Annotated in this window: 183 protein-coding genes, 5 tRNA genes, 2 pseudogenes and 2 CRISPR repeat arrays (1 of these 192 cut by a window edge); of the genes and pseudogenes, 110 read left to right on the top strand and 80 right to left on the bottom strand. The window is 28.4% G+C overall.

The window, feature by feature from the left end:
• Positions 1-369: 369 nt before the first annotated feature.
• Both PWA39_RS03455 and PWA39_RS03450 read right to left on the bottom strand, forming a co-directional pair.
• Entirely contained in the window at positions 370-1,113 is a 744-nt protein-coding gene (locus PWA39_RS03455) for a hypothetical protein (RefSeq protein WP_069099568.1), read from the bottom strand.
• A 1-nt stretch (position 1,114) separates the two neighbouring features.
• On the bottom strand, positions 1,115-1,942 hold the full coding sequence (locus PWA39_RS03450; RefSeq protein ID WP_069099567.1) for a hypothetical protein: 828 nt from the start codon (positions 1,940-1,942) through the stop codon (positions 1,115-1,117).
• A 129-nt stretch (positions 1,943-2,071) separates the two neighbouring features.
• Between PWA39_RS03450 and PWA39_RS03445 the strand changes: the two genes are divergently transcribed.
• Entirely contained in the window at positions 2,072-2,413 is a 342-nt protein-coding gene (locus PWA39_RS03445; RefSeq protein WP_069099566.1) for a hypothetical protein, read from the top strand.
• Between the two features lie 1,149 nt (positions 2,414-3,562).
• Here PWA39_RS03445 and PWA39_RS03440 read toward each other — a convergent pair.
• The 10 genes from PWA39_RS03440 to PWA39_RS03395 all read right to left on the bottom strand — a co-directional run bounded on the left by PWA39_RS03440 (position 3,563) and on the right by PWA39_RS03395 (position 17,464).
• Positions 3,563-4,294, bottom strand: a complete 732-nt coding sequence (locus PWA39_RS03440; protein ID WP_069099565.1) for a hypothetical protein — start codon at positions 4,292-4,294, stop codon at positions 3,563-3,565.
• A gap of 513 nt (positions 4,295-4,807) precedes the next feature.
• On the bottom strand, positions 4,808-5,539 hold the full coding sequence (locus tag PWA39_RS03435) for a UPF0182 family protein (protein WP_069099564.1): 732 nt from the start codon (positions 5,537-5,539) through the stop codon (positions 4,808-4,810).
• A gap of 284 nt (positions 5,540-5,823) precedes the next feature.
• On the bottom strand, positions 5,824-6,561 hold the full coding sequence (locus PWA39_RS03430; RefSeq protein ID WP_069099563.1) for a hypothetical protein: 738 nt from the start codon (positions 6,559-6,561) through the stop codon (positions 5,824-5,826).
• Between the two features lie 79 nt (positions 6,562-6,640).
• Complete coding sequence (locus tag PWA39_RS03425; protein WP_274827438.1) at positions 6,641-9,028, bottom strand: ABC transporter ATP-binding protein/permease; 2,388 nt, start codon at positions 9,026-9,028, stop codon at positions 6,641-6,643.
• Entirely contained in the window at positions 9,015-10,907 is a 1,893-nt protein-coding gene (locus PWA39_RS03420) for a hypothetical protein (protein WP_274827437.1), read from the bottom strand. The genes PWA39_RS03425 and PWA39_RS03420 overlap by 14 nt, the downstream gene beginning before the upstream one ends.
• Complete coding sequence (locus tag PWA39_RS03415) at positions 10,908-11,582, bottom strand: hypothetical protein (RefSeq protein ID WP_069099298.1); 675 nt, start codon at positions 11,580-11,582, stop codon at positions 10,908-10,910.
• Positions 11,583-12,056: 474 nt separating this feature from the next.
• Positions 12,057-14,414 carry an ATP-binding cassette domain-containing protein gene (locus tag PWA39_RS03410; protein ID WP_274827436.1) on the bottom strand — a complete coding sequence of 786 codons (2,358 nt, stop codon included), beginning with the start codon at positions 14,412-14,414 and terminating at the stop codon, positions 12,057-12,059.
• The gene (locus tag PWA39_RS03405; RefSeq protein WP_274827435.1) at positions 14,401-16,317 is read right to left on the bottom strand and encodes a hypothetical protein; all 1,917 of its coding nucleotides are present in this window, start codon (positions 16,315-16,317) and stop codon (positions 14,401-14,403) included. The genes PWA39_RS03410 and PWA39_RS03405 overlap by 14 nt, the downstream gene beginning before the upstream one ends.
• Positions 16,318-16,320: 3 nt before the next feature.
• Positions 16,321-16,992: a hypothetical protein gene (locus tag PWA39_RS03400; RefSeq protein ID WP_069099469.1), complete on the bottom strand. Its 672-nt coding sequence runs from the start codon at positions 16,990-16,992 to the stop codon at positions 16,321-16,323.
• 307 nt (positions 16,993-17,299) lie between these two features.
• Positions 17,300-17,464: a hypothetical protein gene (locus PWA39_RS03395; RefSeq protein WP_158022343.1), complete on the bottom strand. Its 165-nt coding sequence runs from the start codon at positions 17,462-17,464 to the stop codon at positions 17,300-17,302.
• 326 nt (positions 17,465-17,790) lie between these two features.
• On the opposite strand from PWA39_RS03395, the gene PWA39_RS03390 reads away from it, so the two are divergent.
• The 32 genes and pseudogenes from PWA39_RS03390 to PWA39_RS03235 all read left to right on the top strand — a co-directional run bounded on the left by PWA39_RS03390 (position 17,791) and on the right by PWA39_RS03235 (position 37,031).
• Positions 17,791-19,416, top strand: coding sequence for a M28 family peptidase (locus PWA39_RS03390; RefSeq protein WP_069099470.1), 1,626 nt, complete (start codon positions 17,791-17,793; stop codon positions 19,414-19,416).
• Complete coding sequence (locus PWA39_RS03385; protein WP_069099471.1) at positions 19,400-20,683, top strand: MFS transporter; 1,284 nt, start codon at positions 19,400-19,402, stop codon at positions 20,681-20,683. Before PWA39_RS03390 ends, PWA39_RS03385 begins: the two co-directional genes overlap by 17 nt.
• Positions 20,684-20,990: 307 nt before the next feature.
• The gene (gene rpsJ / locus PWA39_RS03380; protein WP_029513109.1) at positions 20,991-21,311 is read left to right on the top strand and encodes a 30S ribosomal protein S10; all 321 of its coding nucleotides are present in this window, start codon (positions 20,991-20,993) and stop codon (positions 21,309-21,311) included.
• A gap of 1 nt (position 21,312) precedes the next feature.
• Entirely contained in the window at positions 21,313-22,008 is a 696-nt protein-coding gene (gene rplC / locus PWA39_RS03375) for a 50S ribosomal protein L3 (RefSeq protein ID WP_069099472.1), read from the top strand.
• Positions 22,001-22,660, top strand: a complete 660-nt coding sequence (gene rplD, locus PWA39_RS03370; protein ID WP_069099473.1) for a 50S ribosomal protein L4 — start codon at positions 22,001-22,003, stop codon at positions 22,658-22,660. Before rplC ends, rplD begins: the two co-directional genes overlap by 8 nt.
• Positions 22,647-23,141, top strand: coding sequence for a 50S ribosomal protein L23 (gene rplW / locus PWA39_RS03365; protein WP_069099474.1), 495 nt, complete (start codon positions 22,647-22,649; stop codon positions 23,139-23,141). Before rplD ends, rplW begins: the two co-directional genes overlap by 14 nt.
• Positions 23,141-23,989, top strand: a complete 849-nt coding sequence (gene rplB, locus PWA39_RS03360; protein WP_069099475.1) for a 50S ribosomal protein L2 — start codon at positions 23,141-23,143, stop codon at positions 23,987-23,989. The genes rplW and rplB overlap by 1 nt, the downstream gene beginning before the upstream one ends.
• Entirely contained in the window at positions 23,989-24,264 is a 276-nt protein-coding gene (gene rpsS, locus PWA39_RS03355) for a 30S ribosomal protein S19 (protein ID WP_010321352.1), read from the top strand. Before rplB ends, rpsS begins: the two co-directional genes overlap by 1 nt.
• 13 nt (positions 24,265-24,277) lie before the next feature.
• A pseudogene (rplV, locus tag PWA39_RS03350) lies at positions 24,278-24,646 on the top strand (50S ribosomal protein L22); the annotation flags it as partial.
• Positions 24,647-24,741: 95 nt separating this feature from the next.
• Complete coding sequence (gene rpsC / locus PWA39_RS03345; RefSeq protein ID WP_044284057.1) at positions 24,742-25,425, top strand: 30S ribosomal protein S3; 684 nt, start codon at positions 24,742-24,744, stop codon at positions 25,423-25,425.
• A 2-nt stretch (positions 25,426-25,427) separates the two neighbouring features.
• Positions 25,428-25,838, top strand: coding sequence for a 50S ribosomal protein L16 (gene rplP, locus PWA39_RS03340; protein ID WP_010321355.1), 411 nt, complete (start codon positions 25,428-25,430; stop codon positions 25,836-25,838).
• Positions 25,839-25,845: 7 nt separating this feature from the next.
• Positions 25,846-26,205: a 50S ribosomal protein L29 gene (gene rpmC, locus PWA39_RS03335; protein ID WP_069099477.1), complete on the top strand. Its 360-nt coding sequence runs from the start codon at positions 25,846-25,848 to the stop codon at positions 26,203-26,205.
• Entirely contained in the window at positions 26,195-26,479 is a 285-nt protein-coding gene (rpsQ, locus tag PWA39_RS03330) for a 30S ribosomal protein S17 (protein ID WP_044285657.1), read from the top strand. Before rpmC ends, rpsQ begins: the two co-directional genes overlap by 11 nt.
• Position 26,480: 1 nt before the next feature.
• The gene (gene rplN, locus PWA39_RS03325; RefSeq protein WP_010321358.1) at positions 26,481-26,849 is read left to right on the top strand and encodes a 50S ribosomal protein L14; all 369 of its coding nucleotides are present in this window, start codon (positions 26,481-26,483) and stop codon (positions 26,847-26,849) included.
• Between the two features lie 3 nt (positions 26,850-26,852).
• The gene (rplX, locus tag PWA39_RS03320; protein ID WP_044284054.1) at positions 26,853-27,176 is read left to right on the top strand and encodes a 50S ribosomal protein L24; all 324 of its coding nucleotides are present in this window, start codon (positions 26,853-26,855) and stop codon (positions 27,174-27,176) included.
• A 1-nt stretch (position 27,177) separates the two neighbouring features.
• On the top strand, positions 27,178-27,723 hold the full coding sequence (rplE, locus tag PWA39_RS03315; RefSeq protein ID WP_010321360.1) for a 50S ribosomal protein L5: 546 nt from the start codon (positions 27,178-27,180) through the stop codon (positions 27,721-27,723).
• Positions 27,724-27,770: 47 nt separating this feature from the next.
• The gene (locus tag PWA39_RS03310; RefSeq protein WP_010321361.1) at positions 27,771-27,956 is read left to right on the top strand and encodes a type Z 30S ribosomal protein S14; all 186 of its coding nucleotides are present in this window, start codon (positions 27,771-27,773) and stop codon (positions 27,954-27,956) included.
• Between the two features lie 4 nt (positions 27,957-27,960).
• The gene (gene rpsH, locus PWA39_RS03305; protein WP_069098717.1) at positions 27,961-28,356 is read left to right on the top strand and encodes a 30S ribosomal protein S8; all 396 of its coding nucleotides are present in this window, start codon (positions 27,961-27,963) and stop codon (positions 28,354-28,356) included.
• 5 nt (positions 28,357-28,361) lie between these two features.
• Positions 28,362-28,901: a 50S ribosomal protein L6 gene (gene rplF, locus PWA39_RS03300; protein WP_069099478.1), complete on the top strand. Its 540-nt coding sequence runs from the start codon at positions 28,362-28,364 to the stop codon at positions 28,899-28,901.
• Between the two features lie 2 nt (positions 28,902-28,903).
• Entirely contained in the window at positions 28,904-29,269 is a 366-nt protein-coding gene (gene rplR, locus PWA39_RS03295) for a 50S ribosomal protein L18 (protein ID WP_069099479.1), read from the top strand.
• 1 nt (position 29,270) lies between these two features.
• Positions 29,271-29,900, top strand: a complete 630-nt coding sequence (gene rpsE / locus PWA39_RS03290; protein WP_069099480.1) for a 30S ribosomal protein S5 — start codon at positions 29,271-29,273, stop codon at positions 29,898-29,900.
• Between the two features lie 182 nt (positions 29,901-30,082).
• Entirely contained in the window at positions 30,083-30,529 is a 447-nt protein-coding gene (gene rplO, locus PWA39_RS03285; RefSeq protein WP_044285653.1) for a 50S ribosomal protein L15, read from the top strand.
• Complete coding sequence (gene secY, locus PWA39_RS03280; RefSeq protein WP_069099481.1) at positions 30,529-31,950, top strand: preprotein translocase subunit SecY; 1,422 nt, start codon at positions 30,529-30,531, stop codon at positions 31,948-31,950. The genes rplO and secY overlap by 1 nt, the downstream gene beginning before the upstream one ends.
• Positions 31,951-31,979: 29 nt before the next feature.
• Positions 31,980-32,621, top strand: a complete 642-nt coding sequence (locus PWA39_RS03275; protein WP_069099482.1) for an adenylate kinase family protein — start codon at positions 31,980-31,982, stop codon at positions 32,619-32,621.
• Positions 32,612-33,364 (top strand): type I methionyl aminopeptidase, encoded by a 753-nt coding sequence (gene map, locus PWA39_RS03270; protein ID WP_069099483.1) that lies wholly within the window; start codon positions 32,612-32,614, stop codon positions 33,362-33,364. The genes PWA39_RS03275 and map overlap by 10 nt, the downstream gene beginning before the upstream one ends.
• Complete coding sequence (gene infA, locus PWA39_RS03265; RefSeq protein WP_044285649.1) at positions 33,365-33,592, top strand: translation initiation factor IF-1; 228 nt, start codon at positions 33,365-33,367, stop codon at positions 33,590-33,592.
• Positions 33,593-33,630: 38 nt separating this feature from the next.
• Entirely contained in the window at positions 33,631-33,744 is a 114-nt protein-coding gene (gene rpmJ / locus PWA39_RS03260) for a 50S ribosomal protein L36 (protein ID WP_010321371.1), read from the top strand.
• Between the two features lie 109 nt (positions 33,745-33,853).
• Positions 33,854-34,270, top strand: a complete 417-nt coding sequence (gene rpsM / locus PWA39_RS03255; protein ID WP_010321372.1) for a 30S ribosomal protein S13 — start codon at positions 33,854-33,856, stop codon at positions 34,268-34,270.
• A 6-nt stretch (positions 34,271-34,276) separates the two neighbouring features.
• Complete coding sequence (gene rpsK, locus PWA39_RS03250) at positions 34,277-34,681, top strand: 30S ribosomal protein S11 (protein WP_010321373.1); 405 nt, start codon at positions 34,277-34,279, stop codon at positions 34,679-34,681.
• Positions 34,682-34,687: 6 nt separating this feature from the next.
• Positions 34,688-35,686, top strand: a complete 999-nt coding sequence (locus tag PWA39_RS03245) for a DNA-directed RNA polymerase subunit alpha (protein WP_069099484.1) — start codon at positions 34,688-34,690, stop codon at positions 35,684-35,686.
• Between the two features lie 2 nt (positions 35,687-35,688).
• Positions 35,689-36,051, top strand: coding sequence for a 50S ribosomal protein L17 (rplQ, locus tag PWA39_RS03240; protein ID WP_010321375.1), 363 nt, complete (start codon positions 35,689-35,691; stop codon positions 36,049-36,051).
• Between the two features lie 317 nt (positions 36,052-36,368).
• On the top strand, positions 36,369-37,031 hold the full coding sequence (locus PWA39_RS03235) for a S1C family serine protease (protein WP_069099485.1): 663 nt from the start codon (positions 36,369-36,371) through the stop codon (positions 37,029-37,031).
• A 140-nt stretch (positions 37,032-37,171) separates the two neighbouring features.
• On the opposite strand, the gene PWA39_RS03230 is transcribed toward PWA39_RS03235, so the two are convergent.
• Complete coding sequence (locus PWA39_RS03230) at positions 37,172-37,849, bottom strand: hypothetical protein (RefSeq protein WP_069099486.1); 678 nt, start codon at positions 37,847-37,849, stop codon at positions 37,172-37,174.
• A gap of 406 nt (positions 37,850-38,255) precedes the next feature.
• Here PWA39_RS03230 and cas9 point away from each other — a divergent pair, with 406 nt between their 5' ends.
• Together cas9 and PWA39_RS03220 are read left to right on the top strand one after the other, a co-directional pair.
• Complete coding sequence (gene cas9, locus PWA39_RS03225) at positions 38,256-41,972, top strand: type II CRISPR RNA-guided endonuclease Cas9 (protein ID WP_069099487.1); 3,717 nt, start codon at positions 38,256-38,258, stop codon at positions 41,970-41,972.
• Positions 41,973-42,058: 86 nt separating this feature from the next.
• Positions 42,059-42,823: a CRISPR direct-repeat array (repeat unit 36 nt; unit sequence GTTTTACTCTAATAAGAAATTGTACAGCACAAAAAC).
• A 157-nt stretch (positions 42,824-42,980) separates the two neighbouring features.
• A complete protein-coding gene (locus tag PWA39_RS03220; RefSeq protein ID WP_274827434.1) occupies positions 42,981-44,159 on the top strand; it encodes an IS3 family transposase in 1,179 nt (392 codons plus the stop codon).
• Positions 44,160-44,198: 39 nt separating this feature from the next.
• Positions 44,199-46,348: a CRISPR direct-repeat array (repeat unit 36 nt; unit sequence GTTTTACTCTAATAAGAAATTGTACAGCACAAAAAC).
• 68 nt (positions 46,349-46,416) lie between these two features.
• On the opposite strand, the gene PWA39_RS03215 is transcribed toward PWA39_RS03220, so the two are convergent.
• Genes PWA39_RS03215 through cas1 form a run of 3 tightly spaced genes read right to left on the bottom strand, consistent with a single transcriptional unit; the run spans position 46,417 to position 48,378 of the window.
• On the bottom strand, positions 46,417-47,190 hold the full coding sequence (locus PWA39_RS03215; protein ID WP_069099339.1) for a hypothetical protein: 774 nt from the start codon (positions 47,188-47,190) through the stop codon (positions 46,417-46,419).
• On the bottom strand, positions 47,190-47,534 hold the full coding sequence (cas2, locus tag PWA39_RS03210; RefSeq protein ID WP_044284037.1) for a CRISPR-associated endonuclease Cas2: 345 nt from the start codon (positions 47,532-47,534) through the stop codon (positions 47,190-47,192). Before cas2 ends, PWA39_RS03215 begins: the two co-directional genes overlap by 1 nt.
• Positions 47,524-48,378 (bottom strand): type II CRISPR-associated endonuclease Cas1, encoded by an 855-nt coding sequence (gene cas1, locus PWA39_RS03205; RefSeq protein ID WP_069099340.1) that lies wholly within the window; start codon positions 48,376-48,378, stop codon positions 47,524-47,526. The genes cas2 and cas1 overlap by 11 nt, the downstream gene beginning before the upstream one ends.
• A gap of 932 nt (positions 48,379-49,310) precedes the next feature.
• On the opposite strand from cas1, the gene leuS reads away from it, so the two are divergent.
• The 12 genes from leuS to nusG are packed head-to-tail and all read left to right on the top strand — an operon-like array spanning position 49,311 to position 60,910.
• Positions 49,311-51,683 carry a leucine--tRNA ligase gene (gene leuS / locus PWA39_RS03200; RefSeq protein ID WP_069099363.1) on the top strand — a complete coding sequence of 791 codons (2,373 nt, stop codon included), beginning with the start codon at positions 49,311-49,313 and terminating at the stop codon, positions 51,681-51,683.
• 6 nt (positions 51,684-51,689) lie between these two features.
• Positions 51,690-53,684: a DHH family phosphoesterase gene (locus PWA39_RS03195; RefSeq protein WP_044285635.1), complete on the top strand. Its 1,995-nt coding sequence runs from the start codon at positions 51,690-51,692 to the stop codon at positions 53,682-53,684.
• On the top strand, positions 53,665-54,102 hold the full coding sequence (rplI, locus tag PWA39_RS03190) for a 50S ribosomal protein L9 (protein WP_069099341.1): 438 nt from the start codon (positions 53,665-53,667) through the stop codon (positions 54,100-54,102). The genes PWA39_RS03195 and rplI overlap by 20 nt, the downstream gene beginning before the upstream one ends.
• Positions 54,095-55,492, top strand: coding sequence for a replicative DNA helicase (gene dnaB, locus PWA39_RS03185; protein ID WP_069099342.1), 1,398 nt, complete (start codon positions 54,095-54,097; stop codon positions 55,490-55,492). Before rplI ends, dnaB begins: the two co-directional genes overlap by 8 nt.
• Positions 55,492-56,730: a CNNM domain-containing protein gene (locus PWA39_RS03180; protein ID WP_069099343.1), complete on the top strand. Its 1,239-nt coding sequence runs from the start codon at positions 55,492-55,494 to the stop codon at positions 56,728-56,730. The genes dnaB and PWA39_RS03180 overlap by 1 nt, the downstream gene beginning before the upstream one ends.
• A complete protein-coding gene (locus PWA39_RS03175) occupies positions 56,708-57,403 on the top strand; it encodes a YgjP-like metallopeptidase domain-containing protein (protein WP_069099344.1) in 696 nt (231 codons plus the stop codon). The genes PWA39_RS03180 and PWA39_RS03175 overlap by 23 nt, the downstream gene beginning before the upstream one ends.
• The gene (gene cysS, locus PWA39_RS03170; protein ID WP_069099345.1) at positions 57,390-58,598 is read left to right on the top strand and encodes a cysteine--tRNA ligase; all 1,209 of its coding nucleotides are present in this window, start codon (positions 57,390-57,392) and stop codon (positions 58,596-58,598) included. The genes PWA39_RS03175 and cysS overlap by 14 nt, the downstream gene beginning before the upstream one ends.
• A gap of 33 nt (positions 58,599-58,631) precedes the next feature.
• A complete protein-coding gene (gene rlmB, locus PWA39_RS03165; protein WP_069099346.1) occupies positions 58,632-59,321 on the top strand; it encodes a 23S rRNA (guanosine(2251)-2'-O)-methyltransferase RlmB in 690 nt (229 codons plus the stop codon).
• Positions 59,322-59,346: 25 nt separating this feature from the next.
• Entirely contained in the window at positions 59,347-59,898 is a 552-nt protein-coding gene (locus PWA39_RS03160) for a sigma-70 RNA polymerase sigma factor region 4 domain-containing protein (protein ID WP_044284027.1), read from the top strand.
• Between the two features lie 41 nt (positions 59,899-59,939).
• Entirely contained in the window at positions 59,940-60,080 is a 141-nt protein-coding gene (gene rpmG / locus PWA39_RS03155) for a 50S ribosomal protein L33 (protein ID WP_010320912.1), read from the top strand.
• A complete protein-coding gene (secE, locus tag PWA39_RS03150; protein WP_240534015.1) occupies positions 60,044-60,316 on the top strand; it encodes a preprotein translocase subunit SecE in 273 nt (90 codons plus the stop codon). The genes rpmG and secE overlap by 37 nt, the downstream gene beginning before the upstream one ends.
• An 18-nt stretch (positions 60,317-60,334) precedes the next feature.
• Positions 60,335-60,910 carry a transcription termination/antitermination protein NusG gene (gene nusG / locus PWA39_RS03145; RefSeq protein ID WP_069099348.1) on the top strand — a complete coding sequence of 192 codons (576 nt, stop codon included), beginning with the start codon at positions 60,335-60,337 and terminating at the stop codon, positions 60,908-60,910.
• Between the two features lie 300 nt (positions 60,911-61,210).
• Here the strand turns inward: nusG and PWA39_RS03140 are convergent, their stop codons facing one another.
• From PWA39_RS03140 to PWA39_RS03100, 9 genes are all read right to left on the bottom strand, one after another.
• Positions 61,211-64,843: an Mbov_0399 family ICE element protein gene (locus PWA39_RS03140; RefSeq protein WP_069099349.1), complete on the bottom strand. Its 3,633-nt coding sequence runs from the start codon at positions 64,841-64,843 to the stop codon at positions 61,211-61,213.
• Positions 64,843-67,485 (bottom strand): Mbov_0397 family ICE element conjugal transfer ATPase, encoded by a 2,643-nt coding sequence (locus tag PWA39_RS03135; protein ID WP_069099350.1) that lies wholly within the window; start codon positions 67,483-67,485, stop codon positions 64,843-64,845. Before PWA39_RS03135 ends, PWA39_RS03140 begins: the two co-directional genes overlap by 1 nt.
• A 41-nt stretch (positions 67,486-67,526) precedes the next feature.
• Positions 67,527-69,842 (bottom strand): Mbov_0396 family ICE element transmembrane protein, encoded by a 2,316-nt coding sequence (locus tag PWA39_RS03130; protein ID WP_069099351.1) that lies wholly within the window; start codon positions 69,840-69,842, stop codon positions 67,527-67,529.
• Positions 69,842-70,153 carry an Mbov_0395 family pilin-like conjugal transfer protein gene (locus PWA39_RS03125; protein ID WP_069099352.1) on the bottom strand — a complete coding sequence of 104 codons (312 nt, stop codon included), beginning with the start codon at positions 70,151-70,153 and terminating at the stop codon, positions 69,842-69,844. The genes PWA39_RS03130 and PWA39_RS03125 overlap by 1 nt, the downstream gene beginning before the upstream one ends.
• Positions 70,153-70,932 (bottom strand): DNA-processing protein DprA, encoded by a 780-nt coding sequence (locus tag PWA39_RS03120; protein ID WP_069099353.1) that lies wholly within the window; start codon positions 70,930-70,932, stop codon positions 70,153-70,155. The genes PWA39_RS03125 and PWA39_RS03120 overlap by 1 nt, the downstream gene beginning before the upstream one ends.
• An 877-nt stretch (positions 70,933-71,809) precedes the next feature.
• A complete protein-coding gene (locus tag PWA39_RS03115; protein WP_069099354.1) occupies positions 71,810-73,174 on the bottom strand; it encodes an APC family permease in 1,365 nt (454 codons plus the stop codon).
• An 81-nt stretch (positions 73,175-73,255) separates the two neighbouring features.
• Complete coding sequence (locus PWA39_RS03110; protein WP_075949666.1) at positions 73,256-74,878, bottom strand: LppA-related lipoprotein; 1,623 nt, start codon at positions 74,876-74,878, stop codon at positions 73,256-73,258.
• A 67-nt stretch (positions 74,879-74,945) separates the two neighbouring features.
• Positions 74,946-75,377 (bottom strand): peptide-methionine (R)-S-oxide reductase MsrB, encoded by a 432-nt coding sequence (gene msrB, locus PWA39_RS03105; RefSeq protein ID WP_044284017.1) that lies wholly within the window; start codon positions 75,375-75,377, stop codon positions 74,946-74,948.
• A gap of 972 nt (positions 75,378-76,349) precedes the next feature.
• Positions 76,350-78,947, bottom strand: a complete 2,598-nt coding sequence (locus PWA39_RS03100; protein ID WP_081311140.1) for an MAG2960 family serine endopeptidase lipoprotein — start codon at positions 78,945-78,947, stop codon at positions 76,350-76,352.
• A 321-nt stretch (positions 78,948-79,268) separates the two neighbouring features.
• Here PWA39_RS03100 and recO point away from each other — a divergent pair, with 321 nt between their 5' ends.
• The 8 genes from recO to PWA39_RS03060 all read left to right on the top strand — a co-directional run bounded on the left by recO (position 79,269) and on the right by PWA39_RS03060 (position 85,990).
• Positions 79,269-79,949 carry a DNA repair protein RecO gene (gene recO / locus PWA39_RS03095; protein WP_069099355.1) on the top strand — a complete coding sequence of 227 codons (681 nt, stop codon included), beginning with the start codon at positions 79,269-79,271 and terminating at the stop codon, positions 79,947-79,949.
• 27 nt (positions 79,950-79,976) lie between these two features.
• Positions 79,977-80,537, top strand: coding sequence for a 16S rRNA (guanine(966)-N(2))-methyltransferase RsmD (gene rsmD, locus PWA39_RS03090; RefSeq protein WP_069099356.1), 561 nt, complete (start codon positions 79,977-79,979; stop codon positions 80,535-80,537).
• Positions 80,518-81,111, top strand: a complete 594-nt coding sequence (gene gmk, locus PWA39_RS03085) for a guanylate kinase (protein WP_069099357.1) — start codon at positions 80,518-80,520, stop codon at positions 81,109-81,111. Before rsmD ends, gmk begins: the two co-directional genes overlap by 20 nt.
• The gene (gene rsgA, locus PWA39_RS03080) at positions 81,112-81,969 is read left to right on the top strand and encodes a ribosome small subunit-dependent GTPase A (protein ID WP_069099358.1); all 858 of its coding nucleotides are present in this window, start codon (positions 81,112-81,114) and stop codon (positions 81,967-81,969) included.
• Positions 81,950-82,600: a ribulose-phosphate 3-epimerase gene (locus PWA39_RS03075; RefSeq protein ID WP_069099359.1), complete on the top strand. Its 651-nt coding sequence runs from the start codon at positions 81,950-81,952 to the stop codon at positions 82,598-82,600. Before rsgA ends, PWA39_RS03075 begins: the two co-directional genes overlap by 20 nt.
• A gap of 149 nt (positions 82,601-82,749) precedes the next feature.
• A complete protein-coding gene (gene eno, locus PWA39_RS03070; protein ID WP_069099360.1) occupies positions 82,750-84,105 on the top strand; it encodes a phosphopyruvate hydratase in 1,356 nt (451 codons plus the stop codon).
• Positions 84,106-84,122: 17 nt separating this feature from the next.
• Positions 84,123-85,364, top strand: a complete 1,242-nt coding sequence (serS, locus tag PWA39_RS03065; RefSeq protein WP_069099361.1) for a serine--tRNA ligase — start codon at positions 84,123-84,125, stop codon at positions 85,362-85,364.
• An 89-nt stretch (positions 85,365-85,453) separates the two neighbouring features.
• Entirely contained in the window at positions 85,454-85,990 is a 537-nt protein-coding gene (locus PWA39_RS03060) for a DJ-1/PfpI family protein (RefSeq protein WP_069099362.1), read from the top strand.
• A gap of 616 nt (positions 85,991-86,606) precedes the next feature.
• On the opposite strand, the gene PWA39_RS03055 is transcribed toward PWA39_RS03060, so the two are convergent.
• Genes PWA39_RS03055 through PWA39_RS03045 form a run of 3 tightly spaced genes read right to left on the bottom strand, consistent with a single transcriptional unit; the run spans position 86,607 to position 88,768 of the window.
• A complete protein-coding gene (locus tag PWA39_RS03055; protein ID WP_069099240.1) occupies positions 86,607-87,413 on the bottom strand; it encodes an alpha/beta hydrolase in 807 nt (268 codons plus the stop codon).
• Between the two features lie 6 nt (positions 87,414-87,419).
• Positions 87,420-88,418, bottom strand: coding sequence for a lipoate--protein ligase (locus PWA39_RS03050; protein WP_069099239.1), 999 nt, complete (start codon positions 88,416-88,418; stop codon positions 87,420-87,422).
• Positions 88,419-88,432: 14 nt separating this feature from the next.
• Positions 88,433-88,768, bottom strand: coding sequence for a hypothetical protein (locus PWA39_RS03045; RefSeq protein WP_069099238.1), 336 nt, complete (start codon positions 88,766-88,768; stop codon positions 88,433-88,435).
• A 143-nt stretch (positions 88,769-88,911) separates the two neighbouring features.
• On the opposite strand from PWA39_RS03045, the gene dnaX reads away from it, so the two are divergent.
• The 12 genes from dnaX to PWA39_RS02985 all read left to right on the top strand — a co-directional run bounded on the left by dnaX (position 88,912) and on the right by PWA39_RS02985 (position 101,717).
• Positions 88,912-91,152, top strand: a complete 2,241-nt coding sequence (gene dnaX / locus PWA39_RS03040) for a DNA polymerase III subunit gamma/tau (RefSeq protein WP_069099237.1) — start codon at positions 88,912-88,914, stop codon at positions 91,150-91,152.
• A 61-nt stretch (positions 91,153-91,213) separates the two neighbouring features.
• Complete coding sequence (locus tag PWA39_RS03035) at positions 91,214-91,492, top strand: YbaB/EbfC family nucleoid-associated protein (RefSeq protein ID WP_044284004.1); 279 nt, start codon at positions 91,214-91,216, stop codon at positions 91,490-91,492.
• Between the two features lie 9 nt (positions 91,493-91,501).
• On the top strand, positions 91,502-92,086 hold the full coding sequence (locus PWA39_RS03030) for a toprim domain-containing protein (protein ID WP_069099236.1): 585 nt from the start codon (positions 91,502-91,504) through the stop codon (positions 92,084-92,086).
• A gap of 1 nt (position 92,087) precedes the next feature.
• Positions 92,088-92,747 (top strand): dTMP kinase, encoded by a 660-nt coding sequence (tmk, locus tag PWA39_RS03025; RefSeq protein ID WP_069099235.1) that lies wholly within the window; start codon positions 92,088-92,090, stop codon positions 92,745-92,747.
• On the top strand, positions 92,707-93,582 hold the full coding sequence (locus tag PWA39_RS03020; protein WP_069099234.1) for a DNA polymerase III subunit delta': 876 nt from the start codon (positions 92,707-92,709) through the stop codon (positions 93,580-93,582). Before tmk ends, PWA39_RS03020 begins: the two co-directional genes overlap by 41 nt.
• Positions 93,583-93,586: 4 nt before the next feature.
• Entirely contained in the window at positions 93,587-94,318 is a 732-nt protein-coding gene (gene rsmI / locus PWA39_RS03015) for a 16S rRNA (cytidine(1402)-2'-O)-methyltransferase (RefSeq protein WP_069099233.1), read from the top strand.
• A gap of 29 nt (positions 94,319-94,347) precedes the next feature.
• Positions 94,348-94,890 (top strand): hypoxanthine phosphoribosyltransferase, encoded by a 543-nt coding sequence (gene hpt, locus PWA39_RS03010; protein WP_069099232.1) that lies wholly within the window; start codon positions 94,348-94,350, stop codon positions 94,888-94,890.
• A gap of 9 nt (positions 94,891-94,899) precedes the next feature.
• Positions 94,900-95,718, top strand: coding sequence for an energy-coupling factor transporter ATPase (locus PWA39_RS03005; protein WP_044285600.1), 819 nt, complete (start codon positions 94,900-94,902; stop codon positions 95,716-95,718).
• Positions 95,691-96,596: an ATP-binding cassette domain-containing protein gene (locus PWA39_RS03000; RefSeq protein WP_069099231.1), complete on the top strand. Its 906-nt coding sequence runs from the start codon at positions 95,691-95,693 to the stop codon at positions 96,594-96,596. Before PWA39_RS03005 ends, PWA39_RS03000 begins: the two co-directional genes overlap by 28 nt.
• Positions 96,586-97,548 (top strand): energy-coupling factor transporter transmembrane component T family protein, encoded by a 963-nt coding sequence (locus tag PWA39_RS02995; RefSeq protein ID WP_069099230.1) that lies wholly within the window; start codon positions 96,586-96,588, stop codon positions 97,546-97,548. The genes PWA39_RS03000 and PWA39_RS02995 overlap by 11 nt, the downstream gene beginning before the upstream one ends.
• Positions 97,549-97,550: 2 nt before the next feature.
• Positions 97,551-99,596, top strand: a complete 2,046-nt coding sequence (gene ligA, locus PWA39_RS02990) for an NAD-dependent DNA ligase LigA (RefSeq protein WP_069099229.1) — start codon at positions 97,551-97,553, stop codon at positions 99,594-99,596.
• A gap of 864 nt (positions 99,597-100,460) precedes the next feature.
• Positions 100,461-101,717, top strand: coding sequence for an IS256 family transposase (locus tag PWA39_RS02985; protein ID WP_274827433.1), 1,257 nt, complete (start codon positions 100,461-100,463; stop codon positions 101,715-101,717).
• A 311-nt stretch (positions 101,718-102,028) separates the two neighbouring features.
• On the opposite strand, the gene mutM is transcribed toward PWA39_RS02985, so the two are convergent.
• The 4 genes from mutM to PWA39_RS02965 all read right to left on the bottom strand — a co-directional run bounded on the left by mutM (position 102,029) and on the right by PWA39_RS02965 (position 105,470).
• Complete coding sequence (gene mutM, locus PWA39_RS02980; RefSeq protein ID WP_069099306.1) at positions 102,029-102,847, bottom strand: DNA-formamidopyrimidine glycosylase; 819 nt, start codon at positions 102,845-102,847, stop codon at positions 102,029-102,031.
• A gap of 1 nt (position 102,848) precedes the next feature.
• Positions 102,849-103,283: a ribose 5-phosphate isomerase B gene (gene rpiB, locus PWA39_RS02975; RefSeq protein WP_044283990.1), complete on the bottom strand. Its 435-nt coding sequence runs from the start codon at positions 103,281-103,283 to the stop codon at positions 102,849-102,851.
• Positions 103,284-103,378: 95 nt separating this feature from the next.
• Positions 103,379-103,996: a 30S ribosomal protein S4 gene (gene rpsD / locus PWA39_RS02970; protein WP_010320876.1), complete on the bottom strand. Its 618-nt coding sequence runs from the start codon at positions 103,994-103,996 to the stop codon at positions 103,379-103,381.
• A gap of 463 nt (positions 103,997-104,459) precedes the next feature.
• Complete coding sequence (locus tag PWA39_RS02965) at positions 104,460-105,470, bottom strand: IS256 family transposase (protein ID WP_274827432.1); 1,011 nt, start codon at positions 105,468-105,470, stop codon at positions 104,460-104,462.
• A gap of 1,174 nt (positions 105,471-106,644) precedes the next feature.
• On the opposite strand from PWA39_RS02965, the gene rpsP reads away from it, so the two are divergent.
• Genes rpsP through pgsA form a run of 6 tightly spaced genes read left to right on the top strand, consistent with a single transcriptional unit; the run spans position 106,645 to position 111,196 of the window.
• Entirely contained in the window at positions 106,645-106,908 is a 264-nt protein-coding gene (gene rpsP / locus PWA39_RS02960) for a 30S ribosomal protein S16 (protein WP_044283988.1), read from the top strand.
• Between the two features lie 21 nt (positions 106,909-106,929).
• Positions 106,930-107,616: a tRNA (guanosine(37)-N1)-methyltransferase TrmD gene (trmD, locus tag PWA39_RS02955; protein WP_044283987.1), complete on the top strand. Its 687-nt coding sequence runs from the start codon at positions 106,930-106,932 to the stop codon at positions 107,614-107,616.
• 57 nt (positions 107,617-107,673) lie between these two features.
• The gene (rplS, locus tag PWA39_RS02950; RefSeq protein WP_010320873.1) at positions 107,674-108,036 is read left to right on the top strand and encodes a 50S ribosomal protein L19; all 363 of its coding nucleotides are present in this window, start codon (positions 107,674-107,676) and stop codon (positions 108,034-108,036) included.
• A gap of 15 nt (positions 108,037-108,051) precedes the next feature.
• Positions 108,052-109,956, top strand: coding sequence for a type I DNA topoisomerase (gene topA, locus PWA39_RS02945; RefSeq protein ID WP_069099294.1), 1,905 nt, complete (start codon positions 108,052-108,054; stop codon positions 109,954-109,956).
• A 26-nt stretch (positions 109,957-109,982) separates the two neighbouring features.
• Complete coding sequence (locus PWA39_RS02940) at positions 109,983-110,627, top strand: MHJ_0274 family protein (RefSeq protein WP_069099295.1); 645 nt, start codon at positions 109,983-109,985, stop codon at positions 110,625-110,627.
• On the top strand, positions 110,612-111,196 hold the full coding sequence (gene pgsA / locus PWA39_RS02935; protein ID WP_069099296.1) for a CDP-diacylglycerol--glycerol-3-phosphate 3-phosphatidyltransferase: 585 nt from the start codon (positions 110,612-110,614) through the stop codon (positions 111,194-111,196). The genes PWA39_RS02940 and pgsA overlap by 16 nt, the downstream gene beginning before the upstream one ends.
• 114 nt (positions 111,197-111,310) lie before the next feature.
• On the opposite strand, the gene PWA39_RS02930 is transcribed toward pgsA, so the two are convergent.
• Complete coding sequence (locus tag PWA39_RS02930; protein ID WP_274827431.1) at positions 111,311-112,837, bottom strand: IS1634 family transposase; 1,527 nt, start codon at positions 112,835-112,837, stop codon at positions 111,311-111,313.
• A gap of 289 nt (positions 112,838-113,126) precedes the next feature.
• Positions 113,127-114,731 carry a CTP synthase gene (locus PWA39_RS02925; RefSeq protein ID WP_069099387.1) on the bottom strand — a complete coding sequence of 535 codons (1,605 nt, stop codon included), beginning with the start codon at positions 114,729-114,731 and terminating at the stop codon, positions 113,127-113,129.
• A 759-nt stretch (positions 114,732-115,490) separates the two neighbouring features.
• Between PWA39_RS02925 and PWA39_RS02920 the strand changes: the two genes are divergently transcribed.
• The 3 genes and pseudogenes from PWA39_RS02920 to PWA39_RS04070 all read left to right on the top strand — a co-directional run bounded on the left by PWA39_RS02920 (position 115,491) and on the right by PWA39_RS04070 (position 120,042).
• Entirely contained in the window at positions 115,491-117,098 is a 1,608-nt protein-coding gene (locus PWA39_RS02920; protein WP_069099385.1) for an ATP-binding cassette domain-containing protein, read from the top strand.
• Positions 117,082-118,659, top strand: coding sequence for an ATP-binding cassette domain-containing protein (locus PWA39_RS02915; protein WP_211264772.1), 1,578 nt, complete (start codon positions 117,082-117,084; stop codon positions 118,657-118,659). The genes PWA39_RS02920 and PWA39_RS02915 overlap by 17 nt, the downstream gene beginning before the upstream one ends.
• A gap of 207 nt (positions 118,660-118,866) precedes the next feature.
• Positions 118,867-120,042 (top strand): annotated as a pseudogene (locus PWA39_RS04070) (IS256 family transposase).
• Positions 120,043-120,107: 65 nt separating this feature from the next.
• Here the strand turns inward: PWA39_RS04070 and PWA39_RS02905 are convergent.
• Positions 120,108-120,536 (bottom strand): hypothetical protein, encoded by a 429-nt coding sequence (locus tag PWA39_RS02905; RefSeq protein WP_069099383.1) that lies wholly within the window; start codon positions 120,534-120,536, stop codon positions 120,108-120,110.
• 204 nt (positions 120,537-120,740) lie between these two features.
• Between PWA39_RS02905 and PWA39_RS02900 the strand changes: the two genes are divergently transcribed.
• The 3 genes from PWA39_RS02900 (at position 120,741) to PWA39_RS02890 (ending at position 122,560) form a co-directional block, all read left to right on the top strand.
• Positions 120,741-120,923 carry a hypothetical protein gene (locus PWA39_RS02900; protein WP_069099382.1) on the top strand — a complete coding sequence of 61 codons (183 nt, stop codon included), beginning with the start codon at positions 120,741-120,743 and terminating at the stop codon, positions 120,921-120,923.
• Between the two features lie 32 nt (positions 120,924-120,955).
• Entirely contained in the window at positions 120,956-121,456 is a 501-nt protein-coding gene (locus PWA39_RS02895; RefSeq protein ID WP_240534017.1) for a hypothetical protein, read from the top strand.
• A 288-nt stretch (positions 121,457-121,744) separates the two neighbouring features.
• Positions 121,745-122,560 carry a MurR/RpiR family transcriptional regulator gene (locus tag PWA39_RS02890; protein WP_069099381.1) on the top strand — a complete coding sequence of 272 codons (816 nt, stop codon included), beginning with the start codon at positions 121,745-121,747 and terminating at the stop codon, positions 122,558-122,560.
• Here PWA39_RS02890 and PWA39_RS02885 read toward each other — a convergent pair.
• The 11 genes from PWA39_RS02885 to PWA39_RS02835 form a co-directional block, all read right to left on the bottom strand.
• Positions 122,547-123,392 carry an FAD synthase gene (locus PWA39_RS02885; RefSeq protein ID WP_069099391.1) on the bottom strand — a complete coding sequence of 282 codons (846 nt, stop codon included), beginning with the start codon at positions 123,390-123,392 and terminating at the stop codon, positions 122,547-122,549. The genes PWA39_RS02890 and PWA39_RS02885 overlap by 14 nt on opposite strands.
• Before the next feature lies 1 nt (position 123,393).
• The gene (locus PWA39_RS02880; RefSeq protein WP_069099380.1) at positions 123,394-124,206 is read right to left on the bottom strand and encodes a YcsE-related riboflavin metabolism phosphatase; all 813 of its coding nucleotides are present in this window, start codon (positions 124,204-124,206) and stop codon (positions 123,394-123,396) included.
• A 7-nt stretch (positions 124,207-124,213) separates the two neighbouring features.
• The gene (gene truB, locus PWA39_RS02875; protein ID WP_069099379.1) at positions 124,214-125,056 is read right to left on the bottom strand and encodes a tRNA pseudouridine(55) synthase TruB; all 843 of its coding nucleotides are present in this window, start codon (positions 125,054-125,056) and stop codon (positions 124,214-124,216) included.
• Positions 125,057-125,098: 42 nt separating this feature from the next.
• A tRNA-Leu gene (locus tag PWA39_RS02870) sits at positions 125,099-125,182 on the bottom strand.
• A 29-nt stretch (positions 125,183-125,211) separates the two neighbouring features.
• Positions 125,212-125,287 (bottom strand) — tRNA-Thr (locus PWA39_RS02865).
• A gap of 3 nt (positions 125,288-125,290) precedes the next feature.
• Positions 125,291-125,366: transfer RNA gene (locus PWA39_RS02860), tRNA-Val, on the bottom strand.
• A 6-nt stretch (positions 125,367-125,372) separates the two neighbouring features.
• Positions 125,373-125,448, bottom strand: a tRNA-Glu gene (locus PWA39_RS02855).
• A 2-nt stretch (positions 125,449-125,450) separates the two neighbouring features.
• Positions 125,451-125,525, bottom strand: a tRNA-Asn gene (locus PWA39_RS02850).
• Between the two features lie 71 nt (positions 125,526-125,596).
• On the bottom strand, positions 125,597-125,794 hold the full coding sequence (gene rpmF / locus PWA39_RS02845) for a 50S ribosomal protein L32 (RefSeq protein ID WP_010320856.1): 198 nt from the start codon (positions 125,792-125,794) through the stop codon (positions 125,597-125,599).
• 25 nt (positions 125,795-125,819) lie between these two features.
• Positions 125,820-127,976 (bottom strand): phenylalanine--tRNA ligase subunit beta, encoded by a 2,157-nt coding sequence (locus tag PWA39_RS02840; protein WP_069099378.1) that lies wholly within the window; start codon positions 127,974-127,976, stop codon positions 125,820-125,822.
• A 10-nt stretch (positions 127,977-127,986) separates the two neighbouring features.
• Positions 127,987-128,667, bottom strand: a complete 681-nt coding sequence (locus PWA39_RS02835; RefSeq protein WP_069099377.1) for a tRNA ligase subunit PheS family protein — start codon at positions 128,665-128,667, stop codon at positions 127,987-127,989.
• A gap of 269 nt (positions 128,668-128,936) precedes the next feature.
• Between PWA39_RS02835 and PWA39_RS02830 the strand changes: the two genes are divergently transcribed.
• The 3 genes from PWA39_RS02830 (at position 128,937) to PWA39_RS02820 (ending at position 136,893) form a co-directional block, all read left to right on the top strand.
• The gene (locus PWA39_RS02830) at positions 128,937-132,083 is read left to right on the top strand and encodes a P97 family adhesin (protein WP_069099376.1); all 3,147 of its coding nucleotides are present in this window, start codon (positions 128,937-128,939) and stop codon (positions 132,081-132,083) included.
• A 10-nt stretch (positions 132,084-132,093) separates the two neighbouring features.
• Positions 132,094-135,114 (top strand): P110/LppT family adhesin N-terminal domain, encoded by a 3,021-nt coding sequence (locus tag PWA39_RS02825; protein ID WP_069099375.1) that lies wholly within the window; start codon positions 132,094-132,096, stop codon positions 135,112-135,114.
• 129 nt (positions 135,115-135,243) lie between these two features.
• On the top strand, positions 135,244-136,893 hold the full coding sequence (locus PWA39_RS02820) for an MIP family Ig-specific serine endopeptidase (protein ID WP_069099374.1): 1,650 nt from the start codon (positions 135,244-135,246) through the stop codon (positions 136,891-136,893).
• A 736-nt stretch (positions 136,894-137,629) separates the two neighbouring features.
• Here the strand turns inward: PWA39_RS02820 and PWA39_RS02815 are convergent.
• The gene (locus tag PWA39_RS02815; RefSeq protein WP_124983468.1) at positions 137,630-139,411 is read right to left on the bottom strand and encodes a surface lipoprotein; all 1,782 of its coding nucleotides are present in this window, start codon (positions 139,409-139,411) and stop codon (positions 137,630-137,632) included.
• A gap of 231 nt (positions 139,412-139,642) precedes the next feature.
• On the opposite strand from PWA39_RS02815, the gene PWA39_RS02810 reads away from it, so the two are divergent.
• The 5 genes from PWA39_RS02810 (at position 139,643) to PWA39_RS02790 (ending at position 144,573) form a co-directional block, all read left to right on the top strand.
• The gene (locus PWA39_RS02810; protein ID WP_069099373.1) at positions 139,643-140,002 is read left to right on the top strand and encodes a hypothetical protein; all 360 of its coding nucleotides are present in this window, start codon (positions 139,643-139,645) and stop codon (positions 140,000-140,002) included.
• A gap of 382 nt (positions 140,003-140,384) precedes the next feature.
• Positions 140,385-141,641 carry a hypothetical protein gene (locus PWA39_RS02805; RefSeq protein ID WP_124983469.1) on the top strand — a complete coding sequence of 419 codons (1,257 nt, stop codon included), beginning with the start codon at positions 140,385-140,387 and terminating at the stop codon, positions 141,639-141,641.
• Positions 141,642-141,662: 21 nt separating this feature from the next.
• Positions 141,663-142,976 carry a hypothetical protein gene (locus tag PWA39_RS02800; protein WP_069099372.1) on the top strand — a complete coding sequence of 438 codons (1,314 nt, stop codon included), beginning with the start codon at positions 141,663-141,665 and terminating at the stop codon, positions 142,974-142,976.
• Between the two features lie 42 nt (positions 142,977-143,018).
• The gene (gene yihA / locus PWA39_RS02795; RefSeq protein WP_069099371.1) at positions 143,019-143,561 is read left to right on the top strand and encodes a ribosome biogenesis GTP-binding protein YihA/YsxC; all 543 of its coding nucleotides are present in this window, start codon (positions 143,019-143,021) and stop codon (positions 143,559-143,561) included.
• Positions 143,562-143,622: 61 nt separating this feature from the next.
• Positions 143,623-144,573 carry a nucleotidyltransferase gene (locus PWA39_RS02790; RefSeq protein WP_069099370.1) on the top strand — a complete coding sequence of 317 codons (951 nt, stop codon included), beginning with the start codon at positions 143,623-143,625 and terminating at the stop codon, positions 144,571-144,573.
• Here PWA39_RS02790 and PWA39_RS02785 read toward each other — a convergent pair whose 3' ends face one another.
• Positions 144,574-147,189, bottom strand: coding sequence for a cation-translocating P-type ATPase (locus PWA39_RS02785; RefSeq protein WP_069099369.1), 2,616 nt, complete (start codon positions 147,187-147,189; stop codon positions 144,574-144,576).
• A 61-nt stretch (positions 147,190-147,250) separates the two neighbouring features.
• Here PWA39_RS02785 and smpB point away from each other — a divergent pair, with 61 nt between their 5' ends.
• Both smpB and PWA39_RS02775 read left to right on the top strand, forming a co-directional pair.
• Positions 147,251-147,688 carry an SsrA-binding protein SmpB gene (gene smpB / locus PWA39_RS02780; protein WP_069099368.1) on the top strand — a complete coding sequence of 146 codons (438 nt, stop codon included), beginning with the start codon at positions 147,251-147,253 and terminating at the stop codon, positions 147,686-147,688.
• Positions 147,689-147,699: 11 nt separating this feature from the next.
• Positions 147,700-148,314: a thermonuclease family protein gene (locus tag PWA39_RS02775; RefSeq protein WP_081311141.1), complete on the top strand. Its 615-nt coding sequence runs from the start codon at positions 147,700-147,702 to the stop codon at positions 148,312-148,314.
• Positions 148,315-149,032: 718 nt separating this feature from the next.
• Here the strand turns inward: PWA39_RS02775 and PWA39_RS02770 are convergent.
• The gene (locus PWA39_RS02770; protein ID WP_069099367.1) at positions 149,033-151,333 is read right to left on the bottom strand and encodes an ABC transporter ATP-binding protein; all 2,301 of its coding nucleotides are present in this window, start codon (positions 151,331-151,333) and stop codon (positions 149,033-149,035) included.
• Positions 151,334-152,312: 979 nt separating this feature from the next.
• Here PWA39_RS02770 and PWA39_RS02765 point away from each other — a divergent pair.
• Positions 152,313-154,142, top strand: coding sequence for a P68 family surface lipoprotein (locus PWA39_RS02765; protein WP_075949648.1), 1,830 nt, complete (start codon positions 152,313-152,315; stop codon positions 154,140-154,142).
• Between the two features lie 755 nt (positions 154,143-154,897).
• On the opposite strand, the gene PWA39_RS02760 is transcribed toward PWA39_RS02765, so the two are convergent.
• The 6 genes from PWA39_RS02760 to PWA39_RS02735 all read right to left on the bottom strand — a co-directional run bounded on the left by PWA39_RS02760 (position 154,898) and on the right by PWA39_RS02735 (position 159,671).
• The gene (locus PWA39_RS02760; protein WP_274827430.1) at positions 154,898-155,221 is read right to left on the bottom strand and encodes a hypothetical protein; all 324 of its coding nucleotides are present in this window, start codon (positions 155,219-155,221) and stop codon (positions 154,898-154,900) included.
• Between the two features lie 127 nt (positions 155,222-155,348).
• Positions 155,349-155,810 carry a transposase gene (locus PWA39_RS02755; protein ID WP_274827419.1) on the bottom strand — a complete coding sequence of 154 codons (462 nt, stop codon included), beginning with the start codon at positions 155,808-155,810 and terminating at the stop codon, positions 155,349-155,351.
• Positions 155,811-156,195: 385 nt separating this feature from the next.
• Entirely contained in the window at positions 156,196-156,762 is a 567-nt protein-coding gene (locus PWA39_RS02750; RefSeq protein WP_075949630.1) for a YigZ family protein, read from the bottom strand.
• Positions 156,763-156,771: 9 nt separating this feature from the next.
• Positions 156,772-157,611, bottom strand: a complete 840-nt coding sequence (locus tag PWA39_RS02745) for an ABC transporter permease family protein (RefSeq protein WP_069099489.1) — start codon at positions 157,609-157,611, stop codon at positions 156,772-156,774.
• The gene (locus PWA39_RS02740) at positions 157,595-158,524 is read right to left on the bottom strand and encodes a carbohydrate ABC transporter permease (RefSeq protein ID WP_240534032.1); all 930 of its coding nucleotides are present in this window, start codon (positions 158,522-158,524) and stop codon (positions 157,595-157,597) included. The genes PWA39_RS02745 and PWA39_RS02740 overlap by 17 nt, the downstream gene beginning before the upstream one ends.
• Positions 158,511-159,671, bottom strand: a complete 1,161-nt coding sequence (locus tag PWA39_RS02735) for an ATP-binding cassette domain-containing protein (RefSeq protein WP_069099491.1) — start codon at positions 159,669-159,671, stop codon at positions 158,511-158,513. Before PWA39_RS02735 ends, PWA39_RS02740 begins: the two co-directional genes overlap by 14 nt.
• Before the next feature lie 138 nt (positions 159,672-159,809).
• Here PWA39_RS02735 and PWA39_RS02730 point away from each other — a divergent pair, with 138 nt between their 5' ends.
• The 5 genes from PWA39_RS02730 (at position 159,810) to PWA39_RS02710 (ending at position 166,422) form a co-directional block, all read left to right on the top strand.
• A complete protein-coding gene (locus PWA39_RS02730; protein WP_075949631.1) occupies positions 159,810-161,642 on the top strand; it encodes a P68 family surface lipoprotein in 1,833 nt (610 codons plus the stop codon).
• Between the two features lie 909 nt (positions 161,643-162,551).
• Complete coding sequence (locus PWA39_RS02725; protein ID WP_069099493.1) at positions 162,552-163,613, top strand: phospho-furanose lactonase; 1,062 nt, start codon at positions 162,552-162,554, stop codon at positions 163,611-163,613.
• Positions 163,614-163,685: 72 nt separating this feature from the next.
• Entirely contained in the window at positions 163,686-165,458 is a 1,773-nt protein-coding gene (locus tag PWA39_RS02720; RefSeq protein ID WP_069099494.1) for a PTS ascorbate transporter subunit IIC, read from the top strand.
• Positions 165,459-165,619: 161 nt separating this feature from the next.
• Positions 165,620-165,910 (top strand): PTS sugar transporter subunit IIB, encoded by a 291-nt coding sequence (locus tag PWA39_RS02715; protein WP_069099495.1) that lies wholly within the window; start codon positions 165,620-165,622, stop codon positions 165,908-165,910.
• 32 nt (positions 165,911-165,942) lie between these two features.
• Positions 165,943-166,422 carry a PTS sugar transporter subunit IIA gene (locus PWA39_RS02710; protein WP_069099496.1) on the top strand — a complete coding sequence of 160 codons (480 nt, stop codon included), beginning with the start codon at positions 165,943-165,945 and terminating at the stop codon, positions 166,420-166,422.
• A 695-nt stretch (positions 166,423-167,117) separates the two neighbouring features.
• Here the strand turns inward: PWA39_RS02710 and PWA39_RS02705 are convergent.
• From PWA39_RS02705 to PWA39_RS02680, 6 genes are all read right to left on the bottom strand, one after another.
• Positions 167,118-169,463: an MSC_0775 family lipoprotein gene (locus tag PWA39_RS02705; protein ID WP_069099498.1), complete on the bottom strand. Its 2,346-nt coding sequence runs from the start codon at positions 169,461-169,463 to the stop codon at positions 167,118-167,120.
• A gap of 20 nt (positions 169,464-169,483) precedes the next feature.
• On the bottom strand, positions 169,484-170,296 hold the full coding sequence (locus tag PWA39_RS02700) for an MAG4940 family membrane protein (protein WP_069099499.1): 813 nt from the start codon (positions 170,294-170,296) through the stop codon (positions 169,484-169,486).
• 76 nt (positions 170,297-170,372) lie between these two features.
• Positions 170,373-170,948, bottom strand: a complete 576-nt coding sequence (locus PWA39_RS02695) for a hypothetical protein (protein ID WP_124983455.1) — start codon at positions 170,946-170,948, stop codon at positions 170,373-170,375.
• Between the two features lie 445 nt (positions 170,949-171,393).
• The gene (gene uvrA / locus PWA39_RS02690; RefSeq protein WP_069099501.1) at positions 171,394-174,237 is read right to left on the bottom strand and encodes an excinuclease ABC subunit UvrA; all 2,844 of its coding nucleotides are present in this window, start codon (positions 174,235-174,237) and stop codon (positions 171,394-171,396) included.
• A gap of 3 nt (positions 174,238-174,240) precedes the next feature.
• Positions 174,241-176,757: an RNase J family beta-CASP ribonuclease gene (locus PWA39_RS02685; RefSeq protein WP_069099502.1), complete on the bottom strand. Its 2,517-nt coding sequence runs from the start codon at positions 176,755-176,757 to the stop codon at positions 174,241-174,243.
• A gap of 201 nt (positions 176,758-176,958) precedes the next feature.
• A complete protein-coding gene (locus PWA39_RS02680) occupies positions 176,959-177,294 on the bottom strand; it encodes a hypothetical protein (RefSeq protein WP_044283941.1) in 336 nt (111 codons plus the stop codon).
• Positions 177,295-177,431: 137 nt separating this feature from the next.
• Between PWA39_RS02680 and PWA39_RS02675 the strand changes: the two genes are divergently transcribed.
• From PWA39_RS02675 to PWA39_RS02655, 5 genes are all read left to right on the top strand, one after another.
• Positions 177,432-178,814, top strand: a complete 1,383-nt coding sequence (locus tag PWA39_RS02675) for a DUF2130 domain-containing protein (RefSeq protein ID WP_069099503.1) — start codon at positions 177,432-177,434, stop codon at positions 178,812-178,814.
• 1,221 nt (positions 178,815-180,035) lie between these two features.
• The gene (locus tag PWA39_RS02670; RefSeq protein WP_274827429.1) at positions 180,036-182,285 is read left to right on the top strand and encodes an SGNH/GDSL hydrolase family protein; all 2,250 of its coding nucleotides are present in this window, start codon (positions 180,036-180,038) and stop codon (positions 182,283-182,285) included.
• Between the two features lie 8 nt (positions 182,286-182,293).
• The gene (locus tag PWA39_RS02665) at positions 182,294-186,049 is read left to right on the top strand and encodes a hypothetical protein (protein ID WP_274827428.1); all 3,756 of its coding nucleotides are present in this window, start codon (positions 182,294-182,296) and stop codon (positions 186,047-186,049) included.
• Between the two features lie 275 nt (positions 186,050-186,324).
• Complete coding sequence (locus PWA39_RS02660) at positions 186,325-189,222, top strand: P97 family adhesin (protein WP_274827427.1); 2,898 nt, start codon at positions 186,325-186,327, stop codon at positions 189,220-189,222.
• Positions 189,223-189,244: 22 nt separating this feature from the next.
• Positions 189,245-192,229 carry a P110/LppT family adhesin N-terminal domain gene (locus PWA39_RS02655; RefSeq protein WP_274827426.1) on the top strand — a complete coding sequence of 995 codons (2,985 nt, stop codon included), beginning with the start codon at positions 189,245-189,247 and terminating at the stop codon, positions 192,227-192,229.
• Between the two features lie 485 nt (positions 192,230-192,714).
• On the opposite strand, the gene PWA39_RS02650 is transcribed toward PWA39_RS02655, so the two are convergent.
• The 13 genes from PWA39_RS02650 to PWA39_RS02590 form a co-directional block, all read right to left on the bottom strand.
• Complete coding sequence (locus PWA39_RS02650; RefSeq protein WP_274827425.1) at positions 192,715-193,470, bottom strand: DDE-type integrase/transposase/recombinase; 756 nt, start codon at positions 193,468-193,470, stop codon at positions 192,715-192,717.
• 8 nt (positions 193,471-193,478) lie between these two features.
• On the bottom strand, positions 193,479-194,111 hold the full coding sequence (locus PWA39_RS02645) for a hypothetical protein (protein ID WP_274827424.1): 633 nt from the start codon (positions 194,109-194,111) through the stop codon (positions 193,479-193,481).
• Between the two features lie 221 nt (positions 194,112-194,332).
• Positions 194,333-196,465, bottom strand: a complete 2,133-nt coding sequence (locus PWA39_RS02640) for a hypothetical protein (protein WP_274827423.1) — start codon at positions 196,463-196,465, stop codon at positions 194,333-194,335.
• Between the two features lie 397 nt (positions 196,466-196,862).
• Positions 196,863-197,981, bottom strand: coding sequence for an IS256 family transposase (locus PWA39_RS02635; protein WP_069099517.1), 1,119 nt, complete (start codon positions 197,979-197,981; stop codon positions 196,863-196,865).
• Between the two features lie 284 nt (positions 197,982-198,265).
• Positions 198,266-199,180 (bottom strand): hypothetical protein, encoded by a 915-nt coding sequence (locus PWA39_RS02630; protein ID WP_069099518.1) that lies wholly within the window; start codon positions 199,178-199,180, stop codon positions 198,266-198,268.
• Between the two features lie 113 nt (positions 199,181-199,293).
• Positions 199,294-199,833, bottom strand: coding sequence for a hypothetical protein (locus PWA39_RS02625; RefSeq protein ID WP_274827422.1), 540 nt, complete (start codon positions 199,831-199,833; stop codon positions 199,294-199,296).
• Between the two features lie 495 nt (positions 199,834-200,328).
• Positions 200,329-200,967, bottom strand: a complete 639-nt coding sequence (locus PWA39_RS02620) for a hypothetical protein (protein WP_274827421.1) — start codon at positions 200,965-200,967, stop codon at positions 200,329-200,331.
• Between the two features lie 283 nt (positions 200,968-201,250).
• Positions 201,251-202,153 carry a hypothetical protein gene (locus PWA39_RS02615; RefSeq protein ID WP_075949683.1) on the bottom strand — a complete coding sequence of 301 codons (903 nt, stop codon included), beginning with the start codon at positions 202,151-202,153 and terminating at the stop codon, positions 201,251-201,253.
• A gap of 299 nt (positions 202,154-202,452) precedes the next feature.
• Complete coding sequence (locus tag PWA39_RS02610) at positions 202,453-204,372, bottom strand: transketolase (protein WP_240534040.1); 1,920 nt, start codon at positions 204,370-204,372, stop codon at positions 202,453-202,455.
• A gap of 1 nt (position 204,373) precedes the next feature.
• The gene (gene efp / locus PWA39_RS02605) at positions 204,374-204,937 is read right to left on the bottom strand and encodes an elongation factor P (protein WP_044283931.1); all 564 of its coding nucleotides are present in this window, start codon (positions 204,935-204,937) and stop codon (positions 204,374-204,376) included.
• Between the two features lie 790 nt (positions 204,938-205,727).
• Positions 205,728-206,792 (bottom strand): DUF3137 domain-containing protein, encoded by a 1,065-nt coding sequence (locus PWA39_RS02600; protein ID WP_069099521.1) that lies wholly within the window; start codon positions 206,790-206,792, stop codon positions 205,728-205,730.
• A gap of 411 nt (positions 206,793-207,203) precedes the next feature.
• The gene (locus PWA39_RS02595) at positions 207,204-207,851 is read right to left on the bottom strand and encodes a LemA family protein (protein ID WP_069099522.1); all 648 of its coding nucleotides are present in this window, start codon (positions 207,849-207,851) and stop codon (positions 207,204-207,206) included.
• 69 nt (positions 207,852-207,920) lie between these two features.
• Positions 207,921-208,985: a DUF3137 domain-containing protein gene (locus tag PWA39_RS02590; protein ID WP_069099523.1), complete on the bottom strand. Its 1,065-nt coding sequence runs from the start codon at positions 208,983-208,985 to the stop codon at positions 207,921-207,923.
• Positions 208,986-209,397: 412 nt separating this feature from the next.
• Here PWA39_RS02590 and PWA39_RS02585 point away from each other — a divergent pair, with 412 nt between their 5' ends.
• Entirely contained in the window at positions 209,398-210,030 is a 633-nt protein-coding gene (locus tag PWA39_RS02585; protein WP_069099524.1) for a hypothetical protein, read from the top strand.
• A 668-nt stretch (positions 210,031-210,698) separates the two neighbouring features.
• On the opposite strand, the gene PWA39_RS02580 is transcribed toward PWA39_RS02585, so the two are convergent.
• From PWA39_RS02580 to PWA39_RS02560, 5 genes are all read right to left on the bottom strand, one after another.
• Positions 210,699-211,604 carry a type I phosphomannose isomerase catalytic subunit gene (locus PWA39_RS02580; RefSeq protein WP_069099525.1) on the bottom strand — a complete coding sequence of 302 codons (906 nt, stop codon included), beginning with the start codon at positions 211,602-211,604 and terminating at the stop codon, positions 210,699-210,701.
• On the bottom strand, positions 211,605-211,874 hold the full coding sequence (locus PWA39_RS02575) for a hypothetical protein (RefSeq protein WP_069099526.1): 270 nt from the start codon (positions 211,872-211,874) through the stop codon (positions 211,605-211,607).
• Positions 211,874-213,862 (bottom strand): fructose-specific PTS transporter subunit EIIC, encoded by a 1,989-nt coding sequence (locus tag PWA39_RS02570; RefSeq protein WP_069099527.1) that lies wholly within the window; start codon positions 213,860-213,862, stop codon positions 211,874-211,876. The genes PWA39_RS02575 and PWA39_RS02570 overlap by 1 nt, the downstream gene beginning before the upstream one ends.
• Before the next feature lie 114 nt (positions 213,863-213,976).
• The gene (locus PWA39_RS02565) at positions 213,977-214,810 is read right to left on the bottom strand and encodes a MurR/RpiR family transcriptional regulator (RefSeq protein ID WP_069099528.1); all 834 of its coding nucleotides are present in this window, start codon (positions 214,808-214,810) and stop codon (positions 213,977-213,979) included.
• Positions 214,811-214,917: 107 nt separating this feature from the next.
• Positions 214,918-216,132, bottom strand: a complete 1,215-nt coding sequence (locus PWA39_RS02560) for a phosphoglycerate kinase (protein ID WP_069099529.1) — start codon at positions 216,130-216,132, stop codon at positions 214,918-214,920.
• Between the two features lie 1,230 nt (positions 216,133-217,362).
• Between PWA39_RS02560 and PWA39_RS02555 the strand changes: the two genes are divergently transcribed.
• The 4 genes from PWA39_RS02555 (at position 217,363) to PWA39_RS02540 (ending at position 224,001) form a co-directional block, all read left to right on the top strand.
• Positions 217,363-220,377 carry an IMCp domain-containing protein gene (locus tag PWA39_RS02555; protein ID WP_069099589.1) on the top strand — a complete coding sequence of 1,005 codons (3,015 nt, stop codon included), beginning with the start codon at positions 217,363-217,365 and terminating at the stop codon, positions 220,375-220,377.
• Positions 220,378-221,207: 830 nt separating this feature from the next.
• Positions 221,208-221,819 carry a diadenylate cyclase gene (locus PWA39_RS02550; protein ID WP_044283912.1) on the top strand — a complete coding sequence of 204 codons (612 nt, stop codon included), beginning with the start codon at positions 221,208-221,210 and terminating at the stop codon, positions 221,817-221,819.
• A gap of 6 nt (positions 221,820-221,825) precedes the next feature.
• Positions 221,826-223,289, top strand: coding sequence for a magnesium transporter (mgtE, locus tag PWA39_RS02545; protein ID WP_274827420.1), 1,464 nt, complete (start codon positions 221,826-221,828; stop codon positions 223,287-223,289).
• Between the two features lie 28 nt (positions 223,290-223,317).
• A complete protein-coding gene (locus PWA39_RS02540; RefSeq protein ID WP_075949653.1) occupies positions 223,318-224,001 on the top strand; it encodes a PQ-loop domain-containing transporter in 684 nt (227 codons plus the stop codon).
• Between the two features lie 70 nt (positions 224,002-224,071).
• Here the strand turns inward: PWA39_RS02540 and PWA39_RS02535 are convergent, their stop codons facing one another.
• A complete protein-coding gene (locus tag PWA39_RS02535; protein WP_069099592.1) occupies positions 224,072-224,875 on the bottom strand; it encodes a Cof-type HAD-IIB family hydrolase in 804 nt (267 codons plus the stop codon).
• A gap of 144 nt (positions 224,876-225,019) precedes the next feature.
• On the opposite strand from PWA39_RS02535, the gene PWA39_RS02530 reads away from it, so the two are divergent.
• The 5 genes in view from PWA39_RS02530 to PWA39_RS02510 are tightly spaced (at most 46 nt apart) and all read left to right on the top strand, a layout consistent with a single transcriptional unit that may run on beyond the window.
• Positions 225,020-226,561, top strand: a complete 1,542-nt coding sequence (locus tag PWA39_RS02530; RefSeq protein WP_069099593.1) for an MSC_0624 family F1-like ATPase-associated membrane protein — start codon at positions 225,020-225,022, stop codon at positions 226,559-226,561.
• A 46-nt stretch (positions 226,562-226,607) separates the two neighbouring features.
• A complete protein-coding gene (locus PWA39_RS02525) occupies positions 226,608-227,153 on the top strand; it encodes a DUF2714 domain-containing protein (RefSeq protein WP_069099594.1) in 546 nt (181 codons plus the stop codon).
• A 26-nt stretch (positions 227,154-227,179) separates the two neighbouring features.
• On the top strand, positions 227,180-228,046 hold the full coding sequence (locus PWA39_RS02520) for an MSC_0622 family F1-like ATPase gamma subunit (protein ID WP_196242493.1): 867 nt from the start codon (positions 227,180-227,182) through the stop codon (positions 228,044-228,046).
• The gene (locus PWA39_RS02515) at positions 228,047-228,517 is read left to right on the top strand and encodes an MSC_0621 family F1-like ATPase epsilon subunit (RefSeq protein WP_044283906.1); all 471 of its coding nucleotides are present in this window, start codon (positions 228,047-228,049) and stop codon (positions 228,515-228,517) included. It begins immediately after the preceding gene.
• Positions 228,510-230,686: the 5' portion of an MSC_0620 family F1-like ATPase-associated subunit gene (locus PWA39_RS02510; protein ID WP_069099595.1), read on the top strand. Its footprint extends 73 nt past the window's final position; 2,177 of the gene's 2,250 nt are visible here — the first part of the coding sequence; its start codon is at positions 228,510-228,512; its stop codon lies beyond the right edge, outside the window. Before PWA39_RS02515 ends, PWA39_RS02510 begins: the two co-directional genes overlap by 8 nt.

The raw sequence follows: 230,686 nt of genomic DNA, 5'->3' as shown, positions 1-230,686 counted from the left end.
TTATTTATGTAATTTAATATTTTTTTTCATAAGGTAATAAAATTCTAAATTTTTAGTGTAAATTATTTATACATAATTAACTTGTGCTTTTATTCTAATAAGAAATTCACACACAAAAATAAGAGTTGTTTTAATAGAATAACAAAAATCCCGCCATTTTGACGGGATTTTCTTTCAAGTTTTTTAAATGTTATACTAGTCAATAAATCAACTTATTTTTTGATAAACAATGGTCACATTCTTGAAATTTTGAAATTCAAAATTAATTGTCGTTACAAAACAGAAAAAAATTATTGGTTAGTTTGTGGTGGTTATTTTTGAAAGTATTAATTTATTTGTGCTTTGATTTCCTAAAAAATTTATCCAATCTTAAATTTCTTTAGGAATATATAATTTGAAAAAAGTACTTTTATAGGTTTTTTTAGATTCTTCAACAGAAACAGTCAAAAGATTATTAGAAATTTGCAATAATTGGAATTGCGATTGATTTATTCATGCTGCGGCAGTAAGAGCAATAACAAAAAATATAAAACCAGTTATCACTGAATATGCAATATCAGGAATAACAGATAAATTATTATCTCTTGTTGCAGCAACTGAATATATCGTTGTAAACATAAAATAGTAAAATAAAGTAAGGGATGCAATTAAAATAGCGACTAAAAATGATTCAACAATATAATATCTTAAATAAATCTTGTATAAAAATTTTTGTTTTTCTTCATAGTCGAGATCTTGTTCATTAAATTTTGAAGCAGTTAAAGGCATTTGACTTCTTAACCAAATACCATAAGTGAAAATACTTCTTCTTTTAACTTGAGGTACATTTTTTTCAATTCTTAAAAGTTGAGGATACTTTTCTTTAAGTTTTTCATTTGATAAATTCAAAGCCTCTTTTTTGTATTTGGAAATAAATCAAATGTATCTTGAAAAGTTAAAAAAAACAAGTAAAAAAATCGAACCAAAAATAAATATTCTTAAAATAACTATATGTTCGGGAAAAAATAATTGAAAAAGTGTGCTTGATACAAAAATAAGGAATAAAAAAGCGTTTGAAACAACATAAAGGGGTTTAAAAAATAATAGTTTATAAAATACTAAAATTGATTTCATTTTAATAACCACTTGCGATGATTTTTTCTAAATCAAATCTATTAAAGTCAATTATGTTACCTGATAATTGATTAATATCGCTAATGACACTTTTAATTCTATTGAGTAAACTCTCTTCTAAACCTTTGTCATTTGATGTTGATGCAATGCTAAAAAGATCTTTTAAATGATCTAGTTTGCGATTAATTTCATTAGAATTTGCTCAATAATTCGATGAATTTTTGAGTAGCATGCCAGTGCCAGTCGCGCCAGCACCCAAAACTAATCCAGCACCAGCAAGTAAAGCGAGCATCCACCCAACTACAGGCACTGCAGATGCGCCGACTATAAATGCGACTCCTGCTCCAACTGTTGTCCCGCCAACTGCGGTGGCAAGTGTAACATTTTCGCCTGCTTTAAGTTTATTATCTGCTATAAATTCTTGAATTCGATCAATCCAGTTTTTTATAGTTAATCGCTGATAATCAGAAAATAAACTTCTTTTTCCTCTTCTACGAGGGTTTTTACTTTTTAATTCTTGAAATTTTTTATAAATTTCACTATTTCTTCGAAGTTCTTGAAAAGTATGATTTTTTTGATCCTGGTTATCAAAAATTCTAGCTCTAAAAATATAATTAAATTTTTTAAAACTAAAGGAATCTAAATAATCTAGTGAGCTACCAAACTCTTTTATTAGCGAGTTTTTTGCCTCTTCGTCTTGGGTCGTAGTTAAAATATTAGATTCAACTTTAGAAATAAATTTTTTAAGTTGAATGTCATCGTTTTGGTAGGGTTGCGCAACAACAACATTTCCTAAACTTAAAAGATTGATTAGTTCTAAATTTTTCATTTTTATTGCCTCCGTAGTTATAATTATGTTAGAAATTATACAATAATAATTTTAATTTTTTTAATTTTATATTTTTTAAGGCAGATTCAAATAAACAACTGAATATTTACTTGATTTTTGGAGGCCAAAATGATAATTAATTTAGATAATGTTGATATAGTACAAAATAAAGACGATAATTTAATAAAGGTTGTGCAAGGCAGTTTTGTCCTTAATTATTATGGAATATTGCAAAGGAAACCTAACGATTTAGATTTAATAATTTTTTCTAAAAAGACTAAAAGTTTAAGATTTTTAAACCAAATACTAAAGATTGAACTCAATAAAAACAAAAATTTAGATGTAAAATTAAGCACGCCTTTCTTTCAAAAGCTTGAATTTAAGAATTTAGATTTAAATGTTGAAATAATTTTGTCAAAATTTTTAAAACCTAATATTTACAAAAAAATTAAAAAAATCTTTATTTTGTAAAACCAGAATATGCTATTTTGGTTAAAATATTTCAGATTTCAGAGGTTCTATCCAATAATTTTTTAGGGTCAGACAATCTAAATTTCCAAAAAATCCTTGTAACTTTAGAAGATCTCAAAATTATTTTGAAAAATAAGCTGCTATTTCATAAAACTAGATTATTTATTAAAAAAAATTTGCTAAATATTATTGTTAATAGATTTATTTTTGATTTTTTTCTAAAAAATAATACTGAATTGATATGATTCTCTAAAAATGAATATAAATTTGAACTAATAAATTCTCTCCAAAGAAATAAACTTTTGTCAAAAAAAATTCAATCACTTTTCTGTTTGAATAAATATTCTAGGAATTTATTTAGTAATTTAATGGTTATTAATGATTATATCTTGAAAAATAAGTATAATATTATTACCAAAATTAACACACTAAATGAGTCCGAACGCACGCTATTTTCAAATGAAATCTACTTGAAAAATGTAAACTTCTTCTTTAATAATTTTAAAATGATAAACACAAAAAATATAGTTTTTAGTTCAAAAATTTCACCAAACTGAGACAATGAAATCATAGAGATTAATAAGTTATTCCCCTTTATAAAGATTTTAAAAATTCTATCATTAAAGTACAAAATTAATGAAAATTTAAATAAAAATGAAATTTTAATTTATTCTAGCAATGATCGAGAGTTTTTACTTAACACATTATATAAAATAGTTGTTTTGTTAGCATTTATCTAATTAAAGGGTTGCCAAACCAAGGAGAATTTCAATTATTTTAATTTTCGACAAAACATGATTTTATTAATAAAATCATTTTTATTATTTGTTATTCCTTAATTAAATTTCAGTTTCTATTGACATAGATATATTTAAAAAACCCAAATTAAAAATATAAATGCAACACACAAATATTTTTAATTCGGGATCCAGCCAAAGTGGCGGGAGTCTTCTTCAAGTTTTGAATTGTTATACTAGTTAATAAATCAACTTATTTTTTGATTTGCAACGGTCACATTTTCAAAATTTTGACCTTCGATATTAATCGTGGCTACAAAAAAGTATAAAAAATCATTGGTTAGTTTGTGGGGTTGTTTTTTGAAAGTATTAATTTATTTGTGATTTGATTTTCTAAAAAATTTATGCAATCTTAATTTTCTTTAGGAAGATAAAATCTGATAAAAATACTTTTAAAACTTTTTTTAGATTCTTCAACAGAAACAGTCGAAAGATTTCTAATAACTTGTATTAATTTGATTGTTGATTGATTCAATCACGCTGAGGCAGGACTAGCAATAACAACAAATATCAAACTACTTACCACCGAATATGTAAAATTAGGAATAACAGATAAATTATTATCTTTTGTTGAAAGCAATGTTGTAAACATAAAATAGTAAAATAAAGTAAAGCATGCAATTAAAAAAGGGACTAAAAATGATTCAACAATGTGAAATTTTAAAATAATCTTGTATACAAATTTTTGTTTTACTTCATAGTTGGGATCTTGTTCATTAAATTTAGAAGCAATTAAAGGTAATTGAAATTTTAACCAAGTATTATAATCTGAAACTCTTTTTGCAAATCGAGCTGCATTTTTTTCAATTTTTAAAAGTTTAGGAAACTTTTTTTCAAGTTCTTCATTTGATAAATTCAAAGCCTCTTTTTTATATTTGGAAATAAATCAAATGTATCTTGAAAAGGTAAGAAAAGCAAGCAAAAAAATCGAACTAAAAATAAATATTCTTAAAATAAGCAAATGTTCGGGAAATAAGTATTGAAAAGGTGTACCTAATAGAATAATAATTAATAAAAAAACGCTTGAAACAATATAAAGGGGTTTAAAAAATAATAGTCTATGAAGTAGTAAAATTGATTTCATTTTAATAACCACCTGTGTTGATTTCTCTAAATCAAATCTAAATTATATACTAATTTAGGCATCATATAACCTAAAAAAATTAGAAATTATTTTGCCTAATTGGCTAAATAATGTGAAATTAAATTAGATTTCTATCTGAAAAAATCCATAAAAATTTAAAACAGAAAATTATGAACACTCTCTAAAACTCTAAATTTTAGTGTAAATTATTTACGCCCAATTAACTGTACTTTTAGTTAATAAGAAATTCTCACACAAAAACAAGTCTTGTTTTAACAAAATAGTAAAACTCCTGCCAAATTGGCGGGAGTTTCTTTCAAGTTTTCAATCGTTATACCAATCAATAAATCAACTTATTTTTTGGTAAGCCACAGACACATTTTCAAAATTTACAAATTCAATATTAATCGTGACTACAAAATAGTGTAAAAAATTATTGGTGAGTTTGTGGTGGTTGTTTTTTGAAGGTATTAATTTATTTGTGCTTTGGTTTTCTAAAAAATTTATGCAATCTTAATTTTCTTTAGGAAGATAAAATCTGATAAAAATACTTTTAAAGCTTTTTTTAGATTCTTCAACAGAAACAGTCAAAAGATTTCTAAAAACTTGTATTAATTTGATTAGTGATTGATTCAATCACGTTGAGGCAACACTAGTAATAACAAAAAGTATAATACCAGTTATCAGCGAATATGTAAAGTTAGGAATAACAGATAAATTATTATCTTTTGTTGAAATAAGTGCTGTCATCATAAAATAGTAAGATAAAGCAAGGCATGCCATTAAAATAGGAGCAAAAAATAATTCAACAATCTGCAATTTTAAAGTAATCTTGTATATAAATTTTCGTTTTTCTTCATAGTCAGGATCTTGTTCATTAAATTTAGAAGCAATTACAGGTAATTGAAATTTTAACCAAGTATTATAATTTGAAACTTTTTTTGCAAATCAAGCTGCATTTTTTTCAATTTTTAAAAGTTTGGGAAACTTTTTTTCAAGTTCTTCATTTGACAAATTCAAAGCCTCTTTTTTGTATTTGCGAATAAATCAAATGTATCTTGAAATGGTAAGAAAAGCAAACAAAAAAATCGAACCAAAAATAAGTATTCTTAAAATAAGTATATGTTCAAGAAATACGGGTTGAAAATGTGTGCTTATTATAAAAATCAACGATAAAAAAAAGCTTGAAACAATATAAATGGGTTTAAGAAATACTAGTCTATTAAGTAGTAAAATTGATTTCATTTTAATAACAACCTGCGATAATTTTTTCTAAATCAAGTCTAAATTAGTATACTAATTTGGGTATAATAGAGCCTAAAAAAATTATAAACTATTTTTAAGAAGTTACTAACATCTTTTTTGGAATATTTTAATGATATAAAAAATAGATAAGAAAAATAAGTAAGTAGCTGAGAGTCAAATTGAAATGAAATTGATAAAAATTTGTGTATAAGTTGGAGTTATACAATCAGGGAGTGTTCATAATTTTGTGTTTTAACTTTGATTTTCTAAAAATTTAGACAATCTTAATTTTTTTTAGGAAGATAAAATCTAAAAAAAGTACTTTTATAGGCTTTTTTACATTCCTCAACAGAAATAGTCAAAAGATTTTTAGAAATTTGTATTATTTTGGTTTTTGATTGAATTATTCACAGTGTGGTAAAAAGACCAAGACTATAAAGTATAATACTAGTTACTATCGAAAATACAAGATTATAATTATAAGAAAGATTATTAGTTATTGGATCAACTGAAAATGTTCTTGGTAATATAAAATAGAAAGATAAGGTAAGGCATGCAATTACAAAAACAACTAAAAATGATTCAACAATATATAATCTTAAATGCATCTTGTATAGAAATTTTTGTTTTTCTTCATAGTCAGGATCTTCTTCATTAAATTCAGAAGCAATAAAAGGTAATCTAGTTCTTAGTCAAAATTCATAATTTAAAACGGGCGTTGCATATAGAGGTAAATTTTTTTCAATTCTCAAAAGTTGAGGATACTTTTCTTTAAGTTTGTCATTTGATAAATTCAAAGCCTCTTTTTTATATTTGGAAATAAATCAAATGTATCTTGAAAGGTTAATAAAAATAAGCAAAAAAATCGAACCAAAAATAAGTATTCTTAAAATAAGTATATGTTCAGGAAATGCTAATTGAAGAGGTGTGCTTATTAGAAAAATCAATGTTAAAAAAACGTTTGAAACAATATAAAGGGGCTTAAAAAATAATAGCTTATAAAATAGTAAAATTGATTTCATTTTAATAACCACCTGCGTTGATTTTTATAAATTATATCTAAATTAGCATACTAATTTAGATATAAAATGACCTAAAAAATTATAAACTATTTTTAAGAAGTTCGGTAACAGGTTTTTTGTAATAACTTAATGATATGAAGAAGTAGATAAGAAAAATAAGTAAGCTAATTGAGAATCAAATTGCAATGAAATTGATAAAAATTTGTGCATAAGTTGGACTGATAAAATCAGCGGTTGTTATCAAATTATAAAAATATGGCATGCTAGGCAAACTTATTATTAGCCCTGATATTAAAATTAAGAAAGAAATTGCAAAAATATTTAATATGTGTAGGAAAAAGATTTTTCTAGTTTTTTCGCCTAGTGATTTAAGAATTCCAATTGATTTTAATTTTGATTGTGTTAGATTTTTTGCATAAAGAACTGAAAAAACTACCAATAAAACTATAAGAATTATTTGAATAGCAAGTAGTGCTGCTTTTACTAAAAAAGTGGAGTTTGAAATAAAATTTTTTATTGATTCAAGATCATTTAAATATACAAAATTTGAAAAATCTTTCTTAAATGAGTCTAAATTTTCATTGATATTGTCAGATTTCAAGAATATTTTTGCAGCTCGTGGTCTTATTTCGTTTCTATATTCATCACCATCATTGTGCATTATGATTTGGTACTTAAATTCACGCCTTTGTTCTTCGGGTGTACCAACTTCGGATTTTTGTTCTTGCAAATGATGGTTTTCCTTTAGATCAAAAGTTCCGACTATTTTAAAAGGAATATCTTGCGCAGTTTTTGCTGATAATTCAACTTTAGACCCTATTTTTAGCTTCTCGAATTTGTCGATTTTAGAACCATTGTTTTTGTTTAATTCAGTAATTCTATTGTTTACAATATCTATAATATTGTTTATTTTATCAATAGTGTTAACTGAAACAAGAATTTCATCTTTATTTTTAGGGAGTTCGCCATCGCTAATTTTTAAATTTTCTACCTTTAAATCTTTTAAAAAGTGTTTTTTTTCAACGTCCAATCATCTTTCAAACCCTTTTGCTTTCAAAGGAGAGATTGTTATGTTACTGAAAAGCGAATCACCGCCTGTGTTTTTTAAAAAAGCTTCATTAATTTTTTTTGCTAAATTATAATGTAAAAAAGAGGGTATTTTGTTGAAGACGTCAATTGAATAGTTTACTCCGACAATAGTAACCTCAGAAATTTTTGGAATTTCATCAACATTCGAATGAAGTATAGATTTAATTTGAATTTTTTTGCCAATAGGATCAGTAATTTTTAATTTTGTGACAACTGAATTTGAAATAATTATCTCATTTTCATTTTGTATAAAATTACCTTGAATGTTTTTGTCGTCAAATTTAAACCTATTTTTAAAAAAATCAGATTGGTCGATTAATTCAATAGAATTTTTCTCAGAAACTAATTCTTTGCCGTTATTATTATAAGAAAAAACAAAGTTTTCAGTTCAATAAACAGGAATAATTTTATTAATAATGTCTTTTTTAGTATTGAATTTCTCGATTTCTTCGTCAAAAAATGGTGATATTCCCTCTTTTTTAACCTCAAAAGAATCCAAATTGTATTGATGAATTCGTTGCGTGTCAATACCCTTTGCATGCGTATTAAGTGTAGCAAATAAATTTAGACTTAAAATGCTAATTAGAAATGTGATAATTAGTAATACTGTAATAATTATTTTATTTTTAAAATCTAGCTTCAAAAATAAAATAATTGATTTTAATTTGTCACTTATTTTTAAAGATTTTTTTTCAAATTTAAAATTATAATCAGTTTTATTTAAAGATTCGGTCTTATTTATTTCTTCGATTTTATCAATTTCTAATACAGATTCATTTTTTAGGTAAATTATTCTATCGCCGTATTTTTTAGCAAGATCTAAATTGTGGCTAACTATCAAAATAGTTTTATTTTTCTTCAATATTTGTATTTTTTCAAAAAGAATTTCAGCATTTTCAACATCAAGATTTCCAGTGGGTTCATCTAACAAAATAAAGTCAGATTCACGTGCTAATGATCGCAAAATTGCGATTCGTTGTTTTTGACCGCCTGATAAATCACTCACTTTATTTGCTAAATTTTCTTTTGAAATATTAACAAAACTTGCATTTTCTTCAATATTCTTTTCATCAATATTAAAATTTATTGCATTTGCGCCAATTTTAATATTTTCCATACCAGTAGCAGATTCAATTAGGTTAAAATCTTGAAAAACAACGTCAATTAAAGGGTTTTTAACAATTTTGTTATCTCTATAAAAAAGAATTTCACCTTTATCTTTTTGACTAAAATTAGCAATTAGATTAATAAGAGTAGTTTTCCCAATCCCAGAAGGACCAACAACAAATACCAACTCATTAGACGGGATGTCTAGGCTAAAATTTTTGAAAATAGCTCTTCGGTTAAAATTTTTAGTTAGATTTTTAATTTTTATCATTTTTAATTAGTCAATCTATTTGATAAGTCATATAAATAGTTTTAATATTCAAAAAGTGTGTTTTACCTACTTTTCTATCAATTTTACCTAAAATATCTTTTTTTAATAATGAAATAAATTTTTCTAATTTAGTAGAGTCAATTTGATGTTCTAATTTTGATTTAATTGAGCTTTGAAATTCAATATACCAAAAAAGATGTTCTAAAAATTCAGCGTTATTTATATTTTTTTCATCAAGATTTTGGTTTATAAATTCGACAATTTCCTTGTTGTCATCTAATTCATTTTTAAAAATAAACTTAATAAATAAGTTAATAAATTTTAAAAAAAATGGAGCATTTTTTTCTAGTTTCACATTTATAATATTGTCAAAAATGTCCTTGGAAACATGAATTTTTGCCGGCTTGTCTGTATTATAAAAACTATTCAATAGGGCAATTGTTTTAAACAAATAAAAAAAATCAATTGGTTTTTTTACAAATTTACTATAATCAATTATTGTATTTAAAAAATCTTTTTGACTCTTAAAAAAATCGGGATGAGTCTTAATTGAAAAAAATACATAATTATATAAGTCCTCAAAAAAATCAGGATTATCTTCCGGTTTTTTCGTTGTTTGTTTAAATAAGGTTTCTATTGTTTGATTTATTTTTTGTACTTGATTGTTTTCTTTCTCACTTAATTCTAAAATCTGTTTTACAAAAATAGTATTTGTGATGTCAGCCTCTTTAGCAAACAAACCATTTTCAATAACATAATCTACAATTTCTTCACTTTTTTTAAGTAATTCGGGTTCCAATTCTTTGTTATTTGCAAAATAATAGTAAAGAAGTATACCACCATAAAACCCAGGATCACGGTTTATTTTAAAATTTATCAATCAGTTTTTAGTGTATTCATTTATTTTTGAGAAATACTCTGGAGAATATTCATAAAAATTCTTGCTAAGGTGGTAAAAACTAAACATTGATAAAGCTAAATCATTAAAATTTCTTATATTTTCTTCTGCATTCTGATTTTCAATAATTTGTCTAAAATATTTATCCCATTTTTGAATTAAAATATTTATTGATTTTTGTTTTTCTTTTATAATATCAGAGAAATGATTGTTACCTAAAGTATTCATTATTGATAAAATTGAGATATATTTTTTAATGAGTAGTGAAAGTTTATCGTCTAATGATTTAGGATTTTCACTCCCGTTTATTAATACTTCTTCGCTTTCAAAATTCATTTTCTTGAATTCATCGCTAATTCAGTCTTTAATATCGAAATATTTTTGAAAATCATACCCATTTAATTTAAAATAGAAAATATTTCAAGCTAAAGTTTGAAAGTCATCTTTGATATCAATAAATTGTTTTTTATTTATATCATAATATTTCGAAATAAAATCAATAATTTTAGAAAAATTGTTAGACGGATCAATAGCGAAATAAATGTTAATTAATTGATAAATATCAATTAAATCAAAACGTATCATTCCTATCAAGTTAGGTATGACTTTTAAGGTTGATTTTGCTTTATCGGTCTGATTAATGTTATTCGTGATTTTTAAAATTGCTAAAATTTCGTTTGCATATACGTAATTATAGTCACCCTGAAAATTATTTTTTAGAGCATAACTATTTTCTTCCGCATCTTTTTTTAATTCATTTTCTAAAATAAAGCTATTTATTTTTTCTAGATCAGAATTAGAAAAAACAGATGCGGATTTTGAATTACTAGTTAATGTTTTAGGCTCAAATCTATTTATTTCAACTTCAATAGACTTATTAAAAACATAATAAATTAATGGAACACTTATAGCAATTGATCCTAAACTTGCGCCAATAATTGAGAAAATAACTCATTTTTTCCCAAAAATTTTAGAAATCATTTACTTTTCTTCCAAACTTTCAGATAATTTAGAAACCTTATAAAAAGAAGAATTAGATAATATATTCGCAGCTTTTCATCTACCGTATTCAGCTCTTGCTGACGCTCAACTACCGAATTTTGTTACTTTGTATTTTCAACCGTTAAACTCGTAATCAATTCCCGCATATTTATGATTATAACTAGTGATTGAGTCAACAAGATATCCATTTGAGTCAATCGAAACACCTGCATTTGCACCTGCTTTAGCTGAAAATTTACCATCATATTTTATCTCGCCACCAACTTGAAAAGAAGGGCTTCCAATCCCTGAAATTCAGGATGTTACATCTAATTTTAAATTTTTTGGACTATCATAATATGTATTTTTTAATCTAAACTTTGTTCTTGCTATTCCAGTTCATGAAATTTTATCTTGGTAAAATCAACCACCATAATATGATAAATACTGGTGACCTGCCAATCCTATTCCGAAATAATAGTCATCATTATTTCTTTCAGCAAGTTGCACTACACTATTTTCATTTGCTAAAAGCGCAATTCCTGGAAACAATAAAAAAGCCTTCGCATTTATTTTTTGACTAGCAACAATTGCTGGCGTTGCGACTGCAAGCGTTAAACTTGTTAATGCTGTTAAGTTTAGTAAAATTTTTTTTATTTTTTTTGTAAAAGACATAAAATCTCCTTAATAATTTTTTTCTACAAACACTTTATATGTGCTTTAGTGATAATTATATCATGTTAAATTAAATAACAAAGAACAAAAACAAAAAAAAATATAATTTTTGTTAAAAAATGCTAAAAATATATTTTTATTCATAGCTATTTTTGCAAAATAAAACAAAATTTAAATAACAAAAAGTAAGTTATTAGAATTTCCAGATGTTTCCTCATAAATTAGTAGAAAAAATTAACAAAAGTGGCACAATCAAAATCATAGATAAAAAACTAATTGTTTAAATTTTTCTACTAATTTACCCCGACACTGAATCTAGAAGATTTAGTAGGAATTTTTGCCATTAAGAGCTTAGTATGTATTCTTTGTATACTTGAACACTTTCAGCTATTCGCATCACAAAAGTTAATTTCTTCATTTTTTTATAAATTAGGTAAATTAGCAACTAATTTAGACATAATATGACCTAAAAAATTATAAACTATTTTTAAGAAGTTCAGTAACAGGTTTTTTGTAATAGCTTAATGATATGAAGAAATAGATAAGAAAAATAAGTAAACTAATTGAGAATCAAATTGTAATGAAATTGATAAAAATTTGTGCATAAGTTGGACTGATGAAATCAGCGGTTGTTATCAAATTATAGAAATATGGCATGCTAGTCAAACTTATTATTAGTCCTGATATTAAAATTAAGAAAGAAATTGCAAAAATATTTAATATGTGTAGGAAAAAGATTTTTTTAGTTTTTTCGCCTAGTGATTTAAGAATTCCAATTGATTTTAATTTTGATTGTGTTAGATTTTTTGCATAAAGAACTGAAAAAACTACCAATAAAACTATAAGAATTACTTGGATAACAAGCAAAACTGCTTTCACAAAAAAAGTTGACCTTAAAAGAAAAATTTTTATTGATTCAAGATCGTTTGAATATCAATAATTTGGAAAATCCTTTTTAAAAGAGGCTAAATTTTCACTGATATTGTCAGATTTTAAGAATATTTTTGCTGCTTCTGGCCTTATTTCGTTTCTGTATTCATCACCATCATTGTGCATTATGATTTGGTACTTAACTTCACGCCTTTGTTCTTTGGGTGCGTCAACTTCAGGTTTTCGTTCCTGCAAATGGTGGTTTTCCTTTAGATCAAAAGTTCCGACTATTTTAAAAGGAATATTTTTTCCATTTTTGTTTGATAGTTCAACTTTAGACCCTATTTTTACCTTCTCGTATTTGTCAGCACTCCCATTGTTTAAATCATCTATAGTATTATTTATTTCATCAATAGTGTTAACTGAAACAACAATTTCATCTTTATTTTTAGGAAGCTCACCATCACTAATTTTTAAATTTTCTACCTTTAAATCTTTTAAAAAATGATTTTTTTCAACTACCAATCCTTCAAATCTGTTTGAATTCAAAGGATTGATCATTATGTCACTGAAAAGTGACTCGCCGACTGTGTTTTTAACATAAAAAGCTTCATTAATTTTTTTTGTTAAATTATAATGCAAAAAAGAGGGTATTGTGTTGTATACATCAGTTGAATAGTTTACTCCGACAATAGTAACTTCAAAAATTGTTGGAATTTCATCAACATTCGAATGACGTATAGCTTTAATTTTAATTTTTTTGCTAATAGGATCAGTAATTTTTAATTTTTCGACAACTGAATTTGAAATAATTATCTCATCATCATTTTGTATAAAATTACCTTGAAGGTTTTTGTCATCAAATTTAAACCTATTTTTAAAAAAATCAGATTGGTCGATTAATTCAATAGAATTTTTCTCAGAAATTAGTTCTTTGCCGTTATTATTGTAAGTAAAAGCAAAGTTTTCAGTTGAATAAACGGGAATAATTTTATTAACAATATTTTTTTCATTATTGAATTCCTCGATTTCTCCGTCAAGAAATGGCGATATTCCCTTTTTTTGAACCTCAAAAGAATCTAAATTGTAATGATGAATTCGCTGCGAGTCAACAGCATTTGCTTGTGTATCAAGTGTAGCAAATAAATTTAGACTTAAAATGCTAATTAGAAATGTGATAACTAGCAAAGTTGTAATAATTATTTTATTTTTAAAATCTAGCTTCAAAAATAAAATAATTGATTTTAATTTGTCACTTATTTTTAAAGGTTTTTTTTCAAATTTAAAATCATAATCAGTTTTATTTAAGGCTTTGGCTTTATTTATTTCTTCGATTTTATCAATTTCTAATACAGATTCATTTTTTAGATAAATTATTCTATCGCCGTATTTTTTAGCAAGATCTAAATTGTGACTAACTATCAAAATAGTTTTATTTTTCTTCAATATTTGTATTTTTTCAAAAAGAATTTCAGCATTTTCAACATCAAGATTTCCAGTAGGTTCATCTAACAAAACAAAATCAGATTCACGCGCTAATGATCGCAAAATTGCAATTCGTTGTTTTTGACCGCCTGATAAATCACTCACTTTATTTGCTAAATTTTCTTTTGAAATATTAACAAAACTTGCATTTTCTTCAATATTATTTTCATCAATATTAAAATTTATTGCATTTGCGCCAATTTTAATATTTTCCATACCAGTAGCAGATTCAATTAGGTTAAAAACTTGAAAAACAACGTCGATTAAAGGGTTTTTAACAATTTTGTTATCTTTATAAAAAAGAATTTCACCTTTATCTTTTTGACTAAAATTAGCAATTAGATTAATAAGAGTAGTTTTCCCAATCCCAGAAGGGCCAACGACAAATACCAACTCATTAGACGGGATGTCTAGGCTAAAATTTTTGAAAATAGCTCTTCGATTAAAATTTTTAGTCAAATTTTTAATTTTTATCATTTTTAAGTAGCCAATCTATTTGATAAGTCATATAAATAGTTTTAATATTCAAAAAGTGTGTTTTACCTATTTTTTTATCAATTTTATCTAAAATATCTTTTTTTACCAATGAAATAAATTTTTCTAATTTAGTAGAGTCAATTTGATGTTCTAATTTTGATTTAATTGAGCTTTGAAATTCGATATACCAAAAAAGATGTTCTAAAAATTCAGTGTTATTTATATTTTTTTCATCAAGATTTTGGTTTATAAATTCGACAATTTCCTTGTTGTCATCTAATTCATTTTTAAAAATAAACTTAATAAATAAGTTAATAAATTTTAAAAAAAATGGACTATTTTTTTCTAGTTTTGCATTCATAATATTGTTAAAAATTTGCTTGGAAACATGAATTTTTGCCGGCTTGTCTGTATTATAAAAACTATTTAATAGGGCAATTGTTTTAAACAAATAAAAAAAATCAATTGGTTTTTTTACAAATTTACTATAATCAATTATTGTATTTAAAAAATCTTTTTGACTCTTAAAAAAATCGGGATGACTCTTAATTGAAAAAAATACATAATTATATAAGTCTGCAAAAAAATCAGGATTATTTTCCGGTTTTTCCGTTGTTTGATTAAATAAGGTTTCTATTGTTTGATTAAATAAGGTTTCTATTGTTTGATTTATTTTTTGTACTTGATTATCTTTTTTCTCGCTTAATTCTAAAATCTGCTTTACAAAAATAGTTTTTGTGATATCAGGTTCTTGACGAAACAAACCATTTTCAATAACATAATCTACAATTTCTTCACTTTTTTTAAGTAATTCGGCTTCTAATTTTCTATTATTTCCAAAATAATAGAAAAGAAGTACGCCGGTATATTCCATAGGATAAATTTCTGCTTCAAAATTTACCAATCAATTTTTAGTGTATTCATTTATTTTTGACAAATACTCTGCCGAATACTCATAAAAATTCCTGCTAAAGTGGTAAAAACCAAATATTGAATAAATTCAAGCGTCCAACTTTTCTATATTTTCTTCTGTTTTCTGATTTTCAATGATTTGTCTAAAATATTTATCCCATTTTTCAATTAAAATATTTATTGATTTTTGTTTTTCTTTTATAATATCAGAAAAATGATTTTTGTCTAAAGTATTTATTATTGATAAAATCGAGATATATTTTCTCACGAGTAGCGAGAATTTATTGCGTAATGATTCGTGATTTTCACTCCCGTTTATTAATACTTCTTCGCTTTCAAAATTCATTTTCTTGAATTCATCCCTAATTCAATCTTTAATATCGAAATATTTTAGAAAATCATGACCATTTAATTTAAAATAGTAAATATTTCATGCTAAATCTTGAAAGTCATCTTTGATATCAATAAACTGTTTTTTATTTTTATCGTAATATATTGAAATAAAATTAATAATTTTAGAAAAATTGTTAGATGGATTAATAGCAAAATAAATGTTAATTAATTCACGAATATTAGATAAATTGAAACGTATTCTTTTTGTCAAGTCAGGTATGACTTTTAAGGTTGATTTTACTTTATCGCTTTGATTAATGTTATTCGACATTTTTAAAATTGCTAAAATTTGGTTTGCAGAATCATGATTATACTCTCCCCGAAAATCATTTTTCAGAGCAAAGTCACTTTTTTGTATACCTTTTTTTAATTCGCCTTCTAAAATAAAACTATTTATTTTTTCTAGATCAGAATTAGAAAAAATAGATGCCGATTTTGAATTACTAGTTAATGTTTTAGGTTCAAATTTATTTATTTCAACTTCAATGGGCCTAGTAACAGCATAATAAATTAAAGGGGCACTTATAGCAATTGATCCCAAACTAGCACCAATAATTGAAAAAATAACTCATTTTTTTCTAAAAATTTTAGAAATCATTTACTATTCTTCCGAACCTTCAGATAATTTAGAAACCTTATAATAAGGAGCATTAGACAATATATTCACAGCTTTTCATCCATCGTATTCAGCTCTTGCTGACGCTCAGCTGCCGAATCCTGTTGCTTTGTATTTTCAACCATCAAACTCATAATCAATTCTCGCATATTTACGATTATGACTAGTGATTGACTGAACAAGATAACCATTTGAATCAATTAAAACATCTGTACCCATACTTGCCCAAGGTGAAAATTTACCATCATATTTTATCTCACCACCAACCTTGAAAGAAGGGCTTCCAATCCCCGAAATTCAGGATGACACTTCTAATTTTAAATTTTTTGGCTTATCATAATATCTATTTTTTAATTTAAATTTTGTTCTTGCTATTCCAGCTCATGAAATTTTGTCTTGATAAAATCAACCGCCATAATATGATAAATGCTGGTAACCCATCAATGATATTCCGAAATAATAGTCATCTGTATGTCTTTCGGCAAGTTGTTGTACATTATTTTCGCTTGCTAAAAGCGAAATTCCAGAAAAAGCTAAGGAAGCTTTTGCATTTATTTTTTGACTAGCAACAATTGCTGGTGTTGCGACTGCAAGCGTTAAACTTGTTAATGCTGTTAAGTTTAGTAAAATTTTTTTTATTTTTTTTGCTAATAACATAAAATCTCCTTAGTAAATTTTTAGTCATAATTATATCATGCTAAATTAAATAACAAAGAACAAAATAAGAAAAATACAAAAATATAATTTTTGTTAAAAAAAGATAAAAAATATATTTTTATTCATAGTAATTTTGCAAACAATAAACCTTATAAATATAAAACAAAATTTAAATAACAAAAAGTAAGTCATTAAAATTTGCAGTGTTTCTTCATTTTCTTTTTTATATACACCATTCAAAAGGGAAAAATTTTTTTTGCTCTTTTTTCATATTTTGTCCTTTATGATAAATTTTACCAAAACAGATTTACCTTAAAAACACAAAATACTTAATATTTCCAATATTTTTAAGCGCTTGCGAAATTTCGTTGTGAAAATCTTCTCTTTTTACTTTTTTATAATCTACGTATTTGTTAGCAATTTTTCTAGCTTCTAACTGCAATGGGGATAATTGTTTTTGCTTTTTTTTCATATTTTGGTCCTTTATGATAAATTTTATCAAAGCATATTTGCTTTAGTACACAAAATACTTAATATTCCCTAATTTCCCCTCAATAATAGTGCCATTTTACCAAAAAAGTATAAATAAAATCGCAATGAAACGTTAAATTCATTATAATATATAAAAAGGATCCTAAAAAATACGAGCGATATTCGAAATTATAAAAAATATGCTTTAAAAACTTCCGGTTTTAGTATTGACCTTGAAAAATTGCTATTATTTATAATAAAGGAATCTGATATCCTCGAAGTTGAGTCAATCCCTAGAGAAGTAAATTTGGAAATTTTACCATAAAAATGCAAGAAATTATTAGCCAAATAGCATCCTTAATTTGTAAATTTAATAAAGAAAATAATTTGAATTTGGAAATTTTTCTAAAAGGAAGCTATCTATTTTGAAAGGAAAATTTTATAAATCGAAAGCCTAACGATTTGGATTTGGGCTTTGTAAATTGTTCCTTTAGACAACGTCAAGAATTTATTAATTTTATTTTGCAAGAAAAAAACGCTGAATTGATAAAAAAGGACGACAATTTGCAAATACTTAGAATTAACGGTTTTATTATTGAATTTATAGTTTTAGAAACAATAAACAAACAATTTTTAAAAGAATCCCAATACAAAAATCTTTATGAATTAAAGATCAAGTATGCTTTTTTCCAGAAAATTACGATGATGGGTTATGTTCTAAGTCCAGTTTTTCCACATGATTCAAATAAAAAAATGCTAAGTATAATTGATGATTTAAACATTTCTTGAAATATACTAAGCAAAAACCCAAACAATATTAATTATCAAAGCGAAAAAAATTTCTTTCAAAATAGTCTATGAAACAGTTTCTTTATTTATTGGTTTTATAATTATGACAAAATGCTTGATAAATATTTTGATTTTTCAAAATTAAAAAGCTATGATAATTATTTTAATCAATCGTTAAAAAATTATATCTATAATTTTTTAACTTTTATCAAGGAACATTTTAAAGACAATTTGGATTTTTTTGACAAAATACTAAAAAACAAGTTAATTTATACAAATATGATGACAAACTTTTTGAATTTCCCTTCAATTCCAGGTTTTGAAAAAAAGTATATTGAAAAACTGTTTGGCGATAAAATTCATAAAGTAACAAGCGGTGGTTATTTATCAAAAAATAATAAAAATAACAATGTTTTATTCATAAATCACAGCGATGAAGTAGGTGGGATTGCAATAGCTGGCGAGGTTTTTAATCAAGGAACAACTTATTTTGACTCAGGTGTTTTTGAAATATTTGACCAGAATTCAGGAAAAATTAATGAAATTTCTTGTGTCAAAGTTGACAATTTAGTTTTTTCTGAAGAAAAAAGTGCAAAAATAAATCGACCTAATTTAAAGTGCCTTGGAATCCCTGAAAATGGAATTTACCAAGTTTTACCTAAAAGTGAGGTAAAAATTTCCGGGTTTAGTATCTTTTGCCGAAATCAAGATAATAAAATTTCTAACATATTGACTAGAATTCTTTTGGATATTGACAAAAATTTTGATATTCTTCTAACAACAAAAGAAGAAATCCAATTACAAGGAACAAAAGATTTTTTTGTTACTAATCAAATTAAAAAATACAAATTTTTGGTCAATATTGATGTCTGCGAGGACCAAAATTGAGATAATGAAGGTATAAAAATAAGAGTAGCTGATACTTTTACGGCACATAATATTGTTTTTTATAACAAAATTGTCGAAATTTTTCAAAAAAATGGTATTCCATTTAAGTCTTATTTTGGTTCAGGTTCGACTGATATTACTAATTTTCAAAATCAAAATGCCATAACTTTATCAATTCCCGCGTCAAAAATACATTCTACTTCCTCAATGTCACTAATAAAAAATTTTTTCTTTTTGCTTTGAATTTGCAAGGAAATAAATGACAATATTTTTTAAAAATTCAATCAAATTTACTAGTTCACTTAGCACTTCGCTTATAGGTTCAGAAGCTTTTAAGTTCAGTTCGTCTTTATACATATTTAAAATTACAGGCGATTTTTGGCTTGTTACAATTTTATATTTGTTAATTCAAATACCCAATTTGATAGTTTATTTATTTAGTAGTAAGATTGTCCAAAAATGGAAAAATGATAAAATTATTCTATTAATTTCGGATATTTTGAGTGTTTTTTGTTTAGCTTTCTTGTTGATTATTTTTTTTAGTCTAGCTAATAGTCAACTTTTTACTTTTTCAATAATATTAATTTTAGTCAATACATTGCTTGGTTTTATCCATGCTTTTCGATTTATTTATTTGAAAAATATTGTTTATTATTTAGCAAATAATGAAAAACAGATGCAAAATATTAATGTTTTTTCCTCTTTTGCAACAGCAATGGGGTTTTTAATTTCGGCAGTATTTGCCTTAGTTATTTACTCAAGACTTGATTTTTACTGAATGGTTTTGTTTAATATGGCTACCTATTCAATCTCAGGTCTGCTTTATTTTTTGCTGAAATTAAATGCAAAAAAATTTGATTTTGCCCTTAGTCAGCAAAAAAATTTCAAAGAAAATGACAAAAAAATTTCGACTTATAAATGAGTTTTTGTCTTAGCGGGTCATTTTATTGTTGCAATTTTCTTTTTACCAAGAACAACTTTATTTCCACCGGTTTTTGAATATATTAACTCTCAAAGTCAAGTTGAACTTTTTAATTACCAACAATTAGCAACGTGATTCAATATTGGCTTTTCGTTTGCTTCAGTTTTAGGAACAATCGTTAGTTTTTTAATATTAAATAAAACAAGAAAAAAAATTAGCATTATTTGACTTTTGGTTGGCCTTTTAATATTAGGTTGAATTTGACCTTTTGTTGCTTTTATCAAAAATTTAAATGTTCAATTTTATTCATATATGATAATTACTAGTTTTAATCAGTTTATATTTTCGTTGTTTTTCCCAACTTTTTCCAGTTTGTCATATTTATTTTTTAGCAAAGAAAAATTCCATGTCCAAAACGGAATTTCACTAGTAACTAGAGCGATTTTTTACACTTTAGTCACAATTGCTACAACCGCAACTTTTATTTATCTTTCATTTTACTTGTCATTTTTAATATTTATGGTTCTGATTTCAGTTTTAGGCTTGATAGTCATTTTTAGCTATTGAAAAATTAAAAAATTAACTGTTAAAAAAGTTAAAATCAAAACTACAAAAAGTTAGCTAACCTATAAATTATTATATAATTTAGAAAAAATCATTTTTTGTCTTTTGTTTTAGCGGATTTGCATGTATAATAAATAAGCATTTATTCGAAGAAAAGTTTTCTTATTTTTTGCTTTGGTAAAATTTCTCTAAAAAATATTTACAAAGATAAGAAAATTTTTCCTTTTTTTTGTTATAATTAATCTTTACATTGTAAGGACTATGAAACATAAGGTTGCAATACACGAGAAGGAGTTGTTTTTGTGTATTGGTTTTTATGTAGAGTCCGTTCAAAAATATGAACAGGAGCAACTCACTTATTTTTATGAGCACAACATCAATAAAAATTAAGTTCAAATCGTTTGACCACCGTCAAATTGATGCTGCTGCTAAAAAGGTTATTCTTTTAGCGCGTGAACTTAATGTCGAGACATGTGGCCCGGTACCGCTGCCAACTTCAAGAGCGATTTATACAATTTTGAGATCTGTCCACGTTAATAAAAAATCTCGTGAACAATTTGAAAGTCGCACTCACAAACGGCTAGTAATTTTAAAAGTTTCACCAAACAATCAAAAAGCAGTTACAGAAAAAATTTCACGAACACAATTGCCAGCTGGCGTTTGATTAGAAATCGAGGTAAATTAAAATGAAAGGAATTTTAGGTAGAAAAATTGGAATGACTCAACTTTTTACAGTTGATGGTGTTTCAATTCCTGTTAGCGTCATTGAAGTTCCTGAAAACATAGTTACAAAAATTCTTACTAAAGAAAAAGATAACTATGAAGCAATTCAGCTCGGTGTTTTTGACAAAAAACAATCAGCTCACAAAAAACCTGAACTAGGTCATTTTGCTAAAGCTGATACTAAACCGAAAAAATTTGTTCGTGAATTTCGTGATTTTCCAGGTTTAAAATTAGGTCAAACTATCAATGTTTCAATTTTTAGCGCAGGTGAATTTGTTGATGTAATTGGAACTTCCAAAGGAAAAGGTTTTGCTGGTCCAATTAAACGTCACAATCAAGCAATCGGACCTAGATCTCACGGTGGTGGGGGTGGTTCAAAACCAATTCGTCAAACTGGTTCACTTGGAGATATTTCCGGAAACAAAGTTGTTAAAGGGATGACAATGCCAGGACGTCTTGGACATTCTCGGGTAACTAAACAGTCACTTGAAATTGTCAAAGTTGATCAGGAAAATAATTTATTAATAGTAAAAGGTTCAATTCCTGGTCCAAAAAAATCATTTGTTATGATAAGAACCGCAATTAAAAAATCAACTTCTAAAACTCCCATTAATCTTTTTGAAGTTAGTCCCAAAGATCAGGAGTTAAAACATGAATAAAAACACACCAATTTCAATTCAGAGTGCAAAATACGAAAATATTGTTAAATTTAACCCTGATAAAGCTCTTCCAGAAGTTTTATTTGAACAAAGAGAACTAAAAACTCAAGCTATTTTTGACTCAATTTTGGCCGAAAGAGCCTCACGTCGTTTTTCAACTCACAAAGTTAAAAACCGTGGTGAAGTTTCAGGGACAGGTAAAAAACCTTGAAAACAAAAATCAACCGGGAAAGCCCGTGCTGGATCAAGAAGATCACCAATTTTTGTTGGCGGGGGTCGCGCTTTTGGACCGACAACTTTAAGAAATTACACTCTAAAAGTAAACAAAAAAGTAAAAAAACTAGCTTTTTTTGGTGCCCTATCCCAACTAGCACAAAATCACCAAGTTTTAGTAAATGATTTTTCAATGGACAAAATTTCAACTAAACTTCTGGTAGAACAGTTAAAAACCTTTAAAATTGATAAACTTCGTCACATTTTAATCGCCTCAACTGATACAAATTTATTTTTATCAGCAAGAAATTTACCAAATGTCGAGTTAGTAAAACCTAATTCAATAACAGTTGAATCACTAGTAAAAACTGATTTGTTAATCATTTCCGAAAATGATATTGCAAGTCTTAAAAAAAGGATTGAAGATGAACGTAAATAATATTATTAAAGGTCCAATTTTAACTGAAAAATCCTACCAGTTAATGTCTCAAGGAGTTTATTCTTTTAAAGTAAGTCCGACAACAAATCGTTCTGAGACAAAAAAAGCTGTTGAATACATTTTTAATGTCAAAGTTGAAAAAGTTAATATTTTCACTGTTCCAAAAAAAGAAAAAAAACTAGGAAAATCACGTGGTTTTAGTACTAAATACAAAAAAGCATTTGTAAAATTAAAACCAGGATACACAATTAATCTTTTTGAGGACGAGACTCCAGCTGCAGCAAGCATTGACCAAACCAACAAAGACCAACAAGAATTTAGTCAACAAATTGAAGAAAAAAGAGCTGAGCTAGAGCAAAAAAATCAAGAAATAGCCCAAAAACTTGCAAAAAAACAGGCAGCAGAAAGTCAAAAAACTGAGGAAAATCAGTCTGAAAGTCAGCCTGAAAGCCAAACTAACGAACAAGGAGAGACAAACTAATGGCGCTTAAATATTATAAACCAACAACAAACGGCCGTCGTCATATGTCTTCACTTGATTTTGGCGCAAATTTAACAACAAATAAACCCGAAAAGTCTTTGCTTGTAACTTTAAAAAAACACTCAGGCCGTAATGCTCAAGGTAAAATTACCGTTAGACATCAAGGTGGACGGCACAAAAGAAAATACCGTCTAATTGATTTTAAAAGAAACAAAGACAATATTCCCGCAATTGTAAAAACAATTGAATATGACCCAAATCGTTCAGCAAATATCGCCCTTGTTTCTTATATTGACGGTGAAAAACGTTACATTTTAGCACCTAAAAATCTAAAAGTAGGACAAAAAATTTCCTCCGGTCCTGAGGCTGATATTCTTGTTGGAAATTGCCTTCCGCTTAAAAATATTCCTGAAGGTACTTTTGTTCACAATCTCGAACTCCATCCAGGAGCAGGGGGTCAACTAATTCGTTCAGCCGGAACTTGAGCCCAAATTCAAGGCCGTGATGAAAGCGGAAAATATGTTATTCTTAAATTAAAATCAGGAGAATACCGCCGAATTTTATCTACTTGCCGGGCAACTGTTGGTGTAGTTGGAAATGAAGAAAATTCACTTGTAAACATCGGAAAAGCAGGTCGAAATCGTCACAAAGGAATTAGACCAACCGTTCGGGGATCAGTAATGAATCCAAATGATCACCCACATGGAGGTGGAGAAGGTAAACAACCAATTGGACGTAAAACTCCACTTACTCCTTGAGGTAAAAAAGCACTTGGAGTTAAGACAAGAAATCCGAAAAAAGCTTCAACTAAATTGATAATCCGTTCAAGAAAGGAATCTAAAAAATAATGGCTCGTTCACTTAAAAAAGGTCCATTTGCTGATGAGCATCTTCTTAAAAAAGTTGATGATGCAATTATGAAAAATTCACGCAAACCAATTAAGACTTGATCACGCCGGTCAACTATTTTTCCCCAGTTTGTTGGTCTAACTTTTTTGGTCCACAATGGCAAAATTTTTAACGAAGTTTATGTTACTGATGATATGGTAGGCCACAAATTAGGTGAGTTTTCACCAACAAGAACTTATTATGGGCACGGAAAAGACAAGGCTAAAAAGAAATAAAAGGATAATATAAATGAATTTAGATAACAATAATTATGCAGTTGCTTCTTTAAAAACCCAAAGAATTTCTGCCTCAAAAGCACGCCTTGTTGCTAATTTAGTTAAAAATAAACCTGTCTTTGAAGCCCTTTCAATTTTGGCCCATACTAATAAAAAAGCATCACCAATTTTTCGAAAACTAATCAATTCTGCCATTGCCAATGCAATTAATAATCATGGTCTTGAACAAGCAAATTTAGTTGTAAAATCAGCGATTGTTAATGAAGGTCCAACGCTAAAACGTTTTCGTCCACGGGCAAAAGGATCAGCAAGTCAAATTCTTAAAAGAACTTCTCATTTCAAAGTTGTTCTTGCAGCCCTAGACAACAGTCAAGATTCAAATACTTTTGAGACTTTTGACTCTGAAAGTACAACTTCTGCTGAAGTTTTACCAGAAACTAACAATCAAGACTTAAATCCAAAACAAGGAGAAAAATAATGGGACAAAAGGTAAATCCAAATGGTTTCCGTTTTGGAATAACAAGAGCTCATAATGCAATTTGGTATGCAGACAAAAATAAATTTGCCACTAATTTGTTAGAAGATGTTAAAATTCACCGTTTTTTTGAAAAATTAACCCGTGAATACCAAATTGGAAATACAATAATTCGTCGTGATCGCAATAATGCAATTACTGTTTTAGTCTATACAGCAAGACTTGGTTCATTTCTTGGATCTTCAGGCGAAAATTTGAAAAAAATTGTTGAACAACTGAAAAAAACTCTTAAAAACCGTAAAATTGTTTTACACATTGATGCAATTGAAATCACAAATCCTGAATTAAATGCAAAATTAATGGCTGAAACAATCGCCCAAAAACTCGAACAACGTGGATCCTACCGAATTGCGCAAAAATTTGCAATTCGAACCGCACTAAAAGCGGGGGCAAAAGGGGTAAAAACACTTGTCTCTGGTCGTCTTAATGGTGTTGAAATGGCTCGTTCTGAAGGTTATGCCGAAGGTGAAATGAAACTGCACACTTTACGTCAAAATGTTGAATATGCAACCGCAATTGCAAAAACAACTTACGGAATTTTGGGCGTTAAAGTTTGAGTCTCACTTGGTGAGTCAAGACAAAAAATTGATATTGAATCTGTAATAAGAAGTGATAAAAGGAGATAAAAATGTTGCAACCAAAAAAAACTAAGCACCGTAAAACTTTCCGTCTTTATCACGATAAACGGGAAGCACACTCAGGAAATTTTCTAGCTTTTGGTGACTATGGACTTCAAGCCGTTGGCTCAGCTTGAATTTCTGCAGCCCAAATTGAAGCTGCCCGTATTGCAATTACAAGAAGAATGGGGCGTGAAGGTCAAGTTATTATTCGAATTTTTCCACATTTGTCTTTAACCTCAAAGCCAATTGGAGTTCGAATGGGATCTGGAAAAGGTTCAGTTGATCGTTGAGTCGCTGTTGTTAAGAAAAATACAATGATGTTTGAAATTAAAGGTGTAAAAGACGATGTTGCTCGTGATGCACTTCGACTTGGTGGGCATAAATTACCACTAAAATGAAAAATAGTAACTATATCTTAGGAAAACAATGGAATATAAAGAACTTTTAAAAAAAACACCAAGTGAACTTAACTCTCTTCTTCTTGAATACCGTTCTGAATTATTTACTTTAAGATTTAAAAATCAAAGTTCAAATTTAGATCAAACTCATAAAATCAGCCAGATTCGTAAAATAATTGCCCGAATTTTAACAATTCTATCCCAGCAAAAACTAGCCCAAAGTCCAAAGCCAAAAAAACTCACCAAAAAGCAAAAAAAAGCACAAAAAGTCGTATTTGCAAAATCGCCAAAATCAATCAAAGCCCATTTTAACGCACATATCAAGCCGCTTTTAGCCCCAAAAATTCAAACAAAACCAGCAGAAATGAGTAGCCAAAATGAACAATAATTTAGAAAAAATGCCCCAAAAGCGTAATCTTCGTAAAACACTGCAAGGAAAAGTGATTCGCACTTCTGAAAAAACAATAATGGTTTCTGTTGAGACAGCTTATAAACATAAACTTTATGGAAAACGGTTCAAAAAAACTAAAAAATTTGCAACTCATGACCAAGCAGGAACAGCAAATGTTGGTGATTTTGTTAAAATAGCAGAATGCCGTCCAATTTCAAAAACAAAACATTTCCGTCTAGTTGAAGTTTTACAAAAAAAAGGAGAAGTCTAAAATGGTTCAAGAACAATCTCGTTTAAATGTTGCTGACAATTCGGGCGCAAAAATTGTTGGTGTAATCAGAAATTTAGGTGGATCTGTTAAAAAAACTTCAAATATTGGCGACATTGTTGTAGTTTCTGTTAAAAAAGCAATTCCTAACGGAATGCTCAAAGAAGGACAAGTAGTAAAAGCACTAATTGTCCGTTCAACATACGGTCTTCGTCGTCCAAATGGTTCACATATAAAATTTGATGACAATGCAGTTGTGATTATCAAAGAGGATGGCACCCCAAGAGGAACACGTGTTTTTGGACCAATTGCCAGAGAAATCCGTGAAAAAGGTTACCTAAAAATCGCTTCACTGGCGCAGGAGGTTCTCTAAAAAATGCAAAAAATTCGTAAAAATGATTCAGTTGTAGTTTTATCTGGCGATGACAAAGGTAAAGTTTCATCTGTCCTTGAAATAATTCCTGCCAAAAATGCGGCAATTGTTAAAGATGTCAACATTAAAACAAAACACCGTAAACCTTCAAATCAAAATACAAAAGGTGAAATTGTCACTTATGAGGCGCCAATTTTGCTGTCAAAACTAGCACTTGTTGCCAAAAAAGCTGGAAAAGATAAGCCAGCTGTTCCAACTCGTGTTGGTTTTAAAGTCGAAAATGGTAAAAAAACCCGAATTGCAAAAAAAACAGGAAAGGCTATTTAGTATGACAAAGCTTCAAGAGCACTATCGTGATAATGTTTTTGGCCAACTAAAAGACCATTTTAATTTCAAATCCCCTTCTGAAGTTCCCAAAATTGTAAAAGTTGTCGTTAATATGACTGCCGGAAATCAAGTAACAAATGCAAAAGCAATTGAAGCTGTTCTTGATGATCTTGCAAACATTACCGGTCAAAAACCGTATAAAACAGTGGCAAAAAAATCACTTGCAACTTGAAAACTTCGTCAAGGAATGCCAGTTGGTGGAAAAGTTACTCTTCGTCGTGAACAAATGTGGAATTTTCTTTCAAAAGTTCTCAATATTGCAATTCCTCGTATTCGTGATTTTCGTGGTCTTTCACCTAAGTCTTTTGATGGTAAAGGAAATTTTGCCCTTGGTTTTAAAGAATCAATCGTTTTTCCTGAGATAACTTTTGATAAAATCACAAAAATTCGCGGACTTGATGTAATAATAGTAACAAGTGCAAAAAATAATGAGCAAGCCTTAAAACTTCTTGAATTATTAGGCTTTCCTTTTGCGAAAAAAAGTTAATTTTTTCGCAAAAAAATTAAAAATTTTTTAGGTTAAAGGATAAATCTATGGCAAAAATGTCGTGAAAAGTCAAAGCAAATCGGGCTCCTAAATTCAAAGTTCGCGCCTATACTCGTTGTCAGTTGTGTGGCCGTTCTCATTCAGTTTTAAGAAAATTCCGTATTTGCCGTATTTGTTTTCGTACTTTGGCTCACCAAGGACGAATTCCTGGAATTAAGAAAGCGAGTTGGTAAAATTATGGCTTTTATAACAGATCCAATTGCTGATATGCTAACCCGAATTCGGAATGCAACAATCAGAAAACACAAACAAGTATCATTTCAGCATTCAAAAATTAAAGCAAAAATGTTAGAAATTATTAAAGAAGCTGGATATATCAAAGATTTCCAAATTGAAGGCGAGCTTAAAAAAACAATAACTGTTGAGCTTAAATACAAAGGAACTACTTCATCAATTTCTGGACTCAAACGAATTTCTAAACCTTCGCTTCGCGTTTATGCTCCTGCCCAAAAAATTCCTTTTGTCCAATCTGGCTACGGAATTGCAATTTTATCAACTTCAAAAGGGCTCTTAACTGATTCACAAGCAAGAAAGGAAAATGTCGGCGGTGAAATTATCGCCTACATTTGGTAAAAAATATGTCACGTGTCGGTAATCGAGTTTTAATTATTCCTGAAAAAGTTAGCGTTGAAATTAATGGCTCAAATGTTAAAATTCAAGGTCCGCTTGGTATTTTAGAGCGCCAATTTTCTGATTTAATTACAATAATTCAAGAAAATAATACACTAAAGACAATCAGAAAATCTGAAGAAAAACAAGTAAAACAACTTCATGGAACCACAAATTCTCACCTTAGTGGAATGCTAATTGGTGTCTCAAAAGGTTTTCAAAAAGAACTTAAAATTAAAGGGGTTGGGTACAAGGCAACCTTAAAAGAAAAAGTTATTGAACTTTTAGTTGGTTATTCTCATCCAGTTGAACTCAAAGTGCCAGGCGAACTTGATGTTTTAGTACCAAATGCAACAACTATTGTAATTAAAGGGATTGACAAACAAAAAGTTGGCCAATTTAGCGCCCAAATTCGTCAAGTTCGCAGGCCAAATCCTTATTCAGGCAAAGGAATTTCCTATAGTAACGAAATTCTTAAACTCAAAGAAGGGAAAAAAGCTTCTAAATAATTATGCAAAAATCACGTAATTTTCACCGAAAAGCAAAACATGTCCGTATTTTGAAAAAACTTAGTCCTTCGCACCAAGAGCAAAAAAAATACCGGATTGGCGTATATAAATCTTTACGTCATTTTTATGCTTATATTTTTGATCCTTGGAAAAATCAAGTTATCCTTTCGGTTTCAACACTTGATAAAACTGATAAATACAGTGGAAATATCCAAGCTGCAAGTAATTTAGCCCCTGAATTATACGCTAAATTAAAAGAGCTTAAATTGGAAGAGAATCCTTTTGTTTTTGACCGAAGCGGTTATTTATATCATGGTCGCATTAAAGCTTTTGCCGAATCATTAAGAGCCCAAGGAGTAAAATTCTAAAATGGATACAAATCTTCAAAATAAACCTGTACAGCAAAAAACAAATCAAAACAGTCAAAATCAAAAACAACTGACTCCAAAAGAAGCCAACCGTCAACGCCCACGTGCTCAGCGTCAAAAACCAAAAGAAAAAAATTTTCGCCCTGAGTTTGAAGAAAGAATAATTTCAGTTGCCAGGGTAACTAAAGTTGTAAAAGGTGGTCGCCGTTTTTCTTTTAGTGCCTTTGCCGTTGTTGGTAACAAAAAAGGAAAAGTTGGACTAGGACACGGAAAAGCTAACGAAGTGCAGGACTCAATTCGTAAAGCCGTTAAAGACGCACAAAACCGGCTTGTGTCTGTGCCAATTTATCGAAGATCAACTGTTCCACACGAGATAAATGCTAAATATTCAGCCTCAAAAATTCTCATCAAACCAGCCCCAAGAGGTAAAGGAATTGTTGCTTCAAACACCGTGCGTGCTGTTGTTGAACTTGCTGGATATACCGATATTTATACAAAAACTTACGGATCAAGAACAAAAATTAACGTTGTGCGTGCAACTCTCAAAGCGCTTTTAGGACTTAAAACTATTAATCAAATAGCTGAACTTCGTGATCTTAATCCTTCACAAGTTTTAGCCCAAAAAAAATAACTTTTGCTTTACAAATTCATAAATTTTTCCCTTTATTAAAAAAATAGCAAAAAATCTTGTAATTTTTAGTGCCTCAGTGTAAAATTTGGGCACTAAAAATTGCTTAAAACTTTTTTATGTTTTTTTGAAAAAAAGTTTTAAAATAAAGTATAATAATATAACTTAAAAAAATAGGAACAAACATGGCAATAAGACTTGAAAATTTAACTTATACCCCTGGTGCAAGAACAAAAAAACACCGTAAAGGGCGTGGGCATGCTGCTGGAAAAGGTAAACAAGCCGGTAGAGGTCAATCTGGACAAAAAAAACGTTCAACTGTTCGTCTTGGCTTTGAAGGTGGTCAAAACCCTTGATTTCGTCGTGTGCCAAAAATTGGTTTCCGCAATTTTAACTCAAAAAAATATGAAATCTTTAATCTAGCCGATCTTGAAAGCCGTTATCAAGATGGGGATAAAGTTAGTCTTGAGTCACTTTATCTTAAAGGTGTGCTTAAAAAACGTAATTTGCCAGCCAAATTACTTGCAAAAGGTGAGTTAACAAAAAAACTTTTTGTAACAACAAATGCTTATTCTGAAGCGGCATTAGTTAAAATTGAAGAGCTCGGCGGTTCAATAACTGAGGTAAACTAGTGAGCAAACTTTTTGCTAAACTTTGAGAAAAAACAAATTCTGGATATATAAGTCTGAAAAATTATATCCAACTTGTTTATAAAGAAAAAGTTCTTGCCCGCAAAATAATTTTTACATTTTTTTTATTGGTAATTTTTATTGTTTGTGGTACAATTACTATTCCTGGGCTCAGGTTGTTGCAATTTCAAATTGATACCAACTCATTTTTAGGTATCATTAATACCGTCGGTGGTGGCGGGTTACTTAATTTTTCAGTTGTTGCCTTAGGCATCAGCCCTTTTATTACGTCGTCTTTGTTTATGCTTATTGCTCAAACAAAGATTTTCCCTCCAATTCATCGACTTTCCCAGTCTGGTCCTGCCGGAAGAAGAAAAATCAATATAATTACAAGATTTTTGACTCTTCTTGTTGCGCTTATTCAGGCGATTGTTTTAATTCGAACCGTTATTCTTAATGAAAGTTTTGGCTTTGTTCGTTTAGAGATTACTAGCGCTGGATATGTTTGATTTGTTTTACCCTTAATTTTAGTCGCTGGTTCTTTGTTTTCCTTGTTTTTAGCCGAACAGATAACTGATAAAGGTGTAGGAAACGGTACTTCGTTATTAATTTTTTCGGGAATAATTGTTGGTCTTCCACAACGTTTTCGTCATGCTTTTGAGTATTTAGTTGATCTTTCTTCCCCTTCTTCCTTAATAACGCAAGTTCTTAGTTTTATCCTTTATATTGTTGCATTTTTGGCTATTTTATTTATATCAGTTTATGTTTATTTGGCCGAGAGAAAAATTCCAATTCAACAAACTGGTTCAGGGATGTCCAAAAACATTAAAGAAATATCGGTTTTACCTTTAAAACTAAATCCAGCCGGAATTATGCCAGTAATTTTTGCGTTAATTGTTGTTTCAATCCCTTCACTTTTGACCGGATTTTTTGACCGAAACACTTCAGCTGCCCGTAATTGAATCGATAATAATTTGCAAATTCATCATCCAATTGGTCTTAGTATATTTATTGTATGTAATATTATTTTTAGCATTATTATGTCGCTTCAGCAATCACGGATTGATAAAATTTCCCAGGATTTTGCAAAAAATTCAACTTTTATCCCCGGTATTCGTCCTGGCGAGCAAACTGAAGATTATTTAATTGGTGTTATTCTTAGAATTTCAGTATTTAGTGCTATTTATTTAACTTTTCTTGGAATTTTTCAGCCAATTGCGATAATGTTAGGTCTACCTTCGGCAATAACTTTTTCAGGAACTTCGATAATAATTTTAGGAACAACTGCTCTTGAGACTATATCGCAAATTAAAGCACGTTATGGAGCGCAAAAAGTACTAAAACAAACAAAAAAAATCCGCAAAAATCTTTCATACAAACAAGATTCTTCTTCGGCAAAGTCAAGTCGCGATTTATTATGGTAAAAAATTAAAAAAGGTCTGGAAATTTAACAATGTCATTATCTAATTCAAAAATTCTTTTAATTGGCGCCCCTGGTTCAGGAAAAGGTAGTATTTCAAAAATTCTAGTTGACAAGTTTAAATTAGTTCATATTTCTACTGGTAATCTTTTCCGTGAAAAAATTGAAAAAGATCGTGATTTTGCCGAGAAAATTCAAAACTATGTTAAAAATGGCCTATATGTTCCTGATGAAATTACAAATGATTTATTGTCAAATTTTATCAGTCAACTCTCGCCTCAGACAGGTTATATTCTTGATGGCTACCCGCGAACATTAAATCAACTCAATTTTATGAACGAAAATAAAATTGATGTTGACAAAGTTTTTTACCTCCAAATTGAGCCAGAGACAATAGTTAGCCGCCTTTCTCAACGTTTATTTTGCAGTAAATGTCAAAAATCATATAATTTATTACTGGCAAAACCAAAAGTAGAAAATACATGTGACATTGATGGTGAGCCTTTATTTACCCGTCCAGATGATCGTCCTGAAATTGTTAAGCTTCGAATTGAAAAATTTAATGAATCAGTAAGCCCAATTGTCGATTTTTATACAAAACATGGTAAAATTTATTACTTAAATGTCGAGAGAAGCCTGGATGAAATTGTTAGTGAAATTGAAAAATGTCTCTAATTAAAACAGAATTTGAAATTGAGCAACTAAAAATAGCCGCTAAACTCCTGGCAGAAGTCAAGAAAAAAATTTATGACTTTGTAAGACCAGGAATCTCTTTAAAAGAAATTGATGCCATCGCTTTTGATGAGATTATTGCTAGAGGCGCCAAACCAGCATTTCTAAATTATCACGGTTTTCCGGCAACTATTTGTATAAGTGTTAATGAAATCCTTATTCATGGTATTCCAAATGACTACATTCTTCAAGAAGGTGATTTGGTCTCTGTTGATTTAGGACTATCTTATAATGGTTTTTTTGCCGACAGTGCTTTTAGTAAATCACTTGGCCCAAATGCCGAAAATGAAAAACTAATAAAATGCGCCGAGGAAGCTTTTTTTGCCGGCTTTAAGGCAATCAAACCTGGTGCAACAACAGGCGACATTGGTTTTGCTATCAGTCAAGTAATAAGATCTTATGGATTTTTTACCCCTGTTGAATTTTGTGGCCATGGTATTGGTAAAAAACTGCACGAAAATCCTAATATTTTCAATTTTGGCGTTCCGGGCAGAGGAAAAAAATTACAAAATAATATGGTAATTTGTATTGAGCCAATGATCGTCCAGAGTTCTCCGCGAATAAAAATTTTAAAAGACGGATGATCGGTACAATCAAATGATGGTAAAAAAACTTCCCATTATGAACAGACAATTTTAATTCAAGACGGGAAGGGAATAATACTAACAGAAATGGATCAAAAATAGATGCAAAATTCTTCAAAAGAACAAAAATTATTATTTCAAGGTAAAATATCACACGTTTTTAACTCCCAAGAATATGAAGTAACTCTTGAAAACGGGGTAAAATTAAATTGTCATATTGCTGGGAAAATGAAACTTCACCACATTAAAATTATTTTAGGCGACAGCGTTAAGGTTGAAATGTCACCTTATGATCTTTCAAAAGGAAGAATTGTTTACCGCTTTAAATAATTTTTTTTGAAATTATTACCTAAATTTAAAGGAAAAAAATGAAAGTTCGAGCAAGTATTAAAAAAATTTGCAAAGATTGCAAAATAATTAAGCGTCGTTCGGTAAACCGTGTAATTTGTGTTTTAAAAAAACACAAACAAAGACAAGGATAGTTTTTGATTTTTGTTCTATTTTGTTAGTATTTTTCACCTTTGAATTTTTAGAGGTGAAAAATAAAATTTTATAAAAAGGAAAATATATTTATTTAAATAAGTTTAAAATATGGCACGTATTCTTAATGTTGAAATCCCCAATCATAAAAGAATTGTAATTGCTCTTACAAGTATTTATGGAATTGGAAAATCGCTTGCTGCAGAAATAATTGACAAAACTGCTGCAATTCAGCAAGAAAAATTTGGGAAAAAATATCCTGTTTTAACCCAAGATACAAAAGTTAAAGAAATTCAGGAAGATGTTTTGCAAATCATTCGTGATATTGCAAAAACTTATAAAACCGAAGGTGACCTGCACCGTGAAGTTCAGTCAAATATTAAAAGACTAATTGAAATTAAATGTTATCGTGGAATCCGTCATCGTAAAGGTCTTCCAGTTCGTGGTCAAGTAACTCAGAAAAACGCCCGTACTCGAAAAGGCCCAAGAAAAGCAATTATGGCAAAAAAAGACAAAGGTAAAAAATAGTTAATCATGGCAACTAATACACGTAAAGTTAAAAAAATCCGTCCAAAAAATGTAACAGCCGGAATTGCCCACATTCACTCTTCACACCAAAACACGATAATTTCTTTCACTGACAAACAAGGAAATGTAATTTCTTGAGCTAGTTCAGGATCAATTGGCTTTAAAGGAACAAAGAAAAAAACCGCATATGCTGCTACCTTAGCAACAGCTGCTGCTGCCCAAAAAGCCCGTGAACACGGAATGCGCGAAGTTGTTGTTCACCTTAAAGGAACTGGGCAAGGGAAAGAAGCAGCCCGTAAGCAAATTATCACTTCAGGAATTAATATTTTACTTACCCAAGATGTTACACCAATTCCGCACAATGGAACTCGGCCACCGCGTAAATGATTTAAACGTCAGGAAAAAAGGTAGGATTTTATGAAAAAACATGCAAATGTTTATTATTCTGAAAACTTAACTGACCAAATTAGTGAATTTGAAACAAGTTTTGAACTAAAACCGCTCGAGCGCGGACTTGGAAATACAATTGGAAATGCCCTTCGTCGTGTAGTTCTCTCTTCAATTACTTCTTGTGCAGTTTTTGGGGTAAAAATTGCCGGCGTAACTCATGAATTTAGTATTCTTGATGATGTAATCGAAGATGTTGTAACCATCTTAAATAACCTAAAAAGAGTCCGTTTTTTCTATGATCCTGCTCTTTTTGATCAAAATCAAATTCACCGGGCAAGTTTTAACGGCCAAAAAGCTGGACAAATTTATGCTCGGGACATTGTTTCTGATAGCGGACTAAAAATTGTCAATCCTGATTTATATATTGCCGATGTCTCAAGGGTTAATTCACTTAAATTTGAACTTTTTATAACTTCAGGTAAAGGTTTTAGTGATTTTGAAACTAACAAAAAATTCGTAAACGAAGTTTTACTAAGTCTTGAATCCAACCTTGATGGTACAGTTTTGGCTGTTGATAGTGATTTTTCACCGGTCTTAAGTGCTAATTATCAATCTGTTGAAATTAACTCAGCCAGCCCGATTGTTGAAGAAAAACTAAGTTTTTCAATTAAAACTGACGGTTCCATTAAAGCAAAAGATGCTGTCTCTGAGGGTTCAAAAATCTTGCTTGCCCACCTTAATATTTTGGCAAATGTCGAAAACATTAACAAATTCTCCGAAGAATTTTTTGAACCTTTGGTTGTCAAAGAAGAACCATCCCGCCGCTTTTCAGATGCAATTGAGTCCTTAGACCTTTCCGTACGCTCAATAAATGCACTCAGACGCGCTCATTATTATAAAATTTCTGACATTGAAAACCTAACACAAGATGACTTTGAAAATATTAAAAATCTTGGCCGTAAATCAGTTCAGGAAATAATTGAAAAACTTGAAATATATAAAAACGAACAAAAAGGAGAAAACTAATTATGGCTAATCCGCACCAAATTTATTCCCGTGATGCTGCCTGAGATCGCCAAGTTTTCCGCTCACTTGCAACTTCTTTAATTTTACATGGTCATCTAAAAACCACGCTTGCGCGGGCAAAACGTCTTCGTTCTGTTGTTGAAAAACTAATAACTAAAGCTAAAAAAAACGATCTAGCAGCACGCCGTCAAGTTCTAAGTTATTTATATAACCAAAAAACCAAAGACGGAATGAAAGTTATGCCTTATTTGTTTACAAAAATAGCACCTCGTTACCAAGAAAGACAAGGCGGCTATACTCGCATAGTGAAAATTCCTAGCCGAAACGGTGATAATTCCAAAATGGCAATTATCGAACTAGTTTAGTTAGTAAATTAAAGACCAAAATCTAAAAAAGCCTATGAATTCATAGGTTTTTTTGTGCTTTTAGGTTAAAAATTGTTATTAATTCTTTGAAACCAAATATAAAAAATCCTGAGTTTGGCAGTTTGATGGCAAAAATTCACTTTTTAGTGAATACAAATATGCAAAAATACCCGTAAAATCCGTGATTTTTTGCGGCAAAGTCTTAATTCTTATAATTCTAAAATTAACCTTTTGCAAAAAAAAAAAAAAAATGCTTGGTCTAAGAAAAATTTAGGTTATAATTAGAATCACTTAAGAATAAGAGACTTTTAGATAAAATGAAAAAATTCACTAAAAAATACGGGTTTATTGGTTTATTTTTGGCTTTAAATCTTGGAATTTTGTTAGCAAACGTTGCTTTGGTAACAAATAATTGAATAAAACTGAATCCAAAAATTAACCATGAAAGTCTTTTAAAGTCAATTGTCGAAATTAAGCTTCAAAAAAACGACGAAGTTTCTTTTGCGACCGGTTTTGTTATAGATAATAAAATTATCACTAATAAACACATTCTTGAAAATAGCGATGAAATCGATATTTTTTATCGTTTTGCAAACGAAAAAGACTACAAAAAAACTAAAATTATAAAAATCTCACCAAACTATGACATATTAAGTTTGGAACTAAACACACAAGTTAAAAATCTTGAAATAGAAGAAGATTTTAACTATGGAGATGAAATTTTTACAATTGGAAATCCACATAATCTTGGCTTGACAATCAGCAAAGGAATTATTTCAGGAACTAATAAAGTAGCTAATCAAAATTTTGTTCGAACTAGTATCACAATTGAACCAGGAAATAGTGGCGGCCCCGTTTTAAACACTAAAAACAAAGTAATTGGTATCATGACTTTTCGGCTTATAAACGAAAAACCGGTTCAAGGTATTTCTTTTTTTGTACCCTCAAACCAGATAAAAGAGTTTTTAAATTCAAATTAAATTTTTAATTTTTTAAATCATCTACTATTAAATCCATTAAATAAATATAGTCAAAGTTATTAAAATTTGTGATTAGGCTTTACTCTATTAAGAAATTGTATAGCACAAAAACTTATCTATTCCTAGTTTATTGGCTTTAATTACATTTTCTTCTTTGGTGCTTTGAATTTTTTGGTTTGCTTTGAATTGTCTTTTTGCACTAATTTAAGCTCATATTTTTGTTCAATTCATCTATTGACTTTGTAATGAGGGTCAAGAGCTATTCGATGTCGCTTAAGAAGTCTAGTCGCAAGCTCTGGCTCATTTAAAGCAAAAAAAATAAGTTGGTCATCATTTGTAAAAAATGCGACACCACCTTGACCTTTACCCTTAGGCATAACTAAAATATATTTATTATTTTTATATTGTTCTCAAAGCTTTTTATCAAATTTTTTGAGATCTTCTCAATCTTCGTCAGTGAGTTCTCAAATATAAGGCTCATCAGCATAATCATTATCATTTTCATCTTTAAAATATTTTGCCATTGAACAAATATCTAGTATTATTTTATCTTTTTGATCTTGTGTTAAACTCTCTATAACATCTTCATAGTCCAAATCTTTAAAATCATTTTCTTGGATAGTTTGCTTGTAAAGGGAATATTTAAAACCTTTTTGAAAAGCAATAAACTCGTCAGGAAAATCTCAAAAATAAGACTCTAACCATTTATCTAAATTATTTGGATCAATTTTTTCAGGTCGAAATGCATTTATATCTTCAATTAATTCATTTTTATCTTTTTTTGATAAATTTTGGATTTCAAGTTGAACTATATCCATTTTTTTACTCCTATTTCATTAATTCATCTAATTAGTATTTTCATTTTTTAAATACTCAAATAATTTTTGGATCAAATTTGTATTCAATTTTTCGGTGCGGACGCCTTGGTTGTCTTTTGATTTTTTGTTTCGAGTCAAGTCCATAAAGAAGGCCGATAAAACTTGTGAACAAGCATTATACTAATATTTTATTGCAAAAAAAACTAAAACTACAAAAAATTTTTCTACTTATTTAGCATTTTTTTACGTTATTTTAATAACGTATTGCGAAGACTAATATGGATTTTTACTTAATATGGTATAATTTATTTAATATTTATTTTTATTATTGGTAACATTTGTATAAATATTGCAATTAATTAGCAATAATACAAACGTAAAAAATCATTGTTTTAAAGGATAATTTATGAACCAAAAGAAAAGTATTGCTATCGGCTTTGATCTAGGAATAGCATCAGTTGGTTGAGCAATCATCAATTCTGAAACAAATGAAATTTTGAATTGAGGTTCTCGGATTTTCAAGGCAAGAGAAGAAGGCGCGGCAGACCGAAGATCATTTAGAACAGCCAGAAGAACCATCCGCCGTAGACAATATAAAAGTGAAAAATTATTAAAACTAATTTTAAGATCAAAAAATATATTTGATTTTAAAAATATTGACGAAATTAAAAACTCTTTTTTAAAAAGTTCTAGTCAAAATAGCAATATTTTAGATCTAAAAATCAAAGCGCTTAATGAAAAAATAAATCCAAAAGACCTTGCATGAATTTTGCATGACTATCTTGAAAATAGAGGTTATTTTTATGAACTTGATGATAACCGTGAAAAACTTAAATATTATAACGGTGATAAATTCCCTACCGAGGTGTTAAGTGAGTTTTTCAAAAAAAACAATTTTTTTAAATCAAGTAAGTATAACTTCTCAAATCAGCAATGAACGGCTGAAATCAAAAAAGTTTTTGAAGTGCAAAATATTGATGAAGAGTTTCAAAAAAGTTTTTTAAGACTTTTTAATTATATACGAGATTTTGCAAAAGGCCCTGGATCTTTACACAGTGCAAGTGAATACGGAGTTTGAAAATTTGATAAAGAAAAAGGGGAAATTGAGCAAAAATATGATAATATTTGGGATAAAACAATCGGAAAATGTAGCATTTACCCAAAAGAATTAAGAGCCTCGCTTAATTCTTCTTCTTATGAATTTTTCAACCTTTTGAATGAATTAAGTAATTTAAGATCAGAATTTAATGCTGAATGAAGACTTAAAAAAGAAGATAGAGATAAGTTACTCAATGGATTGCTTTCTGGCGAATACAAAAATATTACTGTCAATAAAATTGAAAAAATCATAGAAAAAGATCTTGAAATAGGTGAACATGATTTCAAAGGAAGACAAACTCTTAAAGAAAAAGAATATGTGAACTTAGAAGGTAAAACAAAAAATACAAATATTTTAATAAAGGAAATCACTAAACATTCAGAAAAATATAAGAATTTTAAAGTTGACGAAAATTTTGTAAATCACCTTAAGGCACTTGATTCAATTTGTTCTATTTTACAAAAATACAAGGAAAAAAAAGACAGATTTATCGAGCAACTTGATAATATAGATCTTTCAGATAAAATTGATCTTTCAGATAAAACAGATGTTTCAGATAAAATATATGTTTTAGATTACTTTGGAATTATTAATAAAAAAGACGAATTTATTAATAATTTGTTAAATAATAAAGAACTAACATTCAAAAAAACAGGAAGTTATTCAGCAGAAGCAACAAGCTTATTTGTTAAAAAAATGCTAGAAACACAAGAGAATTCCGAATATTTAAAATATAATGATAAAGAGATTAATGATATTATTAAACAAAACACAAAGGCAAAACCGTTAACAAAATACTTAAATCCTTTTATTTTTAAAGACGAAATTTTACCTCCTTCTGTTAAACAAACTTTCGAACAAGCAATAGCAGTTCTAAATAAAATCATTAAGAAATATTCTAAAGATTACGAAATTTCAGGAATTTTTATTGAAATTCCTCGAGAAAAAAACGATGAAAAAGCAAAAAAGAAACAAGCAAATAAGACAGTAAAGAGCGGCCTTGATGAAATTTATGAAGTCATGAACAAAAAATACGGTCTTAAATCATTAAATATTTCAAGAGAAGATTTAGACGATAAGCCTGATCGATTATTAAAAAAATTAAAACTTTATTGCCAACAAGATGGGGTTGATTTATATTCACTCAAAAAAATTGATATTGTTGATTTAATAAATAATAGTTCCGAATATCATTTTGAACATATTATTCCTAAAGCTTATTTGCCTGATAATTCTTTATCAAATCTTATTTTAACAAAACGAGACCAGAATTTAAAAAAATCAAATCTTTGCGCAGCAGCTTATATGAAATCAAAAGGCATTAATGTTTATAAAGCCTATATTGAACAAATAGAAAAATTATTTAATCCTAAACTTGCAGCAAAAGATGATTCAAGTAAAATTTTTGGTTTAGATACAAAAGCAATGCATAAAAAATTAAAACTTCTTTATCAAGAAGAAATTGATCCTCATCAAAAAGAAGAATTTTTATCAAGACAATTGAATGACACAAGATATTCAACAAAATTATTTCTTGAAGTCGTAAAAGAACATTTCAGAGATAATCCGAATTTTTCTTATGAACAGCCAACAAAAATATTTACATTAAACGGGCATCATACAGCTTTTATTCGCGAAAAAATTCTCCCAAACAATAAGGATCGTACAGATAATAGACATCATGCAATTGATGCTGCAATTATCGGAATAATGGGAAATAAAAATCGACACGCTTTATCCTCATTGACAATCCAAGAAGGGTTGCGTCAATCAAAATATGAGCAAATTGAAGACGGGACTATAATTAATAAAGAAACAGGTGAAATTTTAAAGAATTCAGATTATGAAAGCAAAAAGTTTGAATTAGTTGAAACTATCTCTGGTTTGGTGAAAGAAAAATACGAAAACGCTAAAGATAAAGTTGAAATCAAATTTTCAAGAAAAATGACAAATTATACAAACTTACCTTTGTTTGACGACACTTTATATGGTCTTAGACGGAATGATGATGGCACCTACGACAAAGTTGTAAAAATCAACTTAGTTAAACCAAAAAGTCTAGATAATTTGAAAGACTATTTTGCCGATCCTAATCCTAATAGCGGCAAATATCTTGTGTTGATGTATCAAAGTCATAAATCTGAATTTGAAAAATTAAGAACAATTTTTAACAGACCCGAATTTAACGAAAAAGAAAATAAAAATAAAGATGAAAATGAAAATAAAAATAAAAAAACAAATAAAAATCCTTTTCAAGCATATATGGAGTGATTAGTTAGCGAAAAATATATTGATGAAGAAGAAAAGGAGAATGCAATAGGAGCGAATAAATTAATTTATTTTGATCCTGTTACTAATAAAAAAACACTTTTTAAAGATTTAAGAGTTGTAACAGAAAAAAATGTTAATAAAGATTTTGTCTTTGTTAACAAAAAACAAGGTGAAAAATCATTTCGAACCGGTAAGGAACAAATTTTTGCACTTGTTTATGAAAATAAAAAAGGCAAGCTTAATTCTATACCTGTAAATTTTTTGCTTAAACAGTATGGCACCAAACTTGATCGCGAGTTTTATTCATTAGATGAGGCGAACTACAATCAAGAAAATCTAAAAAAATACAAAGACAATGTGGGTATTGATCATCAATCAAAACCAATATTTATAATCAAGAAATCTGCAATTCTAAAATTAAAAGTTGATAAAGAATTTAAATTTAAATCTGAAAATAACAAAGCAAAAACCCTTGAAGAAAAAGCAACAGACTCTAAAAAATCAATTCTTATAAGACCGGATGATAATCATTATTTTTATATTTCTGGTATAACTAAAGGAAAAAAAGGTGATACTAGATTCACAATAGAATCGATTGTAACGAAGTTAGAATCGTTCAAACCTGCAACAAGTGGTCTTCTTAATGAATTTCAATTTGTTAGCCTTGACGAACTAGGGAATGAATATGAATCTAATGAGCAAAGAAAATTGGAAGAATACCTTATTAACAAAAACAAAAAAGTTAGAAAATAATTAGTACTTTAGACCCTAAAATTTAAAATTAATTAATAAGTGAAAAAACACTCATGAATGTAGTATAACTACAGGTTTTGAGTGTTTTTTTACTCTAATAAGAAATTGTACAGCACAAAAACCCGGGAATCAAGGTGATCGTGGAGAAAAAGGGTTTTACCCTAATAAGAAATTGTACAGCACAAAAACGGTGCTATGCTATTACATTTAGAACCTCAAGTTTTACCCTAATAAGAAATTGTACAGCACAAAAACAACCCTTTTCTATTTTATTTTAGACAAAAAGTTTTACTCTAATAAGAAATTGTACAGCACAAAAACTATTAACATTTATATTATTTTTCAAAATATGTTTTACTCTAATAAGAAATTGTACAGCACAAAAACATAAACCGCTGTTTTTCATGCCTTAAAAAAGTTTTACTCTAATAAGAAATTGTACAGCACAAAAACAATGGTGACGATATGCTTTTTCAAGTTCTCGTTTTACTCTAATAAGAAATTGTACAGCACAAAAACATAAACCTTAGAAAGAAACAAAAGGAAAAAGTTTTACTCTAATAAGAAATTGTACAGCACAAAAACAAAAAAAAGATATAATGTATATGATAAATCGTTTTACTCTAATAAGAAATTGTACAGCACAAAAACTTTTCCACAGTGTTCTTTAAAACAGTTAGGTTTTACTCTAATAAGAAATTGTACAGCACAAAAACTCAAATTGATTGCAGAAAACGATTGAATCAATGTTTTACTCTAATAAGAAATTGTACAGCACAAAAACAAAAATGTAAGCTGTTAAAATTTGTGATCAGGTTTTACTCTAATAAGAAATTGTACAGCACAAAAACGGAAAAATTATTTTTAAAAGTGCGGGATTTTTTAAACTAGGACAAAAAAAATTAACACTAAAGGTGTTGGCTTTTTTTGTCTGAGTTTAAGGAGAAAGCTAACACCCAAAGTGTTAGTTTTTTTAAATTTTCAAATGCAACAAAAAGGGAAATACTAATGTCAAGACACTTTAAAAAAGACGAGTTTGATATGATTTATAAAATTTACAATGAATTTGGATTAAAACAAACAATAAATTATATAAATGATATTTCGCCAGATACAAATTTTACAACCAGAAGTCAACTAGTTCGAAGAATCAAAAAAATTATTCGGTATTATAATAATGGTATGCAAGATCAATTATTAGATAAAAAGGGTGCGAGGAGAAAGCCAGGGAGTGGCAAACCTAAAAAACCAATTGAACCCGATTGAAACGAATTTACAAAAGAAGAATTAATAGAAATAGCTAAGAGATATTACGAAACCAACAAAGATAAATCAAAATCAGGAAAACTTAGTGAAGCCAAAACACTAAATATTCCCTACACCAAATCTGCAAAAATTTTTAATGTATGCAGACAATCAGTGGCAAAATCTAAAACTAGAGTTATAAAAGTAAAGGAACACAAAAATGACGCAATAATTAAAAAATCCTTTCTTGATAACAAAGGTAGGTATGGTCGCCTAAGGTTGAGTGCTTATATTTATATGAAATATAATATTTACATTAACCCTCGAAGTCTTGGAAGACATTTAAAAAGATTGAATTTAGTATGCAAAATTAGAAAAAAAAGAAGAAAGAGCGAAATTAAGAACACCAAATTCGCACTGCCGGATATTGTTAAACGCGACTACAATGATAAATTAAATAGAAATATTTTTGCTACTGATGTTACATATATAAAAGCTCCCAGAGATGTTAAGGAAAACCATGTATTTTTGTCTGTAATAATTGAGCATAAAACTAAAAAAATCAGAGATTTTAAACTATCTGTAAGCAATGATCTTGATTTAGTTATGGATAATATAAAAACATTTAGGTCTATTGATAAAGATTTTGTTATTCATTCAGACCATGGATTTCAATACACTTCAAAAGTCTATATTGACAAAATAAATAAAATGGGAGGAACTGTTTCGTTGTCTCGCATAGGAAATTCTTTGGATAATAGGGAGGTTGAATATTGATTTTCAATTATAAAAAGTGAATGCTTAAACGAGTTAAACTACAGTAAAATAACTTTTGAAGATCTGAAAAAAATAATTGCAGATTATATATTTTGATACAACAACTATAGAATTCAATCAATTTTAAATTGAAAAACACCACAGCAATATGCTATGATGTTATAATAATATTAAACTGTTAATTTTTTTTGTCCTAGTTTATTTCGTTTTACTCTAATAAGAAATTGTACAGCACAAAAACATTAGTTAAGGCAATAATTGGTATGTTTAAGTTTTACTCTAATAAGAAATTGTACAGCACAAAAACTTAAAATTGAAGAAAAAGAAGTCTACTCAGGTTTTACTCTAATAAGAAATTGTACAGCACAAAAACGAGCAGGTGGCGTTCTTTTGGAAACCTTTGGTTTTACTCTAATAAGAAATTGTACAGCACAAAAACCATACTATTTATTTCTTGCTCGCTTATACGGTTTTACTCTAATAAGAAATTGTACAGCACAAAAACCAGCCATCAAATTATCTAACGGATGGAAATGTTTTACTCTAATAAGAAATTGTACAGCACAAAAACAAACAAATAAGAGAACTTGAAAAAGCATATGTTTTACTCTAATAAGAAATTGTACAGCACAAAAACTCTTTGCCCTAAAAAAAAAAAAAAAAATATTGTTTTACTCTAATAAGAAATTGTACAGCACAAAAACAAATTGGGTTATCTGCTAATTTACTACTAAGTTTTACTCTAATAAGAAATTGTACAGCACAAAAACGGTGTGCCTGGTATTCCCGGGGTTCAAGGTGTTTTACTCTAATAAGAAATTGTACAGCACAAAAACCAGTATTTTTAGCCACAAATAAAGAAGCTAGTTTTACTCTAATAAGAAATTGTACAGCACAAAAACGTAAATTTTTAAAAAATGTTGAAATACTAAGTTTTACTCTAATAAGAAATTGTACAGCACAAAAACTCAATTTAAGTTATAAAAATTAGAGTCATAGTTTTACTCTAATAAGAAATTGTACAGCACAAAAACAATGTTTCAGTCAAAAATCTGCTTTATGACGTTTTACTCTAATAAGAAATTGTACAGCACAAAAACTTGCAATAAAAACAATTTCACAAGAATTTGGTTTTACTCTAATAAGAAATTGTACAGCACAAAAACGAGTGTTACACCAAGTTTTAAGTTGTTCTAGTTTTACTCTAATAAGAAATTGTACAGCACAAAAACATGAACTGGATGGAAAAGATAAAATTACTCGTTTTACTCTAATAAGAAATTGTACAGCACAAAAACTATTTGGGGAGATAATAAGGTAGTTAGTGTGTTTTACTCTAATAAGAAATTGTACAGCACAAAAACAGAGAATTTTGACGAAATTAGAACGGATTTGTTTTACTCTAATAAGAAATTGTACAGCACAAAAACCATTTCCCAAGCTGAATTTTTAAAAACAAGGTTTTACTCTAATAAGAAATTGTACAGCACAAAAACTCACTCTTTTGATACAGTTTTGGCTTCACCGTTTTACTCTAATAAGAAATTGTACAGCACAAAAACATTTCAATTTGTTAAAAGTAAATTTAAAATGTTTTACTCTAATAAGAAATTGTACAGCACAAAAACTTGAAGAGCAATTTTTAGAATTAGAAAATCGTTTTACTCTAATAAGAAATTGTACAGCACAAAAACTACATATATGTTTTCTTCATTTGTTAAATAGTTTTACTCTAATAAGAAATTGTACAGCACAAAAACTTTTCCGAGTGTAAATAATTTTTTTAAAAAGTTTTACTCTAATAAGAAATTGTACAGCACAAAAACTTATTATTCAAAAAGTGAAATTGACACTTTGTTTTACTCTAATAAGAAATTGTACAGCACAAAAACGGAGAACTAGGGGTCTTTTTTTCAAAAATTGTTTTACTCTAATAAGAAATTGTACAGCACAAAAACTTAATTGTTTATTTTCTTCTTCTAAACTAAGTTTTACTCTAATAAGAAATTGTACAGCACAAAAACATATTTTCAGCTTCAGAAATTATGATCTTAGTTTTACTCTAATAAGAAATTGTACAGCACAAAAACAAATAGGGTTATCTGCTAATTTGCTACTAAGTTTTACTCTAATAAGAAATTGTACAGCACAAAAACAATTAGCTGTTTTTGACGAAGACTTAGAAGGTTTTACTCTAATAAGAAATTGTACAGCACAAAAACGTTCATTTGATTTTTCCTTTTGTTTTTTCTGTTTTACTCTAATAAGAAATTGTACAGCACAAAAACATATGCTAGTTATACCTTGTTTTGAAATTCGTTTTACTCTAATAAGAAATTGTACAGCACAAAAACCTCATTTCAAAGAAAAAAACTGATTTTTTTTGTTTTTTTGTCAAAAAACCAGTTGTTTTTGAGGTTTTTTATTCAAAAAATGTTCTTTTGATGATGTTAATGTGAAAACGAAACTCGTTTTTTTCATTTAAATCTGAAAATAGAGGTTCACTTTCCAGAATTTCCCTATTTTTATGATTTTCAAAATAACTAATAATTGGTAATGGTGTTTTGATATCAATAATCGTTTTATCTTTATAAAAGCCAACAAGCTCGAGTTGGTCATATTTATTTATATATTTAGTAAAATCAGTAGTTAAAATTATAAATTTTGTGTTTGTAAATTGTAATAGGTCAATTAAATTAATAAACTCTAAATCTTTGAATATAACCAAGGGTTCAGGTTTGTTTGCAAAAAGAATTTCCATTATTTTTGCAAAATTATTTTTTGAAAGTAGAATATTTGGATTAATTTCAAATAGAGCCTTCAATAATTTAGTATTATCAACTTGATATTCAAGTAGTTCAAAACCTAATAAAGTATTGATTTTATCAATTATGGACAGAATTTCTTGATTATTAAAAAAATTGCTATTTTGTCACATTTCATCTTGAATAATTTGGTTACCTAATCAATTTTTTGGACTTAGACTAAGAAAATCAGTGATTTTGTTCAAATAAGTAAAAACGCTAATATCTTTAATTGAATATAGTTTTCCATCAAAATCAATCGATTGAACACCTTTTGATTGCTCATATTCAAAAAGGTCGTGTAAAAAAAGGTCAATATTTTCGCATTCAATAATTTTAATATTTTCCTTAAATTCAATTAAATTTGCTTTATTATTAAAAAAATTTAACATTATAATTTTATATACTCCTGCTCAAAATTGATAATTTCGTTTTTAGATTTTGAACCACTTAAAATTTCCATATTTTGATATTGCTGTTCGGTTAAAAGTAAAATACGAACATTTGAATTTTTGGGAATAATATTAATAATTTTTTTGCGTTCTGATTGATAAATTGTGTGCACAGGAATTATTTTGGCATAAATTGAATATTGAATCCGAATGTAGCCTAGTTTTAAAAGATTTTTAACAAACTTATTGTATTCAGGGTTTTGTTGCTCATTTTCTGAATAGATATCATACATTAATAAAATCCGCATTTCTCTTGTATTTACCTCAATTATATTAGCTTGCATTTTTGTTTAACTCTAAAATTTCACTGATTTCAGCATCGATAAATTTTTTAAAACGAATTTTCTTATTTTTATAAGTAATATATTTATTAAAAGATGTGAATAAATCCTCTTTGAATTCTTGGAATAAAAAAAATTTTTTGTTAATATGGTCAAAAACGATTTGGTCAATTCAAAAACGATAAGGTTCCATCAAATCACAAGCCAAAGGAAAATTATTATTAAAACTTTTATGATACACACCAAGCCGATTATCCATTCCTTTGGCACAAATAGCTCTGGCAACATAACTAAGTAAAACAGTGTAGCCATAATTTAAAAGGCTATTAATACGATCATCGCCTTTTTGGTCACGAGTAAAATTTTCACCAAAAAGATGCTTGAAATATAATTTAGCCACGTGGCCTTCACGATTTGTGACATCATGGTCTTCAACTTGGTCAATGTAGGAGGTCATTTTCTCTTCAATTTCAGCGTTAATGAGTTTTTTCTCGACCAAAGTTTCGAGAGATCTTTGAATTTTTAGGCGAATAATTTTTTTCCAAGTTTTACCTTTGTATTCTACCGACCATTTAATTTGTTCCTGAAAAACCTTATTATTATAGTAGCCGCTGTAGGGAATTATTAGTGAATTTGGTAAATGATTTTTGCAAATAATTATATTAACTTTCTTTTCAACAAGTTCGTTGATTAGCGGGATTGTAATAGTTGCTCGGTCATTTTCAAAAATAATAACTTCTACTGTGTCAATTGGGATTACAAATTTTTCAATATCACGTTTAATAACAATATTGTCAAGGAAAAGCTTAATGTAATCCGATTCGTTAATTTCAATAATTTTTTTCATTTTGTAAAATAATTTTAATTTTAAAATAATAATTATACAATAAAATTTCTTAATATGGTCATTAAAACTAATTTTTGCCCAAAAGACAAAATATTTAATATCCCCATTTTTCTACTAATTTATACAGTATTGCTGTCTTATATTTTTTTAAAATTTTAGTTTTTTGCATAAAAACAAAAAAACCGCCTTGCGGCGGCAGTTGCGGCACTATATAAAATAGGCCTTATTTTTGTGCGACAATTTCTTATTAGAGTAAAACATAATTTATTGTGCATAGTTAATTATACAACAAATTTAAATTTTTTATCAAAAAAAAGAAAAAAATTAATTGCACTTAAATTAATACGGAATTTAGGTGGTTTTTAGTTATTTTTGTTTTTGTCTACAATTTTAAAGCTTAGAAAATTTAGCGCTGAATTGTTGACTTGGCCAATGAATGTTTTGAAACTACCTGTTTTTCGCAGTTAAAAATTAATTGTTTTAATATAGTTAATTATTGTCTAAAACAACAAAAAAATTCAAACGATTATTTGCGAATATATTAAGTTATAGTTATAAAATCGCTCTATTTATATAAAAAACAAAAAAACCGCCTTGCGGCGGCAGGTGCGGCACTATATAAAATAGGCCTTATTTTTGTGCGACAATTTCTTATTAGAGTAAGCATAAGTTATTATGCATTTTTAATTATACAACAAATTTAAATTTTTTCATTAAAAAAAAAAAAAATAATTAAGTTTAAATAATACGGAATTTAGGTGGTTTTTAGTTATTTTTGTTTTTTCATTCAAGTTTAAATCTTATAAAATTTAGGCCTAATCGTTGACTTGGTTAATAAAAGACTTAAAACAACTTCTGCCCAACCAATATTTTATCTAACTTTATTTTACTTAAATTTAGCCTTTTTATATTATAATTTAATATTTAGTATCATGTATGACCATAAATTAATAGAAAAAAAATGACAAAACTATTGGCAAAAAAATAACGTTTTTCAAACGAGTGAATCTTTAGACAAAAAAATCTATATTTTAGATATGTTTCCTTATCCTTCGGCAGCCGGATTGCATCTAGGGCATCCAATTGGATATACAGCATCAGATATAATTGCAAGATTTAAACGGCTTAATGGTTTTGATGTTCTTCACCCGATGGGTTGAGATGCTTTTGGTCTTCCGGCTGAACAATATGCAATTCAAACAGGCAACCACCCTGCAGATTTTACTAAAAAAAATATTGAAAATTTTAAAGAGCAAATAAATTCTTTTGGTTTTTCATATGATTGAAGTAAAGAAATTAACACAAGTGATCCAAAATTTTATGAACAAACCCAGTGAATTTTTAAACTTTTATATAAGGTTGGCCTAGCCGAAATTCGTCAGACACAAGTAAATTGATGCCCAAAATTAGGGACAGTTTTAGCAAATGAAGAAATAAGTCGTGACAAAGAGGGAAATTTAGTCAGTGAACGAGGTAGTTTTCCTGTTGAAATTAAAAAAATGGATCAATGGGTGTTAAAAATCACTGAATATGCCCAAAAATTGCTTGATGGACTTGAGAGTATAAATTTTCCTGACTCATTAAAGTTGCTCCAACAAAAATGAATTGGCAAGTCCCAAGGCGTTATTCTTAAGTTTTACTTTGAAAATAGCAAAGATTTTATTGAAATATTTACAACAAAAATTGAGACTATTTATGGTGTTAGTTTTTTAGCTATTTCACCTTTGCATGATTTTGCAACAAATCTTGCAAAAAAAGATGCAAGAATTAGTGACTACATTGAAAAAAACAGTTTTTCTAGCCCCAAACTTCAGAGTCAAATTTCTGGTATATTTACTAATTTATACATGATTCACCCCTTAACTTCTCAAAAAATTCCGCTTTATATTGCAAATTATGTGCTAAATGACTACGGAACTTCGGCAATTATGGGAGTTCCAGCTCACAATTTAAATGACTTAGAATTTGCTAAAATTTTTGCAATTGACTATTTAGAAGTGATAAATGACCAAAATCTGCTTATAAATTCAGCAGAATTTAACAATTTTGAAGTTGAAAAAGCTTCAAAATTAATTTTTGAAAAATTAGAAAAATTCCGCTTAGCAAAAAAAAGTATTTCTTATAAAATTAAGGACTGAGTTTTTTCAAGACAAAGATATTGAGGCGAGCCTTTTCCTGTTTATTTTGACCAAGATGGCAAAATCTATCTTGAAGAAAAAATTGTCGAACTGCCACATTTAGAAAAAATTGTTCCCTCAGGCGATGGTCAGTCCCCACTTGCTTTACAAAAAGATTGAGTTTTTTTTGAAAAAAACGGTAAAATCTACCGCCGCGAAACTAACACAATGCCTCAATGAGCCGGAAGTTCATGGTATTATCTTGCTTATATTTTAAAACAAAATGACGGCACTTATTTAAAATTAGACTCAAAAGAAGCTTATAAAAAACTGCAAAAATGACTTCCCGTTGACATTTATATCGGCGGACAAGAACATGCTGTTGGCCATTTGCTTTATTCACGTTTTTGACATAAAGTTTTATTTGAAGCTGGAATTGTTCCAAATTTTGAGCCTTTTGACAGAGTTATTCACCAAGGAATGCTACTAGGGCCTGACGGTCAAAAAATGTCTAAATCCAAAGGAAATATTATTAATCCTTATACAGTTTTAGACAAATATGGCGCTGATAGTGTTCGAATTTTTCTAATGTTTATGGGGCCAATTAATGAAAATCGCGCCTGGGATGAAAAAGGTGCAAATTCAATTTATGCCTGAATTCAAAGGGTTATTAGAATTATTTTAAAAGATTACAAAATTGATCCTGAAGTCGAACAGGACTCTGAATTTAGCTACCTTTATAATAATTTTGTCTTTGAAATTACTAATTTAGTCCAGGATTTTAAGTTTAACGTGGCTATTTCTAAATTAATGGTGTATATTAATTTTTTAAGTAAACTTGATTCAATACCGTCAAAAAAATATCTTGTTGATTTTTTAGTAGTTTTATCGATTTTTGCCCCTCATATTTCAGAGGAATTACTTGAAAAATTAGAGCAAAAACCGCTTCATTTTCACAGCTGGCCTCAATTTGACAAGGCTAAAATTGTAAAAAATACTTATAATTTACCTGTTTCAATTAACGGTAAAACTAGAGCAATTCTCGAATTAAATGACGACCAAAGTCAAGATCAAATTATCGAAACTGCCAAAAAACACTATAAAATACAGCATTTTTTAGAAAATCACTCAATAATTAAGACAATTTTTGTACCTAAAAAAATCCTAAATTTCATTGTAAAAAAATAAGCACTCATGAAAAAATTTCTTTTCCCGTTTTCAATTTCATTTATAAGCTTTTTACTTGAAATTACGACTTTATTATTAAAAGTTATTTTTAATGACGCTTTTGATTTTTACCTTTTTTTCACATTAGCTGTCGGAATTTTCATAATTTTCATAATCTCGCTAACAGTTGGAATTGTTGTTTTTTACCAATTTATAATTAAGCAAAATCACTTTTATTACCAAAAATTCGACCTTATTAACGAGGAAAATAATATTGGAATTATCAATTTATCATCAACATATAAAATTACAAAAGTTTCAAAATATGTTAAAGATTTATACCCAGAAAGACTTGTAAATCGTGATATTTTTTATCTTTTTCCCCAATATAAAAAAGTCGAAGATATTCCACCAAAATTTGAGATAAAAAGGGGAAATAACTGATTTGAAATTAATTATAATAAATTTGCATATTGAATTTCTTATCGTGATATCACACTTTTTAAGTCAATTTCGCAAGGTTATGAAAATAATTCGCTTGTTTTTGCCGAGGTTGAGGTTGATAATTTTGTCTCAACTAATTTTCGCAGTAGCGATCAAGACTACCCTAAAATCAAAATTTTTATTAATGATTTTTTTGAAAAACTGTCACAAAAATATAAATTTTTGTACAAAGAATATGCAGATGGCCGTATTATGTTAGTTTTACATTATGAAACTTTTGTGCTTTGACAAAAAAATCATTTTTACATTTTTCGCGATGAGAGCACTAAAATTGACGATACAACCGAAGTCTGATTTTCAGTTGGCTTTGGATTTGGCACAACAAATTTAGTCGAAGTAAAAAGGCTAGCAAATGAGGCCTTAATTTTTTCAAAAACTCGTGGTGGAAATCAAGTTTCAATTTATCCTTATGGAAAAAGGCCTTTTTCTTATGGTTCTTATAGTGAATCTCTCAGCCTCCATTCGCTTGTTAGACTTAGAAGAATTGCGCGTCTTTTAGTTGAAAAATTGGAAAAAATTGATAATATAATAATTTATGGGCACATTAATTCTGACTTAGATTCATTTGGTTCTGGTTATGTTTTGGGTAATTTTTTAAAAAGATATGCTGAAGTTATTTATAAAAGAAAAATTAATTTTTATATTCAAAACCAGACTTTTGACACTACCACAACAAGATTTTTATCGCAAGCTGATTTTATCAAGAAAAATATTTTTATATCCCGTTCAGTTGCTTCCAAAATTACAATGGCCTCAAAAAATAATGACACTTGCCTTGCCATTTTAGTTGATGTTTCTGACGTTGAGCGAATTGAAAACAAAAAAGCTCTTGATCAAATCAATTTGGAAAATGTTTTTGTCTTTGACCATCACGGAATTAATTCCAAAATGCAAGGGATTTTGGAATTAATTCATGACTATATTGATGTCTCATCTTCATCAACATGTGAAATTATTACCCATTTAATTTTACTAACAATTCATTCAGATATAAGCATTGATCAAGAATGAGCCCAAATTTTGCTTAACGGTTTATATGTTGACTCGGCCCAGTTTAAAAAAACCGCTAGTGCTTCAACTTTTGCGGCCGTTTCTGCCCTTGTTCGTTGAGGAGCAAAAACTGCAAAAACTGGTGAATTTCTCAAACTTAATGAAAATGAGTCAAAAATTATTAAAGAAATTCTTGAAAATGTCACCGAAGTTAAGCCAGGCTTTTTTCTTGCAAGTCTTGACCGGGAAATTGAAACTGACTTAGTCTCGATTGCTTGCGAGCAAATTTTATTAGTTAAAAATCGTCAAGCTGCCTTTGTTGTGGCAAAATTACCGCAACAAAAAAATTATAAAATGTCAGCTCGAGGTGTTGAAAATGTTAATGTTCAATATATAGCAGAGCAAGTTGGTGGAGGCGGAAATGTAACTTCAGCAGCTGCTTATTCAACAGTTGAGACTTTTTCTGAATTTGTTGAAAATATTAAACTTGCAATTCAAAGGAGAGAATATGAAAGTAATTCTACTTAAAGACACAAAAGATGGTCGTGCAAACAGTGTTGTTGAGGTTTCAGCTGGTTATGCTAGCAATTATTTGTTTAAAAATAATTTGGCAGAACCTTTTAATCCAAGAACTGAAAAACTTTTGAATGAAAGGCTAAAAAAAATTGAAGCTGAAAAGGAAAATAAAAAAAATCAGGCAGTCCAACTTAAGTCTCAAATTGAAAATACTGTTTTGTGATTTAAATTAAAAGGGACACTTGATTCAGTCCACGGGGCAATTTCGGCTAAAAAAATAAAAAAAGAACTTGAGACCAAAGATATTTTTATTGACAAGCACTTAATTCAAACTCCAGGAATTTCCAATTTTGGAACAAGTTATGTTACTGTTAAATTAAGTCCGGAAATTAGTGCTACTTTAAAAATAAACGTTGTAAAAGATGAATAATTCGCGATATACTTCCCCTGATATTGAGTCCTTTATAATTTCTTTTTTGCTTTCAAATCCCAGAAAAATTATCAATTATATTGACGCAATTGACCCAAATGATTTTAGCGATCTAAGACTAGTTGAGATTGCAAAAGCAATTAAAACTGTGGTTGCTAGCGTTCCTGATCCTGAAGTTAATTTAATAATTGAAGAACTGCAAAAAAATCAAAAGCTGGAAAAAATAGGCGGAAAATCTTTCATAATTTGACTTTATAATAATAATTTTTCTCTGCCTTCAGAAATTACATCGCATCTTAGGATTGTCAGCGAGAAAAAAACTCTGCGCCAGCTCAAAAAAATTATTGAAGAATCAAGTCACGAACTAGACTTTGGTAAAAAAACTTCCATAGAAATTACAAGTCAAATTGTTGACAAAATTAATCTTTTGACTTTAGATAGCACAAAACAGTCTTTTTATTCAATTTATGAAATTGCCCAGGAAATTTTTCAATTTATTACTGAACTTCGCACAAGTCAAAATGTTATTAAAGGAATTTCGACTGGTTATGATAATTTGGACGTTGTAACTTCTGGTTTTCAAAGGGGTGAACTTGTAATTTTAGCAGCTCGTCCTTCGGTCGGAAAAACAGCTTTTGCCCTTAATTTAGCCTGAAATGTTTGCAAAAGTGGAAAATCTGTGCTATTTTTTGCCCTTGAAATGTCAAACACAGATTTAGGAACTCGGCTTTTATCACTTGTTTCAGGAATTGAGGCCAATAAATTCAAAACACCGAAAAATTTACGCCCTGAAGATTTAATAAAAATTGAAAAAGCAATCTCAAAACGACTAAAAGAGGCAAAATTGACTATAAATGACTCAGGTTCGATCAATATTGACGACATTTTTTGAGAAGTTCAAAAACGCTATCGCAACAATATTAAATATGATCTTATTATTTTTGACTATTTACAACTTATAAATTCAAGTGCAAATAATCAAAATTACAACCGTCAAGTCGAGGTTTCAATTATTTCTCGAAAATTAAAACAACTAGCTCGGGCAGTTAATACGCCAATTATTGCTCTGTCGCAACTTTCAAGAAATGTTGAGCGAAGAGAAGATAAAACTCCTTTACTTTCAGATTTGCGTGAATCTGGAGCTATCGAGCAAGATGCTGACCTTGTTGCTTTTTTACATCGGGACAACTATTATAATAAAAGAGAAGATGATCAACCTAATTTTGACAGCGGACCAAATACAAAATTAATTATCGCAAAACACAGAAATGGCCCAACTGGAACGCTATTTTTTAATTTTTTGCCTGAAATTGGCCAGTTTATTGCTGCCCTTGATTTTAATGTTGCAAACAAAAATAAAAATGATATAAATTTAGGATTAGAGGACTAATGCCGGGTTATTTTATTGCTTTAGGAATTGTTTTATTATTTTTATTTTTAATTTCGGCCATTTTTTCAGCAAGCGAAACTGTTTTTACTGCCACAAGTCGGGCAAAAGTTGATGAAAATATTTCTGATTCTTTTTGAGGGAAAAAGCAAATTCTTAAATATTATGATAATTATGAAAAAACTTTGACAATTATACTAATTTGAAACAACATTGTCAACATCGGAATTTCTATTATAATTTCGGCACTTTTTTCAAATTTAGCAATTAATGAATCTTTGCAAATTTTAATTTCAATAGCGGCAACAACTCCGCCGTTAATAATTTTTGGTGAAATTTACCCTAAAATTTTTGGTCGAAAAAAACCGATTTTATTTTTAAAAGCTTTTTGATTTTTTATTACTTTTTTTTACTACTTTTTATTTCCACTAGCGGCTTTAATGACTAAATTTGTCAAAAAAATCAATGTAACAAACACTGAAAACGAGCTAAAAAAAATAATTTTACAAACTCACCAAGAAGATGTTCTTGAAAAAGATGAATCTGACTTGGCAATTCGAGCGCTTGAATTTGACTCTTTTACAACCGCCAAACATTTTACAAAACTTGAGGATGTTGTCTTTGTAAAATATGAAGATAGTCTTGAATCGATTAAAGAAGTAATAATTGACTCAAATTTTTCGAGAATTCCTGTTTGAAAAGACGACAATTTTGTTGGAATTTTACTTTCAAAAGACATTTTACACCTTGATAAATTTGACATTAACGATCATATAATAAAAACTCCTCTTCTTCTTTCGACATCTTTGATTAAAACAAATTATGAGATTTTGAAAAAATCAAAATCTCATTTAGGATTTGTAGTTGAGTCCAATAAATCGCAAAAAATTGTTGGAATTCTTACATTTGAAGATATACTCGAGTGTCTTTTGGGTCCAATTTATGATGAGTATGACTATCGTGATGACCTTGATTTTTATCAAATTAGTCCAAATCAGATTACAACAAAAGCCGAAACTTCTATTTTGACAATTAACAAAATTTTAGCAGTCAATCTTCCTGTTAGTTTTAAAAATTTAAATCAGTGACTTTTATCCCAAAGTTCGAAAAAAAAGCTTGTTTTAGGGGCAAAATTCTATTTTGACTGGCCAACATACAAACTTGAATTTGAAATTATTGACAAAAGTGCAAATACAATCGAGCTAAAAATAACCAAAAATGAATTCCAACAAAAAAGCTAAGTTTCGCGAACTAAAAATAGACCTAAATGGTCAAAAATATCCTATTTTTGTTGAATTCAGGCCTAAAAGTTCGCGCCTGATAGTTAAATTAGTTGATAACTATATTTTGGTTCAGACCGGACTTGTCTTAACTGACGAAGTTTTAATCAGGAGTGTCAGAAATTCAAAATATTTTAATAAAATTATCAATATTTTGCCATTAAGGCAAGTGCTGCACTTTTCTGAATCTTTTTTTTACCTTTTTGGTAAAAAAAACTATTTTAGCTTAATAAAAACAAAAAATAAACTCTATTTGCAAAGTCAGTTTGCTATTTTTTCCTTAGGTCGGCCAAAAAATATTGAGGCTAAAATTGAAAAACTGTTAATGAAACATTTTGAAGACTATTTGATTCAGCGAACAAATTTTTGAACTAAAACCTTAGAAGTTCCTGATTACATAGTCAAGCTATCACGAAAAAATACATCCTGAGGCACCAATTATTATCGTCAAAAAATTCATTATAGCAAATATTTATTTGCATTTTCCAAGGAAATTATTGATTACGTGATTGTTCATGAGGTAGTTCACCATTTTTTTCGCAACCACGGCAAGCTTTTTTGGGAAAAAATTGGTAAAATTATACCTAATTACACTGATTTAGTTAAAAAATTAACGAATTATGAGCTCAACTAAAAGTAATTTGAATGTTTATCTTTGCGGTCCTACGGTTTATAATCACGTTCATATCGGCAATTTAAGGTCGGTAATTGTGTTTGATTTTCTAGTTTCTGTATGAAAATATTTTGGCAAAAAAGTTAATTTTGTCCAAAATATCACTGATATTGACGACAAAATTATCGAAAAAGCAATGGAATTAGGGCTAACTGAAGCTGAATTGAGTCAAAAATACATTTTTGAATATTTTAGTGTTCTTGAAACATTTAATATTAAAAAACCTGACAAAATAATAAAAGTAACGCAAATTCTTGACAAAATTATCGACTATATTGTCGAGTTAAAAGATAAAAATTTTACTTATTTTAATCAAAACGGGGACCTTGTTTTTGAGGCAAGTAAAATTGCAAATTACGGTGTAATTTCTCAACAAAAAGTCCACAATTTGTACCAAAAAGATCGTCAAACTAAGTCTGTAAACGATTTTGTTTTGTGAAAAAAAACAAAAAAAGGCGTACTTTTTGACTCGCCTTTTGGCCTAGGCAGACCCGGGTGACACACTGAGTGCTCGGCAATTATTTATAATCATTTTGACAAAAATTCAGTGGATATTCACGGAGGTGGTGTTGATTTGATTTTTCCGCATCATGAAAATGAAAATGCCCAACATTTTGCTTTAACAAACGAGCTAATTTCAAAAAAATGAATTCGTGTTGGCTTTGTAAATTTTAACGGTAAAAAAATGTCTAAATCAATAGGAAATATAATTTTTGCAAAAGAATTTGCAAAAAAATACGATCCAGATGTTCTTCGCAGCATTTTTTTGTCAATAAATCCTAGTGTCCCGATTAATTTAACAGATGAATTAATCCAAAATCACCAAAAATTAATAACAAAATACAAAAAAATTTATTTTGACTGAATTCTGAATCCTAAAGAAATTGAAAAAAGCGCTGTTGATCAAATTTTATTACTCATTGAAGAACAAAAATTTTCTAATGCTATTTTTTTAATCTCTAACTTAGCAAAACAAAAAAAGAATTCAGAAATTGTCTTTATATTCAAATTACTAAGATTTAGCTTTGCAAGAAAAGAAATTAATTCTGAAGATCAAGAAAATATTCAAATTTGAAAAAAACTTCTTGAACAAAAAAAATATGAAGAAGCTGATAAATATCGCGAAAAATTATGAAAAAGGTTCATTTTTTCATAATTTTTTCCGCGTTTCATACGAAAGTGAAAAAATATGCTTAAATATATCTGTGGCAAGAATTCGGTGATAGAAGCAATTAAAAATGGGTTTGTTTTTAAACAAATTTACTGTTTAAAACAGCCTGATAGTCCAATTTTTTCGAACCAAAAAGTACAAATAGTTACTAAAGATTTTTTAGATAAATTAGTTTCTGCAAACCACCAAGGTTTTGTTGGTGTTGTTGAAAACTTTAAATTTTTTGAAATTGATGTTTTAAGCAAGGATAGACCCGAAATTATTTTAATTCTTGATCATATTCATGATCAAAATAATCTCGGTAACATTATTAGAACAGCAAATTGTTTTGGAATTAAGCATATAATTTTGCCCAAAAAGCGAGCAGCTAAACTAAATGAAACCACATTCAAAGTTGCATCAGGTGGCTTTATCGGTATCAAATTTATTCTTGTAAATTCAATTGTAGCCGCAATTAATAAACTAAAAAAAATAGGTTTTTGAATTTATGCCACTGATTTAAGCGAAAAAAGTAAAAAAATTAATGAAATTCAGTTTAATTTTCCCTGCGCACTTATAGTTGGCAATGAGGCTACCGGAATTAAAAAAAGTAGTTTGTATGCTAGTGATGAGTCATTTTTTATTCCGATGGAAGGTAAAATTGATTCACTAAACGTTACAGTTGCGACGGGAATTATACTTTTTTATCTAAAAAACAAACAAAAATAAACAACTATGAGGTTTTATTTACAAAATGTGATTAGATCGTAAGAAAAAAATAGCTAAAAATAAGAGATATTTTACCGTTTTAAACAAATATTCGCATATTTTATTAGCTTGTTCAAAGCAAGTAATAAAAACTTTTGCCTTAACACCGATAACTTATCAAGACCTATTTAATGCTTCAATTGACAAATTTGTGCAGTTATATGAAGAATTTGACCCTAGTTTAGGTATCCCGCTTGAAAATTATTTGGTTCACAAAATTAAACTGTTTATGTTAGGGTATGCAACTTCTTTTACTACAAAAAACTATCAAATAGCAAATTTTTCAGTTTCACTTGATGAATTACCTGAAAATATCGAGTTTGCTGTCGAAAGTGAGCTTCACAAACTAGAAATTCAGGATATTTACAACCGAATTACCGAGTCTTTTGATGAACTTGAGATGGAAATGTTTGAAATGTTTTTTATTCAAGACATTCCAACTAATGTTATTGCTAAAAAAATTGGCATCACCACACAAAAGGTTAATGATTTTATTCGAGCTACAAGTAATAAATTAAGAAGTTTTTTCCTAAATTAATATATAATTATAGACTGTAATGTTAAATTTTTAGGATTAATATGAAGAAAAAAATTAGTCTAAGCTGCTTTGTTTGTAAAAATCGGAACTATAAAACAAATAAATCGCTTCAAACTCGCCTTCAGATTAATAAATTTTGCAAAATATGTCGCAAATCTACTTTACACCAAGAGGAAAAATAATGTGAAAAAAACCAGCAAAAAATGTTAAAATCCCTGACGAGACAAAAAAAGGCAAAAAAAAATTTTTCTTTCGCCTTTTTATTAAAGAAATGAAAAGGGTAAAATGACCAACAAGTCGAGTCGCTTTTCAAAGTTTTGGGCAAACAATAATTTTTTCACTTATTTTTATGGCTGTTTTTTTCGCAATTACAATTATTGCTGCCTATATTTGAAATCAAGCCGGAGTAGGAATTTAGAAAGGAGCAAAAAATACTATGAAAATATATAAGTGATACATGATTTCAACTATTTCATCAAAAGAAGATGTTGCAATTACTTTACTTAAAAACCGAATAAAATACGAAAATTTAGAAGAGCACTTTCAGGAAATAATCAAATTTGACGTCCCTTATTATGAGGAAAGCACAAACGGGAAAGCTGAAAAAAAACTCAAATACCGTAATTTATATAAAGGCTACTTTTTTATCAAGATGAATATGGTTGATAAAGCCTGATTTGTCGTTAGAAATACTCAATATGTAACAGGACTTGTCGGTTCTCACGGTCGAGGAACTAAACCAACGCCAATTTCAATACGACAATTTGAGCGAATGAAAGAAAATTGAAATCAAAAAATTCTTAGTTTTCAAGAAACTAATGATACTACTGCAATAACTTGACAAATTGGTGACTGGGCAAAAGTGACTCAAGGACCTTTTACCGGCGATATTGGTAAAATTATCGAGATGAACGAGACTAAAACTTTAATAACAGTAGAACTTGAAAATGTTTTTGGGCGCAAAGCTCCTGCGACCTTTGAATATAAAAATTTAAAAAAGGTCAATAACTAAAACTTAAATTTTAGTTATTGAATTTTAAATATTTTTTAAATTTGACCTTATCTATCAAGGCTAAAATTTTTCTTCTTAGTTGAAAAAACCTATCTAAAACAACTATTATTTTGTTTTTTGAAAAAATTTTTAAAAATTTGAAAAACTCCTTTCTTAAACGAAGTCTAACAAAAAATAGTTATAATTATTTTTAGTCAACAAATTAATTAAAATTTATTAATAAAAAAAGTCTTTTATTCAAGTAAAAGACTTTTTTTATTAACTATTTGTGATTTTAATTTATTTATTTTTCTGAGAATTCTAATTTTTAAATTTTGCGATAAATTTGTTATAAATCCAAAAACCAAAAAACAGTAATCCTATTATTGAAAAAATAATTAACGGAATTAGTCAATAAGCTGTGGATTTTGAAATATTTGACTCGGTAGTGTCAGAATTTTTTTCTAAACCACCCAAAGTTAGATCGCCTAAAGTTTTAAAATCTGAATTAAAAATAGTCAGTTCCTTTTTTCCATTTAGCTGAGGTGTTCCAGGTTTTAAAACGAGTGTTGCTTTTTCCAATTTTGGATTAGTCCGAAAATTATTCACAATTTGTGAAATATTCTGTAAATACAAATATTTTTTTGAATCAATTTCCTCGGGTAAAAGAAGATTATAGACATGATCTTTAATGGCATTTTCCAAATTATCACTGTTTTTTGAGATAGAAAGACTAAATTCTTTGGCTTTAATTTGACTTAAATTGTTAATTTTAGGGTTATTTAGACTTCCTATGATATTAACGAGTTTAATAGTTTTTGATCCATAAAATTTATTAATTTGATTTTCCTTGACTTTTAGAGTCAAATTTCAAATTTTGTGAGGTATTTGCTCACTTTCTTCGACATTTTTCATCGCATTTTCGACGACATTATCAAAATTTTCAATTACAAAATCGACATTATAGTTGTATTTAACATCTTTTCAACTCGCCTGGATTTGCTGTAATATAAAATTTTTGGCATTCTGTAAATTTTCAATGCCAGTAAGATTAATTCGCTCTAACAAAAGTTCATCAAAAATATTTCTTGAATCTTGAAAAATTTCACTATTTTTTGTGCTTTTTTTCACAACAATAAAGGGAGTTTGTAAATGAAAAAGCTCCTTAAACTCGGGTTTTAGATCAAAATTGGCAATTATATTTTCGTCATTTTCCTCTAAAAACAGATTTACTTTGTCAAAATTTTCTTGATTTGAAAAGTAATCAATTATTTGGCTTGAATTTTGCAAATTTTGATTTACTGTGAGCTTGTCATTTTTCCAATTAAATTTAATTTTGGTTTTATTTTTATTTTGCTCAGAATCTTTAATTTCAATATCAGAAAAACTTAAGATACCTAAAACTTCTTTAAAATTTTCTGTTCTTTTATCATCTTTTTTAAGTATCTTAATGTCAAAATCAAATTTATTATCTTGACTCTGAACAATATTTTCAATTTTTATATCAATATTACTAGAATTTTCATTGTCATCTACAAAAAATTTAGATACTTCAGAAATCATTTCTGGGTTAATTTCGAGAACTTTGTTGCCTGTTGAGCTCTCAAAATCGTAATTTGAACCTGTATTTTCGTTATTTGTCTGTTCTAAATTTTCAAAATTTAAATTTTTTTGAACTAATAAGACAATTTTGTTTTTAATTTCAATATTTTCGTCTAATTTTTGATTAATTTTGTTAATTTGCTGTTTTTTTGCAACATTATCAATAAAATTTCTTCAATATAACAGAATTTGTTCATAGGTTAATTTTTTGATATTTTCATTTGTTATTTTTTCTAGAAGCAAGTATTGTTCTAAAATTTGACCTGCTTTTGATTCCCAAAAAGGGATAATTGATTTATTTGGGAAAACATCATTAAAAAGTTGTGAACTTGAATTTTCACCAATAGAAACAATTTTATATGATGAAAGTCCTTTGTCAAATTTAGAAGAAAAAAGTCAAACTCCCCCAATCGAAAAATATTTATTTGCACTATTTGTAATGTCAAATTTTTCTGATTTTTGGCCATTTTTGCTTAAAATTTCAAAATTTTCACTATTATCTGAGTCAACTAAATATCTAAAAGATGAAACTTTATCATTCTCAGGGTTTGAATTTAACACTATATTTGCGCCTTTTCCACTAACACTTGCTTCTGCAATGAATCCAAATTCTGATTCAAGACCTAAATTAAAACGCGAAATTTCGCTTGGAAGTTGAGCAAAATTGCTGTTTTCTGGTATAGAATTAGGATTTTTACCGGTTGATACTCAGACAATTTGTTTTTTTGTGCCAGTTTTTACATCAATTAACGGATCATATTCAGGATTTTTAACCTTAACTCCAAATTGATCATAAATTATTTGATTATTTTTGTCTTTTAAGTAAGGTTCGATTAATTTTTGTTGATCTTTATTATTTTTTGGATCTCAGGCAAATCACTTTATATCCATAACTGAATTTGCAGCTTTAATTACAAATTCAATTTCATAAATGGCTACTAATTCTGAATTATCCTGTATTTTATTGTCTTTTTTAAATTTCTTAATTTCAATTTTATAACTATTTGTTGAATTTTGCGGGTTTTTTTGCTCAAGTCTTAGATCCTCAAGATCATAATCAAAATTAAGATCCAAGACATCAACAGGATTTCCGTTGACATATAAAATTTCATTTTCTTCTGGATTTGTAATGAAATTTAGCTTTATTTTATTATGATATTCCCATTTTCCGCCGTAAATTCTCCGAACTCCGCCTTCGTTTGTTGCGGTTTTTGGTTCAGAAATTTTCACTGGTTCGTCAATTTTTGACTGATAAGTTTTAGGATCATAAATATTACCTGGAATAATTGTCAGTCTTTTTCAAAATTTGTCTTTATCTTCAAAAAATAAATTTACATTCACTTTGTTATTTAACTGAAAATTGTAAAAATTTTTGTCCTGAGGGTGTTTAAATCTTATAAAAAATTCAATTTGCGTGTCGCCAATAACGTTAAAATGTAGATCTTCGTTGTATTTTTTTCCTTCTTTAAAAAGTTCGCTTGAAAATTCAGTAACTTTTTTTTCAATTTCTTTTAGACCTTTTTGAGATGAAGTTAGTGAAAAACTTTGAATTTCATCATTTTTTTGATGGTTTGTTTCAATACTTATCGAAATTTGGTTATTTTTGATAATTGAGTTATTAAAATTTTGCTTTAAATCAGACAAATATTTTTCAAGCTCTAGATCCTTATTTAGAACTCTTTTTTGATATGAATATCGATATTGTAAATTTACAGTAAATTTTTTAATTTTATCTCTTTGTAATTCAAATCCCACGCTGTAAATTAAATGACTTATTTTTATATTTTTAAGATTAAAATTCTTTTCAAGTTCGTCAATTTTATTTTTTGCATATTCATTTAAAATGTTTGAAATGTTGACTTTATTATGTTTTTTTGATGAAATTGATAATGAATTTCGATCAAAAATTGACTTATCATATTCGCCATAAATGTTAAAAACTGTTTCTTGTTTTCAATCTCTGAATTTGGATTCGCTTAAATAAAATTGTCAATTACGACAACTTTCAAGTTGACTGCAATATTCAGGTGCTAAATTTTCATCTCTTATTTCAGGTTTTGAACCTGGTTTGTAAAATTTTTCTTTGATTGTTCGATCAAATCAATATGAATTTAGTTTTCTTATTTCACTTTTTGAGTCAATTGTTTTATCTTTTATTCACTCAAAACTAAATGAATCAGGTTGTCTTTCAATTTCTAAGTCAAATTGAGCACTAAAATTTGCAAATTCAGACTTTATTTCATAATTATCATAATTATTTAACTTAAAATAAGCTGTGTTTTGGTAACCTGCTGACAAAAAAAGCACAGGAATAAGGCCAGAAATTAAAAAAAATGGTAATTTTTTGCTCATTAATCTCCTTTGTTAATTAGTTTATCTCCTTTATCAAAAAATAATTTTTTCTCTGCATTATTAAAATAACCTGAACAAATATATCGATCATTTAAATTCGCAGAAAAAATGAACTCACCTATTTGGGCCAGTGCAATAAATTTTTTCTCTTCATCAGTAAGTCCGCCTGAAGATGAAAAAAGTTTGTCTACCTTATTTATATCGTTACTTTTTAAATTAAAAAAGAAAGCATACTGGCAGTTTTCAATAATTGCTTCACTTTTTCGGGCAGCTTCTCCGCTAATTGCAAAATCACCCGGATTTTGTGTTGTTATTATCAAGCCGCCGTTGTATTTACGGATAGTTTTAGCAATTTTAAACAAAAAATCTAGCGCGATTGTGTTTGATTCATCAATAAATCGGTGCGCCTCGTCGACAATTAAGGTAATTTTTTTATTTTTGTAAAAATTTGTAGCGATTTTTCCTTCTATAAATGACAGAATTAAAAAAAATGCTGCCTGGTAAATACGTTTTTCAAGATGCATCAATGTTGAAACATTAAAAATTACAAGACCATTTTGAATATCAAAGTTGGAATTTTGCCCATTAAAAAGTCTATTAAGTTTCCCGTATTTACTAAATTCGTATTCCAAAGTTGATGAGACAATCATTTTTTCATGCTGACTAATGTAGGAAAAATCCATTAATTTGTAATTAGCAATTAAGTCATCAATAGTTGGAAATTCTCGTGGTTCTAGAAGACTAATATCATTAAAAAGTGTGTAAAAGTTCTTATTTTTATAAATTTCATTAACACATTCAATGATTGACATTAACATTTTGTGATCTAAATTTGGAAGTAAAATGCCAAAAAACCGCTCTAAATTTTGAAGGTGAAGTGAAATAGTTTCGGCGTTGTTATAAATACTTTCATCAATAATTTTTGACTGTGGATTAAAAACTTTTTGAATTTGTAAAGGGTTAAAAATTGTTGATGATCCACTTGCAAAATTAATTGTATTTGCTTTTAATTCTTCGCCGATTTTCCAATATTCGTTTTGTGGATCTAAAATAATCACTGAATTTCCGACAGCTTTATTATAAGTTAGTAATTTTTTTGTCAGTGTTGACTTACCAGCGCCAGAAGTTCCTAAAATGAAACAGTTTGAATTTTTTCGATCTTGATTTTGCAAAAAAAGATCGAAAAAAATAGGAGTATAATCAGTTTTACTAATTCCAATTATATTATAATTTCCGTCGTTAAAATTTCGTGATGTAAAAGGGATTCCAAAAGCAACATTACTTGCCTGCATTTCAATTTCTTCCTTTAAAAAGTTACTAAAACGGAAAAATAGTGAAGCAAAACCTTGCAATTGACGGTATTTTAGCGGATTTATTGTTCCACCAATGTTTCTTAAATTATTTCGATTTTTACTTTCAATTTCTTTAAGTTGAGATTTAGTCTCCCCTCAATTCAAAAAAATGAATGTCGAATAAAATATTTCTTCATTTGAAGAGCCGGCAATGTTAATTATTTCTTCAAGAGCTGCTCGTTCTTTAGCAGTTTTAGATTTTTGAACAACGTTTTTTTGGTCATTCAAATTGGATTCTAAATTTTTTGCACCTCGGTTTAAACTTGTTTCTTTTTCGGCACTTGTTAGTCGATTTAAATGCCAAACAACGCTGCTATTTGTTGAAAAAAGTTGAGCCGCTCATCCAAGAGGAAGATTAAAAGGATATTCATTAATAGTTTGAACTGAAAAATAAATGTCATTAATTTTAAAATGTTCTGGATGTCATTCAATTCGGTCTTGTGCCAAATATTTGCTAATATCATCGCCTTCTTGAATTTTTTTGTATTCTTGATCGCTTAAAAAATCACTAAAATTGATTATTTTCAAATTTAAATCAAGTAAGTCTCTAAGTGTGCAAGTTTTAGCGCGAAAACCTGTTGATGAAATGTTGGATCTGAGCAAATTAAGTTGTTGAAGCAAACTGACATCATTTTTTTCATAAATAACAATAAAATACCGATGATGTAAATAAGTGTCAAAATTTGCAATATCATTTTTGTAAAACTGACAAAAATTCTCATTCAAATTGGCTTTACATTCATCCTGATTTTGTAAAAAAAATAGTTTATTTTTTGTCAAATCATTAGGGTGAGCGATTTTTACAATCGAAATTCGACTATTAACAGAATTAAGACTTGTTGTAAATTGTTCAAGAATTTGTTCAATTTTTTGACTTCCAATGCTAAAAATATCTTGACCATAAATTTCAATTCCAGCAATAAAACCGCCAGAAATTTTAATAAAATCCTGTTTAGCACGGCTATATGGCAATAAATTTCGTGTATTTGCACTTGTAGATGAAATTTTGCTATAAACTTTAGGTCTTGTAAAATAAAGAGCAATATACCAGATAATTTTATAGCCTTTTAGTCCCCAATTTTTGTAGTATTTTATTAATGGAACTGTTCAAACTAAAAAAAATGCCGTAGAAATCAACATTTTTACCAAAATAAATAAATTTTCAGGCAACGCAAAACCAATAGAGGCAGAAACTAAAAACAAAACTATAATTATTGGAATGTCAATTAGCGTAATGTGTCGAAAAATTTGGATTTGAACGTTTTTAATTCGTTTATTTTGTAATTTCATAATTTACCTGTCCAAAATACAAAAAGTTTGTATTAGTTGTTTTACTTATCTTTTTCTTGTTTTTCAGCGCTATTAGTTTTTGTCTTATCTGATTTGTCCTGAATTTGTTCATCATTTTTGGTCATATTTTTGTTTAATTCAGCTTTAACTGGTTTTAAATTTTGGCTAGATTCAGCAGTTTTTAATTCTGAATTCAAAATTATTGCAGCATTATTTTGTGCTTGACTGTCAACATTAATTTCGGCTTTTTTACTTCTAGTTCGTGTTTTTTTGGCCGCTGAATTGTTGATTTTTTCATCATTTTGTTCAATTTGTGGGCCTGCTTTTTCAATGGTTTTTGCATTTTCTTCTTTAGTTACGGAAGATTTTTCGTCTGATGCTGCAGATGCAGCACTACTTTTTTCACTAGTTTTTATTTTCTTTGATTTTTCTTTTGTCTCACTAGTTTTTTCATCTAATTTTGAATCAGCTTTTTCAATTTTTACCTTTTTTTCTTTAGATTCACTTGCTTTTTCTGCTTTAGTTTCTTTCTTTTTTACTGCTTTTTTAACTTTTTTAGCTTCTTTTTCAGAGGTTTCATCTTTTGTTTTGGAAGATTTTCTTCGCGTTTTTTTAGTCTCTTCTTTTGGTCACTCACCTCAAAATCTAGCTCAAAAGCCTTGTTTTTTTGCAGGTTTTTCTGCTATTTCTGGATTTTCAGTTTGCTGTTTTTCATCAGATTTATTTTCAGAATTCTCTTGTTGATCTAAATTTGGCGCAATTTCAACATCATTTTTTTCAATTTTTGGCTGTTTTTCATCAGTAGATTGATTTTTAGATTGACTTAATGAATCAGTTTGCTGTAATTTATCATCAGAAATTGGGCTTTTTTCAGTCAATAATGCTTCATTTTGATTTATGTTTGCTGTTTCTTTGATTTTATTTTGAGATGATGGGTTTTCTGATGTTTTTTCAACACTTGAGCGAGTATTTTTTGCCTTTTTCTCTAAATTTTGACCAGAATCACCCCTTTTAAATTTCGAGAATAAATTATTAATTTTTTTGCTAAAAAAATTTTTTAATCCTGTTTGTTCACCATTTAAAGCCCGATTAGCTCTGTAATTTCGTCACTTTTCAATCAAAGGTCTAGCCTTATATGCAGCAAAAGCAACCCCAGTCCCGATTCCCACTAGGTTCATTGCATTTCTTCAAGGACTTTGCTTTTGGTTTGGAAGAATTGAATTATCAACAATATCAAAAGGCTTTTTTTGATTTCATTTTGAAGGTAGACCTGTTAAATCAGTAGCATTTTTGTGATTATTTTGATTTAATTTAAACATTGTCCCAGCTGCTCCAGCAAGAGCAACCCCTCCAACTTTTAGAGTTGAGGAAGCCAATCTTTGATGATGTTCAACAGCTCCGGCCTGTCCATAATTAGCGGCAATTTGGCGAGTAAAGGTAGAAATTGCCAGTCCGCCCCCGATTATAAAAGATATTTTTAGCAAAAAACGGAAGATAAATATCCCTTTTGCTCCTTCAAAATCAATTGAATCTGCAATTTTATAGGTCGAAGCCACTCAAATTAAGAACAAATTAAAACTAACTTGGTAAATAATAATTACTGCAAATTGGCCAAAAAATGTTCTTGTTCAAGTTTTTAGTTTTCGACCATCGTCCCAAATGCTACTTACTGCTCAAAGTGGCATGGTTATAAAATTCATAAAAAGTTGCGCTGATGCGGTGAAAAGTGAAATAAAACTAATTCCTAAAATATAGGCAACAACAATTGAAGATGCCGAAAGTGTTATAATTAAAATTATTGCCTCGCCAGATTCCATTGTCGTAAAAGTTGAATAAGATGGAACGCTAAAATCTTGACTAATTGTTTGAATTTCGCTGTCAGGAATTTTGTTTGATGCCGATCTTAGCATTAAATCAATTAAATTTTGATCACCACTAATATAATTATTTATTATTGTTAAGGTCGACTGAATCGCAATTAGTAAGGTAAAAAATATAACCGGAAAAGTGAAAATAAAAATAAAAGAGCCAACACTAACTTTCGACATTGCTGCAATTTCTGTATCTGCAGAATTACGGCGAATAATTAAAAATTTAACATATCGCAAAATAAGAACAATAAAACCCATTGAAATCGAGGCAATTGCAAAAATTCAAAAACCGATTGGAAGACTTTCAAACGAAAAAGTTTGTCTATGAAAAATTGCATGGACAATAATGTTTATGCCAATTTTTTCGAAAATATAATTAAAAAAGGCAATAACTGAAAAAGGTAAATAAACAAGTAAATACCATCCTAAAACAAAAAATGGGTAAGTAATAATATTGATTAAACCACTAAAAAGTCAACCAAACATTACCCTTTAGCCCCTCCAGTTGCAGCTGAACTTGCAACAGAAATTATTACTGTTGATAATCCAAGAGCAACTAGAATAATCACAAATCCAATTGAAGACCAAATTAGTGCTTTTTTTCACTTATCACGCTTTTCAACATCGTGGGTAATTGAAAGCATTGTTGCAAAAAAGACAATTGCGGCAACTAAAATTCCGCCAACAACAGGCATTCCTATTTGAGTAAGATATTTTATTCAATTTTGCAACGTAGTTGCAAGAGTCGATAACTCGCCTCCAACTTTTGTGTCTTGAAATAAACTTAAAAAATACATTATTCTTCACCCATTCCTATTTTGTAATGCACATCTTTGATTTCAGTTATCCAATTTGCTCCTTGATAAATTAAGTCAAAAGAACCTTTAAAATCAATTAGATTCTCATAATTATCATCATAAAAGCAATAAATTTCCTTGCCAAGATCGAGAAAAAAATTAACTAGATTTTGTGATCCACCTTTTTGCCTGAGTGAATAAACCACTAAAAAATTACTAAGGGCAGCAACTAATCGATTCCGTTGGATTAGCCGTTTTTTATTAATGTTAGCCCCCTTAGGGTATTCAGAAATTATCAATAATTTGTCATAATCTTTAAAATTTTCAAACATTCAAGGATTTTCAACCCCATTTACTGAGACGCCAATAATTGGTATTTCATGTAAACGGAAAAATTCCATTACTTTTTGTTCCACTCCTTTGTAGCCGTTTGTTACTAAAACGTGTCTTTTTATTATTTGATCAAGTGAACGATTAAAAAAACTTTGAATTTGAGGGATGTAATTTTCACCAATTAGTGAAGCTTTTGGATGCAGGTCATTTAAAGCTTCGATATTGCCGCTATAAAATATCACATATGGCGGGTCTTTAAGAATCCGCAAGGATTCAGGGTAATTTTTATCTGTAATTGTAATTGCCCTAATCTCCCCTGAATTAATTAATTGTTCGATTTTTTCTATTTGTTCATCTGTTACCTCTTCATTTTGTTGGATTGCCTTTTGGATTGAAAAATAATCCCCTTTATATTTAATTGCATAGTGAATTAATTTTTTATTCATACGTCCTCCTTCTGCTATAAATTAAGAAAAAAGCCCAAGAAAACGTTAAAAAAAACTTTTTAGCTAAAAAGTCTTTTTATTGTCCTTTTTTAGTCAATAAACCTAAATCTGGCTTAACTTATTGTCTTTATTTTTCTCGAAAAATTTTTAATTTATAGCAAACTAAAACATAAAAAAAGCTATGAATTCATAGCTCCTAAATTTCCAATTTGATGGCAAAAATTCACTTTTTAGTGAATATAAGTACGTAAAAATACCAGTAAATCCGTGTTTTTAATGATATTATCTTAATTTTTATTATTTTAAAATTAACCTTTTACAAAAAAAAAAAAAAAATGCTTGGTCTAAAATAAAATTATGCTATAATAACCCTCACTAAGAATAATTAATAAATTTTATATTGAATTAAGGGGGGGATTAGTTATGTTTTTGTCATAATAAAATAAGATAGTGCGAATTATCCATTATATTTTTAAATATGATGGAATGCCTTAAATTTAACCGTTTAGAAATCTATAAATTTAGGGCTTTTGGTTATTGTTCTTTCAAAACTTCATATATTTTTTTAGGCTCGCTGCAAATAAAAACGAGTTTTCTATTTGCATTGAGTTTAAATAGTAGTTGTATTTTTTTTATGATTTTTGTTATTTTATACTTTAATTGACTTTTGCCAGTGTTTTAAACTAAAAGTAGTTTAAACATTTCATATTTTGCTTTTCAAGTTAAAATTTTAGCTTTTTTAGTCAATAAACCTAAATCCAGTTTAACTTATTGTCCTTATTTTTCTCGAAAAATTTTTGAATTTATAGCAAACTAAAACATAAAAAAAGCTATGAATTCATAGCTTTTTTTATGTTTTGATGGAATTAAAACAATATTAACTAACTACTTTTCTCAATTTTCTCTTTTTTAGTCAAGAATTTAAAAATTTAACGATATACCCAATTAAAATTGCGGCAACATAACTTATTAAAGGTATAAACTGCTCAAAAGTTACTTCTTCAGAACTACTACTAATAAATGGTAATTGTGAAACAATAAGGGTAAATAAAATAACAATCATACCTATAATGTAAATTACAATTTCTCAAATTGGTATTTGTTCGCTTTTTCGTCATTTTCAAATCAAAACTGTAAAGAGTGTGAGAAAATACTGAATTAAAAAGGAGATATTTCCTGCCTTTAAAATTGTACCAAATGTGTCTGTAACACCGGCAATTCTAGGAATAATTGTAAAAATTATACTTGAAGTAATAGCAAGCGAAACTGAAAGATAAATAGCATGATGGTATTCGTTGTGCTTATTTTTTTTGGCAAAAATGGAAGGTAAAAAACCGTCTTCAGCAAGTGGTGCAATATATCTTGCATAAGGTTGAACTGATCCCATTGTTGCTGACATTCGATTAAAGAATAATCCGATTGTAAAAAGTGATACTCCTGTGGTACCTCAAAGAGTTTTGTAGACTTGTTCAAGTCCAAAGTTTGAAAGATATTCTTTACCAAGTCCTATAAAAATTATATAAAATAAAAAATAGGAAGAAATTACTATAAGAAACATTAGAATTATTACTTTTTTAAACCGTTTTGTTTCGACACTTTGTGAAATTGTCGCTAATGACTCAAAACCACCATAAGAATAAATAAATGATAAAATTGTACTAGCAAATAATGTAACACTAAAAGGTTCGATTTGGCTAAAAGTATGTCCATATGTATTTGATTGAATAATTAAATAAATAATTAAACCAAAACCAATAAGAAGTGTTGCCCATTTAAAAATAGCAGTAACTAAAATTATTTGTTTTGAGAGTTTAAACCCAAAACTACCGGCAAGAATTAAAATTATATAAACTACTAATGAGATTGAAACATAAACTCATTGGCGATCGGGATCAAATTGTGTTAGTAGAGTTGAAAAAAATAGCGGGCTCGTTGCCGAAAAAAGCATAATTCGGGCAACTTGATTTCAACCTGAGAAAAAAACAAGTCCATTTTTAAAGGTTTTTTTAGCATATGCATATGAACCACCAACTTCATTTTGGTATTTTTGCCCCGCTCGAGCAAAAGCAAAAATAACCGCTAAAGTAATTAAAGATGTCAGAATAAAGACAAAAACACCCCAAATTCCTTGATTAATTACTCTCGAAATAGTGGCGATAAAGCCAAATCCTACAACATAATTTAGCCCATAAAAAATAAATTGTCGTTCTGTAAGTGTGTTTTTTGATTTAGTTTTCATAATTTTGGCCTTTAATTTTCAAAATTGTATTAAATTGTACCACTAGAAAAAATAATTAATTAAAAAAATTTACTTGAAATTTTTTTAATTAATTTCAAGAACGCCACTAATTTTGTGAATTTTTTCCTTACCTAGCAAAAATTCGCCATTAGGGGTCAAAATTTGATTGTTATTTAGTAAAACTGTTTTTAAATCTAAGGTTCAAGTAATTTTTTTATCATTTTTTTCTAAAGTTAAATTATCTATTAATTGAGTAGTAACTAAATTTGCAAACTGAATTTGCGGGAAAATAAGTCATCTGTTATGCTTAACTTCAGATAATTTAATCCACTTATTATTAATTTCAGCATTAACCCTTATATATAAGTGCTCTAATAAATGTTTTAAAAATGTATGTTTAGTAAAGTTGGATTTTAAATCTCTTTCTAATAATGTTTTTTTAACATCATTTTTTAAAGCAGTAATTTCTAAATCTTTTTCTGATAATTCGATTTGGTAAATATTGTCAGAATTTTTAGCTAAACCTGAAAATTCAAGACTTTTATTATTTGGCAAAAACGTTTTTATCTCAGTATCTTTGTCTATTTTTCAAATTTGTAAATTAAGTCTTAATTTTCCATTTTCATCATCAGGTTGAGTGCTAACAACATCAAATCCATATTTTTCTTTTTCATCATCGTTAATTTCAGGGCTAAATTCGGCAAAAGTATCTTTAAGTCCGACTCCAAAATTTCGATTATTTAAAACATGACCAATTTGATTAAAAAATGGGTTGGATATAACGTCATTTTTTGAGTTTAGCAAGGAAAAAGCTAAAAATGATGGAAAAATGTTTTTAAAATCATCAGGTAATTTCTTTGCAATTAAATTTATTTTTGATGTCTCTTCTTGTTTATAAAAAAGACTTACCATTTTTGAGGATTTAATTGAGTCATTATCTTTAAGATGCAAAAATAAAAGCACGTTATTTATAGGTTTTTCTTGGTTTGATGGGCCTGTAGAAGCAACAACAGCGTTAGAAAAATCTAATTTAACAGAATACTTATCGTTCAAATCTTGGATTGGGTCAATAAAATTTACATAAGAAAAATTTTTCTTAATAGTTTTACCTTCAGTAATTATTGTTAGGGGGTATGAACTTTGCATGTGATTTGTAATGCGAAATGAACTAGGCAAAGTTGAAAGATAACCTTTTAATTGAGCTAATTGGACATCAGTTTCTTTTTCTTCCTTTTTTGGGTCAAAAGGTTGGGGAACAATTTCTTCTTCATCACTTGGTTTTTGTGGTGTAAAAGATGGAATTTTGGGCTGTTCTAACCCTTTTTTATCATCTGTTATTTTAATTATGCCCGGTTTTTCTTCAATCACATCAGGGTTTTGTATAACAGCGGGTGGCAAATCAGGTTTTTGACTAATGACCGGATTCTTTTTTTCTTCCTGAGTTTTACCCTTATCAATTTGGGTTTCTGTATTAATTCCTGGATTTGATGGATTTTGACCTGGATTTGATGGATTTTGACCTGGATTTGATGGTTGAGATGGTTGAGATGGTTGCTCTTGTTCAGGTGGTGGAACAATTTTTGGCGAATCACCAATATCTTTACTTATTTTATCAGGTAAATTTGACTCAACTGAACAACTTGATAAAAATAAAAAAATTACTGAAAAAAATAAAAAGTTTAATTTTGATTTTCTTAGTAATTTCATAATTTAAAATTTTACAATATTAATTATTAAAAGTAATACTTTTTCTTATTTTTGTTTTAAATAAAATTTAGTCAAAGTATTTTAAAAGATGCTCTAAATTATTGCTTTTTAATTCATTTTTAGGAATAAATTTAAGGGCAGCTGAATTAATACAATAACGTCTTCCTCCTTGTTCTTTAGGCCCATCATTAAAAACGTGGCCTAAATGGGAATCAGCATTTTTTGAGCGAACTTCAACTCTAGTCATTGAGTGGCTAAAATCAAGAACTTCAACAACTGAGTCCTCGTTTAAAGGTTTTCAAAAAGATGGTCAACCAGATCCTGAATTATATTTAGTTGAAGACAAAAAAAGCGGAGTTCCGTCGATAATATCAACATAAACACCTTCTTCGTAATTATCGTTATAAAGATTATCAAAAGGTGGTTCTGTAAAATTTTCTTGTGTAACTTTGTATTGTAATTCGTTTAAATGATCAAGTTTTTTCTTGTTTTTTTCCATGTTTTCTCCAAAATAAATTTTTAATTTCCAAATTATACCATTTTTAAAATTATTTTTTAAAAAATTCATTTAATATTATGAATTTGAATTTATTTAAAATATAAAAAATAGCGCTTTTTTATTAAAATTTTTAAAAAAAGTATCATTTTAACCCAAATTAGCAAAAATGCAAAGACTTTTATTGACAAAAAATTTTATTATAATACTAAAAATTTATCAAAAACCAGATTCAACCGTCTAACCTTATTTAAGCTCAAAAATATGTGATTTTGAACTTAACTGTCAAATTTTGCTAAGAAATGCTGTAAAAAAATTTTGGATTTACAGCTCCAGTGTTTCCCAGTTTGATGGCAAAAAATCACTTTTTAGTGAGTATAAATACGGGAAAATAGCCATAAATCCGTGTTTTTTGAGACTAAAATCTTAATTTTTATTATTTTTAAATTAACCTTTTGTAAAAAAAAAAAAAAAATGTTTGGTCTAAAATAAAATTGTGTTATAATGTGTCTCACTAAGAATGAATTAATAAATTTTGAGATTAGAATTAAGGGGGAATTAATTATGTTTTTTGCATAAAAAAATCAGAAAATGCGAATTATCCATTATATTAAATATAATGGTATGGCTTAAATTTGACCGTTTAGAAATCTACAAATTTATGCCTTTTAATTATGGCTCTTTCAAAACTTCAAATTTTGTTTTTTAGGCTCAATGTAAGTAAAAATGAGTTTTCTTTTTACATTGAGTTTAAATAGTAGTTGTATTTTTTATGGTTTTTGTTATTTTATCCATAAATTGATTTTGCTAGTGTTTTAAACTAAAAAATCACACATTTGTTTTTTTTAGTAGTTTTTACTCAAAAAACTAGGGCAAATTTGGCACTTTTTCTCGCGAATTTTGCCAAAAATTCAAAATAAAATATCTAAAAAAGGGCAAAAAACTATTAAATCAAAAAATTAGCTAAGATAATTTTTAGGATTTAGGATTAATTTTAACTGTATATAACCCATCTTTTTGTAATTTTTTCTTAAAATCTTCGCGAATATTACCGTTAAATCCATCAAGATAAGTAGACTGACCCTCCATTAACGAAATTGCATTTGAAAAAGTGTTACTTTCTGAATCAGTCGAATAGGAATAATTTATACCAATTAAATTAAAACTTGAATCAATAGCCATCGATCCAGAAGATCCAGGACCAAGAGCGTCTAATTTATTTTCAGAATTTACTTTTGTGTACAAATTCGAATGCTGATTTAAAACCTTTTTTAGCATTCCGTGTTTTAAATTGGCAAGAAATGGTTTTTGGTAGTTTTTTCACCTTTCATGTTTAGCATTTCAGTCTTTATTTTCAGCATCATTATAAGGAACTCAAAGACCATGAAAAAGACTATCATTAATTACACGTGATCGGGTGTTGATTATTCCACCTGTTGATTTATTAGATTTAAAATTTACACCTTTTTCTCAATCACCATTTTCATTATCGCTAGTAGCAACTGGATATCCGCCATAAAATTGTGTTTTTATTGGACTAAATTTTTCATTTCGACCTAGACCGATATGTCAATCTTTTTCAGTACCAGAATCAATCGCTTTTTTTAATTCAGGTAAAACATGTTCTAAATCAGTTTTTTTAATTTTCAGTCTTAAAATAACAAAGTCTGAACCGCCGTTTTTGGTTGTTCCAACTCGGGTGGTTTCATTATAATTGTCTAAATATTTAAGACCAACATCGACATCATGACCCATTATTCCCTCAACTTTGTAGCGCGGAGTGTAATATGGAGCGGTTAAATAGCTGTCATAAGCATCAAAAACAGGATATTCTTTAATTTTTGGGTATGTATTTTCGTATTTATTGCCTGAAATTAAATGCTCTGAACGCGCTGCGGTAAAAAAAGGCTTTAATTTATTGCCTTTTTTTGCATCTTCTTCAGAGATAAATTGATAGTTTTGGTTAACAAAGCCAGCATTTCACTTTTTTGATTTTTCACTTTTGTTATCTACATCAAAAAAATACATGCTTTTGTCAAAAATTTGTGGCATATTCCAAACATGGATGTTTGTCCCAACTAAAAGTTCATAACTATCAGAATTAGCGTCATTATTTGTTATTCTATCTAAAACTCAGGCGGTACCGTATTCTTTAAAAGCTTCAGTGCCGTATCTATTTCCAAAAAATTGATCTTGATAATATTTAAATCCGTAAATTCCAAGACTAAATGAGCGATCATAAATGAACTTTTCATAGTCAATATCTTTTTTTAAATTAGAATTAGTTTGATTAGATTTTCAAATTTGTTTTTTGCCATCACCACTTTCAAACAGAATACTAATTTGGCCTTTTTTATCATCAAAATTGGCACTAACTTTTTTTAAATTAGAAATTTTAAAAATTTTGCCAATTTCATCGATTTTCATGTAATAAAATAACTGACTTAAATTGGACGGCAAAAAACCAAAAGGATTTTTTTTGACAATTTCTGTTAGATTTTCAGAATTACTTAAAGCTCCCGAAGATTCACCCTCAGAAAACTTTGGAAGATATATTTGTTCAGCCATTCCATTATAGGAAATACCACGATTATAAAACATTAATTTTTCATCATTGTTTTTACCAAAATCGCCGTAATGACCGACATTTTTTGCTAATTCTCAGAATCTTTTATTTCTATTTGGATCATTTGGATCAAGAAAATTAATTGGCTGATTATTATCGCCATTGTACAAAAAAGTGTATAAATTATGCACTCCAGTTTGATATTTTGGTGTATTTTGAATAATTTGCATCACTGAATGATTTAGTAAAAAATCTTTGCCAAAATAATGAGCATCTTTAAAATATTCAGGATTTTGTGATTCGCTGTAAATTTTATTTGTGTATTTTAATTTTGGAGTTGCTTCAAAAAGTGGGTTATAAGTTTTTGTATTGTAATTTACAGTTTGAAATTGACTTGAATTTACTTTATTAATAGGGGAATTATTAGTTGGAACATTATTGATTTTTGGGTTAGAATTATTAACAATTTGTGATTTTGGTTTTTGTTCAGACTTGATAATTCTCGTAATTTCAGGTTTATTAGAGCTAGGTGGTTTTAAAATTTTTTGTATTTTAGTTTTAGAAAAATCAGGCTGAGAACTAGGACTTTTTTCAACTTTTTTTGCCTTTTCTTCTTTAACTGGTTTTTGAACTTTATCTAAATTTGGTTCTGGCGCTTTGTCTTTTACTTTTAAAAACGAAGTAAAAACAAACTCTTTTGGTATTGAAAGTTGCTTTTTAGTATCAACAAGCAAAACATTAACTGTTAACGAATTTTGTTCAAAGTTTTTATTTAAAGTCAATTTTTGCAAATTGTATTTATCGCTGTCATATTCAAAGTTAATGTTTTTCCAATCGACATCATCAAGACTAATTTGCTGTTGGTTCTCAATTTTTGCATGAATTTTAGGACTAATTTGTTCTTTTGAATCAAATTTATCATTGTTTACATTGCACGCTGAAAATAAAATTATTGATATTGAGCCAAAAAACAGATTATAAAAAATAAGTTTACTAAGCTTTTTCATAAACCAAACCGTTTGATTTTTACAAACTTAAATTCAAATCTTATACATTTTTATTAAGTTTTGCTAACCAAATTATAGCATAAAAAAGGCTAATTTTTAAGCTAAACCATTTGTTTAATCGCCAATTTTGAAGCATTATCAAAAAAAATGAATAAAAAAAATGACAAATCAATAAAAAAAAATTAATTTGTGGTATAATTATATTTATAATCAAAATATTTTAGGAATTCATTTTTTACTTAAAAATAAATTTCATTTTGATAGAATTAACTAATTTTAGATCTCTAAACCTAAATACCATATAATAAGTTTTAACGGAAAATGGCTGAAAAAATCATTAAAGGGATAGTTGTCGAAAGATTTAACTTTAGGGACTTTGATTTAATAGTTAAATTAGTAACAAATTTCGGGATTCTTAAGATGGTCGCACTCGGTGTACGTCGTCCAACTAGCAAAAATATTTATATATTAAATCCCGGATGCCTTGGTGAATTTGAGATTTTTTTGGCCAAAAATCCTAATAAATTATCTAAACTAAAAAAGGGTGAGTGCCTTGTTCGTTTAGATTTAACTAACGAAAATATTTATAAGTTTTGAAAAGTAATTTATCAATTTAGTGATGAAAATAACTATGATTCTGAACTTTTCAATATTTTTCAAAGCGCCTTTTCCAAAATAAATGACAAAAATGTAGACGCGATAATAGTTTATGTAATTATTAACTGAATTAAAATTAACGGTTGAATCAGCAATTTAACTAGTTGTAAAGTTTGCAAAACCAATAAAAGGCTTGTAAATTTTGATTTTTATGGTGGAATGGAATGTATTTATCATCGCACTTTAAAACCTTTTTTTAGATTTAATGTCAAGGAATTGGAAATTTTGTATTGAGCCGATTTTTCGCTTGATGAATATTTGCGAAAAATCAATTTTGACCATGTTTATTCTATTTTTGAAATTTTAAAAATGTTTTTAAAAAAAAATTCATATATTATTTTTTAAATTTTTGGTATAATTTTATAAATATTTATGATTAGAATAATTTCTGGTAATTATAGGCGTGCTGTAATAAAAAATCCTGAATTTTCAGTAGTTAGGCCTATGTCTGATCGTTGTCGTGAGTCGATTTTTTCACAGTTACAATTTGAAATTCCAAATTCAAAAGTTTTAGATTTGTTTGCCGGAACAGGTGCAATCGGTCTTGAAGCTTCTTCGCGTGGGGCAAAAAAAGTTGTAGCTTCAGAGTTAAATCAGCAGGCATACCAAAATATTGTTGATTTTTGTAAAAAATATAACGTAAAAAAATACGAAATATTTAATAAAAACGCAATATTTTTGCTTAACGATCTTAGTGGGCAAAAGTTTGACTTTATTTTTTTGGATCCGCCACATGCTGAAGAAGAAATTACCAAGAAATGTTTTTTAAAAATTGCAAAAAATAATTTATTAGAAGAATCTGGAATTATAATTTACAAAACTAATTTAGGTTCTAAATTAATTCCCAAATTTTTTTCAATTGAAAAAACAAAAAAATACGCTAAAAATACTGTTTTTTTCCTAAGATTTAATAATGAAGCAAAAGATGAATAAACTAATTGTAATTTCAGGTCCTTCAGGTGTTGGCAAAGGGACAATTGAGTCAATTTTATTAAAAAACAATAAATTGCCTATAAAACTTGCAATTTCTGCAACAACCAGGCAAATGCGCGCTAATGAAATTGACGGAGTGAGTTATTTTTTTTTAGACCACGAAACCTTTAAAGAAAAAATCAAAAATAACGAATTTATTGAGTGAAGTTGTCATCTTGATAATTACTATGGAACTCTAGAGTCACAAATTCAATATATTCAAGAGCAAAATTTCATTCCCTTATTAGAAATTGACACAAATGGTGCTAAAAATATTATTGAAAACTATAAGAAAAATAACCAATTAGATAAAATTTTAACCATTTTTATTTTACCTCCCTCGCTTGAAGTCCTAAAAAACAGAATTGAAAATAGACTCACAGAGACATCAAATCAAATTGATCTTCGACTTAAAAAGGCTGAATCTGAAATTAAAATTAAGGATTTATTCAAGTTTCAAGTTGTAAATGACAATTTAGAACAATGTGTCGATGAAATTGAAAAAATTATAACAACAGAAATAAAAGAGCTGTAGATGAAGGGGCAAATTGTTAGAGTTATCGCGGGTTTTTATGATGTTTTTGAAGCATCGACCCAAAAACTCTATCCACTTTTGAGAGGATCTGGATCACTTAGACAAAAACAAATATCTCCTTTAGTTGGAGATTTTGTTGAGTTTGATCCTAGTGGATTTATTAAAGAAATTCTTCCAAGAAAAAACTGACTAAAACGCCCAAAAGTTGCTAATATAGACCAAGCGCTTATTTTTGTTTCCCTAAAAGAACCTAATTTTTCACCTTTATTGCTTGATACTTTTTTGTTAATGATTGAATTTAAAAATATTAGTCCAATTTTGATAGTTACCAAAGTTGATCTTGAGCCAGATTATAAAAATTTGTTGCTTGATTATCAAAAAATGGGATATTCTATTTTTTTTATTAACAATAATGAAAAAAAAATTCCTAGCGATTTGCAAGAAAAACTTAAAAATAAACTTAATTTTGTCATTGGACAAAGTGGAGTTGGAAAAACAAGTTTTATCAATAATTTGTTTGGCACACAATTTGAGGTTCAGGAAATTTCTTTTTCATTAAATCGCGGAAAACACACAACACGAGTTGTCCAAATTATAGGAAAAGGAGACTTTCAAATAGTAGATACCCCTGGATTTTCTAGCTTTAATTACGATGAAATTCCCAAAGATCAAATTAAAAGTTCTTTTGAAATTTTTCGCCAGTTTTTGCCTAAATGTAAATTTAGAACATGTTTTCATTTTCATGAGCAAATAGAAAACTGTGCAGTAAAAAATGCTGTAAAAAACGGCATAATTTCAAAAACTAGGTATAAAAATTATCTCTATCTTTTAGAAAAATATGAAAAAAAAGATTATTAGCCCCTCACTTTTGAATGTTAGCAAAAATAACCGTCTAAAATTAGTTAGAACCTTTTTGAATCTTGGAATAAAATGATTCCATTTTGATTTTATGGACGGTAAATTCGTTGAAAATACAGCAATTTCTCTTTCAGAAATTAAAAAAATTGTGACTAAATCAAAAAAGTTTATTTCCGATGCTCATTTAATGTCAGTTGATCCTGAAAGTCAAATTGAAGAACTAATTGGCTATGTTGATTTTGTCACAATTCATTTTGAAAGTAAAAATTATGACGAAATTTATAGGATAATTTTAAAATACTCTGAAAAAATTAAAATAGGACTTGCAATAAAACCTTCGACAAAAATTGAAGAAATTTTAGATTTATTACCCAAAATAGATCTGATTTTGGTAATGTCAGTTGAACCTGGAAGAGGTGGGCAGGATTTTATCCAAGAAACATATCAAAAAATTAGCAACATATCAAAAATAATTCGTGAGTCAAATTACAACATTTTAATCCAGGTTGACGGCGGAATTAAAGATTATAATGCAAAAAAAGTCTTTGAATCAGGGGCTGATGTAATTGTTGTGGGAACTTTTTTGGCTCAAAAACCAAATAAAACTAAAATCCAAAAGTTATTAAATTAACACTAAAACAAGAAGCAAAAATTACTATTTAAGAATTTGTTAAATTCATAGTTTGTGATATAATTTTTAGCATGTTATTATTTTTGATCTTTACTTACAAATAATACATTCAATAAATTTAAACTATATATACAAATTCGAGGTGTTTTATGTCAAAAATTACAAGAATTTTTGCAAGAGAAATTCTTGATTCACGGGGAAATCCAACAATTCAAGTTGAGGTTCACACCCAAGCGGGCGGTTTTGGGTCTGCAATTGTTCCATCAGGAGCTTCAACTGGATCAAGAGAAGCGCTTGAATTACGTGATTCAAATACAGAATATGCTTATAACTGATTCGGTCAAAAAGGTGTAATGACCGCAGTTAATAATGTAAATAATATTATTGGTTCTGAAATTATTGGTCTTTGTGTTAAAAATCAAAGACTTATTGACCAAAAAATGATCGATTTAGACGGAACTCCAAATAAAGAAAGACTTGGTGCAAATGCTATTTTAGGTGTTTCTTTAGCAGTTGCAAAAGCGGCCGCAAGTGAGTTGAGACTTCCACTTTTCCGTTATTTAGGTGGCCCAAACCCAACTTTAATGCCAGTTCCAATGCTTAACGTGATAAACGGAGGTGAGCATGCTTCAAATACGCTTGATTTTCAAGAGTTTATGATTATGCCACTCGGTTTTTCAACATTTAGAAAAGCTTTGCAAGCATCAAATAAAGTATTCCACACTTTAGCAAAACTTCTTAAAAAATCAGGATATGGAACTCAAGTTGGTGATGAAGGTGGATTTGCTCCTAATTTAACTTCTCACGAACATGCACTTGATTTTTTAGTTGAAGCAATCAAGGAAGCAGGATTTAATCCGGCTGTTGAAGGTGAAAATGCTATTGCAATTTCAATTGATGCTGCTGCTAGTGAGTTTTATGATGGAACAAAATATGTCTTTAAAAAATTAAAAGCTGCTTCTGCTGATCAAGAAAATCACCAAAAATATGAATTTACATCAGAAGAATTGCTTGATTATTACGGACAACTTTTTGATAAATATCCAATAATTTCAGTCGAAGATGGTTTTGCTGAATCAGACTGAGACGGATTTATTGCTTTTACAAAAAGATTTGGACAAACACACCAAATTGTCGGTGATGATTTAACTGTTACAAATGTAAAAATTTTAAAAGAAGCTATCAAAACAAAAGCAATTAACTCCATTTTAATTAAATTAAATCAAATTGGAACATTAACTGAAACACTTGATGCAATTCAACTTGCGCAAAAATCAGGGTTGACCGCAGTTATTTCACACCGTTCTGGTGAATCTGAAGATACTACAATTTCTGATCTTGCAATCGCAGTTTCATCTGGTCAAATTAAAACAGGATCACTTTCAAGAACTGACCGAATTGCCAAATATAATCGACTTCTAGTAATTGAAGAATTTTTAGACACATATTCAAAAAGTGAATATACTGGAAGAGATGTTTTTTACAATCTAAAAAAAATAATCTAAAAAAAATAATTTAAAATATGGATATTCGTTTAATTTTAAACAACAAATCTTTTGTTGAAAAAAAATTATCAGAACGTGGTTTTGATATTTCTATAATTGCCGACTTATATCAAAAAGCCCAAAAACGTAACTCTTTGCGTCAAGAAATTGATGAATTATTAGCCCAAAAAAACAAAACTAGCAAACAAATAGGACTTTTTGTTCGTGAAAACAAAGACGCTGAAGATTTGAAAAACCAAGTAAGTCAGATTAAAGATAAACTTGCAAATTTAGAGACAGAGTGACAAAAACTTGATGACTGAGTTAGTCAAAAAATTCTTGAAGTGCCAAATCTTCCTGATGATTCAGTTCCTTTTGGAAATTCTGAACTTGATAATCAAGTAATTTATCACTGAGGGCAACCAAAAAAAATCGATCCTAAAATCAAGCCTCACTATGAATTTGGTAAATCTAAAGACATTTTAGATTTCAAACGAGCTGTAAAAATTTCAGGCAATCGCTTTGTAATTTATAAAAATTTAGCGGCTAAATTAGTTCGGGCTTTGATAAATTTTATGATTGACACTCATGTAAATTCAGGTTATCAGGAAATTGTTCCAAATACTTTAGTTCTTGAAAATTCGCTATATGGAACAGGTCAACTTCCGAAATTTTCAGAAGATTTGTATTCTCTAAAAAATTCAGATCTTTGACTAATTCCAACAGCCGAAGTTCCTTTGACAAATTATTATCAAGGCGAAATTATCGACTTAGAAAAACCAATTTCACTTGTTGGCTACAGTAAATGTTATCGATCTGAGGCCGGAAGTGGCGGTAAAGACACAAGAGGTTTGATCCGACTTCATGAATTTCACAAAGTTGAACTTGTTAAAATAACAAATGAAACTGATGGAATGAAAGAATTTGACAATGTGGTTCAAGATGCGGCTAAAATTTTGAAATTACTAAACATTCCTTATCGTGCTGTGCTTTTGTGTACTGGCGATCTTGGATTTTCAAGTAAAAAAACTATTGATTTAGAAGCATGACTTCCATCAGAACAGACATATCGTGAAGTTTCATCAATCAGTTATTGTGGCGATTTTCAAGCAAGAAGAGCAAAAATTCGCTACCGTGATGAAAAAAACAACCTTTATGCGCACACAATTAACGGATCTGGTCTTGCAATTGATAGAATTGTCGCGATTTTACTTGAACAGAATCAAAACCCTGATGGTAGTTGAACAATACCAGAAGTTTTAAAACCTTATTTTAATTAGATTTTATAGATAAATTTTTTAATGAATAAAATTGTACCATGACTTTTTATGGTACAATTTTATTTTATTTAATTAAATAAGGAGTAATAATGAAAAAATTATTGGTAGTTTTGCTTGATAAATTCCAGGATATAGAGTTTACAACTTTTGTTTCTTTGATAAAAAAGGCCGATTTATACGATAAAATTGAATTTTATAATCCTGAAAACAAAATAGTAACAGGCCAATTTGGAGTTGTCCAAATTGAGGCCAAAAATCATTGAAAATCTGATGAATTTGACGCAATTTTTATACCTGGAGGAGTTGCAGCCCAACATCTTCGAACTTGTGAGCTAGCACTCAAATTAATTGGTGAATTTTTTGCGCAAAACAAGGATGTTTTTGCAATTTGTGATGCGCCAAATGCCATTTTTGAGCGTAATTTAGCGCCAAATTATCAATTTAGTTCATACCCTGATGAAACAAATTCAGACATACCAACAAGAAAAAACGATTTAGTCACAGTTGATAAAAATTATATTTCAGCTAGAAACGCCTCATCTTCAGCTGAATTTGCATTTAAAGTTATTGAAAAATTAGCTTCAAAAGAAATTGCTGAAAAAATAAGAGCCGGATTTCAAGCTTAAATTTCTAGAATTTCCCAGTTTGATGAGATAATCTTAAAAATTGTCCTGGTTTAGTTTTAGGGACTTTTTTAACTTTTTTGGCAAACTCAAGAAAAATAACTATCAAACCAAAAACACTAAGTTTCAAACCTAACAAAAAAATACAACTACTATTTAAACTCAATGCAAATAGAAAACTCGTTTTTATTTGCAGCGAGCCTAAAAAAACATATGAAGTTTTGAAAGAACAATAACCAAAAGCCCTAATTTATAGATTTCTAAACGGTTAAATTTAAGGCATTGCATCATCATCATATTTAAAAATATGACGGAAAATTCGCATTTTCTGATTTTTTATGACAAAAACATAACTAATTCCCCCTTAATTCTAAAATCCAAATTTATTATTATTCTTAAGTGAGACTTATTATAACATAATTTTATTTTTGACCAAACATTTTTTTTATTTTTTGCAAAAGGTTAATTTTTAAATAATAAAAATTATGACTTTAGGTCAAAAAACCCGGGTTTACCGGTATTTTTGCATATTTATGTTCACTAAAAAGTGAATTTTTGCTATCAAATATGAAAACTCGGGAAAAGAAATTGCTGAAAAAATAAGATCCGGATTTCAAGCTTAAATTTCTAGAATTTTTTCAATTTGATTATTAATATCGTCACTTCTTTCAAAGAAAACTGCATGACCAGTTTCTTCAAACTTTATAAGATTTTTATTAAAACTTTCAGAAATTTTGCGAAGACTTTCTAATGGCACAAAATGATCTTCAACACCAGCAATTACAAAATAATTATTATTTTGTTGGTAAAGTGGTAATAATTCGGTTTTAAGCCATTCCAAGTTAAAGATTTCTTCAAAGACAATCTTTCTAAAAATTTCTCTTTTTTTCGTGACATTTTCAAGAAAATTAATAGCATTATTTGCTAAATTTTTCTTATAACTAAATTTATCAGTAAAAACTAAATGCTCAAGGCTATCTTTTGCAGATACAATGTCCTGAGGCAAGAGTCAATTTGATAATTTTTCAGCTTCGCTTTGCGAATTTTTCTCTAAAATAAAAGGATTTAGTGGAGCAACTAAAATCGCTTTTTTTGCTAAATTTTCACTTAAAATATAGAGAGCAATAGCTCCGCCAAGTGAGTGGCCGATTACAATTTGGATATCTAAATTGAGTTTTTTAATGAAACTAGCTGCAATTTTCTGGTAATTTTTAACATTAATTTCATTATTATTAGTGCTTTGACCACAACCGGGAAAATCAAATGAAACAATGTCATAGTTACGATTTTGTTTCTTTTTAAGTTGAAAAATGAAATTATGGCTTGAATTAAAACCGTGTAAAAATAGTATTTTTTGCTTTCCAGTTTCTTCTAAAAAATAAAAAATATCCTCATTTTCAACAGTAATTTTAGAATGAACTATCATTAATAATTAGCTTCCAAAAATTGTATCCAAAATTTCATTAAGAGGAATTGCACCAAAATATTCATCAAGATTTGTAATCTGTAGAAGTTGTGATTCTATAATTGATCTAGTAAATTCCTTATTTTCTAAAATTTCTTGAATATCTTCAACTGATCTTTGAGATAAAAAATCACCTTCAAACTTTATTTTAACAATGTGATTTTTCTCAATATTTGCAAGCACTCTTAAAGTTCCGCCACTAGTTCGGGCTATATTTTCATAGCTAAAATAAGGATTTGAACCAAAAACTCATTCTCTAGATTGTCTTAAGGTTTGAGTTTCTTGAAAATCTTTTTCAGATATCATTCGATCTTGAAAATAAGTTTCAACATCTTGCGCTTTTGTTTGATATTTATTTTCAAAAAATGTGATTAGTCTTGAAATAAACTCAGAATCTTCCATTTGTTCTTCAATTTCATGTAAAATATTTGTTACTCGTTGACGGATAGATTTTATTCCTTTGGACTCAATTTTTAATCGATTTGGCTTTAAAACTTGGCCTAATTTTGCTAAATTAGCATTAAATAGAATTGTTCCATGGTGAACAATTCTATCTTTGTAAATTATTTGAGCATTTCCTGAAACTTTTGCGCCATTAACTATTAGATCATTTCTACCTTTGAATTCAGCATCTAAACCAAAAGTTTTAAAAAATTCTATAATCGGTGTCAAGAATTTTTGATAACTGTGATTCTGTTTTTTAGTTATAAATGAAAAATTAATGTTTCCTAAATCGTGATAAACAGCACCACCTCCAGAAAGTCGACGGTAAATTTCAATTCTTTGCTTTTCAACTTCTTCAAGCTTAATTTCCTCGTAAATATTTTGATTTTTACCGATAATTATTGCATTATTATGTTGGTAAAAATATAAAATATCGTCCTGATTTTGGTCATCTTTTAGAATTAGTTCCTCGCAAACTAACGTGTAAAATGGGCTTGTTTTTTTAGTAGTATAAATCTTCATATTTCCTCCATATTCTAGTTATGTTCTAAATCAAAAGTTGTAATTAATTTGAATTTTGATTTAAAATCATCAAGATTTTCTGCTAATTGTAAATTTTCTAAATTAAAAAGTGTTATTTTTTCATAATCTCAACGGAGCGCATACTTGTTTTTTGATAAAAAGTAGATTAAATTTTCAACAAACCAAAAAAAATATTCTGAATTATAATCGATTGTTCTATCAAGACCTTCAACTGAAATTTCTAATTTCCGAAAGGAATAGCTTAAAATTCGAAAATTAAATACAAATCTTTCGTTTATAGGACATTTCTTTTGAGCTGAGTTTTGTTCCTTGTTAAATGCGACTGACATCTAAAAATCCTTAAATTATATAAAGTCTGTTTTTTATTTTATTTTATTATAATTTATAATTATAAACTATTTAAGTATACTTTTATTTTTAAAAATTAAATTTAAAAATTATAAAGGATTTTTTTTGAAAATCTTGGAGAAATATGAAAAATACAAATGAATATGTAGCTTGATATCGAAAATATCGACCTACTAAATTTTCTGATGTTGTTGGCCAACAATATTTAGTTGAAAGTTTGAAAAACATCGTTAAATCAAAAAAGTTTTTTCACGCCTATCTTTTTTCAGGGCCAAGAGGTACTGGAAAAACTTCACTTGCAAAAATATTTGCAAATGCAATAAATTGCACTCACAAAGAGCAAAATTCTGTTGACCCGTGTCAAAATTGCCTTAAAAATATAAATAATTCTATTGATATAGTCGAAATGGACGCTGCTTCACACAATGGCGTTAAAGAAATCCGTGAAATTGTTGAAAATTCTATTAATTTACCTCAGGTTAGCCCATATAAAATTTATATTTTAGATGAGGTTCATATGCTTTCAACTTCAGCTTTTAATGCATTTTTAAAAACTCTAGAAGAACCGCCAAGTCATATTATTTTCATTTTAGCAACTACCGAAGTTCATAAAATCCCTTTGACAATTCTCTCAAGAGTCCAGAGATATAATTTTCTTGGCCTAAATAAAGAGCAAATTTCACAAAGACTTTCACAAATTTTAGAATATGAAGGCGTAGAATACGAAGAAGAAGCCCTAAAATCCGTGTGTTTATTAAGTCACAACAGTTTGCGGGATGCAATTTCAATTCTTGAACAAGCGGTAATTTTTGGTAACAACTTTTTGAGCAAAACAAGTGTTGAGGAACTTTTTGGGCTAGTTTCAAGTGAAAAACTTGTTGAATTTATAAACGTTCTTTTTTTAGCACAGTCCCAAAAAGCCTTTGATTTATTAGATAAACTTTTATTGCAAAGCAAAAATTTTCAAATTTTACTTGAGTCATTAATAAATTTAGTCAAAGAGTGAATTATTTGAGAAAAAACTCAAGAGGAAGACTTAATTGAAATTTATTCGACTTCTGATTTGGAAAAGTTAAAAATTAGCCACGATTTTGCTTTTAAATTTTTAGATATTGGCTTTTCAACTTTAAAAGACATTAATCATGATAAGTTTCAAAGTTTAGCGCTTGAAATTTTAGTTATGAAAATTCTTGCTTTTAAAAAGGAAAACTTGCAAGAAAAAAGCCAAACTGTTTTAGAAAATACAGAAAAATTTGCTGAAAAACCAAAAGAAGATCTAAAAATTGCTGCTCAAGAAACCGAAGAAAGTGAAGAAAATATCAAAAAAGAGGAAAAACCGTCAAAAAAATTAGAGTTTGTTACTGTCCGTGATAAAAATTTTGGCTCAAATTATAATTTGAATCAAAAAGCAAATACTCAAAATTTATTTAATTATGATGATCCAATTCATGCTTACGATGATGATGAGGATTTAGATTTAAATGGTAGCGATGATTCGACTTGGGGATCAATTTTTGACCGTAAAATCAAAAATAATTTAGAGACAAAAATCCTAAAAAGTGAAAAAAGCAATAAAACAGGCGATAATTTTAAAAACAGGGACAATGCTTTTAATCCTTTGTTAGATCCCGAGGGTGCTAGTTATCATAGTAATTTTTTAAATAAAACTGAAAATTCAAATTTGAATTCGGCTGAAAACATCGATTTTTCAAACTCATTTTTAAATTCTAATGATAAAAAAACTGATGATACTGTCAAAAGAAATGTCAACTCCATTGATTCAGGCCCAAAAACAAATAATCAAACATCATATTTTAGTAAAAATGAAGAAAAAGACGATAATTTTTCATTTGATAGAGATTCATACGTAAATAAATTTTTAAAAAAGAATCTGCCAAATGATTATTTGTCCGTTGATGAGGGGCTAAATCTTATACTTTTGGGAAAAAAATTTTATGACACAAACCGTGAAATTTATTTGGATTTACGTAAAAAATGGAGCAAAAATTTGCTAGATTTTCAGTATAATTTTGAATTCATAGATACTGTTGGAGTATTAAAACATGCAGAAATTCTTACATTAGGATCTAATTTTGTGTGTTTTATTACTAAAAATCCAGAATATGAAGAATTACTAATCGAGAAAATGAAAAAAGAAGGCAATGATGTCAACCGATTATTAAAAAGCGTTTTTGGCCAGGATATCTACGGCCTTGCTTTGAGTAATAATCTTGTTGAAGAAACAAAGAAAAAGGCAAATGAAATTAAAGCGCGTGGTGAAAAATTTGTGCTAAAACCTTTTGAAAAACCAAAAAAACGCACTATTTCTAAGGATGATTTACAAAAATTATTCTTTGATGAATAAAAATTTTTAAACTTTTTAAAATAGTTTATATAATTTATTAAAAATAAGAGAAAGGAAAAACATGAATCTTCAAAAACTATTAAAAGAAGCACAAAAAATGCAAAAAGATCATAAAGTAAAAAAAGATTTGTTAGAAAAAACAGATTTTGACTTTGAAAATCAAGGAATTTCGCTGACTATTTCAGGAGGATTTGAGTTAAAAAAGTTAAAAATTGCTCCATTTTTAGTCGACAAAGACGATATTGAAACATTAGAAGATTTAATTTCTATCACATTAAATCAAGCTTTGTTGAAAATTAGAGAAGAAAATGAAAAAATTGCCCCAACTCAATCACATTAATTTTGAATCATGGTAGATGAAAATTTTGAAAAACTAGTTGACCAATTAAGAAAAGTTCCCGGAATCACGAAAAAACAAGCCACAAATATTTTATTTTCTCTAATCGATACGCCCCTTAGTCAGATTGAGACATTTGTCGAGCAAATTTATAATTTAAAACGCAATCTTCAATATTGTGAAAGATGTGGATATCTAAATGCTAATTCAGTTTGCCAAATATGCCTTGATTTTCAGCGTTCTTTTAAAATATTAGTGGTTGAAAATTCTGAAATGGTCACAAAATTTGAAAAACTAGGAAAATATGATGGCAAGTATTTTGTTTTTGGCAAATATGATATCAAAAAGCTCGAAAATCATGACTTGCAAATAAAAAAACTTGCAGACCTTACTAATGAAGAAAGTGAAATTATTATTGCACTTTCTTCAACAATGGAAGGTTGAATTTTTGCAAATTATCTTGCAAAACACAAGTTTTTATCCTCATCAAAAATTACTAGGCTAGCTACTGGTATTCCTTTTGGGGCGGCAATTGATTATATTGACAATATAACCTTAAATCAAGCACTCGAAAATCGGCAAGAAATGGAAAAATAATATGTTTATAAGTTTTGAAGGGATTGATGCAAGCGGAAAATCAACCGTTATGAATTTGTTTGCAAAGTATTTAAGAATTAAATTTCCAGAAAAAGAAATTCTTACAACTTTTGAACCATATAGCGGCAATGATTCACAAGAAGCACAACAAATCCGCGAGTTTTTACTTAATAAAAAAAATCAAATTAGCCCGTATGTTGAGATGCTTTTATTTTCAACCTCAAGAAGAATTCATCTTGAACAAGTAATTTGGCCAGCTTTAAAATCAGGAAAAATTGTTCTTTGTGATCGCTACATTGATTCTTCGATTGCATATCAAGGGTTTGGAAATAATTTAAGCCCAGATTTAGTTTTTGATTTGAACAGTTTAATTTCTGAAAAAACTTTTCCAGATCTTACAATTTTCCTTGATGTTAAAATTTCAAAATCACGCGAGCGAATGGAAATTTATCGAAATGAAAAGCGAGACCGACTTGAAAATCGCGGCGAGGATTTTTATAAACAAGTTATTAAAGGATATGAATATTTACTAAAAACAAGAAAAAATTTCATTAAAATTGACGGTAATGGCGACTATGATCATGTTTTAACAGATATTATTAATTTTTTTGAGAGCTATTATGAAGCAAATTACGACAAATTGGCACCATTTTCTCGATAATTTGACAAAAACTAAAACAATTCCACATGCAATTTTACTTGTTTCGAGTTACTCAGATTTTCTAGATGAGAAAATAACTGAATTCTTAGAAATATTTAGTCAAAAACCACAAATTTTTCAACATGATTTTGCAGATAATCGCCTTTCAAAAACAGAATTTTTAGAAGAGGTAAACAAGTTGTATTTTTCCTCACTTTATGGCGATAATTCAAAAATTTTCCTAATAAAAAACATCGAAAATGCCCATATTTCTGTGCTAAATTCATTTCTAAAAATTTTAGAAGATCCACCTTTGAATACATATTTTTTACTAACTTCTTTTTCTTCTGACTTAATTATTCCGACTATTGTTTCTCGTTGTCAAATATTTTTTTTCAATGATTTAAATAGAAAAAATGAACTCAAAAAAAAGTTAGATACATGAAAAAAATCGCCTTATAATGCCATATATGCAAATATTTTCACCAATTTTGATCAAGCAACTTTAGCTATTAAGGCCATTAGTGATTCGGATTTAGATAAATTAAAATCATTACTAAATAATTTAACTAAATCAAAATTTGATTTTTTACTATTTTTAAATCAAGTTTTAACAAAAGAAAACTCATTTATTTTTCTTCAGATAATAATCGGTCATTTTAAACAATTTTTTTTAAGCAATTCTGGTCTTAACAAAAAAGACGCTAAAAAAGGGAATTTTTTTGACTTGAATTCTGAAAAAATGGTAAAGATTAATCAGACCTTTAAAAAATTTCTTTCATCACTTGAAACAAATGCAAACTTTAATATTCAAAAATCGGGCTTTTTAGTTCGTCTAAATAACATTTTAACTTAAAATTATGGCAAAAATCACAGTTATAGCAACTCCAATTGGAAATTTACAAGATATAACTCTGCGAGCAATTCAAGCAATAAAATCAGCTGATTTAATTTTGTGTGAGGACACCCGAACTTCCAAAAAAATATTAAATTTTTTGGAAGTTAAAGACAAAAAGTTAATTTCCTATCACAAATTTAATGAAAAATCAACTATCGCCAAAATGTCTGACATATTTTTAACTAATAAAAATATAATTCTAATGTCAGATGCAGGCACCCCTTCAATTAGTGATCCGGGTCAAATTTTGATAAAATGAGCGCACCAAAACGATGTCGAAGTTGATTTTTTGCCTGGTGCATGTGCTTTTGTTGGCGCTTTTGTTCTTTCTGGTTTTGATTTACCGTTAGTTTTTATGGGTTTTTTTAACTCAAAAAAGCAGCAAATAATTAAACAAATTGAGCATTTTATACAAAATTATAGTTATATTTTTTACGTCTCACCATATAAATTACTTTATATTCTTGAAGTAATTAATGAATTTTATGGTGATAAAGTCGAAATTTTTCTTGTTAAGGAAATGACAAAAATTCATCAAAAATATTTTTTTGGTTCTCCTTTAAAAGTTTTAGGTGAACTTCAAAATTCTACCAAAGGCGAATTCACAATGGTTTTAAGGCTAAAAAACGATGAAAAACCGAAGTTAAAAGCAAATAAATATGAAAATTTTTCCAAAAATAGTGTAAAATTTTAGATTAAAATATTTTAAAAAGACGGGTTAAAATGATTAACAAACATATTGTAAAAATTTTGTTTGACAATAAACAAATTAAAACTAGAATTGATGAGATTGCAAAGTGAATAAATTCAAACTATAAAAATTCACAAGAAATTGTTTTTGTTGCGGTTCTTAAAGGTTCATTAATTTTTCTGACTGATTTAATTCAGCAAATCGAAGTTGATTCAATGGTCGATTGCATAATTGCCAAATCCTATTTTGGTGGCACCCAATCAGGTGGCGAATTGAAAGTTATTACCGATATTGACCTAAAAATTGAAAATAAAGATGTTATTTTAATTGACGATATTTTTGATTCAGGCATAACTTTGACAAAAATTAGTGAACATTTAAAATTAAAAAAACCAAAATCACTAAAAATAATTACTTTATTTTATAAAAGAGAAAAAAGAAAAACTGATATTGAACCTGATTATTTTGGCTTTGAAGTTCCTGATGCTTTTCTTGTTGGTTATGGACTTGATTATCAGGAAAAATATCGAAATTGACCTTTTGTTGCAATTTTTGATCCAAACAAAAAGGAATAAAATAAAAAAATGATAAAAGTTACAAATATTTCCTTTAGTTACACTAACGATATGAATCAATTAGCGCTCAAAGATGTTAGTCTAACTTTTGAAAAAGGCAAATATTATGCAATTTTAGGCCACAATGGATCAGGAAAGTCGACATTTTCTAAAATTATTTCCGGAATCGCTAAACCGCAAAAAGGTACAGTTGAAGTTGATTCAATTTTATTAAATAAAGAAAGTTTACCTAAAATTAGAAAGAAAATCGGCATTATTTTTCAAAACCCAGATAATCAATTTGTCGGGGCAACAGTTGAGGACGATATTGCCTTTAGTTTGGAAAATATTAACGAAGATCCAAAAAAAATGCCCAAAATTATAGCAGAATTGGCACAAAAAGTACAAATGCAATCTTATCTCGAGCGCGAGCCGCAATTTTTATCTGGTGGTCAAAAGCAAAGAGTTGCTATTGCCTCAGTTTTAGCCCTAAATCCGCAAATAATAATTTTTGACGAAATAACCTCAATGCTTGATCCAAAAGGAAAAAGTGATGTTGTTAAAATTTTAGATGACCTCCGTAAAGATAAAAGTAAAACTTTGATTTCAATAACGCACAATATGAACGAAGCGATTTTAGCCGATGAAGTTGTTGTCTTTGCCAAAGGCCAAATTATTGCAAAAGGTGATCCAAAATTAATTTTAAACAATGATGAAATAATTGAAAAAGCCAAAATTGACTCGCCTTTTATTTATAAAATTTCAAAAAACCTTGATTTTATTAGTCCGACCTATGATGAAAATGAATTGCTGGAACAATTATGAAAATTAAAGCAAAAAATATCGTAAAAATTTACGACCAAAAATTACCAATTGAAATAAAAGCGCTTGACAATGTCTCTGTTGAAATTAATCAAGGTGAATTTATCGCAATAATAGGTCAAACTGGCTCAGGAAAAACAACTTTTATCCAACATATGAACGCACTTTTGCTCCCTGATAAAGGTCAAGTTGAGTATTTTTATTTTGATCAAGAGTCCAAAACTGAAAAAAAATTAGTTGTTGAAAGACCTAGATTTTTAAAATCAAAGTTTAAATTTATAAACCAAATTCGCCGTCGAGTTGGAGTGGTTTTTCAATTTGCTGAATACCAACTTTTTGAACAAACTATTGAAAAAGATATTATTTTTGGCGCTGTTTCAATGGGAGTAAACAAAGAAGAAGCCAAGAAAAAAGCAGCTGAAATGATAAAACTAGTCGGTCTTGATGAGACTTTTTTAGACAAATCACCTTTTGAACTCTCAGGTGGCCAAAAACGAAGAGTTGCAATTGCCGGAATTTTAGCAATGGATCCGGATATAATTTTTTTTGACGAACCAACGGCAGGTCTTGACCCTCAGGGTTCGGTAAAAATGCTTGAAATATTGGACACTCTTCATAAAAATGGAAAAACAATCATTTTAGCAACTCATGATCTTGATAGTGTTTTAGAGTGAACAAAACGTTGTATTTTTTTTAAAGATGGTAAAATTATATACGATGGTGAAACATATCCTATTTTAGATAATAATCAATTTCTTATTGAAAATGAAATGTTACCTACAAATTTACTAAATTTCCGTGAAAAATTAGTAAAAATAGGATATCCAATTTCGAAAGTCAAGTCAATTGATGAATTGATTAGTCAAATTAATCTATTAATAAAAAAGGAAAAAAATGCAAATTAGTGTTGCTAAATATGTCCCAAGAAACACAATAATTCATAAAATGGACCCCCGACTAAAAATAGCTTTTAACATTCTTTTTGCAGTGCTTTTTTTTGTCACTACCCATTTAGCGACAATTTCAATTCTGCTTTTGCTCTCGCTTGTTTTTTTCTATATAACAACAAAAAGAGTTAAGCAAATTTTTACTTTAATGAAAATGCCAATAATCATTTTCATAATTATGTTAATAATTTACGGATTTATTATTGATCACCAAAATATTAATACAATTTTAGGCATTTCATCTGATAATGAACCGCCTAAATATAAAGTTTTAGGTCTAAATCCTGAAGAAACAACGCATTTTATTTCTTGATATTTAGTCGAGCCGACCGTTTTATTTGGAAGTATAAAATTTTCAATTGGAACTGTTAGCATAATTCGCTCTCTAGTTTTAGCGGTTCGAATTTATGGCATGATAATTTCAACTACAATTTTAACTTATTCAACAAAGCCATTTTTACTAACCCGTGCAATTGAAGATTTAATTCTGCCTTTAAAACTTTTATTTATTCCGACCCATATAATTGCAATGATTATTTCAATCGCGATTCGTTTTATTCCGACTTTGTTACTCGAGGCGACCCGAATTATGAAAGCTCAGTCTTCGCGTGGGGTTGATTTTAAACACGGAAAAATTAAGGATAAAGTCAAATCATTAATAACTTTAGTAATTCCGCTTTTTGTACTTGCTTTTTCACGGGCTGAAGATCTTTCTAATGCTATGGATGTCCGCGGTTATGATGTTTATGCAAAAAGAAGCCGTTATCGCCGCCTAGTTTTTAACAAGCTTGATTACCTTTTTGCCCTTATTTTTATTGCCCTCATTACTTTAACAGTTTTAATGGAAATGAATATTATTCCAATTTCGCGCCTTCCATTTTGATGACTCTACACTAATCAAAAAATTTAATCATGGAAAATAATTCTAAAATTCGCAATGAAATTCTTGAGTTAAGAAAGCAAATTGAAACTTGAAATCATCATTACTATCAACTGCAAAATCCACTTGTTGATGATTTAATTTATGACAAAAAGCTGAGAGAATTAATAAATTTGGAGCAAAAATATTACTATCTTTTTACTTTAGAAGAACTTAATTCATCTCCAAGCCAACAAGTTGGTAGCAAAATTACATCAAAATTTGCCAAAATTAAACACTCAGTTCCGATGCTGTCGCTCAATAAGTCTCATACAAAATCTGAACTTGAAAAATGAGCCCAAAAAGCAATGGTAATTTTAGAAAATGTAACTTTTTTTGTCGAGCCAAAAATTGATGGAATTTCCCTTTCACTAATCTATAAAAATGGCCAACTTATTCAAGCACTAACTCGTGGCGACGGTGTTTTTGGTGAAGATGTTTTAGTTAATGTCCTTAAAATTAAGGATGAATTTATCCCTAAAACAATAGATTATTTTGATGACCTTGAAATAAGAGGGGAAATTTACATAGATAATTCTGCCTTTGAAAGTTTACAAACTGAGACAAATGTCTTCAAAAATCCTCGAAATGCCGCAAGTGGAATTCTTAGACGATATAAAAAGAACCAAAAAGATTCAGCTAGCGAAGATTTTTCATTTTTAAGCGGGTTTTTTTATACACTTGTTGAACCAGAAAAACATAAAATTTTTAGACAGTTAGAGGCAATCGCTTTTTTAAAAAAATTAGGTTTTAAAACTAATGATTTTCAAAAAGAATGTAAGAATTTAAACGATGTTTTTGACTTTATTGGCCAAATTAAACAAAAAAGAGAGCAACTAAATTACAATATTGACGGCGTTGTTATCAAAATTAATGAGTTTTTGCTTTATGATCAGTTAGGCTTTACTTCAAAATTTCCTCACAGTATTATTGCCTTTAAATTTGAAGATGACGTTGCAAAAACTAAACTTCTAGAAATTTTTCCCACAATTGGCAGAACCGGAAAAGTCACATATAATGCCAAAATTGAGCCGGTAAATCTTGGTGGTAGTCTTATTTCTTCGGCTGTTTTGCCTAATTATTCTTATATTGAAAATCTAAAATTAAATTTAATGTCTGATGTTTTTGTTAAAAAAGCGGGCGAAATTATCCCGCAAATTATCGGAAGTGTTGAAAACCATGAAAAAACTAACTTTTCAATTGCAAAAAACTGTCCAAAATGTCAGTCTGAACTAATTTTTAGCGAATCAGGAATTGATCAGTTTTGTCAAAACAAAAATTGTCCTGGTATAATTCTTCAAAAAATCGTTCACTTTTCATCAAAAGCAGCTTTAAATATCGAAACCCTAGCCGAAAAAAGAATTCAAACACTATTAGATAAAAAAATTATTTCTAATATTTGTGATATTTTTGACCTTAAAAATAACCTTGAAAAAATTTATTCCGAATTTAAACCTAGTCAATTAAATTCAGAAAATAAACGCGCTCCATCTTTGCAAATTAAGTCAGTAATTAAATTGCTTAATGAAGTTGAAAAAGCAAAAAACATCGATTTTCATAGGTTAATTTTTGGTTTAGGAATAAAAAACGTTGGAATAAAAGCTGCTAAAATTCTTGCAAGATATGCTAAAAATATCTCTGAATTAAGAAAGTTAGATTTTAAAATACTAAAAAATCAAAATGATTTTGGTCCTGTCATAATTAGTTCGTTGATTGAATATTTTAACAATGAGGAAAATCAAAAACTACTTGACTGTCTTGAAAACGTGGATTTTAATTTCAAAAATCCAACTATTTCACCGTCTTTAATTGGTTGGACATCGTTTGCAATTTCAGGAAAATTATCCAAACCAAGACACGAATTTGTTAAAATTATCGAACAAACAGGCGCATATTTTCACACATCAATAACCAAACAAACCGCTTATTTGGTAACGGGCGAATCGACCGGATCAAAAATAGAAAAAGCAATTAAATTAGGTGTTAAAAGAATCTCTGAAGAAGAATTTTGAGAGCTAATAAAAAGTAAAATTGAATAAAAAAACCTATGAATTTATAGGTTTTTTTATTCAACTTGGCAAGTTGGACAAAAATAAGTTCCTCCGAGTTTGATAGTTTGATGGGAAAATTAACTTTTTATTGAATACAGAAATGCAAAAATACCCGTAAATCAGGGTTTTTTGACGCAAAATCTTAATTTTTATCCTGAGTTTCCCAGTTTGATAAGGTAATTTCAAAAAAGCATCCGGTTTTAGGCAATTTTTTAAGTTTTTTGGTAAAAGTTAATTACAATTTTATTAGTAATTTATTAAGATATCAAAATATTGATTGTTTACAAATAACTTGTTTCAAATTTCATGTTTGAAATTTCCTTAAAATATTTAGGTTTTTTGCCAAACAATTTGTTTATTTCAATAAAACCATCTTTATTTTGTTTTTTCATAATTTATAATTATACCATAAAATTACTTAAAATGCAATTAAATGACATTAATATAAATTAAGGTTTTACGTTCAAAAAACACTGATTTACGGGTGTTTTTTCATATTTATATTCACTAAAAAGTGAATTTTTGCCTTAAAACTGGGAAACTCGGGAGGGTTTTTTGACGCAAAATCTTAATTTTTATTATTTTGAAATTAACCTTTTGCAAAAAAAAAAAAAAAATGCTTGGTCAAAAATAAAATTAGGTTACAATTAGACTCACTTAAGAATAATTAATAAATTTGATATTGAATTAAGGAGGAATTAATTATGTTTTTGGCATAAAAAAATCAGAAAATGCGAATTATCCATTATACTTTTAAATATGATGGAATGCTTAAATTTCACCGGGAATATTAAGTATTTTGTGTACTAAAGCAAATATGCTTTGATAAAATTTATCATAAAGGACCAAAATATGAAAAAAAAGCAAAAACAATTATCCCCATTGCAGTTAGAAGCTAGAAAAATTGCTAACAAATACGTAGATTATAAAAAAGTAAAAAGAGAAGATTTTCACAACGAAATTTCGCAAGCGCTTAAAAATATTGTTGAGGAGGTCTTAATGGCGGAATTAAGCCATCATTTAGGTTATGAAAAAGGCGATCGAAGCAAAAAAGGTGTGCATAGACCGAATAACCGAAACGGGTTTTCGAGCAAAACTGTGAATTGTAAAAATGGTAATATTCGTCTAAAAATACCAAGAGATCGAAATGGCACTTTTGAGAACAAATTCATCGGTAAATACGAAACAAATTTAGCCGATATCGAAGAACAAGTGTTTTCACTTTTTGCATCAGGAATGTCATATGAAGATATTGCTAACACAATAAAAAATATCTATAAAAAAGAAGTAAGTAACGGCTGAATTTCTTCAGTTACTAACAAATTATTGCCTGAAATTGAAAAGTGAAAATCGCAAAAAATTGACAATTCCTATCCAATTTTGTACATTGATGGGATGTTTTTTAATGTTAAAGAAAACGGTGTTTTTGTCAAGAAATCGCTTTATCTTATTCTTGCAATTGATTGGCAGGGAAATAAAAAAATACTGGGATTTTGGATTAAAAATACCGAATCAGCAAGTAATTGACTTGATGTTTTTAGCGAACTAAAAACTCGCGGGCTGCAAGATGTTCTAATAATTTCTTGTGATAATCTAAGTGGAATTAGTCAGGCAATTGAAGCGGTTTTCCCGCAAACAGATATTCAAAAATGTGTTGTTCACCAAATTAGAAACTCGCTTTCAAAAGTTTCTTACAAGCACAAAAAGAGTTTGCCCAGGATATGAAAAGTATTTATCAAGCGATTAATCAAGAATCTGCAATGCAAAATCTTGATGAATTTGCGGAAAAATGAGGTCAAAAAATATCCTTCAATTATCAAGTCTTGGTATGCAAACTTCGTTGAATTAACGACATTTTTTAAATATCCATATGAATTGAGGCAAATAATTTATACAACAAATTCAATTGAATCAGTAAATAGATTAATTAGGAAAAATACAAAAACAAAAGGCGGAATTCAAAGTGTAAATTACCTTTCAAAAATAACTTATTTAACGCTCCAGAACGCATCTATAAAATGAAAAAGGCAGGTAAGAAATTGAGATACAATTAAGAAACAATTAGAAATTATTTTCCCTAATCGGTTAAATAATGTAAAATTAAATTAGATTTCTATTTTAAAAATGCATAAAAAATTTATAACACAAAATTATGAACACTCCCATTTCACCGTTTAGAAATCTACAAATTTAAGGCTTTGATTATTGTTCTTTCAAAACTTCATATTTTTTTAGGCTCAATTTAAATAAAAACGAGTTTTCTATTTGCATTGAGTTTAAGTAATAGTTGTATTTTTATGATTTTTCTAGTGTTTTAAAATATGCAATTAACTTTTGTCAAAAAAGTTAAAGAAGTACCCAAAAAACCGGGCACTTTTTTAAGATTATTTTATCAAACTGGGAAACTCGGGATAGGTTTTTTATTCAACTTGGCAAGTTGGGCAAAAATAAGTTCCTCTGCCAGCAACAACAACTTTTAAAATTTTTTCATTGCACTTAGTGCAAGGTAAATTTTTTTTAGTATGTACCTTCAAAAAATTTTGAAATTTACCCTCTTTAGCATTCAAAGAAGTATATGAATTTATACTTGATCCACCCAATTCAATTGATTTTTGCAGAATTTCTTTGCTCTTTTCAACGATTATTTTGGCCTGTTCTAATGTTATTTGGTTAGCAATTTTGTCTGGAGAAATTTTAGCTGCAAAACAAACCTCATCAGCATAAATATTTCCTAGCCCACTCATTATTTTCTGATCAAGTAAAATCGATTTGATTGAACGAGTTGATTTTTGGATTTTTTGGTAAAAATCCTCAACATTAATATAAAAAGGTTCAGGTCCTAAATCGACTAAGGGTTTAGTTTTGAATAAATTAAAATGATCTCTAATAACAAAAGTCCCGAATTTTCGACTATCATTATAATTTAAAACTGAATTATCTGAAAAAATAAAGGAAATATAGTCAAATTTATTTCATTTTGGATACTTATAAGTAAAATATTTCCCGTTCATTCGTAAATGTGAGAGTAAAACTTTTTGGTTATCTAAAAAAAATAAAATATGTTTAGCCCTATTTTGAACATCTATTATAGTCGAATTTTTGAGTACTTTTTGAAATTCAACAAATGAAATTTCTTTTATAAAACTCTCATCTTTAGCCAAAACATTGACTATTTTTTTACCGATAATCTCTTTTTTTAAGGCATTTACAACGGTTACAACTTCTGGCAATTCAGGCATTTTATTTGTCCAATTCGTCAATTCGAGATTGGTGACGGCCAGCTTCGTACTCTGCTTCTAAAAATTTATCAATAATTTTTTTAGATTCTTCAAGGGAATTAAATCTACCTGAAAGAGCAAGAGCATTTGCATTATTATGTAATTTGGCCAGAAAAGCATCATTTTCATTTGTTACTCTTGCGGCACGAATTCCTTTAAAACGATTTAGCGCATAAGACATACCAAGACCTGTTCCACAAATTCCAATTCCGATCTGATTTTCATTTTCAAGTAAAAAATTAGCTAACTTTTTCCCATAAATTGCATAAGAACTTGACTCATCATTATATGGTCCTAGGTCGGTAACTTGATGACCTAAGGATTCAAGATATTGAATTATTTCTTTTTTTCTCTCAAAACCAGCATGATCTGAAGATATAGCAAATTTTTTTGGCATTTTTCCCCCTTATTTTTTGTTAAATTATACCATTTTTAACAAAAAAAATCCAAACTAATAAAGGTTTGGATTTTTCAATTATATAGAATATTAGATTATTTACTGTAGAACTCAACAATTAGTGATTCTTTAATTTCCTGATTTAACTCAGAACGTTCCGGACGACGAGAAAAAACAACTTTGAAATTTTGTTTATCAACTTCAAGCCAAGGTGCGGCTGTTTTTGTTTCCAATGCTGTTAAAATTTGCTCGTTTTTACGGATTTTTTCATTTTTTAACTTAGTTAATTCAAATGTATCACCTTGTCTTAATTGATATGATGGAATATTAACTTTTTTTCCATTAACCAAAAAATGACCGTGGCTAACTAATTGACGAGCTTGACGACGAGTTTCGGCAAATCCTGCGCGATATACGGAATTATCAAGTCGAGATTCGAGTGCTTGTAAGAACAAAGTTCCGGCAATACCAGTTTTTTTAGTTGCTTTTTTATATGTATTTCTAAACTGTTTTTCTGATAAACCGTACATAAAACGGACTTTTTGTTTTTCACGAAGGTGAACACCGTAGTCAGAAAGTTTTGAACGTCTTTGACCATGTTGCCCTGGTGCGTATTTTCGTTGTTTACCTTTTGCAAATTCTTTTCCAGTTTCAAGAATAGAAAAGCCAACACGACGTGATTTTTTAAAAATTGGTCCTGTATAGCGTGACATTTTTTCTCCTTTTACTAATTTAATTTGCATTTTTAGACTAAAAAGAGAAAACTAAATATTTATTAAATGAATTCAAAATCTAATGTTTTCACCAACAGCAGGATACTCACAAATCTTGACAAATTTTGAATTTTTTTGAACAATATTTAATGCTGTTAATTTAAAAATGCAAAATAATTATAGCACATTTTAAAATTTTTGCAATATTTTTCCGAATTTTTAATTCCATTGAGTGACTAAATTTTATTTAATAAAAAATTTATCGTCTTGAAATTATTCCAGACCTTTTGTTAATATTTAACCACAAAAAAATAATTAACAAAACACCTGAGTTTGTCAGTTTGATGCCAAAAATTCACTTTTTAGCGAATATAAATACGCAAAAATACCGCTAAATCACGTTTTTTGGGGAGTGTTCATAATTTTGTGTTATAAATTTTTTATGCATTTTTAAAATAGAAATCTAATTTAATTTTACATTATTTAACCGATTAGGGAAAATAATTTCTAATTGTTTCTTAATTGTATCTCAATTTCTTACCTGCCTTTTTCATTTTATAGATGCGTTCTGGAGCGTTAAATAAGTTATTTTTGAAAGGTAATTTACACTTTGAATTCCGCCTTTTGTTTTTGTATTTTTCCTAATTAATCTATTTACTGATTCAATTGAATTTGTTGTATAAATTATTTGCCTCAATTCATATGGATATTTAAAAAATGTCGTTAATTCAACGAAGTTTGCATACCAAGACTTGATAATTGAAGGATATTTTTGACCTCATTTTTCCGCAAATTCATCAAGATTTTGCATTGCAGATTCTTGATTAATCGCTTGATAAATACTTTTCATATCCTGGGCAAACTCTTTTTTGTGCTTGTAAGAAACTTTTGAAAGCGAGTTTCTAATTTGGTGAACAACACATTTTTGAATATCTGTTTGCGGGAAAACCGCTTCAATTGCCTGACTAATTCCACTTAGATTATCACAAGAAATTATTAGAACATCTTGCAGCCCGCGAGTTTTTAGTTCGCTAAAAACATCAAGTCAATTACTTGCTGATTCGGTATTTTTAATCCAAAATCCCAGTATTTTTTTATTTCCTGCCAATCAATTGCAAGAATAAGATAAAGCGATTTCTTGACAAAAAACACCGTTTTCTTTAACATTAAAAAACATCCCATCAATGTACAAAATTGGATAGGAATTGTCAATTTTTTGCGATTTTCACTTTTCAATTTCAGGCAATAATTTGTTAGTAACTGAAGAAATTCAGCCGTTACTTACTTCTTTTTTATAGATATTTTTTATTGTGTTAGCAATATCTTCATATGACATTCCTGATGCAAAAAGTGAAAACACTTGTTCTTCGATATCGGCTAAATTTGTTTCGTATTTACCGATGAATTTGTTCTCAAAAGTGCCATTTCGATCTCTTGGTATTTTTAGACGAATATTACCATTTTTACAATTCACAGTTTTGCTCGAAAACCCGTTTCGGTTATTCGGTCTATGCACACCTTTTTGCTTCGATCGCCTTTTTCATAACCTAAATGATGGCTTAATTCCGCCATTAAGACCTCCTCAACAATATTTTTAAGCGCTTGCGAAATTTCGTTGTGAAAATCTTCTCTTTTACTTTTTTATAATCTACGTATTTGTTAGCAATTTTTCTAGCTTCTAACTGCAATGGGGATAATTGTTTTTGCTTTTTTTCATATTTTGGTCCTTTATGATAAATTTTATCAAAGCATATTTGCTTTAGTACACAAAATACTTAATATTCCCGTTTTTTGACGCCAAAATCTTAATTTTATTATTTTAAAATAAACCTTCTGCAAAAAAAAAAAAATGCTTGCTCTAAAATAAAATTATGTTATAATAAACAACACTAAGAATAATTAATAAATGAATATTAGAATTAAGGGGAATTAGTTATGTTTTTTATTGTATTAAAGTAAGATAATGCGAATTATCCATTATATTTTTAAATATGATGGAATGCCTTAAATTTGACCGTTTAGAAATCTACAAATTTATGGCTTTTGGTTATTGTTCTTTCAAAACTTCATATGTTTTTTAGGCTCGCTGCAAATAAAAACGAGTTTTCTATTTGCATTGAGTTTAAATAGTAGTTTTTTATGATTTTTGCCAGTATTTTAACTAAAAAAGCAGTTTAAAAATTTTGTAATTTTACTTTTTAAGTTAAAATTTTTATGTTTAAATTTAAAAAATTTAGATTTTATGGTAAACTATCTTTATTCAATTTTAATTTGCAAATTTATGAAACAATTTAGATTTAAATAATTTTATCAACAAAGATTTTTGCAAAACTAGCCACATCAATCCTATGATGAAAAGCTTCGAAAAAAGTTCCTTTGTTTTAGTAAATAACCATAAAAAAACAAAATTTATCATTATATAAGGCAATAATCAACTGTTAAAAAAAATTAGAACCACTTTTCTTAGAGAATATTTTAACTAAATATTTAATATATTTCAAGAAACAATAAAATTAACTGTGTTTGCTAATCTTTTTAGATTTTTCACGCTCAAAAATTATTTAAAAATTTGTTTTTTTATTATTTTATGATATAATTATTTAATTGCTTAATGAAAATAACCCAAAAAAGCTAGTAAAGGAACTAAAATGGTAAAAATTCGTCTTCAAAGAATGGGCTCTAAATTTAGTCCAATTTATAAAATAGTTGTCGCAGATGCGCGTGCACCTCGTGATGGTCGTTTTATTGAATCACTTGGATTTTATGATCCTCAAAAAAAAGTTGCTAGGGTTAATTTAGAAAAAACATATCGTTGATTGCATATAGGCGCTCAAACAACAAACACTGTGCGAACTATTTTTTCTAAAAAAGGTATTTTTGAAACTTTTTTAGAACAAAAACATTCAGCATAAAGTTCTTTCAAAACTTAAAAGATGAAAATTAATGTTTTAACATTGTTTCCCCGCTATTTTGAAACCTTTACTTCTGAATCAATCATTGGAAAGGCAATTCAAAGAGGAGATATATCAGTTAATATTATTAATTTTCGCGATTTTAGTCAAAATAAGCATCAAAAAGTAGATGATTATGTTTATGGCGGTGGCCCTGGCTTACTTTTGCAAATTCAGCCAGTTGTTGATGCTCTTGAAAAGGTTGGAGGCATAAAAATAGCCTTGAGCCCTCAAGGTAAAAAATTTGACCAAAATATTGCAAAAAAACTAGCAAAAGAGCCAGAAATAACTCTTTTATGTGGTCATTATGAAGGTTTTGATCAAAGAATTATTGATAATTTCATCGATTTTGAATTGTCTTTAGGTGATTTTGTTTTAACTGGGGGCGAAATAGCTGCAATGGCAATAATTGATGCAATTTCGCGTTTACAGCCAAACGTAATAAACCCAAATTCTTTAGATAATGAAACTTTTAATAATTTTTTATTAGATTATCCTCAATATTCTCGACCAGCAAATTTTCGTGGGTTATTAGTTCCTGAAGTTTTAATTTCAGGCAATCATAAAGAAATTGAATCCTGGCGTCAAAAGCAAAGAGAAATTAATACCCAAAAAAAACGCCCTGATTTATGAGAGAAGTATATAAAATTTAAAGAAAAAAATAGTTAAATAAATTTTTTTTATTATAATTTATAAATCAACAAAAAAATTTTTAAGGAGTAAGACATGCAAACAAGATTAATGGAAATTGTTGAAGCAACCCAAATACGTGATTTCCAAACTTTTCAGCCAGGCGATAACGTTCGTGTTCACGTTAAAATTCAAGAAGGTAATAAAAGTAGAATTCAAATTTTTGAAGGTTTAGTAATTAAATTTAAGAAAAATGGGCTATCTTCAAGCTTTGTAGTTCGTAAAATTTCTCACGGTGTTGGTGTTGAGAGAACATTTTTACTTCATTCTCCACTTGTTGACAAAATTGAAGTTGTCCGTTCAAACAAAGTTCGTCGCGCAAAATTATATTATATGAAGGAACGTTCTGGAAAATCTGCACGTCTTAAAGAAATTAAAAGAAAAGAATTAAAAAGTTAAAATTGTCCTTAAATCGTGGAAAAGCTAATAATTGTTGAATCTCCAAATAAAATCAATACGATTTCATCTTATCTAGATTCATCTTATACAGTAACATCTTGTGTTGGTCACATTACAAATTTGGCTAAAACTGGTGAATTTGGGCTTGGAATTAATTTAAAAACCTGAACACCTTCTTATGTAATTGATAAAACTAAGAGAAAAACTGTAACTGAATTAAAAAAATTAGCAAAAAAAGCTAAAACAGTCATTATAGCAACCGATGCTGATCGTGAAGGTGAGGCAATTGGTGCTTCACTTGTTGAATATCTTGATGTCGTTGATAAATATGAACGGATAAAATATAACGAAATTACAAAACCAGCAATTATTTCTGCTCTTGAAAATCCAGGTCGTCTAAATCAAGATTTGGTAAATTCGCAGCAAACTAGGCGAATGCTTGATCGAATTATTGGCTTTCGTCTTTCTTCGTTGTTAAAAACTAAAATTCAAAATGCACCTAAAATTCCTGCTGCCGGACGTGTTCAATCTATTGGCCTAAAATTAGTTGTTGAAAGGGAAGAAGAAATTAAAGCCTTTATTCCCGAGGTTTATTTCAATCTTTCAGTTCTATTAAAAGACGAAAAACACAATTCTTTTGAGGTTAATTATTATAATCCTGAAAATGAGTCCAAAAAATCTGACTGGATTTTTTCCCAGGAATCTTTGACAGAAATCACTGATGAAATTAAAACTAATCCGTTTTTAATTCTTGATGAATTTAAGATTTCTCAAAAAAAGGATGCTAAAATTTCACCTTTAAAACAAGCGACTGTTTTTAAAAAGATGTCGCAGTATTCGTCTTCTTCTGTTTCATTATCGCTACAAAAACTTTATGAAGGTTTTGGCGATCATGGTTTAATTTCCTATCCAAGAACTGATTCAACTCGTCTTAGTGAAACTTTTCTTCAAAAAGGACGCGAATTTATTTCAAAAAATTTTGGTAAAGATTATATAGCTAAATCAATCAAAGGTTTTGCTGGTGATCAAGATGCCCACGAGGCCATTAGACCAACAGATTTAGAACTTAGTCCTGAACAAGCAAAAGAAAAATATCCTTTAAGTCAACTAGATTTCCAAATTTACCAATTAGTTTATAATACAACACTTGCAGCAATGATGGAAGTTCCTGTTCGGAAAATTACCCGTCTATTATTTAAAACATCCTCAAAAAAACACAATTTTACTTATTCATTTTCAGAATTTGTATTTGATGGATACTTCAAGGCAACAGAACTTCCAGAATTAAAATTCAAACCTGAATTTGAATCATTAGATAATTTAGTTGACTCAAAATTTGAAGTTGATTCAAATTTTGAGAAAACTATTAAAGAATCCAGGCACGAAACCCAACCACCGGCAAGATTTAATGATGGTACTTTAATTGAAAAGTTAGATGATATCAAAGTTGGTCGTCCATCAACGTTTGCAATTTCAGTTAAAAAACTTAAAGATCACTTATATGTTCAAAGTGAGTCAAAAGCGTTAATTCCGAGCGAATTTGGGCGAATAGTTTTGGAAAATCTTTTAAAAATTTCACCAGATATTATTAATACTAATTTTACTGCTAAAATTGAAGAAGAACTTGATTTGATTGCTCAAGGAAAACAAGATTATAAGGAATTTCTTGATAATTTTTGAACACAAATAGAGAAAATTACAGATTCATCAAAACCGCTTGAAAAAATAGTTATGGAAATTGAAACAACTGGTGAAAAATGTCCTGAATGCAGTATGGATTTGGTTTACCGTTACAATCGAAAAACTTCACAGCGTTTTATTGCATGCAGTGGTTTTCCTAAATGTCGCTTTCTAAAACCTGATCCTGAAAGCAAAAATACCTATAATTTTAAGGCAAAATTTAAGAAAAAAACAAAATAGATAGCTATATTTTTTAATTTTTATTTATGGTTGATACTAATTTAATAGTCGTAATTGCACTGCTCACAACACTAATCATAGGATTTTTAGCCTATGGTTTTATTTCAAATCGTCTTAAATTAAGGCGACTAAAGATAGAAAAAGCTGAACTTAAGGAATTAAGCAACAAAACCTTAGCAATTTTTTTAGCACGAATTATTGTAATAATTGAAAAAAATATTGATTTAGTATCAAATTTTGTTGTTGGCGCTAATCTTAAAATGTCAGATGTAAACAATTTAGCGCGCGTTCACCTTGAGGTTCTCCAAAATGATCAAGTTGTGTCCCAAATTATTCAAACAGGGTATGAAACTGAAAAAATTTTTTTCAATAATATAAATATTTTATCCAAAAGTAAATCAAATTTATGAGCAAAACATAATGCTAAGGAACTTAATTATTTCACTGATTTTGCTAGTTATTTGAAAAAATTTGACAAAAATATTCTTGGATTATATAATGACGAAAAAATCCGCTTTTTGAAATACTATAGTCATTTAATTGCTGATTTAAAACAAAAAAAAGTTAAAATTGACGATCTCTCAACATTAAGTCAGCAATATTTTGATCAAAATCGCATTCCGACAAAACCGATTAAGCTACCTTTTTGAAAAAAATGAAGAAAAAAATAGATATTTTATTTTATTTTATTAATTTTTTAACTTTTTTTCGTCTTCTTGGCGGCTTAATAATTTTTATTTTACTCTTTCTTTTTTCCAAATATAATTATTTTTCGCTATTTTATATAGCGTTTTTCTTTTTTGTTGCTTCAAGTTTGACCGATTTTCTTGATGGTTACCTTGCCCGAAAATTTAGTCTTGAGTCAGAATTAGGGAAAATATTTGACCCAATAACTGATAAAATACTGACAACCACAACTTTTTTTCTCTTATCTTATTTAGAATTAACGCCGTGATATCTTGTTTTGGTTTTTGTTTTGCGCGACATTATTGTTGATGGCTTTCGTATTTTTCTTGCCAAAAAAAACATTAACGTAGCTGCTAATTTTTTAGGAAAACTAAAGACAGTTTTACAAATTTTAGCAATTGTTATTATTTTCCTTGGATACTCAATTAGTGCTGAAATTTTTATAAAACACTATTATTTATTTAATTTGACAACTATTTTTGCAGCAATTATATCAGTAATTTCTGGTATTTATTATGTTGCCCCAGTCTTTAAATTAGTAAAAAAACAATAGTTTAGTACTTATTTTTAATAATCCCGAGTTTCCCAGTTTCATAAGGTAATTTTAAAAAAGCATCTGGTTTTAGGCAGTTTTTAAGTTTTTCGGTAAAAGTTAATAACAATTTTTTTACTGATTTATTAACACATCATAGTAAAAATCATACCTATTTCAAATATTCGGATCACTAGGAACACCATCTCGATTTTTAAATGTTATTTGCTGATCTAAAGTGTTAAATTCAACCCTTTGCCTTAATTTTTGCAACATCGTTACTAAACCAACCTCAGTTAATTGATTGTTTTCAAATAACTTGTTATCACTAATATGTTTGTTGATTTTAAATATTATAGTTTTTAAAATAACTAGTGAGATAAAACACAAAAGTGTATGAGCTAGGATATGCTCGTCAATTCTTAAAAATACGAGTAGAATATTCAATAAACCTTTTAGACTTCTAAAATTAGCTTCAATATTTGGCTGTTTATGGTATTTTTCAACTATGTCTAAGACATTTAAATTTAGTATATTTGTTTCATAAACATAGTAGCCATCAAATTGTTTGTCTTTGTCAATTTTATTTTGATCTAATTCAAATTTCATGTTTGAAATTTCCTTAAAATATTTAGGTTTTTTACCAAACAATTTGTTTACTTCAATAAAACCATCTTTATTTTGCTTTTTAATAAAACTTTCGATTTGCTCTTCGCGAGCTTTGCTGTCTTTTATTGCTCTTTTTTGTGCTGTAAGTAATAATTCTTCTTCTAATATTTTCAGTGTATCTTTTATTTTTATAAGATGAATAAAATTCTTCTTTTTATACTTAAAATCAGCATTTACATTAACATAATCGCTAGGATCTAGTAAATAATTTTTGAATTTTTGAGTTCCTACCTTTGCACGATAAGAAATAATGAAATTATAGTTTCTTGATTCAAGAAATCGAATATTTGCGGCAGTTGACATGCCACGATCAGCGATTATTGTCATATTTTTGATATTATATTTGGATTCAACATCTAATACAAAAGGGATTAATGTACTAGAATCGCCGGTATTTCCTTTAAAAACTTTAATATGAAAAGGAATACCATTTTTATCACACGCTAAGCCAATGACAATTTGGTCTTCTTTGAATTTAGCATCTTTAGAATAACCAGGAATTCTTAATCCATTTCTTTCAAATGTCTCAAAATAGACTGTTGATGAATCAAAATAAAATTCACTGTCCCTTTTTCCAAGTTCGCTTATAACCATTTTGTTGACGCTATTTAAAAGTTGATTTTGTGACTCATAGACAAGATCTAAAAGTCTATAAAAGCTATTTTTGGAAGTATTTATTTGATTTGAGTAGTCATCCTTTTTATCAAAAGCATTAATAATGCTGCCAGGATCAGTGATCCGTTTTGAAATTAAGTAGTTAAAAATTTCCTTCATATTTTTATGTCTACTTTTAGGAAGTGATTCAAAAATATTGTGCTTTTCAATAAGTTTTTCAATTAATTCCCCGCCAACAAAAACCGAACCTTCGATTATGCTTGAATTTTTAATAGAATCAAGTAAAATAGCCTTGACTTTATCTTTGTCATCTAAATTTGAAAACAATTTCAATTTTTCTTTGATAATTTGAACAGCATTTGGATTAATTTTTTCCAAATTCCGCTCATTTCCTAAACTAAATCAACGTTTTGGATCTTTGGAATAACCTTGTGTTCAGCCAACATATTTATATGGTTTATCTTTTGAAGATCCTTAAACACTAAATAAAAACAAATTTTGTTTTTTCATAATGTATAATTATACCATAAAATTACTTAAAATGCTACCAATTAAAATTAAGGTTTTACATTCAAAAAGCACCGATTTACGGGTCTTTTTTCATATTTATATTCACTAAAAAGTGAATTTTTGCCTTCAAACTGGGAAACTCGGGAAAAACAATAGTTTAGTACTTATTTTTAATAATAGTTTCAAAAAAACTATTAAAAAGCGGGTGAGATTCTAGCGGTCTTGTTACAAATTCAGGATGATATTGGACACCAATATAAAAAATATGAGATTTAGATTCACAAACTTCAATTAAATTAGAAACTGAATCTCGACCAGTAAAACTAAAGTCAGAATTCTCAAGTTGGTCAACATATTTTTGAACAACTTCAAATCGATGACGGTGTCTTTCATATGCAAAAGAAGTTCCATAAATTTGGGCAATTCTGGAATTTTGCGCAAAAACAACCTTATACTCACCAAGTCTGAGAGTTCCACCAATTTGAAGTTTAGAACCATCAATTTTATTATAATCAAGAACACTTGTTTGGTTAGGTTTTTCTGCTAAAAATTCAGCCGAATGCGCGTTTTTAATCCCATTTAGTCGCGCAATTGCAACTGTCATTGCTTGCATTCCAAGGCAAATTCCAAATGTTGGAATATTATTTTGATAAGTAAAAATAGCAGATTCTACTTTATTTTCAAATCCACGAAAACCAAAACCTGGTAAAATTATTATACCATCAAAATTTTTTAACTGACTAGTTGAAAAATTTAGATCAGCTGTATTAATAAATTCTAATTCTAAATTTACCTTTTGGTAGGCGGCTGTTATTTTAAGGGCTTCTAAAATTGACTTATAAGCATCTAAAAATTGTGTGTATTTTCCAAGTGCACCTATTTTTATTGTTTTATCTCATTTTTTTAATAATAAATTAGTAAAATCTCTCCATTTGTCTAATTTAGGTTGTCTATGTTCTAATTCAAAATGGGAAAAAATAGCATTTAATAGGTTAGATTTTTCTAATAACAACGGAAGTTGGTAGATATTTTTAAGATTTGGAATAACAATAACATTTTCTAATGGCAAAAAGGCACTTTTTGCAACTTTTTTTGCAACATGATCATCAATTTGATCATGTTCAAGTCGCAAAAAAATCGCATTTGCACGAATTCCGCGCGAATTTAATTCAGCTATAGAAAACTGAGCCGGTTTAGTTTTAAATTCATTAGAAGCATTCAAAAAAGGAATGTAGGTTGTGTGAATAAAAAACACATTTTTAAAATTTGACTCAGCGGCCATCTGTGAGGCTGCAAAGAAAAACGGATTTGATTCCATATCACCAACAGTCCCACCAATTTCAACTAAAATAAAATCACTTTGGTATTTATTGCCAACACTTTTGATTCGTGAAATAATTTCATCAATTACATGCGGAATTATTTGGACAGTTTTTCCTTGATAAAAACCTTTTCTCTCTTTTTTAATAATTGAAAGTAAAATTTTACCACTTGTGTGATTTGAATCTTTTGAAAAATTTTGACCAACAAATCGCTCGTAATGACCTAAATCTAAATCAGTTTCACCACCATCGGCGGTTACAAAAACTTCACCATGTTCATAAGGTGATAAAACCCCTGGATCAACATTTAAATATGGATCCAGTTTCAAAATATAAACCGAATAGCCGCAATTTTTTAATAAATTAGCAACCGAAGCAACTGAAACACCTTTGCCAATCCCGGATAAAACTCCACCGCTGACAAAAATATATTTTGGCATAATTTTTCCTTTGATAACAAATTATACCATAAATTTCATTTTTTCCTATAAATTGTTAAAAAATTAGCATAATAATTTGTAAGAAAACATTTTTAAGTTAATACGAAAATGCTGCATTGAATTAGCGCAAAAAATTTAACTTTTTAATTTTTAAGCAAAAGGCGATTTTCTTCACACTAGTAAAGATTAAAAAAACAAATTACTATTAAAGCCGAGAAAAAATGTCTCGTTTTTTAGTAAATTAGATATTATTTATTATTTTTAAGTTTTAATTTGAAATACTGAAAGATTAATAACATGCAACAGATTCATAGTTTTTTTGATTTAGTTAGTTTTATTTAATGCCTATAACCAATAAAAAGCATAGAAAATTTTATTAGTTTTTTCTTTTTAAAATTATATTAAAATGTTAAAATTATGAAAAAAATATTGCGGGTGTATGCGATGAAATTCCTACATTTAATTTTATTACCACAATCAGACAAAACTACATTTTTTGGCCATGTTAGACAAATTTTCTAAAAACTTCATATGTTTAAGTTCTAAAACAGAAAAAATATTAAGTAAAATTTCATTATTTAATGACAAGTTTTTTAATAAAACTTCTGCTTTTTTAGTTAATATTCCCCAAAAAAATTTAAAAATTAATAATTATAAGTCAAAAATTTATACCTCTATAATAATAATTTCAGAACTATTCGCTTAATTACTTGCCCTAAATATTTATACTATCTTAATTAGAATAATTGTGGAGAAAAAATGAACATTTTCAAATTATTCAACCTAGCAAGAGCAAAATTCATACTAATAATTTTTATAATATTTATAAAAGAAGTAGGTCTTCTAGTTCACATTTTTAGTTATAAATTTGTTATTGAATTTTTTGCTGAAGAAAAACCTACCCTTAATTTAGGTTTGACCTTGGTTATGCTTATAGCACCACTTGGAATTTTTATCCTTTTTTCATTTCTAAAAGGTTGGATTTTTAGTCTTTTAGAAATGGATATCAGGAATAAATTAAGCGATATTATTATTAAAAAAATTCAAAACAGCTCCTATTTTGATTTGAAATTTAACAGAAATTCTATGATTTCCTGGTTTAATTATGATCTTAGACTTGCTTTGGAAATAATTGGTAACTTTTTAAATATAGTAACTCCACTTATATCAATTTTTGGTGCAATCTCATTAATGATAATTTTGTCATTAAATTGAAGTTGAATTTTGATTTTATCAACCATGATTTTAAGTTTAGTTTTGCTATTGTTTCAACAAAAAATTAACAAGTTTGCATCAGGTCCAGTCATGAATCTATCAAGAAATAGCGAAATTTTTTCACAGCATAATTTAGGGCTTCTTAATTCATTTAAATCATTTTATTTTCACAATAAAATAGAAAAATTTAAACAATTATTTTACACAAGTTATAAAAATTTTTCTGAAAAACAAATAAAAGAGTATAAAAAAGTGACAAAATTAAATGTTTGATTAAATGTTTTATTTAGTATTTCAGTAGCATTTATTATAATGGAAATATCAGTTTTAACATTTTATAATTTTTATAGTTTGACCGTTTTTCTATCACTACTTTTATATTCAAATCGATTGCATTCTGATATTGGTGGTATCGTTCTGGCATTATTTTCATACAAACAATCGTCATTTTTGTTTGACAAAATTGTTGAAGATAATAATTTGCCAGAACAAAAAATAATGATTGAAGAACCTATTGATAGTATTGAATTTCAAAATGTTAGTTTTAAATTTGAAGATAAAACTATCATTGATAATTTCAATTTTGTTTTCGAAAAAAATAAAAAATACTTGATTTCAGCACCAAATGGTGCTGGAAAATCTACCCTAATTAAAATAATTTCCGGAGTTTATGACACATACGAAGGTAAAATCTTAATAAATAATAACTATGAGCAGAAAGAATTGCACCAAAAATATCTAAGAGACCAAATCGGACTTATTGATAACCAAAATTTGATTTTTAACACAAGTCTCAAAAACAACATTACTTTATTTGCAGAAAATCCAGATTATCAAAAGTTAAATTCAATTCTGACATCACTAGAAATTGACTTTGACCTTGAAGCCCAAATTAGTTCTAATAATCTTTCAGAAGGTCAAAAACAAAAAATTGTTTTTGCACGGCTCCAATATTCTCCTATTAAATTTTGATTAATTGATGAAGCTTTTGACAATATTCAGAAGGATTATTCAAATATTTTATTAGGTCAATTGTTAAAAAATCCCGAATTCACTATTATTTTTGTCAGCCATCATATAAGTGATTTGCAAAAATTAGGCTTTGATGAAATAATTAACCTGGAGAAAAGTAATCATGAAAAAAATAGTTAAATTGCATATTTTTAATATTTTTTATTCACTTTTTATATTTTGTCTTACTGGTCTTTCGGTAGTTACAAAAAGATTTTTATACCAGGCTTTATTAGATAATAACCAAGTTCAAATGTGAATTTGGTTAGGCTTAGATATGTTTGCAATTATAATTAGCTCCCTTTTATCTGTTATTTATAATTCACTTTTTACAAGAATTTTTGGACAATTAAGTGCGGTAAAATTAATTAAAGAAAAATTGAGTATATTTAACAATTTATCATATAAAGAATATGTTAAAAATACGCCTGGAAACTATTTTTCATTGTTTTTTAATGAGGCTTTCACAAAGGGTGAGTCACTTTTTGCATTTTTATTTTATATTATTTCTTTAATTTTTCCAATTATTGCAATTTTGGCAACTATTTTTTATATAAATCCAATAATTGGTGCAATAGTTTTTGGTTTGACATTGCTTTGAATTAGTTTTCCCGTTTTTTTTAGAAAATTTTTTAGTGAAAAAATTAGACAACAACTAGACTCGCTTGAAAATTTAAACAGCGAATTTAGCGAAAAATTAAATAAATTTGAGGCATTTTTATTTTTCGGTAAAATTCATTTACTAAAAAAAATCCTAAAACCAACATCAAAAAACGCAAGTTTTATGCAAAGAAAATATACATTCTGGGATCAATTTAATGCAAATATAAATTTAACAATTCGCAAATTATTTTTAATTTTAACGGATTTAGCAATCATTTTTTTAGGAATTTATTATGAAAATCCAGCATCAACAATTATTGCTTTGGTAACTATCAATAGTGCCAATCAGTTATTTATCAGTGATTTTAACACTTTTATTGTTCTGGTTGTTCAATATTTGTCATTAAAAAGGCAATTTAAAGATTCTAAATTAAATGAAAATAAGCCTATAACAAACTTGAATTTTGAAGATTTTACAGAAAAAATTCATAAAATTAGCGTCAAAAACTTGAATTTTGACTATGAAAATAAAAAAGTGCTAGAAAATATTAATTTTGAAATTATAGGTGGTAAAAAATATTTGCTTCAAGGTGATAATGGCTCTGGAAAATCGACGTTTTTAAAGATTTTAATGGGTATTGAGCGCGATTATAAAGGTGAGATTTTTTTCAATTCAACTAATTTAGAAACAATTTCTGATAAAAATATTATTCAAAATATAAGTTTTATTGATAATAATCCGGCCTTAATTGAAGGTAATTTAGCTGAAAATATCAGTTTTTATTCAAAAACTGATCTTGAAAAAATCAATGAATTAATTAATTTAATTAATTTAAATGACCTAAAAAACAAAAACTTAATTAATTACCAAGAAAAAACAGATCTATCAGTTGGACAAAAACAGTTAATTAATTTTGCAAGTCATGTTTTTGAAACAAAAAAAATATTAATTATCGATGAAGGTTTTTCAAATCTTGACAAATCAAATATTAATAATCTTATAAATTGACTACTTGAGCAAGATGTTACCCTCTTGTTAGTTTTGCATAATTTAGACCAAAATTTAGCTGAAAAATTCGATTTTTGTCTAAAATTTTAAAAATGACAATGTACAAAAATAAAAAAATTTTTACCTTAGCAGCAAAAAACAAGCTTTTTGCCCATCAATTTCGATAATATTAAGTATTTTGTGTTCTAATGTAAATCTTTTTTGATAAAATTTATCTAAAGGACAAAAATATGAAAAAAGAGCAAAAAACATTATCCCCAGTTGAGTTAGAAGCTAAAAAAATAGCTAACAAACACGCTGATTATAAAAAATTAAAAAAAGAAGATTTTGACAACGAAATTTCGCATATGTTTAAAACTTTTGTTGAGACGCTTCTAAATGTGGAATTAAGCCAACATTTAGGCTATGAAAAAAGGGACCGAAGTAAAAAAGGTGTGCATAGACCAAACAAGCGAAATGGGTTTTCGAGCAAAACTGTGAATTATAATAGTAATAATATGCACCTAAAAATACCAAGAGATCGAAATCGCACTTTTAAGAACAAATTAATCGGTAAATACGAAAAAAGTTTAGGAAATATCGAAGAGCAAGTGTTTTCGCTTTTTGCATCAGGGATGTCATATGAAAATATTGTTAATACAATAAAAAATATCTATAAAAAGGAAAAAGATAACGACTGAATTTCTTCAGTTGCTGGCAAATTATTACCTGAAATTGAAAAGTGAAAATCGCAAAAAATTGACAATTCCTATCCAATTTTGCACATTGATGAGATGTTTTTTAATGTTAAAGAAAACGGTGTTTTTGTCAAAAAATCACTTTATCTTATTCTTGCAATTGATTGGCAGGACATTAAAAAAGTACTGGGATTTTGGATTAAAAATAGCGAATCAGCAATTAATTGAGTTGATGTTTTTAGTGAACTAAAAAATCGCGGGCTACAAGATGTTCTAGTAATTTCTTGTGATAATCTAGGCGGAATTAGTCAAGCAATTGAAGCACTTTTCCCGAAAACAGATGTTTAAAAATGTGTTGTTCGCCAAATTAGAAACTCGCTTTTAAAAATTTCTAACAAGGTCAAAAAACAGTTTGCCTATGAAATGAAAAAGATTTATCAAGAATCTGCAATGCAAAATCTTGATTAATTTGCGAAAAAATGAGGCTAAAAACATCCTTTAATTATCAAATCTTGGTATGGAAATTTCGTTGAATTAACGACATTTTTAAATGTCCATATGAATTAAGGCAAGCAATTTATACGATAAATTCAATTAAATCAGTGAATAAATTAATTAGCAAAAATACAAAAATAAAATCCGGAATTCAAAGTGTGAATTACCTTTCAAAAATAACTTATTTAACACTCCAAAACGCATCTAAAAAATGACAAATGCAGCTAAGAAATTGGCAGATATTAAAAAACATTTAGGAATTATTTTCCCTAATCGATTAAATAATGCAAAATTAAATTAGATTTTATCATAAAAAATCCATAAAATTTAAAACACAAAATTATGAACACTCCCAACTCGTTAGAATTAGAAAACAATACTACCTTTTGGAAAAGGTTCGTGTTTGTCATTAAATACTGATTTGTAAAATTCAGCTGGTGTATCTGCGAAAGTTACAAGTTCTAGGTCTTTATTTTTAAATTGATCTTCTCAATTCTTTAGTATTGCGTTTAAAATATTAGTAATTAAATTTCCAGAAAAATTTAAGCGTTGAAGTATTTTAAAAAGTTCGATAATTTGGGTTTGGCGGGTAATTCTAACTTCGGCAATAAGTGCATCAAAATAAATGCTGCAAAATACTATTCTAATAGGTGTACTTTGTAATTGTTGATAAGTAAGGTTGTAAGGTTTTAATACGATAACTTTTTTTTCGAATGCATACCATTGTTCATAAGCAACTTTATATGAGTCTGTAGGTTTAAGATATAATCGCTCGTTTATTTTAAATGTTTTCATTATTTAGTTAAGTCCTCCAAATTATGAAATTGTTCATTTTTTTTACTAATTTATAGCTTAAATCTATAAGTGTAAAAATGCAACGTCAGTATTATTTTGTTTTATTCTAATAATAAATTGTACAATAAAAAAAAAAAAAAAAGTAAGTTTGTAAGTTTAAGTTAGTATATTAATTTCAGGCACATTCAAAAAAGGTGTGTAAAAATGAAACAATACAAATTCACAATTGGAAGCAAATTTAAATACATCAAAATTGCCGAATCTAAAGGTCTAAAAAACGCAATTTTGCATTTTGCTGAAGAATTTAGACAAATTTATAAAATAAATCAAAAAGTAAAAATCTCCATAAAGAACGAAATTTGCATATATATGGTAATAATTTGATAGCAAATTGGCAAAAAAAGTATTATAATAATGGTATGAAAAGTCCAATAAATGCTGGTGGGAAAAATAAATCTCCACGCAAACCAAAAAAGAAATATACTATTAACGATCTTTCTGAAAATGATCGTGTAATTTATCAAGAAATAGTGGAAAATGTTCTTAGAAGTTCAGGGATTAAGCACGCAATTGTTGTTGAGGAGCTTAAAAAACGAAAACAACAACAAGAAAATTATAAAGATAAAATCGAAAATAGCACTAGAATTTCTAGTATTTTAAATGTTAATCGCTCTTCGATTTATGAAAAAATAAGGGTGAAAAAACCACCAAAGGAAATAGTTTATGATGAAAAACTACTTGAGTGAATTCGTAAAAATTTCATTTTAAATGGAAAAGCAAAAGGACGCGACGCCCTATATAAGATTTACAAAAATGAGGGAAATTTTGTATCCACGTATGTGTTTCAAAAACACTACGAATTTTTAGGAATAAAATCAATTGCCTATAAAAAGAAAGGAAAAGGAACACCAAAAGAGTAAAAGTTTTGCGAATTTAGGCTGAAGATCATATCAAAAGTAAATTTAGCTTAGAAAATTTCGGTGAAAAATGCCTTGCTAATATTAAATTTATAAAAATTAAGGTTGAATCATAAAATGTGAGACAAACCTTAATGAAATATAAAAAAATGTGCTAAATTTACTTTATAATTGTGTTTGAAAATAATTTTTTCGGAGTTTTACCCCTTGATTTTATAAATTTTTTTAATAGTATAAAAATTTATAAAATTTATATAATTTTTTTTATTTTTTTAGTATAATTAAATTATTATGAGTGTACTTACTATTTCGAAAAATTTTAAATTAACGCATATTGAAAAACTAATAATTCGTTTCATAGAAACAAAACCACAAAAATTTGTGGAACTGACAATTAATGAACTTGCTGCAATTTTATTTATTAGCGTCGGAACAATTACTCAATTAACTAAAAAGCTTGGTTTTAACAATTTTAAAGAACTAAAAAAATTCGTAATTGAATGACTAAAAATTGATAAAGATAACAATTTATACAATGAAAATGATGAAATTGAGAACATAAATCTTCTTTATGCTCACAGTATTGAAAAAACTTTGGCAATTTTAGATGTTAATCAAATCAATCGAATTGCTAATTTGATGTTAAAAATGGATAAAATTATTGTTTTTGGTGCTGGCGCATCCTTAATTGCCGCAACTGAATTTACACATAATTTAAGAAATTTACACTTAAATGCTTTTAGGGCAAATTCAATCACTGATATTGCTGCCTGAGTTGATTCACCTATGAATACTTGTTTATTTATTTTTTCAACTTCTATGACTTCAAAAAGTGCACTTGCGATTGCTAAACTATTAAAGCAACAACAAATTTATACTATTTTTATTACTTCTAATATTTCACTCGAGCCGACTCAATATTCAGAAGTTGTTTATGTTGATAATTTAGAGCAAAATAATAGTCTTTTTTCAATAGGTGCAAAAATATCCCAACTTTTTGTGGCAGACTTATTAACTACAAAACTTCAAAGAGAACTCAACGTTAACCGCTCAGATTTATATACCGAATTTATGCGTGTTTGACATAGAAAAACTAAATTTGACTAATTTTTGTACGCTGTTCTTTGAATAATTCTTTTGCATTTTCAATGTCTTGATTTTTCAAGACATTGTTTTTTTGTGAATAAATAAGGCGAATCTGTTTGATAATTTCAAGGAAACCTGAATGTGTATTTGGCTGTTCAAAAAAATGAACTTTTCCGGTTGTACTATCAAATTCTATATGAATTATGACCGGAAATTTTATATTTTCTTTTATATTAACAAAATAGCCAAGATAAATCCCTGGAGCAGGACAGATTGATGCTGGATCTCAAGTAAAATTTCCTTCTGGGCTAATGGTCGTGCTAACTAAAAAATTTGAAGCTAAAAATTTGTTTAGATTTTCAAAGTCGCCAAATTCAAGAAAAAGTTTTAAATTTTTTGTTGAAATTTTTTTGTTGTTTTCGGCTAAGTGATCAATAATTTTAGTTTTGGGGAAGAAATTTTGCAATTTCTTTGAATTTCAACTAGCGTTTTTGCCAAAACTAAAATTTTTGCCAACAACAAAAAATTTAGCACCATAATTTAAAAAAATTTCAATAAATTCTTGACCATCAAGTTCTTGCATTTTGGAGTCGAAGTCAAAAATTAGAATATTTTCAACTCCAGAATTAGCCATCATTTGAATACGGGCATCAAGATCAGTGAAATTTTTGCCCGTATTTTTTGGTAGTTTTGATGGATCTCTAATCAGCATTAAGATAACATTTTGCCCTAAAATTGTTGCATTTTTAAGAAGTTCAAGGTGACCTAAATGAAATGATTCAAATCCGCCTAGAACAAAAATAGGATCAGCAAAATCAAATTTTGAGCTTGGATAATAAAAGACTTTTGTCATTTTAATCAATTATGTTTAATTCTATTGCTTTAAGGTAAACGCCAAAAGAATCAACAGGTGGGGCAATATCTTTTGCAGCTTCTTTTACTTCTGGAACTGTTGAGTTTTCCATTGCAACACCGAAGCCAACATTTTTTAGCATTTTTGTGTCATTTCGTGAATCACCAAAGGCAATAATTTCGTGAATTTCAACATTATGCATTTTTGCAAGAATCTCTAAAGTCTGCATTTTGTCAACATTTTTTGCTCCAATGAAAAATCCTCATGATCATCTTGAGCTGACGCTAACATTTAGATTATTTTTTTCGGCAAATTCTTCAAATTTTAACTGTATTTCAGAAGTTGTGTCTTGATCATCAACAACTGTAAAAATGTGGAAATTATTCTTAAAATTACACATTTTTAATGGTTTCATTCGATCAAAATATGGACTTAAAAACTTTGAAGAGTGTTTGGGAAAGTAATTTGAGGTATAAATTCACTCAGTGTCCATAATTATGTAGCGAATTTTGTGCTGATCGAAAAACTCAACAATTTTTAAAAAATCACTGATTTTAATAGGATTTTCATAAATCATTTGCTTTTTTTTGAAATCAAAAATGAAAGCACCGTTGGCTCCAATGAAGTAATCAACATTTTTTGCATTAATTAATTCCCCAATTGTCACAAAATCACGCCCAGTTACAAAAGTTGTGATAATATTTTTCTCTTTTAATTTTGAAAAAAGTAAGTTTATTTTTTCAGGAATTTCTTGACCACCATGAGGCACAATTGTATCATCAATATCTGTTGCAAAAATTTTAAATTTATTCATTATAAGCCTAAATTTGTATTAAGTTTTTAACTTTGTTACCAAAAATTTTTTTTGGTATTAGTTCATTATTAATTATTTTGCCAAAACCAACTAAATGTTCATCAAAAACAAGTTGAATAAATTCGCTGTCTTTGGTAAAATAATTAATTTTCTTACCATTCAAAAGTTCAATAAGTTGATCTGAATTGACTAAAATTTGTGGAAAATCAAGGAAATTCTGTATTTTTAAAGCCAAATTAACAAATGAAAAATCAAAATTACCGATTTTAACACGCTCTAATTCGGACAAATATCCACCGGTTTTTAGCATTTTACCTAAATCATTAGCCAGTGAACGGATATAACAACCTTTTGAAACTTCTCAGAGTATTGTTGCGATTTGTTTTTTTTCATTAAATTCTAATAAAATGGTTTTAGATATTTTTATTTTAATAGGCGCTAATTCTATATCTTTACCATTTCGCGCATATTCATAAGCACGTTTTCCGCTAATTTTTTTACTTGAAAAAATCGGCGGGACCTGTAATTCTTGCTGCTCTAATTCTAGCAATTTGGACTCGAGTGCTGTTTTTGTTACTCAAGTTGCAGATTTACAGGCAAAAATTTCCCCATCTACATCAAAAGTTGTTGAATAAAAACCGAAATTAACTTGCGCAATGTAAGTTTTGTTTTCTTGATCTAAATAAGGCAATAATTTTGTATCATCATCAGTAGCGACTAATAACAGACCAGATGCAAAAGGATCGAGAGTTCCTGAGTGACCTGCTTTTTTGATTGAGTTTATTTTTGCTCATTTTCTTAAAAAAGTCGCAGAACTAATATTTTTTGGCTTATAAAGGAATGTAACCATTGCTATAAAAATAAAAAAATCAACTAAAAGTTGATCTTAAGCTGGTGCGCAAGAAGGGACTTGAACCCTTACGCCCGAAGGCACTAGAGCCTAAATCTAGCGTGTCTGCCATTTCACCACTTGCGCGCATAACTTAGAAACTCTATCTAAAAAGATGGTGCCACTTATAGGAATCGAACCTACGACCTTTCGCTTACAAGGCGACTGCTCTGCCTGCTGAGCTAAAGTGGCTAATGGTGGAAGATAAGGGACTTGAACCCCTGACCTTCGCCTTGTAAGGGCGTTGCTCTCCCAGCTGAGCTAATCTTCCAATCTTTGGTGACCCGTACGGGACTCGAACCCGTGAATCCATGGATGAAAACCATGTGTGTTAACCGCTTCACCAACGGGCCAATGGCGCCGATTGCGGGGATCGAACCTGCGACCAACTGGTTAACAGCCAGCTGCTCTACCGCTGAGCTAAATCGGCAAAATAAAACCAAAAGTAATTATACTATAAAATTTTATTTTAACAAGAAAATTTTTAAAATTTTTTTCTTGTTAATGTTTATCATTGATTGCTCGGAAATTTATAACTTTACGATTCTTATAAAATCCACAAAATTGACAAACATGATGTTGTAATTGTTTATTAGAACAATTGCTGCAATTCACAAGGTTTGGCAGTGTTAATGCCGAATGAGAATTTCGCTTATGTTTTCTTTGCTTGGAGGTTTTTCGTTTCGGAACTATAGCCATTTTTTTCCTTTAAAAATAGAAGAAATTATTTGTAAAATTTATCTATTTCCTGACAAACCTTGTCAGTTCCAGTTACTCTGTAAGTAATTTTCTGGCGATTATTAATTATAACATAATCTTTTAATTTTATTGAAAAAATTTCTGGAATTTTTTTAATAACGTCTAAATAAGTGTCAGGAATATCATTTTTATCTAAAGATAGCGTAATATCTCGATATTTAAGTTGCGAATTATCGTATGGCTCGAACTTAACAAGTTTATTTTTCTGTTCAAGATCAATTTTTGAAACGATTATTTCAAGAAAATTGATATTTTGGTAGTCATATTTTTCATCTATTTGTCCAACTCAGCCAACTAAAACATTATTTCAATAAATAAATTGGGACACTGAAGGATTTAGAAATTCAGATTTGGCCGGTTTGAAACTAAAGTTATCACTGTATAAAATTTTCAAATGATCTTTTAGAGTCTCAAAATTATAAACTGTCGAAGCCATAGCAAAAACTTGATGTTTCTCAGAGACACTACCTGTTTCATAAAGACTAATATCATTCATTTTTCGCTTAACATTATATTTTATAATTTTTGCTAACTGTCAGGCGAGCGAATATCTAATTGTTGTATGTTCTTGGGATGTATAAGTTGATAAGGTTTGTGTTTTTAAATTTAATGGATTAAAATTTTCTGACTGAGAAATTAAAAGGAATGAATTAGCTTCAAAATAACCTAAAGTTTTTAGCTGGATTGGCTTTGGATCAACGACAAAAATTGACCGTTCTACTTTAGCTAATTTTTTGTTTCCTAATTTTTCAAGTCCATAAAATCTAAGAAAATCAGCAGAATAATCGGCAAAAAATTCAATGTCAACACGATAAAATGGCGCTAAAAAACTCTGAGAATTAAAATTATAATAGATTTTCTGAAGAATTAAGTTAATTTTTTCAAAATCTTTTTCTCCAAGTTCAATTCCTAAAATATTTTGGACTTCTTCAAGTCCAAAATTAATGCTAGGCGCTTTATTAAATTGATTTTTGTCAAAATTAATTGGCGCAGAAAAATTAATTCCGTGTTTTTCAAGGAAAAATTCTAAAAAAATCAAGCTTAAAAGTGTTGTTCCTTGACTATAATTTTTTGCGAGTTGTCTTGCTGAGGGGCTGCTTAAATTAAAATTATGATTAATTTGCCTAATTTTTGCTGAGTCAAACTTAGGCATTATTAAGTATAAATTTTGATCTTTTTCTATTGGTTTTTGAAATATTTCAGGAATTAGTATTAATTCATCATTGTTTCAAAATTGGAAAGTGGAAAATGAATTTTGAATTTCCGGTAATTTTGTTTCTTGATAAGTTAATTTAATTTGGTTTTGATTTTTATTTGTTTGTAAAAAATAAGATGGCTGACCTGTGTAAATTAAGACAAAATTAGCAAAATTTTGGCTTAAATCAGTAATTTTAACACCTGATTTTAAAAGTAAAAAAATATCTACTAAGGCAAGATTAGGAACTTTTTCAATCTCAATAGCAGCAACTTTTGACTCATTTTTTTCAACAATGATCTCTAAATTTGACTTGCTTTTGCTGTCAAAATTTAGTTTGTCAAACTCCAAATCCAATTTTGTGCCAAAAAAAGCAGCAAGTTCAATTGCTATTACTAAATAAGAATTTGCATCAGGCCTGTTTCATAAAAGTTTGATATCTAAAATTAGGTCAGATAATTCTAAAATTTCAAGCGGATTTTGTTCTAGATCAAAAATTGGATCAAAAACAAGCACTCCTTGGTCAAGTTCTGGGCTTAAAAGTTTAGTGCTAAAACCTAATTCACTAGCTGAAACTAGCATTCCTTCGGAAATGTAACCGCGCAATTTTTTAGCTTCAAAAGTTATTTTTCCATTTGTTGAACCAGGAACAAACGCTAAAACTTGCTTGTCTTTTTGGACATTTTTTGCTGCAGTTTGAATTTGTCTTATTTTGTCATCAAATTGAACTTGACAAATCTGTAAATTGTCAGCATTTTCATTTTTTTTAACTTCAAGAATATTTCCAAATTTTACGCCGGAAATTTCGTTTAGTTTTGAAATTTTATCAACTTCAAAACTAAGACTAATCAAAGCATCAACCACTTTTTCGTCGCTAATATGATCAATATTAGCTATTTTTTTTAATCTTCTTAATGAAAAAAGCATTTTTTTTTACCTATCAAAATTGTTTTAAAAAACGTAAATCATTTTTATAAAATTCACGAATATCACTTATTCCGAATTTAATAGCAGCTAGTCTTTCAATCCCAATTCCAGCAGCAATTCCGTAAATATTTTTATCAGTAAATCCGGCATTTTTCATAACTTTCGGGTGTAAAAGTCCACATCCTAAAACCTCAATTCAACGCCCTTGATAAAAAATATCTACTTCAAAAGAAGGTTGCGTAAATGGGAAATATGATGGCCGAAAACGGGTTTCTAATTTTGTTTCAAAGACAAATTCAAGCAAATCACTAAGCAACCCTTTAAGATGTGAGACGGTGTATTTTCCGGTTGCAACTAAATCTAATTGATTAAATTGATGGGAATGAGTTGAGTCTTCTTCGTCGTTTCGGAAAACTTTTCCAAAAGAAAAAAAAGCTCGTTCTTGATTAGGATATTTTGCAATTGCTTCAATTGAAACACCAGTTTTATGAGTTGCCAACAAATTTTCGTTATCAAAAACAAGACTTTGAGTTGGGTCAAAAGCAGGGTGAGATTTGTCAATATTTAGCTTTACAAAATTTTTCTCAAAAGTTGTCAGTTCATCAGATTTAATGTGTTCAAAACCGTAGATAGATAAAAAATCAGTAATTCTTTTAGTTAAAAGTGATATTAAATTAAGTGAGTTTGGCATGATCTAAGAGTTTTAAGTTTTAAAATATTAAAATAGAAAGAGATTTAAATTAAATAAGGTAAAATTATAGCATAACTTACTTAAACAAAAGCAAAATTTTATTTACTTTTTTAGCAAATAAAGCAAAAAAGTTGCTAATTTTCTTATTTTATGTTTAAAAATCAATTTGCTTTTATTTTTAAACATAAAATTAATAATAATAGCACTTCTATGCCAAAAAGCCAAAATATGCTATAATTTATTAATTTATTAAAATTTAGGAGTGGACTATGAATTCATCAAGTTTAGCAACCAAAATTAAAAAAAATAAAAGAAAAGTATTAATTTTGTCATCATTTTTCACAGGATTAGCTTTTGTTGGAATAACAGTCGGAATTAGTTTTACATTTAAATATAACGGAAAACATCCGCGTGAAGAAGTGCAGCAATTTGTAAAGAAAGTAAAATATGTTGCATTTAATCCTGAAAAAATAAGCAAAAATAGCGATTTTTCTGCAATCAAAAGTTTATTATTTGACGGAAATGCTCTTAAAAACACGATTAAACTTGATGAGTATTTGATTCCTTATTATTTTAGTGAAGATTCAAATCAACTTGTTAAATTTGAACAGCAAAATGAAAAAACTAGTTTGCCAATTTTAGACTTTGTTGATTTAAATTTTGATGATTTAAATCAAAATTTTATTATTAAATTTAGAGCAAGACAACAAATAACTGACCAAAATTTTGCACAGTCAGATTTTGTTTTATATCCTGTTTCTTTTTATGACTCAAGAAAGTTTTTAAAAGCAGATTTTAACTTTGCACTGCAAAAAATTACAAAAAAAATAGAAGATGCAGTCTCAAATTTTAATACGACAATATCGAATTTTTCTGAGGAAAATTCGAATTTAGCGCAAAATAATTTATACCGTGCTTCAGATTTTGCCGCTAAAATTAATTCTAGTCAAGATTCTTCACAAGTTGAAAACAATTTAGGGCAAATTTTTCCAAAACTTACGGATTTAATTTCTTCTGTTAAAAATTCAAAAGAAAATTTAATTCCTGACACAAATGCCCAAATTTTTGATATAAATTTTGCAAAAGATGCCACAACCAACCAATTTGTTAGCGTTCAAAACAATATTGCAACAATGTTTTTGCAGGCTAGTTTGACTCAGTCAGCGCTTGATCAATTAGGCAATAATTTTGAAAATAATGGAAATAAAATTATCAATATAAACCTTGAATCCAAAGATAAAAAATCAATATTTTTGGATGTTAATGATTTTTTTGCAAATCTCAAATTAAAACCGTTAATTTATAATACAGAGGAAAAAGATAATAAACTTCTCATAAGCAAGCAAAATCCTTTTGATTTTTTTGCAAAAATAAAGTTTGAATCCAACCCTTTTTTAAAAAATTCAAGCATTAAAGACTTGATAAACCCGTTGTTAGCTGAAAATTTATCTTTAGATTTTGGTAATTTTAATAATTCAATCCCTTCAGATAAGCAAGGTATTGATTTTATTTTCGACACACCAAATGCAAAGCTAATAAATGACAATGGAAAATATATTATCGAATTACCGTATAAAATTGTCTTAAATGAGTCTTTTTTTGATAATAATTCAAACGAAATTATTAATGAAAAGGAATTAATTTTAAGAATTGAAGGTTTTGGTTTGCCTATAAATTCTAATGTTTCTCCTGGAAGTGGTTTTGGTAATTTTTCTATTCCTGGAACACAAAAAGGGATAATTTATCAACAAAATCCACTTTTTGACAATAAAAGTGCTAATTTAGCGCAATTTATTTCAACTTTTGGCGAACCTGTTTTTGCAAAAGTCCCGTTAAATAAAGAAGAATTAGACAATTTATTAGTAAAACAGGATTATAAAGCCTTGGCCGAAAAATTGAGTTTGCCTTCATCTTATAATTATAATTTTGATAATTTTGAGGCAAAAGTTAGATCTTGATCAGGCAAAACTTTGATTCCTAACTTAGACGATATTTCCCGTTTTAAAAAGTTTGAAACAACAACTAGTATAAATTCCTCAAATTCATCTGCAAATTTGGCAGTTAGTTCTTTGGTTTCAAATACTTTTTTTCAAAATCCATCTGATGTAGCTGCTTTTTTTGCAAACTATATTCAACAGGAACCGAATAAAATTGCTAAAACATTTTTTGAATTAGCTAAGTATTTTGGACTTCTTAATCAAAATCGCTCTTCTTTGCAACTTTTTGACGATGATTTGCAGGAAGATATCTTTAAAAAAGCAGCAAAAATTAATCTTGATAATAAAAATGTTCAAGTTTTAAGCTTTAATAATCATTTTGAAGATGTTCTTAATCAAGGCTTTTTTTCAACATTATTTTTACCCGAATCGATTAAAACTCAAATTGGTGATTTGAAAGAAAAATCAACTTCAGATGTTTTAGCAACATTGAAAGATCAAGAAATTTTTAAGGAATCTAACACTAATTTTGACCTTAATCAAATAAGGGAAAATTACAAACAAAGTGTTAAATTTTCTACTCTTGCTGATGTTTTATTAGCTTTTTATTTAAAAGCAGCCCAGTTGAGTAATTTTTTGGCATGAGAAAAAATAGATTCAAATTTAAATTATGAAATAGTTTTTAAAAAAGGCAATGAAATTTCAAAGCTAACTCTTGATCAAGAAGTTAAAAAAATAACAGAGACACCTAAACCCGAACAAGAAAGTGATGGACAGACTGGGCAGACTGAATCAACTGAATCGACTGAACAGACTCAAGGAGCTGAACAAACTGTACAGGCTGAACAGTCTGAAGGGACTCAACAGTCTCAGCAGCCCCAGGAATCTCCGCAAAATTTACCAAATAATCCAAATTATGAATATTTAACGCTAAATTTTTATTACAATATTGGTGACGGAAATACTAACAAATTTTCTCTTCAAACACCTGTTAGAAAAATTTTGATTAATTTATCGACCGAAAAAATTGATCCAAAAGTTTCAAATCAAGAAAAACTTAATTCTCTAGTGGACTCAATTCCTTCTGAATTATTGAATTTTGAAGTAAATGATGATATATTTGACACAATTTCTCAACCCCAAACTAGTACAACTGGACAGGGAAATAATCAAACTTCAGGAACTTCATCATTAGAAACCAATCTTAGTGATTTGAAAAAAACTAAAGAATATTTTTCAAAACCATTAGGAAATGACCAACTAAAATTTGATATATTTCCTAGTTTTGAAAACTCAATAAAAACAGATACAATAAATTTTTTACTAACAGTTTCTATTCTTGATAAAAATTCTCAAGCGCAAAATTCTGGCCAAAATAATACAAATCAAGCCGAAGTTTTAGTTTCGCGCAATTTAAAAATTTCAGTAAAAAAATCAAATAGTTCTCAGCCATCCACTTCAAATCAACAAACAAACTAACGAGGTCAAAATGAAAAAGTTCTTCAATTTTAAGCATTTTTCAAGTAAAACATCAAATATAGTTATCGGAATTTCATCTTTAACAATAGTTAGCGGGCTTGCTATTTCAATTCCCTTAGGAATTTATTCTTATAATCGTTCTTACTATCAAAAATTAAATGAAGAAATTCAAACATTGAGTTTAGATCAAGAACAAAATCCTTTTAAAAATGGGCTAGCTGGTTTGTTTGATAATTTGACAGTTAAAGACAATTTTAAAAATTTAACCGCATTTACCGCACTAAATTTGGCAAAAAGCAAAATTTATAATTTTGACCTTTTATCATTAATAGATCTTGATAAATTATATGAAAATGAATATCAAATTACTTATGATTTGATAAATGCGCAAGTTAGTGGAAATTCGATAAAAAATATTGTCTTATTTTTAAAATCAAAAAATGACAATCAAATTTTTTCAAAAGCAATTGATATCAAAAATTTTGCTGATGAAAATAAAGTTGTTGATTTTTCAAAATTTGAAATTGATGAAAAAAAGTCATCAATTAATATATATTCAAAAAATTTAATTAGTTTTTCTGAGTTTAAATCTAAAATTCAAGCTAGTTTTAGCGTTGCTCAAGCCACAGAAAACCAAAAATTTATTGCATTTGAAAAAGCACTTTTAGCACTCAAAGGAAGTTATAATTTTATAAATAGTTTAGGAAATCCGTCCTTTATTCGCAATGGTTTGACTCTTGAACCGACAATTGTTGACAATAATCTTAGTTTTTTTTCTGAAGCTGGCAAAAATTACCTTAATTTTGACTTAATTGATGGCGATAAAAAAACACCAATTCAGCTTGAAATAAAAGGAATTGCTACCGATCAAGAAATTGAATCAGAAATAAAATCCTGAATAAATGATGAGTTAATTCCTGAAATAAAATTAAAACCTGAAGTCCAGCAAAATCTTGTTAGCAAAAATTTATCGCTTGGATCATATTTGTATTCAACTCAAGATGAAACAAACAGCTCACTACCAAAAAAATTTTCAGAATTATTTAATTACACCAGCAATGAATTTAGTCTAAATACTAATAAATTAAAAAATTACATCATAAATATAGATATTATTCTTAAAGATTTGTCTGAAATTAGTGAACAAGATCGCCTAAATTTAATTAAAGACGGAAAAGTTCGCTTAAGTTTAAGTGGAACCTTAACAAAAAGAGACCAACAAAAATTTATAAAAGTTTTAGATTTTAAATTGGACACTGATATCAAACCTGATCTAAACGAATTTTCACGTATTTTTGCAAAGAATTTACCTCAAACTAAATTACAAGATTTTTCTTTACCAAAAGCTTTAAATACTCCGGCGCTTAGTTCGGATAAATTGGTTCAAATATTTAATGAAATTAAGGAATCATCTAGTCGAATTGACACCAAAAATCCTGATGAAAAATTAGTTAGTCAGCTTTATTTGCTTGATTTTGGTAAAAATCCAACCAAAGATTCGCTTGAAGAGTATAAAAATGAGTTAATAGAAATTTCAGAAAGTTCAAAATCCCAAGCAATTCAAGCCCAAACTTTTTCAGATTCAGCTGAAGGCAAAAGTAAAAATGAACAATTAACTTTAGGAAAATCTATCTGAAAAGCTTTAAATTTACAGCATAATTTTATTTCACTTGATGTCAAACCAGAAATAAATTTTGAAAAACAAAGTGATAATTTTGTTATTGAATTTTCACTGGTTTCCACTAAAAACAACGAAAAATTGGCCTCTTCAAAAATCCAAATTAATAATGTTTTAAGTTCACAACAAAGCGCCTTTGATGTTGCTTCCAAATTTTATCCAACCTTTTTCCTTGACGGGAAAGCTAGTTTTTCACAAACTTCACCAACTGAATCGCTAAAAATTCAAGACTTATCTGATAATGACATTCATTTTCAGGATAGTAATTCTATCGAAAATAAACTAACCCACAATGGTTTTGAAATCAAAAAAGCCTTTAAATTCATGGATAATTCAGCAAAAACCGAGAATACTTCTAGTTCATCTGAGTCACCAAAAACAAATCCCGCCCCATTTTCGCGAGTTAATTCAGGAGTTGTTTACCTTGCTTTTAGACCAAAAAATATTAAGGATTATAAAAGACATTATTTACTTTCAGACTCAAATGGTAGTGGACTTTTCATTCAAAAAGTTGGAAGATCTAAATATGTTGAAAAATCAAAATCAATTGAAGGAAAAATTGTAGGCGGTAAAGTAGAAATTAATTCCAATTCTTCAATAGATGCCAAACAGATTGATGCAAAAGTTGACGAATATGTTATTGGTTTTGATTTTCAACAAGTTGAAAATTTTAAATCGTATAATAATCATTTTCGCCAAGGTCAAGATTCACTACATTTAGGATTAGAATCATTTTTACCTTCTTTAAAAGAAAAACAAGCTGTTGTTCTTGGCCCTGATTCTTGAAATATAAAAAATAGGTTTTTTTCGTCAGATATAAAGGAAAATTCTGATGGTTTTCCGCCTAATTCTGAATATCGGCCATTAATGGAAATTGCAAATCGTACCGATGAAAGCCGTTTTTTTTCACAAGAATTTCGAAATTCTTCGCCATTTGTTGGCCAAAAAATTAATCCAATAATTGAACAAGACCAGGATATTCTCCTCGAAATTATTAAAACCCCTTGATCTTTTGAAATTACAGCTTATTCTTCGTCAAATAATCAACTAAATTCGCCATTTTCAGTTAGTTTAAATGCCAAAACAATTTATAATGTAAACCATTTAACTGGCGTGTGAACCCCATTTCCTAATTTTTTCAATCTTGATTGAGCTCAAATTGGTCCTAATCCTGAAAAAATGACAGCTAACCCTAGCGCAAGTGAATCAGATTTAACTCAAAGTCAAAATTCAAATGGTTCTATAATTCTTAAAGGGCTTGCTGTCTATAATAATTCTCAATTGACTAGCCCTTTAGGAAAACCAGCTCGCGAAGAAATCAAACGTTCTTTTATTAATGCATATTTAAAATAAAATCTTTGCACCTAAATTAGTAGAAAAAATTAACAAAAGTGGTGTAATCAAAATCATAGATAAAAAACTAGTTGTCTTAATTTTTTTCTACTAATTTAATCAAACTTTTATTTTAAGGTGTGTAAACTTATGAAAAAAAATAATAAAGAAATAAGAAAATTGAAAATATTTTTAATCACTTCCGGTTCAATTGTTACACCTTTAAGTGCAGTGGCCTTTCTAGTTGCTTGCCATGAAAAAGAACAACCAAAAGTAACAAAACCAAACGCTTCATTAGATAGTACAAAAGAAACAATAACTACTCCACCACAAAATAACCCGCAAAATGGCCAACAGGATTTTGCCCCTCATTTCAATCCGAATTTTATACAAAGAGGAATAGAAATTGCTAAACGCTTAAGAGAACAACAAAAACAAGAATTAGCATCTAATTTAGTAAAATTAACAGATGCGCAAGCATATGAAAAGCTAAAAAACAGAACTTTTGCAATCGCCTTCAATAGTGTTGACAAAACAGATGAGAACAATCCTGATGATGTTGTCAAATATGAGCCGACAGGAACAGGTTGATTATTAGATGCTGCTTACAATGAAAACAAGACGGAAGTAATGTTGTATATCGCTACAAATGCTCACGTTTTTGCTAGATCTTTTAACACTTTAGATTCAAAATATAAAGACACTTTCCCTGAATATTTTACTGAGCCAAACAATGCCGAAAAAGTAGATAGCTTTATTATTGGTATGCCAAAAAAAGATGCTAACATCCAAGCAATTGATAATAACTCAAGACCAGATGCAAACAATACTCCCGTTTACTTTATTAACAAGCAATTAGGAGGAGGGAGTGAGATTGGTATCGAAGGAATTTTTGATAATCCCAAAACTGTCTTTGTGGCATTAAATATTTTTGATAATCAAACAAATGAGCAACTAAAACAAACATCGGCCACATCTCCTGGTAGTCAAAAAATAAACAATGGAATTGGTAAAGATTTTGCCGTTTTTGGACTAAAAGTTAATTTAGCAAAATTAGATGAGCTCATTTTAAAAAATGATGCAAACAAGGAAAATCTTCAATTATTCAAAGAGCATATCGAAAAGGCAATTATAGACATCGAGCAAGATATTGCTAAGTTTCAGACACAACAGTATCCAAATCATGACAAAAAGACAGTACCTTATATAAGTTATGATTATACCTCAATTTATCAAAAAGATATTGTTGAGCCAGAAAAATTAGGAATTGGCAAATCTGCCATTTTATCTCCTAATACCACAAAACTTTATTTATTAGGTTATCCAAGCCTTGATGGACAACAATTTTTGATGAGAAATTATCCAAAAAACTTAACTAACAAGGCTTTTGCAATTTCCAACGATAGTTTTAGCAATGGTTTAGCGCTAAATGACATCCTCAGCCCTAACAGAAGTTATTCTTCTTTTGGCTTTATAACCTTTATTGAAAATAGTGGACTATATTATGGAGCCTCTGGGTCGCTCGTCATTAATGATTATGGCTTACCTGTTGGTATTTATTCTGCTGTTCAAACCAGAGGAGGTAATTTAGACATTAGTGGCAAAGCTGGTTATACTCCTTTTGTCCAAATTGCTGATTTTGACTCTTATGGACTAGCACACAACTTAATTGATGGTACAAATAAAAAACTGTTTCCCAAACAAGAAAAATCATATCGGCAAAACTTAAAAAAATTATCTGAAAATGAAGGCGAATTTAAAGATTTTCGCAAAACTTTACTATTTCCAGATGGCCCTTAATACTTAAAAAGCTAAAATTTTAACTTAAAAAGCAAAATTATGAAATTTTTAAACTACTTTTTTAGTTTAAAACGCTGGCAAAAATCATAAAAAAATACAACTACTATTTAAACTCAATGCAAATAGAAAACTCGTTTTTATTTGCAGCAAGCCTAAAAAACATATGAAGTTTTGAAAGAACAATAACCAAAAGCCCTAAATTTATAGATTTCTAAACGGTTAAATTTAAGGCATACCATCATATTTAAAAATATAATGGATAATTCGCATTTTCTGATTTTTTTACGACAAAAACATAACTAAGCCCCCCTAATTCAATATCAAAATTTATTAATTATTCTTAAGTGAGATTCATTATAACATAATTTTATTTTATGCCAAGCATTTTTTTTTTTTTTGCAGAAAGCTAATTTTAAAATAATAAAAATTAAGATTTTAGCGTCAAAAAACCCGGATTTACCGGCATTTTTGCGTATTTGTATTCACTAAAAAGCGAATTTTTACCATCAAACTGGGAAACTCAAAAAATTAAGGTTTTTTTGCAACTAAATCCAACGGTGGTTTTTTGCCAACAAAATTTATAATTGTAATGACAACACATTTTTTTGCCAAAATTATTAAAAAATGTGCCTAGAATACAAATTATCATCTAAATCAAAGGGTTTTAACATCTAGTTTATTAGTTGTTACTCTAAAATAAAAGGATAATTTTGTTGGTAAAATTACAAAATATTATTTAAATTAAAAATTGATCAAGGGGAATTTCACCTTTAATTTCAGCGCTTTTGTAATCTGAAAATTGAAGCGTCTGATCTTGAGGAGTCAGCGTTGAATTTGGTAAAAGATTTGCATATTTTAGTTCAAAACTATAAATTAACTTCTTATTTTCTAGTTTGAGACTAATTTTTTTGTGGGCATCATTTCTGATCATGCCATCTCATTCTAGGGAAATAATTTGTGGATAAGGGAAAAAGTTGTTGTTTTTAATATGATCTTTGACTAAAAATTCCTTTAAAAGAACCTCAGGATCGGGGTTTTTTATTTTAAAATAGAGACTGTCAAAAATTATTTTAGCTATTAGTCCTTTTTGAATTTCTGATAGTTCATTTTTATTTTGTCTATTGTTTTTAAAAATTTCTTTTTCTCTTATTTGAGGTCAAACTTTATTATTGTCAACCTCAAATTCAAATTCAGCTGTATTTTTGTCATTTTTCTTTAAATTGGAAAAAGTAAATTCTTGAAGATCACCAATTTCTTCTTTTTGCTCTTTAAATTTTGTCTTTTTTACTTTAAGTTTTAAAGTCCCATTTTCATCATTAGGAGTTGCACTTATAATATCAAAGGAAAATTTTTCCTCATCATTTAGTGATTTTATCCCTAAAAATTCATCTTTAAGACCAACTGAAAGTGAAACTTCACTAAATGCAGCATTAAAATCGCCAAAAAGTACCGAATTTAAAACAGTTTCATTTTCAGAATTGACTAATGCGTATGCCAAAATTGAAGGACTTATTTTGCTAAAAACAGGTCGTAATTCTTTTTGGTATAATTCTGGCTCTTCATTTTGTTGAACCTTTTTTGATTTTTCTAAATCTCAAAAAAGGTTCACTCGTTTTGTTACTTTTGTGTCTGAACCTTTTTTGGACACTGAAAGTTCAACATTTTCTAGCCTTCTTTGGTTAATATCGTTGTTATTTTCAACAGTTTTAACCTCAAAAGGAAAACTAAAGGTAATTGTATAATTTTGGTCATCAAAGTTATCAATTTTCTTTACAAAATTTTCATAATGAAAAGTTGAAGGTTTTGACTTATAACGAAAAAGCACAGTTGCAACATTAATTGATGATTTTTTTTCTTGGTCAGCTATTTCTAAAGAATTTGGAATTTTTGCTAAAATAGCATTTAAATCATTGACTGTTTGAATGTGAAGTCTGTTTTTTTCAAGTATTATTTTTTGTTTTTCTAGTTCTTTTTGTCTTTTTTCTTCCTCAAGTTTTGAGAGGCGTTCTTTTTCTTTAAGTAGTTTTTCGGCTTGTTCCTTTTTTTGTTTTTCTAATTTTTCTTTTTCAATTTCTAATTTTTCTTTTTCTTTCTTGATATCTTCTGAAATTTTATCACTTTTTTGATCATCAGTTGAAGATTGATTTTGTTGAATTTTATCAAGTTCTTTGTTTATTTCTGCTTGTTTTTCTTCAATTTGTTTTGTTTGTTCTTCTGTTTTTTCGATATTTTCTTTTTGTTTTTTTGTTTCTTCGATTAATTTCAAAGTGTCTGATTCAATTTTACCTTTTTGTGTGTCAAGAAAAGCAACAGGATCTCCTTGCACATTAGGATCACTTTTTGGTGGATTAGGGTTTTGTTTTGGTGGATTAGGCTTTTCTTTGTCTAATTTCGGATTTTTGTTATCTTCCTTATTTTTATCAGCGTTATTTTGTCCACATGCTGCAGCGAGAAAAAACGTTGGAATTAAAACTGTAAGACTTCCTAAAAACCATTTTTTTGTATATATTCTTTTCATAATTCTCCTCACAAGTTAGATTAAATTATAACATAAAAATAGCTATTTTTCTAATATATCTTAAAAAATACTATTATTTAAAACGCAGAAAGGTGTTTTTTGTTTGTTAAAATTTTTGTCGATTCTTGCTAAGCTAGAAGCATTCAATTTTTATTTTATAAATAAGCTTATATTTTTGATATAATTATACTAATTTATTTTGGTTTAGACTTTAATTCTTAGGGGCGAAATATGAAAAAATTTTGAAAAATAGTACTTATAGTAGTACCGGCTGTTGTTGTAGCAGGAACAGCTACTTTTTTGTTGATTTATAAATATAAAAATACTAAATCAGAAGACGGCGAAAAATCAATTGTCGTACAAGTCCCTAATTGTCTTCTCGATGGGCGGGGATGCTTTCAACCCGTAGAACCTAGTGAAAAAATAAATAAACCAGAAATAATTTTGTCCAGCCATATTCCTAATATTTCAACAAATTCATCAAAAGATCAGCCTAAAATTTTATTGTCTCAACCAGCAGAAAAACTGACTACCGAGACAAAAAAAGATGTCTTAGTCACCAAATTTGAAAATAATAAGTTAGTATACTAGCTTACATAAAATACCATTTTTTAATCTATCTAAAATTATTCCCGTCTGAGGCAAAAAACAAATTTTTTGCTAGTAAATAAGTTATATTTGAAAAAAGCTAAAATATCCTTAAATTGTAGACTAAAAGAAGTTAAAATACTGCATTATTATAATTGTGTTTTATTTTTCAAGTTGGAAATATTTTAATACTCTGAAGAATTGATATAAATAAATTTTTAGGTTTTGCTTGACTTTTAAAATTTTTTATTTATAATTAATAAATATAGTGAATCAAACAAACAGGATGAGCTAGATCATTCCTGTTTTATTTTTTTTAAATAATTTTATATTCGTGGTATTATTATAAATTATTGGTGTTGGTTTTAATTTCTAGGAGTGAAATATGAGCAAATCTTTAAAATTGGTTTTTGGATTAGTTCCAGTTGTCGCAGGCTCAGCAGGAACAGCTATTTATTTGACTTCTAGTAATGCTATTTCTAATTTGGACGATACAACTTTAGCACGCCAAACACTTCAAGTTGAAACCCGTCTTTCACCACCTTCTGATTCACAAGATAATGAATTCAACCAAAATTCTGAAGAATTATCAACCCAGGAAACTGTAAAAAATGATGAAACAATTGTTCTAAAAAGTCCGGAATTCTCAGAAGATTCTCAAAAATCTCAGCCTATTAAAGTTACTAAAAACACAAAAAAACCAAAAATAATTTTTTCTAATAAACAAATTGAACTACCAAAAAATTCACCAAACATACAACCAAAAATCTTATTGGCCGAACCTGTCAAAAAATCAGTTGATGAAATAAAAAAAGCTGTTTCAGTTAGTAAAATTCAAAGTAGTGAAAGTAAAAATTCTTCTATTTCAGTTTTAGAACCCCAAAAGCCAACAAATTTAGACAAATCCCCATCAAATTCTTCTGAAATTATTCGAAAAGTTGTAATAATTAAGCAAAAACCGACTCAGGCCGAAGAGAAAATTCAAGATCCAACCCCATTAATTTCTCCTGTAGTTTCTAATGAAGATGTAAAACCGGTTTTACCGCCCAAAATTGTAAAAACTCCTGAAGTTATCGTTATTAGTGAAACTCCAAAAGTTGAACCCGAAGAAGATACTCCTAAACCTAAAACACAAACCCAAAGCGATATTTCCAAGTCAACATCATCCTATTCAATTTCTCCTGCAACAACTGAATCAGAGCGTGAAGTTGATGAAATAATTGATAAATTACAAGAAGATTTAAAAATATTATTAAAATCTTCAGTAGGCGAAAATGCTCAGAAATATCGTGAAGCAAAAAAGAACCTTTATAAATATATTTTTAAAAAGAACGACCAAATGAGACTTTTTAAAGAAAGATTCCCAAAAACACCAATAACTGAAGAAGAAGCAGCATTTTTATATATCTTTTGGGAGAATAATTACGCTCATTTTTATCCATCGCGTGCAAGATCCCATACTGCTCGTGAAAATTGAAGAAAAGAGCTTCAAAAAGTTTTGACAATTACTAAAACTCCGGAAATTGGCGCTTTTAATAGAACGACAGGCGGTCATGTGTTTATTATCGATGAAACAAACATAAATAGCGGTAAGTGAGTTGAGGCTCAACCAGTAACGCCAGCTGGTGTTAAAAAATCCTAAAAATTTATAAAAGTAGAAAAAATGACAAAATTATTTAAGTTAGCTCTAGGGTTTATCCCGGTTGTTGCTGGTTCTGTAGGGACGGTAGTTTATTTTAGTTTAGGTAATTCTACCTTGCCTTTGAATCAAAATGATGTTCGTGAAGGAAATCTTAAGGTTAATGCCTTGGTGCCTTCGGTTGTAAATTCACAAAAAATTGGAAATCAAATTGCTGATACAATAATTTTACAAGGTTTAGATACCAATAAAAAAGAAGCTAAAAATTCTAATGTTGCTGATTTAAATACTAAAAAAACAACGAAAAAACAAGGTCAAATTGATTCGAAGTTAATTAATCACGCCCAAAATAATCAAATTAGAACTCCATTAACTTTGCCGCCAAGCCCTAAATTTAATAAGGTCCCAAAGAATATAATAATTTTGTCTAAAAAAGCAGTTTCGCTAACAAAAACTGAAAAAAAGCAACAAAAAATTGAAAGTTTACCTTCAAAAAAAGTTCTTGTAACCCCTAGTGCTGAAAGCCCAAAAATTCAAAAATCTTCTGAAAAACCAGCTAATTTGCCTATTGTTATTCCAAAAGTTGATAAAAATGATGCCAAACAAAAAACTCAATTTTCACCATCAATTTTAGACTCAAAAGACAAAACTAAACCCAAAAATCCGCCTATATCTTCGCAAATAAAAGTTGAATCTGAAATCAAAAAAATAAATGAACCTCAAGAAAAACTTCCATTAACTTTGTCCAGTGATCCTGTGCAAAATTTGCCTGAGCAACCGATTATAGAATCCCAAAAGCAAAAACCAATAGAAATTGCCCCTAAAATTGAAAGTCAAGAAAAAATTCAAACCCAAAAACCGCTTGAAGAATTAGACCAACAAAAACAAGAGCAAAAATCGCAAACAATAAAAAGTGATCCAGAAGATAATAGTCCAAAATCTAACTCTTCAAGTCCAAAAAACCCTGAAATTGAAGTTACATCTGATATTGAAATAGTCGATCAAATGGTAAAATCGATGGCCAAGGACCCTGATTTGGATCATAGTTTTGCTTACAAACTTTTGGAAAAATACAAATTTACAAAAGCATCACAAATGCAATTATTTTTAAAAAAATTGCCAGAAGTTAAAACTAATCAAGCTGTTGCAAACTTAATCACCTTTTGAACTCAATCTAATGCCAATTTTTATCCAAATGAAGCTAGTATACCTCAGGTTCTCGAGATGTGAAGAAATGAAATAATTGAAAAATTACAGTTACAAACTACCAGAAATAATCAAAATATTAGTCTTATCACTCAAACTGGCGGTCGTTTTGGGCAGGCAAGTCATAGTTAAAAAAGGATTTTATAATTAATTTATAATTTTTAGAAGTATATAATGTGAAAATTTCTCAAATCATGTCCAGAGCAGTGTTTTTTTGAAGACCAATTTGCTTTTATTGGACGCTCAAATGTGGGCAAATCCTCGCTAATTAATGCGCTAGCAAGGCAAAAAATTGCTCGTATTTCTTCTACTCCTGGGAAAACTCAGCTTTTAAATTATTACCAAACTAGTCAAAATAAGTTAATCGTTGACCTTCCAGGTTATGGCTATGCTCGCCTTTCTCATGCAAAGAAAGATCAAATTGAATCGATGATTTTTAATTATTTTAGTAAAAATAGCAATATTTTACTAGTTTTTTTGCTAGTTGACAGTCAAATCGGCTTTACTGACCTTGATTTTAGTATGATTGAATTTTTAGTTTCACTAAATATAAAAGTGCAAATTTTAGCTAATAAAATCGATAAAACTAATCAATCCCAGCGTGCAAAACTGTTAAAAGTGTGTAAAAATTTATCACTTGAGTGTTTAAATGTTTCGGCAAAAACTGGTACAAATTTAGATAAAATTCACCAAATAATTAATCAAGAAAAAAATTAACCTATAAATTTATAGGTTTTTTTAAATTAAAAACTAAAACTATTTTAAAAAAAGAGGAAAAATGGCAATTGCAATTATCGCTGAGTATAATCCTTTTCATAATGGTCATATTTATCAGCTTGAATATGTTAAAAAAAACTTTCCTAATGATAAAATTTACATAATTTTAGGCGGAAATTTCACCCAACGAGGTGAGATCAGTCTTGCTAATTTTGAAACAAAAAAGAAAATAGCACTAAAATATGGAGCTGATTTTGTAATTAGATTGCCTTTTGAATATACAAGTCAAGCTGCTCATATTTTTGCCCAAGGTGCGCTAAAATTGATTTTTGAGCATAAAATAGACAAAATAATTTTTGGATCAGAATCAAATGATGTTCAAAATCTGTATAATTTAGCAAATTTGTGAAAAAATAACATTGATGAATACAATGTTCATCTTAAAAAAGCATTAAAATTAGGCAATTCTTTTCCAAATGCAGCAGCAATTGCCCTTGAAAAAATTAGTTCGCAGAAAATTATTTATCCTAATGATATTCTTGGATTTGAATATGTTAAGCAAATTGTGCTAAATAATTATCCAATTCAGGCATATAGTCTTAAAAGAACTGTTGATTATAATGAAACAACACCAACTGGAAAGTTTGCCTCAGCTACATACTTGCGAAAATTAATTAGCCAAAATAAGTCAATTTCTCAGTTTTCGCCAATGGAATTTAGCCAACCAGTTTGTTCGTTAGCCTTGTTATATCCAAAATTTCAGCAAATTATTCGTCAAAAGTCGCCTGAATCACTAAGAAAAATTTGACTAGTAAAAGAAGGAATTGAAAATTTATTCAAAAAACATATCGACCAACCGGACTTAGATAGTTTTTTGAGTGCCACCAATTCAAAACGTTATACTAATTCACGCATAAAGCGAACAATGTTGTATATTTTGTTTAATATTGAAGACCCATCAAAATTTGATGAAACCACAGTGGATCTTGATTGTTGAAAAAATCAAAATTAATTAAAATTTTTTAAAGTACATTTTAAAAAATTTTAGAATTTGGTCTAATACAAACGGGGCAAAAATAGTTAAAAGTAACAGATAATTATAATTATTTTTTAAAATAAGATAGTTTGAACTGCTAAAATCATTTTGGGAAAAAACAAAATTTATTCCGGGAATAAAGGAAACAATTAGAATTGAAGTAAAACTAGCTAAGAAACCAAGGTGTAAAAATTTTAAATCTGCAAATTTATATTTAAAAATATTCTCATCGGCGGCAAGTATATAAGAAAGACTTGAAAGGCTAATGCTGATAATTAAAAAGGAAAAGGTTTGTGAATTTGTGATTCAAAAACTTAGCAGCGCTAAAAATGAGATGAAAATTGCCCAAAACATTATGCTAAAAATCAGTTTTTTATTAAAAAGTGATTTATTTTCGTTTAAAAAACCTTGATTCATAACATTTTTTGAAATATTTGTAAGACCAAGGGCGATTCCCCCGAAAGTTTCAGAAACAACATTTATTCAAAGTATTTGTAGTGATGTAAAAATTTGTTCTTTAAAAATTAAAGTTGCAAAAATAACTGATAAAAGCATTGAAAAATTAGCAACTAGTAAAAAAACAAACAGTTTTTTAATATTTGCAACAATATTACGGCCAATTTTTATTGCTTGATAAAGGGTTTTAAAATTATCATCCGCTAAAACAACATTTGCAACTTGTTTTGAAACTTGTGAGCCTGTTATCCCCATTGCAAAACCAACATCAGCTTTTTTTAATGAAGGAGCATCGTTAACTCCGTCACCTAGCATAGCAACAACATGTTTTTTTGATTGTAGTGCGCCGACAATTTCTAATTTATCTTCAGGTTGAACACGTGAATAAAGGTGAAATTTTTCAACATTTTCACGTCAAAAGTCATCTTTTTTTCAATCAGGATTGCCTGTTGCAAGTGATTCAGGACCTAAAATTTCAACATTTTTTGCAATTGATGAGGCAGTGTGAAAATTATCTCCTGTTATCATTATCGTTTTAATTTCTGCATCTAAAAGATCTTTGACAATTGGTTTAATTTCTTTTCGTGGCGGGTCTTGAAAGCATACAAGGCCTGAAATATTTATGTTTTTTACATAATTTTCTAGATTTTCATTAGGTTGAAGTTCATTTTCAATTTCACGATATCCAAATGCAAAAATACGGTATCCTAAATTTTGCATTTGGGTTAATTTTTCTTCTAAAATAGGGTCTAAATTGTCTGCCTTTTTAAAAATAATTTCAGGAGCCCCTTTGATAAAAAGAAACTTTTTGTTATCAATTTCATAAAAAGTAGCTGAAAATTTAAGTTTGGAACTAAAGACAATTTTGTCTAAAAATTTATGTTGCTTTTCAACTGCTTCTTTTTGAATTTCAAAAGTTTTTGCCTTTTGTAAAATTAAAATTTCCTCAGGATCACCGTAGTATTTTTCAACTGAGTTATCAAAAAAACTATATGCGGTTGTGTTTAAAACAGCTTGTGTCCAGAAATTTTTTGACTCAATTTGGTGATAATAAATTTCCTTAATTTGCATTTTATTTTCAGTTATTGTCCCAGTTTTATCTGAGCAAACAATTGAAACTGCTCCAAGAGTTTCAATTGTTTTTAAATCTTTTACAATCGCATTATTTTTTGCTAATTTTTTAACACCAATAATTAAATTTATAGTAACAAGCGGAATCAAACCCTCGGGAATAAAGCCAATTGCTAGTGAAAGTGATATTATAACTGCGTGTTTTGACTGGTTAAAATCGCCATTTTCAACTAAGAATATATAAATAAAAAAGAAAGAAATTGCTAAAAAAGCGGCAATAAAAGTGATAATTTTTGAAAATTTAGCGATTTTTTTCTGAAGTGGAGATTCTAATTCGTCTGTTTTTGTTACAAGTGAAGCAATTTTTCCAAGTTCAGTATTCTGGCCAACATCTGAGACTAAAATTTTTGCCTGTCCATTCAAGACGCTTGTTCCACTGTAAACTTTTGCGGCTTTATCATCCCAATTTTTAAATTCGTCCTTAAAAACTGATGTTGACTCACCGGTAAGAATTGCCTCAGATACGGATAATTCTTTATTTTCAATGACGAGTCCATCGGCGCTAATTAAATCACCAGAACTAACTTCAAGAATATCTCCTACTAAAATCTCATCAGATTTTAGGCTTATTTTTTTTCCATCACGAATTAGTGTCGAAACTGGCGAGTTAAGATCTGAAATTGCATCTATTGCTTTTTTTGATTTAGTTTCTTGAACCAAAGAGAAAAAAACATTAATTGCAATAATTAAAGCAATAACTACTGGCTCAAGATACGAAATTAATTTAGCTCAAAAAGGCAAATCATGTTCAAAAACCGAACTAATAATAACCGAAATAATAATAACAAAAATTAAAACTAAGGTAAGCGGCTCTTTTAGTTGCAATAAAATACGGAAAAATAACGATTTTTCCGGAATTTTTGGTAGTCTATTTTCGCCAAAAAAATTTTTTGATCTTTCAATTTGTTCTTGATTCAGCCCCCTTTTTTTGTCAATTTGCTCTAAAAATGTAATTTTATCGGTATTTTTATAGTCGATTTTCTCTTTTTTTTCTTTTTTGATCATTTTTGCCTTTTTTTATATAAAATTATTTTGAATATAATTATATAATTTTTTAGGTTCGAAAATGAAAATTTTAATTGAAAATAAAAGAGCTTATTTTGACTATGAAATAATTAGCAAATTTACAGCGGGGATTGTCTTAGAAGGATGAGAAGTTAAATCTGTTCAGGCAAAAAATATATCGCTTGTAGGTTCTTTTTGTTATTTTAAGGGTTTAGAACTTTATTTGTCAAATGCTACAATTAGTGCTTATAAAGGATCCCGAGGTCAAATTGATCGCTCAAGAAAACTTTTATTGCACAAACATGAGTTAAAAAAAATTTTTAAAGAAAAAGTTACACAAAAATTAACAATTATTCCACTTTTTGTTGGTCTAAAAAACCGTAGAATCAAAATCGAAATTGCACTTGCAAAAGGGAAAACTAAGGTTGATAAAAGAAACGCCATAAAAGAACGAGATCAAAAAAGGGAGGTACAAAAATTTTTAAAAAATTACTATTAGTTCCAGGATTTTTGCCACTTTTTTCGCTTACAAGTTGTTATGATTATCTTTCAGAAATTATTTCAGAAAAAATAGTTCCAACTGATGGTTTAAATCCAATAAAAAAACTACCTATTTTTTCTAAAAATTCACGAATTAAACAAGGTCTAACTTATACAACATTTATAAAAAGTGTTTATGACGGTGACACTTTTACTGATAAAAACGGTATGCGTTTTCGGATTTTCGGGATTGACACTCCCGAACTTGAACTTAGCCGTCCAAATCGTTTAATTAACGTAAAAACTATGAAATTTCACGGTTTAATAGCCAAAAAACGTCTAGAACAGCTAATTTTAAATCGCTGAATTTCATTTGAAGTCGTTGGCCATGATCCGTATGAGCGGATTATTGTTGTTCTAAAAAACGAAAAGCGTGAGATAATTAATATCAAAATGGTTAGCGAAGGTCTTGCAATTCATCGTTATGCCCAATATCAAAACCCTAAAAAAACTTATTATTATCCTGAATATAAAAGTTTAATAGACCAAATTTTAAAAGCCCAAGAATCTGCCAAAAAAAGTAAATTTATGCTTTGAAAAGAAGATATTTCAACGATTTATGGACTTAAAAAGTTAAAGAAATAAAAATGAAAGGCAATTACACCTCGAGTTTCCCAGTTTGACAAGATAATCTTAAAAAAGTGTCCTAGTTTAGTTTTGGGCGGTTTTTAACTTTTTTGGCAAAAGTTAATTACCTATTTTAAAATACTGGCAAAAATCAATTTATGGATAAAACAACAAAAACCATAAAAAAATACAACTACTATTTAAACTCAATGTAAATAGAAAACTCGTTTTTACTTACATTGAGCCTAAAAAAATATATGAAGTTTTGAAAGAACAATAATCAAAAGCCATAAATTTGAAGATTTCTAAACGGTAAATTTATGGCATTCCATCATATTTAAAAATATAATGGATAATTTCCATTTGCTGATTTTTTTATGGCAAAAACATAACTAATTCCTCCCTAATTCAATATCAAAATTTATTAATTCATTCTTAGTGAGATTTATTATAACATAATTTTATTTTAAACCAAATATTTTTTTTTTTTTTTTGCAAAGGTTAATTTTAAAATAATAAAAATTAAGATTTTAGCGTAAAAAAACCCGAATTTACGGGTATTTTTGTGTATTTATATTCCTAAAAGTGAATTTTTGCCATCAAACTGGAAACTTGGGAGAAGTCTAGTAATCTATCAAAAAAAGAAAATTTATGTTCTGGCAAGAAGATATTTCAACAATTTATGGCGTTAAAAAGTCAAAGAAATAAAAATGAAAGGCAATTACACCTTTCGTTTTTATTTTAATAACTGTTGAGTGGTTTTTTTGTAAGTAATTAACGACATTAAAACATAAATTAGAATAAAAGCAGCTGAAAGTCCGGCTCAGGACGATAATAAAATTAGGGCTAGATTTTCTTGAGAAGCGGCGGGAAAATCATTACCAACTATTAAAATATGAATTGATTCCATTGACGGAAAAATAATTACAAAACTTAAAATTAGAACAATGATCGATATCAAAACAATATTTAAAGTATGATAAAAAAGTGTTAGTAAAGTTGAACCACCAAGCGATTTTAGGATTCCAATCATTCTCTGTTTTGATTCAGAAATTGTTTTGGCATAAACTAAAATGAACGAAATTAATATAATAACAAAAATTATAAACACCGCAAAAGTAACTTTATTAACTATCGAAATAATCGCTAAAGATTGGCTAGTTATCACACGAATTAAGCTTGAAGGTGGAGTAATTCTGAGGTCAAATTTAGCATTTTTTGCCTCTAAGTCAAGGTTGTTTTGTTCGTCAGTTGTTGTTAAATAAGCAGTAAGATTGGCTGGTTGGAAGCTGGTATAAAATTCTTTGGCATCTTGGTGATAATATAATTCTGAATCTGGCGAGTCAAAAATTCCAACAACAAGTAAGTTAAATGTTTGATTTAAAGGTGAGTTTGTTTGAATTATATCGCCAACTTTTAATTTATATTTAGCATTTGAATCAATTGCTGTTGTTGAAAGTAGAATTTCATCGACTTTTCTCGGAAATGTTCCAGTTATTAATTCTAGATTGTTTTGCGGGAAAACTTTTGTGTTTTTTAGCGGAATTTTAAATGGTTCAAGAGCGGAGCTTTGGGCATTTTCGCTAGGAATATAGGAGTTAATTTCCTTAAAAAGTTGAAGGTTTTGTTCTTTGTTTTCTTCAACTGTATTTTGCTTAACTAAATTTTCAAGATCTTTAATTGATTGAGTGCTAATAAAAGATGGAAAACTAATTAAATTAAAAGTATCTAATCTAGCAACGGAACTTTTAATTCCATTATTAATTCCGACAATTTTTAGTTCAATTTTATTTTGATTTTCCTCAATTTCTTTATTAGAATCATAAACTAAATGAATTGTTTTTCCTATTGGATTTTCAATTTTAAGTATGTCAATTGCTGATTTTGAAAGGATAATTTCCCGAGCATTTTCAATGAATTTTCCTTCAAAATTAACAAGATCATTTTCGATTCTGTTTTTGAAAAAGCTATTAATTTCAACTTGATCAACATCTCTAAGATTAATTTTTCGATTTTCATAGTGCAAATTTATATTTGTCGTTGGTCTATTTGCAACAAGCGCGTTGATTGATTCAAGCTCACTAATTTTTTTAATTTCATCTTGGTTAAAAGCAGCGTTTGATTTTTTTTCAATTAAATTTTTGTCAAGTGAGAGCGTATATTTTTGCTGCCGTTCAACTTTTGCCGTTCCAAGATTTAATTCAAAAGCAAAACTAATCGAAAAGACGGCCGCTAAAAATGCTATTATAATTAAAATACTAAGCGTTAATTTTTTGCTAATATCAGCAATAACAAAAATTGGCGAAATATTTAATTTATTCTTATATTGAACTACTTTTGCAACTTTTTTATGTTTAGTTTCGCTAGTTTGTTCAGAATTTTGGTCTTCTATTATATTAGTGTCATTAATTTTAATAATTGGTGGCTTGTCTTTTTGTAAAAAAATTATTTGATCAGCATATTTGTGAATCATTTCAGTATTATGGCTTATAACCACAACTGTGTGATTTTTTGACATTTGCTTAATTTTTTCAAAAATAATTTGTTCATTTTCTTTATCAAGGGCGGCAGTTGGTTCATCAAACAAAATAAATTCTGAACCCCGATTTAGAGAACGAAGAATTGCGATTCTTTGTTTCTCGCCACCAGAGAGATTTTCCATTTTTGTTTTAAAAACACTTTGGTCAAGATTTAAAAAATTTGCATTTTTACTAAATTCATCTTGCTTAAATTTATAACCTAAAATACTTGTCCCAATTCTAACGTTGTCGATAGCTGAAATATTTTCAATAAGATTGACATCTTGAAAAAAAATGTCAACATTTGGGTTTTTTAAAACTTGTTGATTTTTATCAAAAAAGGAAATTTGCCCGCTGTCAGCTTTGGCAATCTTGGCAATAATATGCAAAAGTGTCGTTTTTCCAACACCAGATTGACCAGAAATGAACGTTAATTTATTAGTTGGAATATCAAAGCTAATGTTATTTAAAATTATTTTTGTTCCGAGTCGTTTTGTGATGTTACGAATTTGAATCATTTTTGCACCTAGATAGCTTTATTAATATTGTGTATATTTTAATATAAAATAATTTTTTTCAACCAAATTATTTTACTATTTCTTTAAAATTTAGTTCAAAAATTTCTTCTAATTTTAAAGGACACTTAAATTCAATTTTCAATTATAGCCCAAATTCTTTTTTTCCCGAGTTTCCCAGTTTGATGAGATAATTTCAAAAAAGTCTCTGTTTTTGACATTTTTTTAACTTTTTTGACAAAAATTAATTACAATTTTAAAACACTGGCAAAAATCAATTTATGGACAAAATAACAAAAACCATAAAAAAATACAACTACTATTTAAACTCAATGCAAATAGAAAACTTGTTTTTATTTGCATTGAACCTAAAAAAACATATGAAGTTTTGAAAGAACAATAATTAAAAGCCCTAAATTTATAGATTTCTAAACGGGTAAATTTAAGGCATCACATTATATTTAAAAATATAATGGAAAATTCGCATTTTCTGATTTTTTATGGCAAAAACATAACTAATTCCTCCCTAATTCAATATCAAAAAATTTATTAATACATTCTTAGTGAAACTTATTATAACATAATTTTATTTTAGACCAAACATTTTTTTTTTTTTTTTGCATTATATACCCAAAGTTTTTGAATTTTTCATGGTATTCAATACCTGTCTTTACTGGTAAAACACTGCCTAAAATATTAAGAAAAGTGGGCTTTCCTTCACCTGATGCCCCAAAATTGTAATAATATTATTTGCTGGTATTTCGAGGTCATTAATTTTAAGAAAACCTTTTGTCATTCGAAAATATTAGCTTTTTAATACTAATAGCAATTGTTAAGCGGTTCATACTAAAAAAATTTACCTTTTTTAAAAATTTTTTTATAAATGTTATATAGTTATTTTTATTAAAATTATAAGTAACTAATATTTAATTATTAATATTTCTGAAAAAAATTTCATAAAATTAGAAAAAGTGAGAAATATATGAATTTTAAAAAATTTTTCAAACCTTTATTACTTCTCTCACCAAGTCCTTTCTTAATTGCGAGCGCTTGCGCACCTAGTGAGAATACAATTGATCCAAAAACTCAAGTTGTTATGACAACAAGTCAAGGTCCTTTTTGACCATTAATTTTTGGACTTAATGTTTATGGTAAAAATGAAAAAGGATTAATCCCTTATTACAACCAAAAGTTTAAAAATGACCCTGATTTTGCGCCAGTTAGACTTGTTTTGAGTGATGAGTCAAAAGCAAATACTCAAAAACAAACAACTGAAAATATTAAAAAATTACTAGACACAAATTCAGATCAACTTCCGTCAATTGTTTTAGGAGATTCTTCAACAGCGAGTGTTTTACAAGAACATAATCGACTCTTAGAAATAAAAAGCGATAAATTGAATCCAGGATTATTTAAAAATCAAATTGTAAAAGAATACAATTCATTTAATTTTGGTGAAAATAAGTTTTATAATATCCCTTTTAATATAAATGATGTTGATTCACTCAGATTTAATCTTGATAATTTACGAATTATTTTAGATTTAGTAAAAAAAGGTGGCGGAAAAGTGGATGAGTCGACCGAATTTTATAAAAAAGCACAAGAATCAACTCAAAAAGGAAACTCGACTCCTGAAAACAGTTTTTTTAGTAATCTTGAAGTAAAATCTGCGGATGTTTTCAAAGATTTAAACGTAAATCAAGATACTTTTTCAAATATTGAAGAAGCATTAGACTTTTCAACTAAATTTATTGACGGTGTAAAAATAAAAGCAGATGCAAAACTTGATGAAAATACACCAAATTCTTCTATTTTTCATATTGACTATTCAGATCTAAGTTTTCAGAAAAACATTATTTCAAAAACAGGTAAAAAATTCTGAGAACCAAAAGGTGAGGACTTAACCTTTAATATTGCAACAGATACATCCTTACAAGATGAATTTAAAAAAACTTACGAAAAATTTACAAATACTAACAAAAAAATCAAACAAAAAGTAGGTCAACAAACCAAAATTTTACAAGCATTTCAGTTTAAAAACTTTAAAGGAACAGGTATTGGTGAATGAGGAGGTCATGATATTCTTCAATATCGTGCCGTTTTTGGGTACGATCCTGGAGTTGGAATTAAGCAATCAATTGACACACAAACAACCCGTAATTTATTTGCGGATAAAAAACCTGAACTTGCCAAAGGTTTTGCAACATTTAATGACGTCTTTGCAACAAATCAACCGTTAAAATCACACAAAAATTCTCCATTTTTTGTTTATAACTCAGGAGGATCATCATTAATTCCAATTAAAACTGATACAGAAAAAATTAATAAAGCAGCAATTAAATTTTTAGAATGACTCTTTACTGGCCAAAATGATATTGACAAACCCGGAATAATGGTCGATAATGCTGATTATTTAATGGAAAATACTGGTTATTTCCTTCCTACAAAAGCGGTTGTAACTGCAGAAAAATTGGAACAAGTAAAGAAAAAATATCAAGAATACTATGATAAAATTGTTGACTTTGAATCTAAAAACAAAAAAAGTATTGAGCTAGTTGGCGAAGATGCCAAAAAAATCGACTGAAGTTTGTATGAAAAAATGGCAAACTTAAGATCAGTTATAATTTCAATGGAATCAATGCTTAATGCTTTTAAAGAAGATTCATCCAAAGTTAAAATTCTAAGTGATAATGGTAATTTTAAACAAGCAAAAATTTCTGCAACAATTACAGATTCACTAATTGAATCAACAAAATTTGAAAATAGTAAAACCGAAAGTTCTGATAAATTACTAAAATTAATTAACCAATAAAACTTAAATTAGCGGAATTTTAAAGAAGTAAAAATTCTGCTGTTTATAAAAACTAAAAATTCGCAAAATTTTTAGTTTTTATTTTTTATTTTTTGTTAAAATAATTCTGATTTTAAATATTTTCCCGGGTTTCCCAGTTTGATGAGATAATCTTAAAAAAGTCTCCTGTTTTGGGCGCTTTTTGAACTTTTTTTGCAAAAGTTAATTACATATTTTAAAACACTGGCAAAATCAATTTATGGATAAAACAACAAAAATCAAAAAAATATAACTACTATTTAAACTCAATGCAAATAGAAAACTCATTTTTATTTAAATTAAGCCTAAAAAAACATATGAAGTTTTGAAAGAACAATAATCAAAAGCCATAAATTTATAGATTTCTAAACGGTTAAATTTAAGGCATTCCATCATGACTAAAAACATAATGGATAATTCGCATTTTCTGATTTTTTTATGGCAAAAAACATAATTAATTCCCCTTAATTCTAAAATCCAAATTTATTAATTATTCTTAAGTGAAGTTTATTATAACATAATTTTATTTTTGACCAAGCATTTTTTTTTTTTTTGCAAAAGGTTAATTTTAAAATAATAAAGATTAGGTTTTATCGCAAAAAACCCGGATTTTAAACTAGGGCAAAGAAAATTAACAGTTTAATATTATTATAACATCATAGCATATTGCTGTGGTGTTTTTCAATTTAAAATCGATTGAATTCTATAATTGTTGTATCAAAATATATAATCTGCAATTATTTTTTCAGATCTTCAAAAGTAATTTTACTGTAGTTTAACTCGTTTAAGCATTCACTTTTTATAATTGAAAATCAATATTCAGCCTCCCTATTATCCAAAGAATTTCCTATGCGAGACAACGAAACAGTTCCTCCCATTTTATTTATTTTGTCAATATAGACTTTTGAAGTGTATTGAAATCCATGATCCGAATGAATAACAAAATCTTTATCAATAGACCTGAATGTCTTTATATTATCCATAACTAAATCAAGATCATTGCTTACAGATAGTTTAAAATCTCTGATTTTTTTAGTTTTATGCTCAATTATTACAGACAAAAATACATGGTTTTCCTTAACATCTCTAGGAGCTTTTATATATGTAACATCAGTAGCAAAAATATTTCTATTTAATTTATCATTGTAGTCGCGTTTAACAATATCCGGTAGTGCGAATTTGGTGTTCTTAATTTCGCTCTTTCTTCTTTTTTCTAATTTTACATACTAAATTCAATCTTTTTAAATGTCTTCCAAGAGTTCGAGGGTGAATGTAAATATTATATTTTATAGAAATATAAGCACTCAACCTTAAGCGACCATATCTACCTTTGTTATCAAGAAAGGATTTTTTAATTATTGCGTCATTTTCGTACTCTTTTACTTTTATAACTCTAGTTTTAGATTTTGCCACTGATTGTCTGCATACATTAAAAATTTTTGCAGATTTGCTGTAGGGAATATTTAGTGTTTTGGCTTCACTAAGTTTTCCTGATTTTGATTTATCTTTGTTGGTTTCGTAATATCTCTTAGCTATTTCTATTAATTCTTCTTTTGTAAATTCGTTTCAATCGGGTTCAATTTGTTTTTTAGGTTTGCCACTCCCTGGCTTTCTCCTCGCACCCTTTTTATCTAATAATTGATCTTGCATACCATTATTATAATACCGAATAATTTTTTTGATTCTTCGAACTAGTTGATCTCTGGTTATAAAATTTGTATCTGGCGAAATATCATTTATATAATTTATTGTTTTTTTAATCCAAATTCATTGTAAATTTTATAAATCATATCAAACTCGTCTTTTTTAAAGTGTCTTGACATTAGTATTTCCTTTTTGTTGCATTTGAAAATTTAAAAAACTAACACTTTTGGTGTTAGCCTCCTCCTAAAATCGGACAAAAAAAGCCAACGCCTTAGTGTTACTTTTCTTTGTCCTAGTTTATTTACCGGTATTTTTTCATATTTGTATTCAATAAAAATTGAATTTTTTCCATCAAACTGTCAAACTCAGAAAATAATTTTTTTCAACCAAATTATTTTACTATTTCCTTAAAATTTAGCTCAAAACTTTCTTCTAATTTTAAAGGGCACTTAAATTCAATTTTTAATTTTAGTCCAAATTCTTTTTTTTGGATTGTACAGCCGTTTTTCTTTATTAATTGAAGTACCCAGTTCATTTTTTCCAAGTCAACTTCGCACAAATAGTGATAAGAAATTTTAAAATCACTAACTAAACTAAGATTTAAGACTTCAATTGCCGCTTTTTTGTAACTATTTTGTAATAAACCTAGCCCTAATTTGGACCCGTACATGTAGCGAACAACAATAATTAATGAATTAGTAATTTTTTTTGTTCTTAAAATGTTAAAAATTTGTCACCCTGCCGAACCTTTTGGCTCGTTTGCATCACTGAATTTACAATTATATAAATCAAAGCAAACTGCATAAACAATATGACTTGCATGTTTATTTTCTTGTTGAATTTTGGTTAGTAGTGCTTCTGAGTGTTCCTTTGATTCTACTAGAAAACTATAAGAAATAAATTTAGATTTTTTGACTTCTAATTCAAAAACAGCTTCTTTTGTAATAATTTTTTGCATTTTTCAAAACTATTTAATATTGTTTGCCGTTGCATTATTAATAAATTTGGAAAAAATTATATAAGAAAACAACGGAACAATTATTGTAAAAAGTGAGCCTGCAGCTTGAATGTTTTGCAAAAATCCAAGGCTACTTTGGCCTGAATACTGAAATCAAGTTGAAATTGTCTGGTATGAACGGTTTGAAAAAATGTAATTTGGTCATAAAAAGTCGTTTCAAGCTTGAATTGTTGTAAAAATAATTAATAAATAATAGGAAATTTTTATTTTTGGAAAAATTATCAATTTAATCTTTAAAAACAGTGATAAATTATCAATTCTTGCAAGTAAAAGTTGCTTTTTGTCAATTTTGTTAATACTTTTATAAAGGTAAAAAAAGTTAAAAAAGGAAAAAATCTGGTTAACTGTGAGTGCAAAAACTGGCGAATTTGTTACTAATTGATTGCTGTTTAGAATTCTTGCAAGGGGAATATAAGTGCTAATTTCTGGAATAAAAGAAATTGCTACAAAAAGAGAAATGAACGTTAATTTCAGTCGTTTTTTTGCCATTCAAAGTCCAAAAGAAGCTAGTGAATACAGGAGAATTCTAAAAAAATTAATGAGCATAATTACAAAAATTGAAGTGGTAATTCCAATTCAAAAATTATCATTAATGGAATTTTTAAAGTTTTCAAGTAAATTTGAGCCTATTTTCAAAGTCAAATTAGGATTATCTTGCAATTCATTAGGCAGCGAAGCATTTACAATTAAATAATATAATGGAAACAGGAAAAAAATAAGTACTATTATTAAAAAGGAAAATAGTAAAAACTGTAGAAAAAAACTATTTAGATTAAATTTTAATGACATTTTTACTCCTTTTATTTTTAATAAGTTTTAACATTTTTTTCCATGTTTTTGGTCTAAAAATAATAAAGGTTGAAAAAACTGCTAAAAGATAAAAGAAAGTCATTAAACTTACGGCAGATTGGAGTCCTGAATTATCGCTTGAAGACAAAATATATGAAGCAAGAGTGTGGCCTCTATTTAGATCCAAATTTATGTCGCCTGTAATAACATTTGGGTATAGCATTGTTGCAAAAATGAAGTTTGTGTAGGCAATGACTAAAAATTGATTACCAATTTCCTTAAAATAAAGGTTAAAAATCTTATCTTTTAGGTTAATTCTGTCAATTTGTAAATTTTTTTGATATTTTGTATGAATGCTCGAAATTGCAAAGAAAAAAAGCACTGAATTAAAAGGGATTGCCCTTCAGAGTTGATAAATTAAATATAGTCAAATTAAATCAATTTTATTGTCTCCGCCGACAAATGAAAAATTTAGATTCAACATTTTTGCAAAGACATTTTTTTGACCAAAAAGGAAAGAAAAAGCAGTCCCAATTGCAAAAGATGAAATGAAAAACTGGGAATAAAGTCCGGTTATTATTAACATTCTAAGAAATTTAATCTTAAGTTTTGAGAGCAAAATTGCAATAATAAATCCTAGAAAAAGTGCAATCGGTGAGCTAATAAAAAATAGTAAAGTGCTGTTTCTTAGGGCGTCATTAAAATTTGATTTTGCAAATAATTCTCTAAAATTGTCAAATCCTAAATGTTTGTTTTGGCCAGATCCGACATTAAAAGAGTTAAATAATGAATCCAGAATTGGGTAGACTGAAAAAATAAAAAGAAAAATAAATAGCGGTCCTATAAGTAAGATTGCTTTTGTATTTTTGTGAAAAAGAACTGTTTTTACGGACTCTTTATTAACTATTAACACGATTTCCGCCTTTGTCAAAAGCAAAAATTTTATCTTTATTATATTCTATTTTTACATTTTCACCTTGAATATCAATAGGACTTATAATTTCAAGGTCGATATTTTTTTCAGTATCATGAATTTGGTAATAAAAATTATCTGCAATATTTTTTTTATAGAAAACTTTTCCATTGGTTGGTTCAGATGTGCTTGAAATTTTAATGTATTTAGAACGGATATAATATTCAATTTCTCCTTGTTTTTCAATAAAATTTATTTCTGGCATTCCAATAAATTTTGCGGCAAAAATAGACTGAGGATTTTCAAAAAGTTCTTCTGGATTAGAATATTGCAAAATTTCCCCTTTATTTAAAAGAATAATTTTGTCACTAATTTTCATTGCATCAGTTTGGTCGTGAGTTACTAAAACGATTGTCATGTTAAATTCTTGTTTGATTTTAAGTAATAATTTAATAGTTGATTCCTTAATTTTTGCATCAAGTGATGAAAAAGGTTCATCCATTAAAACTAAATTATCCCCTTTTATAATTGATTTGGCAAAAGCCACGCGCTGTTGCTGACCCCCACTAATATTTTTGGCTTTTTTTAAAAAAATGTCGTCAATTTCTAAGGCTTTTAACACATTTAGGACTTCTTTTTCGAAATATTTTTTTCTAAATTTTAGGAAAAAAATATAAAATTTTATATTTTTCAATATATAAAAGTAAAATTTGAATTTTTTTATAACCTTTTGTACGCCTAAAGTAGATTTGTTTGAAAGCAAATTTCCGAGAGAGTCGCTAAAATCTTGACTATTTTTATCTTTTTTGAAATTTTCCCAGCTCAATTTTCACACTTTTGAGGTTCATTCAGGCGAATTTTTAGCACTAATCCAAAGATTTTTCTTTACCGAAATTTCTTCATATAAGTTGTTTTTCTGCATTATATAGCCAAAGTTTTTGAATTTTTCATGGTATTCAATACCTGTCTTTACTGGTAAAAAACCCGCTAAAATATTAAGGAAAGTGGACTTTCCTGCACCTGAGGGTCCCAAAATTGTAATAATATTATTTGCTGGTATTTCGAGATCATTAATTTTAAGAAAAGCCTTTTTATCATACGAAAATATAAGGTTTTTAATACTTATAGCAATTGTTAAGTGATTCATATTAAAAAATTTTACCTTTTTTTCAAAATTTTTTTGTAAATGTTGTATAGTTATTTTTATTAAAATTATAAATAACTAATATTTAATTATTGATATTTCTGAAAAAAATTTCATAAAATTAGAAAAAGTGAGAAATATATGAATTTTAAAAAATTTTTTAAACCTTTGTTACTTACCTCACCAAGTCTTTTCTTAATTGCGAGCGCCTGTGGAGTAAGCGAGAATACAATTGATCCAAAAACTCAAGTTGTTATGACAACAAGTCAAGGTCCTTTTTGACCATTAATTTTTGGACTTAATGTTTATGGTAAAAATCAAAAAGGATTAATCCCTTATTACAACCAAAAGTTTAAAGATGATCCTGATTTTGCACCAGTTAGACTTGTTTTGAGTGATGAGTCAAAAGCAGTAACTCAACAACAAACAACCGAAAACATTAAAAAATTACTGGACACAAATTCAGATCAACTTCCATCAATTGTTTTAGGGGATTCTTCAACTGCGAGTGTTTTACAAGAACGTAATCGACTTTTAGAAATAACAAGTGATAAATTGAAGCCAGGAATATTCACTGATCAAATTGTAGGAAAATACAATTCATTTAATTTTGGCGAAAATAAGTTTTATAACATTCCTTTTAACGTAAATGATGTTGATGCACTTGGATTTAACCTTGATAATTTACGGATTATTTTTGACTTAGTAAAAAAAGGTGGCGGAAAAGTTGATGAGTCAGCCGAAATTTACAAAAAAGCACAAGAATCAGCTCAAAAAGGAAACTCGACTCCTGAAAACAGTTTTTTTAGCAATCTTGAAGTAAAATCTGCTGAAATTTTCAAAGATTTAAACGTAAATTATGATACTTTTTCAAATATTGAAGAAGCACTTGAGTTTTCAACTAAATTTATTGACGGTGTAAAATTAAAAGCTGATGCAAAAATTGATGAAAATACAGAAAATGCGTCTATTTTTGATATTGACTATTCAGGTCTAGTTTTCCACAAAAATATTATTTCAAAATCAGGTAAAAAATTCTGAGAAGCAAAAGGTAAAGATTTAACTTTTAATATTGCGACAGATACATCCTTGCAAGATGAATTTAAAAAAACTTACGAAAAATTTACAAAAACTAACAAAAAAATCGAACAAAAAGTAGATCAAAAAACCAAAATTTTGCAAGCATTTCAGTTTAAAAACTTTAAGAAAAAAGACAGCATTGGTGAATGAGGAAGTCATGATATTCTTCAATATCGTACCGTTTTTGGCTATGTTCCTGGAGTTGGAATTAAGCAATCAATTGACACAGCAACAACCCGTAGCTTATTCGCGAAAAGCGCCCCTGAACTTGCCAAAGGTTTTGCAACATTTAATGACGTATTCACAACAAACCAACCATTAAAGTCACGCAAAGATTCTCAATTTTTTGTCTATAACTCAGGTGGATCATCCCTAATTCCAATTAAAACTGACACAGAAAAAATTAATAAAGCAGCAATTAAATTTTTAGAATGACTCTTTACTGGTCAAAATGATATTGACAAACCCGGAACAATGGTCGATAATGCTGATTATTTAATGGAAAATACTGGTTATTTCCTTCCTACAAAAGCGGTTGTAACTCAAGAAAAATTGGAACAAGTAAAGAAAAAATATAAAGAATACTATGATAAAATTGTTGAATTTGAATCTAATAACAAAAAAAGTATTGAACTAGTTGGCGAAGATGCCAAAAAAATCGACTGAAGTTTGTATGAAAAAATGGCAAATCTCAGATCAGTTATAATTTCAATGGAATCAATGCTTAATGCTTTTAAAGAAGATGCATCCAAAGTTAAAATTCTAAGTGATAATGGTAATTTTAGAGAAGCAAAAATTTCGGCAACAATTACAGATTCACTAATTGAATCAACAAAATTCGAAAATAGTAAAGCCGAAACTCCTGAAAAATTACTAACATTAATTAATCAATAAAAACTTAAATTAGCGGTAATTTTAAAAAAAAATAGAAATTCTGCTGTTTGTAAAAACTAAAAATTCGCAAAATTTTTAGTTTTTATTTTTTTTCTTAAAATAATACGCATTTTATATATTTTCCCGAGTTTCTCAGTTTGGTGAGGTAATCTTAAAAAAATTGTCCGGTTTTTAGCTTTTTAACTTTTTTGGCAAAAGTTAATTACCTACTTTAAAACACTGGCAAAATCATAAAAAAATACAACTGCTATTTAAACTCAATGCAAATAGAAAACTCGTTTTTATTTAAACTGAGCCTAAAAAAATATATGAAGTTTTGAAAGAACAATAATTAAAAGCCATAAATTTTAGATTTCTAAACGGGTAAATTTAAGGCATTCCATCATATTTAAAAATATAATGGATAATCCGCACTATCTGATTTTAGTATGGCAAAAAACATAAGTAATTCCTCCTTAATTCTAATATTCATTTATTAATTATTCTTAAGTGAGAGTTATTATAACATAATTTTTTCTTGAACCAAGCATTTTTTTTTTTTTTTTTGCAAAAGGGTAATTTTAAATAATAAAGATTAAGGTTTTAGTGTCAAAAAACACGGATTTACGGGTATTTTTGTGTTTTTATACTCAATAAAAAGTGAATTTTTTCTATCAAACTGTCAAGCTCAGGAAAATTCCAAAAATTTTTAGTTTTTATTTTTTATTTTTTTGTTAAAATAATACGGATTTTATATTTTCAAAGAAGCTTAACGAAGCTTAATATAGTTATTTATAAACGCAAAACATTTTTTTGTTTTGCTTTTTTCACATTCGCTCAAAAAAGTGGTATAATAAAAAATATATTTTAAAAACAAATTTTATTTGTTAAGTGTTGACTTTAAAACTAAAGAAAGGAAAAAAATTTTTAATGCAAAATACGGAAAAATTTTCTAGAACTGTTTTAGGAGATATTTGTCCCTCAGAGTTAGGGGTCGTTGACTGTCATGACCATTTAATTAAAAATTATGGCCCTGAAGCTCATGAACACCCTGATTTTGTGATGCTTTCAAACGAAGCTGCAATTGCCGAATCACTCGAATTTGCAGCTCGTGGCGGGAAAACATTGGTAACAATGGACCCGCCAAATGTTGGTAGAGATGTTTATCGCATGCTCGAAATCGCCCAGGAATTAGCTGGTAAAGTTCATATTATTATGTCCACCGGTTTCCACAAGGCCGCTTTTTATGACAAAGGTGCTTCTTGACTCGCGCTTGTTCCAACTGATGAAATTACCAAAATGGTTGTTGCCGAAATAACCCAAGGAATGGATGAGTATAATTATTCTGGCCCAGTTGTTAAACGTTCCAAGGCAAAAGCGGGAATAATTAAAGCCGGAACAGGTTATGGGGCAATTGATCGTCTTGAGTTAAAATCTTTGGAAGTCGCTGCAAGAGCCTCAATTGAAACCGGTGCGCCAATTTTGGTTCACACCCAACTAGGAACAATGGCTTATGAGGCTGCTAAATATTTAATTGATTTTGGTGCTAATCCGCGTAAAATTCAGCTTTCACACTTAAATAAAAATCCTGACAAGTATTATTATGCAAAAATAATCAAGGAATTAGGTGTAACTTTGTGTTTTGATGGCCCTGATCGTGTTAAGTATTATACTGATGCAACCTTAGCCGAAAACATTAAATATCTAGTTGATCTTGGACTCCAAAAGCATATAACTTTATCACTTGATGCAGGCCGGGTTTTATATCAGAAAAACTACGGAATGCTAAAAGGGAAAATGAGCCATGGATTTGCTTATCTTTTTGATCGGTTTATTCCACTTTTAAGACAAGTTGGTGTTAGTCAGCAAGCAATTGATGATATTTTGATTAACAATCCAGCCGAAATATTGACCTTTGATCAGCCGCGAAAATTTGATCCGTCAATTCTTCCTGAGTACATACTAGAACTCAAAAAAACCTTTAAAATCTAGCGATTTTAAATTCTAACAAAACTATTTTGTTAGTTTAAATTTTTAAAAAAAATTTTTAAGAAAGGAAATAAAATGTCGCTTAGTAAAAAAAATAATAAATTACTTTTTGGCCTACTTATTTTCTTGTTTGTTAACCTTTTAATTATCGGGATCACCCTCGGTGTTCGAATGGGACACAATGGCGAGAGTTTTTCAACTGCTCTTGTTTTCCTTGTTCGAGTGGTTTATCTTGATAACTATTTAAGACAAAATGCACTTTTGCTTGGGTCTTTGGTTTTTGTTGGTTATCTTGTTTTAGGCCGTGGTGGTCGCGATGCATTTCTTGGAGCTCTAAAGACCGCTATTGGAATTTTCCTTTTGTCAATTGGAGCAGGTGGGCTAGTTGGTCTGGCTCGTCCAGTTTTTGATGCAATTGGAGCTATTAAATCCGGTGGTGTTGTTCCGCTTGATCCTTATTTGGGCTGAACTTCTGCTGAGAATTTTCTTCAAACAGGCTTTGGACAAGCAAATAACTTTCTTACCTTAGCATCATTCACCTTCATTGCTGCTTTTATTGTTAATATTTTAATGGTTTTAGCAAAAAGGTTCACTAACACAAATTCAATTGTGATTACCGGACATATTATGCTCCAGCAATCAACAGTTGTAACCGCACTTTTATATATGATTTTATTCCGTTCAATTCCGTTGCTTGATGATGGGGCAATTTCTGCTGGATCTCAAGTCGGACTTGTACTTATTTCAGGTTTATTTTTAGGAATTTACTGGGCAACTTCATCAGTAGCTACCTTAAAAATAACTAACCTTGTTACCCAAAATGCTGGTTTTGCTGTTGGTCACCAACAAATGCTTACTTTATTTACTAGCTACAAAATGGGTCGCTTTTTTGGAAACAAAGAACACAGTGCTGAAAATCGTAAACTTCCTGAATCACTCAAAATTTTTGAAGATAACATTTTCACACAAACAATAATTATTTTACTTCTTTTTGCAGTTTTATTTGCTATAATTATTGGCTACCACGGTATAGAAAATACTCTTAATTCTACTTACAGTGGCTTTGCCGGCGAAGCAGCGAAAATCGGTAGTGCTTGAAATAATAGTACATTCCAAGGCGCAAACTTCGTGTTCCTAATTTTAGGAGGAACACTCAGAATAATTGCTGCCTTAATTGCAATTATAACTGGTGTTAGAATGTTTGTTACTGAATTACAACAGTCATTCCACGGAATTTCTGAGAAAGTAATCCCTGGTGCTGTTGTTGCTATTGACATTGCCGCTACTTATGGATATTCAATTAATGCTGTTACTTACGGATTCCTTGGTGGGGTTCTAGGGCAATTTTTGGCCGTATTTGTCGCAGTCGGACTTGCTGCAATTCCAGGAAATAATTATTCTCTAGTTGCAATTCCACTCTTTATTACACTATTTTTCAACTCAGGAGCAATGGGAGTTTATGCTAATGCATCTGGAGGTTGAAAAGCTGCCTTTATTGTGCCGGCAATTATAGGATTTTTTGAAATTATTGTAATTTCATTTGGTCTAAAACTGGTGCAAAATATTGGCGATGTTGGAATTCCTGTTCTTCAAAATGAGGCTGGAGTTTCTGTTGTTCAAAATCCAGTTACAACCGGATTTTTAGGAATGGGTGACTGAAACCTCTTCTTCGGACTTAGTCTAATTATCGGTCAATTCCACTATGTTTTAGGTTGAATTACTGTTTTTGTTGGAATTATTGGTCTAATTCTTTTAGCCCAAGGTGTTGACTCAACAAAACAAACTAAAAAAACATGACTGCAAAAATTACTGAAAGTCAATGTTGATTTAGTTGAAAAACAAGCCTAATTATTTAGTTTTTGACATTTTTATACTTTTAGTACAAAAAATCTCGGTTCTTGCAAAAACCGAGATTTTTTTATTTGCTTTTTGCAAAATTGTTATATAATTTTAAAATAGTATTAAAAATTATTTTTGTTTGTCTGTTTGTACTAAAAAAAGGAGTAATTATGTCATTAAAAATTGTCGCTGCATGTGGAAATGGAATGGGAACTTCAATGATAATTAAGTTGAAAGTTCAAAAAATAGTAAAGGAATTAGGGGTTGAAGCCTCTGTTGAGGCCCTTTCAATGGGTCAGTCAAAAGGACTAACCAATTCAGTAGATATAATTATCGCCTCAAAACATCTTGTTAGTGAGTTTAACCCAAACCAAAAAGCTAAAATTGTTGGTGTAACTAATTTAATGGACGAAAATGAAATTAAAACTGCACTAAGTCCAGTTCTTGAGCAACTTGTTTAGATTTATCTTTTTTTGATTTAGGAGAAAATCTTATGTCAGTTAATTTACTCACAAATTTAATTGAAAATGATTCAATTTTAATTAATCAAAAAGCCCAAACCTGGCAAGAAGCAATTGCAATCTCATGTCAGCCGCTGATTGAAAAAAACTTAATAAGCCCAAATTATGTCGAGTCGATAGTCAACTCAACAATCGAACACGGTCCTTATTATATATTAGCCCCTTTTTTGGCAATGCCGCATGCTGAGGCTGGAAAAGACGTATTTAAAGACTGTTTTTCACTTGTTGTCTTTGATAAGCCTTTTTATTTCGACCAAGATAGTCGCCCTGTTCAAATTCTAATAACTCTTGGTGCAACAAGCGCTGACATTCACACCGCAGTTGCCCTGCCCCAAATAGTTGCCGCTTTTGAAGATGTTGATAATATTGACAAAATTATTAAAGCTACATCAAAAGAAGAAATAATCGCCATCCTTGAAAAAGTTGATTTTTCAAAATATCTTAATTCATAACATTTTCTTTAAAATTTGAATCTAAAAAGCCCACAAATTCGTGGGTTTTTTATTTTTTAGAGCCTTTATTTATTAGGCCGCAAAATTTGCTGTAAAAAAAAAAAAAAAAAATTCTTGGTCTAAAATAAAATTATGCTATAATAAACAAAACTTAAGAATAATTAATAAATTGATATTAGAATTAAGGGAGGAATTAGTTATGTTTTTTGTCTAATGTGCTTTGATAGCGCGAATTTTTCCATTATATTTTGAAATATGATGGTATGCCGTAAATTTAACCGTTTAGAAATCTATAAATTTAGGGCTTTTAGTTATTGTTCTTTCAAAACTTCATATGTTTTTTTAGGCTCGCTGTAAATAAAAACGAGTTTTCTTTTTACATTGAGTTTAAATAGTAGTTGTATTTTTTTATTGTTTTTGTCAGCGTTTTAACTAAAAAAGGTAGTTTAAACATTTCATAATTTTGCTTTTTAAGTTAAAATTTAGCCTTTTTTAGTTTGATAATAAGTAGATTTTGCATTCATGAGTGGTAGATTTAAAATTTAGTTTTTTTGCTTTGATAGTTATTTTTCCTGAGTTTGCCAAAAAAGTTAAGAAAGTGGCCAAAACCGGACACTTTCTTAAGATTATCTCATTAAACGGGAAACTCGGGATAAAAATTCAACAGCGAACTTTGTGTTTTTATCTTTTAGTTTTTAACTATTTTGTTTAGCTTTTGTAAATAAGTTATCCAGTCTTACTCGCGAGGATTTATCATCACGAAATTGGAAAAATATATTTGGATCTAATGCCTGATTTCTAATAAATAAATCCTCGATTGATTTAGTGTAATCTCTGTTTTTATAACCCTTAAATTGTGTGTCAAGCTTTTTAGTATCTTTTCCACTATTGTCAACTAAGTTAATGTCTTTGCTTTGATCAATTTGTACACCCGCAGCTTTAAGACTGGTTAAGCTAATAATTTGCTTATTTTGCTCATCTACATTGATATATCTATTAATACGGTTTGGCGCTATTCTAATATTTCTTTGGGGTTCAAGTAAATATTTCTGATTTAAAAATTTTTCTGCAAATACTTTTTTACCATTTTTGATTTCATATCGAATTGGATAAGCTTCAATGTGAACGTGCGGTGATCAACCACCATTGTTAGTCATTTGTCCAATTGTACCAAAAGTAGTATTTTTTTCTAATTCTTTTGGGCTAATCGGACTAGCATCTTTTAGATAAGTTGCTATTCTTGAAGTATTTTTATTACCTTGTTCAACTTGTGCTGTTTGACCTAAAAGTGAAAGTGTATTATTGTCTAAGTGGATAAAAAAGAAAACAACAGCATCTACATTACGCAAATATTTGTCCTTAGTTTCTTGGCTAATTTCTAAGTCCTTAACATCAACTTGTAATGCAACGGTAGTTCCAATTCCTTCAGCAGCCCCTTGATTTGGTAAGTAGTAAGCCCCTAGTAATTTTGATTTAGAAAAAGTTTTTAGCGGTAGACCACTTGGTACTAAGACATCTTCACCATAGTGAACGGCCTGAGTTAATTTATTATCAGTATAGAAAGTACGAAATTCTTTGTACCCACCAGAAGTCACAAAAGATTTACTCTCTTCATTAATACTATTACTAATTTCACCAATATTTCTTCTTTCTAATTCAGGTATATAAACTGAAGCATTATAAGGTGAAAAAATTTGATTTTTATTTAATAATGAGGTTGATGAATCAAATAAAGGAACAAATTTTGGCACTCCAATATTAAAATCGTCAATATAAAAATCTTGGAAAATAGAACTTTTTGATTTAAAGCTAATTTTAGCCTTAGTTGTGTATGGAGCTAAACTAGTATCGTTAGTTTTTTCTGAAATATTAATTTTAATATCAAAAAAGCTATTTTGATCAAAATTAGTTACAAAATCATCTTTATTGACATTAGCAAAATCATAGTTTAAAAAACTAATTCCACCTTTGACTTGAACTTTTAGATATTTTTTAAATAGTTGCTGGACTTCCTGTTGATCTAGTTGCTTAAAGTCTTCAATTTTATAGATTTTTTCTGTACTGTAAGCATTTTGTCCACTGCCTGTGGTTGTCACAACAGTTACTAAAATAGATTTTAGATCTTCGCCTAGTCTAGCATCTTTTAGATAATATTGACTTTTAGTATTTTCAGGAATTTCTACCGTAAACAAATCAATATCTTTTAGTTGTTTGTCAAGATATTTAGTTCTAATTAATGTATCAGTATCACCTTTGATTTCTTCTTTCGAATTTAAATTTTCTAGCACACTATAAACAGAAACATTAGCTTTATTTTTATAGTCTATTTTGCTGATCATTTTGGTTTTATTAATATTATCTTGCTTTGATTTATTTGGGGCAAAACCGCTAATTTGTTTATAAATTGTAATAAAATTTTCTCGCTTGTAAGGGTTTTGTTTGTCATCAGCATTATAATATCTAATAGTAATAGGAATATCTAAAATTCTTGTGTCATCATTATTTTCTTGAATTTGATTATAGTTTATTTCATAATAGAAATTATTTAGATCCATATTGATTTGTTTAGCTTTGGATTCTAAGCCTTGTAAATCTAAATTTAATTTGATAAAGCGATTTGCTAATTTATTTTGCTTGAAATTTTTGATTTCCACTTTAGCTTGATCTAAAGTTAAAGTATTATTTTCAACTGTTGGATTAATTATTTCATTGTTAGAATTAAGTTGTTGTAAGTCAGAAATATGCGATACTTGAAAGTCTTGATTAATGTTAATTAATCTGGAGTTAGAATTTTGCACTTGATAAGGCACTTTAGCAAATTCTGCTGTTAAAAATTGATCTAAATTATTAGTTTTAAACAAGTCAATATTAAATTGTGGTTCATAAATTGAATAGTAAGGGTGGTTTTTGTTCAATTCTAAATTAGTAGAACTTGCAAATACATTAGCGTCATTGGTTATTCCACAAGAAACAACAACTGAGACGGACAAAGCAGAAGTTAGTATACCTAAAAATAGTTTTTTGTATTTTTTTCTAAACATTTTCTTTCCTTTGTTAGATTTTATAAATTAAAACTTAAGTTTGAAGAACTGGCAATACCTAAAAATATTAGACTTAAAATTGTAGGTATTAAAATAGTTGTCAGTATGTTAATAATGATTTGTCACAAATAAAGTCTAATACTAAAATTATTAATTTTTCTCACCGCTAAATAAGGTATGATCACTAAAGTTGACCATAAATTAAAATTGATAAAACCGGTATTAGTGTTAATAATAAAGAAAAATAGCAACAAGATAAATAAAACAATCTGATGATCAAATAAAGTTAAATTGGCACTAAAAGGAATTCTTGGAACACTCATTAAAATAAAGACAAATAATGAACCAAAAAAGATCTCTTTTTGTAAATAAGTGCCAATTTTAGGTGCTTTTTCGACCATAACTATTTTGTGAAAATCTTCTTTATATTTTGTTATATTTTTTACCATTTTTGTATATAAAAAGAAGGCCAAATAACCAAAAATAACGCCTAAAATTTGACTGGCAAAAATGTAAAAATAACCTCGATAAAGCAGTGTTCCTGTAAAAGAATTTGTCAGGCCTTTGATAATTGATTCAAATATCACAATTTGTGGTATTAAAAAGGGTTTGATGTCTGAATTTGATAAAAATCCAGAAGTTGCTTGAGCGATAAAAAGTGCTGAAAAAAATGAAAGAGTATAGAGAAAACTTGAAACAAAAATATTTGACTTTAGTTGATGTACAATATGTTTTGATGTCAAAAAGAAAAATATTAAAAGCACTGATCCTAAAAATTCAATAAAGGCAACTCTAGTATTTCAAAAGACAGAAAGCATTTCAAATTTTGTCATTAGCCAACCTTATAAGTTAATCATTTTTCATAAAAAGTGTCTATTTTTATAGACTTTTTTGACTAATTAGTAGATTTTATACTACCGTCAATTGTTCTAGAATTTTATTTGCTTTAGTAATCGTTGAATTTTTAAGCCGAGTATTTTGAACTAATAGATCTTTAATTTTGTTAGAAATTTGTGCTATACTTTTGTTTTTAGTTTTTCAGACAAGTCTAGTATTTTGTGATTTAAGAAAATTCAACATTGATTTCAGCAAAATAATAACTGAATTTGCTAAATTCAGTGTTTTTAAATAAGGATTTCAGTGAATCTTACTACTGCCTGTTTGTTTTACACTGATTCCTTTTTTGTTTTGCTGATAATTAATTTCTTGCAAATATTTTTGCTCTAATTGTTTTAGTTTGCTAAGATTTTCTTGGTTAACCTGAGATTTAACAGCAACAAAATCTTGATCATTTTTCAAGATTTTGTTATAATAGTTTACCAATTGATTTTTTCCTGTTAAAACTTGCATAAGTGGTCTTGGCAAACCTTGAAAAGCTTTAAAAAGGATTTCATCATCATTACTTTGAACTTTACAAGCAACCAAAAAAGACATAGGAGCTAGTCTCATGCTAGAACCTATGGAGGTTTTTAATTTTACTTTCAAATATTCTCCTATTTTTTATTGAGTAAGTAGTAAGCAAATAAAATTATAGCAAAATAATTATGTAAGTATTACTATATTTTTCTATTAAAATTTCATTTTGTGAGCCAAAAAGTATAAAATAATCACTTTTTTAATATTATATATTCTCAAGTTGGCATTTTTTTACCACCAGCAAGAATATTGGCTGTGTAAATCCAGTCTAAAAATTTGATAGTTGCTTTATCAATTTGAGCATCATCAAAATTGCTCTAAAAAAAAAAAAAAAATACTTTTTAAATTTTAAAAATAATGTATAATTACCTTTGAGCTACCTTTTAGGTATGTTATGCTTTGGTTATGTTCAAACCGCTCAAATGAACTTCTCTGACTTTGCAGTTGTAGTTAAAGCAAAAAACTGTACCACCAAAACAATTTTTTTTGGTGGTTTTTCTATTAATTAAGGGGCTTATTTAACGTTTAAAATCTTTTTCAAATAAGCGCCAGTGTAGGATTTTTCTACTTTTGCAACAGCCTCCGGAGTTCCTTTTGCAACGATATTTCCTCCCTCTTGTCCGCCTTCAGGACCTAGGTCAATAATATAATCTGCAACTTTAATTACATCCAAGTTGTGCTCTATAATCACGACGCTATCGCCATTATCCACTATTCTATCAAGTACTTTAATTAAATTTGCAACGTCATAATTATGCAGCCCCGTTGTTGGCTCATCAAGAACAAAAAGTGACTTTCCTGTTGGTTTTTTCTGTAAAAATGTCGCTAATTTAATTCTTTGAGCCTCGCCGCCTGAAAGTGTTGTGGCTGACTGACCTAGTTTTATATACCCAAGACCAACGTCAACCAAAGTTTGCAATTTTGAAACAATTTTCGGCCAGTTATGAAAAAACTCAAGTGCTGCTGAGACTGTTAATTCGAGAATATCTGCGATAGTTTTACCGTGAAAACGAATTTGCAGAACATCAGGTTTATACCTTTTTCCTTGACAGTTATCACATAAAACATATATATCGGGCATAAAATGCATTTCAATTTTTATTTGCCCATCGCCTTGACACTTATCGCACCTTCCGGATTGTAAGTTAAAAGAGAATTTTGACTTAGAAAATCCAAGCGATCTTGCTTGCTCGGTGTTTGCGAAAATCTCGCGAATATCATCAAAAACAGATGTATATGTTGCTGGATTTGAGCGAGGTGTCCTTCCAATTGGACTTTGATTGACAGCAACTAACTTGTCAATATTAAAAAGTCCCCTAATTTCATCACATTTTCCAACTCGAATATTTGTTGCACCAAGATGTTTTGCAATCCCATTAACCAAAATTTGATTTACTAACGTTGATTTACCTGAACCTGATACCCCTGTTATAACGACAAATTTACCTAAAGGAATGTTTATACTGATTTTTTTTAAATTATTTTCTCTTGCTTTTTCGATAATTATAAATTTACCATTGCCACTGCGACGTTTTTTAGGAACTGGAATTGCTAATTTATTAGTTAAAAATTGCCCTGTAATCGATTTTGGTTCGTTTTCAATGTCCTCAAGTTTTCCGGCAGCAACTAAATATCCACCGTTTTCACCAGCATTAGCACCTATATCAACTAAATAATCAGCAGCTAAAATAGTCTCAAGATCATGTTCTACAACAATTAAACTGTTTCCAATTTCAACCATTTTTTTCAAAGTTGCAATTAATCTGTCATTATCCTTTTGATGCAATCCAATTGAAGGTTCATCAAGAACATAAAGTACCCCAGTTAATTGTGATCCTACTTGACTTGCAAGTCGAATTCTTTGCGATTCTCCTCCAGAAAGTGTTGCCGCTGACCTACTTAAATTCAAATATGAAAGTCCAACATTATCTAAAAAAGAAAGCCGATCGCGAATTTCTGAAAGAATTAATTTAGAAACTTGTTGATCAAAATCAGATAAATTTAGATTTTTAAAAAACTCAATTAGATTTTTAATAGAAAGCTGCGATAATTCAAAAATATTGTAATTTTCAATTTTTACTGCAAGAGCATAATTATTTAGTCTAGCGCCTTGACATGTACTGCACAAAAATTCAGACATCATTTTCTTAAATCAAAGGCGAAGATCTTCACTAGTTGTGTCCCAAAATTTACGCTGAATTCGACTTAAAATACCTTCAATTGGCCGAAAATAATCATATCTTTTTCCACTTTCGGAAACTAATGAGTAATTTATTGATTCTTTTGAGCCATAATTGATAATTTCAAGCTCTTTTTTAGTAAGTTCGTGGATTTTTTTATCAGGTGAAATTTCAAAATACTCAAGCAAAATTTGCAACTCTTGCCATTCTAATGATTTTGTATTTATCGATTTTCCAAAGTATTTTATCGCACCTTGATTAATAGACAAATTTTTATCAGGAACAACAAGATCAAAATCAGCCTCTAAATTTGTCCCTAATCCTTTGCAAGTTTTGCACATCCCATAAGGTGAATTGAATGAAAAAAGTCGATTTTCTAGACTCGGCATTTCAAAATCACCAAAGGGACAAGCCTGTAATTTTGAAAATCTAACTACTTCAGAATCATCGAACTCGCAAAGCGCAATTCCTTTTCCCATTTGAAAAGCCAGTTCAAGTGAAGATTGAAGTCTAGTTTCTTCATCATCATCAAGAACAAATCTATCAATAATAACAGAAATTGTGTGTCTTTGTTTTGGATCAAGGTTAATTTCATCTGCAAGATAATATGTAACATCATTAATTTTAAGTCGCAAAAAACCTTGATTTTTAAGATTTTCAATTAAATTTCGGTGTGATCCGCGCTCAGATTGGACAACCGGAGCCATAATCACAATTCTAGTGCCTTTTGGCCTTGATAAAATCGAATTTAAAATATTAACAATTTTTTGAGGAACAATTTCAGCTTTATGATTAGGACAAAAAGGCTTACCGATTTTGGCAAACAAAAGCCGAAAATAGTCATAAATTTCGGTAATTGTTCCAACAGTTGAACGGGGATTGTTGTGACTTGTTTTTTGCTCAACAGAAATTGTTGGCAAAAGTCCGTAAATAGCTTCAACTTTTGGTTTTTTAGTTCCGCCTAAAAATTGCCTGGCATATGAACTCAAAGAGTCTATATAACGTCGTTTTCCTTCTTCATAAATCGTATTAAAGGCTAAAGATGACTTTCCTGATCCTGAAACCCCAGTAAAGACAACTAATTTATTTTTAGGAATTACAAGGTCAAAATTCTTTAAATTGTTTTCACTTGCACCTTTGATGTAAATAAAATTATGCGTGTCTTTATTTTTTAACATTTCTTAATTGCTTTCTGTTGTTTGTTTAGGTTTTGAATTTTCAGGTTTGCCAATTTTATCATTCAAATTTTGGCTTTTATAATTTTTTCTGGCTGCCATTGGCTTTTTATTAAAAGTTGCTTGCGTAGAATCGGGGCTTTTAGGGTAAAAAACCGGGCACATTTTAGCGTTGTTAAAGCGAACAGTTTGCTTTTTAACAAAATTTTGATTTAAATTTTTACTGTTTTTATTAATTTTTTTATTATTATAATTTAAGTTTTCAAAATTATCACTATCAGCATTTTTTGAAAAAGCAACAGGATTTTCCTTTATATTTTTTGCAAAAAATTGTTTAGAATTTGGTGTATTTTGATTTTTTCTAAATTTTGGCTGAATATTTTTAGTGTTTAAATTATCCCCAGAATTGGCTGAATTTGCTATCAAATAATCAGGTTTTTTTCGTATAATCCGCGGTTTTTTATTTTGAGAAGACTCACTGTTAGCAAAAGTTTTTTCCTGATTTGAGCTAGCTTGAGCCTCATTTTTCACAAAATTTTGTGAATTTAATGCTCTTTTTACTGTTTTATTTGGGATATTTTTTTGACTTGGTTGGCTTAATTTCTCATCTGTGCTTTTTGCGATATTATAATAATTTAGATTTTTTTTGCTTAAATTATTAGGTTTAACAGCTGTTTTTTCGCTAGAATTCGCATTTTTTTGTGAATTTAAGCTAGGAGACTTATTATTTGCACTTGGTTTTGCAACTTTTTTGTCAACTGTGGTCGCCAATTTTGTCTGCTCTGGTTTATAGTCAACAAATTTTTCTGCTTCTTTTTGTTCATAATTTGCTAAAAAATCAAATTTTTCGTCAACAAAAATAAATTTTGACAAAATAACCGGATTTCAACGTTTTGACCGATGGAAATATGCACCTAATCTATTTTTTAAAAGTTGCTTTAATTGTGGCATCGATCAATTTGGATCTTTTTGCACAAAAAAGCGAATTGATGAATAACTAATTCGCCTAATATCAGCAATAATTGGACTTCCTGTTCGAATAGAAAAGACACCTTTTGTAATAATCGAAATTCTACCTTTAATTTCATTATTTTTTTTATCAAAAGGAACAAAAATAAAAACAACACCGTTTTCACGCATGTATTGACGCTCATTTATAATCCGCGAATTATCACGGGAAATTGTATCTCCGTCAATATAAATAGGCTCACATGGAATTTTTCTCTTGGTTTTGCGAACTTCTTGATTAACAATTTCAAAAACTTCGCCATTATCCGGGATTATCACATTTTTTGGACTGACTCCAGATTCAATTGCTGTCTGCGAGTGAGCAAGCGCCATTCGGTATTCGCCATGATAAGGGAAAAAATATTTTGGTTTTGTCAGTTGGAAAATTTTTTCATGCTCAGATTTATAAGCATGTCCTGAAGTATGAAGATAACCATCAGGCCCGTTTTCTTTAATAATTGCCCCTAATTTATAAAGTCGATTAATTAAATGCTCAATTTTAATTTTGTTTCCTGGAATTGGCGATGAAGAAAAAATGACCATATCACGAGGTTCAATACTGATTTTAGGGTGTTTTTTGTTTGACATTCGATCAAGAGCAGCTAGTTGTTCACCTTGGGATCCTGTTGTTAAAATTAGCATCTGATTTTCTTCAACACCTGATAAATTTTTACCAAGAAAAGCCTCATCAGGAGCATTAATATAGCCAGAACGCCGACCGATATTAATTCCATTTACCATTGATCTTCCAAAGACAAGAATTTTCTTATCTAATTTAATTCCAATTTCAATTAGCGCCTTAATTCTTGTTAAGTTTGAGGCAAATGCCGTAATAATAATTTTTCGACTTGCAGCACGCATGTGCATTTCAATATCAGCAAGAATGTCCCGTTCAGAGGGCGAGTGGTTTGGCCGCATTGCATTAGTTGAATCTGAAAAAAGTACTGTGAGATTGTTCTTCCCGATTTGTTTTAGTTTATCAAAATCTGTGTAATTTCCAATTGGCGTATAGTCAAAACGAAAATCACCAGTACACATAATTGAGCCATGTTTTGAAGTTACCCGAACACCAAAGGCATCAGGAATTGAGTGCTGAGCTGTTCAAAAGTCAACTTTAAAACTTTGAAAATGATAGACATCGTCCTTTTTTATTTCAACAAATTCAATTTCCCTTTTAATTTTATGGTCAACAAATTTGGCTTTTAAATATTCAATTGCAATTTTTGGGGCAAAAATTTTTTTAATTGGAACTTCTTGAACAAGATAGACAATTCCGCCGATATGATCTTCATGGCCATGGGTGATAAAAATACCGCGAATTTTTGCTTGATTTTTTAAAAGATATTGGTAATTTGGCACCATTCCTTTGATTCCTGTTGAAAAAAGGTTAGCAAATTTAATACCAGCATCAATAATTACAATATCATAATTATCTTCAATTACAAGGGTTGATTTCCCGATTTCTTGCATTCCGCCAAGACCAAAAAAACGCGTTGGGTTAGTAGTTAGTGACATATTTTTCCTGTCATAATTATCAAATATTATATTTTTTAAAAGATAATAAATTCTAAATTTATAAAAATGAATTATTTATTATAAAAATGATTTTCAAACTAACAATAATTTTTAGTCCAACTGCTAGACTAAAAATTGGATTGACTTCATTTGAATTTAAATAAAAACAAATTTTAACAAAATTTTAGTTTTTTCTAAAATTTACTTTTTACAAACACGAATTAGACCTTGATTTTCAAATCCAATTAGAAATTCGTTAGAATAAAATGATAAATTATCCAAAATTTGCTCACGAACATGTCCTAAACCAACGCCACAAATTAGATTTATACATTTTTTATTGGATTTTTTAAATTCAAACATTAAATTTTCAACAATTGCTACTGTTTTTTGAGTGTCTAAACCGTGAAAGTCAAAACTTATTTTATCATCAAAATCAAAATTTGAAAAAATATTATTTTTTTGACTTTGAGTTAAATCTAATATTTGATCCCATTCAGCAAAGTGAATTTCTTTTGATTTCTTTTTAATTTTCATTTTAAGATAATTAGTTTGACTGTTTTAATTTAAGGTGTTCTTAAATTAACTAAAATTTAATTATACCACATTTTTAATTTTTTTATTCAATTTGTAAAATTTGCCTATTTTTAAATATGTGTTAAAATTATTTTGTTATGGAAGTAAAGAAAAACAATGAAATAAAAGTCAAATTAATTAATAAAGAAACACTAACATACCAACTTCTAGAGGATGCCAAAAAAGGTGATTGATTTTCCCTTGTAAGTGAAGTACAAAATTATATAGAAGATCAAACAAAAAAGAAATTAAGCGAATATACTAAACAAATTCGCAACGATATTTATGCAAATGATCCTGAAATTAAAAAAATAAAAGATGAAAATTCTAAACTTAATGCGGAAATTGAAAAATGAAAATCCCAAAATGATAAGGTAAAATCGGATTTAAGTTTAAAACATTCGGAAGAAATTGGTCAAAAAGATATTACAATTGCTGAAATGCAAGGAAAAATTGATCAACTGCTAGAAAAAATTGATGGTATGGAAAAATACCAAGATAGCACTATTAATAGTGCTATTAAAGAAAAAGAGGCGAAATTTTTATCTGTTCAATCTAAAGAATACGAACAATTTAAGCAAGATACTGAGAAAAAATGGCTAGAACAAATAGCTGAAGTGCGTGAAAAAACAACCGCTGATGTAAAAGCAGGATTTGAACATTCCCTTAACGAAAAAGATACCAAAATAAATGACCTAGAAGAGGAATTAAATAAATATAAATACAAAAATATTAGTTCAAAACAAATAGGAGAAAATCTTGAAAACTGAATTTTAGAAAGGTACAGAGATGTTTTCCCTTTTGGTAAAGACGACAATGATTCAGTTGTTGTTGAACTAAAAAAAGATACCGTAAATATTAAGGATGAACCAGGAGAAAAAGCAACAAAATCCGACTTTATTTTTACAATTAATGATCAAAGTCGCAATGTTGAAACAAAAATCATTTTAGAAGCAAAATCTGAATCAAAAGAAAAATCTGGAAAACAAAAAAACAAAGATTTTTTCAAAAAAATTGAGGCAGACCGTATAAAGAAAAAAGCTAGCTATGCAATTTTAGTAACAGAACTCGAGCCTGAGAAATACTTCACAATTGATGTTGCCCCTAATTATGAAAAAATTTTCATTTGCCGCCCACATTTTTATTTAGCACTTTTAATGCTTTTAAAATCAATAATTCTAAAAGAAAATAAATTAGAGATTCAAAGCCAAAGTCTTGAAGAAACAAGTAAAATCATTCAAAAGTTTGATGAATGAAAAGAAAAAACACTAAAAGCATCAATAAATAAAATTAACACTAAAGCAGAAAGAAGTAGATCATTAGCAGAAAGAATTATCAAAGATGCTGGCGAAATTCAAGAGAACCTTAATAAAATTGTCAATGACTATTTAAATAACTTAACACAAAAAATTGATGCATTTAAAATTACTAAAATAACCGAAAAAATTGACAAAATTAATAAAAATAACCCCAATTTATAATTTAAAAACCTATTAGTTAGTACCAATTTTGAATCCATGTAGTTAAAATATTTTTTTTTTTTTTTTTATATAGCAATTAAAAAATATGTTATAATGTGTTATAGCTATTTCTATAAATACCTTGAAATAGCTATAACATAAATGGGGGTGACTCTGGTTTTGACAATTAAAAAAATTTTTTGGATGCAGTGGTTTGGTAGACCATAATACCATGTAAATCTAAACGCAAAAGATTCAATTAAAGCTAAAGACGATGCAACATTTAATTTCGCAATGATGAATACCCAATTAAATTTTGCAACACTTTAATTCATAATAAAACCTATCAGTTTTTTATTTCAATAATATAAATAACATAATATATCTTCCTTAATTCAATATATTAAGTTTTCCCTGTAAATACTAAAATAATTAGTAAATATTTGTTTTTGGTTTTCAAATACATTTTAAAATACAGGACTATTTAACTCCTTTGATTTATTAATTCTTATTCTTTAATTCTTATTCTTTAATTCTTATTCTTAATTCTTATTCTTTTTATTAATATATTCTTTAATTCTTATTCTTTTTTATAAATTATTATATTTTTATACCTTTATAATTAGATTTTTTAGTTTAAACTGTCGACTCCACTAAATTATTTTAATTGGATCGGGGTTCGAATCCCCGCACCTCCACCATATGAAAAAACTCCGTTAGCCGCGGAGTTTTTTCATATCAAAAAAATAATTTAAAATATTTGATGAATTAGTATATTAATGTTTGACACAATCAAAACGGTGTGCCAAAATAAACAATAAAAATCAAGGGTTAAAAAAACTAAATACATCAAAATTGCTGAATTTAAAGGTTAAAAATCCGAATTTTGCATTTTTCAGACAAATTTAGACATGTATATGACAATAATTTAATAAGAAATTGACAAAAAAGCTTTGTAAAATGGGCAAAAAATTTGACAAGTACCCGGCCAAAAATAAATCTCCGTGTAACCAAAAAAACAAATACACAATAAGCATCTTTCTGAAAAAAATTAACAAATTATAAAAAAATAACAAGCCAATTTAAAATAAAATATAGAAAAAAGATAATTATCTGATTTTTTATGTCAATTTAGTGTATAATTTAATTTAATTTTTCTAGTTTGCTCCTTATCTAATTGGACCAATCTAATTGATTTGTATTAAAAAAATCTGGAATAACAAAAAGAAGCGGGGTAAAATGATGAAAAAAAATATCTCCAAACCTGATTTTACTAAGGCATTCAAAATATTTTTAAGTTTTGGTACTTTATCTCTGGCCATTTCTGGAATTACTTTGATTGGAATAAAAAATCGCGATAAAACCGAGCACTTTAATGTACCAATAACCCATTCAGACCAGCAAACTGAAAAACTTTTAGATCAAATCAACTATTTATCAATAGGTGATTCAATTTCTGCTGGTTTTAATTGGGATTATTCTGTTGACCTCCGCGGAAAAATTGATGAAAATAACAAAATTAATGGTCTATCATATCCTGCTTTTTTTGCTAGTTTTATTCAAAAAATAAAACCAAATGCACTTAAATCCTTTGATAATTTGGCTTTGTCTTGAACAACAATTAGCGATTGACTTTATTTACTTAATCCTGAAAATCAATTCTATAAAAATTCTGATAAGACGCATTTTAATTTTAATTATCATTTAGACAAAAAATTAGACTCACCATATGGTCAGCAAATTCGTGACGTTTTTGGTGATTTTAATTTAAATAGCTACCCAAAACTATATCAAAAAATTAAAAATTCTAATTTGCTAACTCTTTCATTAGGTGCAAATGATTTAATGGAATCCATTGATTTTCGCACGATTGCTAAGCCGATGCAAAAACTTGCTTCAAAAGGTGAAGCAAGTTTTGAATTTACCCAAAACATTGAAATTGCAAACCAAAAAATTTACAGAAATTTACAATTACTAATTCATCGTTTGCGAGAAATCAATCCTGATTTACAAATAGTTTTAGTTGGCTATAATTCTTTGTCTTCAAAAATTATTAAATTTTTTGAAAAAATGCTCACAAACGAAATTGGCGTTCCAGAAAATTATGCTGATTCAGTAATAAAACGTTTGAATTCAACAATCAAAAAAGCCGCAAAAACCCAAAAAGTAAACTATGTTGATTTATACAACGAATCAATTTGACAAGAAAAAAGTTCTGAATTTAGTACAAATGACTTAGATATTCACCCATCAACTAAGGGTTATAAAAAAATGGCCCAGGATTTATTGTTTAAATTAGCTTTTGAACAAAACCTAGAATTCAAAAACGAAGCCAATACTAAATTAAACTGAGACGAAAATTATGTCCAAAAAGACGCTAATTATTACCGTCGAATTCTAAATTTAGGTCAAAATTCAAAAATTTTGAAGGCTTTAACAGTTGACAATTCACCTGAAAAATTTATTTCAGAAAATTCTGAAATTGAAGAATTAACAACTAAAAATGTTAAAAAAGCAACAAAATCACCGATAGAAAATTTTATAAACGTTATACTAAATAATAATTTTGGTGCGTTTTTAAGCCGTTTTGTTCAGTTAGCTGTTCAAAATAATTCAAGCGTACAAAAAGTTTTGACTGATTTTTGACAACAAAACCAAAATTCAGGGGCTTCTTTCTCCGAAATTTTGCAAAAAATTTACTCAAGTGGATTTTTTAGCAAAATTATCAACCGTTTTCAGACTTATGTTCAAGATGTAACTAATAACAAAAATTGAGAAAAAGCAACAATTTCTGGCCTTGTTAATTATATTTTTGCTGATTTTGACGAAAAACAAATAATTGATGTTTTAAATACTGTTGTAACTTCTGAATTTGCAGATAAAAATCCTGAAAAAATTAAAGAATTAATTTTTTCATCCATTTTTGGCCAAACAATAATCCAAGATTTGCTAATAAATAACATTATCAAAATCGACCTTAAAAATAAAGAAGACTTAAAAGTTGTCTTTACTTTTGACTCAATAAGAAAATTATTTTCTAAAATAATTACTGACTACCATCTTCGCTCAAGTGAATATAAGAATTCACAGAATTTTCACGAAATAATTCGAACTTATTTAGAAAATCCTGATAATGACAATGATAATGTCATTTTTATTCGAAATTTTATCTCTGAAACACTAAAACATCATGAATCTGTTAAATTATTAGTATCGATTATTAACGATAATTTTGAGTTTAATTTGAACGAGGCAGATCAGAGTGCGATTGTTAATCTTTTAGTTTCAATTGCCGATGTTGTTGTTCGCACTAATGTTTGGGCTAAATTAAATGATCAATCAGCCAAAAATTTCTTAGGTGTAATTAAAGGAATCAAAACTACTGATATTGCTGAAAATATTGCTTCAATTTTTTCAGAGCAAATTTACACAAATTATTCATCTTTTTTAAAGATTCCAAAAATTTACTTGATTTATTTCACGAACTTCTAAGTTTTGATTTGAGCCAAAACCAAATTGATTCACTAAAAAAATTACTCAATAAATTCTACCCAATTTTAACAAAATTTGACATAACTAATTTTATTGATGATTCAGACCCTAATTATGCTAGTTTTTCATTCTTTTTTGACTCAGCTAAAGATTTTTTGGCTTCAAATTCATTTAAACCACTTGCTGACATTGTAAATCAAGCAATTAACGATTTTTTAGTAAATAAAAGCACATATCAGCAAATTGACAGCTTAAATCGTTTTGGTTTTCAGTTTTTAGCTAATAATTTGCCAAAACTTGAGGAAAATATCTACGAATTTATCGCTAGAAATGTAGAAAACGGGGATTTTTTAACCAATCTTACTAGTTTAATTTCAAATTCATTAAGTTCACAAGGATTAAATGAAAAATCAATCGAGACTTTTACATCAATAATTAAACTAATTTTCCAAGATTTTCGAGATAAATATCTACTTTGAAAAGAAGACCAAACAAGCCCAACTGATAATTTAATTTTTACCTTTGTAAAGGCCGCTTTAGAAAATTTTAAAGCTTTTACTAAGGAAAATTTTGACGAATATAATTCAGTAAAATTGCGTTTTGAAGAAGCTGAAAAACAACAAAAAGCAGTTGAAATTGCACAATATTCTCACAAAATGGCTTCACTTGATGAAACATTATCCTTTCAAAATTTTTCATCATACTTTTTAAATAATTTTTTTAGTCAAGAAACAATTTACAAACTTTTAAAAAATCTTGCAAGTCTTGATTTTAAAAATAAAATCTCAGATGATAATTTAGTTTTATTTTTCAAAAATCTTTTTGGACAATCATTTTTACACAAACAACTTCTTGAAAAATTAAACCAAAATAGTTTTTTTAGCAAGCCTAAAATCAAAAATTCACTTTTAAGCATTTTAACAAACTTTTTTGAATCAAAGGAAGTTGAGAAATTACTTTCAGAACTTATTAAGTATTTTTTTGACCAAAAGAAATTTGACTCACACCCAAACTTTAATTCACTAGTTGAAAATTTTCTCAAAGAAAACACCCCACTAATTGAGGAAGTTTTTGGACTTTTTTTAGGAGACTCTTCAACTTGAAATTCAATTTCTGAATTTTTAAAAATAATTTTGCAAGAATATAACTTAAAATTGTCAGAAAAATCAGTTCAGACAATTTTGGATTTAGTTCGTGATATTTTTTCAAAATTAAGAGATTCAACTTTAGATTTTAATGATCAAACAAAAACTCGTTCCACACTAATAATAAAAGCATTAATTTCAATCATATTTGATGCAATTTCAGGTAATTCTACCCCTAAAAAATCAGTTATTGAGACTTTATTTGACAGTTTTAGTGTGGATATTGCGAATAATTATTATTCAACAGACCAAACAAATACTTTAGATAATAAAGAAAATCAAGGAAAAATTTCACAAGATAGTATTTCAACTTTGATTTCTGAAATTATTAGTAGCGATCCAATTTCTGAACAAATTCGTGCAGGTCTAAAAAATGTTCCGTCATACTATCTTGACAATATTCTTCCAATTTTTGATTGATTTTTAAAATCGGATGAAATAAAAGATTTGTTTAATTCCTACTTTAAAATAGTAGCAAAAGCACAAATCCAAAAACCATTAGATAATTTTTCATTAATTAAAACATTATTTGAAAAACAATATTTTAATAAAATTATTGGTGATTTTATTGTTAAATTAGACGAAAAAAATGAGACTTTAATTGATAATTTTGGAAAACTAGCGGGAAAAATATTTGAAACTCAATTCGAAAAAACTGAATTTCAGCCACTTTTTAAATTAGTTAAAGAAATAATACAGAACAATATTGATAATTTTTACAAAAATGAAAGTGATCCAAAGGAACTTTTCATTCCAGAAGCCGCCACTGTTAATGTAAGTCAGGATTTTTCCGAACCACTAGCAAATACTCAACTTTTTAATGATACTAGCAGCACTGATGAATCCCAAAATTCTTCAGTATCACCAACTTCTAGTGAAATAACCTCGCTCAATTCCGAGGCAAATTATACAAAAGAAAATGCATTACTTACAAAGTTTATTTCAATTTTAGGCAAGTTCACTAGCGGTGATTTTTCAGTTTCAGATTTAAATTTGCTTTTAGAATCTGAAATTGCAAAAGAAGAATTTATTGTTGAACTTATTAAACAAGTTGCATCAGTTTATAATAAAATTCAAGAGTCTGATAAAAATGATCTTTGAAAAGTTATAACTAAAATTTTTCAATCTAAGTTTTTTAAAGAAAAAATTAATTCCTTAGCTATTGGTGATGTAAGTAGTTTTTCACTGTTTGCCAATTTGTCAGAAGCAAAAAGACAGGAAATTGAGCCATTACTCAAAGAATTGTTATTGCAATTTTTACCAAATTCTGCAAATAAAGTTTTAATTTTTAGACTTTTGAACTATATAAATAAAAATCAAATGATTTTTAAAGATGTAAAAACTTTTTCTTCTCTTTTGGCTAATTTTCTAAATGATAAACCATCAACCCAAAACAACCAAAGTCAGGACCAATCTGAAGTACAAAATAATAGTGAATTTTTAAAATCATATTTATGATACGCGGTGCATTTTTTAGTAAAAAATGACAAATTTTCTGATTTAGTGATTGACGTAATTGCTTCATATTTAAAGCTAAATTTAGATGATAATAAGGATTATAGTTCTAAAATTGAAAATCCAAGAGACATACTAAAAAAATTTTTAACAGAATTTATTGGCCTAGGTCTTGAAAATCCGCTTATTTCTGGCATTTTGGATCAAATTGTTGATTCAATTAAAAATTCAGACACTAGCCAACAAGCAAAAAGTTTTTTTGAAACCTTGTTTAATAAATTAGACCTTTCAAAAGTTCTCAATCTTGATTTAGTTGTCAAAATTGAACCAAAAATTGGCGATTCTACTCAACCAACCTCGCAAACAGAAACACAAAACTTGATAAATGAGACAAATTTATCAATAAAAACACCAAAAGGACGAAAAATATCGACACAGTTGTTTGCCGAATTTTTTGATACACTTTTCCTCACCTCACCAAAATGAAATTCCGCAAATAAAGATAGCAACTCTCCAATTCTCAATGAATTAAATAACATAAAATACACCGGAATTTCATTGAAGGAAGTTTTTGGATCTAGTGGAAATGGTGGATCTAGTGGAAATGGTGAATCTGGTGGAAAAGATTCTCAATTAGACGCAATTTCAAAGTTATTTCACAAAATATGGTATTCTGAAAAAACAAAGGCAAAAATATCAATTGATAACTTTAAGAACACTCCAAAAGGAAGATTTCTTTATAGATTAGTGTTAATTCTTCTTTTTTACACATATGAATCAAGAATTTCTCAGCAATGATCTTGAATTCGATCTTCAGCATTTTACGGTGGTCTTTTGTCTTCCTATACTGCATCTGAAGTAATCCGTGCATCGTTACAAAGTGGCGAACAATCTGATAAAAACAATACAAAAGATGATGATTATAAAACTTTCATCGACAAAATAATAGGTAATCCTGCCAAATCCACAAGTTGGTGAGGAACAACTTGATATAAATCTTCCGATGTAAAATTAAATGATATGCTAACAATGATTTATTATAATTTAGAAGGTAATCGATTTTCTCATGATACCGGGCAACCTAAATTAAGAGACCAAGTTTTACAACAAATTCATGATGGAACTTATCCTGAAAATTATGAAAATCCAACTAAACCAAGATAAATTTTGTTTGATTTATAGTTAATTTTAGGCAATAAATAATTCATCTTTTAGTTAATTTGGATGAATTGATTCTTAATTAATCAAGATTTTGCTAGCTAGTGTTTTGCAACTTTTAAGCACTCGACTCATAAATTCTTCCTATGATAAAAGTAATTATTTTAAAAATTTAAAAAAATTTTATTATAAAAAAGTTTCTTTATTTACTTATTTAAGGAATTCCTTTCTTTTTTTTTTTTTTTTTGTTAAAATTTTTTATAGAATACATAGGAGGAAAGGTGACGAAAAGTACAATCACTAAAAAATTACTAACTAAAAAAAATATTTTTCTTTTAGGTCTAAGCACTCTTGCTGGTGGAGCGATTATTGCCGTTCCGCTAGTTGTTTTTGCAAATTTAGAACTAAAAAACCCGCGAATTGATGTGCAAAACCAAGCAAAATCAATTTCTTTCATTAGTATAAAGGATAAATATTTAAATGCTAATTCAGACTATTTAGATCTAAAAAAGAAACTTTTGAACGACGATAATACCAAAAAAACTGACATTGATTTAACAGATTTTTTTGATTTTTACCAGACAAATAACTCTAGCATTCCCGTTAATTTTTCAACCGATCATAATTGAAAACCTTTCAAACTAGAAATTTTTGATATCAAACCTGATGATAATGAGCAAACATTTGAGGTTTTTTGGCGAGTTTCACAAAAATTAGCCGATGGTAAAACAGCAACTTCTGACTTATTTAAACAAAAAGTTGCCTATAATTTTGTTCCAGATTATTCACTTTCTAATTTTTCAACTTATTCAGAAGAAAAGCTCAAGAAATTAAGACCTTACACAAATAGTGAGGTTAATTTTTCATTTAAAAAAGAATTAACAAAGTTAATTTCAGTTGAAGATTTTCAAAAAGAAGTTAATAGCGCAAAAAACGACACTGAAGCTAGAGAAATTATTAGCAAATATTTCAACCTTGATGAGACAATTTCACAAATTTTTAGTAATAAAAGCTTTTACTTTGAGTCTGACAGTGGTATTCAAAAACCTCGCTATGATATAAATTTGGTAAAAGATCAAATTATAACTGATCGATATTTAGTAAAAACAGCAGCGCCTGGGATTTATAAATTGACCTTTGTTGCCCAGTTTTCTTCTGATTTTTCAAAGGAAATTGCCGCTGATTTTAACAAAGATTCCAAATTTTTCCTTACTACTCAACTCAATTTAAGTAATTCTTTCCTTGATAAGTCAATTAGTGATGATATTGTTTTAAGTGAATTTTCTGACAGTGATTATTTTGCAATAAATAATTTTAGTCAAAATAATTCAACTTTAGTTACAGGATGAGATTTTCTAAATTATTATAATAATGAAATTTTTGCAACCAAAGAAAAACGTGCCGATTTTCTTAATTCACTTATTGGAAAAATTGTAAAAACACCACTAATATCAAAAATTAGATTCCAAAACAATCTAGCAAATTTAAATTTTAACCAAATTTCAAAATTTTTAGATCTTCAAATAAAACTAGACACTGATCAAGTTAATCTAGATTTTAAAGATAACAATGTTGTTGCCCAAATTAATGGTGATATTGTTATAAAAGATAAAAGAAATGATAAAATTGTCGCTACAAAAAAATTTTCTCAAAGTATTAAAAATTTTGAAATATTAGCTCAAAATGATCCTGATTTTGCAGCTTTAGTTGACAAAAGCGGTTTGGTTATTGAACCAAAAACCCAAGCGCCAACAAATCCAATAGGAATTCCAAAAGAGGAATTATTGGCACTAATTCAGACAAATAATTTCGATAAATTAAAAAAAGTTCTTCAAAATTCTCGTTATTATGGTTTTAGATTTGACGAAACTCAACTAAAATCAATGGTTGACAGTTATAATTTACCAACTGTTGAAGACTTAATTAAAAATTCAAATGTTGATGATGCCGCCTCAAAAGGTATAACATCAATTTATTCTAATTATTTTAATAGTGACGAGAAAATTTCACAATTTTTGTCATTTTTATCAAAACAAGATGTTAGTTTTGTTGCAAAATATTGGTTTGATTATCTTAAACATTTTGGATTAATAGATTCTAAAACAAACTGACCAGAAGATTCTAATAGTAATGAATTATTTAAAAAATTAAGTGGAATTACAATTAAGCCTACAAAACAACCACGCGGTCAAATTGATGAAGAAGGTGAGCTAAAAGTTTGACTTTTTTCATTTAACTATGGCTTTTTAGATTTAAACAAACCTCTTCAAAATGGTTTTTATATCAGTGATGAGCTTAAAAATACTCTTAATTTGATGAAAACAAATTCATCTTTTAGTCCTGAATATTTTATAAAACAGATCGAATTACAATTACAATCAAATCAAATCACTCAACCTAATTTTTCAAGCACAGAAGGTAAAAATAATATTGAAAATCTAACTGATTTTCTTGCAGCTTTTTATTCATTAGCTTATTCAAAACAAAAGAGTCAAAAACTTTTTACTGGTAATTTTGGTAAGGATTTTAATTACAAAATTCAATTTAGCCTGGAACCTAATTTAACAAATGTTGATGCTTTAGAAAAACCAAAAGACGAAAATTTAAAAATAAAATATTGATATAATATCGGTCCAGTTGATAAAAACGGTGATCTAGCTAGCGTTATTTATCAAACAAAAAAATCAGAAATTGAACTAAAAATCAATCCTGATAACAAACTTTTAAGTGATGAGGTTGATAAATTAGATGAAATTGCCTCAACTTTTTCACCAAATTCACATATAGTTTTCTTAAATAAACAAGATCTTGAGGATTTTAAAAACCAAATTAAAGTTGCCACCTCAAAATCAAAGGAAAACGAACCAGTATCTGTTGATAAAGAAGTAGAAAAACTACCTTTTACTAGTTATTTAACCTTTGAACACAAAGATTTAGATTTAGGCTATGCAATAAAAGCAAAACAAAATCAAACACAAGGCGCAGCAGATGCAACAACAATGCAAACTACTACCGACGGTGAAATTAGCGGTGTATTTGAGAAAATTACTAACCTAGGAAACCAAGTTCAATATAATTTATTTTTATATCTTTATGATAAAAAAAATCCTCAAAATTTCTCAAGTCAACCTATCCGCGTTATTATCATGCAGCATACAACTTCTCTATTATTAAAATAATAAGATTTTAAAGGAAATTATTATGAAGAAGCTTAAATTAAATCATATAATTTTTGCAATTATAGGAGTCAGTGCGGTCGTTAGTATTTCTGCCAGTGTTCCGTATTTAGTCTCCTTACAGTCAAAAAATTATAATTCAAAATTATCGCAATTTGATGACAAATTAGCTAATGCTACAAATCTAAATGTTAATTCCGAATTTAACACAACCGAATTTGACAGCTTAGTTGCTAATTTAAAACTAAAGTCAAAATTTGCTAAAAAATTAAGTGCATCTGATGCACTAAATTTGCATTTTGATAAAGCATATAATTTTGACTTAAATAATGCAATTGACTTTAGTCAAATTAGTCAAAAATATCCAGACCTAAATTTCAGGTTGGTTATTCCAAGAAGTCAATCTGAAGTAAAAATTGAGTCAAATAAAATAAAAAACCTTGCTGTTAATATTTCAAATTCTAGCAAAAGTATAAATTATACTGCAAGTTTTGATTTAGATTTTTCAGATCAAGATAAAGCCTTGAATTTTTCAGCCCAAAATTTAAGCGCATCAATTAGTCTTTTAAATCAAGATTTTTTAGAAGGAAAAACCGCAACTGAAATTGCTATTTTGTTTTATAATGAATTTAAGGAAAATTTTGAAAAAACAAAAAATTCAAGTTCAGCACTTTTTGCAACATTTTCTAAATTTGGTGGAATTTCCTTTAGTATAAATTCTGAACCGGTTTTTGTTTTTCCTTCCAATTTTGAAATAAAACCTGATTTACAAGATGAAAAATTAATGTTCACAAACATTGATGATGTTAATAATAAAATTGATTTAGCGTTAAGTTTAGTTGATAAAAAAACACAGAAAAGTAGCAAATTAACACTTAATTTTGTTGATGTACCTAAAAAGACTGATCAAAAAAAATCTTCTGAACTTTTAAAAATTTTTAAGAAAAATTATAAATTTAACTCAGCAATTTCTAAACATTTAGCACAAAACAATCTTAGTGTGTCAGAATATTTTGCTCAAAATCCTCAAAGTTTAAATCTTGAGCAGTTTAGTTCTTGATTTACTTCGAATGCAAGTTCAACTGAAACTGAAAATGAGAATAAAATATTTCTAGAAGAAATTAAAGATTTAATCCCTAATTTTAGCCCAAAAAGTGTCACTTTTTCAGTAAAAGAAAACAAAAATAATACTAAAAATTCTAATATTGTCAATGTTGGACTAAATATTGAAGGTAATTTTAGTGATGGAACCTTACTTCCTTTAGGTCTAAAACTTGGTGAAGATAATACTTATACCTTCAATTTTGAACTAGAATTTGATGCAAACAAAGAAATTTATGGTGCACATTTTGCAAACGCAATTGAGAGTTTTGACAAGCAAGGATCAGAAAATATTGACAATTTAAGCTTTGAAATCAAGAAAGATTTACCAATTACGGTTTTTGCTTCAACAATTGATGATAAAATCCAACCTTTCTTAAATAAGCCTTATGATATAAAAAATATAACAACCCAATTAGCCCCTTTTTTCGAGGCTCTTAATTTTTTTGCAACAAAAAGTAATAAAGTTAATCAGACTCAAATAACTCCAAATCCTGGTCAGACCACTGATCAGGCTACTGAACAAATCACTGAAAGTTCAGAAGCTTCTATGGCTGTTCCTGCAAATGTTAGCGCTTTAGCGACCTTATTCCAAGAAGCAACTGATACAAGTTCTTCTTCAAGTTCAGATTCAGCTCCTTCGCCAAGCCCAGGAATATCTTCTGTTCCAAGTTCAGAGCCAACTCCTCCAGCTCCAACTCCTTCAGCCCCAAATCCAGATACAACTACTTCCCCAAGTCAACAATCCTTATTAGGCGATTATCTAAGAAAACTTTTTGAAAACCTTGAAAAATCCGATTTTCCTGAAGGCACTTCTGTCTCTATTTCTGCAAATCATAAAGATGAGACCTATCAAATTAATCTTAAAATTAAAACTCCTAACGGAATTGAAAGAAATTTAACAGTTGAAGTCGATAATGTAAATAAAGAAAATAAACTTTATAAATCTTTTTCTGATAGCGTAAAAACTCACTTATTTTTAGATTGAAAAACTAATGTTGAAACAGAAGAACAATCTTTAAATGGTCAAAAACAACAAGTTGTAAAATCAATTTCAGCTATTAATAATCCAAATTTTAGGTTTAAGGTAAATTCGGCTCCTTCAAAAATATCAAAAGAAAAAGTTTATGTTGATGAACAAGAACGAGGTATTTATCTAGCAGAAGGCGGGATTTCTTTGGAGAATGATTTAAACAGTGACACTGGTCTAAAATTAGAAGACGGCACTTCCTTCTTTTACGCTTTTAAACCAAGTAAATTACCTAAGATGAATGCACTCCAATATTTTTTACTAAAAACAGGTGAAGAAGAAAAAGATTTTAACTTACTCATTGAACAGGTATGAAACTCCCAGGGCGTTTTTAAAATAGGCGCTGATTTTGCCTCACCGACTAAAGGTTTTGATCGGTACAAAACAGATGGGTTTCAAATAACATATGATGGTGTAGTTATTGTGGTTGACCTAACTAAACAGGATTGATATCAGCAAGGAAAATATCCGGAGACTGGGGTGTGAATCCAACCAAAAAATCCTCTCTCAGATTCTCATGATTTTCTTAACAATCCCGCTGCCACTATTATTTTAGGTGTGGATGTTCGAAAAAAAGCTGACAATAAATTAGTTATGAATATTAACTTTTATTCTAGTGAATCTGATGATGCTAAAAAACCGAGATTTACCTGAAGTCGCGAAATACCAGAAGGTGCAAAATTAAATTTTAAAAAAGGCTTTACTTTTGGAACCGCTAAATCACAATTTCAAAAACAAATTGACGAACAATTAGAAAAACTACCAATTTCAAGATCTGAAACTGGAATCACCTTTAAAGGTTTTGTTTTATTTGACACACCTCAAACTGAAGAAGAATATAATAAACTTTTTGAAAAATTTAGATCTGAATATGTCTAATCATAAATTTTAATCATAAAAAATCCTCGTTTTTACGAGGTTTTTTTATGATTAACCATCAAATTTAAGTCAAAACTAAAAAATCCCTAGTTTCCCAGTTTGATCAGATAATCTTAAAGAATTGTCCGGTTTTGAGCGCTTTCTTAACTTTTTTTGCAAAAGCTAATTAACTATTTTAAAACACTAGCAAAAATCAATTTATGGACTAAATAACTAAAATCATAAAAAAAAATACAACTACTATTTAAACTCAATGTAAAAAGAAAACTCGTTTTTACTTACATCGAGCCTAAAAAACATATGAAGTTTTGAAAGAACAATAACCAAAAGCCCTAAATTTTAAGATTTCTAAACGGGTAAATTTAAGGCATTCCATTATATTTAAAAACATAATGGATAATTCGCATTTTCTGATTTTTTTATGGTAAAAACATAATAAGTCCCCTTAATTCAATACAAAATTTATTAATTCATTCTTAGTTAGACTAATTATAACATAATTTTTTCTTAGGCCAAGCTAAATAAGTAGAAAAATCTCAGACAATTAGTTTTTTACCTATGATTTTGATTGCACCACTTTTGTTAATTTTTTCTAGCATGTTCATTTTAAAAAATTTGGACAAATAATTTACCTCATATAATAGCTTGGAGTTTTTATATGATAAGCAACTTTGAGGCCTTTCATAGTTATACCAATCAATAAATTCACTTATTTTTTGATAAGCAATAGCTACATTTTCAAAATTTTCGCCCTCAATATTAAGCAATTCTCATTGAAAAACTGCATAAAAATATTCAATAGGTCTGTTTGCAAGGGCATTGCCTTTTGGTGACATTGATTGTTGGATATTGTTTTGTTTTAAAAAATTAGCAAATTTGTAGTTCGCATATTCCACGCCATGATCTGAATGGAAAAATTTTGGTTTAATATTATACTTTTTGATTGTTTGTTTTACTAAGTTTATAGTTTCTTCTGAAAATCTTGTTTTAGAAATTGAAAAATTGAGCAAGTAATTGGATTTTGTTTCAATAATTGAGTGTAGGTAAAATCATTCGTTGTTAATTTTGATAAATTTAATATCAGCAAATCATTTTTCACCAAAATTTTCTGAGCTAAATTCACCTTTGATATGATCTTCAGTCCAAATTCGTGTAAACTTTTTCTCTTTTGGTGCCGGTTTTCCTTGCTTTTTATAAGCAATTGATTTTAATCCTAAAAATTCGTAGTGTTTTTGAAACACATACGTGCTTACATAATTTCCTGATTTATGTAAATATTATATAGGATGTCGCGGCCTTTTACCTTTCGATATAAATAGAAATTTTCACGAATTCACTCAAGTAAGTCTTCATCATAAATCATTTTCTTTGGTGGTTTTTTCACCCTTATTTTCTCATAAATAGAAGTGCGATTAACGTTAAAAACGCTACAAATTCTAGTGCAATTTTCGATTTTATCTTTATCTTTATCTTTCTCTTGTTCTTGTTTTAATTTTTTGAGCTCCTCAAGAATAATTGCGGGGTCAATTCCGGATCTTTTAAGAACCCTCTCCACTATTTCTTGATAAATTCCACGATCATTTTCGGAAAGATCGTTAATTGTATATTTCTTTTTGGTTTGCGTGGAGATTTGATTTTTTCCACGAGTACTAATTAAACTTTTCATATCATTATTATAAAACTTTTTTTGCCAATTTCTTATCAAATTATTAGCGTATATATGCAACATTCATTCTTTATCCGCTTTTTTACTTTTAGATTTGTTTTTGTAAATTTCTCTAAATTCTTCTGCAAAATCCAAAATTGCATTTTTTAGCCCTTTAGATTCGGCAATTTTAATGTATTTAAATTTGTCTTCAACTGTAAATTTGTATTGTTTCATTTTAACACACCTTTTTGAATGTGTCTGAAATTAATATATTAACTTATTTCTTAGGCCAAGCATTTTTTTTTTTTTGTAAAAGCTTAAATTTAAAATAATAAAAATTAAGATTTTACCGTAAAAAACCGGATTTACCGGTATTTTTGCATATTAATATTCACTAAAAAATGAATTTTTGCCATCAAACAGGGAAACTCGTGACTAAAAAATTTATACTATAACTATTTTAAAAATTCATATTCAAATAAAATAGGAGCAATTTCTTCAAGATAATATTTTTTAAGCTTCTGTTTGATAGCCTCGATATTTCCGTTTAATTCTGGATAATCGTAAATATATTTATTTGATTTTGTGCTGCCTATTAGTGTTTTTGTGTTTAGTTCTTCAATAATTTGGTATAAGCCATATTTAAAATCAGACCGATAATTGCTAGTTTTGCTTGCCGAGTCAAGAATCCTAAACCACAAATTTTCAATTTCTAATTCTTCGTCAGTACGCTGATAATTTTTTAGTGTATTTAGAGCTAATGTTAGTGTTTTATCTAAATTATCAAGGCTTAATTCGTTTAAATAAATTTTGTCTTTATTTCTGGGATCCTCAAGACTTCGAATATGATTTAAATTTGTTAAGGAAACAAAAAATAAATTTTTAAGTAAAAATTGTTTTAGTTCTGTGCGGGTCTCGAGATCTGATAAAAAACGATGAAAGCCATCGCCAGTTTTTGCTAGATAATTTTTTGATCAGTCATTATCGATTGTTTTATAAATAGCGGTGCTAAAAGCAAGAAGACCGACAAGAAAATTATTTTTGTTAATTCAAAACCCATTTTCATTGTAAGCTTTAGCTCGTATTAAAGCACTTGAGGCAAAATGAAGTGAAAAACTTGTTGTTTGAATATAACCGATAAAATTTGGATCATCTAAATTTCTCGGCACTCCTCTTAGACTTTTTCCTGATTTTTTTGTAAAAAGTCCGTTATAATCACATGCAAGTCCCAAATCTGGGTCTACCTTTTGGGGATCTGATTTTTTGTATTTATAAATACTTTGGCTAAGTAAGGTATGAACTTTTTTTATTTTTGCTTTATTAATATAAATAAGTTCGTCAGTTATTGTATCAATGTCAAATACCTCAACTTCGATTTGGACAAAGTCTTCTTTTTCAAATTTTCACCAAATACAAGAGACAAAATCTTGACCTGCGTGAAAATGTTTTCTGTTAAAACCAAACCTACCACCAATTTTTCGACTAACAGCATTTTGTCATTTAAAATATTTTACTGGACTAAAGACAATAAGAGCATCACCACTTTGTCGAATATAATATTTAAAAGCCGATCAAATAAAATAATTTGCAAGTTCATTAAATTCACTACGTTTGAGTTTGCTCTCTTCTTTGATTTTTTGAACCACATAATAGTTTTTTCAACTTTCACGGGATTCTTTTGCTGTTTTAATTTTTTGCTGTTCTAATGAAGTTGGCTCAACATAAGGCGGATTTTCAAAAACAATTATTGAACATTTAGGATTATTAATATATTTCAGTAGTGTTTCATTTTTAATATATTCTTCGCCGAGGGCATTAGCTCCATTTACAAAACCTTGCTGAAAAGTGTTATCATTTTCAATTGGAGGAATGATATGTCTTACTTTATCTCCTAATAGTTCAACTAAAACTTTATACTCATAGTACTCGTAAGTCGAGACAATAACATGCGATAATTCTTCGTCTGTTAGTCATTTTTCTAAATTTCCTGTGCCAGCACAGCGATCTAAAATTATATAGTCATTTCCTTCAGGAACCTCAGAAATTGCCGCTCTGAGTAATTCATAAGCTTTAATTACATAGGGTTTTGGCGTATAAAAGGCTCCTAAATTTTTTTGCTGGATTTTTGTATTTAACTGATCCATTAAGTATTCAAAACGAACATTTGAATCTTTTTTATAAGGATTTATATATTTAGCAAAAATATTAGGATCACGAATTTCACCTAGTGTTCTAGTTTTTCCGGTATTATCACCGATAAAATCTTGTTTAGTTTTTCCAGGATTTTCGCTAAAAAATTTATTAGCTCATCCCACTATACAGTTTTCATCGATATTTATTTTTGTGTAGTGTTTTTCTTTGAGCAGAGCTATTAATTCTTCTTGATGTGCATGCAAATTTAGATTTAATTTTTTTGGTTGTTTATCTGTATGAAAGTCAGAATTATTAATGCTTGCAGCACCGATATAGACTTTTTCAATGTGGTCTAAAAAGTCGCTGGAATTATAAATATATGCTTGTTTTTTACTAAATGTACTAAATGAAATTAAAAGAATATTCTTAGGAACCGGAATTCCTTTAATTCTCATTCTTGATAAATATTTTATTGTCTGAAATAAAACGGCATTTAAATTATTAATTTTTACCTTAAATTCCAGAATATTTCCGTTAATAATTCCGTCTGTATAATTATTTTGGATTTGATCAATTGAAAGATTTTTATCAACTCTTGGAAGATATGTTTTATAAAATTCTAATTGAAGAGCAAGTTCACCTTGCTCTCTCTCTCTCTCTCTCTCTCTCTTAAAATGTCTTTGGTATTTTCCATAAGTTCCTTAATTATAAATATGTTTTTTTATTTTTAATATTAAAAAAATGAAATGTTTCAAGACCATTAATTGTGATCATCTATTTTACCATTTAGATTTTTTCATGAGTGTTCATAATTTTGTGTTTTAAATTTTTATGGATTTTTCAAATAGAAATCTAATTTAATTTTAAATTATTTAACCTATTAGGGAAAGAAATTTCTAATTGTTTTTTAATTATGTCTCAATTTCCTACTTGTTTTTGTCATTTTTTAGATGCATTTTGGAGCGTTAAATAAGTTATTTTTGAAAGGTCATCCACACTTTGAATTTCGCCATTTGTTTCTGTATTTTGCCTAATTAATTTAATCACTGATTTAATTGGATTTGTTGTATAAATTGCTTGCCTCAATTCATTTGGATATTTAAAAAATGTCGTTAATTCAGCGAAATTTTCATACCATGACTTGATAATTGAAGGATATTTTTGCTCTCATTTTTTCGCAAATTCATTAAGATTTTGCATTGCAGATTCTTGATTAGTCGCCTGATAAATACTTTTCATATCAGAGGCAAAGTCTTTTTTGTCCTTGTAAGAAACTTTTAAAAGCGAGTTTCTAACTTGCTGAACAACACATTTTTGAATATCTGTTTGCGGGAAAACTGCTTCAATTGCTTGACTAATTCCGCTTAGATTATCGCTAGGAATTATTAGGACATCTTCCAGCCCGCGAGTTTTTAGTTCGCTAAGAATATCAAGTCAATTACTTGCTGATTCGCTATTTTTAATCCAAAATCCTAGTGCTTTTTTATAGCCCTGCCAATCAATTGCAAGAATAAGATAAAGTGATTTTTTGACAAAAACACCGTTTTCTTCAACATCAAAAAACATCCCATCGATGTACAAAATTGGATAGAAATTCTCAATTTTTTGCGATTTTCACTTTTCAATTTCAGGTAATACTTTGTCAATAACTGAGGAAATTCAAGCGATACTTACTTCTTTTTCATAGATAATTTTTATTGCGTTAGCAATATTTTGATATGGTAACCCTGATGCAAAAAGCGAAATTACTTGCTCTTCGATATGACCTAAATTTTTGCTTTGGCTGCTTTTTTCATAGTCTAAATGTTGGTTTAATTCCACTTTTGATAGTTCTTGAATAAAAGCTTCAAACATATGCGAAATTTTGTTGCGAGAATCTTCTTTTTTGTATTCTTCAGAATCAACGTATTTTTTAGCAAATTTTTCAATTTCTAACTCAAATGGGGATAATTGTTTTTGCTTTTTTTTCATATTTTAGTCCCTTATGATAAATTTTATCAAAACAGATTTACCTTAAAACACAAAATATTTAATATTCCCAATTTTTCGATAAATCAGATAATTATAGAGAAAATTCGATTATTAATTTATTTATTTATTATACATTATTTATGGTTATTTTTCTAACTTTTTTAGCGTTTCCAGCTTACTTTTTTACTTTTTTTGAATTGTCCAAGAATTATTTTGAAAGATAAAATGGATCTAAACTAGAAATAATAAAAAATGGCTGATTTATCGCCTTGTTTTCAGAATCATTAGCTCATACTTTTAAAAATGGCATCATAGCCCAAAGGTTTTATAAAATATACAGTTGCTAAAAAAGCAAGTTGAACAATATGGGGAAAAGAAGAAATCAATAAAAATCTTTTAAATTCAAGATCAACTATTATAGTGGCTCTAAAAAATTCAATGCCTAATCAAAATATGAATAAAAGTAAACCATAATCAATGACAAAGTATATAAAATGGATAAAAAGAAAAACTTTTCAGTATTTTTCATCAATTTTTAATGTTTGATGTTGACTATTAAATAAAAAAACTTGCAAAACTATTTGGGCATAATATCTAGAAAAAATTCTACCAGGAATAAATATGTTAACTCTACTTTCAAATGTTGCGAGAATATTTTTTATTATTTTGTTAGGATCATTTTTATCAGTTTTACTTACCCCAGATCTAAAGTAAGTTACACGCCCTACAGCGAAATTATAATATTTATTATAATCAAGGTCTGTTATAAAATCAAATTTATTTTGCGGGTTTAGACTACCTAATTTTTGTTTTACTTTTTTGGCTAAATAAAAATGGAATACTTTTTGCAGAAAGCCACAAAAATACGTGTATGGAATATAAAAAATTAAATAAGTGCTTATTTCAAAAACCAGTGTAATAAAATAGTTATTAAAAATTTTAAGATATGGTGCTCTTAAAAAATCAATATTAGGACTTAAAATTAATGCTAAAATAACTACAAAAAAAGGTAACGAAAAACTTATCAAGTAAAGCAGTACAAGTAAAAAATAATGCTTTTTTTGCTTATTAGGATTAAATTTAAAAACTAAAAAAGAAAAAAGTCTAAAATACAAAGCATTAGTCAAAAACGGCATTTTTGAAAATTTTTTTGGAATTTTTAGATTTAGAAATTTTTCAACTGTTGATCAAAAATGCATTTTAAATTTCCTTGAATAAAGTAGTGTTAATTTATATAAAAGGTCTAAAAACTATATTGATTTACTTATAATTTGCCTTTTTTAAGTTGCTTAAAACTCAATTAAAGTAATTTTTAGCTTTCAAATAGTCAATATGTTGCTCATGTCTTTGGGTAATAAAAAAGTCTAGGAATAAAAACATAACCCATCCCAGCAAACATTAATGGCATAACAAAAACAACAGTACTTTCAAAAAGTTCTTTATAAAAATCCTCAGTATTTGTCTCTCTTCAAGTAACATATCCAAAAAACAGTCATATAGAGTATCATGAAAATATGAAATGTACTGTTGTAAAAATAAAATAGATAATCAAAAAATATTTTCATTTTTTTTGATTGATTTTTAATTCTGAATTTTCAGAATTAAATAAAAAAATTTGCAACATTATATGAGAATAATATCTGGCTACATAGCCTTCGTGGTATCATCCATAATTCTTTATTGACTTAATAATATTTTCAACACTTTGATCAGAATTATATCAATTCAGTGGTTCAAAGTAACGTGAATAAAGCTCTCTTTTACATGCAAATTTATAATATTTATCATAATCAAAGTTAGTTAAAAAATCGAATTTATTTTCTGGATTTAGTCGACCTAATTTTTGTTTCACTTTTTTTGTTAAATAAAAACGGAATATTTTTTGTAAAAAACTACAAACATATGAATATGGGAAATAAAAAATTAAGTAAGTAATTATTTCAAACAAATGTACTAAAAAATACTTGTTAAAAATTTTCAAATAAAAAAATCTTAAAAAATCACCATTATGACTTAAACTCAGTACTGAAACAAGCACAAAAAAAGGAAAAGGGTAGCTTATCAAGTAAAGTAAAATAAGAAAAAAATAATGCCTTTTTTGCTTGTTGGGGTTAAACCGAAAAACTAAATAATAAAAAAGTCAAAAATACACAAGATTAGATAAAATCGGAATTATTGAAATTTTTTTTGGTATTTTAAGATTTAGAAATTTTTCAACTGTTGATCAAAAATGCATTTTAAATTTCCTTGAATAATGTAGCGCTAATTTATATAAAAAGTCTAAAAACTATATTGATTTATTTATAATTTGCCTTTTTTAGTGTTTAAAATTCAATTAAAGTAATTTTTAACTTTCAAATAGTCGATATGTTACTCACGTCTTTGGATAATAAAAAAGTTGAGGTATAAAAGTAAACCCCATCCCAGCAAACATTAATGCTATAAGAAAAACGACACCACTTTCAAAAAGTTCTTTATAAAGATCTTCAGTATTTGGCTTGCTTCAAAGAAAATATCCCCAAAATAGTCATATAGAGTATCATGAAAATATGAAATGTATTGTTGTAAAAATAAAATAGATTATTAAAAAATATTTTCAGTTTTTTTGATTAATTTTTAATTCTGAACTTTCGGAATTAAACAAAAAAATTTGCAAGATTATATGAGAATAATATCTGGCTACATAGCCATGTTGTCAGTGATAAGTGTGTATTGACTTAATAATATTTTCAACATTTTGATCAGGATTATATCAATTTTGCCGTTCAACATAATGAACATAAAGTTTTCTCTGACACGTAAATTTATAATATTTATCATAATCAAAGTTAGTTAAAAAATCGAATTTATTTTCTGGATTTAGCCCGCCTAATTTTTGTTTGACTTTTTTTGTTAAATAAAAACTGAATATTTTTTGTAAAAAACTACAAACATATGAATACGGGAAGTAAAAAATTAAGTAGGTAATTATTTCAAACAAATGCATTAAAAAATACTTATTAAAAATTTTCAAATAAAAAAATCTTAAAAAATCACCATTGTGACTTAAACTCAGCACTGAAACAATTACAAAAAAAGGAAAAGGGTAACTTATTAAGTAAAGTAAAACAAGAAAAAAATAATGTCTTCTTTTCTTGTTGGGGTTCAACCGAAAAACTAAATAATAAAAAAGTCAAAAATACACAAGATTAGATAAAATCGGGATTATTGAAAATTTCCTTGGTATTTTAAGATTTAGAAATTTTTCAGCTCTTGACCAAAAGTTCATTTTATGAATTATGTAAGGAAATAATTGTTTGGAAAAGATCTATTGTAGCTAATACAATTGCAATTTTGGGGTTTACCCATCTTACCGGTTTTAGGGCAGCGGTTGCTGCTACTTGCACTTCGCTTAATCTACCCATTTGTTTCCATATTTCTCGTCCTGTCAATCCAAGACCAACATACGACGATACTCTGGAAAGAAGGTCAGGTCAATATATTTCTTTAATAGCATCTCAATTTTTGTCATACACAAGAGAATTATAAGCGTTTTTGTATTCAACTGAAAGCCATGTTAAGATCCCGCCTGCAATAGTGCTAGGTATTACAGATGGCCATATTCAGGCTAATGCATAAGCCACTGCAAGACCGTAATTTACTGCAGCAAGCACGGCAGTCTTAATGTGTTCTTGCAAAAGTTTATCCGCAAATTCTTTCATTTTTAAATTGGTAGCGCTCTTAGAAGAAAAGGATTGAGGCTTAACAAGTAAATCTTGATTTTGAATTTTGTTATTTTTTGAATTTTTTGAAGCAAATATTTTTTCTATATTATCGGCGGTAACACCGCCTCTTAGTAATTTTTCCTTAGCAATTTTCTCCAAGTTCAAATTCGGGTTTTGTGAAACTTCATCGATATAATCTTGAAAATCTTTTTCAAATTTTGAAAAATCCTTAATCCGTTCTTCAGTATTTTCGTTAGTAGAAGAAAAGGACTCGGCATTTTTTTGTTTTAAAGCTGAAATTACTTCCAGAGATTCGGATTTTAATGCTTTAGAGAAAGTTATGTCAGATATATTTTTATGATTTTCGACAGTTTTTTCATTAATACTTAATATTAAAAAAGGTAAAGTAGCAACTGTTGTAAAGGTTGTTATTCCAAGGATAATTTTAAATTTGGATAATTTAAGCATTTAAAGCCTCCTTAAATTTGTAGTTAAATAAAATTATACTATAATTATATTAAAAAGGCTGATCAAATTAATACTACTTGTAAACTTTTTACCGTCTACTTTGATTTTCTTATTAAATATTATCATATATATGTTTAAATTTGTCTAAATTTGTATGAAAAATGCAAAATTGGAATTTTTAACCCTTTAAATTCAGCAATTTTGACGTATTTAATTTTGTCTTTAACTGTGAATTTGTATTGTTTCATTTTGGCGCACTTTTTTGAATGTGTCAAAAATTAATATGCTAATTAAAAAAATTAGGCAATAATTTTTTTAATTTTTTCAACAAGATCCTTACTTCGAAAGCCAATTTCATCAAGAATGTGTTCTGCAGGGGCTGACATTCCAAAGGTATCATGACCAAAATTATATTTTGCATGTGCTTTTCAACCAAAAGTAGAAGCTAATTCAAGTGAAATTGCAAAATTTGGATCTCAAATTGGTGTATTTTGTCAATTTGATAGCGATATTAAATTTAGGTCTAACTTTTGAGCGACTTCTTTTGCCAGTCCTAACTCACTACCGGTAGTAATAATTGCTCATTTTGATTTACTTTTTTGAGCTAAGTAGGCTCCAAGTTTGAAATTATCCTTTGATTCAGTAAATGATTTGATATTTTGGCGAGTTAAAATTATTGCACAAGGTTTATCTTTGCTTTCAAGAGCAAGTTCGTAAGCTCCTTTTAGTTCATTTTCATCACCAGGACGATAGACAGCAAAATTAGGAACTGATCTAAGCATTGCAAGTTGTTCAATTGGCTGGTGGGTCGGTCCATCTTCGCCAACCATTAAGGAGTCGTGAGTAAAAATGTAAGTTACTGGCAATTTCATTAATGATGAGAGTCTTAAGGCAGGCTTTAAATAGTCAGCAAAGACAAAAAATGTTGAAACAAAAGGGCGTAAAACTGAATGAAGGGCAATTCCATTTGCAATTGCACTCATTGCAAATTCGCGAACACCAAACATTAAATTTCGACCTTGATAATTTTGGTCACTAAAATAACCATCTGATCCTTTTGCTTTTGTTGAAACTGATAAATCAGCTGATCCACCGATTCAATAAGGAACTTTTTTGGAAATATAGTCAAGAATTAAAGACGATGTTGCCCGGGTTGCCTGATTTTTAGGAAGGTCTAAATCAATTTCCAAATTAATATTTTGCCCTTTTTGTAAAAATTCTTCAAGTTCTGGCGAAATTTTAAAAGCTTCTTTTTTAGCTTGAGTTCTTTTTACAAGTGTTTTTTGCCAATGTTTGCTAATTTCTGGGTCAAGATAAAAATCTTCTTCGTGTTTTCATTTAAGATTTTTCTTTAAATTAACAATATCGCCTCCTAGCGGAGCACCGTGAACTTCGGTAGTGTTTTGTTTAGATGAACCTTGACCAATAACAGTTTTGATTTCAATAAAACTTGGTCTTCGGGAAGCTTTTGCCTTCGAAATTGCTTTTGAGATCAATTTTACATCATCTTTTGGAACTAATTGGTAAAATAAACCTTGAGATTCAATTCGTTGTTTCATATTTTCGCTAAAAACAACGCTTACTGGTGAGTCAAGTTGAATATCATTTGAGTCATACAAAACAATGAAATTTTTAAGTTTTAAATGTCCCGCTAGTGAAAGTGACTCATAGGAAATTCCCTCCTGAAGATCACCATCCCCGCAAATTACATAGGTGTAGTGGTTAATTTCTTTGAATTTTGCATTTAAATGTGACTGAGCAAGAGCCATTCCAACGGCCATTGCAATCCCTTGGCCAAGTGGTCCAGTTGTTGCTTCAACTCCAACAGTGTGACCGTATTCTGGATGTCCAGGTGTTTTTGAATTTTTTTGCCGAAAATTCTCAAGATCTTCTTTTTTTAATAAACCTAAACTATATAAAAGTGCATAATAAAGCGAAGATGCATGACCGGCAGACAAAACAAAACGGTCGCGATTAATTCAGTTTGGATCACTGAGGTCAAAATTTATATGATCACGAAAAAGTGCATAAATCATTTTTGAAGCACTAATTGCAACGCCAGGGTGACCAGAATTTGCTTTATTTATTGCTTCGTTACTGTGAATTCTTAGAGAATTTACACTTAATTCTTCAAGATATTTAAACTTTTTTTTGAATTTATCAACTTTTTCTTTAGATTCCAATTCTGCTGCATTAGTTATTTTAGTGTCGTTATTCATTTTATTGTCCTCCTCTTGAAACGTATTTCCCTTCTTCAGTTGAGACAACGATAATTTCGTCTTCTTTAATAAATAAAGGAACATCAATTTCAAAACCAGTTTCTAATGTTGCTCTTTTTGTTGGATTTGTTGTTGTATTACCTTTTACGGCATCAAATGTTGAGGCAACTTTTAATTCAATTTTTGGCGGAAGTTCAATATCTAAAATTTCATCATTAAATTTACGCAATTTTACCTTAACACCTTCAGATAAAAAATTGAGTTCTCAGGCTATTTTTTCATTATCGATACTAATTTGCTCATAGGTAGAATCATCCATCAAAACACTATTTTGACCTTCATTATATAGAAAAACCATTGTAATTTTGTCAATACGAGCTTTTTGAACTCTTTCACCACCTGAAAATGTCTTAATAGTGGTTGCTCCTGAGCGAAGATTTTTAACTTTTGCTTTTACGTTCGCTTGTCCGCGACCTTGTTTTGAATGTTGTGCTGAAATTACGACAAAAATTTCACCTTCAAATTCAAAGGTGATTCCAGGTCGAAATTCATTAACATTAATCATCTTACCGCCTCCTAAACTTGAAATAATAGCTATTATACCATAAAATTACATTTTAAAAAGCGATTAAATTTAAAAATATAAAGTATATTAAATTTAAAACAGCAAAAACACTATAAAAACAAGTTTAGTAATTTATATGCTTTTTAAGTGTATTTTTTTAAAAAATTTGGTAAGTATAAACCTAACTAGAAAACGGGAAAAAATTGGTCTGTTTGACCGCCTGAGTTTAACAGTTTGATGGCAAAAATTCACTTTTTAGTCAATTAAATTCACAAAAATACCCGTAAATCCGTTTTTTTTTGACACTAAAATATTAAGTTTTATTATTTTAAAATTAACATTCTGCAAAAAAAAAAAAAAAAATGTTTGGTTTAAGAAAAAAATATGCTATAATAAATCTCACTTAAGAATAAATTAATAAATTTTGATATTGAATTAAGGGGGAATTAGTTATGTTTTTGCCATAAAAAAATCAGAAAATGTGAATTATCCATTATGTTTTTAATATAATGGAATGCCTTAAATTTAACCGTTTAGAAATCTATAAATTTAAGGCTTTTAATTATTGTTCTTTCAAAACTTCATATATTTTTTTTAGGCTCAATTTAAATAAAAACGAGTTTTCTATTTGCATTGAGTTTAAATAGTAGTTGTATTTTTTTATGATTTTTGTTGTTTTATCCATAAATTGATTTTTGCCAGTGTTTTAAAATAGGTAATTAACTTTTGTCAAAAAAATTGAAAAAATGCTATAAATTACAAGGTTTTTTTGAGAATATTATGTGTTTAACTAATCCAAATACAAAGTAACGTAAATAAGACACAAAAGATAATACAAACTGTAAGTGTCAAGCAAAAAATCGTTGAAAATGTGATTAATAAAGTCATCAGGGGTTTTTATTGATGTTGGAAAATCAACATACATAAAATTTCAGTCGCATTTGTAAGTAAAATAGATGGCATCTCCTGAAGATTCAATGGTAATATCCAAAACCTTAACGCCATCACGGTCAGAATATCTTTTTAGTGAAAGTTCCATTGCAAGCGGTGTATACATTTTTCGGATTTTCAATCTGTCACTGGATTGTGGATTAAAAACCTTGTTAAATTCTTCGTTTTCAAGTTTGATTTTGTCTTTTTGAGAAAGTCAGCCACCTGGTTTTAAAAGCTTAAAATCAAATGCCTTTTCACCTAAAATTGAAGTATCAATTTTTAAAATTCCAGTAAAACTTTGCTTTGTTACAGTTTCTTTTTTTCTTTTTTCTTCTCATTGTCAGTGGACATTTGTAAAACTAACATGGAATTTTTCATCAATCAATAATTCTTTCAGAGGTCTAACTTCACTAATTCAAGCCTTTGATGAGCCAATGATTTGAACAGGAGTAAGATTGCTAATTTCATTTTTTGAAATTAGAATGTTGTTGCTAGGTTGGTCATTAAAACCTAAATAATCCATTCCTTTATCTAAAATTGAAAAGGCAGTTTTGTAAGCATCTTCTGGTCTAAAATTATCTATGAGATCTTTTGAAACTTCATTGGTGATTTTCCTAATTTCCCTTTTTTTGATTCCTAAGTAAAAAGTAGAAGCAATTGCAATTATTCCGGAAATAACTGCAAAAATGATGCCACCAATCACTAGCTTGTATTTGATAGCAACATAAATACCAGCCGGAGTTAAAATGTATGAAATTAACGAGACAATATCAAGTTTTTTTGCCACTCTTTGTATTTCAGCAAGTTTTTCAAGAGTCTTTGAATGTTTTTTCTTGATAATTTCGTCTAATTTAGGCCGAAATTCCTCTTTTGCCTTGTTTTTATAGTCTTCAAATTTAAAATAATCACTTATTATTTTCATTTTTACTCCTTAGTTAATTTTAAAAGGAATTATCATAAAAATACTCTTTTTTAGTCCGGTTTTTTAGTTATTTTTAAATAAAAACAGCTAAAAAATGCTATAAATTACAAGGTTTTTTGTTTTTTCACTTATAAAGTTAAAGTTTTTTAGACTTTTAAAATGCGGTTTATTATTAGTTTGGCTAACAAAAAATTAGTGGACTAATCAACTTAAATTAATATAAAAAAATAAGACAAATAATCTCAAAAAATCTGAAGAATTAATTTAAGCAAATATTTCTTAGATTTAAAAGGATATTATTTGTCTAAAAGTGTGTTTTTTAAATTTTATATTGTTTGAATTGTAAATTCATTGAGAAATTATGTCTGTTTTTAGGATGCTTTTTTGCAGTGGTTGATTTTTAATAAAAAATTAAAAATCTTTGAATGATACATCTTGGCGATTTTGGTTGCTTGCGCTAAACATTGGGTAGGTTGTTAAATTCATTGAAGATGCAACAATTGAAGAAGGAAAGACAAAAATTTCGGTGTTAAAAGAATTAACATTACTATTATAAAGTCTTCTTGCAGCCGCTAATTCTCTTTCTAAATAGGACGTTTGCTCAATTAATTCTTGATAAATTTTTGATGCTTGCAATTCAGGGTAATTTTCACTTACTGCAATTAGTCTACCAAATAATGAATTGTTTAAATTTTCAATTTCTTGTGCATTTTCTATGTTTGATTTTAAACTTCGTAATCTTGTAATATCGCTTAAAATTGATTTTTCATATTCACGATATGAACGAACTTGGTCAGCTAATTTCAATAAAGTTGCACTACGTTGCTCAAGTTGAACCTCGATTGTACCTGCTGATTCATTGATTAAATTCTGTTGGCGCATAAAATTATTTTTTTGCGAAATGTAATAAATTGGACCAATAAATAAAAATAAAGTCCCCAAAGTTCAAAATGCAACTTTAGCCGCTGTTGAAACAGTCGGTTTTTTGGAGTCATTATCAATTCGAGGCTCAAATCCTTCGATATTTCCAGCATTTTTAGGGTTGTATAAATTTGACATTTTTTTCCTTTAAATATTAATTAAATTACAAATTATACCATATTTTTTTCAAAAACTTCATATTTTTAACTAATCCAAATACAAAGTAACGTAAATAAGACACAAAAGATAATACAAACTGTAAGTGTCGAGCAAAAAATCTTTGAAAATGTGATTAATAAAGTCGTCCGCTGTTTTTATATGTGTTGGAAAATCAACATACATAAAATTTCAGTCACATCTGTAAGTAAAATAAATCGCATCCCCTGAAGATTCAATGGTAACATCCCTAACTTTAACACCATCACGGTCAGAATATCTTTTTAGTGAAAGTTCCATTGCAAGCGGCGTATACATTTTTCTGATTTTAAATCTGTCATTTGATTCCGGATTAAAAACCTCGTTAAATTCCTCGTTTTCAAGTTTGATTTTGTCATTTTGAGAAAATCAGCCCCTTGGTTTTAAAAGTTTAAAATCAAATGCCTTTTCACCTAAAATTGAAGTGTCAATTTTTAAAATTCCAGTAAAACTTTCCCTTATCACAGTTTCTTTATTTCTTCATTCTTTTCATTGTCAGCGGACATTTGTAAAACTAACATGGAATTTTTCATCAATCAATAATTCTTTCAGAGGTCTAACTTCACTAATTCAAGCCTTTGATGAGCCAATTATTTCAACAGGAGTAAGATTGGTAATTTCATTTTTTGAAATTTGAATGTTGTTGCTAGGTTGGTGATTAAAACCTAAATAATCCATTCCTTTATCTAAAATTGAATAGGCAGCTTTGTAAGCAACTTCTGGCTTAAAACTTTCTAGAACGTCTTTTGAAACTTCATCGGTGATTTTCCTAATTTCCCTTTTTTTGACTCCTAAATAAAAAGTAGAAGCAATTGCAACTATTCCCGGAATAACTGCTAAAATGATACCACCAATTCCTAGCTCGTAATTGAGAGCAACAAACATAGCAATCGCAGTTAAAACGAATGAAATTGACGAGACAATATTAAGTGTTTTTGCCACACTTTGTATTCCAGCAAGTTTTTCAAGAGTCTTTGAATGCTTTTTCTTGATAATGTCGTCTAATTTAGGCCGAAATTCCTCTTTTGCCTTGTTTTTATAGTCTTCAAATTTAAAATAATCATTTATTATTTTCATTTTTACTCCTTGGTTCAATTTTAAAAGGAATTATTGTAAAACATTCTTTTTAATCCACTTTTTTAGTTATTTTCCAATAAAAATAGCTAAAAAGTGGCTAAATTAGTGAAAAATTCAGTCAGCTAGTTTTTATATCTATGGTCTTGATTTTACCACTTTTATCAATTTTTGTACTATTTTATTAGTAATTATTGCACTTTTTCCTTTGATTTTACAATAAATATACCATGTAAATTTTCAAAATCCAAAAATATAAAATTTTTTTGCACTTTTGCATTAATAATTTAAAAATTAATAGTATAATATTGTAATTTCAAATTTAAATTAAGGCGTCTGTAAAATCTTATTGCTTTATTTAAATTCTTTGTTTTTCAAAGCAAAAAAATAAAAAACAGACCAAGAAAGGAAAAAAATGTTCAAAAATATAAAAAAAATTGCAAAATTAAGGCTTCTTCCAATAGCTTCTGTGCTGCCAGTTTTTATTGTCTTATCATGCCAACACAATAACCAAACAGCTCCTGAAACTAAAAAAGGTTCCCAATCTAGTCAAGAAGACAAAACTAAACCAGTAAAAATGGATACTCAAAAAGAAAAAACAACAACTAGAAAAACCAATCAAACAATCGACTTTCATTCTGCTCCATTTAATATTCCAAAAAAAGATAATGTCAAAACTCGAACCTTATTATTTCCAGCTGCAAGAAGTGAAAATAGGCTAAATAGTCAAGGTGTTTTCCGTTTCCAATTGCATCACTCACCGGTAAAAGGAGTTACAGGAAAATGAAGTGCCTATGCTAGCGAGGTAAAATCATTAAATGACAATACTTTAGTTGATCCTTTGAAAGTTAAGGTCGCTCGTACAACCGCAATTGAAGGTGATAATATTGAATTTCCGTTAGTTTTTAACTGAGATGAGCAAGATCAAAAACTAGAAAAAGGTAAATTTTACACATTTATTTTCTGAAAAGATGATGGTTCAGAAAAAATTGTTTTTAAACCAGAACATGTTGAAAATAGTAGAGATACTTTTCAAGCAATTGAGTAAAATTTCAAAGTTTTTCAAAATAAAAACCGCATTTTAGCGGTTTTTATTTTTGCAAAAAATAAGGGAAATTAAATATTGAGTCTGACAGTTTGATGGAAAAAATTTGCTTTTAGTGAATAAAAGTATGCAAAAATACCAGTAAATCCGGGTTTTTGATCTAAAATCTTAATTTTTATTATTTTAAAATAAGCCTTTTGCAAAAAAAAAAAAAAAAATGTTTGGTCAAAAATAAAATTATGTTATAATTATCGTCACTAAGAATAAATTAATAAATTTTTAATATTGAATTAAGGAGTAATTAGTTATGTTTTTTGTCTAAAAAAATCAGAAAATGCGAATTTTTCCATTATATTTTTAAATATGATGGTATGCCTTAAATTTAACCGTTTAGAAATCTATAAATTTAGGGCTTTTGGTTATTGTTCTTTCAAAACTTCATATGTTTTTTTAGGCTCGCTGCAAATAAAAACGAGTTTTCTATTTGCATTGAGTTTAAATAGTAGTTGTATTTTTTGATGGTTTTTGCTGTTTTATCCATAAATTGATTTTTGCCAGTGTTTTAAAATAGGTAATTAACTTTTGCCAAAAAAGTTAAAAAAGTGCCCAAAAACTGGACACTTTTTAAGATTATCTCAACAAACTGGCAAACTCGGGAAAACAAGAAAAAATTAAATTATTTTGTTTATTAAAATTAGTGCATTTTCTGCTTGGAATTCAATTGGTTTTTCAATTTGTCCTGATATTAATATGGCATCAAATGGCTTAAAAGGAGCATCATTAATTTTTCCATGACCAGAAATTATAATAATTTCGTACCAAAAAACATCATTTTGGGGGAAAAGTAAAAATTTTTGGTTAATTTTTACTTTTTCAAGGTTAAAAAATTTATTTTTAACTAGTGATTGTTGACTTTTTTTGTTGTCATGAATAATTTTTGGGCTTAATTTTGGATTTATCGCTACCTTTGCAAGTTCAAAATGAAGCTCTCTTTTTTGTCCGTTAGTGTCAAGTCGGTCAAAGTCAAAAATTCGAAAAGTTAAGTCTGAATTTTGCTGAATTTCATAAACAAGGGCACCTTGAGGAATAGAATGAATAAGACCGGCGCTAATATAGGCGAAATCATTTTTTTCAAGATCACAAAAATTACAGTGTTTGTCGATATTTTCGTTGTTAATTTCTGTAATTTTCTCAGCAAAATCATTTGATTTTGCACCAATTATAAAAGGATCATCGCCTTTGTTTAGCACAAGTCAAGCCTCATCTTTGCCAAAAGAATTCAATTTTTTTGCTAATTTATTATCAGGATGAACTTGGAGACTCAGTTTTTGACCAGCATCAATAATTTTATGAAGATTTGGGTAAGTTTTATGTGGATAAAAGCCAAAAAATTTGCGGTTTTGGGCAAAAAATTCGTCTAAATTTTGCCCACTGACACGCGAAATACCGTGTTTTTGTGCTGAAATTAGTCAGAGTTCACCAATTTTTTGGCTAGATTTTAACTGATTTTGTAAATTTTGCCCCGCTCATAAAGTATTTTTTTGGTATGGTTCAACAAAAACAAAATAATCTTTCATTTAGTTAGACTGACCTAATTTTTTGTTAAAAACATCATTTCCGATAAATGCTGATAAAATAAGTCCTAAAATTCCCATAACTAGTAAAAATACGCCATAGACAAAACCTTGACTTGGTACCGCTTCTTTTTTGGCAATTGTTGCGTTAATAAATTCTTGGTGTGCGGTAATATTTAAACTAATAAGGATAATTCCAAAAATAAGCACAGCTAAAGACAAAAAAATCACAATATAAAACAGTTTTTTATTATCTATTTTCTTAATTTTCATTATTTAGCTCCTTTTTTGTGATTTCTTCGGGTTAAATTGCTAAAAATATTAAAGTTTCGATCCTTTCAAAGCCCATAAATTAGTGCGGTAGTAAAACTTCCGACAATAACTGACAAGAAGAAAAAGGCAATTCCAAGACCAATTCCGTGTTTTATTGAACCAACAGCACCAAGAATTGCAACAATTGGTCCGCCATGTCCGGCTTGATTTGTAACAGCAAGAAGTCCAGCAAGTCCACCAGCAACTGCAGAACCGATAACATTAGCACTAATTACCCGTTTTGGATCAGCGATTGCAAAAGGAATAGCACCTTCAGAAATTCCAATAAATCCCATTATTATCGCTGAAAGTCCGAGTGATTTTTCCTCTTTTGTAAATTTTCTACGTCAAATTAAGGTTGTAATTCCCATTCCAATTGGCGCAACCGGTATTGCTGCTGCCATCATTCCCATTGGTTCATAAACTTGAGTTGAAACAAGAGCGGTTGAAGTTAAAAAAGCAACCTTATTTACTGGGCCACCCATGTCAAATCCGGCCATTCCGCCAAGTAAAAGACCTAAAAGAAAGGCAACTCCAAGACCAATTCCGTCTTTGTTTTCAAAAACATGCTTTAATCCAGCGATTAATTTATCAAGCACTCAACCAATAGGAGCGCCAATTAAGAAAATTACAACTAGAGATCAAAATAGGCTGACTCCAATTGGAATTACAAAAATTGGTAAAATTGCGCTTAATGATTTTTGGATTTTTAGCGAGTTAATGAATTTAACACTGTAACCAACAAGAATTCCAAAAATTACTGCGCCAATAAATCCCATCGGTGTCTGAACAGAAATTCCGCCAATTCCATAGAATAAATCGTTCGTATTACCGACAGTTGCAACAATAAATCCTGGTGCAAGAGCGGCCCGTCCGGCAATCGAGTAGGCAATGTAGCCACCTAAAACACCGATCATTAATTTAAAGGCAATTACCCCAATTTCGAGCATTCATCAGAGAAAATCACCTTTTGGTGCTGCCTCAGCATTTCCATAAATCGCTTTTCCAATTCCTAGTGAAAGGGCGATCATAATTCCACCAAAGACAACATAAGGAATCATGTAAGAAATTCCGGTGATAATATGTTTAACAATGCTAGTGCGGCTTTCCTGATTTTGGGTTTGTTTTTTTTGTTTGTTATGTAAAATTGGTGCTTTTTTTGCTTTTTGAATTACATCTTCAGTTTCATGGATTGCAGCTTTAGTGCTTGTAAAATAGACCTTTTTTTGGTCAAAAATTGAGCTGTCAATTTCAAGATCGCTGGCAACTATGACAAATTCGGCCTCTTCAATATCTTCTTTTGTTAAAACATTTTTAGGTCCAACTGACCCTCGAGTTTCAATTTTGGGGATATAGCCATTTTGTTTTAGTCCCATTTCTAATTTTTCAGCTGCTAAATAAGTGTGAGCAATTCCAACAGTACAAGATGTGATTCCAACAACTTTTTTTGCATTTATGGGAATTTTTTGGGAATTTGTCTCGTGATTTTCCATCTGGTCTTTTTCAAAAATAAACTTTGAAATGTTATCAAAAATAACATTTTCATCTTTTGATAAAATTATTTCTTTAATTTCGGGATTAAGAATAATTCGTGCAACTTTTGCTAAAATTTCGACTTGATTTTGTTCAAAACCAGACTTTGGCAGCAAAATACAAAAAATAAATTTTGCCTTAGAGTCATCAAAATTTTGCCAATCAAGCTCAGATTTTAGACTTAAAAACAGCAGTGCTGGCTTTTCAATAGCACTACTTTGAGCATGAGGAATTGCAAAATTTGACTCAAGTCCGGTAGAAATTTCATTTTCACGAGCCAAAAGATCGTCAAAGATTTTATTTTTTTCAGTTCCAATTCCAAGATTGACTGCTTTTTGAGCAATAAATTCAAAAACTTCTTCTTTTGAATTAAGATCTTGATCTAAAAAAATAAAATCTTTTGAAAAAATACTCATAAAACCTTCCTTTCTTTTAATTTTATATACTTAAATAATCCATTATTTAGTTAAAAACAGAAGAAAAATAAAAATATTTTTACAAATTTGAAGTTTTTTATGAATGTTTTTCAATTACTCGTTTCATTCTTTAAGAATTTCAAGGTTTTTCTTGTAATTTTCTTCGTATTGCTCAGAAATTAAATTAGCAACACTGAAAAAAATAACATCAGAAATAAATTGTTGGTTAATTTTTGAGGAGATCGAAATAAAACGGTTTTTTTGTTCAAGTGTTTGGTAAAAAATTAAATTTTTTTTGGGAATATCGATTTGTTTTTTTGCTGTTATTACAATAAAATTGTCGTTATTTTCAATAAACTTTTTAATAACAAAATTAATTTCTTTTGTCTTACAAGATTTTGAAAACAAAATTTTTAGCGCTTGAGGTTGAACGCTAACTAATAAAAAATTATGAAAATCACGAAAACTAACTGAATTTAGCCCCAATTTTTGTAAATTGATTGCTAATTCACTGGCTCCAATTGAAGAAGAACCGGCCCCATAGATAAAAATTTTTTTGCTCTCGATAATTTTGCGGGCAAAATCTTGGATTTTTTCAAGGTCAACAAGCTCTAATGTCTGAACTAGTGAATTATGATAATATTTATAAAGCTGTTCGATAATTAGCTTGTTTTTATCAGTTTTTTGCTGATTTTTTACTTTATTTGAAATTTGTGCTGAATTAAGGAATAAATAATAAACATGAAACTGCATTTCTTTAAAGCTAGAAAAGCTTAATTTTTTTGCTAAATTTGAAATGAGTGTTATTGAAGATTGGGTTTTATTTGCTAATGATTTTAGATTGGACTGATAGAAAAATTGTGGATTTTCCTCTGCCAATTTAATAATAATTTTTTCAGTTTTAGTTAGAGATTCAACAATTTTTTCGTCAAAGAAAACACTTTTCATAAAAATTAATCTACTTTACTTATAAAATAAAAAATGAACAAGTCCTGTTTTTGGTTTTAAAAAACAGGACTTGTTAAGTGAGAAAATTAAAAAAATGCTATAAATTCTTAGGCTTTTTCCTGAATTGGGCCTAGACCGATAAGATCGCCTTTTTCAATAAAACTAATTGAAGCACCACCACCAGTTGAAACATGACTAAAAGCATCACCTAATTTTTCAGCTTCAATTGCGGCAACTGAATCACCGCCACCAATTACGCTGTAGCAATTTTCAAGTTTTGAAATTACTTTTGCAATTTCACGAGTTCCGGTGGCAAAATTAGAAAACTCAGCAACACCAAGAGTTCCATTTCACAAAATAGTTTTTGCATCTTTTAAATGTGATTCAAATAATTTAATAGTCATTGGACCAATATCTAAACCTTCAAGGTCATCTGGAATTTCAAGTGGATTTTTTTCGTTATAAACCGGGGCTACATCTTCAAATTTATCAGACAAAGCAGCATCAAGGGGTAAAATTAATTTATCAGAGTACTTTTTAATCAAACTTAGGGCTAAATCAATTTTGTCTTCTTCAACAATTGACTTTCCAATTTTGTATCCAAGGGCTTTTTTGAATGTATAACCCATTCCTCCACCAATTAAAACTTTGTCAGCTTTTTCAAGTAGAGTTGAAATTATCCCGATTTTGTCAGAAATTTTTGCCCCACCAATAATTGCATAAAAAGGCTTTTGTGGTTCGAAAACAATTTTTGACAGTGCATCAAGTTCTTCTTTTACAAGATAACCGATTGCTGATTCTTTGATGTGAGTTGCAATTCCGACATTAGATGCATGAGCACGGTGAAGTGTCCCAAAGGCGTCATTTATAAAAACATCACCTAATGAAGCTCAATATTTTCCAAGTTCTGGATTATTTTTTGATTCAGCTTTGTTTTCAAGATCTTGGAATCTTGTGTTTTCAAGCACTAAAATTTGTCCGTTTTCAAGTTGATCAATTGCTTCTTCAACTTCTTTGCCTCGGTTTTGAGCAACAAATTTGACTTCTTTTTGTGAAATTTTAGCTAATTCTTCGGCAACAATTCGTAGTGACTTTTTTTTCAAATCTTCAGGGGTTTTAACCCTACCAAGGTGTGATAAAATTATAAGTTTACCACCATCAGTAACAATTTTCTCAATGGTTTTTAAACTCGCGGTAATTCTTTTTGTTGAAGTAATTTTCCCTTCAAGAATTGGAACATTAAAATCAACACGTAAAAGAACTTTTTTATTAAAAAATTTAATTTCATCAATAAATTTTTTAGTTTTATAGGTTGGTATCATTCTTTATTATTTTCCTTTAAAAAAAATTAATGTTACGCTTAAAATTATAAACTAATAAATTAATATATCTAAAAAAACTCGAAATAAATTTTGTCTTATGAATTTATAGCTTTTTTTGGCTCATAAGTCCTTTAAGGTTTTATCTAATATTCCTGCAAAAAAAAAAAAAAAATGCTTGCTCTAAAAAAATTTCTGTTATAATATGACTCACTAAGAATAATTAATAAATTTTGATATTGAATTAAGGGGGAATTAAGAATGTTTTTGCCATAAAAAAATCAGAAAATGCGAATTATCCATTATATTTTTAAATATGATGGAATGCCATAAATTTGACCGTTTAGAAATCTACAAATTTATGGCTTTTAGTTATTGTTCTTTCAAAACTTCATATATTTTTTTAGGCTCAATGTAAGTAAAAACGAGTTTTCTATTTACATTGAGTTTAAATAGTAGTTGTATTTTTATGATTTATGTCAGTGTTTTAAACTAAAAAAGCAGTTTAAATATTTCATAATTTTGCTTTTTAAGCTAAAATTTTAGCTTTTTTAGTTTGTTTTATTTGATTAATGAGTAGATTTTTCTTTTTATGAGTCTTAGATTTAAAATTTAGTGTTTTGCTTTGATAGTTATTTTTCCTGATTTTCCTAGTTTGATGGCAAAAATTAAGACAAAGCGTTGAATTTATACTTCAAATCAGCAAATCATGTTTAAAAATCGCGATGGTGTTCCTAGTAACCCGAATATTTAAAATAGGTTATTAACTTTGACAAAAAAGTTAAAAAAGTCCGAAAATCACACACACTTTTTTTAAGATTTTCTCATCGAACTGCGAAACTCGTGATAAACTAGTAAATTAACATATCTAAAAAAACTAAAAATAAATTTTGTGCTATGAATTTATAGCTTTTTTGTCTTATAAGCCTTTTAATTTTTATTTTTGCAATTTTTTTGTTAAATGAAAAAAAATGCAAAAAATAATATATAAAAAATTAAAATATGCTTTAAAATTATAGTATAATTTTCAAAAAGGCAAAAAATCAAAACTAAAATGTAAAAACAGAAAAATTTGTGAAAATAACATTAAAATTTATTCGTTTTATGTTAAAATTGAAATAGATTTTGCGTTTGTTCAAAAGCAAAATTTATTTTTTATTAGTATAATTACAAATTTTATTCTATAATTTACATTACTTTAAATATAAAGATCAAAAAGAAGTCGCTAGAAAAATGAACAAAACCAAAACGTTAAGATTTTATCTCACAGAGATTTGTGACGAGTTTCACAATGAAAAAGACTGTTATTATAGGCTAAAATTCGCAAAGGAAACCGTTGGTCTTTTTAACTCTCTAGTTGATGTTTTTCTAAAAATTGAAAGTCTTAAAACACCAGTTCGGCTTTGAGTTTTGCGTAATAAGAAATTTGGATCTGTAATTTCCTTTCCTTTAGCGATTAATTTTAGGTCACTTAGTCAAGAAAAAAAAGAACAATTTATAGCTAAAATTTTGGCTGATGACCCGAATTTCAATCTAAATGAATCAACTCAGCCAAATCAAAAAACTAGTCAACCTAAAAATTTAACTTTGCACCAATCACAAGATTTTGATTTACAAAGTTTAAAATCTAAATTAAACAAAGAAAAACCAAAAACCGAAATTTTAATTACTGAAAATGAGAAAACTATCGAAGAAATTCTCTATGCATTAAAACAAAATAACACCGATCACCCAATTGAGTGTCCAGTTTGTGATGATGAAAATCATCTTGAAGAGCTTAATAGTGAATGTCCTTGTCATTTAGTTGAGCTTGAAATTATTGAATCAGCAGATGATTTAGACCAAGAAGATGACAAAAATTCTTCTTTAGTTAATTTAGAAAACTCAGAACTTTCAGCACAAAAGACTCATGAATCTAATTTAGAAGAAGATTCTGAAATTTTAGAAGAATTTGACCAAGACGAAAACCAAGAAGATGACCTTAATTCATCAGAAGAAAATGAGCAAAATTTAGCTAAAATTTCACCAAATTTAGTTTTTAATCAAGATATTTCTGATGAATTTGACAATGAGTTGCTTGAAAAAGTTGACTCAGTAAGTCAAGCATTAGTTAAAAAAGTCAGTGACCATGAATTTGAAGATGAATTTTTAGAAAAAGATAATCACTCTGATCATGATCAGTCCGAAGATCAAATTTATTCGTCAAAAACAGCTAATAATTTTGCTCAAGAAGAAAATCACCAAATTCATTCAGAATATTGCGATTTTTCTCCTGAAAATTCAGACTCATCTCATTCTTGTCAGACTTGTGGACATAATAAAAGTTGTTCTTGATGTCAAAGATACCGCACTTATTTAATTGAAGCCAAAAATTGTCCAGCTTGCCTTGATAGATTTAAGCAAAAAAATTTTGACTATCTTGAAAAAATTTCCCAACTAAGACTTCCAGCCCATAATATTGTTAGCTTTTCCAAAAAAGAACCAAAAATTTGCAAAACTTGTGTTCATAATGCCCTTTGTTCTTGGTGTCAAAGATACCGCACTTATTTAAATGAGGCTCAAAATTGTCCTAAATGTAAAGCACTTTTTGAAGCTAAAAATATTAGTGTTAGACAAAAAATTCGTGAACTTTCACATCCGAGCTATCCCTCTTACTTATTAAAAAACCCTTATTTTAGCAAGTGTGTTGCTTGCAACCATAATGCAACTTGTCCTTGGTGTCAAAAATATCGCACCTATTTACTTGAAGCCAAAAATTGTCCAGCTTGCCTTGATAAATTTAAGCAACGAAATTTTGACATTGACGCTAAATTAAATTTACTTCGTGATAATTCATATTTTAGTCATTTAGCTTCATTAAAATCAACTGTAAATTGCAAAGCCTGCAACCATAATGCAACTTGCCCTTGGTGTCAAAAATATCGTACCTATTTACTTGAGGCCAAAAATTGTCCATCCTGCCTTGCTAAATTTAAGAAACAAAATTTTGACCTTGATGCTAAGATAAATTTACTCCGAAGCAATTCATATTATAATAATTTAGCAAATAATATCAAATGTAAAGCTTGTTTTCATAACGCATCTTGTCAGTGATGTCAAAAATATGCAACTTATTTACTTGAAGCCAAAAATTGTCCAGCTTGCCTTGCTAAATTTAGAGCGCAAAACTTTGACCTTGAGAAAAAATTAAAAGAACTAAGAACAAATGATCTCCAAAAATTAACCTCATTAATTTGGCAGCAAACTTATAATTCGCCTTGTCCAGCTTGCAATCATAATTTCTTCTGTCCAAAGTGCCGCAAATTAGCTGCTTATTATCGTGAAGCTCGCAAATGTCAAGCATGTCAGCTAATTCTTAAAAAGAAAAATATCGACATTGAACAAAAAATTGCTGAACTTTCATTTTATCCTTATTATGAATCACGAGCACTTTTAAGATATAATTTATTTGAGTCAGATGCACTTTTTAATCAAAATTGTTCCTCTTGTTTACATGTTTATTCTTGCCGTTTTTGTCAAAAGTATCGCACTTTTTTACTTGAGGCCAAAAATTGTCCAGCATGTAAATACCTTTTTGCCAAAAAGGGAATTTCAATTGACTATTTATTAAAAGTAATTAATTTCTGAAACCACCCTGATAGTTTCAATCACGTTGATCCACTTTCAGTTTTAAAACACGGACGCCCAATTGTTCATGAAAAAATTGTTGAAATAGTTGATATTCCTAAAATTGAAATAGTTGAGCCTCCCCGAATTGAAATAGTTGAAATTCCGCAAATAGTCGAACCTCCTAAAATAGTTGAGCCAGTTCTTGATTATTCTTGAGTCAAAATTCACCCTTATTATCCACAAATTGGGACTTTTGAACTAAATAAATTTCCAGCAATTATCCCATTATTCCAAGGAATTGTCTATCAGGCTTTCTTAGATCTCAACCGTGGCGATCACAGTTCAATCGTTGATGATGAATTATTTAACACAAAACGTGGCTTTGGTGGTTATAATGTCCAATCATCTGGCGGACTTTCAGTTGGACTTGGTGATTTAAGTGTTGACGAGGCTACTCGAGTAATTGCCGCTTCAACTTCAAGCGTGGATGAAGATGAAGAAATTATTATCGTTGCAACCGAAAAATCAACAATTTGAGGTCTTCCTTCTTATGTTTTATGATTTATCGTTTTTGCCTTGATTGCTGTAATTCTTGTTGTTGTGATTATGTTTATTTTATACGGTGCTGGTATTATTTAAAAATTTTACTTTGTTCCACCATTTATATAAACTCCTTTTTCTTAAAAAATTTAGGAAAAAGGAGTTTATATTTTTTTTAAAAAGTAAAAAGCTGAAAAAAATAATTAAAAATAATTGTTTGTCCTGAGTTTACGGCTTGATGGCAAAAATTTACTTTTTTTGTGAATATAAATATGCAAAAATAACGGTAAATCCGTGTTTTTGAGGATAAAAACTTAATTTTATTATTTTGAAATTGACGTTTTGCAAAAAAATTTTTAAAAAATGCTTGGTCTAAAAGAATTTTAAGTTATAATTAGTCTCACTAAGAATAATTAATAAATTTTGAAATTGAATTAAAGGGGGAATTAGTTATGTTTTTTGTCATAAAAAAATCAAATAGTGCGAATTTTCCATTATGTTTTTAAATATGATGGAATGCCTTAAATTTGACCGTTTAGAAATCTACAAATTTAGGGCTTTTAGTTCTTTCAAAACTTCATATATTTTTTAGGCTCAATGTAAGTAAAAACGAGCTTTCTATTTGCATTGAGTTTAAATAGTAGTTGTGTTTTTTATGATTTTTGCTAGTTTTTTAACTAAAAAAGGTAGTTTAAATATTTTATAATTTTGCTTTTTAAGCAAAAAACCCCTAAAACCAGACACTTTTTTAAGATTAGCTTATCAAACTGGGAAACTGTGGATATACACCCTTTTTCTTAAAATTTTTAGTAAAAGAGATTATATTTTTTTAAAAAGTAAAAAACTGTAAAAAAATAATTAAAAATAATTGTTTGTCGAAAATAAAAAAATAATATATAATATTTTAAATAAAGTAAAAAGGGGCTATTATGGACTTAGATATTGTTGTTTTGATAATTTCAGCATTAACCCTAGTTTTAGGTCTTTTTTTTGCAGTTTTTTTTATTTACAACCATATAAAAACACTGCATAAAAACAAGGTGAATCGTAGTTTTGTTGATTTAGGCATATCTACACAAAGAAAAATAGTTTATGAACTTTATTTTGCAGTTAAATATTTGTCAAAAAATAAAGTCGGTGCAATTATCACTTTGCAACGCAACATTCTTCTTGATAGCCTCCGTACTGACGGGGTAAAAATTGATTCTTTAATAAATTCCTCGCTTTTAATCGCTATTTTCCAAAAAAGTTCGCCATTGCATGATGGGGCAGTTATTATTGTTGATGACCGAATTTTGTATGCCTCTACATATTTTTCGGTTTCTGAATCAACACTTGAAGACCGATATGGCGCCCGACACCGGGCTGCTTTAGGTATTTCTGAGGTTTCTGATTCAATAACAGTTGTTGTTTCAGAACAAAGTGGTGAGGTTGTGATTGTTCGTGATGCAAATTTTTTTAAGGTTACAAATCTTGAAACTTTTACTGAAGTTTTAACAAAAGAACTAAATTCAAGTCAAACAAATACTGCTAAAAAATAACTTTTAATGCAAAATTTTGAACCAAAAAGTTCTTTGTTAATTGATTTAGTAAACAATAAAAAAATTAATCAAGTCCGTGAATACACAAACCAAAAACCACTTTCAGAAGTAGCTGAAGAAGTATCTAAATTTAGTCAGTTTCAGCGTCTTTTATTTTTTAGAATGCTAGACACCGTTACAGCCGGCGAAATTTTTACCTTTTTTTCAGCTGAAATTCAATCAGAATTAGTCATCAGTTTGCCAAATGAAATGATGAATCAACTTCTTGATGAACTTTATGCTGATGAAATTGTTGAGCTTTTAGATGAAGTTCCTGATAATGTTGCCAAACGAATTTTGCGCAATATTGATCCAGATACAAGAAAAAGAGTTAACCAACTTTTACAATATAATTCAAACCAAATCGGCTCTTTTATGTCGGTTGATATTGTTTATCTTTCAAATGAATTAACTTGTGCCCAAGCGCTTGAAAAAATCCGTAAATATAAAGATATTTCTGAATTGGTCCATTATTATTATGTTGTTGATTCGCAGAAAAAAATGATTGGCACTGCGACACTTGAAGATATAGTTTTTTCTGATCCTAATTTAAATATTGAAAAAATAGTTTTTCAAGTTCCTTTTTTAGTAACAACTGACAAAAAAGAGCATGCCGCTGAAGTTTTCGCTAAAAATGATTTTTCCGTTTTACCAGTTGTAAATACCGCCCAAAGATTAATCGGGATGGTTACAAGTGATGATATTATTGACATTGTTAAAGAAGAAGCAACAAGTGATATTTATAAATTAGCCGGAATTTTACCACAAGAAGTTGAGGATTCCTATCTTAAAACCACAATAATCCAAATTGTTAAATCCCGTGTTTTTTGACTAATAATTTTAATGTTTGGCTCAACCTTGTCGCAGTTTATTATTCAACAATTCACAGATGCAATTACCGAAAATGATTCAATTAAATCAATTGGCCTTTCATCTTTTATTACTACAATTGTCTCAATGATTCCGGTAATTTCTGGATCGGCCGGAAATGCTGGTTCCCAATCAGCAACAACAATTGTCCGCTCGATTTCACTAAAGGAAATTAATCGTTCTAATTTTTTCTCTAAGGTTCTTTTAAAAGAAATTGGCGTTGGAGCTATTGTTGGTACAGTTTTGATGGTTCTTAACTTTATACGGTTAGTAATTTATTTTACTCTCTCTGGCGAGATCAAAAACTCGCAAATTCCCGAAAATTCAATTTCAAATTTAACGATTCGCGATTATGTTTTAATTATTTCTTTTGCCTCATCATTTTCACTTTTAACTGTAATTATTTTTTCTAAAATTCTTGGTGCAATAATTCCAATGATTGCAAAAGCAACAAAAAGAGATCCTGCTGTTATGTCAGCGCCAATTTTAGCAACTGTAACAGATTCAATTTCTACTTTAATATTTTTTGGTGTAACAATTATTATTTTTTTATTATTGTAGTATAATGTTCATTTTTTAGGCAGGAGATATGACATATATAACAATAATTGGTTGAATTGCAGCTTCATTAACTTCGATAATCGGTTTACCTTTAGTAATAAATACTTTTTTAGCAAAAAAACCACCAAAAGTTTCATTATTAAGCTGATGAATTTATTATTTGGGAATTTTTGGATTTGCACTTTTAGGCTTTGCAATTCGTGATTTACAAGTTTTTATTCCGCAAGTATTTAGCGGACTTTCTACTTTTATCTTTTTAGCTCAAATTTATATTTTTAAAGCAAAAACAACAAGAAGACAACTAATAAATTTCAGTTTTTTGTCTTTTGCATTAACAGTTTTTCTACTAATTTTACTACTTGGAATTTTCTTTGCAGCCAAAATTTCCTTAGGAAATCTTGCTTCTTATGCTAAATATCTTGGAATTTTTGCCGGATTTTGCGTAAATATTGCCTTTTTACCACAAACTTTGTTAGGTATTAAAAACAAAACAACTAAATTTATTCCACTTACTTTTTTGCTAAATTTATTTCTCCTAAACTTTGCTTGATTAATCTACTTTTTCTTGCAATTTGTTATTGAAAAAAATGACGTTTACCTTCCGTCATTCATTTTTCAAATCATTGGTTTCTTGATTTCGACAATCCAACTTGTTGCTTATTTTTATCAAATCAAACAACAGAAAAAACCATTTAAAATTAATTGAATTTAAACTTTTTAATTATTTTAATCACAAAAAAATTGACAAAAATATGACTAAAAGACTTTTTTAGTCATATTTTTTAATCAAATTTTGTTCGATATAAAAAGTCTTTAATTGCATAAACTAGCCCTTGTTGATCGCAAGCACTTGTGTTGAGTTTTGCTGTTTTTTTAACAATTTCATAGCCATTTGCCATTGCATAAGAAAAATTAGTTTTTTCAAGCATTGAAATATCATTAGGACTATCGCCAATTGTCATTGTTTTTTGGACATCAATTCCAAAACTTTTTGCTACAAATTCAACAGCACTTCCTTTATTTGTCCCTTTTTTACCAATTTCAATACTTATATTATTAATTAAAACGCCTTCAAGATCGCCATCTTCTTCTAATAATTTATAAGCCTTTTCTAAAGTTTGGCTGGAGCCAATTAATTCTAATTTTATTACATCTTTTTGTGGGCTATCAGTAAAAAATACCTCATTTTCAGGATCCAAAAGTGGGTAGTTAAAATAGGAATAATTTTGCTCTTTAAAATTAAAGCTAAAATATTTTTGACTTGTTCAAAAATTTAGTTGCATATCTAAATCTTTAGCAATTTTAAAAACAAACTCTTGTGATTTTTGTGAAATTGGCCCGTGAATTAAAGTATGTTTGTCCTCTTTTAAATCACTAAATAAAGCACCATTAGATGTTAAAACGTAGCGAATTTCTAAGAGTTTTGCTGTTTGCAAAATTCTTGAGCCCAAAGGATTACCTGTATTTAAAATTAAGGTAAAGTTATCTTTATTATTTTTTAGAAAATCAATTGTTTCCTTATCAACGGAAAAATCACCGCAATAAAGAGTTCCGTCAATATCACTAAATATTAATTTTTTAACCATTTCTAAAATTATAAAGTAAAACACTAAAAACAAAAATTATTTTAAATTAGATATTTTTTTAGGTAATTTTTTTTACATTTTTGTCAACAAAAAAAAAAAAAAAGGTTATAATGTTAGCATTTCAACACGAAAAAGGAGGTCAAAATGAATGCGGTTAGTGCTGAGGCTTATAGTTTAAATGCAAAACCAGCTAAAAAAGACAAGAAGAATTTAGCGCGTATTTTTCTTCGCGTCGTTTTTATTCTATTTTTGCTTGGACTAAGCACGGCAATTTTCTTTGACGCCCGTCGATCATTCCTGAACATAGTAGATATTGACCAAAATGCCCCGATTTCAAGGGTTTCAAGTATTTCGCTAATTTTTAATCCTATTGATGATGAAATTCGCGAATTTATTGCTCCAAGAGTTGCAAGATCAGTTTTTTTGTTATTTTTTAGTATTATCTTTTTATTTAAAGGTTTAAAATTTTTTGGCCTTAAAAATAAGACGCATAAATACATAATTTTATCAGTCTATTTTTTCCTTTCATTAGTCAATCTAGTTGTTTATTTTGCTTGACTAACAACAGATTGGAGTCATATTCTTGGCATTTCTGCCCAAATTTTTATTTATATTTTACTTGATTATTCCCTTTGACTTTGACTCGGGCGAACAGATGACAAAATTAACTATGACTATAAAAAGCTTTTTACTTTTAAGCATATAAGTTTAGCGTCTGCTATTGTTACATCAGGTACTTTATTTGGAATTTTTGCCTCAATGGTCTTTTCGACCCCTGAAAACTCATCAGTTTCGACCGTTACTTATGACAATCCAGTTGCAAATTGAATTTATACTTTTATCACAGAAGTTGCAAAACTAACTAATTCGTTAATTTTAATTGCAATTTTAATGGGAGTTTTAGTATTAGCTTTATTATATTATAGTCCGCAAATTTATTTTTACCGTCAAAGTTTTATTCGACTTAAAAAATATACGCCAGCGCTTTCGGTCTTAATTTTTATTGCTATTGGAATTTTTATATATAGTGTTTATATAACTGTTTATTCGATAAGTAATTTTGTTCAGTTTCTTCCTTTTGGAAATAATATTGTGCCCAATTATTTGCCGACAATAATTGGTATTTCGATTCATGTTGTTTTATTAATTCTTTATTTTGTTTTAAATCTTACTCGACTAAAAAATAAAATTAAAGATTATCAATTAAATACTCTTCCATTCATTTTTATTCTACTATCTTTTATTGTGAGCTTTGTTGTCTCATATTTAAGTTATTCAGTTTATGAAACAATTTGAATAAACTCAACTCAGCTAGTATTTTTCCTTACCATTTATTTTGCTCTAGTTAGAATTAAACCCGAATTTCCGCTTTGGATGAAATTAATGGTAAGTTTTTTCATTATTTTATACACAATTTTTAATTTCATTTATTTATTGAATATTGATATTTATACATCAACCGTTTCGCAAGTTAAGCCAGAAGACTACCAAAAAGATTTAGTATCAGTTTTTTATATTGACTATAGTTTCTATTTTCTTGGGATTTTAACTCTTTTACTAGCAATTTTTGTTTTAACAAATTTATTTATTGCAATTGGTAAAAATACTTTAATTCTAACAACAAAAAACAAATCATCTCAAGATCAAAATCAAAATGTTGAAAATGAAAAAATAGAATCATCTTAGATCTAAAATCTTCTAAATCTAAAAGTTAAAAAATAAGGAACAAATCATGAAAATTTTCGGAACAAAAAAACAAGCAAATCCAACTCAATTTGATACAAAAACAGAATTTCGTGACTATTATGATTTAATTAATCACCCTAATTTCATTAGTTTTGATGCACTAATGAATTTAACTCTGCTTGTATCTTCGCAAAAAGCAAAATCCTCAATGAAAGAAAAATACCAAAAAAAAGTTATCGACTCTTATAAGTCAACCACAGAATTAGTGTTTAAAAATTTTGTTATTTCTTGGCAACGTTCAAGTCGTTTTGGTTCAAAAGGGCTTGTTCCGATAATTGCTCAGGTTGAATCTTCAAATGTTAGAGCAAGTAATTTTTATTCAGATAGTTCTGATTCAAGATTTTCAGCACTTCTTGGGAATCTAAACACACTTGCTTGAGATTTTATTGCCAATAAAAGCCGTTTTGTTGAAGTTGTCGAAGGATGCATTGTTTTTCTCGATCCGCAGACCAAAACACTTAAAGTTATTTTCAGCGAAGTCTCTTTGGCATCAAGTTTAGAAGATCAAAACCAACCAAATAAAAAACGATAAATACTTTAATTTGAGAGTCTTAAATTATGAACATAAATGAAAAAAAGGAAAAAAGAGACAATTTTATCAAAATTTATGATTTAGTTTCACTAAATCGGAATATTTCTCTAATCCAAATTAACCTTCTTTTAAGAACAATAAGAAATGTTTATGAATTTTTCTTAATTGGACAGTTTTTACTTGCCCAATTTAGTCCACAAAGATCATTTAGTGCAAAATTATCACTACTGACAAAAAAAGCTTTTGCCCGCCAAAATATTAATCTTTGAATTTATCCTTCATCAAATGAAAAATATACCCAAAACTTTTTTGATCAAATTGAAGCTAAAATTTTAGAAAATTATACTGAAAAAGATTTTATTGTTCCTCTCGGTGTTCGGGCAATTAATTTTGCAAAGAAAAACAATATGAAAATCATAACTAGCTTTGAAAATTTAGACAATTCCTTTGAAAATTCAGTAAAAATTGGTCAAGTTATTGAATATGGACTTAAAACTCGTCAGTTTTCATCAGTAAAAATGGCCGTTTATTCAAATAAAATCCCTAATTTTATTGCAACAATTTTCCCTTTAAACCAATTTGAATTTAAAATGGAAACAACTCAAGAAACAATCGACAAATTCAAAGCTAACCTTGATAAAGTCCGTTTTTTCCCTAATTTTGAGGAATTTTACCAAACCCAAATTCAAACATATTTTGCCACATCAGTGCAAGTTTTACTACTTGAGTCACAATTTATCGTCTATAAAAATAAGCTTATTCACGAAAATACCCTTTTAAAGGAAATTGAGGAGAAAATTTTACGTCTTAAGACAACAATTTTAAAAATTGAACGTGAGCTAGAAATTGAGGAACTAAACTTGATTAAGAGCAAACCGAAAGGAATTTTTTAAATGGAATCACAACTTTGAAATTTCCGAATTTTGACCCCTGAAAATAAAACTATAAATTTTAAAGATTGCAAAATATATATTAACATTGAACAGGAAAAATATTTTGCACCACTTGAGCCATTTATTGTCTCAAATCTTGATTTTTCGCTCATAAAAATCGAAATTTCTTCCGGGGTTTTTTATTTTTTTGCCCACAAATCATTACTTTTTTCCTTAGAAAATAGCGCTTCTATTCGTCTTTATGATGATTTGATTTTTTATAAAACTGATAAAAAAGAATATTATATTCAGAAAAAATCAAATCAAAAAAGCAAAAACACACTTTTGCACAAATTGCAAATGCAAGCAAATTTAGAGCTTAGCTCAAATTTAGAATTGTATAATAATTATATGCTTGCTAAACAAGAAAATGAACAAAACCGTTTGATGCAACTGTTTTTTTTAGTTCAAACCGAGGTGAATCATGTCTAAAAAATTAAAAAATAAACTAGTTTTTGCGCCTATTTTATCAGTCTTTTCAATTTCATCTTTATTTTTTCTTTCATCAGCTTCAACTTTTAGTCCTGCTGTTGTTGAATTTCAACAAACTGCCCCTGCTCCTGCAAGTCCAAGTCAGCCTCCTGCAAATCCGCCAGCAAATCCTGGACAAAATGCTGGCGGCCAAGCCTCTGCAGGTACAAGTGAAAAAAAGGCTGAACCAATTACTGAAGAAGAACTAAGGCAAAATAAAGCATACTGAGAAGCCCAAAAAGAATCATTAATTGATCAATTTATTGATAAAGTTGACGAAGATATTAAAATTAAACTTGCTGATATTGCTTCAAAAACTCGTGATAATCTTGAAGAAAAACTACAGCAAAGTTTTTTCTGAATTCAACTTCGTGATTATTTCAAGCGAAACCGTGAAGGCCTAAAAAAGAATCCAAGTGAATTTGGCCTTAATATTATTAGTCCTTTTGCTTTTGCCAATAATCTAAAACTAAAACGTGGTGATGTTAGCTTTGACAAAGAAAACTACCAAGGTCTTGAATGAGGAACTAACAATGATGATAATTATGAAAAAATAAATAATGTTAAAACCTCAAAAGTAACAGAAGTCCCAAACACGCTCAAAGGAAAAGATTTTGAAAATCGAATTAAGACTTATTTTCAAGGACTTACATCCCAATATAAACAATATCTTTTTAAAGAAGAAGAATTTCCTGTTTATAAAAAGAATTTTAACCTTGACAAATTTTCTGAAAGATCTGATACTGAAGAAAACCTTTTGTTAGCAAGCAAGCCAATTGGCAAAGAAGGAATAACTTCTTGAAATGACTGAATTAAAAACTACTTTGAAAAACAGTCACTTTTACTTGATTTTACTTTAAATCAGCTGCCAAATCCAAGTTCATCTCAATCAGCCCAGGAACAAATTAATTTTGCAATTAAAAAAATTACTAACCAGAATCCACCTGATGTGGCCGAAAAACCTGAATTTGAAGTGCGAATTGCCCCTGATTTGCCGCCAATTATTGCTCCTCAGTATGCAGCTATGACGCCTCAACAAGTAGTTCAACTCTATAATTCAGCATCAGCAGAAGAAAAAAACAACATTTTTTTCTTCTTAAATCCGTTAAATTCACGTTTTAAATATTTTATTGAATCAGTTTCGCTTGATCCGGCTGGAAATAAAATTAATGCAAAAGTAAAAATTGTTGACTTTGTTAATCAAGTTCGTGATCCAGCTGACAAGTCAAAAGCCGAAAAAGTCTATGATACTCCCCATTATACTGATTTCCCTGAGGGCGCAACTCCGGCTCAAAAACAAGCAATAACAACAAATTTATACAATTCAAATTTAGGTGTAACTGCTGTAATTGACCAGTTTTTCTCAACATTGAATATTCAAGACCAGTTTAGTTTTGACCAAATTCGTTATTATTCTCCAGGTTCACAGACAACAATTTATAATTTCTTTTATTTATTAACTAAAGTTTTTTATAACCAAGATTTTCTTGATGCTCAGAAAAAATTGGCCCAAGATTATATAAATTCTTCTAATTCAACAGTTTTTTCGGCTTCACAATTTCAGTTTTTATCTTACCTAAAAAAATCAGAAATTGACAATAATAAAGCTTGATCTCATTATTATTTAATTTATTTTTTAAACCTAATTGTTCTTCAAGATAAATTTTTCCAATATTTGGCAAAGCCAAATGCAGTTGACAAGGCAGCAGCCGAGCAAAAAGAAAAACAATTTGACGAAAATCTCAAAAAGTTGAATTTAACTCGCGAAGATATTAACCGTTATTTTGCCCAGGCACACGAAAAAGTTGCCCTTTTTCATAATGAGTCTAACAAAATAAGCTCAAATTTAGTTAATCAATTTGTGGCAATGACTAAACTAGGACGCCAAATCAATCTTTTAAACCAAATATTAGGTCATGTTGCTTATTTTGACGAAAAACCTCAGGCAAATCAAGGATCTTCTTCAATAAATAGCTCTCAACAAAACTCTGATCCAATTCAGAATTTTTCAGCACTTATTGAACAATTCAACAGTGAACAGCAAAGTCAATGGTTAGCAAATAATCTTGCTTATTTAATAGTCGGGACACTTTCAGTAATTTTAGTCTCAATTGCTGTAATTTCAAGATT

The sequence above is a fragment of the Mesomycoplasma ovipneumoniae ATCC 29419 genome (assembly GCF_028885435.1).
Classification (GTDB): Bacteria; Bacillota_I; Bacilli_A; order Mycoplasmatales; family Metamycoplasmataceae; genus Mesomycoplasma; species Mesomycoplasma ovipneumoniae.
The sequence above is the reverse complement of the archived record's forward strand: the minus strand, read 5'-3'. Positions and strand labels throughout refer to the sequence as shown.